At 47.1% G+C, this 230,686-nt stretch carries 220 protein-coding genes, 11 tRNA genes and 1 riboswitch (2 of these 232 cut by a window edge); of the genes, 137 read left to right on the top strand and 94 right to left on the bottom strand.

Annotated elements, in window-relative coordinates:
• Positions 1-1,845, top strand: the 3' portion of a protein-coding gene (gene clpA, locus B076_RS0105625; RefSeq protein ID WP_028486456.1) for an ATP-dependent Clp protease ATP-binding subunit ClpA. Its footprint begins 396 nt before the window's first position; the window shows 1,845 of its 2,241 coding nt (coding positions 397-2,241); its start codon lies off the left edge, out of view; it ends in the stop codon at positions 1,843-1,845.
• Positions 1,846-2,032: 187 nt separating this feature from the next.
• Here clpA and infA read toward each other — a convergent pair whose 3' ends face one another.
• The 7 genes from infA to aat form a co-directional block, all read right to left on the bottom strand.
• A complete protein-coding gene (gene infA, locus B076_RS0105630) occupies positions 2,033-2,251 on the bottom strand; it encodes a translation initiation factor IF-1 (RefSeq protein WP_028486457.1) in 219 nt (72 codons plus the stop codon).
• A 48-nt stretch (positions 2,252-2,299) separates the two neighbouring features.
• Complete coding sequence (locus B076_RS0105635) at positions 2,300-2,596, bottom strand: succinate dehydrogenase assembly factor 2 (protein WP_028486458.1); 297 nt, start codon at positions 2,594-2,596, stop codon at positions 2,300-2,302.
• The gene (locus B076_RS0105640; RefSeq protein ID WP_028486459.1) at positions 2,589-3,287 is read right to left on the bottom strand and encodes a succinate dehydrogenase iron-sulfur subunit; all 699 of its coding nucleotides are present in this window, start codon (positions 3,285-3,287) and stop codon (positions 2,589-2,591) included. Before B076_RS0105640 ends, B076_RS0105635 begins: the two co-directional genes overlap by 8 nt.
• A 56-nt stretch (positions 3,288-3,343) precedes the next feature.
• A complete protein-coding gene (gene sdhA, locus B076_RS0105645) occupies positions 3,344-5,155 on the bottom strand; it encodes a succinate dehydrogenase flavoprotein subunit (protein ID WP_051347198.1) in 1,812 nt (603 codons plus the stop codon).
• A gap of 18 nt (positions 5,156-5,173) precedes the next feature.
• Positions 5,174-5,548: a succinate dehydrogenase, hydrophobic membrane anchor protein gene (gene sdhD / locus B076_RS0105650; RefSeq protein WP_028486461.1), complete on the bottom strand. Its 375-nt coding sequence runs from the start codon at positions 5,546-5,548 to the stop codon at positions 5,174-5,176.
• Positions 5,545-5,937, bottom strand: coding sequence for a hypothetical protein (locus tag B076_RS12205; RefSeq protein WP_038150442.1), 393 nt, complete (start codon positions 5,935-5,937; stop codon positions 5,545-5,547). The genes sdhD and B076_RS12205 overlap by 4 nt, the downstream gene beginning before the upstream one ends.
• 123 nt (positions 5,938-6,060) lie before the next feature.
• Positions 6,061-6,831, bottom strand: coding sequence for a leucyl/phenylalanyl-tRNA--protein transferase (gene aat / locus B076_RS12210; RefSeq protein WP_051347199.1), 771 nt, complete (start codon positions 6,829-6,831; stop codon positions 6,061-6,063).
• Between the two features lie 140 nt (positions 6,832-6,971).
• Here aat and dnaE point away from each other — a divergent pair, with 140 nt between their 5' ends.
• From dnaE to B076_RS13000, 3 genes are all read left to right on the top strand, one after another.
• The gene (gene dnaE / locus B076_RS0105665) at positions 6,972-10,448 is read left to right on the top strand and encodes a DNA polymerase III subunit alpha (protein WP_028486462.1); all 3,477 of its coding nucleotides are present in this window, start codon (positions 6,972-6,974) and stop codon (positions 10,446-10,448) included.
• Positions 10,449-10,628: 180 nt separating this feature from the next.
• Positions 10,629-13,064 carry an ATP-binding protein gene (locus B076_RS12995; RefSeq protein ID WP_028486463.1) on the top strand — a complete coding sequence of 812 codons (2,436 nt, stop codon included), beginning with the start codon at positions 10,629-10,631 and terminating at the stop codon, positions 13,062-13,064.
• Positions 13,065-13,313 (top strand): response regulator, encoded by a 249-nt coding sequence (locus B076_RS13000; RefSeq protein ID WP_028486464.1) that lies wholly within the window; start codon positions 13,065-13,067, stop codon positions 13,311-13,313. It abuts the gene before it with no gap.
• Between the two features lie 32 nt (positions 13,314-13,345).
• Here the strand turns inward: B076_RS13000 and thpR are convergent, their stop codons facing one another.
• Positions 13,346-13,939: an RNA 2',3'-cyclic phosphodiesterase gene (thpR, locus tag B076_RS0105680; protein WP_157753520.1), complete on the bottom strand. Its 594-nt coding sequence runs from the start codon at positions 13,937-13,939 to the stop codon at positions 13,346-13,348.
• A 289-nt stretch (positions 13,940-14,228) separates the two neighbouring features.
• Here thpR and acs point away from each other — a divergent pair, with 289 nt between their 5' ends.
• The 16 genes from acs to B076_RS0105760 all read left to right on the top strand — a co-directional run bounded on the left by acs (position 14,229) and on the right by B076_RS0105760 (position 34,972).
• On the top strand, positions 14,229-16,190 hold the full coding sequence (gene acs, locus B076_RS0105685) for an acetate--CoA ligase (RefSeq protein ID WP_028486466.1): 1,962 nt from the start codon (positions 14,229-14,231) through the stop codon (positions 16,188-16,190).
• A gap of 231 nt (positions 16,191-16,421) precedes the next feature.
• Entirely contained in the window at positions 16,422-16,640 is a 219-nt protein-coding gene (locus B076_RS0105690) for a DUF485 domain-containing protein (RefSeq protein WP_028486467.1), read from the top strand.
• Complete coding sequence (locus B076_RS0105695) at positions 16,640-18,250, top strand: sodium/solute symporter (RefSeq protein WP_028486468.1); 1,611 nt, start codon at positions 16,640-16,642, stop codon at positions 18,248-18,250. The genes B076_RS0105690 and B076_RS0105695 overlap by 1 nt, the downstream gene beginning before the upstream one ends.
• Positions 18,251-18,608: 358 nt before the next feature.
• Positions 18,609-20,255 carry a putative nucleotidyltransferase substrate binding domain-containing protein gene (locus tag B076_RS0105700; protein ID WP_245566323.1) on the top strand — a complete coding sequence of 549 codons (1,647 nt, stop codon included), beginning with the start codon at positions 18,609-18,611 and terminating at the stop codon, positions 20,253-20,255.
• Positions 20,255-20,908, top strand: coding sequence for a 3'-5' exonuclease (locus B076_RS0105705; RefSeq protein ID WP_028486470.1), 654 nt, complete (start codon positions 20,255-20,257; stop codon positions 20,906-20,908). The genes B076_RS0105700 and B076_RS0105705 overlap by 1 nt, the downstream gene beginning before the upstream one ends.
• Before the next feature lie 203 nt (positions 20,909-21,111).
• Positions 21,112-21,564: a ribosome maturation factor RimP gene (gene rimP / locus B076_RS0105710; RefSeq protein WP_028486471.1), complete on the top strand. Its 453-nt coding sequence runs from the start codon at positions 21,112-21,114 to the stop codon at positions 21,562-21,564.
• A 37-nt stretch (positions 21,565-21,601) separates the two neighbouring features.
• Positions 21,602-23,089, top strand: a complete 1,488-nt coding sequence (nusA, locus tag B076_RS0105715; protein WP_028486472.1) for a transcription termination factor NusA — start codon at positions 21,602-21,604, stop codon at positions 23,087-23,089.
• Between the two features lie 20 nt (positions 23,090-23,109).
• On the top strand, positions 23,110-25,602 hold the full coding sequence (gene infB, locus B076_RS0105720) for a translation initiation factor IF-2 (RefSeq protein WP_028486473.1): 2,493 nt from the start codon (positions 23,110-23,112) through the stop codon (positions 25,600-25,602).
• 32 nt (positions 25,603-25,634) lie between these two features.
• The gene (rbfA, locus tag B076_RS0105725; RefSeq protein ID WP_245566324.1) at positions 25,635-26,096 is read left to right on the top strand and encodes a 30S ribosome-binding factor RbfA; all 462 of its coding nucleotides are present in this window, start codon (positions 25,635-25,637) and stop codon (positions 26,094-26,096) included.
• A complete protein-coding gene (truB, locus tag B076_RS0105730; protein WP_028486475.1) occupies positions 26,097-27,035 on the top strand; it encodes a tRNA pseudouridine(55) synthase TruB in 939 nt (312 codons plus the stop codon). It abuts the gene before it with no gap.
• 2 nt (positions 27,036-27,037) lie between these two features.
• Positions 27,038-27,886: a methyltransferase domain-containing protein gene (locus B076_RS12220; protein WP_157753521.1), complete on the top strand. Its 849-nt coding sequence runs from the start codon at positions 27,038-27,040 to the stop codon at positions 27,884-27,886.
• Between the two features lie 17 nt (positions 27,887-27,903).
• A complete protein-coding gene (locus tag B076_RS0105740) occupies positions 27,904-28,395 on the top strand; it encodes a Crp/Fnr family transcriptional regulator (protein ID WP_051347201.1) in 492 nt (163 codons plus the stop codon).
• Between the two features lie 191 nt (positions 28,396-28,586).
• Positions 28,587-28,853, top strand: a complete 267-nt coding sequence (gene rpsO / locus B076_RS0105745; RefSeq protein WP_028486477.1) for a 30S ribosomal protein S15 — start codon at positions 28,587-28,589, stop codon at positions 28,851-28,853.
• Between the two features lie 399 nt (positions 28,854-29,252).
• Positions 29,253-31,343, top strand: a complete 2,091-nt coding sequence (gene pnp / locus B076_RS0105750; RefSeq protein WP_028486478.1) for a polyribonucleotide nucleotidyltransferase — start codon at positions 29,253-29,255, stop codon at positions 31,341-31,343.
• Between the two features lie 166 nt (positions 31,344-31,509).
• Entirely contained in the window at positions 31,510-34,428 is a 2,919-nt protein-coding gene (locus tag B076_RS0105755) for an insulinase family protein (protein ID WP_028486479.1), read from the top strand.
• 196 nt (positions 34,429-34,624) lie between these two features.
• The gene (locus B076_RS0105760; RefSeq protein ID WP_028486480.1) at positions 34,625-34,972 is read left to right on the top strand and encodes a 5-carboxymethyl-2-hydroxymuconate Delta-isomerase; all 348 of its coding nucleotides are present in this window, start codon (positions 34,625-34,627) and stop codon (positions 34,970-34,972) included.
• A 17-nt stretch (positions 34,973-34,989) separates the two neighbouring features.
• On the opposite strand, the gene B076_RS0105765 is transcribed toward B076_RS0105760, so the two are convergent.
• From B076_RS0105765 to purB, 3 genes are all read right to left on the bottom strand, one after another.
• Positions 34,990-35,433 carry a DUF1810 domain-containing protein gene (locus B076_RS0105765; RefSeq protein WP_028486481.1) on the bottom strand — a complete coding sequence of 148 codons (444 nt, stop codon included), beginning with the start codon at positions 35,431-35,433 and terminating at the stop codon, positions 34,990-34,992.
• A 111-nt stretch (positions 35,434-35,544) separates the two neighbouring features.
• Positions 35,545-36,714 carry a cupin domain-containing protein gene (locus B076_RS0105770; protein WP_028486482.1) on the bottom strand — a complete coding sequence of 390 codons (1,170 nt, stop codon included), beginning with the start codon at positions 36,712-36,714 and terminating at the stop codon, positions 35,545-35,547.
• Between the two features lie 207 nt (positions 36,715-36,921).
• Entirely contained in the window at positions 36,922-38,322 is a 1,401-nt protein-coding gene (gene purB, locus B076_RS0105775; RefSeq protein WP_028486483.1) for an adenylosuccinate lyase, read from the bottom strand.
• An 87-nt stretch (positions 38,323-38,409) separates the two neighbouring features.
• Here purB and acnB point away from each other — a divergent pair, with 87 nt between their 5' ends.
• On the top strand, positions 38,410-40,983 hold the full coding sequence (gene acnB, locus B076_RS0105780; RefSeq protein WP_028486484.1) for a bifunctional aconitate hydratase 2/2-methylisocitrate dehydratase: 2,574 nt from the start codon (positions 38,410-38,412) through the stop codon (positions 40,981-40,983).
• A 236-nt stretch (positions 40,984-41,219) separates the two neighbouring features.
• Here acnB and sppA read toward each other — a convergent pair whose 3' ends face one another.
• The gene (sppA, locus tag B076_RS0105785) at positions 41,220-42,182 is read right to left on the bottom strand and encodes a signal peptide peptidase SppA (RefSeq protein WP_028486485.1); all 963 of its coding nucleotides are present in this window, start codon (positions 42,180-42,182) and stop codon (positions 41,220-41,222) included.
• A 156-nt stretch (positions 42,183-42,338) separates the two neighbouring features.
• Here sppA and uvrC point away from each other — a divergent pair, with 156 nt between their 5' ends.
• The 5 genes from uvrC (at position 42,339) to B076_RS0105810 (ending at position 45,411) form a co-directional block, all read left to right on the top strand.
• Positions 42,339-44,204: an excinuclease ABC subunit UvrC gene (gene uvrC / locus B076_RS0105790; RefSeq protein WP_038150822.1), complete on the top strand. Its 1,866-nt coding sequence runs from the start codon at positions 42,339-42,341 to the stop codon at positions 44,202-44,204.
• Between the two features lie 198 nt (positions 44,205-44,402).
• Positions 44,403-44,981: a CDP-diacylglycerol--glycerol-3-phosphate 3-phosphatidyltransferase gene (gene pgsA / locus B076_RS0105795; protein WP_028486487.1), complete on the top strand. Its 579-nt coding sequence runs from the start codon at positions 44,403-44,405 to the stop codon at positions 44,979-44,981.
• A gap of 117 nt (positions 44,982-45,098) precedes the next feature.
• A tRNA-Gly gene (locus B076_RS0105800) sits at positions 45,099-45,173 on the top strand.
• Positions 45,174-45,177: 4 nt separating this feature from the next.
• Positions 45,178-45,251, top strand: a tRNA-Cys gene (locus B076_RS0105805).
• A 73-nt stretch (positions 45,252-45,324) separates the two neighbouring features.
• Positions 45,325-45,411, top strand: a tRNA-Leu gene (locus B076_RS0105810).
• Between the two features lie 111 nt (positions 45,412-45,522).
• Here the strand turns inward: B076_RS0105810 and B076_RS0105815 are convergent.
• Positions 45,523-46,545, bottom strand: a complete 1,023-nt coding sequence (locus B076_RS0105815) for a sensor domain-containing diguanylate cyclase (RefSeq protein ID WP_028486488.1) — start codon at positions 46,543-46,545, stop codon at positions 45,523-45,525.
• A 307-nt stretch (positions 46,546-46,852) separates the two neighbouring features.
• Between B076_RS0105815 and B076_RS0105820 the strand changes: the two genes are divergently transcribed.
• Positions 46,853-47,203, top strand: a complete 351-nt coding sequence (locus B076_RS0105820) for a hypothetical protein (RefSeq protein ID WP_028486489.1) — start codon at positions 46,853-46,855, stop codon at positions 47,201-47,203.
• Between the two features lie 95 nt (positions 47,204-47,298).
• On the opposite strand, the gene B076_RS0105825 is transcribed toward B076_RS0105820, so the two are convergent.
• Positions 47,299-48,135 carry a helix-turn-helix transcriptional regulator gene (locus tag B076_RS0105825; protein ID WP_028486490.1) on the bottom strand — a complete coding sequence of 279 codons (837 nt, stop codon included), beginning with the start codon at positions 48,133-48,135 and terminating at the stop codon, positions 47,299-47,301.
• A 299-nt stretch (positions 48,136-48,434) separates the two neighbouring features.
• On the opposite strand from B076_RS0105825, the gene B076_RS0105830 reads away from it, so the two are divergent.
• The 5 genes from B076_RS0105830 to minE all read left to right on the top strand — a co-directional run bounded on the left by B076_RS0105830 (position 48,435) and on the right by minE (position 52,588).
• The gene (locus tag B076_RS0105830; RefSeq protein WP_028486491.1) at positions 48,435-49,958 is read left to right on the top strand and encodes a choice-of-anchor F family protein; all 1,524 of its coding nucleotides are present in this window, start codon (positions 48,435-48,437) and stop codon (positions 49,956-49,958) included.
• Between the two features lie 67 nt (positions 49,959-50,025).
• On the top strand, positions 50,026-50,529 hold the full coding sequence (locus B076_RS0105835; protein WP_028486492.1) for an exosortase/archaeosortase family protein: 504 nt from the start codon (positions 50,026-50,028) through the stop codon (positions 50,527-50,529).
• Between the two features lie 171 nt (positions 50,530-50,700).
• The gene (gene minC / locus B076_RS0105840; RefSeq protein ID WP_051347202.1) at positions 50,701-51,390 is read left to right on the top strand and encodes a septum site-determining protein MinC; all 690 of its coding nucleotides are present in this window, start codon (positions 50,701-50,703) and stop codon (positions 51,388-51,390) included.
• A 114-nt stretch (positions 51,391-51,504) separates the two neighbouring features.
• Entirely contained in the window at positions 51,505-52,317 is an 813-nt protein-coding gene (gene minD / locus B076_RS0105845) for a septum site-determining protein MinD (protein WP_028486494.1), read from the top strand.
• 13 nt (positions 52,318-52,330) lie between these two features.
• Positions 52,331-52,588: a cell division topological specificity factor MinE gene (gene minE / locus B076_RS0105850; protein WP_028486495.1), complete on the top strand. Its 258-nt coding sequence runs from the start codon at positions 52,331-52,333 to the stop codon at positions 52,586-52,588.
• A gap of 236 nt (positions 52,589-52,824) precedes the next feature.
• On the opposite strand, the gene B076_RS0105855 is transcribed toward minE, so the two are convergent.
• From B076_RS0105855 to B076_RS12230, 4 genes are all read right to left on the bottom strand, one after another.
• On the bottom strand, positions 52,825-53,160 hold the full coding sequence (locus B076_RS0105855; protein ID WP_028486496.1) for a hypothetical protein: 336 nt from the start codon (positions 53,158-53,160) through the stop codon (positions 52,825-52,827).
• The gene (locus tag B076_RS0105860; RefSeq protein WP_038150824.1) at positions 53,124-54,278 is read right to left on the bottom strand and encodes a GNAT family N-acetyltransferase; all 1,155 of its coding nucleotides are present in this window, start codon (positions 54,276-54,278) and stop codon (positions 53,124-53,126) included. Before B076_RS0105860 ends, B076_RS0105855 begins: the two co-directional genes overlap by 37 nt.
• Positions 54,279-54,295: 17 nt before the next feature.
• The gene (locus B076_RS13005; RefSeq protein ID WP_051347203.1) at positions 54,296-56,140 is read right to left on the bottom strand and encodes a cyclic nucleotide-binding domain-containing protein; all 1,845 of its coding nucleotides are present in this window, start codon (positions 56,138-56,140) and stop codon (positions 54,296-54,298) included.
• Between the two features lie 150 nt (positions 56,141-56,290).
• Positions 56,291-56,740, bottom strand: coding sequence for a hypothetical protein (locus B076_RS12230; protein WP_051347204.1), 450 nt, complete (start codon positions 56,738-56,740; stop codon positions 56,291-56,293).
• 147 nt (positions 56,741-56,887) lie between these two features.
• Between B076_RS12230 and B076_RS0105880 the strand changes: the two genes are divergently transcribed.
• From B076_RS0105880 to B076_RS0105895, 4 genes are all read left to right on the top strand, one after another.
• Complete coding sequence (locus B076_RS0105880) at positions 56,888-57,979, top strand: DNA alkylation repair protein (protein ID WP_028486498.1); 1,092 nt, start codon at positions 56,888-56,890, stop codon at positions 57,977-57,979.
• A gap of 59 nt (positions 57,980-58,038) precedes the next feature.
• On the top strand, positions 58,039-58,719 hold the full coding sequence (locus B076_RS0105885) for a TIGR01621 family pseudouridine synthase (RefSeq protein WP_028486499.1): 681 nt from the start codon (positions 58,039-58,041) through the stop codon (positions 58,717-58,719).
• A gap of 44 nt (positions 58,720-58,763) precedes the next feature.
• On the top strand, positions 58,764-59,210 hold the full coding sequence (locus B076_RS0105890) for a YcgN family cysteine cluster protein (protein ID WP_038150444.1): 447 nt from the start codon (positions 58,764-58,766) through the stop codon (positions 59,208-59,210).
• Positions 59,211-59,372: 162 nt separating this feature from the next.
• The gene (locus B076_RS0105895; protein WP_028486501.1) at positions 59,373-60,146 is read left to right on the top strand and encodes a hypothetical protein; all 774 of its coding nucleotides are present in this window, start codon (positions 59,373-59,375) and stop codon (positions 60,144-60,146) included.
• 191 nt (positions 60,147-60,337) lie between these two features.
• Here the strand turns inward: B076_RS0105895 and B076_RS0105900 are convergent, their stop codons facing one another.
• A complete protein-coding gene (locus B076_RS0105900) occupies positions 60,338-60,817 on the bottom strand; it encodes an FKBP-type peptidyl-prolyl cis-trans isomerase (protein WP_028486502.1) in 480 nt (159 codons plus the stop codon).
• A 309-nt stretch (positions 60,818-61,126) separates the two neighbouring features.
• Between B076_RS0105900 and B076_RS0105905 the strand changes: the two genes are divergently transcribed.
• Together B076_RS0105905 and B076_RS0105910 are read left to right on the top strand one after the other, a co-directional pair.
• Entirely contained in the window at positions 61,127-61,549 is a 423-nt protein-coding gene (locus B076_RS0105905; protein ID WP_028486503.1) for a CopD family protein, read from the top strand.
• A 19-nt stretch (positions 61,550-61,568) separates the two neighbouring features.
• Complete coding sequence (locus tag B076_RS0105910) at positions 61,569-62,642, top strand: sialidase family protein (protein WP_028486504.1); 1,074 nt, start codon at positions 61,569-61,571, stop codon at positions 62,640-62,642.
• 133 nt (positions 62,643-62,775) lie between these two features.
• Here B076_RS0105910 and B076_RS0105915 read toward each other — a convergent pair whose 3' ends face one another.
• The gene (locus B076_RS0105915; RefSeq protein WP_028486505.1) at positions 62,776-63,444 is read right to left on the bottom strand and encodes a rhodanese-like domain-containing protein; all 669 of its coding nucleotides are present in this window, start codon (positions 63,442-63,444) and stop codon (positions 62,776-62,778) included.
• A 184-nt stretch (positions 63,445-63,628) separates the two neighbouring features.
• Entirely contained in the window at positions 63,629-64,165 is a 537-nt protein-coding gene (locus B076_RS0105920) for a hypothetical protein (protein ID WP_028486506.1), read from the bottom strand.
• Between the two features lie 380 nt (positions 64,166-64,545).
• On the opposite strand from B076_RS0105920, the gene B076_RS0105925 reads away from it, so the two are divergent.
• From B076_RS0105925 to B076_RS0105935, 3 genes are read left to right on the top strand one after another with little or no spacing between them, the layout of a single operon-like run.
• The gene (locus tag B076_RS0105925) at positions 64,546-64,977 is read left to right on the top strand and encodes an ATP-dependent zinc protease family protein (protein WP_028486507.1); all 432 of its coding nucleotides are present in this window, start codon (positions 64,546-64,548) and stop codon (positions 64,975-64,977) included.
• The gene (gene rimK, locus B076_RS0105930) at positions 64,974-65,885 is read left to right on the top strand and encodes a 30S ribosomal protein S6--L-glutamate ligase (RefSeq protein ID WP_028486508.1); all 912 of its coding nucleotides are present in this window, start codon (positions 64,974-64,976) and stop codon (positions 65,883-65,885) included. The genes B076_RS0105925 and rimK overlap by 4 nt, the downstream gene beginning before the upstream one ends.
• Positions 65,886-66,950, top strand: a complete 1,065-nt coding sequence (locus B076_RS0105935; RefSeq protein ID WP_028486509.1) for a succinylglutamate desuccinylase/aspartoacylase family protein — start codon at positions 65,886-65,888, stop codon at positions 66,948-66,950. It begins immediately after the preceding gene.
• Positions 66,951-67,093: 143 nt separating this feature from the next.
• Here the strand turns inward: B076_RS0105935 and B076_RS0105940 are convergent, their stop codons facing one another.
• From B076_RS0105940 to B076_RS12235, 5 genes are all read right to left on the bottom strand, one after another.
• Positions 67,094-67,831, bottom strand: a complete 738-nt coding sequence (locus B076_RS0105940; protein ID WP_028486510.1) for a glucosaminidase domain-containing protein — start codon at positions 67,829-67,831, stop codon at positions 67,094-67,096.
• Positions 67,832-67,991: 160 nt separating this feature from the next.
• Positions 67,992-68,813, bottom strand: coding sequence for an energy transducer TonB (locus tag B076_RS0105945; RefSeq protein WP_028486511.1), 822 nt, complete (start codon positions 68,811-68,813; stop codon positions 67,992-67,994).
• Between the two features lie 26 nt (positions 68,814-68,839).
• Positions 68,840-69,229, bottom strand: a complete 390-nt coding sequence (locus B076_RS0105950; protein ID WP_245566325.1) for an ExbD/TolR family protein — start codon at positions 69,227-69,229, stop codon at positions 68,840-68,842.
• A gap of 17 nt (positions 69,230-69,246) precedes the next feature.
• Positions 69,247-69,681, bottom strand: coding sequence for a TonB-system energizer ExbB (gene exbB / locus B076_RS0105955; RefSeq protein WP_028486513.1), 435 nt, complete (start codon positions 69,679-69,681; stop codon positions 69,247-69,249).
• 153 nt (positions 69,682-69,834) lie between these two features.
• On the bottom strand, positions 69,835-71,970 hold the full coding sequence (locus tag B076_RS12235) for a TonB-dependent receptor plug domain-containing protein (RefSeq protein WP_051347206.1): 2,136 nt from the start codon (positions 71,968-71,970) through the stop codon (positions 69,835-69,837).
• A 230-nt stretch (positions 71,971-72,200) separates the two neighbouring features.
• Here B076_RS12235 and B076_RS12240 point away from each other — a divergent pair, with 230 nt between their 5' ends.
• The 4 genes from B076_RS12240 to B076_RS12245 all read left to right on the top strand — a co-directional run bounded on the left by B076_RS12240 (position 72,201) and on the right by B076_RS12245 (position 75,624).
• Complete coding sequence (locus tag B076_RS12240; protein ID WP_038150446.1) at positions 72,201-72,446, top strand: hypothetical protein; 246 nt, start codon at positions 72,201-72,203, stop codon at positions 72,444-72,446.
• A gap of 76 nt (positions 72,447-72,522) precedes the next feature.
• Positions 72,523-73,896, top strand: a complete 1,374-nt coding sequence (gene rimO / locus B076_RS0105970) for a 30S ribosomal protein S12 methylthiotransferase RimO (protein WP_028486514.1) — start codon at positions 72,523-72,525, stop codon at positions 73,894-73,896.
• 499 nt (positions 73,897-74,395) lie between these two features.
• The gene (locus B076_RS0105980; protein ID WP_028486515.1) at positions 74,396-75,049 is read left to right on the top strand and encodes a peroxiredoxin; all 654 of its coding nucleotides are present in this window, start codon (positions 74,396-74,398) and stop codon (positions 75,047-75,049) included.
• Between the two features lie 101 nt (positions 75,050-75,150).
• The gene (locus B076_RS12245; protein WP_051347207.1) at positions 75,151-75,624 is read left to right on the top strand and encodes a hypothetical protein; all 474 of its coding nucleotides are present in this window, start codon (positions 75,151-75,153) and stop codon (positions 75,622-75,624) included.
• A gap of 138 nt (positions 75,625-75,762) precedes the next feature.
• Here the strand turns inward: B076_RS12245 and B076_RS13010 are convergent, their stop codons facing one another.
• Positions 75,763-76,884 carry a GGDEF domain-containing protein gene (locus B076_RS13010; RefSeq protein ID WP_051347208.1) on the bottom strand — a complete coding sequence of 374 codons (1,122 nt, stop codon included), beginning with the start codon at positions 76,882-76,884 and terminating at the stop codon, positions 75,763-75,765.
• 361 nt (positions 76,885-77,245) lie between these two features.
• Between B076_RS13010 and B076_RS0106000 the strand changes: the two genes are divergently transcribed.
• The 13 genes from B076_RS0106000 to B076_RS0106060 all read left to right on the top strand — a co-directional run bounded on the left by B076_RS0106000 (position 77,246) and on the right by B076_RS0106060 (position 88,890).
• A complete protein-coding gene (locus B076_RS0106000; RefSeq protein WP_028486516.1) occupies positions 77,246-77,755 on the top strand; it encodes a DNA-deoxyinosine glycosylase in 510 nt (169 codons plus the stop codon).
• Positions 77,756-77,869: 114 nt separating this feature from the next.
• On the top strand, positions 77,870-79,300 hold the full coding sequence (gene trhP / locus B076_RS0106005; protein ID WP_245566368.1) for a prephenate-dependent tRNA uridine(34) hydroxylase TrhP: 1,431 nt from the start codon (positions 77,870-77,872) through the stop codon (positions 79,298-79,300).
• Between the two features lie 14 nt (positions 79,301-79,314).
• Complete coding sequence (locus B076_RS0106010; protein WP_028486518.1) at positions 79,315-79,572, top strand: YfhL family 4Fe-4S dicluster ferredoxin; 258 nt, start codon at positions 79,315-79,317, stop codon at positions 79,570-79,572.
• 298 nt (positions 79,573-79,870) lie between these two features.
• Complete coding sequence (locus B076_RS0106015) at positions 79,871-80,413, top strand: hypothetical protein (protein ID WP_028486519.1); 543 nt, start codon at positions 79,871-79,873, stop codon at positions 80,411-80,413.
• A gap of 90 nt (positions 80,414-80,503) precedes the next feature.
• Positions 80,504-80,869: a hypothetical protein gene (locus B076_RS0106020; RefSeq protein WP_028486520.1), complete on the top strand. Its 366-nt coding sequence runs from the start codon at positions 80,504-80,506 to the stop codon at positions 80,867-80,869.
• 94 nt (positions 80,870-80,963) lie between these two features.
• On the top strand, positions 80,964-81,260 hold the full coding sequence (locus B076_RS0106025) for a hypothetical protein (protein WP_038150448.1): 297 nt from the start codon (positions 80,964-80,966) through the stop codon (positions 81,258-81,260).
• A 685-nt stretch (positions 81,261-81,945) separates the two neighbouring features.
• Complete coding sequence (locus B076_RS0106030) at positions 81,946-82,614, top strand: hypothetical protein (protein WP_157753522.1); 669 nt, start codon at positions 81,946-81,948, stop codon at positions 82,612-82,614.
• A 195-nt stretch (positions 82,615-82,809) separates the two neighbouring features.
• A complete protein-coding gene (locus tag B076_RS0106035) occupies positions 82,810-83,472 on the top strand; it encodes a glutathione S-transferase family protein (protein WP_028486523.1) in 663 nt (220 codons plus the stop codon).
• Between the two features lie 28 nt (positions 83,473-83,500).
• Entirely contained in the window at positions 83,501-84,421 is a 921-nt protein-coding gene (locus B076_RS12255; protein ID WP_157753523.1) for a hypothetical protein, read from the top strand.
• Positions 84,422-84,568: 147 nt separating this feature from the next.
• Entirely contained in the window at positions 84,569-85,462 is an 894-nt protein-coding gene (cysM, locus tag B076_RS0106045) for a cysteine synthase CysM (RefSeq protein WP_028486524.1), read from the top strand.
• 40 nt (positions 85,463-85,502) lie between these two features.
• On the top strand, positions 85,503-86,000 hold the full coding sequence (locus tag B076_RS0106050; protein WP_028486525.1) for a CYTH domain-containing protein: 498 nt from the start codon (positions 85,503-85,505) through the stop codon (positions 85,998-86,000).
• Positions 85,987-87,327 (top strand): TolC family outer membrane protein, encoded by a 1,341-nt coding sequence (locus B076_RS0106055; protein ID WP_028486526.1) that lies wholly within the window; start codon positions 85,987-85,989, stop codon positions 87,325-87,327. The genes B076_RS0106050 and B076_RS0106055 overlap by 14 nt, the downstream gene beginning before the upstream one ends.
• Positions 87,328-88,890 (top strand): ABC transporter substrate-binding protein, encoded by a 1,563-nt coding sequence (locus tag B076_RS0106060; protein ID WP_245566326.1) that lies wholly within the window; start codon positions 87,328-87,330, stop codon positions 88,888-88,890.
• A gap of 103 nt (positions 88,891-88,993) precedes the next feature.
• On the opposite strand, the gene B076_RS12260 is transcribed toward B076_RS0106060, so the two are convergent.
• A complete protein-coding gene (locus tag B076_RS12260) occupies positions 88,994-89,707 on the bottom strand; it encodes a DUF2202 domain-containing protein (protein WP_051347210.1) in 714 nt (237 codons plus the stop codon).
• A gap of 154 nt (positions 89,708-89,861) precedes the next feature.
• Positions 89,862-89,939: riboswitch (cyclic di-GMP riboswitch) on the bottom strand.
• A gap of 201 nt (positions 89,940-90,140) precedes the next feature.
• A complete protein-coding gene (amrS, locus tag B076_RS0106070) occupies positions 90,141-91,235 on the bottom strand; it encodes an AmmeMemoRadiSam system radical SAM enzyme (RefSeq protein WP_028486528.1) in 1,095 nt (364 codons plus the stop codon).
• Between the two features lie 77 nt (positions 91,236-91,312).
• Between amrS and amrB the strand changes: the two genes are divergently transcribed.
• From amrB to B076_RS0106115, 9 genes are all read left to right on the top strand, one after another.
• Positions 91,313-92,131, top strand: a complete 819-nt coding sequence (gene amrB / locus B076_RS0106075) for an AmmeMemoRadiSam system protein B (protein WP_028486529.1) — start codon at positions 91,313-91,315, stop codon at positions 92,129-92,131.
• Positions 92,132-92,728, top strand: coding sequence for an AmmeMemoRadiSam system protein A (amrA, locus tag B076_RS12265; RefSeq protein ID WP_051347211.1), 597 nt, complete (start codon positions 92,132-92,134; stop codon positions 92,726-92,728).
• A gap of 187 nt (positions 92,729-92,915) precedes the next feature.
• Entirely contained in the window at positions 92,916-93,992 is a 1,077-nt protein-coding gene (locus B076_RS0106085; protein ID WP_028486530.1) for an HlyD family secretion protein, read from the top strand.
• Positions 93,970-95,988: an ATP-binding cassette domain-containing protein gene (locus tag B076_RS0106090; RefSeq protein ID WP_245566327.1), complete on the top strand. Its 2,019-nt coding sequence runs from the start codon at positions 93,970-93,972 to the stop codon at positions 95,986-95,988. The genes B076_RS0106085 and B076_RS0106090 overlap by 23 nt, the downstream gene beginning before the upstream one ends.
• Positions 95,985-97,139: an ABC transporter permease gene (locus B076_RS0106095; protein ID WP_028486532.1), complete on the top strand. Its 1,155-nt coding sequence runs from the start codon at positions 95,985-95,987 to the stop codon at positions 97,137-97,139. Before B076_RS0106090 ends, B076_RS0106095 begins: the two co-directional genes overlap by 4 nt.
• Complete coding sequence (locus B076_RS0106100) at positions 97,136-98,278, top strand: ABC transporter permease (protein WP_028486533.1); 1,143 nt, start codon at positions 97,136-97,138, stop codon at positions 98,276-98,278. The genes B076_RS0106095 and B076_RS0106100 overlap by 4 nt, the downstream gene beginning before the upstream one ends.
• Before the next feature lie 162 nt (positions 98,279-98,440).
• Positions 98,441-98,923, top strand: coding sequence for a L,D-transpeptidase family protein (locus B076_RS0106105; protein ID WP_028486534.1), 483 nt, complete (start codon positions 98,441-98,443; stop codon positions 98,921-98,923).
• A complete protein-coding gene (gene nikB / locus B076_RS0106110) occupies positions 98,920-99,843 on the top strand; it encodes a nickel ABC transporter permease (protein ID WP_028486535.1) in 924 nt (307 codons plus the stop codon). Before B076_RS0106105 ends, nikB begins: the two co-directional genes overlap by 4 nt.
• 11 nt (positions 99,844-99,854) lie before the next feature.
• A complete protein-coding gene (locus B076_RS0106115) occupies positions 99,855-100,658 on the top strand; it encodes an ABC transporter permease (RefSeq protein WP_028486536.1) in 804 nt (267 codons plus the stop codon).
• A 55-nt stretch (positions 100,659-100,713) separates the two neighbouring features.
• Here B076_RS0106115 and B076_RS0106120 read toward each other — a convergent pair whose 3' ends face one another.
• On the bottom strand, positions 100,714-101,163 hold the full coding sequence (locus tag B076_RS0106120) for an MOSC domain-containing protein (RefSeq protein WP_028486537.1): 450 nt from the start codon (positions 101,161-101,163) through the stop codon (positions 100,714-100,716).
• A gap of 321 nt (positions 101,164-101,484) precedes the next feature.
• Between B076_RS0106120 and nagZ the strand changes: the two genes are divergently transcribed.
• The gene (gene nagZ, locus B076_RS0106125) at positions 101,485-102,555 is read left to right on the top strand and encodes a beta-N-acetylhexosaminidase (protein ID WP_245566328.1); all 1,071 of its coding nucleotides are present in this window, start codon (positions 101,485-101,487) and stop codon (positions 102,553-102,555) included.
• 1 nt (position 102,556) lies between these two features.
• A complete protein-coding gene (locus tag B076_RS12270) occupies positions 102,557-103,711 on the top strand; it encodes a mechanosensitive ion channel family protein (RefSeq protein ID WP_051347213.1) in 1,155 nt (384 codons plus the stop codon).
• A gap of 119 nt (positions 103,712-103,830) precedes the next feature.
• On the opposite strand, the gene murB is transcribed toward B076_RS12270, so the two are convergent.
• Entirely contained in the window at positions 103,831-104,853 is a 1,023-nt protein-coding gene (gene murB / locus B076_RS0106135; RefSeq protein ID WP_028486539.1) for a UDP-N-acetylmuramate dehydrogenase, read from the bottom strand.
• 50 nt (positions 104,854-104,903) lie between these two features.
• On the opposite strand from murB, the gene B076_RS12275 reads away from it, so the two are divergent.
• Positions 104,904-106,349, top strand: a complete 1,446-nt coding sequence (locus B076_RS12275; protein ID WP_051347214.1) for a sodium-dependent transporter — start codon at positions 104,904-104,906, stop codon at positions 106,347-106,349.
• Between the two features lie 86 nt (positions 106,350-106,435).
• On the opposite strand, the gene B076_RS0106145 is transcribed toward B076_RS12275, so the two are convergent.
• The 4 genes from B076_RS0106145 to B076_RS0106160 all read right to left on the bottom strand — a co-directional run bounded on the left by B076_RS0106145 (position 106,436) and on the right by B076_RS0106160 (position 108,896).
• Complete coding sequence (locus B076_RS0106145; RefSeq protein ID WP_028486540.1) at positions 106,436-106,915, bottom strand: Crp/Fnr family transcriptional regulator; 480 nt, start codon at positions 106,913-106,915, stop codon at positions 106,436-106,438.
• A 120-nt stretch (positions 106,916-107,035) separates the two neighbouring features.
• Positions 107,036-107,302 carry a hypothetical protein gene (locus tag B076_RS0106150; protein WP_245566329.1) on the bottom strand — a complete coding sequence of 89 codons (267 nt, stop codon included), beginning with the start codon at positions 107,300-107,302 and terminating at the stop codon, positions 107,036-107,038.
• A 13-nt stretch (positions 107,303-107,315) separates the two neighbouring features.
• Positions 107,316-108,449, bottom strand: a complete 1,134-nt coding sequence (dapE, locus tag B076_RS0106155) for a succinyl-diaminopimelate desuccinylase (protein WP_028486542.1) — start codon at positions 108,447-108,449, stop codon at positions 107,316-107,318.
• 105 nt (positions 108,450-108,554) lie between these two features.
• Entirely contained in the window at positions 108,555-108,896 is a 342-nt protein-coding gene (locus B076_RS0106160) for an arsenate reductase (protein WP_038150450.1), read from the bottom strand.
• Between the two features lie 285 nt (positions 108,897-109,181).
• Here B076_RS0106160 and B076_RS0106165 point away from each other — a divergent pair, with 285 nt between their 5' ends.
• Positions 109,182-110,081 (top strand): DapH/DapD/GlmU-related protein, encoded by a 900-nt coding sequence (locus B076_RS0106165; protein ID WP_028486544.1) that lies wholly within the window; start codon positions 109,182-109,184, stop codon positions 110,079-110,081.
• A 346-nt stretch (positions 110,082-110,427) separates the two neighbouring features.
• Complete coding sequence (locus tag B076_RS0106170; RefSeq protein WP_038150452.1) at positions 110,428-110,805, top strand: VOC family protein; 378 nt, start codon at positions 110,428-110,430, stop codon at positions 110,803-110,805.
• Positions 110,806-110,861: 56 nt separating this feature from the next.
• Here B076_RS0106170 and glnD read toward each other — a convergent pair whose 3' ends face one another.
• Both glnD and map read right to left on the bottom strand, forming a co-directional pair.
• Positions 110,862-113,501: a [protein-PII] uridylyltransferase gene (gene glnD / locus B076_RS0106175; protein ID WP_028486546.1), complete on the bottom strand. Its 2,640-nt coding sequence runs from the start codon at positions 113,499-113,501 to the stop codon at positions 110,862-110,864.
• Positions 113,502-113,581: 80 nt separating this feature from the next.
• Entirely contained in the window at positions 113,582-114,367 is a 786-nt protein-coding gene (gene map, locus B076_RS0106180; RefSeq protein ID WP_028486547.1) for a type I methionyl aminopeptidase, read from the bottom strand.
• Between the two features lie 234 nt (positions 114,368-114,601).
• Between map and rpsB the strand changes: the two genes are divergently transcribed.
• The 15 genes from rpsB to B076_RS0106255 all read left to right on the top strand — a co-directional run bounded on the left by rpsB (position 114,602) and on the right by B076_RS0106255 (position 128,896).
• Positions 114,602-115,342: a 30S ribosomal protein S2 gene (gene rpsB / locus B076_RS0106185; RefSeq protein WP_028486548.1), complete on the top strand. Its 741-nt coding sequence runs from the start codon at positions 114,602-114,604 to the stop codon at positions 115,340-115,342.
• A 69-nt stretch (positions 115,343-115,411) separates the two neighbouring features.
• On the top strand, positions 115,412-116,296 hold the full coding sequence (tsf, locus tag B076_RS0106190) for a translation elongation factor Ts (RefSeq protein WP_028486549.1): 885 nt from the start codon (positions 115,412-115,414) through the stop codon (positions 116,294-116,296).
• 153 nt (positions 116,297-116,449) lie between these two features.
• On the top strand, positions 116,450-117,169 hold the full coding sequence (pyrH, locus tag B076_RS0106195) for a UMP kinase (protein WP_028486550.1): 720 nt from the start codon (positions 116,450-116,452) through the stop codon (positions 117,167-117,169).
• 2 nt (positions 117,170-117,171) lie between these two features.
• Positions 117,172-117,729 carry a ribosome recycling factor gene (gene frr / locus B076_RS0106200; protein WP_028486551.1) on the top strand — a complete coding sequence of 186 codons (558 nt, stop codon included), beginning with the start codon at positions 117,172-117,174 and terminating at the stop codon, positions 117,727-117,729.
• 182 nt (positions 117,730-117,911) lie between these two features.
• Complete coding sequence (gene uppS / locus B076_RS0106205) at positions 117,912-118,595, top strand: polyprenyl diphosphate synthase (protein ID WP_084205786.1); 684 nt, start codon at positions 117,912-117,914, stop codon at positions 118,593-118,595.
• Positions 118,589-119,401: a phosphatidate cytidylyltransferase gene (locus B076_RS0106210; protein ID WP_028486553.1), complete on the top strand. Its 813-nt coding sequence runs from the start codon at positions 118,589-118,591 to the stop codon at positions 119,399-119,401. Before uppS ends, B076_RS0106210 begins: the two co-directional genes overlap by 7 nt.
• Positions 119,401-120,780: an RIP metalloprotease RseP gene (gene rseP / locus B076_RS0106215; protein WP_028486554.1), complete on the top strand. Its 1,380-nt coding sequence runs from the start codon at positions 119,401-119,403 to the stop codon at positions 120,778-120,780. The genes B076_RS0106210 and rseP overlap by 1 nt, the downstream gene beginning before the upstream one ends.
• 1 nt (position 120,781) lies before the next feature.
• Positions 120,782-123,076, top strand: a complete 2,295-nt coding sequence (gene bamA / locus B076_RS0106220) for an outer membrane protein assembly factor BamA (protein WP_245566330.1) — start codon at positions 120,782-120,784, stop codon at positions 123,074-123,076.
• A gap of 45 nt (positions 123,077-123,121) precedes the next feature.
• On the top strand, positions 123,122-123,658 hold the full coding sequence (locus B076_RS0106225; protein WP_028486556.1) for an OmpH family outer membrane protein: 537 nt from the start codon (positions 123,122-123,124) through the stop codon (positions 123,656-123,658).
• A gap of 9 nt (positions 123,659-123,667) precedes the next feature.
• On the top strand, positions 123,668-124,711 hold the full coding sequence (lpxD, locus tag B076_RS0106230) for a UDP-3-O-(3-hydroxymyristoyl)glucosamine N-acyltransferase (protein ID WP_028486557.1): 1,044 nt from the start codon (positions 123,668-123,670) through the stop codon (positions 124,709-124,711).
• A gap of 43 nt (positions 124,712-124,754) precedes the next feature.
• On the top strand, positions 124,755-125,192 hold the full coding sequence (fabZ, locus tag B076_RS0106235) for a 3-hydroxyacyl-ACP dehydratase FabZ (protein WP_028486558.1): 438 nt from the start codon (positions 124,755-124,757) through the stop codon (positions 125,190-125,192).
• Positions 125,193-125,195: 3 nt separating this feature from the next.
• Positions 125,196-125,966: an acyl-ACP--UDP-N-acetylglucosamine O-acyltransferase gene (lpxA, locus tag B076_RS0106240; RefSeq protein WP_028486559.1), complete on the top strand. Its 771-nt coding sequence runs from the start codon at positions 125,196-125,198 to the stop codon at positions 125,964-125,966.
• Positions 125,950-127,149 (top strand): lipid-A-disaccharide synthase, encoded by a 1,200-nt coding sequence (gene lpxB, locus B076_RS0106245; protein ID WP_245566331.1) that lies wholly within the window; start codon positions 125,950-125,952, stop codon positions 127,147-127,149. Before lpxA ends, lpxB begins: the two co-directional genes overlap by 17 nt.
• Entirely contained in the window at positions 127,146-127,775 is a 630-nt protein-coding gene (gene rnhB / locus B076_RS0106250) for a ribonuclease HII (protein ID WP_028486561.1), read from the top strand. Before lpxB ends, rnhB begins: the two co-directional genes overlap by 4 nt.
• A 140-nt stretch (positions 127,776-127,915) precedes the next feature.
• Positions 127,916-128,896, top strand: a complete 981-nt coding sequence (locus B076_RS0106255; RefSeq protein WP_028486562.1) for a chemotaxis protein — start codon at positions 127,916-127,918, stop codon at positions 128,894-128,896.
• A 66-nt stretch (positions 128,897-128,962) separates the two neighbouring features.
• Here B076_RS0106255 and ykgO read toward each other — a convergent pair whose 3' ends face one another.
• Complete coding sequence (ykgO, locus tag B076_RS13155) at positions 128,963-129,088, bottom strand: type B 50S ribosomal protein L36 (RefSeq protein WP_084205718.1); 126 nt, start codon at positions 129,086-129,088, stop codon at positions 128,963-128,965.
• Between the two features lie 323 nt (positions 129,089-129,411).
• On the opposite strand from ykgO, the gene B076_RS12280 reads away from it, so the two are divergent.
• From B076_RS12280 to B076_RS0106275, 4 genes are all read left to right on the top strand, one after another.
• The gene (locus B076_RS12280; protein ID WP_051347215.1) at positions 129,412-131,373 is read left to right on the top strand and encodes an ATP-dependent DNA helicase; all 1,962 of its coding nucleotides are present in this window, start codon (positions 129,412-129,414) and stop codon (positions 131,371-131,373) included.
• Between the two features lie 53 nt (positions 131,374-131,426).
• Positions 131,427-132,149: a tRNA (adenosine(37)-N6)-threonylcarbamoyltransferase complex dimerization subunit type 1 TsaB gene (tsaB, locus tag B076_RS0106265; protein ID WP_028486563.1), complete on the top strand. Its 723-nt coding sequence runs from the start codon at positions 131,427-131,429 to the stop codon at positions 132,147-132,149.
• A gap of 152 nt (positions 132,150-132,301) precedes the next feature.
• The gene (locus B076_RS0106270; RefSeq protein WP_028486564.1) at positions 132,302-132,766 is read left to right on the top strand and encodes a universal stress protein; all 465 of its coding nucleotides are present in this window, start codon (positions 132,302-132,304) and stop codon (positions 132,764-132,766) included.
• Between the two features lie 20 nt (positions 132,767-132,786).
• Positions 132,787-133,653: a hypothetical protein gene (locus B076_RS0106275; protein ID WP_051347216.1), complete on the top strand. Its 867-nt coding sequence runs from the start codon at positions 132,787-132,789 to the stop codon at positions 133,651-133,653.
• Between the two features lie 125 nt (positions 133,654-133,778).
• On the opposite strand, the gene B076_RS12285 is transcribed toward B076_RS0106275, so the two are convergent.
• On the bottom strand, positions 133,779-134,069 hold the full coding sequence (locus B076_RS12285; protein WP_157753524.1) for a hypothetical protein: 291 nt from the start codon (positions 134,067-134,069) through the stop codon (positions 133,779-133,781).
• A gap of 147 nt (positions 134,070-134,216) precedes the next feature.
• Between B076_RS12285 and ycaO the strand changes: the two genes are divergently transcribed.
• Entirely contained in the window at positions 134,217-135,938 is a 1,722-nt protein-coding gene (gene ycaO / locus B076_RS0106285; RefSeq protein WP_028486566.1) for a 30S ribosomal protein S12 methylthiotransferase accessory factor YcaO, read from the top strand.
• A 119-nt stretch (positions 135,939-136,057) separates the two neighbouring features.
• Here the strand turns inward: ycaO and B076_RS0106290 are convergent, their stop codons facing one another.
• Complete coding sequence (locus B076_RS0106290) at positions 136,058-136,777, bottom strand: DUF481 domain-containing protein (protein ID WP_028486567.1); 720 nt, start codon at positions 136,775-136,777, stop codon at positions 136,058-136,060.
• Between the two features lie 262 nt (positions 136,778-137,039).
• Between B076_RS0106290 and B076_RS0106295 the strand changes: the two genes are divergently transcribed.
• The 6 genes from B076_RS0106295 (at position 137,040) to B076_RS0106320 (ending at position 143,783) form a co-directional block, all read left to right on the top strand.
• On the top strand, positions 137,040-137,996 hold the full coding sequence (locus tag B076_RS0106295) for an acetyl-CoA carboxylase carboxyltransferase subunit alpha (RefSeq protein WP_028486568.1): 957 nt from the start codon (positions 137,040-137,042) through the stop codon (positions 137,994-137,996).
• Between the two features lie 129 nt (positions 137,997-138,125).
• Positions 138,126-139,490, top strand: coding sequence for a tRNA lysidine(34) synthetase TilS (gene tilS, locus B076_RS13015; RefSeq protein WP_051347218.1), 1,365 nt, complete (start codon positions 138,126-138,128; stop codon positions 139,488-139,490).
• 117 nt (positions 139,491-139,607) lie between these two features.
• Positions 139,608-141,233: a CTP synthase gene (locus tag B076_RS0106305; RefSeq protein WP_028486569.1), complete on the top strand. Its 1,626-nt coding sequence runs from the start codon at positions 139,608-139,610 to the stop codon at positions 141,231-141,233.
• Between the two features lie 12 nt (positions 141,234-141,245).
• Positions 141,246-142,079: a 3-deoxy-8-phosphooctulonate synthase gene (gene kdsA, locus B076_RS0106310; protein ID WP_028486570.1), complete on the top strand. Its 834-nt coding sequence runs from the start codon at positions 141,246-141,248 to the stop codon at positions 142,077-142,079.
• A gap of 77 nt (positions 142,080-142,156) precedes the next feature.
• A complete protein-coding gene (gene eno / locus B076_RS0106315) occupies positions 142,157-143,440 on the top strand; it encodes a phosphopyruvate hydratase (RefSeq protein WP_028486571.1) in 1,284 nt (427 codons plus the stop codon).
• Between the two features lie 46 nt (positions 143,441-143,486).
• The gene (locus B076_RS0106320) at positions 143,487-143,783 is read left to right on the top strand and encodes an FtsB family cell division protein (protein WP_028486572.1); all 297 of its coding nucleotides are present in this window, start codon (positions 143,487-143,489) and stop codon (positions 143,781-143,783) included.
• A 120-nt stretch (positions 143,784-143,903) separates the two neighbouring features.
• Here the strand turns inward: B076_RS0106320 and B076_RS0106325 are convergent, their stop codons facing one another.
• The gene (locus B076_RS0106325) at positions 143,904-144,464 is read right to left on the bottom strand and encodes a Smr/MutS family protein (RefSeq protein ID WP_157753525.1); all 561 of its coding nucleotides are present in this window, start codon (positions 144,462-144,464) and stop codon (positions 143,904-143,906) included.
• A 49-nt stretch (positions 144,465-144,513) separates the two neighbouring features.
• On the opposite strand from B076_RS0106325, the gene surE reads away from it, so the two are divergent.
• The 4 genes from surE (at position 144,514) to B076_RS0106345 (ending at position 147,360) form a co-directional block, all read left to right on the top strand.
• The gene (gene surE, locus B076_RS0106330) at positions 144,514-145,281 is read left to right on the top strand and encodes a 5'/3'-nucleotidase SurE (RefSeq protein ID WP_028486574.1); all 768 of its coding nucleotides are present in this window, start codon (positions 144,514-144,516) and stop codon (positions 145,279-145,281) included.
• Positions 145,282-145,367: 86 nt separating this feature from the next.
• The gene (locus B076_RS0106335; protein WP_038150456.1) at positions 145,368-146,009 is read left to right on the top strand and encodes a protein-L-isoaspartate(D-aspartate) O-methyltransferase; all 642 of its coding nucleotides are present in this window, start codon (positions 145,368-145,370) and stop codon (positions 146,007-146,009) included.
• The gene (locus B076_RS0106340; RefSeq protein ID WP_028486576.1) at positions 146,006-146,584 is read left to right on the top strand and encodes a YqaA family protein; all 579 of its coding nucleotides are present in this window, start codon (positions 146,006-146,008) and stop codon (positions 146,582-146,584) included. The genes B076_RS0106335 and B076_RS0106340 overlap by 4 nt, the downstream gene beginning before the upstream one ends.
• 20 nt (positions 146,585-146,604) lie before the next feature.
• On the top strand, positions 146,605-147,360 hold the full coding sequence (locus B076_RS0106345; RefSeq protein WP_084205720.1) for a peptidoglycan DD-metalloendopeptidase family protein: 756 nt from the start codon (positions 146,605-146,607) through the stop codon (positions 147,358-147,360).
• Positions 147,361-147,372: 12 nt separating this feature from the next.
• On the opposite strand, the gene B076_RS0106350 is transcribed toward B076_RS0106345, so the two are convergent.
• Positions 147,373-147,747, bottom strand: coding sequence for an Mth938-like domain-containing protein (locus tag B076_RS0106350; protein WP_028486578.1), 375 nt, complete (start codon positions 147,745-147,747; stop codon positions 147,373-147,375).
• Between the two features lie 177 nt (positions 147,748-147,924).
• On the opposite strand from B076_RS0106350, the gene alaC reads away from it, so the two are divergent.
• The 4 genes from alaC to B076_RS0106370 all read left to right on the top strand — a co-directional run bounded on the left by alaC (position 147,925) and on the right by B076_RS0106370 (position 153,201).
• Complete coding sequence (gene alaC, locus B076_RS0106355) at positions 147,925-149,121, top strand: alanine transaminase (RefSeq protein ID WP_028486579.1); 1,197 nt, start codon at positions 147,925-147,927, stop codon at positions 149,119-149,121.
• 47 nt (positions 149,122-149,168) lie between these two features.
• Positions 149,169-150,479 (top strand): homoserine dehydrogenase, encoded by a 1,311-nt coding sequence (locus B076_RS0106360; RefSeq protein WP_028486580.1) that lies wholly within the window; start codon positions 149,169-149,171, stop codon positions 150,477-150,479.
• A gap of 128 nt (positions 150,480-150,607) precedes the next feature.
• Complete coding sequence (gene thrC, locus B076_RS0106365) at positions 150,608-152,083, top strand: threonine synthase (RefSeq protein WP_028486581.1); 1,476 nt, start codon at positions 150,608-150,610, stop codon at positions 152,081-152,083.
• 101 nt (positions 152,084-152,184) lie between these two features.
• Positions 152,185-153,201, top strand: coding sequence for a hypothetical protein (locus B076_RS0106370; protein ID WP_038150460.1), 1,017 nt, complete (start codon positions 152,185-152,187; stop codon positions 153,199-153,201).
• Here the strand turns inward: B076_RS0106370 and B076_RS0106375 are convergent, their stop codons facing one another.
• Both B076_RS0106375 and B076_RS0106380 read right to left on the bottom strand, forming a co-directional pair.
• Complete coding sequence (locus B076_RS0106375; RefSeq protein WP_028486583.1) at positions 153,202-154,179, bottom strand: SLAC1 anion channel family protein; 978 nt, start codon at positions 154,177-154,179, stop codon at positions 153,202-153,204. It abuts the gene before it with no gap.
• Positions 154,180-154,340: 161 nt separating this feature from the next.
• Positions 154,341-156,095, bottom strand: coding sequence for a single-stranded-DNA-specific exonuclease RecJ (locus B076_RS0106380; RefSeq protein ID WP_028486584.1), 1,755 nt, complete (start codon positions 156,093-156,095; stop codon positions 154,341-154,343).
• Between the two features lie 17 nt (positions 156,096-156,112).
• Between B076_RS0106380 and B076_RS0106385 the strand changes: the two genes are divergently transcribed.
• Complete coding sequence (locus B076_RS0106385) at positions 156,113-156,757, top strand: YqiA/YcfP family alpha/beta fold hydrolase (RefSeq protein ID WP_084205721.1); 645 nt, start codon at positions 156,113-156,115, stop codon at positions 156,755-156,757.
• A 42-nt stretch (positions 156,758-156,799) separates the two neighbouring features.
• Here the strand turns inward: B076_RS0106385 and B076_RS0106390 are convergent, their stop codons facing one another.
• From B076_RS0106390 to dksA, 4 genes are all read right to left on the bottom strand, one after another.
• The gene (locus B076_RS0106390) at positions 156,800-157,021 is read right to left on the bottom strand and encodes a hypothetical protein (protein ID WP_028486586.1); all 222 of its coding nucleotides are present in this window, start codon (positions 157,019-157,021) and stop codon (positions 156,800-156,802) included.
• Between the two features lie 58 nt (positions 157,022-157,079).
• Positions 157,080-157,625, bottom strand: a complete 546-nt coding sequence (locus B076_RS0106395; RefSeq protein WP_096777343.1) for a hypothetical protein — start codon at positions 157,623-157,625, stop codon at positions 157,080-157,082.
• 100 nt (positions 157,626-157,725) lie between these two features.
• On the bottom strand, positions 157,726-159,312 hold the full coding sequence (locus tag B076_RS0106400; RefSeq protein WP_051347220.1) for a bifunctional aminoglycoside phosphotransferase/ATP-binding protein: 1,587 nt from the start codon (positions 159,310-159,312) through the stop codon (positions 157,726-157,728).
• 101 nt (positions 159,313-159,413) lie between these two features.
• Positions 159,414-159,842, bottom strand: a complete 429-nt coding sequence (dksA, locus tag B076_RS0106405) for an RNA polymerase-binding protein DksA (protein ID WP_028486589.1) — start codon at positions 159,840-159,842, stop codon at positions 159,414-159,416.
• A 284-nt stretch (positions 159,843-160,126) separates the two neighbouring features.
• Between dksA and B076_RS0106410 the strand changes: the two genes are divergently transcribed.
• Entirely contained in the window at positions 160,127-160,888 is a 762-nt protein-coding gene (locus tag B076_RS0106410; RefSeq protein WP_028486590.1) for an HAD family hydrolase, read from the top strand.
• Between the two features lie 81 nt (positions 160,889-160,969).
• Here B076_RS0106410 and B076_RS0106415 read toward each other — a convergent pair whose 3' ends face one another.
• Both B076_RS0106415 and B076_RS12295 read right to left on the bottom strand, forming a co-directional pair.
• On the bottom strand, positions 160,970-161,317 hold the full coding sequence (locus B076_RS0106415; protein ID WP_028486591.1) for a HopJ type III effector protein: 348 nt from the start codon (positions 161,315-161,317) through the stop codon (positions 160,970-160,972).
• Positions 161,318-161,340: 23 nt separating this feature from the next.
• Positions 161,341-162,786 (bottom strand): FGGY-family carbohydrate kinase, encoded by a 1,446-nt coding sequence (locus tag B076_RS12295; protein WP_051347221.1) that lies wholly within the window; start codon positions 162,784-162,786, stop codon positions 161,341-161,343.
• Between the two features lie 270 nt (positions 162,787-163,056).
• Between B076_RS12295 and B076_RS0106425 the strand changes: the two genes are divergently transcribed.
• Genes B076_RS0106425 through yjgA form a run of 3 tightly spaced genes read left to right on the top strand, consistent with a single transcriptional unit; the run spans position 163,057 to position 166,639 of the window.
• The gene (locus B076_RS0106425; RefSeq protein WP_028486592.1) at positions 163,057-164,016 is read left to right on the top strand and encodes a cell division protein ZipA; all 960 of its coding nucleotides are present in this window, start codon (positions 163,057-163,059) and stop codon (positions 164,014-164,016) included.
• A 60-nt stretch (positions 164,017-164,076) separates the two neighbouring features.
• A complete protein-coding gene (gene ligA / locus B076_RS0106430; protein WP_038150462.1) occupies positions 164,077-166,101 on the top strand; it encodes an NAD-dependent DNA ligase LigA in 2,025 nt (674 codons plus the stop codon).
• Positions 166,094-166,639, top strand: coding sequence for a ribosome biogenesis factor YjgA (yjgA, locus tag B076_RS0106435; RefSeq protein WP_028486594.1), 546 nt, complete (start codon positions 166,094-166,096; stop codon positions 166,637-166,639). Before ligA ends, yjgA begins: the two co-directional genes overlap by 8 nt.
• A gap of 71 nt (positions 166,640-166,710) precedes the next feature.
• Here the strand turns inward: yjgA and B076_RS0106440 are convergent, their stop codons facing one another.
• The 5 genes from B076_RS0106440 to B076_RS0106460 form a co-directional block, all read right to left on the bottom strand.
• Entirely contained in the window at positions 166,711-167,601 is an 891-nt protein-coding gene (locus B076_RS0106440; RefSeq protein WP_028486595.1) for a DMT family transporter, read from the bottom strand.
• Between the two features lie 99 nt (positions 167,602-167,700).
• Positions 167,701-168,195, bottom strand: a complete 495-nt coding sequence (locus tag B076_RS0106445; RefSeq protein ID WP_028486596.1) for an asparaginase domain-containing protein — start codon at positions 168,193-168,195, stop codon at positions 167,701-167,703.
• Between the two features lie 43 nt (positions 168,196-168,238).
• Positions 168,239-168,700, bottom strand: coding sequence for a transcriptional repressor LexA (gene lexA, locus B076_RS0106450; RefSeq protein ID WP_028486597.1), 462 nt, complete (start codon positions 168,698-168,700; stop codon positions 168,239-168,241).
• A gap of 35 nt (positions 168,701-168,735) precedes the next feature.
• Entirely contained in the window at positions 168,736-169,035 is a 300-nt protein-coding gene (locus B076_RS0106455) for a YciI family protein (RefSeq protein ID WP_028486598.1), read from the bottom strand.
• Positions 169,036-169,107: 72 nt separating this feature from the next.
• On the bottom strand, positions 169,108-169,725 hold the full coding sequence (locus B076_RS0106460; protein WP_028486599.1) for a septation protein A: 618 nt from the start codon (positions 169,723-169,725) through the stop codon (positions 169,108-169,110).
• Positions 169,726-169,908: 183 nt separating this feature from the next.
• Between B076_RS0106460 and B076_RS0106465 the strand changes: the two genes are divergently transcribed.
• The 4 genes from B076_RS0106465 to rluB all read left to right on the top strand — a co-directional run bounded on the left by B076_RS0106465 (position 169,909) and on the right by rluB (position 173,080).
• Entirely contained in the window at positions 169,909-170,781 is an 873-nt protein-coding gene (locus B076_RS0106465) for a PHP domain-containing protein (protein WP_028486600.1), read from the top strand.
• Positions 170,782-170,900: 119 nt separating this feature from the next.
• Complete coding sequence (locus B076_RS0106470; RefSeq protein ID WP_028486601.1) at positions 170,901-171,524, top strand: L-threonylcarbamoyladenylate synthase; 624 nt, start codon at positions 170,901-170,903, stop codon at positions 171,522-171,524.
• The gene (locus B076_RS0106475; protein ID WP_028486602.1) at positions 171,521-172,177 is read left to right on the top strand and encodes a site-2 protease family protein; all 657 of its coding nucleotides are present in this window, start codon (positions 171,521-171,523) and stop codon (positions 172,175-172,177) included. The genes B076_RS0106470 and B076_RS0106475 overlap by 4 nt, the downstream gene beginning before the upstream one ends.
• A gap of 27 nt (positions 172,178-172,204) precedes the next feature.
• On the top strand, positions 172,205-173,080 hold the full coding sequence (gene rluB / locus B076_RS0106480; protein ID WP_038150463.1) for a 23S rRNA pseudouridine(2605) synthase RluB: 876 nt from the start codon (positions 172,205-172,207) through the stop codon (positions 173,078-173,080).
• A 165-nt stretch (positions 173,081-173,245) separates the two neighbouring features.
• Here the strand turns inward: rluB and B076_RS12300 are convergent, their stop codons facing one another.
• Positions 173,246-173,875, bottom strand: coding sequence for a hypothetical protein (locus tag B076_RS12300; protein WP_051347222.1), 630 nt, complete (start codon positions 173,873-173,875; stop codon positions 173,246-173,248).
• Between the two features lie 68 nt (positions 173,876-173,943).
• Complete coding sequence (locus B076_RS0106490) at positions 173,944-174,378, bottom strand: YqaA family protein (RefSeq protein WP_245566332.1); 435 nt, start codon at positions 174,376-174,378, stop codon at positions 173,944-173,946.
• Between the two features lie 42 nt (positions 174,379-174,420).
• Between B076_RS0106490 and B076_RS12305 the strand changes: the two genes are divergently transcribed.
• Complete coding sequence (locus tag B076_RS12305) at positions 174,421-174,936, top strand: ribonuclease H family protein (protein WP_051347223.1); 516 nt, start codon at positions 174,421-174,423, stop codon at positions 174,934-174,936.
• 60 nt (positions 174,937-174,996) lie between these two features.
• On the opposite strand, the gene B076_RS0106500 is transcribed toward B076_RS12305, so the two are convergent.
• On the bottom strand, positions 174,997-175,212 hold the full coding sequence (locus tag B076_RS0106500) for a SlyX family protein (RefSeq protein ID WP_028486605.1): 216 nt from the start codon (positions 175,210-175,212) through the stop codon (positions 174,997-174,999).
• Between the two features lie 59 nt (positions 175,213-175,271).
• The gene (locus B076_RS12310; RefSeq protein WP_051347372.1) at positions 175,272-177,101 is read right to left on the bottom strand and encodes a M61 family metallopeptidase; all 1,830 of its coding nucleotides are present in this window, start codon (positions 177,099-177,101) and stop codon (positions 175,272-175,274) included.
• 269 nt (positions 177,102-177,370) lie between these two features.
• Between B076_RS12310 and gltX the strand changes: the two genes are divergently transcribed.
• The 8 genes from gltX (at position 177,371) to pgl (ending at position 183,467) form a co-directional block, all read left to right on the top strand.
• Positions 177,371-178,780, top strand: coding sequence for a glutamate--tRNA ligase (gene gltX, locus B076_RS0106510; RefSeq protein WP_028486606.1), 1,410 nt, complete (start codon positions 177,371-177,373; stop codon positions 178,778-178,780).
• Positions 178,781-179,067: 287 nt separating this feature from the next.
• Positions 179,068-179,143 (top strand) — tRNA-Ala (locus B076_RS0106515).
• Between the two features lie 91 nt (positions 179,144-179,234).
• Positions 179,235-179,310: transfer RNA gene (locus tag B076_RS0106520), tRNA-Glu, on the top strand.
• A gap of 4 nt (positions 179,311-179,314) precedes the next feature.
• A tRNA-Gly gene (locus B076_RS0106525) sits at positions 179,315-179,389 on the top strand.
• Between the two features lie 101 nt (positions 179,390-179,490).
• Positions 179,491-179,566, top strand: a tRNA-Glu gene (locus B076_RS0106530).
• Between the two features lie 229 nt (positions 179,567-179,795).
• Positions 179,796-181,244 (top strand): decarboxylating NADP(+)-dependent phosphogluconate dehydrogenase, encoded by a 1,449-nt coding sequence (gene gnd / locus B076_RS0106535; protein ID WP_028486607.1) that lies wholly within the window; start codon positions 179,796-179,798, stop codon positions 181,242-181,244.
• Positions 181,245-181,246: 2 nt separating this feature from the next.
• A complete protein-coding gene (zwf, locus tag B076_RS0106540) occupies positions 181,247-182,746 on the top strand; it encodes a glucose-6-phosphate dehydrogenase (protein WP_028486608.1) in 1,500 nt (499 codons plus the stop codon).
• Entirely contained in the window at positions 182,739-183,467 is a 729-nt protein-coding gene (gene pgl, locus B076_RS0106545) for a 6-phosphogluconolactonase (protein WP_028486609.1), read from the top strand. The genes zwf and pgl overlap by 8 nt, the downstream gene beginning before the upstream one ends.
• Position 183,468: 1 nt before the next feature.
• On the opposite strand, the gene B076_RS0106550 is transcribed toward pgl, so the two are convergent.
• On the bottom strand, positions 183,469-185,613 hold the full coding sequence (locus B076_RS0106550; RefSeq protein WP_028486610.1) for a RelA/SpoT family protein: 2,145 nt from the start codon (positions 185,611-185,613) through the stop codon (positions 183,469-183,471).
• A 253-nt stretch (positions 185,614-185,866) separates the two neighbouring features.
• Here B076_RS0106550 and dusA point away from each other — a divergent pair, with 253 nt between their 5' ends.
• The 5 genes from dusA to B076_RS13260 all read left to right on the top strand — a co-directional run bounded on the left by dusA (position 185,867) and on the right by B076_RS13260 (position 189,467).
• Complete coding sequence (dusA, locus tag B076_RS0106555) at positions 185,867-186,940, top strand: tRNA dihydrouridine(20/20a) synthase DusA (protein WP_028486611.1); 1,074 nt, start codon at positions 185,867-185,869, stop codon at positions 186,938-186,940.
• A complete protein-coding gene (gene xseA / locus B076_RS12315) occupies positions 186,937-188,580 on the top strand; it encodes an exodeoxyribonuclease VII large subunit (RefSeq protein ID WP_051347224.1) in 1,644 nt (547 codons plus the stop codon). Before dusA ends, xseA begins: the two co-directional genes overlap by 4 nt.
• Before the next feature lie 61 nt (positions 188,581-188,641).
• Positions 188,642-188,869: an exodeoxyribonuclease VII small subunit gene (gene xseB / locus B076_RS0106565; RefSeq protein ID WP_038150464.1), complete on the top strand. Its 228-nt coding sequence runs from the start codon at positions 188,642-188,644 to the stop codon at positions 188,867-188,869.
• 3 nt (positions 188,870-188,872) lie between these two features.
• Positions 188,873-189,241, top strand: coding sequence for an arsenate reductase (glutaredoxin) (gene arsC / locus B076_RS0106570; RefSeq protein WP_028486613.1), 369 nt, complete (start codon positions 188,873-188,875; stop codon positions 189,239-189,241).
• Positions 189,242-189,329: 88 nt separating this feature from the next.
• Positions 189,330-189,467, top strand: coding sequence for a hypothetical protein (locus B076_RS13260; protein ID WP_157753526.1), 138 nt, complete (start codon positions 189,330-189,332; stop codon positions 189,465-189,467).
• A 348-nt stretch (positions 189,468-189,815) separates the two neighbouring features.
• On the opposite strand, the gene B076_RS0106575 is transcribed toward B076_RS13260, so the two are convergent.
• Positions 189,816-190,262 carry a hypothetical protein gene (locus B076_RS0106575; protein WP_028486614.1) on the bottom strand — a complete coding sequence of 149 codons (447 nt, stop codon included), beginning with the start codon at positions 190,260-190,262 and terminating at the stop codon, positions 189,816-189,818.
• A 278-nt stretch (positions 190,263-190,540) separates the two neighbouring features.
• On the opposite strand from B076_RS0106575, the gene B076_RS0106580 reads away from it, so the two are divergent.
• The 4 genes from B076_RS0106580 (at position 190,541) to B076_RS0106595 (ending at position 195,480) form a co-directional block, all read left to right on the top strand.
• Positions 190,541-192,055, top strand: a complete 1,515-nt coding sequence (locus B076_RS0106580) for an RNA polymerase factor sigma-54 (RefSeq protein WP_028486615.1) — start codon at positions 190,541-190,543, stop codon at positions 192,053-192,055.
• A gap of 112 nt (positions 192,056-192,167) precedes the next feature.
• Positions 192,168-193,097: a cupin domain-containing protein gene (locus tag B076_RS0106585; RefSeq protein ID WP_028486616.1), complete on the top strand. Its 930-nt coding sequence runs from the start codon at positions 192,168-192,170 to the stop codon at positions 193,095-193,097.
• Between the two features lie 57 nt (positions 193,098-193,154).
• The gene (locus B076_RS0106590) at positions 193,155-193,871 is read left to right on the top strand and encodes a response regulator transcription factor (protein ID WP_028486617.1); all 717 of its coding nucleotides are present in this window, start codon (positions 193,155-193,157) and stop codon (positions 193,869-193,871) included.
• A gap of 49 nt (positions 193,872-193,920) precedes the next feature.
• Positions 193,921-195,480, top strand: a complete 1,560-nt coding sequence (locus B076_RS0106595; protein ID WP_038150465.1) for an ATP-binding protein — start codon at positions 193,921-193,923, stop codon at positions 195,478-195,480.
• Positions 195,481-195,564: 84 nt separating this feature from the next.
• Here B076_RS0106595 and B076_RS0106600 read toward each other — a convergent pair whose 3' ends face one another.
• From B076_RS0106600 to gyrA, 22 genes are all read right to left on the bottom strand, one after another.
• Positions 195,565-196,812 (bottom strand): SPOR domain-containing protein, encoded by a 1,248-nt coding sequence (locus B076_RS0106600; protein WP_028486619.1) that lies wholly within the window; start codon positions 196,810-196,812, stop codon positions 195,565-195,567.
• Between the two features lie 268 nt (positions 196,813-197,080).
• Positions 197,081-197,503 carry a YchJ family protein gene (locus tag B076_RS0106605; protein ID WP_051347225.1) on the bottom strand — a complete coding sequence of 141 codons (423 nt, stop codon included), beginning with the start codon at positions 197,501-197,503 and terminating at the stop codon, positions 197,081-197,083.
• Positions 197,484-198,863 (bottom strand): MATE family efflux transporter, encoded by a 1,380-nt coding sequence (locus B076_RS0106610; protein ID WP_051347226.1) that lies wholly within the window; start codon positions 198,861-198,863, stop codon positions 197,484-197,486. The genes B076_RS0106605 and B076_RS0106610 overlap by 20 nt, the downstream gene beginning before the upstream one ends.
• A gap of 6 nt (positions 198,864-198,869) precedes the next feature.
• Positions 198,870-199,313 carry a hypothetical protein gene (locus B076_RS12320; RefSeq protein ID WP_051347227.1) on the bottom strand — a complete coding sequence of 148 codons (444 nt, stop codon included), beginning with the start codon at positions 199,311-199,313 and terminating at the stop codon, positions 198,870-198,872.
• A gap of 34 nt (positions 199,314-199,347) precedes the next feature.
• Positions 199,348-199,983, bottom strand: coding sequence for an NUDIX domain-containing protein (locus B076_RS0106620; RefSeq protein WP_051347228.1), 636 nt, complete (start codon positions 199,981-199,983; stop codon positions 199,348-199,350).
• A gap of 18 nt (positions 199,984-200,001) precedes the next feature.
• A complete protein-coding gene (gene alr / locus B076_RS0106625; protein WP_028486623.1) occupies positions 200,002-201,072 on the bottom strand; it encodes an alanine racemase in 1,071 nt (356 codons plus the stop codon).
• Positions 201,073-201,086: 14 nt separating this feature from the next.
• Entirely contained in the window at positions 201,087-202,553 is a 1,467-nt protein-coding gene (dnaB, locus tag B076_RS12325) for a replicative DNA helicase (protein ID WP_051347229.1), read from the bottom strand.
• 194 nt (positions 202,554-202,747) lie between these two features.
• Positions 202,748-203,200, bottom strand: a complete 453-nt coding sequence (rplI, locus tag B076_RS0106635) for a 50S ribosomal protein L9 (protein WP_028486624.1) — start codon at positions 203,198-203,200, stop codon at positions 202,748-202,750.
• Between the two features lie 17 nt (positions 203,201-203,217).
• Positions 203,218-204,108 carry a DUF2232 domain-containing protein gene (locus tag B076_RS0106640; RefSeq protein ID WP_028486625.1) on the bottom strand — a complete coding sequence of 297 codons (891 nt, stop codon included), beginning with the start codon at positions 204,106-204,108 and terminating at the stop codon, positions 203,218-203,220.
• Between the two features lie 30 nt (positions 204,109-204,138).
• The gene (gene rpsR / locus B076_RS0106645) at positions 204,139-204,366 is read right to left on the bottom strand and encodes a 30S ribosomal protein S18 (RefSeq protein WP_028486626.1); all 228 of its coding nucleotides are present in this window, start codon (positions 204,364-204,366) and stop codon (positions 204,139-204,141) included.
• Between the two features lie 3 nt (positions 204,367-204,369).
• The gene (rpsF, locus tag B076_RS0106650) at positions 204,370-204,702 is read right to left on the bottom strand and encodes a 30S ribosomal protein S6 (RefSeq protein ID WP_028486627.1); all 333 of its coding nucleotides are present in this window, start codon (positions 204,700-204,702) and stop codon (positions 204,370-204,372) included.
• 169 nt (positions 204,703-204,871) lie between these two features.
• Positions 204,872-205,591, bottom strand: a complete 720-nt coding sequence (gene pyrF, locus B076_RS0106655; RefSeq protein WP_028486628.1) for an orotidine-5'-phosphate decarboxylase — start codon at positions 205,589-205,591, stop codon at positions 204,872-204,874.
• 13 nt (positions 205,592-205,604) lie between these two features.
• Entirely contained in the window at positions 205,605-205,937 is a 333-nt protein-coding gene (locus B076_RS0106660) for a LapA family protein (protein WP_028486629.1), read from the bottom strand.
• Positions 205,938-206,023: 86 nt separating this feature from the next.
• Positions 206,024-206,329: an integration host factor subunit beta gene (locus tag B076_RS0106665; protein ID WP_028486630.1), complete on the bottom strand. Its 306-nt coding sequence runs from the start codon at positions 206,327-206,329 to the stop codon at positions 206,024-206,026.
• 159 nt (positions 206,330-206,488) lie between these two features.
• Entirely contained in the window at positions 206,489-208,156 is a 1,668-nt protein-coding gene (gene rpsA, locus B076_RS0106670) for a 30S ribosomal protein S1 (RefSeq protein ID WP_028486631.1), read from the bottom strand.
• Between the two features lie 200 nt (positions 208,157-208,356).
• The gene (cmk, locus tag B076_RS0106680) at positions 208,357-209,034 is read right to left on the bottom strand and encodes a (d)CMP kinase (protein WP_211230185.1); all 678 of its coding nucleotides are present in this window, start codon (positions 209,032-209,034) and stop codon (positions 208,357-208,359) included.
• Between the two features lie 3 nt (positions 209,035-209,037).
• A complete protein-coding gene (aroA, locus tag B076_RS0106685; RefSeq protein ID WP_028486633.1) occupies positions 209,038-210,378 on the bottom strand; it encodes a 3-phosphoshikimate 1-carboxyvinyltransferase in 1,341 nt (446 codons plus the stop codon).
• Between the two features lie 52 nt (positions 210,379-210,430).
• Positions 210,431-211,303, bottom strand: coding sequence for a prephenate dehydrogenase (locus B076_RS0106690; protein ID WP_028486634.1), 873 nt, complete (start codon positions 211,301-211,303; stop codon positions 210,431-210,433).
• A gap of 26 nt (positions 211,304-211,329) precedes the next feature.
• Positions 211,330-212,445, bottom strand: a complete 1,116-nt coding sequence (gene hisC / locus B076_RS0106695; RefSeq protein ID WP_322785318.1) for a histidinol-phosphate transaminase — start codon at positions 212,443-212,445, stop codon at positions 211,330-211,332.
• A gap of 82 nt (positions 212,446-212,527) precedes the next feature.
• A complete protein-coding gene (gene pheA / locus B076_RS0106700; RefSeq protein WP_038150466.1) occupies positions 212,528-213,634 on the bottom strand; it encodes a prephenate dehydratase in 1,107 nt (368 codons plus the stop codon).
• 42 nt (positions 213,635-213,676) lie between these two features.
• Positions 213,677-214,771, bottom strand: a complete 1,095-nt coding sequence (gene serC / locus B076_RS0106705) for a 3-phosphoserine/phosphohydroxythreonine transaminase (RefSeq protein WP_028486637.1) — start codon at positions 214,769-214,771, stop codon at positions 213,677-213,679.
• Between the two features lie 93 nt (positions 214,772-214,864).
• Positions 214,865-217,516, bottom strand: coding sequence for a DNA gyrase subunit A (gene gyrA / locus B076_RS0106710; RefSeq protein ID WP_028486638.1), 2,652 nt, complete (start codon positions 217,514-217,516; stop codon positions 214,865-214,867).
• 276 nt (positions 217,517-217,792) lie between these two features.
• On the opposite strand from gyrA, the gene ubiG reads away from it, so the two are divergent.
• From ubiG to B076_RS12330, 3 genes are read left to right on the top strand one after another with little or no spacing between them, the layout of a single operon-like run.
• Complete coding sequence (ubiG, locus tag B076_RS0106715; RefSeq protein WP_028486639.1) at positions 217,793-218,512, top strand: bifunctional 2-polyprenyl-6-hydroxyphenol methylase/3-demethylubiquinol 3-O-methyltransferase UbiG; 720 nt, start codon at positions 217,793-217,795, stop codon at positions 218,510-218,512.
• A 4-nt stretch (positions 218,513-218,516) separates the two neighbouring features.
• Positions 218,517-219,176, top strand: a complete 660-nt coding sequence (locus B076_RS0106720; RefSeq protein WP_028486640.1) for an HAD family hydrolase — start codon at positions 218,517-218,519, stop codon at positions 219,174-219,176.
• Positions 219,177-219,219: 43 nt separating this feature from the next.
• Positions 219,220-219,903, top strand: a complete 684-nt coding sequence (locus tag B076_RS12330; RefSeq protein ID WP_038150467.1) for an SDR family NAD(P)-dependent oxidoreductase — start codon at positions 219,220-219,222, stop codon at positions 219,901-219,903.
• A 115-nt stretch (positions 219,904-220,018) separates the two neighbouring features.
• On the opposite strand, the gene B076_RS0106730 is transcribed toward B076_RS12330, so the two are convergent.
• The 5 genes from B076_RS0106730 to B076_RS12335 all read right to left on the bottom strand — a co-directional run bounded on the left by B076_RS0106730 (position 220,019) and on the right by B076_RS12335 (position 226,964).
• Entirely contained in the window at positions 220,019-220,483 is a 465-nt protein-coding gene (locus B076_RS0106730) for a DUF502 domain-containing protein (protein ID WP_407635177.1), read from the bottom strand.
• A 310-nt stretch (positions 220,484-220,793) separates the two neighbouring features.
• Positions 220,794-222,419: an ABC transporter ATP-binding protein gene (locus B076_RS0106735; RefSeq protein ID WP_038150468.1), complete on the bottom strand. Its 1,626-nt coding sequence runs from the start codon at positions 222,417-222,419 to the stop codon at positions 220,794-220,796.
• The gene (locus tag B076_RS0106740) at positions 222,419-223,759 is read right to left on the bottom strand and encodes an ABC transporter permease (RefSeq protein ID WP_028486643.1); all 1,341 of its coding nucleotides are present in this window, start codon (positions 223,757-223,759) and stop codon (positions 222,419-222,421) included. Before B076_RS0106740 ends, B076_RS0106735 begins: the two co-directional genes overlap by 1 nt.
• A complete protein-coding gene (locus B076_RS0106745) occupies positions 223,759-224,736 on the bottom strand; it encodes an ABC transporter permease (RefSeq protein ID WP_028486644.1) in 978 nt (325 codons plus the stop codon). The genes B076_RS0106740 and B076_RS0106745 overlap by 1 nt, the downstream gene beginning before the upstream one ends.
• Positions 224,736-226,964, bottom strand: a complete 2,229-nt coding sequence (locus B076_RS12335; RefSeq protein ID WP_169721409.1) for an ABC transporter substrate-binding protein — start codon at positions 226,962-226,964, stop codon at positions 224,736-224,738. The genes B076_RS0106745 and B076_RS12335 overlap by 1 nt, the downstream gene beginning before the upstream one ends.
• Before the next feature lie 208 nt (positions 226,965-227,172).
• Here B076_RS12335 and B076_RS0106755 point away from each other — a divergent pair, with 208 nt between their 5' ends.
• The gene (locus B076_RS0106755; RefSeq protein ID WP_028486645.1) at positions 227,173-227,952 is read left to right on the top strand and encodes an enoyl-ACP reductase FabI; all 780 of its coding nucleotides are present in this window, start codon (positions 227,173-227,175) and stop codon (positions 227,950-227,952) included.
• A gap of 282 nt (positions 227,953-228,234) precedes the next feature.
• Here B076_RS0106755 and B076_RS0106760 read toward each other — a convergent pair.
• The 6 genes from B076_RS0106760 to lon all read right to left on the bottom strand — a co-directional run.
• Positions 228,235-228,311, bottom strand: a tRNA-Asp gene (locus tag B076_RS0106760).
• 8 nt (positions 228,312-228,319) lie between these two features.
• A tRNA-Val gene (locus B076_RS0106765) sits at positions 228,320-228,395 on the bottom strand.
• A gap of 101 nt (positions 228,396-228,496) precedes the next feature.
• A tRNA-Asp gene (locus tag B076_RS0106770) sits at positions 228,497-228,573 on the bottom strand.
• Between the two features lies 1 nt (position 228,574).
• Positions 228,575-228,650, bottom strand: a tRNA-Val gene (locus B076_RS0106775).
• A gap of 128 nt (positions 228,651-228,778) precedes the next feature.
• Positions 228,779-229,051 carry an HU family DNA-binding protein gene (locus B076_RS0106780; protein WP_028486646.1) on the bottom strand — a complete coding sequence of 91 codons (273 nt, stop codon included), beginning with the start codon at positions 229,049-229,051 and terminating at the stop codon, positions 228,779-228,781.
• Between the two features lie 117 nt (positions 229,052-229,168).
• Positions 229,169-230,686, bottom strand: partial view of an endopeptidase La gene (lon, locus tag B076_RS0106785; RefSeq protein WP_028486647.1) — the 3' portion only. 894 nt of this gene lie beyond the right edge of the window; the window shows 1,518 of its 2,412 coding nt (coding positions 895-2,412); the start codon falls outside the window, past its right edge — the gene reads right to left on this strand; it ends in the stop codon at positions 229,169-229,171.

The following is a 230,686-nucleotide window of genomic DNA, read 5'->3' on the forward strand; positions in this document are numbered from 1 at the left end:
TACATTTCTCATGGTGTGACCGCATCCGATTCAGAGGGGTATTTGCCGTCTGAAAACGAATCGAATGACGCTGGGGAATCCGCTGATGGAGAAGATAAAAAATCGCCATTAGAGTCATTTACTACCAATTTAAACCAAGCCGTTGAATCGGGTCGAATCGATCCGATCATTGGGCGCCAGTGGGAATTGAACCGCACTTTGGAGGTCTTGAGTCGACGCCGCAAAAACAATCCTCTTTTAGTCGGGGAGCCGGGTGTCGGGAAAACCGCGGTGGCTGAAGGCCTGGCTTATCAAATTGTGCATCATAAGGTGCCGGAACAGCTTGAAAATGCCGTGGTTTACAGTTTGGATATGGGGGCTTTGTTGGCGGGCACGCGTTATCGAGGAGATTTCGAGAAGCGTTTCAAGGCCTTATTGAAGGCTTTGGAAGAACACGATCACGCCATTCTGTTTATCGATGAAATCCACACCATTGTCGGAGCTGGAGCGGTGCAGGGCGGTGCGATGGATGCGTCCAATTTGATGAAACCGGCGTTGTCTTCAGGCAAGTTGCGTTGCATTGGTGCAACCACCTATGAAGAGCACCGAGGCATTTTCGAAAAGGATCGTGCCCTGGCACGTCGTTTCCAGAAGGTGGATGTCAAGGAGCCAAGCAATCAGGAGACGTTTGAAATCCTCAAGGGACTTAAAGACAAGTATGAGTCTCATCACCATGTGAAGTACACTCTGCCTGCCCTTAAGGAAGCGGTGGCCTTGTCGGCGCGTTACATTACCGATCGGCATCTGCCCGACAAGGCGATTGATGTGATTGATGAAGCTGGGGCCAAACAAGCGCTGTTACCCGCCAGCAAACGCAAAAAACAAATCGGGGTGTCCGAAGTGCAGTCGGTGGTGGCGAGCATCGCGCGCATTCCGGTTTCACAGATCACTCAAAAAGAAAAAGACAAATTGCAGGATCTGGGAGAGAACCTCAAACGAGTGGTGTTTGGTCAGGATCACGCAGTGGAACAATTGGCTTCGGCCATTAAATTGGCGCGTTCCGGTTTGAGTGACCCTGATAAGCCGACCGGATCTTTTTTGTTTGCCGGGCCCACCGGGGTCGGTAAAACCGAATTGACCCAGCAGTTGGCCAACCATCTTGGGGTGGAGATGTTGCGTTTTGATATGTCCGAATACATGGAGCGTCATACGGTATCACGTTTGATCGGCGCGCCTCCGGGTTATGTCGGTTATGACCAGGGCGGTCTGTTGACCGAAGCAATCAATAAGCAACCGCACGCGGTGGTATTGCTGGATGAGATCGAAAAGGCTCACCCTGATGTGTTCAACCTGCTTTTGCAGGTGATGGATCACGGCACCTTGACCGACAACAACGGCCGTAAAGCCGATTTCCGGAATGTGATTTTGATTATGACCTCGAATGTGGGCGCGGAACAGATGGCGCGCAGCAGTATGGGCTTTACTGTGCAGGATCATACAATGGATTTTGAAGCGGAGTTGAAAAAGGTGTTTACGCCTGAATTCCGCAACCGCCTTGACGGTGTGATTCAATTCAATCGTCTATCTGAAGAGTCCATGACTTCGGTCGTGAATAAGTTTATTTATGCTTTGGAGCAAACTTTAGCCGACAAGAAGGTGACTCTGAAAGTGACTGACGCCGCCAGACACTGGTTGGCCAAACATGGATATGACCCTTTGATGGGCGCGCGACCGATGAGTCGTTTGATTCAGGAAAAACTGAAACAGCCTTTGGCCGACAAGTTGCTGTTTGGCGATTTGCAGCACGGTGGTGAAGTCGTGATCGACTGTCAGGATGATGAAATTGTTTTGAATACGCCGGAGTAAATCGCTTCCTTAATATTGTGCGCTGATTGTGCATCAGGATGTAAAAAACCACTTAAGTTTGCAAACTTAAGTGGTTTTTTTATGGCTTGATAGTGTTGGGTTACACTCTGCTTCAGGCGTTTTGTTACGGCAAGTTTCGCTCGCTATCGTGCGCTTTTGACCAGCCGTTAGACTTGCTGACTTAGTTTTACTTACCGCGGTAAGTGATTCGACCTTTGGTCAAGTCGTAAGGAGTTAATTCGACTTTTACAGGGTCTCCTGCAAGAATTCGGATGTAGTTTTTGCGCATGCGTCCGGAGATGTGGGCCAGGATCTGATGCCCGTTTTCCAATTCAACTCGGAACATGGTATTCGGTAAAGTTTCAATCACTACACCATCAAATTCAATAACGTCTTGTTTTGCCATAAGTCTCGGTCAATCCCTAGAATAAAAATTTGCGCGGATTATAACAATTTATTGATTTACAATCAAATAATTGTTGCGAATGGCCTGGATCAGCGCGCGGTATTCTGGTCGTGTAGGGTCTTGTGGATTGTCTGAATCGTGCGGATTTAGAAGCCATGCAAACAAATGTTGGTCGGATTCTTTAAGAAAAAACTCAAAAAGCTGTTTTTGCGAGGCCGGGGCCTGCATCAGAGAAGGCGCATAGGCGCTTAATAGCAGTTCGGTTTCGAGGTTGCCGCGTTTGCACAAAAATAAAATGCGATTTAACCAGGCCTGCTCGTTTTCAAGTGGGCGTTTTTCAGTCATGGCTAAGGATCCTGGCTTTAAGCGATTGGATGGCTCGACTCGGATTAAGGCCTTTAGGACAAGCGGCAGTGCAGTTTTGTATGTGTCGACAACGAAAGGTTTTCATCGGGTCGTCCAGTGATTTGAGGCGCTCGATCGGCATGATGTCTCTGGAATCCACTACAAAACGCTGTGCGGCGAGCAAGGCTGCCGGTCCCAAAAACTGGTCTGGATTCCACCAGAAGGAAGGGCAGCTGGTACTGCAACAGCCGCAAAGAATGCATTCATAGGAGCCGTCGAGCTCGCTTCTTTGTTGAGGTGTTTGCAGATGCTCCCGATCAGGGTTGAGAGAGGTGGCCTGTAAAAAGGGATCGATCTCTTTATAGTGTTGATAGAACAGGCTCATATCAATAATCAGGTCTTTGATAATGGGCAGGCCTGGTAAGGGTTTTATTTTCACCGGAGTGCTCAGGGAAGATAGTGGGGTAATGCAGCTCAAATGGTTTTGACCGTTTACGTTCATGCCGTCCGATCCACAAACACCTTCCTGGCATGACGAACGGAAACTCAATCCGGGGTCCAGCTCGCGTATTTTTTGCAAGGCGTTGAGCAGCATCATGTCTGCGGTGATCTCCGCATCAGGCAGATGGTAATGTTGATCATACGGTTCGCTGTCGGTTTCCGGATTGTAACGACTGATGATGAATTCCATACTGCTCTCCAATGTATCTGGCTGCAAACATTTGTTAAATCGAAGTTTAAAAAGGGTTAATAGACTCGGGCTTTGGGTGTAAAGGGCGCGTGCTGATTGGGTGAAAGATTGACGGATTTGTAAACCAGTCGATCTCCAGCCGAGAAATACAGACTGTGTTTCAGCCAGTGAGTATCATCGCGTTGTTGGAAGTCGATGCGGGAGTGCGCCCCCCGACTTTCGGTTCTTGCCAAGGCGCTATGCACCGTTGCTTTGGCGATCGCCATGAGGTTTTCCAGTTCGTAAGCAGCCAATCTTTCCAGGTTGAAAACCTTACCATGATCCCGAAGGTTCACCTGCTGCAGTGATGTTTCAAGTTGTTCGAGTTCCTGCAATGCGTGTTGCATAGACTGTTGATTGCGGAAGACACCGCAGCCTCTTTCCATGCTGCGTTGCATCTTCTGCTTCAAACTATGTAAGTTTTCTTCTTGATATGACGTTTTGCTTTGCCAGCGCTGGATCCGCTTTCGCACTCCCGATAATTCAAGGTCGTCAAGTGATAGGTTGTTCAAGTTAGGTTGTCCTTGTTCTGTCTGTAGCTGCTGACTGATTGTTTTGGCGGCCTGACGTCCAAATACCAGGATGTCCAGCAGGGAGTTGCCGCCCAGACGGTTCGCGCCATGTACCGATACACAGGCGCATTCACCCACGGCAAATAAGCCTTTCACCGGAGTTTGTTTTCCTTGGGAATCTGGACACACGACTTGTCCGTTGAGGTTGGTGGGAATGCCGCCCATCATATAGTGGCAGGTAGGGAAAGTCGGAATCGGCTGTTCAACAGGGTCGACACCAAGAAAGGTCAGACTGATGTCGCGTATCCCGGGCAGACGTTGTTTAATGGTGTCGGTATCCAGGTGGGTCAAGTCTAATAAGACAAAATCACCTTCCGGTCCGCAACCGCGTCCTTGCTGAACTTCGGTGGCAATCGCCCTGGCGACCACGTCGCGTGAAGCCAAGTCCTTGACCTTGGGCGCATAGTTCTGCATAAACGGCTCGCCAAGCGCGTTGCGCAACACTCCACCTTCTCCGCGAGCCGCCTCGGAGATCAGCATGCCTTTTCCGGCCACGCCTGTGGGATGAAATTGCCAGAACTCCATGTCTTGCAAAGGCAGGCCGGCCCGCAACACCATGCCCAGTCCGTCGCCGGTATTGATGCTGGCGTTGGTGTTGTTGCGGAAAATCTGCCCGGCGCCACCAGTCGCCAAGAGTATGTGCCTGCTCTGTAAAATCGAATACTCGCCGTTGTGGATGTTCATGACCATCAAGCCGGCGACTTCACCCTGTTGGTCAAAGATCAAGTCGAGCGCATAATATTCTTCATAAATGGTTGTGCCTAAGCGAATGTTTTGCTGGTAAAGGGAGTGCAGGATGGCATGGCCGGTACGATCCGCCGCCGCACAGGTTCGATAGGCCTGTTGTTCTCCGAAGTTTTGGCTCTGGCCTCCAAAGGCGCGTTGATAGATTTTGCCGTTTTCAAGGCGTGAAAAAGGCACGCCAAAATGATCCAGTTCGCGTACGATTTCGGAGGCCTGTTGGCACATGAACTCAATTGCGTCTTGATCTCCAAGGTAATCGCTGCCTTTGATGGTGTCGTACATGTGCCAGGACCAGTCGTCACTCGTCACATTGCCAAGGGCGGCATTGATACCGCCTTGTGCCGCTACCGTATGAGAGCGGGTTGGAAACACCTTGGAGATCATCGCCACCCGGTGTCCCTCTTGGGTTAAGGCGAGCGCGGCACGCATGCCGGCTCCACCTGCACCGACCACTAGAACCTCATAGGACTCTGTTTTGAATTTTGGGGCGTCTATATTGGGGGTGGTAGACATGACGACAATTCCTCGGTTTTAAAAGGACTCAAAAGGAGTCATGACCATGACGATCAGCACAACCAGGTCGAAAATGATAAAAATCAACAGCCAGTGTAAGGCTGCCAGCCATAAGGGCGTGTTTGTGAGGGGGGTATAGTCCAGCAAAATGTCGCGCAGGCCGACCCAGCTGTGAATCAACATCAATATTAGGGCGAGCAGATTTGGCAGTAAATAAAATGGCTGCATCAGAGTATCTAAGAGGTCCTGTAGCGATGTGTGAGAGGGTTGGAAAAGGGTCGCTGCAGCTAGAAATGGAATATAGATCAACAAGTAATAGGCGCTGATACGCTGCCAGTTGTGTGCGTGTTTGCCGCTTAATTTATTTGGGTTGAGGAGCCTTGAAAATTTCATAATGACCAGGCCTGCTTGATTATGAATAAAGAAGCCAATCCCCAAATAAGCAGTAAAGCCACACTGACTTTGTGATGATTGATGGTCGAATAAAGTGGATGATCCGCAAAATGTTCGGCCAGTAAGTGACGTAATCCACTGAGCCAGTGGTAGCTCAAGCTGATCCAGAAAATGCTGTTAAGGCAATGAATGATGCAATGTTGTTGTAGGTCGGCCAGACTGACCCTTTCATGAAAAACCAGTAGATTAAACAGGGCAAGGTAGCCGATTAGGCTGATAAACAGAATCAGACCGGTGAGTCGATGTGCCGCGGATAACCAAGCATTCAGAGGGAAGCGGAACTTCCACAGACTTAGAAATACAGGTCGTTTGCCTGGGTGTTGGTACATGAAACCCCTTCCTTATTGAGATTAAGAGAATCACCGTTTGAAATTCTATTCTACTGCAATTTTGGCAAACAATCAGGTAGTGGTTTCGATTAGGTGGAAACGGGTCAATAATGCAAAAAACATTCAGGAATCGCTCAGGGCGTTTTGGAAGTGGCTGTGCTCGATAGCGGCTTGAAACCAGTCGATTTCAAGCTGCCATTTGTGGGGTGGAAAAGGCTGTTGAATCTGTTGTTGCAGCAAGGATTCGAAGACTTGTCGGGAAACCATGCTGGCTCCCATGCTTTTCAAATGGGCGGTTTCCACCTGGGTGTCGATGAGACTGAAACCCCAGACTTTGAGTTGCATTGACAGGGCGACCAGTGCGATCTTGGAGGCGTCATTGATTTTTGAGAACATGGATTCACCAAAAAACATTTTTCCAATGGCCACACCATATAAGCCTCCGACCAGTTCGTCTTGCCACCAAACTTCAACGGAGTGCGCATGACCTGCCTGGTGAAGTTGATTGTAAGCCGAAAGCATGTCGTCAGTGATCCAGGTTCCGGCCTGATCTTTACGTTCAATTTGAGCACAGTGTTGCATCACCTCGATAAAACTTTGATCAAGTGTGACCTTTAACTGGTGGGATTCGCACATTTTACGTAGGCTTTTACGCAGACTGCGACGGATTTTCAGGTCATCGATCAATAAGACGCTACGTGGATTCGGACTCCACCACAGAATTGGTTCATCCGGGTTGAACCAGGGAAAAATCCCTTTCGAATAGGCCTGTAAAAGCCATTCTTGGGTGAGTGCGCCACCGATTGCGAGCAGGCCGTCCGGTTCATCTAAAGCCAGATTGGTGGGAGGGAAAGTAACGGGTTTGGGGTCGAGCCAGAAGGGCGTTTTGTTCATCTTGCAATTATATCGCTGCGTAGTCTTAAACGGTGGTCAAACATTATTTTATAGAATCTTTTTCCCCACCTTATCCGGGGGAACCGTTAGAATAACACAATTCAATTAATTACAATTTGATTCAGTTCACACACTACCTTATGACTTCATTTGTTCACTTGCACGTTCACTCCGAATATTCCGTTATCGACAGCACCCTGGGTGTCAAACCCATGGTGGGCTTTGCAAAAGCGGATGCCCAACCCGCCTTGGCGCTGACTGACCAATCCAATCTGTTTGCTTTGGTTAAGTTCTACAGTGCGGCCATCGGCGCGGGAATCAAACCGATCATTGGCTCGGAAGTCTTGTTGGAAGACGAGGATGGCGCGGTTTTTAAGTGCGTTTTGTTGTGTCAGGATGAACAGGGCTATTTAAATCTTTCCCATTTGATTTCATTGGGTTACTTAAAAAACCAGAAGTTGTTTCAAAACAATATGGTGTCGTTAATTAAACGAGAATGGCTGGCGGAATTCAATGCCGGTTTGATTGTGCTTTCAGGTGGGCGCGAAGGGGATGTAGGCAGCGCCATTCTGGCCGAGAAGCCCAACTTGGTGGCAAGCCGCATGAGTTGGTGGCAAACGTATTTTCCACAACGCTTTTATCTGGAATTGATGCGTACCGGCCGTCCCGGTGAAGAGGCTTATATAGTGGGCGCTGTGGAAGCAGCGCAGAGATACGATGTCCCGGTGGTGGCCACTAATGATGTGCGCTTTGCCAAAGCCGAGGACTTTGAGGCGCATGAAGTGCGTGTCTGTATTCATGACGGTTATGTGCTGGAGGATCCCAATCGCCCTAAACGCTATTCTGATGAACAGTATTTCAGAACGGCTGAAGAGATGGTGGCCTTATTTGACGATTTGCCTGAGGCGATTGAGAACAGCCTTGAGATCGCTAAACGTTGCTCATTGGATTTAACTTTGGGAACCTATTTCCTACCCGATTTTCCGGTTCCGGAAGGCATGACCATGGATGAGTTTTTTGTGCAGGAAAGCCACAAGGGACTGGAAGAACGTCTGCAGTTTCTGTTTGGCCATCTGGACAGCGCAGCCTATGAGCAGAAAAAAAGCGAATACTATGACCGCATTGAGTTTGAACTCAATATCATTTTGCAGATGGGATTTCCTGGCTACTTTCTGATCGTTGCCGACTTTATCCAGTGGGGTAAAAATCAGCAGATTCCGGTTGGGCCGGGACGTGGTTCGGGGGCGGGCTCCTTGGTGGCTTATGCATTGAAAATCACCGATCTGGATCCGATTCAATACGATTTGCTGTTCGAACGATTCCTGAACCCGGAACGTGTTTCCATGCCCGATTTCGATGTCGATTTCTGTATGGATCGACGTGACGAAGTGATTGACTATGTGTCCCGCCATTATGGGCGCGATCATGTGTCGCAGATTGTGACTTTTGGAACCATGGCCGCCAAGGCGGTGGTGCGTGACGTGGGGCGTGTTCTGGGCTTGGGTTACGGGGTGGTCGACGGCATTGCCAAATTGATTCCGAATGAACTCGGCATCAAACTCAAGGATGCGATCGAAAAAGAGGAAGATCTACAAGCCAAACGGGACAACGATGAGGATGCCGCCCAGCTTTTGGAGTTGGCCTTAAAGCTTGAGGGAACCGTGCGTAACACGGGTAAACATGCCGGAGGGGTGGTGATCGGTCCAAAACCTTTGGATCACTTTTGCCCGGTTTTATGCGAGCCCGATGGCAGCAGCGTGGTCACGCAGTTGGACAAAAACGATGTGGAAACGGCAGGCCTGGTCAAATTCGACTTTTTAGGTCTGCGAACCTTGACCATTATCGACTGGGCTTTGCAGTCCATCAATCATAATAAACAACCAGGGGAGACCGGTTTTGTCGATATCTCCCGTATTCCGCTGGATGATGTTCAAACCTTTGATTTGATTAAAACCGGTAAGACGACCGGGGTGTTTCAGCTTGAATCCAACGGCATGCAAAACCTGATTGTCCGTCTGCGTCCCGACTGCTTTGAAGATATTATCGCCTTGGTCGCCTTATTCCGTCCCGGACCACTGGAATCGGGCATGGTCGACAACTTCATCGCCCGTAAGCACGGTAAGGAAAAGGTCTCCTATCCGGATGCGCAATACCAGCATGATTCCTTGCAGCCGATTCTGGAGCCCACGTATGGGGTCATTCTGTATCAGGAACAGGTCATGCAGATTGCTCAGGTATTGGCCGGTTATACACTGGGGGGCGCCGACATGCTGCGCCGAGCCATGGGTAAAAAGAAACCGGAAGAGATGGCCAAACAGCGCTCTATCTTTAAGGACGGGGCGATCAGCATTGGGGTCGACGGCGACTTGGCAATGAAAATCTTTGACTTGGTGGAGAAGTTTGCCGGTTACGGTTTCAACAAATCCCACTCGGCCGCTTATGCTTTGGTTTCCTATCAGTCGGCCTGGTTGAAAACCCACTATCCGGCTGAGTTCATGGCCGCACAGATCTCATCCGATATGGATAACACCGACAAGGTGGTGCACATGGTCAACGAATGTTATGCAATGGGCTTGGAGGTGTTGTCGCCTAATATCAATACCGGGCAAGTGCACTTTAAACCTTATGGTGAACGGACGGTCAATTATGGTCTGGGCGCAATCAAGGGGGTCGGTGAAGCTGCACTGGAAGGCATGATTGAAGAGCGTCAGGCAAACGGAGACTTTAAGGATTTGTTTGATTTCTGCTTGCGGGTTGGAAAAAAAGTCAACCGCCGAATGCTGGAAGCCTTGATCCGTTGCGGCGCCTTGGATTGTTTGCACGACAATCGCCATGCCATGCTTGAGAGTGTTCCGATGGCTTTGAAACAGGCCGAGCAGCAACAGAAGAATGTCGATTTAGGGCAGCACGATCTGTTCGGCGAGGTGCTTTCGGTTGAGGAAACCGGTGGAACCCAATTGCTGGATGTGGCGGAGATGCCTGAAAAGTTGAAATTACGCGGTGAGAAGGAAACTCTGGGATTATATGTCAGTGGTCATCCTATCGATATTTATCGCCAGGAGCTTGATCAGCTGGTAGGGAGTTCTTTAAGCAGTCTGCGACCCGAGAAATGGCAAAAAAAATGGGCCGCCGGATTGGTGGTGAGTTTGCGGGCTAAAATCACCAAACGGGGTGATCGTATGGGCTTTATGGCGATTGACGATAAAACCGCGCGCCTGGAGGTCGTTATGCGTCCTGCTGTCTATGAAACGATCAAGGATCACATCAAAGAAGACATGGTGGTGATGATTTATGGCGAGGTCAGCGAAGACACCTTCAATGGCGGCATCAAGCTCGATGCCGAGCAGGTGGTGAGTCTGGCGGAAGCCCGAGTCGAAAAGGCGCGTGCCTTGAAGTTGCATGTCGATCAAAATAGCGGACACCCTCAAAAAGTCAGCGAGTTGAAGGTGCTTTTAGGGGGCTACCAATCCGAAAAAGGGTTGCCGGTGGTGATTGATTATCACAATGAATTGGCACATGCGCAGATGAAAACCCCGGAAGGCATTCATTATTTCCCGGACGATGAGCTTATTGAAGTGCTTAAGGCTCAAGGGTGGCAGCCGGAAGTGGTGCTCTAACGTATCTGTTTCGAGCTGAGTTTCGCTTAATTTTTTACTGTCTGAGGTGCGGCTATTACTTTTGCTATTCTCCCGATTGAATTTTTTAGTCATAAAGCGCTAAATGATTGCCATAATCAATGGCATAATGCTTTGAAATTATAAGAATTTGCTAATACCAAAAAGCCGAAGGAGGTTTTTTTGATTTCGGCACTGTCCTCCAAGTATCCAAGTAACCATACCTTGTTAAAAACCCCCGTTGTGGTTTCGCTTGCCACTCTATTGATGCTGGTGGTTTTTAGTGTGCCCTTAATTTTGTTTTTGAACCAATACCATGCCGATTTAGTGACCGAAGATTTCATTAAGCAGGAAAGCCGGGTTCTGAATGAGCAGATCAAACAGAAGATGGATATCGGCGATACCATCGCTTTATCCTTCGCCAGAAATTCCCGCATCCGCGACGCTTTACTGTTAGAAGAACGCCTTCCGATTATTCAAGAAGTGTCTGGTGTGAACCGCCTGTTTGCCGAGAACACTCGATTTCAGAATGTGCAGCTTCACGTGATGACGGCGGATGGGCGCTCGCTGGTAAAAACCTTTAATTTGGACAGTTACAGCCAGAACCTGACGATGCATGATTTGGTCAAGAAGGCTGTGATGACCGGTAAGGCGGCATCCGGTATCAATATCGGTGGTGCGGCCAGCCATTTTCGCGTCATTAATATCCAGCCTATATATGCTTTGGATGATCCGGGTGAGGTAATCGGTTTTATTGGTGTTTCCCAAGGACTGCGTTCGATCATCGAGTCCTTTGCTACCCATAAAGTGAATTACGCTTTGTTTTCTCCTTTGCTGAACTCCAGCGAAACGTCCTCCGATCTGGGCAGCAGAACCTTTACGATTGGCAAAGCCCCTTATTTCGCCAACAATTCTCTGTCCAGTATTCAATTTCAGGAAGCCGATGTGCTTGATGAAGTTTTGCACCTGATTGATGGGAAGTTAATTTATACCCAGCCGATTGTGGATCAGGAAAAACAACTTCTGGCGGTACATGCGGTTTCGATTCCGTTAACCACTTTCGATGAAAAAGTCTGGGAACGTAATGTCGAAGCGCTCTACATCCTGTTGGCGATATTGCTCAGTACCTTGACGGTATCAGGCTTGCTCCTGCTGGTCATCAAGCGTAGTGTGATCAAGCCACTGTCGGTTTTTGAGGCGACCATCAGGCAGATTATTTCCAGTAAGCAGTATAAAACACCGGTTGAAATTCATACCGAGGATGAAATCGGACGGCTCTCCCACCAGTTTAATCTATTGCTGCAACAAATCGCGGAACTGATCCACTCGTTAAAATATCAGCAAGAGGCGATTGACAGCTCCTTAATTGTCTCCAAAACCGACTTGGATGGCACCATTACCTATGTGAACCAGCAATTTGAGAAAATCAGTGGTTACTCTGCCAAAGAGCTGGTTGGTCAGCCGCATAGTATTGTTCGTCATCCGGATATGCCTAAAGAGGTATTTGCCGACCTTTGGGGAACCATTAAAAGCAATCGTGTCTGGAAGGGGCAGATCAAAAACTTGAGAAAAGACGGCAAACCTTATTACGTCACCACCCATATTTTACCAATCGTGAATCAGCAGGGGGTTGTGATTGAGTACATGTCCATTCGCGAAGACATCACTGAAATCGTTGAACTCAAAGAGTCGCTTGAAGCGGCCAAGGAGATGGCGGAAAAAGCCAATCAGGCCAAATCTCAATTCCTTTCCAGTATGAGTCACGAATTGAGAACGCCGTTGAATGCGATCATAGGCTTTTCGCAATTGCTTGAGTTTTCGGATTTAACTGACAAACAGTATTCGCAGTTGGGCAATATTTCACGCAGCGGGCGACACCTGCTTCATCTGATCAACGATATTTTGGAACTTTCAAAAGTGGAGTCGGGGAGTCTGGAGATCAGTTTGGAAGAGGTGTATTTGAGCGAGTTGGTGGAAGATGCACTCAATATGGTGGAGGCTTTGGCGCGCCAACGTGGCATTTTGATTCACTGTCCAACTAAAGAGCAATTGGATTGTTGCATTCGAGTAGATTACACCCGCATCAAGCAAGTGTTACTCAACTTTTTGAGCAATGCCATTAAATATAACCGGGATGGCGGGCAGGTGTGGGTCTTTGCCGAAACATACAACTCGGAAGAGTGCTTGTGGATGCGTCTGCATGTCAAGGATACCGGATTCGGAATCAGTCAATCGGACCAAGAGAATCTATTTGAACCCTTTAACCGCTTGGGGCATGAGAATTCCAATATCGAAGGCACCGGGATTGGCTTGAGCATCGCCAAGGATCTGGTCGAAAAAATGGGCGGTCATCTTGGGGTTGAAAGTACTGAGGGTGAGGGCTCTGATTTCTGGTTCAGTTTTCCGGTTTGCAAACAGGGTTCGGGTCCGGAATCGACACCAAAGACCCTGGAAGTCGATCACTCTGTGGCGTTGAAGGAAACGCACGGACCGCAAGCTGTGAAGCGTGTTTTGTATATTGAGGACAACCCTTCAAATCGGGGGTTAATGCAAGACATTGTCTCTACCGTAGAGGGGGTGGAGTTGAGTTTGGCACCCGATGCCGAGCAGGGGCTATAGATGGCTGAAACGCTTTTGCCAGACGTGATGTTTATCGACATCAATTTACCGGGTATGAATGGTGACGAATTATTGCCGATCTTAAAGCGTTCGGTCGCGTTGCAGAAAAAGGGAACGGTTTTTTATGCGCTGACGGCCAATGCCATGATGCTGGATGTTGAGAGAGGGAAACGGGTAGGGTTTGATGATTATCTGACCAAGCCGATCAACATTAAAGAGATCATTGCCATTTTGGCCGGTTCTCGTTGATGTGAGCCTAAAATGGACAGGCCTGGCCGTTTTTAGGATGGATTGATGACACCGTCATCATAGCGTTCCAGCCATTTGTGTTGCAATGCCTTATAGACAGGAGCAGCGTCGGTCAATTGGCTTTCATAAAGCGTCAGATGATCAACGGTCAGCCACAGATCTTGAAGGTGTTTCAGTTCGTCCGGGATTTGAATGCGATCGGCCTCAAGTTGTTTGGGGATTCGTCCCAAGCTGATATGGGGGCGAAATGCCTGTTTGGATGTGTGAAGGCCAAACGCTTTCAGCTGGGACTCTATTTCCCGCACCAGGTATTGAAGCAATAGTGTTGAATCCAGGGATGCCACTAGGCTATGAGGGTGTGTGGCGCTTGGAAAAGGGCGAATCGCGAGAATTTCGGCCTCGAAATGACTCATGCCTTCAGAGAACCAGAGTGGCATCGATTGGGCGACCGCTTTTACCTTGTCGGCATCCAGCTTTCCACCCAGAAAATGCAGGGTCAGATGGTAGTTTTCAGGTGGAAACCAGATGATTTGTTGCCCCCAGTCAGTCTGGCGAAGCTGATCAACCTGTTGGCTTAGCACCTGTGTGGTCTGTTGGTCAACGGGAAGAGCGATAAAGGCGCGCATGATTTCAATCCTTGGATAAGTGAGATCTTGCAAGATTGCGATAAACCAGTGGTTCAACAATATTGACCTCAGTCTGTTATAAGGTCAAATTATTTAGCATTGTAAATAGGGCCTTGAATTGTGTTAAAAGACGGCATGCTATAAGTTTTTATTATAATAAAATAATGACCTGATGCTTTAACTTTAGCCTACGGCAAGGTAAACTTCTTCGTCATTAATGCTTTAATAAGCACATCCTGATTCCCAGTGAACAATATCGAGTAAAAATCTACAAAAAGAGAGTGTATCCATGTCAAATATCGAGTCGATCTTAACAGAGAGTCGAGTATTTCAGCCAAGTGACGCGATTAAATCGAGCGTTGCTATTACTGAAGAAAAACTGGTTAAAATGCGCGCCGATGCAGAGGCGGATTTCGAAGGTTTCTGGTCGAATCTGGCCAGAGAGAAATTGACGTGGAGCAAGCCCTTCACTGTTGGCCTAGATGAGAGCAAGGCGCCTCATTACCAGTGGTTTGCCGATGGTGAGTTGAATGTTTCATACAACTGCATCGATCGTCACCTAGACACCAAAAGCGATAAATTAGCGATTATTTTTGAAGGCGATCAAGGGGATGTTGAGCATCACACCTATAAGGAATTGCACGATCAAGTCTGTCGCTTCGCCAACACCTTGACTGCACAGGGGATCACCAAAGGTGATCGTGTGGTCATCTACATGCCGATGATTCCGCAGGCGGTGATTGCCATGCAGGCGTGTGCGCGAATCGGTGCGATCCATTCCGTCGTATTCGGTGGTTTTTCGGCCGAAGCGCTGCGTGACCGTATTGTGGATGCGGGCGCCAAATTGGTGATTACCACCAATGGTAGCCGTCGCGGCGGTAAGTCCATTCCGTTGAAAACGGCGGTAGATAAAGCTTTGGAACACGACTGTGAGCAAGTCAAAAAGGTGATTGTCTATAAGCGTACCGAAGATGACGTTCCTATGCAGGAAGGGCGCGATATCGACTGGTTGGATGCAGAAGCGGGAATGAGCAACTATCACGAGCCTGTTCCTGTTGACTCTGAACACCCGCTGTTCTTGCTATATACGTCCGGCTCCACTGGTAAACCTAAGGGGGTGCAGCACAGTTCCGGTGGTTATTTGCTGAATGCGCATTTGACCAATGAGTGGATGTTTGACCTGAATGATAATGATGTGTTCTGGTGTACGGCCGATGTGGGCTGGATCACCGGTCACAGTTATGTAGCTTATGGGCCTCTTTCAGTCGGTGCCACCATGTTGATGTTTGAAGGGGTGCCGACTTATCCGGATGCCGGACGTTTCTGGCAGGTCTGCCAGGATCACGGTGTCACCGTATTTTATACGGCGCCAACGGCGATTCGTGCCCTGATGAAGTTCGGTGCGGACTTGCCAAAGCAGTACGATCTGTCTAAATTGAGAATTTTAGGAACCGTGGGTGAGCCGATTAACCCGGAAGCCTGGATGTGGTATCACGAGGTTATCGGTGGTGGCAAGTGTCCTATTATTGACACCTGGTGGCAGACCGAAACCGGTGCGCACATGATCGCGCCTTTCCCGGTGACACCGCTTAAACCCGGTTCCTGTACTCAGCCTCTGCCGGGAATTGAAGCGGCGATTTTGGATGAAGAAGGCAATGAACTTGAAAACAACGACGGTGGCTTGTTGGTGATCAAAAAGCCATGGCCGTCAATGATCCGCAATATCTGGGGTGATGATCAGCGTTATCGCGATACCTATTTCCCTCTGAATGGCGATCAAAATAAAAATTATTATGTGGTCGGAGACAGTGCTCATAAGGATGCGGACGGTTACTTCTGGATACTTGGGCGAGTTGATGATGTCTTGAACGTTTCCGGTCACCGTCTTGGGACCATGGAAATCGAATCGGCGTTAGTGTCGCACTCCAAGGTGGCTGAGGCTGCAGTAGTTGGTCGACCACATGATGTCAAGGGTGAGGCGGTCGCCGCCTTTGTGGTCCTTAACATCGATATTCCGGATGGTGAAGAACGTACCGTTTTGATTCAGGAATTGCGTAATTGGGTGGCTCAGGAAATCGGGCCGATTGCCAAACCGGATGACATTCGTTTTGGAACCAATTTGCCTAAAACCCGTTCTGGTAAAATCATGCGTCGCTTGTTAAGAACAATCGCTAAGGGTGAACAGATTACTCAGGATACTTCCACTTTGGAAGATCCGGGTATTTTGGAACAATTTCAGAAAAATAAATAGTGCCTTAGGTTGTTCAGAAAAATGTTTCTGTTTTTTATCTTGTTGATTGGCAAGGTAAAATGCAGAAATTGAATCTCTTTTCGCTTCATACAGCTTTCCTTCGTACGCTCTATTCAAACCTTGAAGATCGGGGTGTCTTAGGGTAGCTGTATTTAGGGGTTGAAAAGAGAAAACTTGACCTGGCTTTAAAGCCAGGTTTTATTACAAAAAGTCTCAATGAGGAGAGGACTTGTGAATAGTAAAGAGAAGTTTTCGGCTATTTTATTAGCTATTTACACAGTGATGTACTTTGGGATTGCACTGATGGTGAGTGCAACGTTCAAAGATGTTGCTGCTACGCAAGTGGCAGGGATGCCACTGGCAATTTGGGGCGGGTTAGTGGTCATCATCAGTGGTGTCATTATTACTCGTATGTATCTAAATAAGATGGATGCTGAGGAGAACGAATAATGGAAAATCTAGTTGCTTTAATTATCGTTGGCCTTGGTATTGCGCTATCGATTTGGATTAGTTTTTATCACCGCGGTTCTACAGCTAGTACGGCTAACTACTATGTTGCCGGCGGCGGGATTTCTCCTCGTGTAAATGGTTTAGCGATGCTTGGTGACTATGCCTCTGCGGCAAGTTTCCTAGGGGTGGCTGGTGCGGTTGCCCTGATGGGGGTTGATGGCTGGTGGCTTGCTATCGGTTTCTTTGCCGCTTGGATCGTGGTTTTGATTGCGATTTCCAGTCCGTTGAAAAATGTAGGTAAGTTCACGGTAGCGGATGTTTTGAATGCCCGTTTCTCTGGGAATGCCAAGAAAATCCGAACAGTTGCGATGCTGTCTACGCTTGTGCTTTGTATCATGTATCTGGTTCCACAGATCGTAGGTGCAGGTCACCTGTTTGGTTTGCTACTAGGTTGGGACTACCTGCCAACTGTATTGGTTACTGGTTCATTGATGGCCTTATTCGTAATCATCGGTGGTATGAAAGGGACTTCTTATAACCAAGCGATTCAAGGTTCAATCCTATTTGGTGCAATGCTGTTCCTTCTAGTGTTTGGTGTGATTCACTTATTTGGTGGTAATCCAGCGGGTGTGATCGAAGCTTCTGAAACGATGGTTCCAGCAAAATTAGCGGCTGGTAATGCAGAAGCGGTTGCAGTGGCAGCCGCCGCAGCTAGTCCAGGCGAAGCGGTTGACGCGGTACGTGCCATTATGGCTGATGCACCATCTGCAGTAACGCCGGGTGTGGGTCTTCGTGACTTTGCTAACCAAGCCTCTCTTGTTGTTGCTTTGTTCTTTGGTGTGTTGGGTCTACCGCATATCTTGATCAAGTTCTACACGGTATCAAATGCTTCTGATGCTCGTAAATCAGCTGAGATTACTATCTGGGGTCTAGCGGTATTCTACGCAGCCATCTTCTTTGTTGGTCTGATCGCTATGTACGCTCTTTATCCTGATCTGCTGAAAATGATTGCAGACGGTGAAATAGGTAAAGCAAAGAATATGACAATGCCTATGTTGGGTGAGATGTTGGGTGGTCAAATCCTAATGGGTGTGATTGCTGCAGGTGCGATGGCAGCGATGTTAAGTACTTCAGCAGGCCTGTTGATTTCTGCAACGTCTTCTTTGGCACACGACCTGTACAAAGGGGTTATCAACCCTGACTCTACCGATGCACAAGAGCTTAAATTTGCAAAAATTGGAGCATTCTTCCTAGCTGTTATTGCGATTGGGATGTCTGTATGGCTGAAAGAAGAAAACGTAGCGATGTTAGTCGGTATGTGTTTCGGTATTGCGGCTTCAACGTTTGCGCCAGCACTTGTATTTGCGGTTTGGTGGAAAGGCCTAACGAGCCAAGCGGTTGTATGGGGTATGGCAACGGGTCTTGTTTTATCTCTACTCTTCACATTCTCTAAGTTCTTTGGACTTGAAACGATGTTAGGTTTAGATGTCTTGGTTAACCCTGCACTTTACTCTGTGCCAGTAGCGGTTCTTGTAACGGTTGTAATCAGCATTATGACGAGTGACCGTGGTGATACTGAAGAGTTTATGGCCAAAGCACACGGAAAATAATATAAATTATTTCATGTTATAAAAAGGGGGCTTTTAGCCCCTTTTTTTTATTTTCAAAAATGTTTTTTATCTGTTTTTTAGCCAATTATTACTGTTGCCCCTGCTGTTTTTCGGAGTATGATTGTAATAATGATTTTTACTGGTTTTAAAAGATATGGCAATCACTCAACAGCGTGAATTTCTTTCACAAATCCCCCCATTTGATCATCTTGAAAAGGCATTGTTAAATAAGCTCGCCGACAGTATGGATGTGGTTTATCTACCTCATAAAACGTTGATAAAGTTTGAAGGGCCCGTAACTGAAAATTCACTCTACCTTTTAATAAAGGGCAAGGTCGCTGAAATCCAGGATGATGAGGTGACATATCGATATAGTGTGCGTGGTTTTTTTGGAGATACGGATATTTTGGGAGAGGGGAATCGCCTTGCTCATTATGAAGTTCAAGAGGAGGCGATTGCTTATAAATTACCTGCCAAACTTTTTTTGCAGGCCTTTGAACAAAATCACGATTTTGCCCATTTTTTTAATTCCTCTATTGTTGAAAAATTAAACCGCATTCACGAAGCGGTGCAGTCCGCTACCTCGACCGAGGTGATGATGGACACGGTTTGTTCCGCACCTCTACAGCCTTATGTTGCCTTAGATAAAGAATCCACACTGCATCACGCCGCTCAGTTAATGGTGGAGCGCCGGACAGATGCTTGTATCGTTGAGTTTAAAGACGCTGAAATCGGCATAGTGACTTCTACGGATATTTTAAAACTTCTTGCAAAAAATGAACCCGAGCTGGCTTCCCTCAGACTGGATGAATTAGCGAACAGGCCTGTTCAAACGGTTCATGAGTTTGATTATCTGTTTAATGCGTTACTGAAGATGACCCGTTTTCAGATCGATCGCTTGGTTGTCAGAGGGGATCAGGGCTATAGAGGTTTTTTACATCAGAAGGATTTGATGAGTCTGTTTGCCAATCAGTCAGGCCTGGTGTTGTTGAAGGTAGAACAGGCACAAAGTGTTGCCGATTTGGTGGTGCTGGGTGAGCAGATTGATGGGTTGATAGCTAACTTGAACCGTAAAGGCATCAAAACTCACTATATCGCCAAGCTGGTGAATGAATTGCATCGTAAGATGATCAGTAAGTTGGTTGATTTTCTATTGCCTGAACACTTAACCGATAAGGTTTGTATTTTTGTTATGGGCAGTGAGGGCCGCTCAGAGCAGGTGATTCGCACCGACCAGGATAACGCACTTATTTATGCGGATGATTTGACCGAGAGCGAACTCCGTGAGCTTGAAGCCTTTGCAACAAGCTTTATCGCCGCCTTGCAGGAGATGGGCTTCCCGCCATGTCCTGGCGATATCATGCTTTCCAATAGTGATTGGCGCATGAATAAGACCACTTTTATGGAGAAGGTCGCCGGGTGGTTTAAAAACCCATCGGATGAGAACTTTATGCATGCCGCCATTTTATTTGATGCAGAAACGGTTTTTGGTCAAGGGTCATGGTTAAACCAGCTCAAGCAGACTCTGCAGCATGAAAAAGAGCGTTACTCAAATTTTTTACGCCTCTTTGCAGTATCGGTTTTACGCTTTAAGACACCTATCGGTTTCTTTGGAGGTTTGGTCGCGGACTCTGAATCGGGTCATGAAGTCATCGATATCAAGAAGGGGGGCATATTCAGTATTGTCCATGGTGTGCGTTGCTATGCATTGGAATCGGGAATTGAAAAGACCAATACACATTGGCGTATCAAGGCGTTGATGGATGCGGGTGTGTTTGATAAAGAGTTTGGTATCGAGCTTGGTGAAACCTTGAACTTCTTAAATACTTTACGTTTGGAATCCATGTTGCATCAACTGGCGGACGGGATTGAGGTGCCGGATAATAAAATCCGATTATCTGAGTTAAGTCATATGCAACAAGACCTGCTGAAACAGAGTTTTACCGTGGTGGATGACTTCAAGAAACGTATTAGCCATCACTTTGCGCTTGATGGGTTATTGTAATGCTAGCGTATATCAAGGCCTGGTTAAAAGGCTCAAAGGTAAACAAACTCAAACGTCAACTGAAAGATCCTTATTACCAATATCTGTTTGATGTCGAACCGGGTGTGTTTGTCTGTTTTGATTGTGAAACGACGGGTTTGGATCGAAAGAAAGACCGAATCATTACGTTAAGTGCGATAAAAATCGTCAACAATGAAGTGCAGACCAGCCAGAGCCTAAATCTTGTGATTCAACAGCCAGAGGATATTTCAGCAGAGAGTATTGCGATTCACCAGATTCGCAATCTCGATGTTGAAAACAGTGAATCTTTATATACGGACGAGTTTGAAGCGATTAAGGTGTTTCTTGAGTTTATCCGTGGCGCGACACTGGTTGGCTACCATCTAGAGTTCGATATCGCTATGGTGGATAGAGTGATCAAACCCCGTCTAGGCATGGGGCTTCCCAATCCTCAAATTGAAGTTTCTGGAATGTATTATGAATACGCAATGCAAAAATATAAGCGCTCGTGTATTGAACCTAATATAGACCTTTCGTTTGATACTATTCTTAAAAACACACAAATCCCAAACTTTGGGCAGCACGATGCTTTTAGCGATGCCTTGATGACCTCGCTGATTTTCCTTAAATTACAACAATCTATAAGTAGATAAAAGGTAAGGTGTTTCTGCTGAAGTGCTTCAGTTTTACTTGACAAAAAGTGTCTTAGGGTGTATCTTTCCCGCAGATTTTTTAAAAAGTATTGATTAAGAGGTGTTTATAATGCGTTTAAATACCTGCTTAAGTTTTTAAAAACCCCGTCTTTACGGGGTTTTTTGTTATTTGAACCTGGCAAACCTAACCAACGGATAACTGCGTGATTTTAGAAAAAAAGTTAGAAAGCTTATTGGAACCAACCATCGAAAGCATGGGTTTCGAGTTATGGGCCGTGGAGTATATGCCCGCAGGAAGACATTCCACCTTAAGGCTTTTCGTTGATAAAGAGTCCGGTATTACGGTTGACGATTGTGCCGATATTAGTCGACAGGTCAGTGCGGTTCTGGATGTGGAAGATCCGATCGATGCGGCCTATAACCTGGAAGTATCCTCTCCAGGCTTAGACAGACCGTTAATCAAGCCAGAACATTTTAAACGTTATCAAGGAAAGACGGTTCGTGTTAGAGCGGCAACAGCGATTCTTGGGCGTAAAAAATTCAAAGGCCCGATGACCCAGGTGAGTGATGAGGGCATTGTGGTCGAAGTGGATGGTGAACTCTATGAGATTCCATTCGATTTAATTGATAAAGCCAATTTAGTGGCTGAGTTTTAATATAACTGACATCCAAATTATTTAGAGCGAGTGAATAATGAGTAAAGAAGTTCTAGCCGTAGTTGAAATCATGGCAAATGAAAAAGGTGTAGATAAAGAAATTATTTTTGATGCAATTGAAACCGCTTTGGCCACTGCAACTCGTAGAAGTCATGATGATGAGTTGGATGCTCGGGTTGAAATTGATCGACACAGTGGAGAGTATGAAACTTTTCGCCGTTGGGAAGTGATTCCGGATGATGCACAGATTGAAGATCACGTTGGCTGGTACATCCGTGAGATGGATGCAGTTGATGTGGAACCGCATATTGAAGTGGGCGAGTTTATCGAAGAGCCGATGGAATCGATCGATTTCGGTCGTATCGGTGCACAGACAGCCAAACAGGTCATTATTCAGAAAGTACGTGAAGCTGAACGTAAGAAGGTGGTAGAAGAGTACAGCAAACGTGTCGGTGAGATTCTAACCGGTCAAGTGAAACGCATTGACCGTGGCGATGTCATCCTGGATATGGGTGATAATGTCGATGCTGTCATCCCACGAAATGAGTTGATCAATCGTGAGACCTTCCGAATCGGTGATCGTGTTCGTGCCTATTTACAAGAGGTGACGTTCCGTCCACGTGGTGCTCAGTTGTTTATGTCCCGCGCTTGTAAAGAGATGTTGATTGAATTGTTCAAGATCGAAGTGCCGGAAATCAGTGATGATTTGATTGATATCATGAGTGCGGCTCGTGATGTCGGTTTCCGTGCCAAGGTGGCGGTACGTGCCAATGACCCGCGTCTTGATCCGATTGGCGCCTGCGTGGGCATGCGTGGCGGTCGTGTTCAGGCGGTGACCAATGAATTGAATGGTGAACGTATCGACATCGTACTTTGGGATGCGAATGACGCACAGTTTGTCATCAATGCCATGGCACCGGCCGAAATCACTTCCATTATGGTGGATGAAGATGGTCATACGATGGATTTGGCGGTCAATGATGAACAGCTTTCACAAGCCATCGGTAAAAACGGCCAGAACATTCGCCTTGCTTCCGAGCTGACACGTTGGGAATTGAACGTGATGAGCGAATCGGACATGGCGGCCAAACATGAGACCGAATCGAAAGACCAGATCGAAACATTTGTCAATGCGCTTGACGTGGACGAAGAATTGGCTGAGGTTCTGGTTTCGGAAGGGTTTACTACCATCGAAGAAGTCGCTTACGTGCCTGCAGCTGAAATGCTTGAAATCGACGGCTTTGATGAAGACATCGTAGCCGAGTTAAAGCAACGTGCCAAAGACGCCTTGCTGACTCAAGAAATTGCTAATGAAGAAAAGGCCGCTATGGCCGAGCCCGCTGATGACCTGCTTGCGTTGGAAGGAATGAATCCTGCCATGGCGAAGCAGTTGGCATCCAATGGCGTGATTACACAAGAAGACCTGGCTGAGCTAGATACCGATGAATTATTAGAGTACGTTGATCTAGATGAAGCCACTGCAGGTGAATTAATCTTAAAAGCACGTGCACCATGGTTTGAATAAGAATAAGAGGGAGAGTTTCAATGGCAGAAGTATCAATAAAACAGTTTTCGGAAACACTCAACCTTTCTGTAGATAAGTTGCTTTCACAGCTTGAAGCCTCAGGTGTAAAGGGGAAAAAAGCGGATGATGCGATCAGCGAAGATGAAAAACGTACTTTGTTGGCGTACCTGAAAAGTTTGCATGGTGACAGCGCTGATGAAGCGCCCAAGAAAGTAACCCTTCGCCGCAAGCAGACATTGAATTTGTCGGCAGGATCCGGTTCAGGTAAGCGTACCGTCAATGTTGAAGTGCGAAAAAAACGCACCTACGTTAAAAAGACAGAAAGCGAACAGCCTGAAGTTCAGGAAGAAGCTCCGGTAGAAGAAGTCGTGAAGGCGTTAGAGTCGGAAGTGGCTGCTAAAACAGCAGAAACCACGGTAGCTCAGGAAGTCGCAGAAGAGAAAGTTTCTAGCACTCCGGCGGAAGAGGTTGTTGCTCCGGTTGAACCTGTTGTGGAAGAGACTCCAATTGAAGTGGTGGCACCGCTTCCAGAGAAGGAAGATCACTCTAAAGCGGCTAAAAAGGGTAAAAAATCCCGTCATGCCGAACCGGAAAAAGATGAGCCAAAAGCGAAGAAGGTTCTGAAAGAGAAGAAATCTTCGATTGGTGAAGACAACTTACGTCGTTTGAAAAAACGAAGAGGCCAGCAGTCTGGTCGCAAGAAGCCGGTTCAATCGGCACAGAATGAGCATGCATTCCAGAAGCCAACCGCTCCGGTCATCAAGGAAGTCAAGATTCCCGAAAGCATCAAACTTTCCGAACTGGCTGATCAGATGTCCGTCAAGGCAGGGGAAGTCATCAAGTTTATGATGATGAATCTGGGCACTATGGCTACCATCAACCAAGTATTGGATCAGGAAACGGCCATGCTTATCGTTGAAGAGATGGGACATAAGCCGGTTGCATTTAATGAAGTGACGATTGAAGATGAAGTCACCAGCCAGGAATATCACGGTGAAACCGTACAGCGTTCTCCGGTCGTGACCATTATGGGTCACGTTGACCATGGTAAGACGTCCTTGCTTGACTATATCCGTAAAGCTAAGGTGGCACATGGAGAAGCCGGGGGAATCACCCAGCATATCGGTGCCTACCATGTCGATACCGATAAAGGCGGGGTGACATTTATCGATACTCCTGGTCACGCGGCCTTTACCGCAATGCGTGCGCGTGGTGCCAAGGTAACCGATGTGGTTGTCATTGTGGTGGCCGCTGACGACGGTGTGATGCCGCAGACTAAAGAAGCCATCCAGCATGCAAAAGCGTCTGGAGTAGGGATTGTGGTTGCCATCAACAAGATGGATAAGGAATCCGCCAATCCTGATCGCGTGATGCAGGAAATGGTTGCTGAGGAAGTGATTCCTGAAGATTGGGGTGGAAGCGTCCAGTTTATTCCAGTTTCCGCTAAAACAGGCATGGGTATCGATGATCTGTTGGATGCCATTTCACTTGAATCGGAAATGTTGGAGCTTGAAGCCCCAACAGAAGGTCACGCCAAAGGCGTGGTGATCGAATCCCGTTTGGATAAAGGACGAGGTCCGGTTGCGACCGTATTGGTTCAGTCCGGTACCTTGAAAAAAGGCGATATCGCTTTGTGTGGTATGGAATATGGCCGTGTCCGCGCATTGGTCAGCGATTCTGGCGAAATGGTGGATTCAGCGGGTCCTTCGATTCCGGTCGAGATTTTGGGGCTTTCAAGTGTTCCGGTCGCCGGGGATGAGATGATTACCGTGGAAAGCGATCGTAAAGCGCGTGAAGCGGCCACCTTCCGTCAAGGCAAGTTCAAGGAACTTAAAATCGCCCGTCAGCAGAAATCTAAATTGGATAATATGTTCAACAAGATGGCCGAAGGCGATATGCAGCACATTAATGTGGTGTTGAAAGCCGACGTGCAAGGTTCGATCGAAGCCATTTCCGATGCCTTGACCAAGTTATCTACCGATGAAGTCAAAGTGACCATCGTATCCAGCGGCGTGGGTGGGGTGTCCGAAACTGATGCCAACTTGGCGATCGCGTCGGATGCCTTGATTGTCGGGTTTAACGTGCGTGCCGACGCCACTGCGAAACGTTTGATCGACAGCGAAGGCATCGGTCTGAAATACTACAGTGTCATTTATGAAATCGTCGATGACGTCAAACGCGCGATCGAAGGTAAGATGGCTCCAGACTTCAGAGAAGATATTGTCGGGGTTGCGGATGTGCGTGAAGTCTTCAAGGCTCCAAAAATCGGCTTGATTGCGGGTTGTATGGTGACAGAAGGCACGGTTAAACGAAACAATCCAATTCGTGTTCTGCGTGATAACATCGTTATCTACGAAGGTGTACTGGAATCTTTACGTCGCTTTAAAGATGACGTTCAAGAGGTTCAGAAAGGCATCGAATGCGGTATCGGCGTGAAAGATTACAATGATGTCAAAGTCGGTGATCAGATCGAGTGTTTCGAGCGTGTTGAGGTCAAACGAACTCTCGACTAAAAGAGTACATTTGATTAATCATCTAGACAAAATTGCGTTCAGCAGAATCGGCAGGCCTGTCGATTCTGCTGAACGCCAGTAAAGAAAATGCTCCAACTGGAGCATTTTCGCTTTATGAGAATTCACAAAATATGAATCAACAGAACTTTAGCCGTCCGACTCGGGTGGCGCAAGAAATCAAGAAAACCCTGGCGGATTTGCTGTTAAGAGAAGCAAAAGACCCACGTTTTCACAAAATCAATTTAACCGATTGCAAAATTTCCAAGGATTTGGCCGTGGCCAAGGTGCATTTTGCCTTGATCGGACACAATCAGGACGATCCGGAAGTGGCCAATGTGTTGCAGGCTCTGGACAAAGCTAAAGGATATTTAAGAAGTGAACTCGGTCGTCGTTTGAAATTACGTATCGTGCCGGACATTCGTTTCTATTATGATTCCGCTCCTGAGCACGCCGCTTATATCGAGGACTTGATTAATAAGGCTTTGAATAAGTAAATGGCTCAGTACAGACGACCGCCGCGCGAGAATATCAACGGCATAGTTTTGCTCAACAAGCCGGTTGGAGTTTCTTCCAACGGTATCCTGCAACAGGTGATGCGGATTTTTAACGCCAAAAAGGGCGGGCACACCGGCGCTTTGGATCCGTTTGCTACAGGATTGCTGCCTATCTGTTTGGGGGAAGCCACCAAGGTGTCAGGCTTGCTTTTGGATTCCGACAAACGCTACACGGCCACCTTGAAGTTGGGTGAACAGAGCGATACCGGGGACACCGAAGGCGAGATCATCCAGCTTCTGCCGGTGCCTGAATTGAATGAGGCGGTTATCGAAGCCGTTTTTGAGCAGTTCAGAGGTGAGATAGAACAGGTTCCGCCGATGTATTCTGCACTCAAACATCAGGGCAAACCCTTGTATTACTATGCGCGAAAAGGCATTGAAATTGACAGGCCTGCCCGTCCTATCCGCATCTTGGCTTTAGATTTGATCGGTTTTTCAGAAAATGAAATCGTGTTTGACGTTTTGTGTTCCAAGGGTACCTATGTGCGTACCTTGGGTGAAGATATTGCCAAAGCCCTGGGAACAGTCGGGCACTTGACCGCGTTGCACCGCACCCAGACCGGGAGTTTGCACGGCGACCAGATGTTGACCCTGGAAGAGATCGAGGCACGCAAGCTTGAGTGCCTGCAACCGTTGGATATTGCGTTGCAGCACTTACAGCGTATTGATTTGGATGCAGAGCAGGCGGCTTTGATCAAGCAGGGGCAAAAGCTGCGCCTGGAACAGCCAAAAACCGATTTGGTGCGTTTTTACGACGATCAGGGTGTTTTTTTTGCGGTGGGTGAATGGCAAGTTGAAAAGCAGCTTTTAAAACCTAAGCGGGTGTTTAATTTGCCTTCCGGTCCTAATACGAACGCTCCCTCGGGTTCTAAGGCTTGATGATGTTGTTTGATTCTGCTGACGGTATTTTGGATTTGCGATCCTTTGAAGAGTTTAAGGTCGCGCATTTGCCTGAGTCCACCTGGATGGCGTGGCAAGATGTTCCGGACCACCTCAATGAGTTACCTGCCGCCCCCGCCAAACTGTTTCTGGTGGGATCGCATCAGGCTATTGAGGAAGTGAGCCTGTATCTGCACGAAAAAAACTATCAGGTCAGCGGTTCGCTTTTAATCAATCATGCTGAGGATTTAGCGCGTTGGCAGCAGCAGCTACCAGGCCTGTTCATTTCCGGTAAAGAGTCCAAAACCTTGTGGTCTCCGAGTGCACTGGTAAAAGAATTTATTGAATCTGTGGTGACTGACTCAAAGTCGCATGCCGGTACAGCCATCGATTTGGGATGTGGAGGGGGCCGGGATGCGGTCTTCTTGGCCAAGCAAGGCTGGAAGGTCACGGCAATCGATCAGGAAAGTCGAGTGATAAAACGCGCTAAACAACTCGCGAGTCGCGCTGGTGCTTCTGTGAAATGGAAATGCTGCGATTTAAAGAAGGCGGGATGTTTGCCGGAAACCGAGTTTGATTTGGTCTTGGTGATGCGTTTTCTCAACCGTAATCTGTATTCAGAGATCGACGCGCGGGTGAAACCCGGTGGATGGCTTGTTTTCCAAACCTTTGTTGAGGGGGTTGAGGTCTTCGGCTCCCCCAAAAATCCTAACTATATCCTGCGAAAGGGCGAGTTAGCGCAAGTTTTTGCAGACTTTAAAGTGATAATTGATAGAATAGACATCTTGCCGGACGGCCGCCCAGTCGCCTGTTTTGTGGGGCAGAAGAGAGGCGGGAACCGTCCTGATTGATAGAGAGTGGAGAGAGTATGATTAGCATGACCAGCAAGGAATTATTTAAATTTTTTCAAACCAATTTTATCTGTGAGTCGTTGACTCGTGAAGATGTCGAAAAACTTATCTCTTTTTTGCAAGAAAAGTGGTATGAATCCGGTGAAGTGATTTCCGACACGGGTGAAGTAGGTGACTCGCTTGGCTTTATTATTGAAGGTAAGGTCAAGTTTACCAGTGGCTCAGGCTCTGAAGAGGCCGAAGTCGGCAAACAGGGTGAAGGCAGTTTGATTGGTGAGATGTCTTTCTTTGACGGTAAACCGCGTAACCTTAAAATGTCGGCCTGTAAAAAGGGCGTGAAGTTGTTTATTTTGACCAAGCCCATGTATGATCGTTTGAAGGTCGAACAGCCTTATATTGCGGTAAACATTCTTGAAAATGCCATCGTCAGCCTGGATACCCTAATTCGTCATATGGGCGATGACATTAACGCCTTGGAAAACTACGTGCACGGCTTTGGAAAACGTTAATTTTTCTGGCATAGTTTATGGGAATGGGATCAAAACACGTCATAATGTTAGCCTGTTCCGATAAATTGACATTTTAGTCAGCGTTAAAGCTTGTATTGCCGGTTTAAATCCGTAAAATACTCGGTTCGACTTCTATCATCGGTTGTGGAAGTTGAATTTTAATTCAAAACCGATCCATTGGAGAAAGACCTATGTTTGATGCTGAAGTTAAAGCACAAATCGTTGCAGAATACGCTACCTCAGAAGGCGATACCGGTTCACCAGAAGTTCAAGTTGCACTTCTTACTCACCGTATCAAGCACTTGACTGAGCACTTTAAAGCGCACAAGCAAGACAACCACTCACGTACCGGTTTGTTACGTTTGGTGAGTCGTCGTCGTAAGCTTTTAGATTACCTTCACAAGAAAGACGGTGAAAGATATCTAAATCTTATCAAGCGTTTGGGTCTACGTAAGTAATTCCAAAGCCTTGAAGAAAAAGCCCTGCATAGCAGGGTTTTTTTTTGCCAATTTTTTAGCTAAATGGGCCAAAAACTCCTGGTTTAGCAGACAATAAAAGGTAGAATGAAATGGTTTTTATCTTGAGGGCCGGATATTCACAGCCTTGGCTTTTGTTAAAGCCTGTCGTTCATGTTTAAGTGCTTGAAAAGACAGTGAAAATGGTGATGTGTTTTGGCGTATAGGCTGTTGTTGCTTCAACGTTTTGCTAAAATAGATGAGCTTGTCTCAAGATGAATGGACTATTTACTATTAATGCATAGTTGGCTGTAAACCAAGAGCCTGAATCCCTAAGCGACTTTTTGTTTAGGGATTCAGGTTTTCAGCCATTTGAATCTAAGAAATTATAAAAGGTGTTTCATGGCTAAAATTAGCAAGTCATTTCAATACGGACAGCATCAAGTTACTTTAGAAACCGGAGAGATCGCTCGTCAGGCAGACGGTGCGGTAATGATCGGCATGGGTGACACACGCGTGCTGGTTACGGTAGTCGCTGCCAAATCGGCGAAAGAGGGGCAGGACTTTTTTCCTCTGACCGTAAACTATCAGGAAAAAGCCTATGCGGCCGGCCGTATTCCAGGCGGTTTCCTTAAACGTGAAGGACGTCCTTCAGAGAAGGAAACCTTAACCTCTCGTCTGATTGACCGTCCGATTCGTCCTTTGTTCCCCAAAGGGTTCTTGAATGAGGTGCAGGTCATCGCTACTGTAGTGGCTTTGGATCCTGAGGTGGGAACCGAAGTGCCGGCCATGCTTGGAACTTCAGCAGCTTTAGCCATTTCCGGCATTCCGTTTAACGGCCCAATTGGTGCCGCTATTGTGGGATATCAGAATGATGAATACCTGCTTAATCCAAGTGCCGAGGCCTTACAGGAATCCGATTTGGAGTTGAGTGTTGCCGGTACTCAAGACGCGGTCTTGATGGTTGAATCGGAAGCGTCCGAGTTGTCAGAAGATATTATGTTGGGCGCGGTGATGTTTGGTCATCAACAGATGCAAGCAGCCATTTCTGCAATTCAGGAATTTGCTCAAGAAGCAGGTAAACCGACTTGGGATTGGCAAGCTCCAGAAGAAAATACCGAACTTAAAAATGCCGTATTCGATCTGATTCGTAGTGATGTTGAAGCCGCCTATTCAATTGCCGACAAAATGGATCGATACGCTGCTTTAGATGCAGCCAAAGAGAAAGCCATGACCCAGTTAGTCGCTTCTGAAATCAATGAAGAAGGCTTTCACGCAAAAGAGATCGAAGGCATGTTCGGCAAATTGCAGAAAGACATCGTACGCGGACGCATCATTGCCGGCGAGCCACGTATTGACGGGCGTGACGGTAAAACTGTTCGTAGCATTGACTGTCAGGTCGGCGTCCTGCCACAGGTTCATGGTTCAGCTTTGTTCACCCGTGGTGAGACTCAGGCTTTGGTTGTGACCACTTTGGGAACCGAAAAGGACGCCAAGATGGTCGATGAACTGACCGGTTCCTATAACGACCGTTTCATGCTGCATTATAACTTCCCTCCGTTTTCGGTAGGGGAGTGTGGACGAGTAGGCAGTCCGGGACGCCGCGAAGTTGGTCACGGAATGTTGGCGCGTCGCGGTGTTGCCGCCTTGTTGCCGACCTCTGAAGAATTTCCATATACCATTCGTGTGGTGTCTGAAATCACCGAATCAAACGGTTCAAGCTCTATGGCGTCGGTTTGCGGTACTTCGATGTCCTTAATGCATGCCGGTGTGCCGATTGCCGCTCCGATTGCGGGTATCGCCATGGGATTGATCAAGGAAGACAGCGGTTTTGCCGTGCTTTCGGATATCTTGGGTGATGAAGATCACCTTGGGGATATGGATTTCAAAGTGGCCGGAACCGATCAAGGGATTACCGCCTTGCAGATGGATATTAAAATCACCGGCATTACCGAAGAGATCATGCAAATTGCACTGGATCAAGCCAAGGCGGGCCGTTTGCACATTTTGGGTGAGATGGCGAAAGCAATCAGCTCGTCCAATGCTGATGTCGCGGGAACCGCGCCGCGTTTCTTTATGGTGAAAGTTAAGCCAGAGAAGGTACGTGAAATCATCGGAAAAGGTGGCGCGACGATTCGTGCCCTGACCGAAGAAACCGGTTGTACCATTGAAATCGACGACGAAGGCAATGTCAAAATCGCCTCGGTGGATGAAGAGTCTGCTAATTTGGCTAAAGCGCGTATTGCGGAAATTACCGCCGAGCCGGAAATTGGCAAAACCTATGATGCCGTGGTCAAAAAGATTGTCGACTTTGGTGCGTTTGTGGCTTACATGCCCGGCCGTGAAGGGTTGGTTCATGTGTCGCAGATTGCCGAAGAGCGTGTTGAAAACGTAGAAGATTACTTGAAAGAAGGTCAGGAAATCCGCGTCAAACTTACTGACATCGACAAGCAAGGACGCGTCAAGCTTTCCATGAAAGAGGCGGATGCTTAATCGTCTATTTCTTGCTTGATTGAAAGCCTTTTTGGTTTTTAATCTGTTTTAAAGGGCCATTTCTAATGGCCTTTTATCGTTTAAAGAATGTCTTTATTTGAAAATGTTTCGGGAAATCCCCATTCATTTCAGACAAAGTCACTAAAAATATAATTTGGGAAAATTTATGTCTAAATCGCATCCTGCTTTTGAATTTATCGGTCGGCACCCTATCGAGACTTTAAATTTGACGGTTGAGCACTACCAGCACAAGGTAACCGGGGCCACCCATTACCATTTGGCGGCTGACGATCCGCAGAATGTATTTTTAGTGGCCTTGCGCACCGTACCGATGGATTCCACCGGTGTGGCGCACATTTTGGAACACACCGTACTCTGCGGCAGCGAGAAGTATCCCGTACGCGATCCCTTTTTTATGATGATCCGTCGCTCTTTGAATACCTTTATGAATGCCTTCACGTCGAGTGATTGGACCGCTTATCCATTCGCCACGGAAAACCGTAAAGATTTCCAGAACCTGTTGCAGGTCTATATGGACGCGGTATTTTTCCCGAATCTGGATGAGCTGGATTTCGCTCAGGAAGGGCACCGTTTTGAATTTGAGGAGATGGATAACCCGGATTCACCCCTGACCTATAAAGGTGTGGTTTTCAATGAGATGAAAGGGGCCATGAGTTCGCCGATTTCACGTCTTTGGCAGAGTTTGACCGAATCCCTGTACCCGACCAATACCTATCACTACAACAGCGGCGGTGAGCCGGTCGATATCCCGGATTTGACGCATCAGCAGTTGGTGGCATTCCATCAGGCACATTACCATCCTTCCAACTCGGTGTTTATGACCTATGGTGACATCAGTGCTTTGCAACACCAGACCGGGTTTGAAGAGCTTGCTTTGAAGCGTTTCGATTCGCCAGTGCCGCAGGTGCATGTTGGCTTGGAAGAGCGTTTTGATAAACCTCAGACGGTTGAAAAATTCTACGCGTTGGATGAGGAGGAGAGTGCCCATAAAACTCATCTTGTATTGGGCTGGTTGTTGGGATTGAATCAGGATCCAAAAGAGGTGTTAAAAGGGCATCTGCTGAGTTCGGTGCTTTTGGACAACAGTGCCTCGCCATTGCGTAAAGTGTTGGAAGAGACTGATTTGGGCACGGCTGCGTCGCCGTTGTGCGGTTTGGAAGAGTCCAATAAAGAGATGGTGTTTTCCGTCGGCTTGCAGGGCTCTGAAGCCGAGCACGCTGAAGCGGTTGAGCATTTGATTATCGATGAATTACAACGCATTGTGAATGTTGGTGTCGATCAGCAACAGGTGGAGGCCATGCTGCACCAATTGGAACTCTCCCAGCGTGAAGTGGGAGGGGACAGCTATCCTTATGGTTTGCAGTTGATTTTACATGCCCTGCCCGGTGCTTTGCACGATGGTGACCCAATTGCTTTATTGGATTTGGACGACGCATTGCAGGAATTGGAAGAGGAAATCAAAAACCCCCGTTTTATCCCGAACTTGATACAGTCGTGGTTGCTGGATAATCCGCACCGTGTACGTTTGTGCATGCGACCGGATAAAGAGTTGGCCAAGCGTGAGGAAGAAACAGAGAAGCAGAAGCTGGCTCAAATTCAAGCAGGCCTGTCCGTTTCTGAAAAACAGCAAATTGTGGACCTGGCGCTAGCGCTGGCGGAACGTCAGGAACAGATTGACGATGCCGATATTCTACCGGAAGTGACCAAGGACGATATCCCGACTGAGATCAAAATTATTCAAGGTGAGCAAGGTGCTGTTGGCGACTTGCCGGTGCATCAATACCAGTGCGGAACCAATGGCCTGGTTTATGAGCAAGTGTTGATTGATCTTCCCGATTTTTCGGAACATGAGAAAGCCATTTTGCCGTTGTTCAACACCTGTTTGACCGAAGTCGGGTGTGGTGGTCGGGATTATATCCAGACCCAAGAATTTCAGGCGGCCATTTCCGGCGGCATTTCCGCTCGTTCTGCCGTTCACTCCAAAATAGGCGATCCAAGCGCGTGTCACAGCCACTATATTCTTTCCTCCAAGGCGCTTAACCGTAATCAGGAAGCTTTGGCTGGTTTGATGGAAGACACGCTTTATAGCGCGCGTTTTGACGAGTTGGCACGCATCAAGGATTTGGTTGGCCAGGTACGAGCCAGTGTTGACCATGGCATCACCGGAAACGGTCATGGTTTGGCGATGATGGCCGCCACGCAAAGTTTCACACCGATGGCGAAATGGAAATTCGAGCGCAGCGGTTTTGCCGGTATCCAATTCATCAAGCAGTTGCATGAACAGCTCAAAGATTCAACCCGAATGGAAAGTTTTGCCGAAGAGCTTAAGGGCATTCAGGACAAGTTAACTCAAGCCCCCAAACAGGGATTGTTGGTGGTGGATGAAGCGGGACATGCTTCGGCACTTAACGGCATGCAGAGTCGCTGGAAAAAGCTCTCTCAGCCTGCTCAAAGGCAAGAAGGCTTTAAGTTGCAAGCATCACACGGCCAAATCAAGCAGGCCTGGGTCACCAGTACACAGGTTAATTTCTGTGCACAGGCCTATCCGGCCGTATTGGCGGATCATGCCGATGCTCCCAAGCTTGCCGTTTTAGGGGCGTGTTTGCGCAACGGCTTTCTACATTCGGCCATTCGTGAAAAGGGCGGGGCCTACGGTGGCGGTGCGACCTACAACGGTGAGGCGGCAGCTTTTGTTTTCTATTCATACCGTGATCCGCGTTTGCTGGAAACTTACGATGATTTCGCCAAGGCCAAGGATTGGTTGATGAGCAATGAGATGACGCAGGCCAAGGTCGACGAAGCCATTCTCAATGTCATCAGTGCAATGGATAGACCGGGATCTCCTGCCGGTGAAGCCAAGAAAGCGTTTTACCAATCATTGTATGGTCGTACGCACGATGTGCGTATGGCTTATCGAGAAGGCGTGATTTCGAGCACCGTCAACGAGTTGCGGGAGGTTGCTGAACGCTACCTGCATCCGGAACGCGCTTCTTCTGCCGTGTTGACCCATAGCGGTATGAAAGAGATTGTCGCTGATGAGGGGTTTGATGTGTTTACACTTTAAAAGCCTTTATGCGCTTTGGACGATCCGAACCGCTTTTAAAAATCGCGTTACCCAGGCCTGTTCATTTTGTTGATTATTAAGAATAACATGAGCAGAAACCCCCTCAAGCTGACGGTGCCTGGCTGATGTAACCTTTTACCTATTGAATATAAATACAAAAAAACAATAAAAGATTAAAACAATAAAAGATTTAGTTATGCCACATATCATTATCGAATACAGTCAGGAATCACTCTCTCGTAAACTCGTTAAGTTCCTGCTTTCAGAAGCGTTTTATGCCGTCAAATCCACCAGGCTTTTTGACGAGCAAAACATCAAAGTACGGGCGCACCCGGTTGAGCATTACCAACTGGGTGAAAGCGATTCCGGTTTCATGCATATCATTTGCCGAATTCATACAGGGAAAACGCAGGATGAGAAACAGCTATTGACGCAAACATTGCTCAAAAGCGTGAAGGGCGTAATGATGTCCTCGATGGTGATTACGGTCGAGGTCGTAGAGATGGACGACTCAAGTTATGCCAAAACTGTCCTCAAGGTGTAGAAAAGAGCAAAACCGGATTAGAGCCGATTAAGAGCCTCTAAGGTCTTTTCGCTCAACTGGCCGTCACAAAATTTGTCTATCGCTTTTTGAAACAGTCTTTTATCTTCTGCGGCCTCTGCAAACAAGGTCATGCAGGCGCAGAATTTTTTATTATCCGGCTTGCCGAAAATCTCCAGCAGGCTGGTGCCCTCAATCGCCACAACCGCTTGAACAGATTCCATTAAACGCGTCCCTAAAACAGGATGGTCTAAATAGGCTTTGGCTTCCTCCAGACTTTTGATCGCATAAAAGATCGTGGTTTGACTGTGGCCCAAACCGTCTATCTGCGGAAACACAAACCACATCCAGTGAGAACGCTTGCGAGCTGCTTGCAATTCGGCAAGGGCTCTCGGGTAGGTGTCTTGTTGGGCTTTGACAAAACGCTCTATATCGAAAGGGTCATTGTTTGTGGATGATTTCATGTGCCTATTCCAAGTTTGTCTGAATCGCAGTTGGCCATCGTGACGGACTGAAAACCCAAGAAAACTGAACAGGCCTGCTCAGTTTTTGAAGACATTTAAATAAACTGAATTTTATTCGATAAACACCAAATACTGCAGTTTCCAAAGATCAAACAAGAGTTCCAGATTGCCGGAATGTGAAATGAGTTTACTCAAATCTTTCTGGGTTAGGAAAGACTGATTGGCGACCTGGCGAATCAAAGCCGGCTGTGCACCGAAGTCGTTCCAGATGGCACCGTTGATATAAAGCAGGGGTTTATCGTCCATTTCCGCATAGGCAAAGCGGCAAACGGGGTCTTTAATCAGGCCGTTTTCGACCATTAAGGCTCCGGAAAAGTCTTCGATGGACGGGGTTTCTTCTTGGGTCAGCGGTTCGGGTAATTGCTGAGCGGCCACTTGATCCAACTGGGTCGCAAATCGTCCAAACCAGGTTTTGAGCAGGCCTCGGTCTTGCAGGATGGATTGCAATAATTCCTGAGCCTGATCGGCTGCAGCATCGGTCACTTCACCCGGATTGAGCTTGTCTGGCCATTGCGGGTCGATGTAGAGGTCTTTGAAAGCACCCATTTCGGAAAGGTGGTCGCCAAAGCTGTCCCACAGCTCCTGGCCGCGATAGGTACGGTAGCCAATAGAGTAGGTCATGCATTCATTGTCCAGAGCAACACCGTGGTGTCCCCATTTGGGCGGCAGATAGAGAATGTCGCCCGTTTCAAATACGTGGTCTTCTTCGACTTTGAAGGTTTTCATCAAACGCAGATCGACGCCCTGGATATAGTTGTCTTCGGTGCAATCCTGAGAGGTCAGCTGCCAGCGTCTTTTTCCGGCGGCTTGCAGAAGAAAGACGTCGTAATGGTCAAAATGCGGGCCGACATTGCCGCCTTGAGTTGCATAGCTGATCATGATGTCGTCGATACGCCAGCACGGCAAAAAATCGAAGTCGTTGAGCAGGTCGGTGACATCGGGAATCAAACGATCCACCCCCTGAATCAACAGTGTCCAATTCTGTTCCGGGAGTTCACTGAAAGCCGATTCGTCAAATGGACCCTTCAATAACTGGTAGTCTTGGTCTCCATGCTGGATTACAATGCGGCTTTCGACTTCCTCCTCTAGGGACAGGCCTGCCAGTTCTTCGGCGGAAAGGGGGGATTCAAAACCGGGCAGGGCGTTACGGATCAGCAAGGGTTTCTTTTGCCAATATTCGGATAGAAACGTTTTTAAATCAATCTCTTGAAACTGAATCATAATGCGATTCCTAATTGTATTCGGGCTGTGTCAACAATAAAAAACCCACCGCATGGGTGGGTTTGAAACGATTTTAGTCAAAAAAATAATAGTGAATTAGATCGTTTCTAGAGTGTGCTAATTCTAGGAAGAACAAGGGAGTGTATTCTTATACACGACCCGTTTCTGACAAAGAAGTAGCACGTTATAGGAGCGAAATAATCACTATTATCGACCTTTGAGTATGGTGATGGCCAGTTCAATGTTGGCCGCTTGCTGCGCCGCATTACCGATGTAGGTTGCAGGCGTCAGGTTGCGCAGATATTCTTTGGCTTCTTCAGGAAGACCGTCCAGGCCGTCCACAAAGTTCTGCATGATCTCTTTGTTGACGCGCTGGCCACGTGTCAGGTCTTTCAGTTTTTCGTACGGCTTTTCAAATCCGAAGCGGCGCATGACGGTTTGAATAGCTTCGGCCAACACTTCCCAGTTGTTGTCCAGATCTTCCGCCATGGCTTCTGCATTCACTTCCAGTTTGCCCAGCCCTTTCATGGTCGCTTGCAAGGAAATGATGGTATGTGCCACACCGACACCCAGGTTACGTAAAACCGTTGAGTCGGTCAGGTCACGTTGCCAGCGGGAGATCGGCAGTTTTTGACCCAGGTGGTCAAAAATCGCATTGGCGATGCCCAAGTTCCCTTCGGAGTTTTCGAAATCGATTGGGTTGACCTTATGCGGCATCGCCGAAGAACCAATTTCACCGGCCACGGTTTTCTGTTTGAAGAAGCCGATGGAGATATAACTCCAGACATCGCGATCGAAGTCGATCAGGATGGTGTTGAAACGCTGCATGGCGTGAAAGTATTCGGCAATATAATCATGCGGTTCGATCTGGATGGTATAAGGATTCCAAGCTAGGCCCAAGCTTTGCACAAACTGTTCTGACAATTCATACCAGTTAACTTGCGGATAGGCGGCCAAATGAGCGTTGTAATTACCGGTCGCGCCGTTAATTTTACCCATGATCTGCACATTCATAAGCTGTTTGGCCTGGCGCTGCAGACGGTAAGCGACGTTGGCCCACTCTTTACCTGCTGTGGTCGGAGATGCTGGCTGGCCATGGGTACGAGACATCATCGGTATGTCCGCCATCTCCTGTGCCATCTCCACGACTTTGGCAATCAACTTGTCCATTTCAGGAATGATGATGTCCTGACGGGCATCTTTAAGCATCAAAGCATAAGATAGGTTGTTGATGTCCTCAGAAGTACAGGCAAAATGCACGAATTCGCTGATAGCGTTCAGTTCTGCATTGTCGCCGAAATGTTCTTTGATCAGGTATTCCACCGCTTTGACGTCATGGTTGGTGGTACGCTCAATCTCCTTGACACGCTGTGCCATTTCCAAGGTGAACTCATCAACCAGTTTGATCAACAGGTTTTCGGCGTCGGCGCTTAAAGGCGGAACTTCCGGAATTCCGGGATGGTTGGCGAGCATGCGCAACCAGAACACTTCCACTTTCACACGGTTTTTGATTAAGCCGTATTCACTGAAGACTTCCTTTAAGTTGTCCAAGCGTGCGCCGTAACGGCCATCAACTGGAGAAATAGCGGTCAATTCTGAAAGTAACATTTATGCTAACCCTTTTTATCTGAAATTAATGGTGTGGTATTATATCGCAATTCACATATTATTCTTAGTTTTTAGGAGACTTCCTCTATGTTAGAAGCCTATCGTAGTCATGTTGCTGAACGTGCTGAACAGGGTATTCCACCACTTCCTCTTGATGCGGAACAAACCGCAAAAGTGGTTGAGTTGATTAAAAATCCGCCAGAAGGTGAAGAAGCGTTTGTGCTAGACCTGTTGAGCAACCGTGTTCCGCCGGGTGTGGATGAGGCTTCTTACGTTAAAGCCGGTTTTTTGGCCGACGTGGCAAAAGGGGAAGTCGCGGTTGATTTGATCACGCCTGAAAAAGCGACCTTCCTTTTGGGAACCATGCTGGGTGGTTACAACGTGCAGCCATTGATTGAGTTGCTGGACAGCCCAAACTCGGCGGTTGCGGAAGAGGCGGTGAAGGCGTTGTCTAAAACCTTGCTGGTTTACGATGCGTATCACGATGTGGTTGAAAAATCCAAAACCAACGATTATGCCATGCAAGTGGTGAAGTCTTGGGCGGATGCGGAATGGTTTACCAATAAGCCTAAGATGCCTGAAAGCATCACCGTTACTGTATTTAAGGTAGAAGGCGAAACCAATACCGATGACCTTTCTCCTGCAACGGCAGCCTGGTCTCGTCCAGATATTCCATTGCATGCCAAAGAGATGTTGGCGTCGAGAATGGATGATGTTGACGGTACGATTGAATCCTTGAAAGCCAAAGGCCACCCGGTCGCTTATGTCGGTGACGTGGTGGGTACCGGTTCTTCACGTAAATCGGCGATGAACTCGGTGATGTGGTTTTTCGGTGACGATATTCCTTATGTCCCTAACAAGCGACAGGGCGGTGTGGTTCTGGGTGGTAAGATCGCCCCGATCTTTTTTAACACAGCGGAAGATTCCGGTTCTTTGCCAATTGAATGTGATGTCGAACAGCTTAATATGGGCGATGTGATCACCATCCATCCTTATGAAGGCAAAATCACCAACGAAGCCGGTGAGACCATTTCAACGTTTGAGTTGGCACCGGACACCATGCCGGATGAAGTGCGTGCAGGCGGTCGTGTACCGTTAATCATCGGACGTGGTTTGACCGATAAAGCTCGTAAAGCTTTGGGCATGGAGCCTTCTGAGGTGTTCATGCGTCCCCAAGACAAGTCTCAGGCGGCTCACGGTTATAGCTTGGCGCAGAAGATGGTCGGTAAAGCCTGTGGTATCGAGGGTGTACGTCCCGGGATGTATTGCGAACCGCACATGACCACCGTGGGCTCTCAGGACACCACCGGTGCGATGACACGTGATGAAATGAAAGAACTGGCGTGTTTAGGTTTCTCTGCGGACTTGGTGATGCAGTCTTTCTGTCATACCGCCGCTTACCCGAAACCGGTGGACATCAAATTGCAGCATACCTTGCCGGACTTCATGACCAGCCGCGGCGGGGTAGCCTTGCGCCCGGGTGATGGGGTCATCCACTCTTGGTTGAACCGACTGTTACTGCCGGATACGGTGGGTACAGGTGGTGACTCGCATACGCGTTTCCCAATCGGGATTTCTTTCCCGGCCGGTTCCGGTTTGGTGGCGTTTGCCGCAACCTTGGGTGTGATGCCTCTGAATATGCCGGAATCGGTTCTGGTTCGCTTTAAAGGCGAGATGCAACCAGGCATCACTCTGCGTGACCTGGTCAACGCAATCCCGTATCAAGCGATTCAGGAAGGCCATTTGACGGTAGAGAAGAAAGGTAAGAAAAACGTTTTCAACGGCCGCGTTTTGGAAATCGAGGGTCTTGAGCACCTTAAGGTCGAACAGGCGTTTGAACTGTCCGATGCATCTGCCGAACGTTCCGCCAACGGCTGTGTGGTGAAACTGGGTGAAGCGCCAATTATCGAATACCTTAAATCGAACATGGCGTTGATTGACTGGATGGTTGAAAACGGTTACCAGGATGCGCGTACTTTGCTTCGCCGCCGTGATGAGATGCAGGCGTGGATTGATAATCCGCAATTGTTGGAAGCCGATGCTGATGCCGACTATGCAGCGGTCATCGAAATCGATTTGAATGAAATCAAAGAGCCGATTGTCGCCTGTCCGAACGATCCGGATGACGTCAAGTTGATGTCAGAAGTCGAAAACACCCAAATTGATGAGGTCTTCATCGGTTCGTGTATGACCAATATCGGCCACTACCGTGCGGCCGGTAAAGTTCTTGAACAGATGGGCAACGTGCCGACTCGCTTGTGGATTGCGCCGCCGACTAAAATGGATGAACGCCAGTTGATCGAAGAAGGTTATTACAGCATTTTCGGCAAGGTAGGCGCCCGTACCGAAATGCCGGGTTGTTCCTTGTGCATGGGTAACCAGGCCCGAGTGGCCGATGGTGCAACCGTGTTCTCGACTTCGACCCGTAACTTCCCGAACCGCTTGGGTAACGGTGCAAACGTTTATCTGGGGTCTGCGGAATTGGCGGCAGTGTGTTCGGTATTGGGCCGCATTCCGACCATTCAGGAATATATGGATGCAGTCGGTATGTTGAATACCATGGGCGACGAAGTGTACCGTTATCTGCAGTTTGACGAGATGGCGGACTATGAAGTTGAGTCTCCCAAAAACCTGGCTGACATCGGAGTGGCGGTCGCCTAACATCGACGCTCGTTAGCCTCAAATAAAAAACCCGCGATGACAATGGTCCATCGCGGGTTTTTTTATGCCTGAAGCTGAGCTCGGAAGCCCCTAGGCTCAGAAAGAGATTGCGATAAGGGGGTATGCTCGCTTGAATGCGATTCAAAATGAGCAGGCCTGTCCATTTTAAAACATTGCCTATTCCGGCTTAACCGCTTGCAAAAGCAGTAAAAGCCGGATGTTTTGTCTAAAAACGTTCAGTGTAGCGTGGTTAGATAAAGCGACAATTTGCTGGCAGTTTCCGAGCTGATGTCACCCATCAACTCCTCAATTAAGGATTTCTCAGATTCGTAAATACGACTGTGTTTGACGCCTACCACGTCACGCACCACTGATCCCATGTCGCCCAAGCCGTCAATCAAGCCGTTCTCAATGGCTTCATCGCCCAGCCAGACCAGGCCGGAGTAGGTCAGTTCGTTTTCCTTGATACGATCGCCACGGCCGGCGCGAACGGTTTCAATAAACTGCTGGTGGGTGCGTTCCAGAATGCGTTCCTGGAAGAACTTACGGCCCTCTTCGTCAACCGGTGCGAAAGGGTTGATGAAGGTTTTGTGTTCACCTGCATGCATGGAGCGGTTCTCGATGCCCATCTTATCCATCAGTTCGGTAAAGCCGAAACTGTCCATGCGAACGCCGATTGAACCGACCATAGAACCTCTGTTGGCGTAAATCTTATCGGCGGCCACCGCAATGTAATAACAGCCGGAGGCACATAAGTCTTCCACAACGACATAGACCGGTTTGTTGTATTTTTTCTTTAGGCGGGTGATTTCATCGTTGATCAAAGCCGACTGAACCGGGCTGCCACCCGGTGAATTGGCCTGAATGACGACCGCCTTACTGGATGGGTTGGCAAAGGCTTTTTGCAAAAGTGGGTTGAGGGTTTCCGCACTGATCTTGGAACCTGGCATGATGGCCCCCTCAAGCTTGATGATGGCTGCGTGTTCTTTACCCTTGGCCATAGATTCGAGTTCGTCCAACTGATTCATGTTCTGAACGGCTACCGTAATAAAGAATATTATGTAGGCGGCAATCGCGAGCTTTAAAAGATTGGCGAAACGTCTTGTCCAACGCTCCTGTTTGACCAATGACTCCACCGCTGAGGCGAGTTTTTTGAATCCCTGCGGGTCTTGCTGGTTGTTTTGAGGGCCTTGTTCCATCCTGAATCCTTTATAATACGGTTTGGTTTATAGCATTTTACAACGTTCACACTTATGTCCTCAAAAAAATCCGACAATTCCGCAAACAACGATCAAGTCGAGCACTCTGACGGTTCTGAAAACTCGGTAAAGGCCGCGGTTCAAAAACCATCAGAGATGAGAACGGAAAATTCAGATCTTGAAAATCCGCATCAATTTGATATAGGTGCCTATCTGAAGCAACTGACACAGCGCCCGGGCGTTTACCGTATGTACAACCAGGACGGTAAAATCATCTATGTGGGCAAAGCCAAGAACCTGCAGCGACGGGTGTCGAGTTACTTTAAGAAATCACACGAAGAGATCAAAACGGCCGCCATGGTGGCGCAGGTGGCTTTCATCGAAGTGACCGTGACCGATACCGAAAGCGAAGCGTTGATTCTGGAAAACACCCTGATCAAACGCCATAAACCCAAATACAATATCCTGTTTCGTGATGACAAGTCTTATCCTTATATCTTTGTTTCTACAGGTAAAAAGTTTCCGTCTTTAAGTTACCATCGTGGTGCCAAACGCAAAGTTGGCAAGTATTTCGGTCCATTCCCAAATGCCTCGGCGGTGCATCAAACCCTGCAAGCCCTGCAGAAGATCTTTCCGGTGCGCCAGTGTGCGGAAAGCGTCTTCAATCATCGTTCACGCCCTTGTTTGCAGTATCAGATCAAACGTTGTTCCGGTCCTTGTGTGGCGGGGTTGGTCAGCAAGCAGGAATACGACGAGGATGTACGCCATACCTTGATGTTTCTGGAAGGCAAGAGCTTTGATGTGATTGACGAGTTGGGACGAAAAATGGAACAGGCTTCCGAACAATTGGAGTTTGAGTTGGCCGCCGATTATCGAGACAAAGTGTCCGCTTTGCGCGCCATTCAGAGCCAGCATCTGATCAACCAGCCCGGTGCCAAGGACATGGATGTACTGGCGATTACGCAACAGGCTAATCAAGTCTGCGTGTGTCTGATGATGTACCGCGGAGGCAACCTATGGGGCAGCGAACACTATTATCCAAAAGCGCTTGAATGGCTGGAGCAAAAAGTCGATGAAGCGGCGGTGCTGTCTGCCTTCATCACCCAGCATTACGAACACCATCCGGTTCCGGCCATCGTATTGCTGCCCACTCAGTTGCCCGAGCAGCCTTTGCTGGAAAACTGGTTGAGTGAGAAACGTCAACATAAAGTCAGGATTCAGCGACCTGTGCAACAGACTGCAAAAGGCTTGATGCAATTGGCGACCACCAATGCCATCACCGGATTGAAACAGCACCTGGGGCAAAAAGCCAGTCAGTATGAGCGTCTGCAGGCGTTGCAGGAAGCGCTGGCATTAGCGCAACCTCCACAGCACATGGAATGTTTTGATATCAGTCATACTCAAGGCAGCCATACCATTGCCAGTTGTGTGGTCTTTAAGGATGGTGTGCCTAATACTCAGTTATACCGTAAGTTCAATATTGAGGGCGTTCAAGCGGGAGACGATTACGCCGCCATGCATCAGGCCTTGGAAAGACGTTACAGCCGTATCAGGAAAGAGGGGACACCTTTGCCGGACTTGATTGTGGTTGACGGCGGAAAAGGCCAGCTTAACCAGGCCATAGAGGTACTCAAGTCGCTGGAGTTGGAGTCGGTGCCGCTGGTGTCGGTTGCCAAAGGTGAGGGGCGTAAGGCCGGTCTGGAAATTCTGTACACGCCCTATAACCCAGAAGGCATTGATTTGGAAGCCGACGATATGGCGTTGCACTTGATTAATTACATTCGAGACGAAGCACACCGTTTTGCGATCACCTCGCACCGCGCAAAACGTACCAAGGCGCAAACCTCTTCCAGTCTGGAAGCCATTGAGGGCATAGGCCCTAAAACCAGAAAGGCTTTGCTGTTACACTTTGGCGGTTTGAATGAAATCAAAAATGCCTCGGTGCAGGAGTTATCAAAAGTGAAAGGTATCAGCAAGGATAAAGCTCAGAATATCTATGACTTTTTTCATGGCAGCCTTTAACCTGCAGTTTTTTAGAAAGGCCTACCTGCTTTGCGTTGATTTAATGGCTTTAAATCACTCAACGTATTGCCGGCATTAAAGCCTTGTTCAGGTGGTTTTAGCACTTATAATCGGTTTAAACATGATAGTATTACTTCTTTATAGAAAGGCCCGTTTCGGTTTTACTCATTACAGTTTTATTCAAGAGAAACATTTAACATGAATGTTCAATCCATTCCCATGATGATGACTTGGTCACGAGTCGTTTTGATCCCTGTGTTTTTAATCTGCTACTATGCGCCCATCGAAGATGCCCGTTTCTGGGCCGGCCTGGCGTTTATGATTGCCGCCATTACCGATTGGTTTGACGGGTTCCTGGCCCGTAAACTCGGGTCTGACAGCAAGCTGGGGGCATTTTTGGACCCGGTGGCCGACAAGCTGATTGTGGCCGCAGCATTGATTGTGGTGGCCGCCGAATATCATGACAATATCTGGGTGATTCTATCGGCCGTGGTTATTATCATGCGTGAAGTGAGTATCTCGGCGCTAAGGGAGTGGATGGCGGAAAACAATGCGCGCGAAGTGGTGGCGGTCTCCAGTTTGGGGAAAATCAAAACCGCTTCGCAGTTGGCCGCCTTGACGTGGTTGATTTATGGCGGCGAGCTGTGGGGCATTGATTGGGGCCAACTCGGTTTCCCGATGCTCTATTTTGCTGCGGTTCTGACGGTGATCACCTGGGCCCAATACACGCGTGCGGCTCTGCCTGAAATCATTCGTTCAACAGAATCAAACAGTTAGTTTGCAAAAGCCTTGATAAAGAGCCGGGAAAACAGCAAGAAAGAGTTTATTATTTAAGAATCTTTTGTTAAAAGTGCTTGACCTTAAGCCGTAAAGCCCTATAATACGGCCTCATCAGCGGGAATAGCTCAGCGGTAGAGCACAACCTTGCCAAGGTTGGGGTCGCGAGTTCGATCCTCGTTTCCCGCTCCAATATGGCGGAATGGCAGAGTGGCTATGCAGCGGATTGCAAATCCGTGGACCTCGGTTCGACTCCGGGTTCCGCCTCCAATTTACCCTTTAGTAGATTGATCAAGAATTGCATTTAACGTACGGCGATGCTTTCGCAGTACTTTATCTATATGCCCAGGTGGCGAAATTGGTAGACGCAGGGGACTTAAAATCCCCCGGTGGAAACACTGTGCCGGTTCGACTCCGGCCCTGGGCACCATCTTTAAGCTTAGTTCAAAGCGTTTTAACACTTCAGAAAATCTAACCAGCAGTAACTCTGAACCTAACCTCACTTATTCTAAAAGCCTAAAGATTCCCATTTCGATTAAATTCATTCCACTTGCACGTTGTTTCGGCTCAATTTTTTAGCTCGATAGAGCGCTTTGTCAGTACGCGAAAAGATCGAATCGGCGCAGTCTCCTTCCATGAAAGCGGTCACGCCGAAACTGCAGGTAATCTTACTGTTTTTGTTAAAGCGTAAATTGGCAATCAATTGACGAAGGCTTTCGGCTTTCTCAATCGCGACCAGTTTGTCTGTTTCCGGGAGGATAATGACAAATTCCTCCCCGCCCCAGCGTGCAACTGTATCTGTTTCACGAAGGTGTTCTTCAAGCAATTTCGCCACTTTTTGCAAAATCAGATCGCCTTGTTTGTGGCCGTAACGGTCATTGAATACTTTGAAGTCATCGATGTCGATCAGGATGATGCAAAGCGGGTGACAATAGCGTTTGGCCCGACTGATCTCTTTTTGCAGGCGTTCCTCAAAGCAGCGGCGATTGTAAACCCCGGTCAAAACATCGTGGGTTGCATTATATTGAACGTTTTCAATCTTTTGATACAGTGTTTGATTTAACTCGGAGAGCTCTTGAGTGCGTTGCTCAACAAGACCTTCCAGGCTGAGATTGTCTTCGGCCAGTAGCCGGTTTTGTTTTTCGAGTTCTTGTTGAGCTAATTTTTGTTGATGGATATTGGTGTGAGAGCCAATCATTCTGGCCACTTTTCCCGATGGAGTGCGTGCCACGATCTTGGCTGAGTCTTCGATCCAGAGATAGCTGCCGTCTTTCTTTTTGCAACGGTATTGGATGCGATAGTTTTCTATTTGTCCTTGAGTGTAGGCTTCAAAGTGTGCCATCACTCCCGGGTAGTCATCGGGGTGAATGATCTCTTCCCAGGTAAAGACATTTTCTTTCAAAGCCTCAATGTCATAGTCAAGCATCCGGTACCAGCCGGGGCTGCGAATCACCTCACCGGTCAAAGCATTCCAATCCCAGACGCCATCTTCAATGATGTCAAGTATGTGGCCAAGCGTTGCTTCGGCTTGCTCAAGATTGGAGTGGTGATAACGTTTATACATGAGTTGGTTCGCCTCATAAAGACTTTAGTATAACTATTTTTTAGTGGAATGAAAGCCGATATCCCGTTTTGAGTGTGTTTTAACCCTATATTATTTAAGGATTTTTCCGGATTTTGTTATTTTTTGTTGGGTATAGAAACCGCCGGATATGGAAGTCTCTTATCAAGAATACAGATATAATTATTGACGTGGGAAAATTTACCATATATGATTGTAATCAAGTCAAAAGCAAAGTCATTATTGCGATCAAGCATGATGATTGAAGCAGGCATGATGGATTATTTATTAAATTTAGAGGTAGATCAGCATGAAAATGTTAAAAGTGATGGGAACGGCAATATTGGGTTATTCTTTAAGCATGTCGTCTGCTTGGGCCGCTGAGGGTGACGCTATTTCCACGCAGTCCCAACAACAGATTCAGCAGCTGCAGCAGAACAATAACATGCGCATGGGGCCGGAAAACCCTGCCGGGAACAAACAGATCCAGCATCAGCACAAAATTCAAAAGCAATATACTTATGAAAAAGAGTACCGTTCAGATTCTACTCAAAACGGATTGAAAAGTGATCGTGGCGTGATTCGCTCCGAGTCTCGTCCTGCAAATAGGACGGGCTCTGGTTCGATGGGGGGCAGTGGTTCTGCCGGCGGTAAACGCTAGAATATCTGAGGGTAGCAACGCTCAGATTCTATCGTTAGATCAATGTAAAAACAAACAGGCCTGGTTATGACCAGGCCTGTTTGTTTGTGTAGGTTTTAGAGTCCACTTTTGTTGATTTTGTTGTAGAGTTCCAATTTGGAATTCACATGATACTTGGCGAAGATATTTTTCATGTGGGTTTTTACCGTATTCAAACTGATGTTGAGTTTTTCGGCTATTTTCGGGTAGGACTTTGCCTCCAACAGGTTTTTGATGATGCGCTTTTCAGTTTCAGTCAACAGCGGCATATCGGTGCAAACGCGGGTGCATTTGGAATAGAAGGTTTGGCTGCCTGTATCGTACAAGGGCTGAATTACTGTCTGGAAGAGTGCGTTAATCTTGCTCAGGTTGCTAATAACCGGGGTTTGATTTTGTTGGAATACAAAAATGGAATAACCGATATGCTCGCCTTCATAGCCCATAATTGGCAACACAAAAGCTTTTTTAAAACGCAACTTTTGTTCAAGTGTCTGGCTTTGCTTTTTAGTTAAGACGCCTTCAAAGAAATCGGTCAGGCCGTCAAGCTGCATGTGTGTATCGGGTTGGCTGATCTCTTTCCGGCAACGTTTAAAAAAAGCGGACAGATTAAGCTGGTGCGGCTTGATTTTAAAGCCTTTCAATCCTTTCAAAATCTGCTTTTTGCCATCCAGCATGAACTCAAACCGTAATCGGCCTTGTTGGTTCAGGCAAATCGCCATCATGTGGCAGTTTGTCATTTCACTGATAAAGGGAATTTCGCTTTGTAAAATCGCCTGCAGACGATGACCGTAGATAAGGCACGACTGAATATGCACCGCTTTCAACAGAACTTCATGATCTTTTAATAGGTGTGTGAAATCACGCACCTTGGAGCAAGGACTGTTGTGCGGTAAAACCTGTAATTGCGTTTGCATTGAAATCGTACTACCCTATAGATTGTCATTTAATCAATTTTATGGGTAAAAAGATAACAGAATTTAATCTCGCTGCCTAGAAAATATCTTCTTCAAGAAGCGACTAAACGGGCAAAAAGCTTTGCTTTCTATCAAATTCACCCATTCAGGTGATAGATATAACTGCGTATTTGATATATAGTCAATGTTAACTGAAGTGTAACTTTTTTATAAAATATAGTTGTGATAAGGTTGTATTAAAAAATAACAAAGAAGTTATAAGTTCAAATAATCGTTAATACTTCTAGGAGAAGGAAAAAATGAAAAAAAACATGTTTAAACTAAGTTTGGTGGCCGCGGCTTGTATGACGGCGATGACCGCCGCTCAAGCAGGTAAAATTGTTGGCACCCAGCAAGCTTTGCCAAGTCCGGTTGTGGATGCCGAAGCGCAGGGTTTTGGTGCTTGGAACCTTGGTAATGTTAATGTCAAAATTGTTGATGTGGATACAGGTGAAGAATTAGCAAAAGCCTTTACAGAGTCGGACGGTAGCTACTCGGCTATGACTTACGGCGATACTTTCGTCAGTGAAGTTGATGACGGGGCAGGCAATGTGATGGGGAATCTTTACGGTAAAGACTGGCCAGTGGGGGAGCCATCAGGTGTCAAGGCGATTAGCGTCACAGACCCAGCCGCTGTTCTGTCGAACAGCAAACCGGCCAGCTGTATTATGAGTACCTCCTATTATAAATTCAGTGACAACCCGAACTATTCAGGTTCAACTCCGGATGACGGTTGGTTGGATTCTGACAACCCGAATCCGACCTTGTGTGACAGCCCGTTCCAGACACACAAACGTTTCAAGGTTAGTGCTCTGCCGACCACTGTGGATGGAGCAGGTAACGAAGGTATTGATTTGGTCTTTAATGTAGAAGATGAAGCAGGTTCACGTCGTTACATGGTGCTTCAGAAACTGAATAACTACACCGACAGCCGTCTGTCCGGTTTCAAGATTGAAGTCGGTTTTGGGGTTGGAGCTGGATTTACACCGGGTGATGCAGGTGGGAACCTGACACTTTCGATTGGTACAGGTGAAGATGTTTCGACTACTCCGGCGGGTGATATTTTTGATGCTGAAGATTTGGCACCGTTCTCTGCGGGTCTGTTCGGGCCGGCTGATCCACCAAAACATCCTAGCGATGGTTTCTTCAGTGATCAGCGTGCTTATTTCCCAGTTAAGTTGACTAACGATTACACGATTGAAAATAGCGGACCTTTGACTGCCAACTATACTGACATTTTCGGTGACTGGATGCCAAGCATCTATGAGCCAGCGGGTATATTCTACGACTTTGATGATAACCCATTAACGGATGACCGTTTGGTGGCTTTTTGGGGAGATGATCCTGCAACCGCCGAAGTGGATTATCAGTGGTTGTCAGGTTTTGCGGATGATTTCGCACCGATATCTGCAGATCAGTTGGAAGCTTGGGCTGAAGATGACAGTGGACTCTATTCTATTGGCTCCATCGAAGATGTCTTGAATCTTGGCTTGTCTTATATCGTTGAAATCGGCGATGTTACTGCTGATGTAGTTGGCGAAAAAGACTTTACAGAAAATGGTACCTTTACAATTCGTCTGACGCCAATCAAGTCTACAACGGATGAATCGGTTCCTGAATATGTGAATGATGACACCCAGGAAGCGCCAGCTGATTTGACTGTCTATGAGAAGAGCAGTAGCAGCAACGGTTTCAGTGCTTACGACAACACCAGCTTGTTGGCGTCTGTGCTAGCCTTCCTTGGTTTGGGTGCGTTGGTTGCACGCAGAAAGCTTTCTAAATAAGCATTAGATTTTGTCTAACTTAATTTAGCTTATTTTAGATTGTGATTAAAAAGAGCGGTCAATTCAGATGGTAGGGTTTGCAATACGCTATCTTCTCTGGGTTGCACTGCTCTTTTTTTTGCTGTTTTTCGAGGGGTTCAGCCCTTTTTTTGTTTTCAATGAATGGCAAACCCAGTTAACCATTTTCATCACCCGTCTTTGGGTGGAATGGCTACATCTTCCGGTTCTGATTCAAGCGGACACCTTGATTCTTTCCAATAAAATGCATCTGCAAATCTTGCATGAATGCAATGGTTTGACGCCTTACCTGCTTTATTTAGCCGCTATTCTGGCTTATCCAACTGACTTCAAAAGCAAAATTGTATGGCTTCTAATCGGTTATGCTGGACTTGTGTTGATCAATACGGTGCGTATGTTAGGCATCACTTTGGTGGTGATTGATTCACCTGAACTGTTTCACTTTGTCCATGATTGGATTGGACGATATGGTGTCGGTTTCCTGACCATTTTAATGTTTTATCTTTTCACCAATAGGGTGAACGTACATAAAAAATCTCCTCTCACTAAATAATAGATATTTTCTGTAATAAGGTTTAACTTCAATTTAACCGCTTTTTCTTGGTTTTCATATGCTTTTTCCATGCTCGGAAAATCTATCTGAAAGACTGAATTGACAGGGCTGGAGCGCTCTAGTAGACTGCTTTCGCTACCCTCGTATATTCCAGAGAACCAAAATAATATTATGAATAAAGTCATTGACCTTAAAGGGTCTATTCTTTCGTTGACGGTGTTAAAACTGTTCAGCAACGATATCGAACAAACCAAACAGGCATTAGAGCAAAAGGTCAGTCAAGCGCCCGATTTTTTTGTAGGCATTCCCGTGGTGTTGGAACCCGAAGTCGGCAATTTGGATCCCACTTTTTTGGCGTTATTGGTTGAGTTGTTGCATCAGAAACAGATGATTCCGATCGGCATTCGTACCGAGGATGAATCCATCAAAGAGCAAGCCAATTATGCAGGCCTGGCGGTTTTCAGTGGAGAGGCTAAAGTCAAAAAACGTCCAAAACCTGAAAAAAGCGATCAAAAAGAAAATTGTAGCGGCCTGAAGAGCGCTATGGTCATCAACCATGCGGTGCGTTCCGGCCAGCAAGTTTACGCCAAAGACCGTGATCTGATTGTCATGGGATCGGTCAATCCGGGAGCGGAGATTATCGCAGACGGCAATGTGCATGTGTACGGCACCGTGCGCGGCAAGGTCTTTGCCGGTTCGCAGGGGGAAACGTCGGCCCGCATCTTTGCACAGAAAATCGATGCGGAACTGGTCTGCATTGCCGGACTCTATCAGTTGTCGGAAGACATTTTGCCGGAATACAAACAAGGCTTTGTCGAAGTGTCGTTATTGAACGAACAATTAAATTTTAAACCACTATAATTAGCATTATTATCCATTTAAGTTGAATCCACGGTATGTTGATTCGTGTATCGGGTTTTAATAACAATTTGAAATATATAAACCATCTCACTGCTAGATGATAAAGGAGTCAGAGTGTCTCGTGTAGTCGTAGTGACCTCCGGTAAGGGAGGCGTGGGTAAAACCACCACAAGTGCAAGTTTTTCAACCGGTTTGGCTTTAAAAGGCTATAAAGTGGCGGTTATCGATTTTGACGTGGGCTTGCGTAACCTGGACTTGATCATGGGCTGTGAACGCCGTGTTGTCTATGATTTTGTGAATGTCGTTCAGGGCGAAGCCTCTTTGCAACAGGCCTTGATCAAGGACAAGCGGGTACCTAATCTTTTTATTTTGGCAGCTTCGCAAACCCGTGATAAAGATGCGTTGACGCTGGAAGGCGTTGAAAAAGTCATTGAAGACCTTAAGGAAGCCGGATTTGATTACATTATCTGTGATTCCCCGGCAGGCATCGAAAAGGGCGCGCAACTGGCGCTGTATTTTGCCGATGAAGCCCTGATAGTCACCAATCCGGAAGTCTCTTCGGTGCGAGATTCCGACCGTATTTTGGGGATTTTACAGGCCAAGTCCAAGCGTGCCGAAAAAGGCGAAGCCCCAATTGTAGAGCATTTGGTATTGACGCGTTACAACCCTAACCGAGTTGAAACCGGTGAGATGCTGTCAGTTGAAGATGTGATTGATCTATTGAGTGTGCCTTTATTGGGTGCGATTCCAGAGTCAGAAGATGTATTAAACGCATCAAACGCCGGTGCGCCGGTTGTGCTGGATGAAAACTCTGCGGCTGCGCAAGCCTATGCGGATGTGGTGGACCGTTTTCTGGGTGAGGAAGTGGAGCATCGTTTTCTGACGGTCGAGAAAAAAGGCCTGTTTAAAAAGCTGTTTGGCAAGTAATAAGGAGTAAAGAATGGCATTACTCGATTATCTTATTGGACAAAGAAGAAAGAAATCGGCGACGGTGGCTAAAGATCGATTGCAGATTCTGCTGGCGCATGAACGTTCGGAACGCAATACGCCGGATTATCTGCCTAAAATGCGTGAAGAAATCCTGGCGGTCATCGCCAAATATGTCGATATCGATCAGGAAAAACTGCAGATTTCAGTGGATGAAGCAGATGGCTTTGAGGTATTGGAATTGAATCTGGTGTTGCCGGAAAATTCCTGATCCTTTTCTGAATCGTCAGTTTAAATCTACAATTAAAGGGGCTTGATCATTTGATCAGCCCCTTTTTTGTTTCTGGCAATTGATTTTGGGTAACGGGGTAAAACCTTTAAGAGCACAAGGGCCAAGTGTTTTTAATCTTTTCAATCTGAGCAGGCCTGCTGGTTTTACTAAAATAAATCATACGGTTAGCTTAGGGAATCCTTGATTAAATAAGAGGTTCCTTAGCTAAGGTCGGTTCAGCTCGGCACTTCCATACCCCTTTGAAAAACCTCGTTCGCTTGCTTAATGAAATGAGCGTTTAAAATAGTGCACTGTTTGAGCCGCAGGCGAGTTTGCACTATTAAGCGAATGAATTTAGCAAGTTTCGAGGATTTGAGCAGGGTTTGTTTTTTGGTTACTTTTTTGCCAAACCGCAAAAAGTAACGTTCCCAGCATAAGCCATAAAAATAAACGCCACTTGATAAGTTCAATCTGAGCAGGCCCGCGGTTTTACCAAAATAAATAAAACGGTTAGCTTTGTTTAGCTCAGGTTGGTTCAGGTTTGCGATTTGTAAGGGCTGTGCAGCTGGCACTCCTGATAATACTCGTCAATAGCCTGTTTTTCGGCTTTTAGAAAGTGGGCCATGCCTTCCGGAAAAGGGTTGTTGGCCAGCCAGTGCGCCGACCGGGTTTTAACGGGTATGAAACCACGCGCAATTTTATGTTCGCCGCCGGCTCCGGGTTCAAAGCGTTGCAGACCCTGTGCAATGGCGTATTCAATGCCCTGATAATAACAGGCTTCAAAATGCAGGTTTTTGACCTCTTGAATGCACCCCCAGTGGCGTCCGTAAAGAACGGAATCACTGCGATACATCAAAGCGCCGGCGATGCATTGGCCATGGGTATCATCCGCCAAAACCAACAGGGTTTGATCGGGTAACGCCTCTGCCACTTCCTTGAAAAACCCTTTATTCAGAGTCGGCGTACTCCATTTTTCGGTAAAGGTTTTGTAGTAAAAATGGCTGAAATACTCCCAGTCTTCATCCGTGGCGTTGTGGCCGTCCAAGATTCTGATGCGGATTCCCGATTTTTCCAGACTGCTGCGTTCCTGACGGATGTTTTTGCGTTTTTTAGCGGTCAACAAGGCCAGAAAATCATCGAAATTTGCGTAGTTGTGATTGAACCAGTGAAAGTGGCAGTCGTGGCGGGTAAGGATGTCTGACTGGCGAGATAACCAGGCCTGTTCATTGTGGTTGGCGAACAGACAGTGCCATCCGCTGAATCCCTGATCCAAAGCATATTGCTTGAGTTGTTGAAGCATGAAGGCCTGAATGGCTTCCGCTGAATCCTGATGTGGGTGAATTAACATCCTGGGGCCGGTCACTGGACTGTAGGGCACTGCGCTGACCAATTTCGGATAGTAAGGCAAGCCGACTTTTTCCCAAGCCTCTGCCCAGCTGTGGTCAAAGACAAATTCGCCATAATTATTGTGTTTCTCATATAAAGGCAGGGCGGCGATCAATTGGCCATCTTGGCGCAGCGTCATATGATGCGGTATCCAACCGAACCGAGGGCTGACGCAGCGGTGAGTTTCCAAGGCCTGAAGAAACTCATGACGCACAAACGGATTGTTATCGCTGACCAGGGCATTCCATTCAGAAGCCGGAATCGACTGCATGTTGGTATGAAATTCAACTTGATAATCAGTCATGGCTGACTCTCCTGACATCAGTGTGTGACATCGAATGCCTTGAACATAATGGCACTGATGAATCCCATCAGGGTGACAAAGCCAATGATGGAACCGCCTTTGTAGTAGGCTTCGGGCAACATGGTTTCAGCAATGACGGTCAGCATGGCCCCCGCAGCGATACCGCCAATCAGGGCAAACATCGAAGGGGAAGCGCCTTCCAATAAGATGCTGCCCAGTCCGGCACCCAATCCTGTCATCAACATCAGTAGCGTCCAGGCTAACAGTACCTGCTTGAAAGGGATGCCTTGTTCACGCATGCTGGCGGAGCTGGAAAGCGCTTCCGGGTAATTGGACAAAAACAGTCCGGCAATCAAACTCATGCTGATCATGTGACCATCGGTAACATGAGAGCCGATCATTAACGACTCTGGAATTCCATCCAGAAAGATACCCAGCCAGATGGCAGTATAAGCGACCTTGTGGTGATTGAGGTGGTCTGAAAACTGGGCCAAGGAGGGCAACTGTCCGGGAAGCAGGTGTTTGACTGAACGGTTGACCCATTGCTGCGCGCGGTTTTCTGGCAGTTTTTGTTCTTGAATCAGGTATTGATGAATATTGTCTGTTTTGAGATAGGATTTGAGTTTGGCATGCAGGGGATCGACTTGTGCAAGCAGTTCGATAAAGTCGTTTTTTTCAAGCACCCAGAATCCAACGTCTGTTTTGGCGATGGCGGTGGTGGCATGCTGTCCACCAACGACAAAGGCCATGACCCCAAAAAAATCTCCGCTTTGAATGTCCTCATATTCGTCGTGTTTGACTTTGGGGTCAATCAACTCGACCTTTCCTGAATCAAGCAAGTAGAGCCGGTCTGCCTCACTGTGATTGCTGAAAATTGCCTGTCCGGCTTTGAGGGTTCGGTATTTAAGTTTGCTGGCCAGTTGATTGCGTGCCAGCTCGTTGCAATCCTCGAAGAGTCCGAAGCGGTGGGTGTCCTGCAGGCGGCTCAGTGCCATGGCGACAAGATTACGTGGTTCACGCGTATCGGGTAGACGTTGCTCGGTTCGGATCAGACGAAGAATTAATTCCAGGTGGGCTTTGATTTCACTTGAATTCATATGCTGACGTTTTTCAAGATAATGGCGCAATTCGAGATTGTTTTGCAAGTAGTCGATTAGCACATCGGGGAGTACCTGGGTCGATTTGATTAAATCATTGAACGCTTTGCGGCTCATTTTCCATAGGGTTACATCGGTTTTGGCTTGTGCCAGGGTGGCATTAGGCAGACTGGTAAAAAAAGCCATTCGTCCAAATGCGTCTGCTTCATCCAGTTCGTAAAAGGTTTTCAGGTCGTGGTTGGGATCACGCAGCTTGACTTGGCCTTTTTGGATAATGTAAAACTGGTTTTGAATATCACCGTGATGGTGGATGATTTGGTTGGACTTAAAGTGAACCACTTCAAATTTTTGCAACAGTTGCTGGCGTTCACTTTGCGGAATGGCTTGAAAAAACGGCAGACGATTCAATGATTGAGTCAGCTGAAGCCCACGTTTTTTCTGGTGGCTTCGAAAAAATTGGATTGTGGTGGCGGTCTTACGCAAAAAACCGCCTTTTTCATTGAGTTGTTTATTGAGCAACAAGTAAAAAAGGCTGCCTGTCATGGCACCAAGCGAGACTTCAAGCAACAATCCGCTTTCAATCGCGGGAGCAAACAAATCAATGGTGACGGCTGACAGCAAGGCTCCGGCACCAAATGCCATGAGCCAGGCGATGGCCTTTTCGCCGGGGCGCCAAAATAGGGTGGTCAGCGTGCCCAAAGGCAGAGATAAGGCACTGATAATGCCTATGAAAAATGCAAAATAAACGACGCTGTCCAATGACACGAATCTTGATTCCCGAGAGTTTGGATTGATAACTATCGTATTATAGTGGCTTGAATGGCAGGAATAAGCAAAGAATTCCACCAAAAACCGACAGGCCTGTCTATTTTAGTGGAATTCCGGTTTTACCGTAAATTTTGAGTCCCGTGGTTTTTAATGACGGGTTGAATCGTCGAACAACGATGGTTGTCCCATCAGCAGTTCGAACTCCTGTGGATTCAAACAATTCAATTGCTTAGTGCGCTGTTTTGCAAGTGATTCTGGGGTTTCAAACGACAGGGAGTCAATGCTGGTGTGCTGGTTGAGCGTGTCTACAAAGCCCTTCAAGGCGTTAATCACTTCTCCGTTCAGGTCTTGCTCGCTGTGATCCGAAATCATGCCGTGCAATTGATTCACCCAGTTGAGCTGGGTCGTTCGAACCCGTTCAAGGTGCGCTTTAAGTTGTCCTGTGCGAAGGGCGTCAGGATAAGCCCGGGTTAGATTTTTGATATCGCGAATGATCATTTCGGCGATTTGGATGCTTTGATCTGATTTGTTGTCCAGGCGCTCATCGATGAACTCCAGACAGGTTTGTAGGTTTTGCTGTGTCGATGTAATGGCCATAATTCACTCCTTTAGCGGATGGTTAAAGCTGTCATAATTTTGACGGTTTGGTGGATTGAAACTAAGCTTTTTCAGGCATACATCAAAGGTTGTGCCAAAAGCACCAAATTACTTGTTTTCGTTTATTTTTTTGAGGTGAATTAAAAGATGGCTAAGGCCTTAAAATCGGTTTTTAACGTCCAAAGCATTGATGAACTGAGTCGGCAGCTGGCTCAAACGTCGCCCGGTTTCAATCAATCGCTTTTTGTAGAGCGCGTGTTTCAACCGGAGTGGGATGATTTGTCGCTGTTGCAACGCATCGCCCATGTCAGTGAATCTGTACATGAGGTTTTGAATTTGCCTTATGTGAAAGCGTTACCCATATTGAAGCGGGTTGCCCCTCATTTTTGCGGAATTTTTCACTGGGTGTTTCCCGACTATGTGGCCCGTTATGGCTTGAGTCATTATGAATGTTCCATGCAGGCACTGGCAGAATTCACCCGTTTCAGCACTTCGGAATATGCGATTAGGGTTTTTCTGCATGCGAAGCCACAACCGACCTTGGAGCAAATGATAGGGTGGTGTTCAAGTGACGATGCTCATCTGAGGCGCTTGGCGAGTGAAGGCGTCAGGCCACGTTTGCCATGGGCCAAACACCTACCTTGGATTGCCGATCGACCGGAAATTGTTTTGCCTATCATCGAGGCCTTGAAGTCTGATGAGAGTGCCTATGTGCGTAAAAGTGTCGCTAATTTGTTGAACGACTTATCCAAGCAACAGCCGGATTGGGTGTTGGCGTTATGCACTCAATGGCACCATGAAGGCGAGTCTTTGAGCAAACAGACTGAATGGATTATTAGACACGGTCTGCGAACCTTATTAAAAAAGGGTGATTCTCAAGCCCTGTCGTTACTGGGCTATAAACGTCCCCACCCGCTCATGGTAAAAAGCTGGCAATGCGATTCCCGCGTCAAGCGAGGTCAGCGCCTGCATTTTTTTGTGGAGATGCAATCTTTTGACAGCACTCTGGGCAAAATGCGCTTAGAATACGCCCTGACGTTCAAACGCAAACATTTGCAGGGCTATCGCAAGGTGTTTAAACTCGCCGAGGGCGATTATCGACAAAGCTGCAAAAAATTTAACAAACAGCACAGCTTTGAGAAAATCACGACGCGATCTTATTATCCGGGTACGCACGCGATTGAGCTACTGGTCAATGGCGTGATGTTGGCCGCCAGTGAATTTGAATTAATCGACTAACCGACTTGTCTCAATCTGGCAGGTGAATTTAATTAAGAGTTAATCAGGAATAAAAGAGTGTGCTGATCCCCGTCGTTTTTCAAAACAGTGATTTCGTGGTCATAGATAAACCAGCCGATGTCAGTGTGCATTCTGAAGAATCGGCAGGCCTGGTGGTGCAGCTTAAACAGCAGTTGAATGCGCCCAATCTCTATCCGGTGCACCGGCTTGACAAGATGACTTCGGGTTTGATGGTGTTTGCCTTGAATAAACCAACCGCTCAGGCTTTTCAGAAGGCGTTTGAAAATCATGAAGTAGAAAAATTTTACTTGGCGATCTCCGACCAAAAACCCAAAAAGAAACAGGGTTGGGTGAAAGGGGACATGCTAACGGCCCGCAGAGGCAGTTGGAAATTGGCGAAAACTATGCAAAACCCAGCAAGAACCCAGTTTATCAGCACTTTGCTGCAGTCTTCGGAACGCTTGTTTCTGCTCAAACCGCTGACCGGGAAAACCCATCAGATTCGAGTGGCCATGAAAAGTCTTTCGGCACCAATTTGTGGAGACATAAGGTACGCGTTTGCCGATTTGGCCAAACTTGAGGATCGAGGCTATTTGCATGCCTATGCAATGCGTTTTGAACTGTTTTCCCGAAGTTATGAGTTTGTGTCTCTACCAAACACAGGAAAACGATTTGTCACTGAAGATTGCAAACGGGCTCTACAGGCCTGGTCAAAACCTTGGGAATGTTTTAATTCTTAACGACAACTCTATAATGAATGATCGTAACTTTAAAGAAGGTGATTATGTCAACGAAAGCTGAGAATCCGTTCTGGGAAACCAAGACACTGGATGACATGACCCAGTCCGAGTGGGAGTCGTTATGCGACGGCTGCGGTTTATGCTGTTTGAATAAACTGCAGGATGAGGACACCGATGAGATTGTCTATACGCGTGTGGTGTGCCGTTATTCCGACATCAATACGGCGCAATGTACCGACTATGCCAACCGTTCCGTCAATGTGCCCAGTTGCGTGCAGTTGACCAGAGAGCGGGTAGCCGAATTCGACTGGTTACCGGACAGCTGTGCCTATCGCTTAATTTATCGCGGGCAGCCGCTTCCAGAATGGCATCCTTTGGTTTCAGGGCAGGCCGGTTCCGTCAAGGCTGCGGGCGTTGGCATCACCGCAATCCCGGTGGTTGTGGATACGGGTGATTTGGATTTGGAAGAGTTTCTGATGGAAAAACCCTAAGAGGGCTGAATCATACCTTCTCGGCATGGCTATTTCGATTTTCTGAAGTCCAAATGTGGTCAGTGCCTGGCCATCGCAAACGTTGTCATAAAAATTCCAACCCATCCGCCTTCGTATCTCTTATACTGAATTTTGTTATCAATCATGAGTAGGGATACACAAATGAAAGAGTCTACCTGGCTCAACTTACCCAGCCTCTCTTTGGCGGTCAAATCACTGTTTACCGGTTATATCCTGGTCGTCGGTCTCGGCTTGATGATGGCGGGCGGGCAAATCATGCTGACCCATGGCATGGCTGACGGCAAATTTGGCTTGTCGGTCGACGATATCGTTTACAGCTATTATGGCAATCGGGAAGGCTCGAAACTGGAAAGTAAACTGCATGGTTCCATGAAGGATAAAGCCACACCTGAAGAGAATTTGACGATGATCAAGTGGGCACGTTCCGGCGCGCCGGAGGCCGAGTGGAAACCTAGCATCAAGCCGATTATCGAGGCTAAATGCGCCATGTGTCATGCACACATGCCGGCATTGCCGGATGTGAGCGACTTCAAACAGATGCAAGCCATTGCTGCCGTGGATCACGGAGCGGAAATCGATTCCTTGACTCGTGTCTCGCACATCCATCTGTTCGGTATTTCTTTCATTTTCTTTTTTATCGGTTTGATTTTCTCGATGGCAGTCGGTTTTAAACCCTGGGTCAAAGCCACGTTGATTTTCATCCCGTTTGCGTTCCTGATTTTGGACATCGCTTCCTGGTGGCTGACCAAATGGAATCCAGGGTTTGCGTATTTGGTGATAATTGGCGGATTTGGTTACAGTCTGGCGGCGGCGGTGATGTTGTTCACGTCGCTTTATCAGATGTGGATCATGCCTTGGAAGGGGCGCGGTTCGGATGAAAACACTTGGCAAGATGAACCACAATCAAAAAGTTAAGGGATACGGTCTATACACTATAAACGCAAAACCATGCAGGGGTCGACTCCCGAAAGGAATGCTCAAAAGTGGTGATTTATCCTATGGTTAGGGTTTGCTTTAAAACAGAAAGTTGATGAGGGCTTGAAAAGGAAGGATAAAAAAAGGGCGCTGATGATAGCGCCCTTTATTTGGATGCTTAGGGAATCCGCTTAGTGCTGATGACCGCCTTCACCGTGAGCATGTCCGTGTTCCATCTCTTCTTCAGTCGCATCACGCAGTCCCACGACTTCAACGTCAAACGTCAAGGCCATGCCGGCCAATGGGTGGTTGCCGTCAACCGTGACCTGATCACCGTCGATGGCCGTGATTTCAACCGAATGCATGCCTTGTTCGGATTGCGCCTGAAAACGCATGCCGACTTCCAGATTATCGACTCCTTGGAACATGCTGTTAGGCACGGTTTGTACCAATGCGTCAACGCGTTCACCATAAGCGGCTTCGGCAGGAATGGTGGTGGTGAATTTGTCGCCTACGGCTTTGCCTTCCAACTCGTTTTCCAAACCAGGAATCAAATTTCCGTGGCCGTGAAGATAGGCCAAAGGGTTGCCGTTTGAAGCGTCAAGCGTCTCGCCGGCTTCGTTCGTCAGAGTGTATTCGATCAAGCCGACTTTATCGTTTTTGATTGTCATGATTTATTCCTAGTTTGAGAGTTTTAATTCATTTCAAAACGGTTATCATACAGAGTCCGTTTATAAACTGCGAACTTTTAGAGAGTTTTGCACGAGTAGAACGCACAGGAAAAATAGACGTAAGTACCCCTTGAGGGTAGAAAATTTAGCTGATTGAGGCGGAAAACGCAGCTAATAGCTGGTTATTAGCCAGTTGTCGCCCAACGGAAGTGCCCTTGGGGTACAACAAAAATCAGGTGAATTTTGGCCATTTTTACTCGTGTATCTATCTCGTGCAAAGCTCTCTTTTAGATTGATTGGAGAATATTTATGCTTTGGTTAAAAACGTTTCACATTCTGTTCATGATGTCCTGGATGGCGGGGATTTTCTATCTGCCGAGAATTTTTGTGCATTTTGTGGAAGGCAAGGAGGCCGGGCAAGATGTGGCGCGTTTGGCGATCATGGCCAAAAAACTATATGGCTTTATGACCATTATGATGATGTTGGCGATTGGTACCGGCATCTGGTTATGGTTGGCCTATTTCCCGCTTGCGGCAGGCATGGGCTGGTTGCACGCCAAAATTGTGTTTGTGGTTTTGCTATTGGTTTACCACCTTTGGACCAAACGACGCATGAAGGAAATGCAGGAAGGGCATCTGGATCATAGCGGAGTCTATTACCGTTGGGCTAACGAGATTCCTCTGTTACTGGCAACCGTGATTCTGATTCTGGTGGTCGTCAAACCTTTTTAATCCCCCAGCAGGCTAGCCGATGATTCGTCACGATTCAATTCGACTTGGATTTAAATTGGCGCCCAAAACAGAGGCGCCAGTTTACCTGCAAGATCACACACGTGTATTGGATTTTGAAGTCTTGGGGCCTTTTGTGCGCAACCATTGCGGACAAATTGTCGGTGTACATCAAAACCATGCTTATCTTTCCGATGACGAGGGCCAAAACTGGCAGGCCTGTCCAATTTTCGATTCCGAAGCCTTTTCCTTTGACGATTCGCGTTCTTTAATCTGCTTGAGTTCCGGTGTTATGATTCTCTCTTTTTGCAATACCGCAAATCGCCACTTTAACTGGCGCAGAAAAACCAATCGACCCACTCACAACACTTTTTTGTATCACTGGGTGACCCGCAGTTTTGACGGCGGGCGTACCTGGGAGGCACCGCAAAAAGTCCAACAAGGCTATGCGGCGGCGATGACCACAATGATCGAACTGGGCAGTGGTGAAGTGGTGATGTCGGCGCAGAATCTGGACTACCAAAACGGCCGCCATTATGCCTTGAGTTTTGTCTCTAAGGACGAGGGGGAAAGTTGGCAGGCCAGCAATCGTATCGACATTGGTGGTCAAGGTCACCATGCCGGCTGTTACGAAGGCACTCTGGTAGAGCTTAAGGACGGTCGTGTCTGGTATTGTATCCGCACCAATCTAGACTGGTTCTGGCATGCCTTTTCGAATGACGGGGGGAGGAGCTGGATCCATATGGAGCCAGGCCTGCCGGCTTCCAGTTCACCGGCGATGTTGACGCGCCTGCACTCTGGACGACTTATGCTGACTTACAATGCACTTTACAAACAGGGCGAGACTCAGGCACCGAGAAGATCGGGACTTTTCTCAGAAGTCGCCGCTTCCTGGCAGAGAGAAGAGCTTTCGGTTCGTTTTTCTGATAATGACGGCGAAAGCTGGTCCCAGCCTGTTGTGGTGGCCGCTTGCAAAGGTGCCTGGTTATCCTACCCCCTTGTGTTTGAAGTAGAGCCCGGAAGGATTTGGTTGACCACGCTACAGAGCGAATTGAAAATCGAGTTGCTTGAGCAGGATTTAATCGGAAGCGAGTAACTGGAGATAAATAACATAAAGTCAGGTCATGTCACTGGACTTGGGTTTTGTTGATGGTCAGGCGGCTGCCTGCTACAGAGATCTTGCCATTAAATTCTCCCCAGGCGGGGAGAATCAATTCTTATTGAGACGTTTACGGCGTGACGGTGGTCAATCCTAAGGCGTTCCAAGCCTGCATGCCTCCCCGATACCAATGGATTTTGTGAGCAGGATAGCCCATGCTGACCAGGGTTTTGATATTGGTGGGCGATTGTCCGCACCAAGGGCCATTGCAAAATAGAACCAACTCCTTCGCGTCGGAAAAATTCCATATCCCATCTTCGGTTTTGGCACCGAACCGATCGGTCAAAATACTTTCAACCACGATGGGTTCAAAGTTTGAGGCCTCTCGATACAATTGCGTCCAAGGAAGGTTGATGGCGCTGGGAATGGTGCCTTTAGCGACCCAATCCGGTGTGCGTGAGTCGATGATTAACAGGTTTTTATCGCCTGCGGCTTTGCGTTTTAAAAATTCCAGCAGTTCGATTTCACCGATGGTGTTGACTCCCGGTAATAGCGTCATCGGTTGTACACAAAAAGGCGGACAGTTTCTTGAGGTGAGGGCGTAGTCCTCAATGATTTTGTTTTCAGCGCTTTGGTTGCGTTGGATGACAACGGGTTTGCCATTGTGCATCACGGTGATGGCGCTGATCTCTGTGGTGATTTTGACCTTGAGATCGGCTTTGGACGTTTCGCTTGACCAGGCTTCTGCAGAGAATAGGATTAAGAAAGCGGTACACGTTAATATGAGTTTATGTGCCATGATTCCCCCTTTATTGAGATCAATTGGGTGATGGATTCAGTTATCATCTTATCAAAATAAAATAGAAAACGATATTTAAAACAATGGCTTACTATTTAACTCCCGTGTGCTTTCTTCTGGCTACAGAAAAGAATACCGCTGAGTACAGGTATAGGTAACTGGTTGCAAGGTTGGGGCGGAAACGTTATTTGGGGAGTTTGATCTCAATTTCAATGTGCTGAACTTCGGTCTCTTCATCGCCTTTCTTGATGTCACTTTTAATGGTCACATCGCCTTTCTGCACGCCAATCATCACCTTATGATCTTGCTCTTCTTTGCCGCCATAGCCATACAGCAATTTATCTTTTGAAGTATTTTCTTGTAAAGGCAATCCCGGCTGTTCTTCTACCCTAACAGGGTCAAGAGTTTGTAAAGGCTTCACTGGTCCAAGTTCGGATGCGGTGTTTTCATCACCCGTTTTAAGCTGGTCGAGTTCGATTTTTAACGGCGCTGGTGCACGATTTTGGTTTGAAGGAGGTGTGGCGAGTGTGGCTTGTTCTTCAGTGGATGGCCGAACCTCTGACTTACTTTTATTAACTTCAGCGTCATTTTTTGTGGCCACAGGCGTTTGTGCGGGGGGCAGGTGTGCATCCCGCTCGGGTTTGCTAGTGATAAAAATGCTAAACAGAACTGCTAAAGTCAAAATCAGCAGGCCTGTAAGAAGGTAGTAGTATGGTTTCATTTAAGTATCTTGTAGGGATTAAGAGGCTTTTGAAAATAACGCTGCAAGCGCTCATAATTTAGTAGGTTTTAACGCTAAAGTATTTTAAACTTCCGCTATGTATAGTTGACTGAATATTTAATCGTTGCACCTTATTTTACAGGCTTTTAATTCGACTGTTTTAAGGTAGTTGCCTAATATTAAATTTAAAGATTAAATTTAAAGTTTCTTAATTGCTTGAACAAACCCAGCCTATTCAAGGGAAGGTCAGGATTTGAACGTGAGTTGTGCATTTTAAATGGCAATGATGACTGAATTCTATCCGTATAAAATTCTAGCTAAGTTTGCACGCACTCATACAAAAGAGTATGTTTGTAATTAAAAGATTAAAAAGGTGTGGCATGTCCGAATTTGTGGGTTGGCGAGAGTGGATTTCATTACCCGAACTGGGAATTGAGAACTTGAAATGCAAGGTGGATACGGGGGCAAAAAATTCCGCTTTGCATGCCTTTTCGGTTGAGACATTCGAAAAAAAGGGGGATTTATGGGTGCGTTTTTCTATTCACACCGATGAAGACGACCTGACGAAGATCCAGACCTGCGAAGCCAAAGTGCGGGCATTTCGTGCGGTGACCGATTCCGGCGGGAACGTTACGGAACGCTATTTTATTCATACCAGAGTCCAGATAGGCGAACATCGTCTAAAAATCCCGGTTTCCTTAACCTGTCGTGACACCATGGCGTTTAAGATGTTACTGGGACGAACCGCCTTGCGTAAAGGCGGATTTATTGTGAATCCACAAAAGTCATTCTTACAAGGAAACCGATTATGAAAATTGCCATTTTGTCCAGAGGTCCGAACCTGTACTCCACAAAACGTCTGGTAGAAGCGGCAAGGTTACGTGGCCATGAAGTTCAGGTTGTCGATGTGTTGCGCTGTTACATGAACATCAACTCAACCAACCCTGAGATTCACTATAAAGGTCAGATTCTTGAGGGCTTTGATGCGGTCATTCCCCGTATCGGCGCATCAGTGACTTTTTACGGTACGGCGGTATTGCGCCAGTTTGAGATGATGAATGTGTTTCCGTTGAATGAGTCGGTGGCGATCACACGTTCACGCGATAAGTTGCGCAGTTTGCAATTGCTGTCAAGAAAAGGGGTGGGGCTTCCGGTGACTGGTTTTGCGCATTCCCCGGACGACGTAGACGATCTTTTGAAAACCGTTGGCGGAGCACCTGTGGTGATCAAACTGCTGGAAGGCACGCAAGGGGTGGGGGTGGTGTTGGCCGAAACCCATTCTGCGGCGACCAGTGTTATACAGGCCTTCAACGGCTTGAAAGCCAATATTTTGGTGCAGGAGTTCATCAAGGAAGCGGGGGGCGCGGATATCCGTTGTTTTGTGGTTGGCGGTAAGGTCATTGCATCAATGAAACGTCAAGGTAAAGAGGGAGAGTTCCGTTCCAATCTGCATCAAGGCGGTTCGGCTAATTTAATCAAAATTTCGGCGGCAGAACGTGCCACAGCGGTTAACGCCGCCAAAATCATGGGATTGAATGTCTGCGGTGTGGATCTGTTGCGCTCCAATCATGGGCCGGTGGTGATGGAGGTCAACTCTTCGCCTGGGCTCGAAGGTATTGAAGGTGCCACCGGCAAGGACATTGCTGGCATGATCATTGACTTTATCGAAAAAAATTCGGACAAGAGGCACAATCGCACCCGCACCCGAGGGCAGGGATAAATGTCAAAGCGCAACCAGTCGATCACCATTGATGGCGTAACCGTACAGCCAGGTGAGCAAAAAACCATCGATTTAAAAGTGGGTAAACTCTATACCCACAGTGAACTGATTATGCCGGTTCAGGTCTGGTGCGGAAGACAAGACGGACCGGTTCTGTTCATCAGTGCCGCCATTCACGGCGATGAGCTTAATGGCGTGGAAATCATTCGTCGTTTGCTCAAGGTGAAGGCGTTACAGCGTCTTAAAGGCACCTTGATCACGGTACCCATTGTCAATTTGCACGGTTTTATCAACCACAGTCGATACCTACCGGATCGCCGGGATTTGAACCGTAGCTTTCCAGGCTCCAGTTCGGGCTCGATAGCCGGGCGCTTGGCTAGTATATTCATGAATGAAATCGTTAAGAAATCGACTCATGGTATCGACCTGCATACGGGTGCAATCAATCGCAGTAATCTGCCGCAGATCCGGGCGAACCTGGATGATGAGAACACGCGTAAGATGGCGGAAGCTTTTGCTGCACCTTTGATGTTGAATTCTAATTTACGCGATGGCTCGCTGCGAGCTGCGGCGGTCAAGAAAGGTATTCCCATTCTGCTATATGAAGCAGGAGAGGCGTTGCGTTTTGATGAGGTTTCGATTCGCGCAGGTGTCAGAGGCATCCTCAATGTCATGCGTTTTTTGGAAATGCTGCCCAAATCGAGAAGAAAAACGGATCGAAAAAGCCAGTCGGTATTGGCACGATCCAGCTTCTGGGTCAGAGCTCCCCACAGCGGTATTTTCAGGTCACTGGTGTGGGATGGCGAGCGGGTGCACGGCAACAAATCCCTGATCGGCGTAATCTCCGACCCGTTCGGAGAGACGGAAGTTGAAGTCTATTCGCCAAACAGTGGAATCGTGATTGGGCAGATGAAAATGCCATTGGTCAACGAAGGAGAGGCGCTGTTCCATATCGCCAAGTTTGCCAGAAGTGATATCGCAGAAGGTAAAGTGGAAGAGTTTCACGAAGAGATGTCCGATGAATCGACTCTGCCCTATCCGTCGGAAGATATTCCTTCGCTCTAAGCGTCTATTGTAAGGTCTCGGTTAGAGAGGTTATTCTGGTTGTTGGTATGATTTTAGACAGGCCTGCTCATTTTAAGCGGGCTGATTTGATGTCCAATAACCTATAGCGATAAAGATTGAATTTTATAATGAATTTCAATAACCTAAGAGTCAAATCTTAAAACCATTTTATCCTTATTCAACAACTTATTGGTGCGAATCATTGAAGCGATGATGTCTACATATTGTTGCTTCAATGCCGAATAGGGTTCTAAACCCTGTACCAGTGCCAGTCCGGTCGGTGCTTTGTTCTGTTTGCGCGATTTAAGGCGCGCATCCCTTAATGATTTAAAAGCAGGATGGTTGTTCAGCATCAGCATATAACTTTTGATGGAAGCCAGTGGCGAATCAAACTTCTTGACCTCGTGATACTTGCCCTGTGGTCTTCTTAAAGGCACCAGCCCACACCCTTTAGTGAAACACCATTGGCCAAAAAAGTTATTGCCTTGAGTGGCAAAGCGTGAAGTTCCCCAAGAGGATTCGTTGGCCGCCTGGGCAAGCGCTAATGACGGGGGAATGATGTCGATTTTCTTCAATAGGGTTTTTTGGGTCTGCAGGGTGATGTTTTTGTATTTGAGGCGATACTTTTTGACAAGCTGTTTGACCTTGTTTTTGTCTCTTTTCGACAAATTATTGAAATCAAGCGATTCCACATAACGACGTTCTTCTAAAATTTCCTGATTGGCGACATGAACGTAGGGCGTCAGATAATCGAAAAACAGCTGTTTTTTCTGTTTAACATCCGCTATTTTGGAGAAATCCGGGGCTGGGTTTTCCGCCTGCAATAGAAACGGAGTGCCCAGTAAAGCCGTTAAAAATACAGCAATCCAAATAATTTTCATAGTAGGGTAAGACTCATGGTCAATAAGGTGGGTATTATAACGGTGGTTCTCTGTGAGACCAATTTAAATCGATTTTCACCATGCTGAAAACCGGCAGGCCTGTATTGAATGCCTTTAGGTGTTTTGTTTGTTTGACAAGGCATTCAATCATGCTGAAAGGTCAGCGCAATTCATAGCGGATAGGAACCTGTATTTGCCACTGGGTACGCTTGATTTCATCCGGAAAGGGTTGGAAACGTGAATGCATGCGTTCTTTGATGATATCCAGCGCGGCCCGATCAAGAATATCGCGTCGTGATGAGTCAACCACTCTCACCTGGGCAATGCGTCCATTTGGAAAAATGGTAAAGGAGAGTGTCACCGTTCCTTCCCAATGGCGTCTTTTGGCGCGTTTGGGATAGGTGTTCTGGGCCAGTTGGGCCAGTTGTTGCGCCAGCGTGCTGAGATAGGTTTTTTCCGCATTGGCGATTTGTTGAGGCGAAAATGCGGGTTCGAGACTTTTCTCAACAGTCGGCAATGCCGGGGCGGCAGGTTCAATGTCTACCGTTTTTTCAGGCGCAGGGCTAACCGGTTTAGTGGTGGGCTCAAGAACCGCTTTAGGTTTCGGTTTGGGTTCCACCTTTTTTTCCACCGGCTTTGGCTTGGGTTCAGGCTTAGGCTCCGGCTTGGGAACTGGTTTTTTAATGGGTTTGGGTTCTGGTTTTGGTTCCGGTTTAGGTTCCGGTTTAGGCGGTTCAACCTGTGGCGGTGGCGTCACCGGCTCAACCTGCGGTTCAATCTCAGGTTCAACCACCTCTTCAACCGGCATGGGTTCAGGAATGGGAGGGCGCGGTTTGGCCATTTCAAACATCGCTAAAGAGACCGCCACGGCTTGAGTGGCCGGTGTCTTTTCTTCCGGTGTGTTTTGCCATAACAAGTACCCGCTTATGAGCAGGCCTGTGTATATCAAGACGGCGAGTAAAAAACTGATGGTATAACGCATTTTTTATTGGCTTTTAGGGCAGAGTCTTACTCTGCCTGGGTGAGAATGCTCAGGTTATTGAGTTGGTACTGCTTTAGGGCGTCCACCAGTTTTACAAACGATTCGAAATGGGCTTTTCTATCAACCTGGATGACAATTGGCTGGTCACTTTCTAGCGTGCCCAGATGTGCGTCCAGTGACGCATAATCAAAAGCCTTGTCGTCCATGAAAAGTTGGTTGTCGGCATCGACGTTGAATTTCAATGGTGGCTGCTCCTTGGGGGGCACATAGGTCTCGGTGTGCTCGGTTTTGGGCAGGTCGATTTTCAGATTGTCCTTGACGATGAAGCTCGCGGTGGTCAAAACGATGGCCAGCAACACCAGCATGACGTCAATCAATGGGATGACATTAATGGTGTCAAAACGTTTCATTTGCATCGGATCGGTCCAATTATTTATTGATTGTTCGCGGATTTTTGCGCTTTGAACTGTGCGCTGAGTACATCGACCTTACGCATCAACCCGTTGTAAGCCATAATGCTCGGAATCGCCAGTGCAATCCCCGCGGCGGTGGCTTTAAGCGCCAAAGCCAGCCCGGTCATAATAGCCCCGGTGTCGATTGTGTCGAGCTTGCCCAGATCGTAGAAGGTGATTAAAATTCCAAGCACGGTTCCCAATAATCCGATATAGGGAGCATTGGAGCCGATGATGGAGATGGCCGTCAGGTTTTTGGTGAGGTCTACCTGCAGCATTTCCAGGTGCGGATAGTCCGTTACCTGAACCTTGGCATAGAAAAACAAACGTTCAAGCGTAAACCAAAGTGCGATAAACGCCATAATGCCGAGCAGACTGAATACGCTGAGATCAAGATAGGTTTTTAAAATTTCCACAAAACTGTTCCCTTTATATAGTGTGCGTTATTTTATAGGGTTTCTAAATTGTTTTGCAGTGAAACCCTGAATAAAACGTGAAGACCCCGAATGAAAGTGATTCAATTCGGTTTTTTTCAGTTAATGTTACAAGCTTGTTATAAGAGCTTGATTTTAAAAGCTTGCCTTTACGCCTGCATACACCAAGCGGCCACGTAGAGGGCCCCAGATGTGTCCGACATCCCAATCCTCGCTACCAGCACTGGCTCCGTCATAAAACAGTGGAGAATCGCCTTCGGAAGTTTGCGTGTAGTCAAACAGGTTGTTGATGCCGCCGTATACTTCCCAGTTTTTGTTGATTTCCTTGGCAAGGCGGACATCTGCGGTGAAATAGGCAGGAGAGTGGTCGCCTTTACTGTCAACGCCATTAGCGCCATCGTAATGGCTGTCATAGGCCGCTCCGGCATAATCCTCATATTGGCGTTCGCCTACAGCGGTTACCGTAAAGTTAGCTTCCCAACCATGTCCTTCATAGTCGGCCATAAGTTTCAGACGTTCTTCAATCGGAATCACGCCGAAGGTGTCGCGATAGGCTTTATCATACATGAAGCCTTCCAGGCTTGCTCCGATAGACCAGTGTCCAGTCAATTGATGGGTCATCATAATGTCGGCATGTTGCACAGTACCCGTTTCATCTGAGTTAACCAGTGTCGGGCGACTGTAATTATCCATATCGATGTAGGTGAGATTGTCGACAGATGTCCAAGAGTAACTGGTTTCAAACAGCGTGTCCGCACCCGTATAGGTTAAAGCGTATCGTGCCGAGTTGGATTGTTCCAACTTATCGACATCCACCCCAAACCCGTCATCCAGTATGCCGTGGTCGGCCTCAAAAAACTGCAACGGAACGCGATAGCCTTTGCCCGCCGATAAGCGCGACGTCCAATTGAAATTGTGGTCATATTGAACGTGCAGGCGTGGCGCGACCATGGTTTCGTCAAAGGTTTTGTCCTGATCGACAAAATCGACGCTAATCTGGTCCAGGCGCAGTGCGGCGGAAATCTCTAAATTATGCGCCGGTGTCCAGATGTCGCGAAGGTAAAATCCTTGTGTGGTCATGTCATAAGAGTCGTCGGCAGGGTGAAGGCCACCGCTGGATTCCGAACGCATGGTGTCCAATTTATAGTCGCTACCAAACGTCAGAGCGTGTTGGTCGTTGACAAAGTAATCACCTCTCAGGTCAATGTAAAAGATATCTTGATCGGCTTGATAGGTGGTGCCTTCATAGATGGCATCCATGGCTGAATCCACATAAGAAACGGTGGCGCGCGTTTGCAGGTCTGGGTTGACATCATGTCGCCATTTTGCGGTGTAAGACTGCTTGGTGGATTCGATGTTCTCCAAGAAGTCCTTGGCGCTTGAAGTGGCAGAAGGATTGTTATTGACATTGTCGTCAATGAATCCGGGACTGGAACCCGTTTCTTGAGTGCGCGCATCCGACTCGGAGGAGGCCAGATCACTTCCAATCATAGGCCCGCCGAACACTTTTGAAGTTTGATCCTCAATGCGAAAATCTACGTTGTCCCCGTTATCCAATTGGTGCCACACTTGGGCACTGAGTCCTTGATTGCTCAGAGAGGGCGATTCATTGACATCATTATTGTCTTGATCGTACTGGTCGATATAATCCGATTGTGCCGAGATCGCCAGGGCGGTTTTGTTGTCAGAACTGACCTGAGTACCGGAAAGTTGATATTTATGATACTCCTGATTGCCGCGCGAGACATCGACGGTCAGTTTGTTTTGTCTCGGTTTGTCCGTGACCACATTAATGACCCCGCCAATCGCTTCCGAAGCGATCAGCGACGCCCCCGCGCCACGGGAAATCTCAATAGACGTCACGCCCGCCATGGGAATGGCATCGAATCCGTAAAAACTTTCCACAATCGAGCTGTTTGGCACGCCGTTAATCATCAAAGTCGTGTGCTCGCCCTTAAGGCCGTTGAGCATGATGCGTTTGACCCCGCACATAGAGCATTCTGTACTGACCTTGACTCCCGGTTCATCTTCAATCGCTTGGGCTAGATTGGCCGCTTGCTTTTTTTCGATTTTTTTTGAGGTAATCACTTCCGTTTGGATGATGTCATTTTTAACCTGAATCATGCGCGAAGAGGGCGCGTTATTATCAGTATTAGATACATCAATGGTGTCCAGTTGATCGACTTTTTCTTGAGAAAAAGCAGGCGGGATGGCAAGGGTGAATGCCAATGCAAGCGTCAGTGGAGGCAGTGAAAAGGGAGGAAGTCTCATAAGTCCGATAATCCTTTGTACAGGGGTAGATAAAATTTGATGAATAAATGACTCATTATGAAATTTAACCGTTAAATACAAACAAAACGATATTGATAATGATTTTTGTTTACATGATACTTGATGGAGGGCTAAATGCAATGGTAATGATAATAAATCTTATTTATATTTAAGAAAAAGAAAAATTGAATTACAATTGAATCTGAAGAGGTAAAAATCAGGAGTAGACAATGAAACTGCAAATAGAATTATCGCAGGAGCAGTTGGTTGAACTGTTCAACTCAGGCCTCTTGCATCCCAGTGATGTCAAGTGCCTGAACAGCCAAAGCAAAGAGAGCGTCAAGCAGATGTGTTTGCAATTATGCCAGCCCAATCGTTGTTATCAGTGCGATCGACGCGATCAATGCGCACGTGTTTTATTTGATGCCGGTTCTTCAATGACGACAGCAGAGACCGAATCGACTACTTTATCGTAATAAATCAACGCAGAGCTTTGGGCCTGGTTTGATAATCAGTTAAAATAACGCCAATTTTAATGATGAGAGTTGAATTATGTCTAAAGAGCAGCCTACAGTCGGAGTGGTGAGTTTAGGGTGTCCCAAAGCCACCGTGGATACCGAGCGCATTCTGACCCAATTGAGAACCGAAGGCTACCACTTAACCAACTCTTATGAAGATGCGGATACGGTCATCGTCAATACCTGTGGCTTTATCGACAGCGCGGTTCAGGAATCCCTGGATACCATTGGCGAAGCGCTGGAAGAAAACGGCAAGGTGATCGTAACCGGTTGTTTGGGGGCCAAGGAAGACCAGATACTGGATGTGCATCCAAAAGTGATGGCGGTTTCCGGCCCAGCCGCTTACGAGCAAGTCGTTAAAGCGGTGCATCAAGTGATTGCACCTCCACAACATAATCCGTTTACCGATTTGGTGCCGCCGCAAGGGATCAAGTTGACGCCCAAGCATTACGCTTATCTCAAAATTTCCGAAGGTTGCAACCATCGCTGTACCTTTTGCATCATTCCATCCATGCGCGGGGATTTGGTGAGCCGTCCGGTGGCCGACGTCATTGCCGAAGCCAAACGTTTGAAAGAGGCTGGGGTAAAAGAGTTGCTGGTCGTTTCTCAGGACACGGCCGCTTATGGTGTGGACGTTAAATACAAAACCGAATTTGCCGATGGCCGACCCACCAAAACCTCAATGGTCGGATTGTCTGAAGCCTTGGGTGAATTGGGCGGTGTGGAAGAGTTCTGGATACGTTTACATTATGTGTACCCCTATCCGAATGTGGAAGAGGTGATTCCGCTGATGGCCGAAGGCAAGATTTTGCCTTATCTGGATATGCCGCTTCAGCACGCCAATCCACGCGTATTGAAAGCGATGAAACGCCCTGGCAATGTTGAGAAAACACTTGAGCGCATCAAGAAGTGGCGGGAAGCCGTGCCGGAGTTGACGATTCGTTCGACGTTTATCGTCGGTTTTCCGGGGGAGACAGAGGAGGAGTTTCAGGATTTATTGGATTTTCTGGAAGAGGCACAATTGGATCGTGTCGGCTGTTTCCAGTATTCCCCAGTGGAAGGGGCGACCGCCAATGAGATTGCCGAGCAGGTGCCGGATGAAGTCAAGCAGGAGCGTTTCGACCGTTTCATGCAGACGCAACAGCGTATCAGTGCCAATAAGATGCAAGCCAAGATCGGTAAGGTTATGCAGGTGTTGGTTGACGAGGTCGATGACGAAGGCGCCATTGCGCGTTCCATGGCGGATGCGCCGGAAATCGACGGTCTGGTGTTCATTGAAGACGGCTTTCACCTGGAACCGGGGCAGTTCGTTCAGGTGGAGATTGTCGCGGCCGATGAATACGACCTGTGGGCAAGACCGGTTGCGGAGTTTGTGCCGCAAGAGAGTGCCTATATCGAGCTGGGATAAAAGCTTTTCTTTTACAGGTGATCTCGTATCAACAAATATGGGCTAATGTCATTCTCGATTTTTAGTCGCCAATTTCTGTATTCTTTATCTTAATAAGGCCGCTTTGCGGCCTTATTATTTTCTGTCTTGTGTTTCCCTTTTTCAAATTCGACAGGCCTGATTTGTTGTCCATTGCTTGATTTCTAGCGTGTGTATTTCAAGGTTGTTTAACCATCGACTGGAAACCTATATGAAAGATAAATTAAATGTAAATGAAAATTGTTTAGTAATTATTGTCAAAAGAGAAACAGAGGAGTACGATTAAATACCAACTTGTTTCACTTGAATGGAATTTCATCCAAGAGACAAGCCCAATAGAAAAAAACTATTAATTATTTTCAAATAATCAATTGGATTAATTGAACGTGCGTTGCTAAAGTTACACCCAAGCATTAAACATGCTTGTGGATTCAAAAGTAAATTTTATGACCAAGTATTAATCACTCTTAGGAGAATCAAAATGGAAAATCAAGAAACACAAGTTATCTCTTTACCTCGTTTGAATGAAGCGGCTCCAGCATTTGACGCTGTGACAACTCACGGCCGTAAAACTTTGGAAGACTACAAAGGCAAGTGGTTGATTCTTTTCTCTCACCCAGCTGACTTTACGCCAGTTTGTACAACTGAATTTATGGCGTTCCAAGAGCGTAAGCCTCAGTTTGATGCTATGAACTGTGAGCTTTTAGGTCTTTCAATTGACTCTCATCACTCTCACATTGCTTGGGAGCTAAACATTAAACAAAACTGGGGCATGGAAATCGAATTCCCGATTATTGCTGACCTAGACATGAAAGTAGCGTCTGCTTACGGAATGGTTCACCCTGGTGCGGCGGATACTTCAGCGGTACGTGCAACATTCATTATTGATGATAAAGGTGTACTTCGTGCCATGATGTATTACCCAATGAGCAACGGTCGTTCAATGGATGAGTTTGTACGTCTTGTTAAAGCCATGCAGGCTTCTGACGAGCACGGTGTAGCTACGCCTGCGGCTTGGCAGCCAGGTGAAAAAGTGATTGTTCCTCCTGCAGCCACTGCAGAAGAAGCAAAAGCGCGTATGGCTTCTGATGATTATGACTGTGTTGATTTCTACTTCTGTACAAAGTCGCTATAAGATTCCAATCTAAGCGATTGAAATTAAATAAAAAAGCCATTTTTTAATGGCTTTTTTTGTATGCAGCCATTATCAATTTATTGAATAGGATACGATCAGATATGTTTAACAAAATATTGCTAGCGACTCTCGTTTGGGTTGTTTCGTTTGGCGCTCAGGCCAATCAGCCCTCAGTTGAGCTCAGTGCCCATAGCTTCGAAAACCAGTGGGAAAAACCGATGTCATTGGATGACCAGACTGAATGGTTGATTTTTTCGAGCCATAAAGCGGGTGGAGAGTGGGTCAGAAACGCGTTTACAACACTGAATGTGACCGATCCGCAAAGTCTAAAATGGCTTTATGTGGCGGACATTTCAGCCATGCCGAGCCTGATCAGTAAGTTCATTGCGATTCCCAAAATGCAGGATTATCCGTTTGCGATTGCATTGGAAAAAGAAGGTGAATTCACTTCGAGTTGGCCAAAGCAGGAAGAGGCGGTGAGTGTTTACAAATTGAATCGCCTGACGATTGAAAAGGTGGAGTTTTTTGAATCCGAACAGGCTTTGACTGAATTTTTAAAAGGTTTAACTCAGTAACTCAGTAAACCGTATTACAAAATATTGCCAATATATCAATGATGACTCAATGGATCTCTCATTCAAAATGGACAGGCCTGTTCATTTTGAGTGAGCCGTTTTAAACTCTGTTACAGTCTGGCGTGTTATTAAGCCATATCAGGCTTGACGCCCGGCAAGATGTTGCGCTTTATCTAAAATGATCACGCGGTTTTTTCCTGTTTTCTTAGCTTGGTAAAGCGCTTTGTCGGCATTCTGCACGAATTGTTCAATCGATGCCATTCCGGGAAAATATTCGGCCACACCAAAACTACAGCTAATAGAGTCTTGGATGTTTGCAAACCGGGTTTGCTCAATTTCATTGCGTAGCTTCTCACATAAGTGTGACGCGGACTCTGCGCTTTCTTCCGGAAGTACTAAAAAGAACTCCTCACCGCCCCAGCGACCGATGCAGTCGGTTTTACGCACGGTGTGTTTCACAAGACTCGCCAGTTTTTTTAGCACTTCGTCGCCCACCAAATGACCGTATCGGTCGTTCACTTTTTTAAAATCGTCAATATCAAATAGCACGATGGACAATTTTGTATGGTGGCGGTTTGCGCGTTCCATTTCAATTTGCAGAACCTCATTGATTTTTCGGCGGTTGGCAACTTGTGTCAAATCATCGATAAGGGACAGTTTGTGAAGTTTGTTTTGGGCTTTTTTCTCTAAGGTTTCAGCGTTTAGCAAGGTGATTTCAATGATATAAGCCACAAACGTAATCAAAAGTGAGGCGATGATCAGTCGCATCAGACTGGTGCCGTCCCATTCGCCGTGCTGCCAAGTCCCTAAACCTTGATAAGCTAAATAAAACAGGACGGCGTAAAAGGCCGCGGTAAAATAGAGCCCGGATTTACGTTCGTTAATACCAATTGCAAAAATGGGAAAAAACAGACTCCACACCAATCCAAAACTCTGATTCTGGTTGATTTGAAAAAAGGCCAGAAAGAAGATGAACAGACAGAGAGTGCCAATTAAAGCCGCACGTTTATGATTGTGGTTGACCCTTAAGTCCCAAATGGCAAACGCCGTCGCCAATGCGCCTAACAGGTCAATGACTGCAATATTGGCGTTGCCGTTCTTGAGTGTAAAAAAGTGAAGCACCGAAAAAACCAACAACGTCATGGTGGCCAGGTATAGATAGACATTAAGCAGCACCAATTTACGATAATGGTTTGTACCCGTATAGGGCTGATGATTGGTTAACTGCTTTTGAAACACATCGTTAAAAGAGGTTTTCACGGAACATCCTGATTATCTTGCTAAAGATAAGTTAAAGGCAGGCGCTATTATAAGCCTTGGCTTAGTACCCAATAAATTGCATACACATGATTCAAGCTATAATAGCATGTTTTACATTTCTTGCTATTGATGCTAATGCATTGTTTTCTATAGAATTTATTGAGTTGTGGCATTGTGGGTTTTATGACAGGCAATAAACTGTCTTTTATGGTGAAAATGAATGAGCCTCGAATCATTGAACTGGGCCGTCAGTACCAGCCGCGCACCCTTGATAAACGAACGTAGGATTGCGGCAAGAAAAAGTGATTTTCATCGTTATCATCGTCGTTATCATTGTTTTACATAAGGAGTTTTAAATTAAATGGATGTGTGTAACGGGTTTGACCCCATTGTTCCGGATGCTCCGGATAGCGCCAAGCTATTGATTTTGGGCACCATGCCCAGTGTCGAATCATTGAATCAATCTTTTTATTATGCACATCCAAGAAACGCCTTCTGGCCGATTTTATCGGCTCTATTGGGTCAAGAGCTGTTAACGGTGGAACAGAAAATCCACGCACTCAAATCGGCTGGAATTCTGCTATGGGACGTATTAGCCAGTTGCGAGCGTTCAGGCAGCCTTGACAGCGCCATTAAAAAACCTTTGGCCAATGACTTCACTTGGATTTTTAAACATCACCCCCATATAAAAACCATTGTATTTAATGGTAAATCGGCTGAGACGCTGTTCCGGCGCCATGTTTATGGCAAGCAGAATTTGCCGTCGGATTTGACCTTAATGACCTTGCCGTCAACCAGTCCCGCCAATGCCCGATTAACCTTAGAGGATAAACGGTTGTTATGGCAGGAAAAATTATCCGATTTGTTGTAAAATACCTCTCCCTTTTTTCAAACTTATTATTTTAGGAGTTTTGCCTTGGAAGCAGACAACCTTAAGTTACCGGTTACATCGGAACTACTATCGCCCGCGGGCACATTAAAAAACATGGAATACGCCTTTGCATACGGCGCTGATGCAGTCTATGCCGGACAGCCGCGTTACAGCTTGCGTGTGCGTAATAATGAGTTTGACGAAGAGACCTTGGAGAAGGGCATCAACCGCGCCCACGAACTGGGTAAGAAATTCTATGTGGTCAGCAACATCGCCGCGCACAACTCCAAAATCAAAACCTACATGAAAGACATCGCGCCGATTATCGCGATGAAACCGGACGCCTTGATCATGTCCGATCCGGGTCTGATCGCCATGGTGCATGAAGCCTATCCGGAGCAGGAAATCCATCTGTCCGTGCAGTCCAACGCCGTCAACTGGGCAACGGTCAAATTCTGGTACAACCAGGGTGTGAGCCGTGTGGTGCTGTCGCGTGAACTGTCGATGCAGGAAATCCGTGAAATCCGCGAAGCGGTTCCGGAAATGGAAATTGAAGTTTTCGTACACGGCGCTTTATGTATTGCCTATTCGGGCCGCTGTCTGCTTTCCGGTTACATCAACAAACGTGACGCCAACCAGGGAACCTGCACCAACGCCTGCCGTTGGAACTACAACACCTATGAAGGCAAGGAAGACGAAAGCGGCGACATCGTCGGCATTCCGTTAGAGAATGTCTCCAACATCACCGACCTGACTGGCGAACAGGCTGAGGTGGAACCGACCTTGGGCGTTGGGCAAACCACCGACCAGGTTATGTTGCTGGAAGAGGAAGGGCGTCCGGGTGAATATATGCCGGCGTTTGAAGACGAGCACGGCACCTACATCATGAACTCCAAAGATTTGCGTGCGGTGGAATTGATTCCTGAGTTGGTCGGCATGGGCGTGCACTCCCTGAAGATCGAAGGGCGCACCAAATCGCATTATTACGTGGCACGTACCGCACAGGTGTACCGCAAGGCAATCGACGATGCCGTGGCCGGCAAGCCGTTTGACCAGAACTTGTTGGGCGAGTTGGAAAGCTTGGCCAGCCGCGGTTATACCGAAGGTTTCTTGCGCCGCCATGTGCATTCCGAATACCAGAACTACGAGTACGGCGTTTCCAAATCCGATCGCCAGCGTTTTGTCGGCGAGGTGGTGGATGTGGTTGAACGCGACGGTCGCTCAATGCTGGAAATCGACGTCAAAAACAAATTCTGCGTCGGCGATTCCATTGAAATCATGAGTCCGGCCGGAAACGTTACCATGGTGTTGGATCACATGCAGACGCATCATGATGAAGTCGTGGATTGCGCCAAAGGCTCCGGCTGGCTGGTGAGAATCCCCAACCCTTTCAAAGACTTGGATGTCGAAACCTTGAAGTTCGGTTTGCTGATGCGCAATGAGGCTTGGGGCGGAGACGTCAAACGTGATGCCGCAGCCAAAAAGGTCAAACAGCAGCAGGACGCCAAGGACGCTGAAAAGCGTGCGGCGGCCAAACAGGCTTAAGGGTCGGAATCTAGATGGCGCTTAAAATCATCAAAGGTTGCATCAACTGCGACATGTGCGAGCCGGAATGCCCGAACAAGGCGATTTACATGGGTGACAAAATCTATGAAATCAATCCGGATCTGTGCACGGAATGTGTCGGTTTTTATGACCAACCGACCTGCATCAGCGTATGTCCGCTGGACTGCATCATCACCGACCCCGATCGGGTAGAGGACCACGATACGCTTTACCAGAAATTCACCGAACTGGTCAAAGCCGATAAAATATAACTTACCTTTCACTCACTAAGCGGCATTCATAGCCGCTTTTTCCACCCGAATTTGCCTTCAAACATTACCGATTGTTATTTCTGCGCATTTCATCTAGCAAGCCTTAGTTATTTGCTATAGTATTAAAAAGTAAATTTTACGTACCTATACAGCTATTCCGCGTTAATACCGTTTAACACTGTCAAAGTGACAGAAAGGTTAAATTGATATAAAGGCCACAGTGCCTGAATCAGTTTTGAATATCGTATATCAAGGCATTAGTGCCTTATACTAAATGTTATGCCCCTAAGGAAAGATAATGGAAGAGCCAAATTGGATTGATTATGTAACTGCTTTAGGTGCGCTATCTACACCTGTTCTAGTAATTATACTTTCGGCTATTGGGTGGAAACTAAGGAAGGGTATTGAAAGGAAAATTGAGCTAGAAGACAAGCTCCGAGATGACAGGGTAAATATCTATAATCAGATATTAGAGCCTTTCGTAATCCTACTGATGACAGATACAGCCTGGGGGATGGATAAAAAGAACAAGGGTAAAGATAAAAACAATGTAGCTATCTCACAAATGTTATCGCTAGATTACCGTAGGCTAGGCTTTAAAATGTCCCTGATGGGTTCAGACTCTGTTGTTCGTTCATATAACAATCTAATGCAGTATTTTTACTCAAAGGGTGATGATATAGAGAATCCAAATGAAAGCGATCTAAAAGAAATGCTGGGTCTTCTTGGAACATTCCTATTAGAAATTAGAAGAAGCATGGGTAATGAAGCAACTGACCTAGACAATTGGGATATGTTGGAGTGGTGGATGACGGATGCAAGGCGTCTGCGACACACATAGGGCATAATAAATCGTTCCACCCGATTCGTCACCGCTGCGCGGCTCCTCTCGGGTGAACTCAAACGTTAGCCACATATTTAAGGATAAAGAATGGAATTAAAAGAATTCATTACAGAATCTCTTGTACAAATAGCGGAAGGAATTGATGAGGCAAATTCTAAGCTTGGTAGCTCCGAAGCATTTGTAAACCCTAATGCTGTACAAGCATATTCTAAAGAAGCTAAAGCTTACGGCAGAGTTAGTGAAAATTACAAAGAGGACCTTCCTTTGGTTGAGCTTATTGAGTTTGACGTTGCAATCCAAGCTGAATCTGGAGAAAAAACAGGAGGAGGCTTAAAAATATCTATTGCATCAATTGGCTTAGACGCAAATGGAAGTACGACAGATTCTCATAGCAGTGAATCTAGAATCAAATTCAATATTCCCATGGTATATCCTCATGGAAAAATAATTTAAGCCTAACAATTCACTCAACCCGACCGCGTTCACGCGCGGCCGGTTAGCTTAAACATTATGTGAGCAATATCATCAAATAGTCAAAGGAGTCAAAATGCGTATGACGATTGCCGACCGATTCAAAGCTCTATTTGCAAATGATGAATATGACTATTGGTTTAAACATTTTACTGATGAAGAAAAAAAACTTCGCCGCATGGATTCTTGGGAGCTAGCTAAAGTGATCCAGGAGGAGACCGGCTCAACAGGAGATTCTTCAAAAAGAATCGTTGCAGAGCATCTGCTTCAAGTTCGCCTTGTCAAACTACAAAACCGCGCAACATATATAGGCATTGTTTTCGGGTTGCTTGGTATCGTTATTGGTGCATTTTTGAATAAGTTGCTTCAGTGATAATACATAACCAGTGGGAAAAAGGTGTCAAAGCCTTTTTTTGAATAACATTAATTGTTTACCGCGCTAAGCTAGGATTGTTTCATGCCCCGTAAATCTAGATTTTTCTTACTTGGTGCCTAACCATGTTGTTCAACGTGGGCGTAATCGTGCTTCTATTTTTTTAGGGGAAAAGGGGACACTATCCTTAAATTTCGCAAAAATTATAATAAATAGTGCCTCCTTTCCTAAATGGTCAAACTTGACAAAATTTAACCCGCCTTTCCTTGACTAAGCGGCATTCACAGCCGATTTTGTCATTCCAAATCTGCCTATTAAAGATTATAAATCTTTGTTGCTACGTATTTTATTTCTATATCCCTTGTTTTTTGTTGTAGTATTTAACTGTAGTTTTACGTAATATTACAGGGTTGTCATCCAGTGCCTTTTAATGAGGCCGATTTGACAAGGGAATTGATATTCAGGCAAAAGAAATTATCAATTTAGCTTCAGCCAAAATGTTGTAAAAAGCGTGGAATTACTTTTGTAGCCGTTGCACCTGTTATAAAACAGACTGTGCCAATGGTCAGTGAACCATGCTTAACCATGTTCTCATACCGAGTGCGCTATCGCGTAGCGACTTAAACTTAGAGAGTTTTTAATAAAACCCTATGCGGCCATTGATGGCTTCAGGAGGTGAGGTTGTGTGAATATTGAGACAGATTTTCTACATCGGGTGGCTGCATTTCTGATGGTGCATATCCTCTATGAGGTCCCCAGTGTATCGGCTTTGGGGGTAACGCCGGATATATTCGTTGATGAACTGCGATTTGAATCCAACAGCGCCATTGATGATTTGGTTCTGATGACTTCTCATGGACGGTTTTTTATTCAGGCCAAACACACTTTGAGTTTGTCGGATTGTTGTGTTTCAGAGTATTCATCTGTGTTAAGGCAATTCATTGTTCAATTCTGTAGCGAGAACATTAAAGGCGACAGATACATCATCGCCACCAACTCAGAGGCCTCTCTGGAGATCACGAAAGAGCTGAAAAACTTGACTGAGATGAGTCGTATCAATGGCACCCATATTATTGATACTCCTCAAACTGACCTTGAACGGGACGTTATATCAAAAACCCGGAGCCTGTTGGAATTTCACTTTAAAAGCGTAACAGGGGAGGAGCTTCCAAAGAGGGTTTTAGAGGAAATATTCTCAAAAATTCATGTGGCCGTCATTGATATCGAAGCTGGTAAACCGCTTGAAAAGGCTGTGATGTCCTTGTTGGCGGATAAAAGTGGAATGAATTCGGACGAAATTTGGGAGGCGATGATTTCGATGTGTGCGAACGGAAAGGTGATATTGGCCAATTGAAGCGGGGGCAGAAAAATCAACAGGCCTGTTCAGTTTCAACTGAAGTGGTCTGAAACCAGTCAGGTTTTTTAATTCATTCATCTCCAAAACTCACCTTTGCATGATGAATCTTCTGCAGAAGATTAACGCATAAGCATTGCACTTCTTGCTTGACTCAGTATCATGATTGTTCAACTTACTTATGAGGGGAAATCCATGTCTCACAAACTCGAGTTAATCAGTTTCAAGTTGTGTCCATTTGTGCAACGCGCGGTCATTGTGCTCAAGCAAAAGCAGGTGGACTTTGACATCACCTACATCGATTTGAACAATCCGCCGGAGTGGTTCAAGGAGATTTCCCCTCTTGGGCAGGTGCCGGTTCTTAAGGTGGGCGATGATGTGCTGTTTGAGTCGTCGGTGATTCAGGAGTATGTGGATGAGATCACGCCGCCCAGTCTGCAACCCAGCGATCCGTTGCTTAAGGCCAAGAACCGGGCGTGGATCAGTTTCGGCAGCGATATTTTGTTTGCCATGCATGCGCTGATCACCACAAAAGATGAAGCGGTTTTGGAAGAAAAACAGGCACTGATTCAGCAAAAACTCAGTCAGCTGGAAGCGCAGCATTCCGGCGGGTCTTATTTCAACGGCGAAGAATTCAATATGATTGATGCCGCCTATGCGCCGATGTTGATGCGCCTGTGTTTCGTCAAGAACCTGACCGGACTGGATTTGTTGGAAAACTGTCCCAAATTGAGCCGCTGGTCGGAGGTGCTTTTGGCGATGCCTTGCGTTCAGGAATCCGTGGTTGAAGACCTGATGCTGATGTACAAAGGCATGATCAAGAAAATGGATGGTTTGCTTGCGGCGCGCTTAGGTTAAAGCTGTAAGCGGCTTGTTGGAATTCAGAGTGAGTTGGGTGCAAGACCTTAAATTCAGGTCAAGCTGTTTTGGCCTGGTTGCCGTGCTCGTTGTCAGTGTGGCGGTCACCAGTCCCAGTCCTGTTCAAGCGACGGCTGACTCTCTCACCGGGCTAATCACTTCGCCAACCCCACAACCGATATCGGATGCGATCGCTTCATTGACTCCTGAGGATTACCGTTGGATTGGCCAGCGTATTTATGCCAATGAGTGCGCGAGTGATCCACGTTATCTGACCTACTGGGGCAAAGGCGAGGCCTTTCCCTCTTTCGGCATCGGTCATTTCATCTGGTTTCCTGCTGGTATTGACCCTCCCTTTATTGAATCCTTTCCCGACATGCTGGCGTTTGTCTCTAGGCAGGTTGCACCGCCTTTATGGCTTCAGCAACTGCAACCCTTGCACGCGCCTTGGCAAAGCAAATCCCAGTTTGAGCAGGCCTGGTCTGGCCGGGAGTTGACGGAACTCAGGGATTGGTTGTTTAAGACTCAAAGTCAGCAGGCGCAGTTTATCGTTCAGGCATTTGAAACACGTTGGCTGAATAGACTTTCCGCTTTGGCTAGAGAAGAACAAATACGTTTAAGCCATAAGTTGTCGCTGTTGATGGCCAGTAAAGAGGGAACCTTTGCGGCCATTGATTACTTTAATTTCAAAGGCATAGGCGGCAATGCGGAAGAACAATATCAGAATGAGGAGTGGGGCTTGATCTCGGTTTTAAGACAGATGTCAACACCGCAAAAAACAACCCTTTCAAGCAAACACACGGTTCAGGAGTTTGTAAAGGCGGCAAAACAGCGACTCACCTTAAGAACGCAACTGGCACCCAAAGAGCGAAATGAACAGCGCTGGTTAAAGGGTTGGTTTAAACGCCTGGACGGGTATTGGCTTGAAGACCCGGCAGTGAATCCATAAAGACAAAATTTTCATTGTGTGGGTTTTCTGGTTTTGGTGCCTTTTCCAGAAGCTAAAAATCACAATAAAGCCCTGCCAGCGGCTTTAAGGAATGTCATAATAGACAGACAAATCTGGGAATCATTCAAATTATCAAACGGAAATCAGATGCAGTTTAAAAGCTTAATGGATTTTGTGGGACATACCCCTTTGGTGCAATTGCAGCGTATGGTTCATTCTGAAACCAATAGCGTGGTGTTGGCGAAATTAGAGGGCAATAATCCGGCGGGTTCCGTCAAAGACCGTCCGGCGGTGAACATGATCAAACAAGCCGAATTGCGTGGCGAGATAAAGCCCGGCGACACTTTGATAGAGGCGACCAGCGGCAATACTGGTATTGCCCTGGCGATGGCGAGTGCGCTGATGGGGTATAAACTCAAGTTGATTATGCCGGACAATATGAGCATGGAACGTAAGGCTTCCATGGCGGCTTACGGAGCCGAGCTGATCAGTGTGTCGCAACAAGAAGGGATGGAAGGCGCGCGTGATTTGGCGATGAGCCTTCAGCAGAGTGGTAAAGGCATTGTACTTGACCAATTTGCTAACCCGGATAACCCGTTGGCGCATTATCTGTCCACAGGCCCGGAGATATGGCAAGACACCTACGGCAAAGTCACCCACTTTGTCAGCGCCATGGGGACCACGGGCACGATTATGGGCACGTCGATGTATTTGAAGGAACAGAACCCGGATATTCAAATCGTGGGCGTGCAACCCGAAGACGGCGCGTCTATTCCCGGAATCCGCCGCTGGCCGGCCGAATACATGCCTAAAATCTATGAATCTACCCGTGTTGATCGCATTATTGATATGTCGCAACACCGAGCCGAACAGACCATGCGTCAGTTGGCCAAACAGGAAGGGATTTTTGGCGGTGTGTCATCCGGCGGTGCAATGGCCGCTGCGCTTGAGGTGGCGTCGGAAACCGAAAATGCGGTGATTGTCACCATCGTGTGTGACCGCGGTGACCGCTACCTTTCGACCGGCGTCTATGCACATTGACCTTTAAACACTTTCAGTATTAAGTAGAAATAGAACCCTTATGGCAAGAGAAATAGAACGTAAGTTTTTATTGAAGAACCAGGATTGGAAGCCGTTGGCTTTTAAGCAAACCCATTTCGCGCAAGGCTATCTGAACGACATTTCCGACCACAAAGCAAAAAGTTCGGTGAGGGTGCGTATTGAAGGCGAACAGGCGAACATGAACATCAAAAGCCTGGAAATCGGCTTAAGCCGTGACGAATATGAATATTCGATTCCATTGGAAGACGCCCAGAAAATGCTAAACACCCTGACTGTCGGGCCGGTGATTGAGAAAATTCGTTATTTGGTTAAACACGATTCCCATACCTGGGAGATTGACGAGTTTTTGGGAGACAATGCCGGCTTGGTGGTTGCGGAAGTTGAGATGACCTCGGAAGCCGATCAAGTACCCATTCCGGATTGGGCCGGGCGTGAAGTCACCGAGGTGGTTCGTTATTACAATATCAGTTTAAGTAAGTACCCATTCAAGGAGTGGAACGACGATGAAAAGAAATAGTCTTTTATGCAAAAAATCGCTGCCAGCCTGGTTGTTTGCCGGTTTTGTATTGCCATTGCAAGCCGCTCCGAGTGCAGGCCTGCTGGATGTCTATCAGATGGCCGTGATCCATGATGCCAAAATTGCCCAGCAGCGCGCCCAATATCAAGCCGACCAGCAGGTTGTGGAGACCGCTCGTTCGCCACTATTACCTCAAATCAGTGCAGACGGTTCTTATTTTATTAATGAAAGTGATCAGGATTTCGACCGCGGAGACGTGAATACCCGTACCTTATCATTGACATTGAATCAGTCTTTGTACGACCACGCATCCTGGTCGCGATACGAGCAGGCTAAATATTCGCTGCAACAAGCGGAGTTCACGATTCGTGAGGCAGAACAGTCCCTGATTGTGCGTACAGCAGACGCCTTCTTCAAAGTGCTGTTGGCTCAAGAGGACGTGTCTTTGTCCTTGGCACAGGAAGAAGCCGATAAGATTCAGTGGGAACGGGCTCAGGCCTCTGCCGAAGTAGGGCTGGCCAGTCGCACCGATGTGTTGCAGGCCAAATCGAGTTATGACTTGTCTAAATCCAACCGCATCAATTCCGAGAACAGTCTGGATGTGGCTAAAGAAGAGCTTTTGAAGCTGACCGGTCAACCGGTGGATTCTTTAAAGGTGCTGGCATTACAGGTACCGCTTCCCCAAGACGAATTAGACATGGCCTACTGGGAAGATTTGGCGCAAACCAATAACCTGACGGTCAAACAGGTTGAAGCGCAATTGAATGCGGCTGGTGAAGAGGTTGAGGTGCAGAAGTCGGGTTACTGGCCGACCGCTGGGCTTCAGGCCAAGGTGTCGGATACCGCCTACTCTAATTACACTAATTCCGCGACCACTATCTATTCAGATAATCAGAATACTCAAATCGGCGTATCAGTGAGTCTTCCATTGTATTCAGGCGGCGGCACCTCGTCCAAAGTCAGTCAAGCACGTTATCAGTACCAGTCAGCCAACCAGGCGCTACGTGACAGTCGTGAACAGGCGCGTTTGAATGCGCGTGTTCAAGTCAGAACGGTGGAACGCGGCCAGAGTCTGATTGCCGCTTTGCGGGAAGCGGTTAATTCCAACCGTGCGTTTTTGGATGCGGCGGAAGAGAGTTACCGCGTGGGTTTGAAAAGCCTGCTTGAGGTCTTGACGGCACGTTCCAATTTCTTTAATGCCCGACGTAATCTGGTTGAGGCTCTGCATGCACAGGTTCTGAATCGTTTGAACCTGGAAGCGACCGTGGGTGACCTGCAAGCAGAGGACTTGGCGGTGTATGACGAATTGTTGAGCGAACCGAACTAAGTGAATCGGTTTGGTTGTAATCAAGGCGAAAGGCTGGCTTTGCCTTTACGCAGAAGTTTGATTAAAACAGCCCTGACCGCACCCGTACTCGGGATTTTGTCAGGGCTGAACGGATGTGCTTCCACGAATTCTTCCGAAAAAGTGATTCGCATGGGGGTCTCGTCCAGGCCCAGAATGCTCGACCCACGCAAAGCCACCGATGCGCTCTCCAGTCGAGTCAACCGTTTGCTGTATCGCCAATTGATCGATTTTGATGAGCGTTTTGAACCCGTGCCCGATTTGGCGACCTGGCAGTCCATCAGTGCAACCCGTTATCGTTTCACTTTGACGGATCAAAGCGAATTTCACAATGGCGAAACACTTTCCGCCGAAGATGTGGTGGCGACTTATCGCAGTGTCTTGGATCCTCAGTTCGGTTCTGCCCATCGTGGCTCGCTAAAAGGCATCCGCAAAGTGGAGTTGATCAACGCCACTCAGGTGGATTTCGTGCTTTCCGAAGCGGACCCATTGTTTGTCGGCCGTTTGGTGATTGGTATTCTGCCTAAAAGCCTGATCGAAAAAAACCATCCGTTCCACCAGCAACCTGTCGGTTCTGGGCCTTGTGAATTTGTTTCCGTTAATGAACAGAAGTTGGTTGTAAGAAGATTGGCGGATGCCCAGTTATTGCATTTTATTCCGGTCAAAGACGCGACCGTCAGAATTCTAAAGCTGAAAAAGGGCGAGTTGGATATCGTTCAAAATGACCTGTCGCCTGAGCTGGTGAACTACGCCGAAAATCAGGACGAGTTGAAAGTCGATTGGCACAGCGGCACCAATTTTGGTTATATCGGATTCAACTTCGAGGATGCGTTGCTCAAGCAAAAGGCTTTGCGGCAGGCCATCGCCATGGGCATCGACCGTAAGGCGGTGATCAATGCCATTTTTGGCGGCCACGCGCGTCTCGCTGGCGGGTTGCTGGTACCGGAACACTGGTGCGGCGTGCCGGAAATAAACGGCTATCCTTATGATCCGGTACAGGCTAAAGCGCTGCTACAACAAGTAAAGATTCCAGCAGGCCTGCTCAATTCCGAGGGTTTGATTGAACTCAGCTATAAAACCTCTAACGATCCCACGCGGATACGTCTGGCCACCATTTATCAGTCCCAACTCAGGAAAATAGGCATTCAGCTCAAAATACAGAGTTATGACTGGGGAACCTTTTACAGCGATATCAAGCAGGGGCGTTTCCAGCTTTACAGCCTGGCTTGGGTAGGTGTGAAAAGCCCGGATATTTTTCAATATGTGTTTGACAGCGCCGCCATACCGCCTAATGGCGCCAACCGCGGACGTTATCGGGATGAAAGGGCTGACCACTTGATTCGACAGGCCTCTACGCAAACCCAGCAAAACGAACAAGCGCGACTTTACCGTACCTTGCAAATTCATTTGCAGGAGACGCTGGCCACGGTTCCATTATGGTACGAGGATCAATACGCGGTAAGCCGCAAACAGGTATCAGGGTATCAACTTTATTCAGATGGGCGATTAGACGGCTTATTGAATGTGCAGAAACGACAGGTTTGAAATTTGGAGACAGCCCTACCAGAATCGATAGGGCTTAGGCGGATAGAAAAGGTTCAAGTGTAAACTCCTGAACCTCTCCCTTATTTGTTAAGCCTTTATTAGATTAGCGTCTTCCGCCTCTTCCTCTACCACCAGTTTGCGTGTCGGTGGTATTGGTATTACCGGTTTCCATGTCAGAATTAACGATTGCATCAAACTCTTCCTGAGAGATATGCACCGGCGTATAGTCAAATCCACCTTGTAGAATCAAGCTATAAAAACTTCTTAGATGGTTTCTGGAACCCTTCAGTAAGTTACTGTAAACGTTGGTAATATCTGTCTTTTTAATGATGTTCAGCTGTTCTTGCAAGTCGGCAATATCCAACTCTTCAATTTGTGCTCCAACCATCAATGCCGCTTCATAGCTTTGCGAACCGGAATCAACCAGGGCGTGATAAAGTTCGGTGAAAGCCGGGTCGGTATAATCGCCAATCGCATCAGATTTGACCGGATCTTCGATGTTGTATTTCACCAATAACTCGGCCACTTTGTCGGTGTGGGTTTGTTCAGAATTGGCGATATTCTGGAAAATCGGTACACCCCAACGATTGTAAAGCGTCAAATAAACATCACGAGCCAATTTCTCTTCTTCTCGCATGAACTTGAGGCTGGTGCTTTCAAAGGTAGTCAGTTGAGAAGTGGTAGTCGTCGTACTACTGGTGCTGCTTGTGTTGGTTTGGTTGTTCTGCTGCCATTTACCCCCGGCTGCCTGAGCAGAAGTGCTGCCAGCCAAAAGTGCAATAGATAAAACCGTTGTTTTTAAAATAAGATGTTTCATTTAACCTTCCTTTTTAAAGTCGAGTGCAATTCGGTAACCTGTGTTCAGCTAAAGTGAATTGCTATTGTCAAAGTGACCATTTAAAAATTGAAGGCACAAAAATGTGGGAAGAGACAAAAATAAGATCTGTTATCGGAAATCAAACAGCTTATTATTTGGCAACCGGCTATCTTACTGAGTAAGACCCTTGGCTTTCCGTCCTTGCTTCACAACAAGTTTGGCACAACAAATAATGTTTCAGTCAATTCAAAATACGTTTCGAATCAACTTGGTTTGTATTGTAGGCAGCTAAATTCAGAAATACCCTCACCCTAACAGGTGAAATTAGAAGAATTACCGATGGAATTTTTTATAGGGTTCGATAAGAAAATCCGTAAGCTGCATAAAATCATTTAAATCGTCTGTCCTACAGGCAAGACTGGCTCAGTTAAGTTCATTCTTTTGTCAGTTTGATGGGCAGACGTTTATTGCCCCATGTGCCGGGTTGTTCTTCAAATACCCCGGCAATGGGCGTTTGACAGTTGGCGCATTTGCCATGGTCCAGATGCCAATCGTAGATTTCATAGTATTGTCGGCCAATGACCTTTTGCTGACAATTTGGACAGTAGGTGGCTTGTCCATCCGCATGGATCACATTTCCGGTATAGACATATTTCAAACCGGCTTTCATGGCGATATTTCGAGCCATCTCCAAAGTCGATTTGGGAGTCGGTGGATTATCCATCATGCGGTAATCGGGATGATAAGCGGTGAAATGCAACGGCACCTCATCTCCACAGTGTTGAATGATCCATTGGCTCATGGCTTCGATCTCAGACGGCGAATCGTTCTCGCCCGGGATCAGCAACGTAGTGAGCTCCAGCCAGCAATCGGTTTCATTAGCGACATATTCGATGGTATCCAACACAGGCTGCAACTTGGCGCCGGTCAATTTTTCGTAAAACCGTTCATTGAAGGCCTTCAGGTCTATATTGGCCGCGTCCATCCATTCAAAAAACTCTTTACGCGGCGCTTCGCTGATATAACCGGCGGTCACAGCCACATTTTTAATACCATGGGCCCGACAGGCTTTTGCGGTATCGATGGCATACTCATAAAAAATGACTGGATCGTTATAAGTATAGGCGACGGAAGCACATTGGTGCTTTTTAGCAGCCAGTGCCAGGGCTTCGGGATCGGCTTGATCCAGCAGGCGATCCATGTCACGCGCTTTGGACATGTCCCAATTCTGACAGAACTTACAGGCCAGATTGCATCCGGCGGTGCCGAATGACAAAACGGCGGATCCAGGCAGGAAATGGTTGAGCGGTTTCTTTTCAATGGGGTCGATGCAAAAACCGCTGGAACGGCCATAAGAGGTCAGCCACATCTGGTCATTTTTTCTGCCACGGACAAAACAGAATCCACGTTGCCCCTCATGAAGTTTGCACTCCCGGGGACACAAGTCACACTGTATTAATCCGTTTTCTAATGCATGCCAGTGTTCAACCGGAATGACGGAAGGATGTTCTAAATCCACATTTTTCATCTTTGTTACCTTGAAAACTTAAATCAATATAATTATATATGGTTGTAACTTATTAATATTTCAAGGTTTGATTTTGTATGAATGCCAATCCACGCATCAAAGAAGCCGCTGTTTCGGGCTTGTTTTACCCGAATAATTCATTTGAGTTGCACAGCATGTTCGATCAGTGGTTCGTCAATCCAGTTGATTCGTCAGCTGTTGAGGAACCGCCAAGAGCATTGATTTTGCCTCATGCCGGTTATGTATATTCGGGTAAAACGGCAGCGAAAGGCTATGCCTTATGGCAGGGAGCGGCAGATAAAATTAAAACCGTTGTGGTGATGGGGCCTGCCCACAGAGTCGGTTTTCAAGGCATCACCACCGTGGATTTCGATGCCGTGGAGACACCGCTTGGAGCATTGCAAATAGATGCAAAATTACGAGATTCGCTGTTGGCTGAGTTTCCACAGGTGGAAATTTCAAATTATGCTCAGCAGCTGGAACACAGTCTGGAGGTGCATTTTCCATTTATTAAATACCTTTTGCCTGACGTGAAAGTGTTGCCATTATTGAATGGCAGTGTGCAACCTGCTGAGGTTGCCGCTGTGTTAAGAACCTTGTGGCAACAAGAGGGTGTGTATTTTGTCATCAGCAGTGACTTAAGCCACTTCCATTTTTACGAAGAAGCACAGCACATCGACCAACAAACAGCCGAGATGGTCAATCATGGTCAATGGCAGGAGTTGAATGGCGAACGCGCTTGCGGTTATAAAGGCATACAAGGATTACTGGAACTTAAAAATGACAATCCATTTAAAATTCAGATGCTTGAGTTGATTAATTCAGGTGATACGGCGGGTGACAAGTCACGAGTCGTCGGCTATGGGGCTTGGGTGATCAGTGAGGAGAGACCATAAATGACATTATCCGTTAGCGAACAAAATTATCTTTTGGGCGTGGCCAAACAGAGCATCGAACACGGTTTAGAACACGGTGTTCAAAAACCGCCCGGATCCTACAACTTACCTTTGAGTTTTCAGCATTTTGAAAATGAGCAGGCCTGCTTTGTTACCTTAAATAAAGAAGCTCAACTGCGCGGATGCATCGGTACTCTTGAAGCGACAAGGGCATTGATTGAGGATGTTTCCCATAATGCGTTTCATGCCGCTTTTTCAGACCCGAGATTCAGTCCCCTTGATATCCAGGAGTTGGAACGACTGAATATCGGAATATCGTTATTGAGTCCACCACAGGAGATGGAATATTGTCAGACAATGGAGGATTTGCTAGAGCAATTAAAGCCAGAAGAGGACGGCTTAATTATCAGTGACGGGGCTCGACGAGCGACCTTTTTACCTTCCGTTTGGGAGCAACTGCCCGACAAAAGGCAATTTGTACACTATTTGATGCGCAAAGCCGGGATATCGGTTTGGTCGGAAGGCATACGTTGCGAGCGCTACCGTTCTCATTCGTTTGATCTGGGCTGGCATCGCATTGAATCTTATGCAGGGTGATACTGGGTTGAATAAGTAGAGTTTCTAGCAAACAATATGTTTTTAATGGCATGCCGTGAAGTCCACAAAATCGGCGATTTAATTTCCAATCGCCGGTTTTTTCATTTGCTTAATTGGTATACTTTAGAAGACACGCAGTGTCCTCCCTTTTTCTATTCAGCGTATATTCAGCCTTATGGAGTGGTTCATGCAAACCAAAACCAAAACGCGCCTCGGTGTTCTTTTTGTCGGTCTTTTATTCGCCATCGCCCTTTACGGGTTCATCAATTCTCGTCCGGAAAGTGTTCCTGACAACCTGATCAAAGTAAACGGCCGAATTGAAGGTGAGCATCACCTGGCTTCGACTAAAGTAGCCGGCAAGGTCTTTGAGGTGAAAGTGGCCGAAGGCGACCAAGTTCAAAAAGGACAGGTGCTGGCGGTGCTGGATGATGCGCAAATAAGGGCAAAAGTCACTCAGGCCGCCGCGGCATACGGCGCCTCGCTGGCCAATTACAAAGCCTCTAAGACAGGCCTGCTGGTTTTTGAAAAGCAGACACCATTGCAAATTGAGTCCTCACAAGCGCAATTAACCCATGTTCAAGCCGCCTTAAAAGCCGCTCAAGCCAGCGAAGAGCAAGCCAGGGTGGATTTGAAACGGATGCAGAAGCTTTATAAAAAGAAAGCGGTCTCCGAGCACGATGTAGAGAATGCGGCTTTAAACTTGAAAACATTGCACGCCCAAGCAGTGACGGCTGAAACGGCGGTAGACCAGGCACGTAAGGCCTTGGCCTTGGTGGAACTGGGTTGGCAGGAATTAGCGGCTAAACGTGAAGTGACCGAGGCAGTCAAAGCCCAGACATTACAAGCTCAGGCAGGGCTGATGGAGGCCATGAGCGTTTTGGATGACATGAAAATTCGTTCGCCGATCGATGGCGTGGTCACCACCAAACTAGTCAATGAAGGTGAAGTCATCAACAGTGGCACCGGCCTGTTCGACATCGTTAACTTGGATCAGGTTTTTCTTAAAGGCTATATTGCCGAAAACCAGATCGGTAAAATTCATTTGGGGTTAAAGGCCGATCTTTACCTGGACTCATTGCCGGATAGACCGTTTGCTTCCGAAATTCGTTATATTTCTTCTCAAGCTGAATTTACCCCTAAAGAGGTACAGACTCAGGAAGAACGCGTGAAGCTGGTCTATGTAATCAAACTGTATCTGCAAGAAAACCCTCAACATCGAGTGACCCCCGGCTTACCTGCCGATGCTTACATTCATATTGAGTGACGAGCGTAAAATGCCTGCCATTATTGAAGTCAGCCAGCTAACTAAGTGCTACAGAAAACACCCCGCGGTCAAGTCGGTTGATTTAAACGTCAGCCAAGGTGAGATTTATGGTTTGATTGGTCCGGACGGGGCCGGAAAAAGCAGTGTCATGCAGATCCTGGCCGGTGTTTTGCGTTACGATTCGGGGCAGGTCAAGGTTTTTGGCCAATCACTGGCAAGCGATAAGGACGCCGAAACCATCAAATCCAGAATCGGGTTTATGCCGCAAGGGTTGGGGTTGAACCTTTACCCGGAACTCACCATTGAAGAAAACATCAATTTTTTTGCTGATTTACGTAATGTGCCCAAAGATGAAAGGGAGCAACGCAAACAGCAGTTGCTGGATATGACCCAGTTGAATGCATTTCGTGACCGTCCGATGAAAAACCTGTCTGGCGGAATGAAGCAGAAACTGGGATTGGTTTGTACCTTGATTCATAAACCGGAATTGGTGATTCTGGATGAGCCGACCACCGGTGTCGATCCGGTTTCGCGCCGCGATTTCTGGGAGATACTCTCTTATCTGGTTCAGCATGAACAGATGACGGCGTTGGTTTCCACTTCCTACATGGATGAGGCGGAGCGTTTTCAAAACCTATCTTTTTTCTATGAAGGCAAAGTGCTTGCGCAAGGCGAGCCCGATTCCATTCTTGAGGATGTAAAAGGTTGGGTGGCCGAATGTTATTGTGGTGAGGCACTGACATTTTATCAGCACCTTAAAACGCTGTTCTCTCAGGTTGAAATTATTGGGGAGCGCATGCGAATCGTGGCATTGGGCAGCAGCAAAGAGGACTTTGAAATGCAGCTTAATAACCTCTTGAAAGAGTTTGGATTGGTGCATGATTTGTTTATTCGACCGATTGAACTGGAAGACGTGTTTATTGGACTCCTGGCGCGTTGGAGACAGAAGGAAAGCGACAATGATATCCAACAACAGGCAGGGGCGATTGAAGTTTCTGCTATCCAGTTCGAAGAACGCCCTGCTTTTGATCCGAAGGAATTAATGATAGAAGCCAAGTCTTTAAGTCGTTTTTTTGGTGACTTTGTGGCCGTGGATGAAGTCAGTTTTGACGTCAAAGCCGGTGAGATTTTCGGCTTGCTGGGTGCGAATGGAGCCGGTAAAAGTACCGCCATCAAGATGTTGACAGGCCTGCTCAAACCTTCCCAAGGGTATGGGCACATATCGCAAAGCTCATTGAAAGACTCGGGTATCGACATCAAACAGAAAATTGGCTACATGTCACAATCGTTTTCATTGTATGCAGACCTGACAGTACATGAAAACCTCAAACTTTATGGTCAAATCTACGGTGTATCAAGAGGCAAGCTTAAGTCACGAATTGAATGGGCGTTAAAAATGGGCAGCTTGCAAGCCGAAACCGATACGCTGGCCGGACGTTTGCCAATGGGCTTGCGTCAGCGTCTGGCATTGGGGTGCGCCTTATTGCACGAGCCTAAAGTGCTTTTCTTGGACGAACCAACCTCCGGCGTGGATCCGTTAGGACGACAGCAGTTCTGGGAAATCCTAGTTTCACTGGCAAAACTGAACGGCGTGGCCATTTTGGTGACCACACACTACATGAGTGAGGCAGAACATTGCGACAACTTGGCTTTAATGCAGAGTGGCCGAATTGTGGCTCAGGGAAGCCCTCAAAGTTTAAGGCAACAGGTCGCCGATGATTTGGGTCAAGTCATCAGCATTAGAGTTGACCGTCCCTATGATGCCTTGAGCATCCTAAAAAAGGCACAATATGAGCAGGCCTCCTTATTTGGCAAACGGGTGCATTTGTTTTCACTTAATCCGGAACAGACCCTCTCGGAAATAGAGCAAATACTCCATACTCAACAAGTGATGATTCGCGGCATACAGCAATTGTCGCCATCTTTGGAAGACGTGTTCATTCATTTCATCGAAACTGAACACTCTGATGCTGCTCACAGCAAGGAGGTTTCATGAAGTGGTCACGGGTGAAAACGGTTGCCATCAAGGAAATCATCGAGATCTGGCGAGATAAGCTCTATTTGTCGATGGCGTTTATGATTCCAACGATGATGATGGTGGTTCTGGGATTTGGTTTGTCAATGGATGTTGAGAAGATTCCGTTTGTGGCGGTTGATTATGATCAAAGTCAGCAAAGTCGTGATTATCTGCATCGATTTATTGATTCTCGGTATTTTGACTATCGCGGCATGAAAGCCCATGAAAAACTTGCAGAACCTCTGATGATGCAAAATAAAGTCCGTTTTATTCTAGTGATTCCGCCCGGGTTTCAGCGGGATTTATTACAGGGTCAGCGCGTCCAAATTCAACCGGTTATCGATGGTCTGTTCACTTTTCAAGCCAAGGTAGTCAAAGGTTATGTCTCCGCCATCAATGCCAACTACAATCAAGAGTTGATGACGCAGTGGTTAAAAAAGAAGCAGGGCATGAATTCCCATGAGATTGCGGCACTTTTGCAACCGGTCACTCTGGAAACACGCTATTTATACAATGAAAAGCTGAGTAGTTTGTGGTCGACCGGCTCGGGCATGATCATGCTGGTGATGCTGATGGCTCCGGCCATACTCACGGCTTTGGGTGTGGTGCGCGAGAAAGAGAGCGGTTCGATCTTCAATATTTACGCCTCAACGGTCACTCGTTCGGAATTTATTATCGGCAAAATCCTTCCTTACGTACTGATTTCAATGTTAAACCTGTTGATTCTTTCATGGATGGCTCTGGTTCTATTCGGTGTGCCTTTTAAAGGCGATCCGCTGTTGTATCTGACTGCTTCCCTGTTTTATGTAAGTTGCGCCACCGGCATAGGAATGCTGGTGTCGACGATGGTAAAAACACAGGCTTCTGCGGCTCTGATTACGATGTTGGGTACCATGATTCCGGGAATCATGATGTCCGGACTGTTAATGCCGGTTAATTCTATGGAGACCGCCGCCCGAGTGGAAGCGCATTTGTTACCTGCGATGTACCAACTCAATATTGTCTGGGGAAGTTTTCTAAAAGGACAAGGTTGGCCGGAACTGGGCACCAATGTCATGGTGTTGGCAGGCTATGCCATTTTGCTATGGAGTTTGTCCATCTGGCGTTTCCGTAAAAGGGTGAACTCATGAATCGGTTGTGGTGGATTAGAGTCTATGCCTTAACCAAAAAAGAACTGTTGCAGTTCTCGCGGGATATCGTTTTGCTGTTTGCTGTGGCCTGGTTTTTCACGGCAGAAATCTATATTGCTGGATCGGGTGTCAGCATGGAATTGAACAATGCCTCTGTGGTGGTGTTGGACCATGACCGCAGTGAGGCTTCCCGCGAATGGATCAGCCAGCTCAAACAACCTTATTACAATGTACTCGGCCACGCCCAATCCCAGCAGCAAGCCAATGTTATGCTGGACAAGGGGGAAGTAATTGGGGTATTTGAAATTCCGGCGGATTTCCAAAAAAAGCTGTTACTCAATCAACAAACCTCGATTCAACTGCAGCTTGATGCCAGCAATATCATTCTGGGTACGCTGGCCAACAGTTATTCGGGATTGATGAATGCCGAGTACAACCAACAGTGGATGCTGAAAAATTTGAAAGTGGTGGATCCGGATTCCATTCAGGTTCCCATGGTTGAAGAGCGCCAAAAAATCAATTACAACCCGGAAGGAAAAAGCACGTGGTTTATGCCCATCTCGGATATGATGACCGTCATCACGTTGTTGTCTCTGTTTCTGCCTGCCGCGATTGTCGTGCGTGAAAAGGAACGCGGCACCATCGAGCAGCTTTCCGTGGCGCCATTATCGCCGTTTCAGATTCTGTTTCCGAAAATACTGGCCGCTGAAATCATCATTCTGATCGGTGTGGCGGTGTGCATTTTCGGAATCATCGGCAATGTTTTTCAAGTGCCTTTCCGAGGCAGTTTGCTTTCCTTCTTTATGGTGACAATGGTGTTTGTGTATGCGGTTTCCGGACTGGGCTTATTCATTTCCAGTGTCAGTCGCAATTTAGGGCAGGCGCTGATGGTATCCTTCATGTTGTTAATGCCGATGCTGTTGCTTTCCGGTGCCTGGACGCCGCGTGAGTCCATGCCGGATTTTCAGCAATACTTGATGTTTTTATCACCTTTGTCTTATTACATTGACATCGGGTACAGTATTATCCTCAAGGGCGCGACACTGCAACTGATGTGGCAACCATTGCTGCAACTTTTTGGTTTGGGCACGCTGCTGTTTTGGTTTGGTATCTGGCAGTTCAAACGTCAATTCAATTAGCGCCAGTCAGTGCTTGAGTGGAGGGTTTTAGCAGGCCTGTTTGACAGGCCTGCTAAAAATCCATTGAAACCTTTTCAAACCTGGCGCAATCAAGGGTAGAATATTTTTGTTCAGGGCGTTTCGCCGGTTCAAATTCATTTAACTTTAAAGCAGCAGAACTTTTTGTCGTACTCAATCATAATTTCCATAACAGACCAGACCTTAAGACTGCTTGAGGGGTCCAAGACTGTCTTGAGCTTTCCGGTCAGTACCGCTTTGAATGGATCAGGCAGCGAAAAGGACTCTGGCAAGACCCCTCTGGGGAAACATGTGATCCGTGCCAAAATAGGTGCCGGGACGCCAATAAACAGTGTATTCATAGGCAGACGCCTGACCGGTGAAATCTATTCGCCAGCCTTAGCGGCCGATTATCCAGAACGTGATTGGATACTCAGCCGTATTCTGTGGCTTTCCGGCAAGGAGCTGGGGAAAAACCGCCTGGGACAGGTGGATACCATGCAACGTTATATCTATATTCATGGCACCCCGGACAGCGAACCCATGGGCGAACCTAAGTCGCATGGCTGCATACGCATGCGAAACCGGGATATTGTGCAACTGTTTGACTTGGTTAAAACCGGGACAGAGGTGGATATTCAGGCATGATTGCTTACCTTTTACGGCTATTGGGCTCGGTGATATTTGTTTCCTGGATTGTGGGCACCTTGGTGTTTTTCCTGATTCACTTGGTGCCGGGCGACCCGGTGGCCGTGATGCTGGGCGATTGGGCGAATACAGCGGATGAAAACGCTCTCAGAGCACAACTGGGACTCGATCAACCGATTTTGATGCAATATCTGCATTACTTGCAGGGCCTGGTTCAGTTGGATCTGGGGCAGTCGCTGTTTTTTCAGCAGGATGTCTCGTCACTGATTGCCGAGCGCTTTCCAATGACCTTACAACTGGCTTTGATGGCTTTGGCGATTGCGGTTTTGATTGCCTTTCCTTTGGGGATTTGGGCGGCGTTGCGGGCAGGCCTTTGGCCGGATCACCTGTCCATGAGCGTTTCCCTTCTGGGCGTGTCGATTCCAAATTTCTGGCTGGGGCCGATGCTGATTCTGTTTTTCTCTTTATTTTTGGGCTGGTTCCCGGTAAGCGGCGCTGATCAGGATTATTCCTGGGTGCTGCCCGCAATCACCTTGGGCACCGCCTTAGCGGCGATTCTGGCACGTATGCTCAGGGCTTCGCTGCTGGAAGTGATGCACGAAGATTATATTCGAACCGCCAAAGCCAAAGGGTTAAGCGGACGTCTGGTGTATGGCAGACACGCTTTAATGAATGCGCTGCTACCCGTGGTGACGATTTTAGGTTTGCAGTTGGGAACCTTGCTGGGGGGCGCGGTAATTACCGAAGTCGTGTTTGACTGGCCTGGATTGGGTCAACTGTTGGTTGAATCCATTCAACGCCGTGATTATCCGGTGGTGCAGGCGTGTATTCTGGTGATCAGTGTCGCTTACATCACCGTTAACGGCTTGACCGAATTAGTCTATGCGTGGCTAGATCCGCGTATCAGAATCCGTAAATAAGGGACGCATAGATGTTGCGATATGTCAGTTACAGTATCATCTTGATTTGGGTTTTGATGGCGGCGCTTGGTTTCTGGATTGGCGACCAGGCAAATGAGGTGATGCTCACTCAATTTCTGCAGCCTCCTGATACGCAGGCCTTATTGGGAACCGATCAGCTGGGCCGTCCTGTTTTGGAACGCATTGTATTGGGGGCTCAAACCTCTCTTTTTGTGGCGGTGGGCGTGGTGTTCTTTTCGGCCATCATCGGCACAAGCATTGGTGTGTACAGCGCTTACGCCGGGGGTTGGACCGACCGTATAATTACAAAAGTGATTGACGTTTTCTTGGCGTTTCCGGGCTTGTTGCTGGCCATCGCCTTGGCGGCCATTTTGGGGCCGGGAATTGAAAACGTGGTATTTGCTTTGGTGGTGGTGGGCTGGGTCGGCTATGCACGTCTGGCCAGGGCGCAAACACTGAGTTTGCGTAGTCGTGAGCATATATTAGCGGCCAGAACGCTTGCGATTCCGACCTGGTTGATTCTGTTTCGTCATGTGGTTCCTTTACTGTTGGCCCCTTTGGGCGTTGAAGCGACCTTTGGCATTGCCGGAGCTGTCATTTCAGAGGCTGGCCTGTCGTTTTTGGGGTTGGGCGTGCAGGCGCCGGATTCCTCTTGGGGCAATATGATCAAAGAGGGGACACGCTACCTTCTGGTTGCGCCGCACTTGGTATTGGCACCGGGAATCGCATTAATGTTGGTGGTGTTGGCGGTGAATTTGATAGGCGATCAGTGGCGTGATCATCTGGATGTTAAGGCGCGCCATAACCGAGGCTAAAGTTGCTTTGGATGTGTCCACCCAAAAGATTGAGGTGCTGGGTTTAACGCCATCCTCAGAAACGTTTGAGAAGGCTGACTTTGTCGCCAAGCTGAATTTGCCCTTCTCGCAACACCTTGCAGCGTGCGCCGCCATACCAGTTGGGTGTCAAAGCCGCTTTCAGTCCGGGTGCCAAGGCTTCCATTCTGTCGCATGGATCGGTTTCCGCCGTAATTTCCAGGAGAATGCTGCCAATCTGAACCTGTTGGCCGATCATGCTCTCGTCGAATTCTATATCGTCAATCAATAAATTGGCGCGTCGTTCCGACCAGTCGAGCTCTGTTCCTGCGAGCTCGCAAGCTTTATCCCAACTTTTAAGGGACAATAAAGTGACCTGGTTTTTACGTTTCTTGGAACCCTGATAGTCGTTTTCGAGTCCGTTTTCACGACTCACATAGATGCTTTGATGCTGGGTGATTGGCGCTTTTGATTCTGGATGGGTGGCGATGCCGATGAGTTTTGTCATACTTTGAATCCGTTCTTTTCTCTAATGTATCTTTGTTAGCATATAAAAGCTATATGACATTCATTTGAAGATTGCCCATCCCTTTGGTTTTTGGGTATCATAGCCCGAAATGTACTTAATGAGAACTTTGCACGAGTGGGGCGCGAAAGAAAAATGAGGAAAAAATTGGCTGGTTGAGGCGGAAAACGCAGCTAATAGCTGGCTATTAGCAAGTTGTGGCCCAACGGAAGTGCCCTTGGGGTACAACAAAAATCAGACGATTTTTAACCATTTTTATTCGTGCAACCATCTCGTGCAAAGCTCTCTTAATAAAGGATAGATATGAACAACACAACGGGTGAATCCATGTCACTTGGTTCGGTGATGATTGACATTCAAGGCACGGAACTTCAGCCAGATGAAAAAGAACGACTGCTTGACCCGAAAGTGGCGGGCGTTATTTTATTCACCCGTAATTTCGAATCCATTGAACAGTTGCAATCTTTGACGGCCTCTATCCATGCATTGAGGCATCCTCGCTTGTTGATAGCGGTTGATCATGAAGGAGGGCGGGTGCAGCGCTTTAGGGACGGGTTCACACGCCTTCCGCCAATGCGTACTCTGGGGCAATTGCACGCCAAGGATGCCAAACACAGTTTTGCTGTTGCAGAAAAAATTGGCTGGTTGCTTGCCAGCGAACTGCTTTCAGTTGGCGTGGATTTTAGTTTTGCTCCGGTTGTAGACCTTGATTATGGTGGCAGTAAAGTGATTGGGGACCGTGCTTTTGCGATGAACCCGGTGACCGTCGGACAACTCGCTTTTCATTTGATGACCGGGATGCGTAAAGCTGGGATGGCATCGGTGGCCAAACATTTTCCGGGGCATGGTTTTATCGAAGCCGATACCCATACCGAGATAGCCGTCGATGAACGCCCGTTTGCGGAAATTCAACAAAAAGACATACAGCCGTTTTTAAGTCTGATTGAAAACGGGGTGGATGCGGTCATGCCGGCGCATGTGATTTATTCAAAAGTGGATGCGCTACCGGCAGGCTTTTCTACTCATTGGTTGCAGACGGTATTGCGCTCACAATGTCATTTTGAAGGTGCCATTATCAGCGACGATATGAGCATGCAGGCCGCAGCCGAATTTGGTCCGCCTGCTGAACGTGTCTTGAAGGCGCTTCAGGCTGGTTGCGACTTGGTGTTGGTATGCAACGATCCTCTGGCGGCCGATGAAGTATTGTCTAAACTGAATTGGCATGCCGGACCGCTTTCTCATGCGCGTTTGATTCGTTTGCATGCACACGACAAAATCGCGTATTCCAAGTTGCCTTATCATCCTTTATGGCAGGCTGCCGTCACCGAAATCAACCTTCTAAACCAATTAAACGATCAGCAGGAGTTAATTTAATATGGCGTGGGCAACGCAAACCTGGACCGAACTGGTCACGATGTTTGGTGATAATGTCTGGATTCTGATTGTCACCGGGATCTTATTCGTCACTGCGGTTATTGACCTGACACAACGTACGATTCTGAAAATCCTACACTATCGCTTGTTGAAAAAAGAGAAGGTTTGGCTGGACAGTTTTGTGGATGCCGCGCGTTCGCCTGCTTCGTTTTTTATCTGGGTCAATGGTTCGGTATTGACACTGACCACGGTGATCATGCACTTCGATGTGTATGTGGACATGATCCCGTTTATCCAGTCTTTTAAATCGACCATTCTGACTCTGTCATTTGGTTGGTATGTGATTCGTTTGGTGCATCGTCTAGAGTTACACTTAAAAGAATATGCCCGTGAAGACGAACGGCTAGACGCCGTCACCGTAGAAGCGCTGGCTAAAATCATCAAACTGCTTGCTTTCATTCTTACCATTCTGTTCTTCTTGAACGCCTTTGGTGTCAGCCTGGCCGGTTTGCTAGCGTTTGGGGGGGTAGGCGGCATTGCGATCGGTTTTGCGGCTAAAGACCTGCTGGGCAATGTATTTGGCGGACTGATGCTGTATATGGACAAACCTTTCACGGTCGGTGACTGGATTCGTTCTCCCGACAAGGAAGTGGAAGGAACGGTCGAAAAAATCGGTTGGCGTATGACTACGGTGCGTACCTTTGATAAACGGCCTTTGTATATCCCCAATGGGATATTTTCCAATATCTCAATCGAAAACCCGTCGCGGATGACCAACCGGCGCATCAAGGAAACGGTGGGAATTCGTTATGCGGACGTCAAACAGATGAATTCGATTACCGATGCGGTCAAGGTCATGTTAAGACAGCATCCGGAAATCGATTTGAATCAGACTATGATTGTAAACTTCAATCAGTTCGGGCCTTCATCGCTGGATTTCTTCATCTATACATTCACCAAAACCACCGAGTGGATACGTTTTCATGAAATCAAACAGGATATCATGTTAAAGGTCAGCGACATCATTGAAGCGCATGGTGCCGAGATTGCCTTCCCAACACGTACCTTGCATCTGGAAGCGGATAAAGGCGCTTTAAACTTGAATTCGGGAGTTGAAGAGAAGCAAGGCGAGGGCATCAAGAACGAGAGTTCTTAGGTGGTTAAAGCGGCGAGTTCAAGGTGTTTGAAACCAGCAGGCCTGCTGGTTTTGGATAGGTTTTTGCGCCTTTTAGCGGTGAGTTCTAGCCGTTTATCCATACCCGCCTAAAAAGAGGATTAGATAATAATGACTTCCGGCTCTAGATGGATTCCAAACTTATGATCCACCGCATTTTGTACCATCTGCGACAGTTCGACAATATCCTGACCACTGGCGCCGCCCAGGTTTTCCAGGATCAACGCATGTTTGTTCGACACTCTGGCTTTGCCGTGTCGCTGGCCTTTCCAGTTGGCTTGTTCAATTAACCAAGCGGCAGGGATTTTGTATTGTCCGTCCAGGGTCTTATGGTGAGGCAGGTCGGAATAGGTCTCGAGCATTTCTTCAAAGTAGGCGGGGCTAATGACTGGATTCTTAAAGAAACTTCCGGCATTGCCGTATATTTCTGGATCCGGTATTTTTGACTGACGAATCTTAATGACTTCGTCATAGATCATTTTCGGAGTGAGTTCCGATTTGGGTATTTCAGATAAAGCGTTTTTAAGGGGCTCGAACATCAAGTTGGGATGACCCGCATGCAGTTTTCTTAAACGGAAGGTGACCCGGTGAACCAAAACCTTGTCGGCCAACTCCTGTTTGAACACACTGGTGCGATAACCGAAATTACATTCCGCATTACGAAATTCGGTCCGTTGGCCATTGTAGAGGTTCAATGTTTGAACACGGGTGATCGCATCCCGCGCCTCTGCACCATAAGCGCCGATATTCTGAACAGGTGCCGCGCCGACGGTTCCGGGAATCAGAGCAAGATTCTCCAAGCCCCAAAGGTCATGTTCGACCGTATAAGTCACCAAGTCGTGCCATTTCATCCCGGCGCCGACCGAAATCCACACGTTGTCTTCATCGGTTTTCACGACTTTAAGTTTTTTGAATGCACAGTGAACCAAAACCCCTTCAATATCGTTTGTAAGCAACATGTTACTGCCACCGCCTATAATTCGCCAAGGCAGGGAGGAGAGTGTCAGATCGGAGCGCAAGGTCGCAATATCACTTTGTCGGCTGATTTCGACGTAGTATTGGGCTTTCACATCGATCTTAAAAGTGTTGTGTTTTTTAAGTGAATAGTTGGCCTGAATGTGCATTTTACTCTTTGATATAATGATTTCGAGGGGTTAATTATAAAGGAAGATGCATGAGTCAATTGAAACTTTCTGAAGAAGGTTGGTCAAATCAAACCATATTCATTCTAGCTGCGATCGGCTCGGCCGTTGGATTGGGGAATTTATGGAAATTTCCTTATATTACCGGTGAAAATGGCGGAGGGGCGTTTGTACTGGTCTACTTGGCCTGCATCCTGTTGATCGGTATTCCGGTTCTACTTTCAGAACTCGCTTTGGGCCGCGCCGGCCAAGCCAATCCAGTCCAAAGCATGGCCAACCTTTCCCGCCAGAATTCGGCCAGCCCTTTATGGTTTCTACTGGGGCTCAATGGCGTTCTCGCTGCCGCACTCATCCTCTCTTTTTATACGGTCGTTGCCGGATGGGGTGCCGCCTATTTTTTTGAAAGTTTGCAAGGGGCGTTTATTGATATTACGCCGGATCAGGCCGGTACACATTTTGAAGGCCTGCTTCATAACCCCTATGAACTGATGTTTTGGCACAGCGCTTTATCGCTGTTAACCGCCATCGTCGTCGCAAAAGGTGTCAAAAGCGGCATAGAAAGAGCCATCAGTTTTTTAATGCCGGGGCTGTTGCTCATTCTGTTGGTGCTTTTGGGTTATGCGACCACAACCGGTGCGTTTGGCCAGAGTTTCGGTTTCTTATTTTACCCCGATTTCACAAAACTCTCCTGGGCGGCCGTTTTAACCGCCATGGGTCACGCTTTTTTCACGCTCAGCATCGGGTTAGGCACCATGATGGTGTATGGGTCATATTTATCAAGAAAACACTCCATCGTAAAGGCGGGAATGTGGATTGCATTTGCCGATACACTGGTGGCTTTATTGGCCGGGCTTGTTATTTTCTCGATTGTATTTGCCAACGGTTTGCAAGCGGGCTCAGGTCCAGGCTTGCTGTTTCAAACCTTGCCGATCGCCTTCGGTCAAATGACGGGAGGGTGGTTTTTTGGTACCTTGTTTTTTGCGCTGGTTGTCATGGCGGCGCTCAGTTCTTCTATTTCACTGCTAGAGCCGGCGGTGAGTTGGTTTGAACAGAACTGGGATATCAAACGCCTTAAAGCGGCTTGGTTGCTTGGCTTTATAATTTGGGTAGTAGGCATCGGCAGCGTACTTTCTTTTAACGATTGGGCAGACGTACACTTTTTGGGTGAGCGTAATTTTTTTGAAAGCGTGGATTTTCTAACCGCCAATATCATGCTGCCTCTCGGCGGGTTACTGATTTCTGTGTTTGTTGCTTGGGTGATGAAACAAGAGCAACGATATGCTGAGATTGAACTCGAACAAGGGGCCATGAAATGGTTGCTTATGGATTTGCGTTGGATAGCGCCAGTGGCCATTTTGATTGTGTTTGCCACCAATTTGGTCGGTGCGGAAAGCACTTGGGTGATGGTCACGGTCGCCTTGGTGGTTTATGCGGTTTATGTGGTCAACGCCATCCGCAACGGACATTTAAATGGTTAAACACACGGGCTTTAAAGTTCACTAAATGAAAAGGAGGCAAATGCCTCCTTTTTGGTATAACGCTTCAATAATTGATGTTGTAAAAATTAATACTGGGCGGTGTATTGATTCTGAACCATGCGATGCATTTCCAGATATTTGGCGTTCATTTTACGTTGCAAGATATGAGAGTAACGCAAGATAGAACGCATCACATGGAAGGTTACGAGTGGATGGGATTCCACTAAAGCTTCAAAACGGTCACGGCGCAACAACAGAACTTCACTGTCTTTTTTGGCCACCAAACGCATGGAGTGTGGATTGCCGTCAATGAAACTCAATTCACCCGACATGCTGCCCTCCATCAATGTATCAATCGAGATTGAAGTGTCCGCTGACAACATTTTCAACACCTCGATTTTTCCGGTAATCAAAATGTAGAGGGTGTTATCCTGAGAACCTTCTTCAAATAAAATTTCACCTTTGCTGAGTTGACGGGTTTCAACAGCGCTGGCCAGCACCTCACAATCTTCAGTTGTCAGGTCTTGCCCTAAAACAGAATGGGCGATTTTTTGAGCGTCAGACATGAAATTCCTTTCTAAATTTAATGAATCTTCACTTTGATTTTACGCTTAATAAAATCGTAATTCCAGTGCCTTTAAGGCAATCATTCAGAAAGGTCAGAAGAGGCCGTCGGCGCAACTAAATTAGGGGGTTGAGGGAGAGTGATTAGGAAGATCCAAGCGCTCGATGGGAAAAAACAGATCAAAAAACTGACCTATGCCGAACACAAAAACCAAAATCAGCGTAAAGACGATCAGTAATGAAAAGGCCTGTCTGTTTTCAATGAATTTTTCTCGCCACTTTTCACTTTTGAGCTGTGGCCAGATAAAGTATAAAAAGATCCCTAAAGCCAGTATCTGTAAGGCTAAAAGCAAATACTGAATGGAATGAGGCAGTTGCGTTTCGGTCATAATCGATTTTCTTTTAAGAGGCCAGCAAATTGACGAGCGTCTGATAATAAATCTCAGTGAGATGTTCAAGATCCGAAATGCTGACACGCTCATCGATCTGATGAATGGTTGCATTCAACGGACCCAGCTCGATGACCTGAGCACCGGTTGGCGCAATAAAACGTCCGTCGGAAGTGCCGCCTCCAGTAGACAATTCAGGCTCATAACCCATCACCGTTTTTGTCGCTTGAGTGACCGCTTGGATGAGCTCTCCTTGAGCGGGTGTGATAAATGGCAATCCGGAAAGACTCCAGTCGAGATCATAGTTTAGATTATGATGATCCAATACCGCATGGACGCCTTCTTTTAAGGTTTCCGGAGTGTGCTCGGTTGAGAAGCGGAAATTAAACAAAACCTCCACACTGCCCGGTATCACATTGGTGGCACCAGTGCCTGCGTTGATGTTTGAAATCTGGAAGGAGGTTGGCGGGAAGTATTCGTTGCCGTGATCCCACTGCAGATGCACTAGCTGCTCTAATGCTGGCGCCAGGGTATGAATCGGGTTTTCGGCGAGTTCAGGATAAGCGATATGTCCTTGAATGCCTTTAATGGTCAAGTGTCCGCTCAATGAGCCGCGACGCCCGTTTTTAATCGAATCTCCGAGCTTTTTAGAACTTGACGGCTCGCCTACCAGGCAGTAATCGAATTTCTCATTACGAGCCTCAAGCGTTTCGATGACCTTAACCGTGCCATCAATTGCTGGACCTTCTTCGTCACTTGTTATCAGATAACCGATAGACCCGGCGTGTTGCGGAAAGTCACCAATAAAACGTTTGCAAGCCACCATGAAACAGGCGATGCTGCTCTTCATATCCGCCGTCCCGCGTCCATACATCATGTCGCCTTCAATATGAGCGGAAAAGGGTGGGTGGCTCCATGCCGATTCAGGTCCGGTTGGCACCACATCCGTGTGCCCTGCAAAAACGATAAAAGGCCCTTGATCGCCTTTTCTGGCCCAGAGATTAGACACTTCACCAAACGGCATCGCTTCTATATTGAAGCCTAATGGACGCAGATAGTCGGCAATCAAATTTTGGCAACCTTTGTCATCAGGTGTGACGGAATCGATTTGAATCAATTGTTGGGCTAGGGCAATGGTTTCGGACATGGTGTACTCTGCTTTTTATCGTTAAGGAGACTATTTTACGGCCTTCTACGAAGATATGATAAGAAAAATAATTTATACGGGCTTCTTTAAAAGACTTAAGTGTTATCAGGACGCCAGTGCCTGGTATTCATCCAGTTTGAATCCGACTAGAATATGATCGTCGGTTTGTAACACAGGCCGTTTGATTAGGGTTGGCATTTCGCATAAAAGACTTAAATCGCTCTGATTCATTAAGTTGTCTTTCTGATCTTCGTTCAGCTGCTTCCAGCTGGTACTGCGTTTATTGACCAGAACTTCGATTGGTTGAAACTGCAACCAGTTTTGTATGGTCTCCAGCGAGAGTCCGTCTTTTTTAAAATCGTGGAAATGGTAGTTGATTTGTTGATTGTCTAAGAACTTGCGAGCTTTTCGTACGCTGTCGCAATTGGGTATGCCATATAAAATCATAATAATCCTAATTCAGGGTTAATCAGTTTTTTGAGGTAATGGATAATTTTAAAGCATTTTTAAGCAGATTGATGCTTGGAGCATAATTAATCCCTCCTGATTATTTCGAAATAAAAAATGCTGGCATCGAGATAAATCAGCAACTTCATGGTTTTCCGATAATTTGAGCAACATGCCTAAGCGCTTAATTTCACTTTTGAGGTGGATTTTTTTCTCTGTTTGATTCAAGAGCAGGTATACTTCTCGGTTAATTTATTTTTAACAATTAGGTAAGAGAGTAGCATTATGACAATCAAACGAATCGGACACCGTTATAGCGATACTAAAACTGGCGCAACCTTGGATGTGTGGTTTCCACGTTCCAACAAGCAAATAGCCCGCAACTGTTTGGCTTTACAAGCCGGTTTGATTAAAAGTGATTTTGTTACCGTTGAAATCAATTCGGTTGATGACACGCCAGAGTCAGCGGAAGACGCTTACCTTCGTCTGCATTTGTTGTCGGAGTGTGCGGTCAAACCTCATGAAATCAACTTGGACGGTGTTTTTGGCTTGTTGACTAATGTTGCATGGACAAGCGCCGGGCCAGTTCTGCCATCTGAGGTTGAGAATCTGCGTGAAGCGATTGCCGGTGAAGCGCATCAACTTAACGTCACTTCGATTGACAAGTTCCCGCGCATGACCGATTACGTGATTCCTGAAGGGGTACGTATCGGTAATGCCGACCGCATCCGACTAGGAGCGCATTTGGCACCTGGAACTACCGTGATGCACGAAGGGTTTGTGAACTTTAATGCTGGAACCCTTGGTAACTCCATGGTTGAAGGTCGCATCAGTGCCGGCGTGGTGATTGGTGAAAACACCGATATCGGCGGTGGCGCATCGATCATGGGGACGCTTTCAGGTGGCGGCAAGCAGGTGATTTCAATGGGTCAAAGAAACCTGTTGGGTGCCAATGCCGGACTGGGCATCTCGCTGGGTGATGATTGTATTGTCGAGTCAGGCTTGTATTTAACAGCCGGTACCAAGGTCAAAATGCCGGATGGCTCGATTGTGTCTGCGCGTGAATTGTCTGGCCAGTCTAAACTGTTGTTCCGTCGCCATAGCCAGACCGGTGCGGTAGAAGCCATCGTCACAGATGGTTCTTTGTGGGGTGGTTTGAACAGCGCACTACACAGCAACGATTAATAAACACTCATACTCAGGACGGTTGCGGCTTTAGGCAGGTAGCCGTCTCTGATATCTTATGCATTCCTTGGTCTTCCTGACCGGGGAGTGAAGCCTAATATAGAACACTCTCACTTTCACTTCCTTTTCTGTGTTGTTGGCATTTATCCGACGTATTCAGCTCCTCTGCTCGCATCAATCAGCTTTTTAAGTTTTCTTAACAACCTTGAATATGCAGTTTTTATCTATTGGATGGGCAATTCAATAAGCCTAAATAATCCTAAATAGTTCGGGAATCTTTTGCAAAAATGGTAAAGTTTTTTGCTTGCTATCAATCAGAACAACAATCATGCAACGAAGGGGAACTATGGCAAACGTGTTAGGTTTGGATCATGTCAGTATTTTGGTAAAAGATGCAGAACAATCGGCACAATTTTATCGCACTCTATTAGGGTTGGAGATTTTGCCTCGCCCTGACTTGGGATTTCCAGGTTACTGGTTAGACTTAGGAGCGGAACAGAGCCTGCATATCATGCAACTGGACAACCCTAATGCGGGAACAGTACGTCCGCAGCACGGAGGCAGGGACTACCATTTTGCTTTACGTGTCGTTTCGATTGAAAGCTTCAAGACGCGGCTTGAGAATGAGGGCATTCCCTACACCCAAAGTCGTTCAGGAAGAAAGGCTTTGTTTGTTAAAGACCCGGATGAAAACGCCTTTGAACTATTTGAATACCATTCTTGAGCGCTTATTTAAGATAAATAGACAGGCCTGCTTGTTTTGGCAGGCCGTGTTTTTACTCAGGTTTCAATTAAATCCAGCAGAGCCTGGATTAACTTATCCTTTTGTGTCTGTTCGGTGATGGCGCGATCATGCGTATCGCTGATTAAAAATACATCTTCAGCTTTCTCGCCCACGGTGTTGATTTTAGCGTCATGAATACGAATGTTGCAGGTCTTTAAGGCCAGTCCGATTCTGGAAAGCAATCCGGGAATGTCCTTGGTTTGAATGCTAAGTTCGCTCAAGTGCTTGTTGATTTTGTGGAATGAAATTTCAGTGGGTGTTTCAAAACAGCGTACCCGGCGCGAGTTATGGAACGGCTGAACCTCGTGAGGTTCGATTTCAGGTAAGGCCAGTTGCTGTTGGATCTTTTCTACAATCGCTTTATGCATCTGTTTATCCGAAATGCTGTGCAACTCATTATCCAGTATGTAAAGAATGACCAGCATCATCTTTGTTTGCGTGGAGTAAATGCGCGCTTCCATGATATTCAAATGGAGTTTGTCCATGGCCGACGAGATGTGGGCAAACAGATAATCCCGGTCCGGCATGTAAATCATCAACTCCGTCGCACCGCGCTGGGTTTGGTTTTGGAGATGGATATGAATTTGGTCGAGTTCGGCCCGATACAGCAGTTTGGTAATGCGGGCGACATCGTTTGGCGTTTGTCGACTGAAGAACTCGGTTTTGTTCAGACTATCCCAAAACGGTTGATAATCCAAAGACCTTAGGTCACGTTTTGCAAGCAAATCTTTGGCTCGTTCCTGAGTTTGCAGTGCCTTTTTAGCCCGGTTTTTCGGCGTGCTTGAGCGTTCATCCAGAACCTTTGACGTCTCATTGTAGAGTTCCAGAAACAGGGCGTTTTTCCAGTCGTTCCACACATCGTCAGACGTGGCACAAACATCGGCGACCGTCAACAGGTAAAGGTAATCCAAGTGTTGATGGTCTTTGACCAGTTCGGCAAAATGATGGATCACTTCCGGATTGCTCAAATCCTTTTTCTGGGCGATGCCCGAGAACTCCAGGTGATGACGAACCAGCCAACTTAACAGAAGGCCGTCCTTTTCAGAAAGGTTGTGCTGATCGGCAAACTCCAGTGCGTCTTCGGCTCCCAATACTTCGTGCGCACCGCCGCGACCTTTAGCAATGTCGTGGAACAGGCCTGCTAGAAAGAGAATTTCCGGTTTGCAGATGGATTTGGCAATCTGGTGCGCAGTTGGGTATTCATAGGCGAATTCGTCCACAAAAAACCGGCGCAGATTGCGGATCACCAAAATGGTGTGGTCATCGACTGTGTAGGCATGAAAGATATTGAACTGCATGAGTCCGCTGATTTTCTTAAAAACCGGCAAATAGGCACTCAGAATGCCATAGCTGTGCATGCGTTTAATCGCGGCATTGACGCCATGAGGCTGACGGAAAATTTCGATGAACAGGGCGTTATTGATGGTGTCATTGCGAAAATCCTCGTCAATCAAATGTAGGTTGTCGCGGATGGAGCGGATAGTATGCGAACGGATGCCTTCAATTTCCGGGTAGTGCTGCAAAATCAGGAATATCTCCAGCAGAGCCGAAGGAAACTGTTTGAATACCTCCGGGTGTTGGATATCCAGATACTGATCCACCGTCTTGAAACGTGTATTGATTTTTTTGATCTCCGGCTGGCCGGAATTAAAGATCTCTTCCCTGAAGTGCTGCAGCAGAATTTCATTGAGTTTGACTACATTCTGCACATTACGGTAATAGCTGTTCATAAACTGCTCTACCGCCATCTTCTCATCGGTATCCTGATAGCCAAACGTCTCCGCTATATGTTGCTGGTGATCGAACAGCAGACGGTCTTCACGGCGTTTCTTGAAGCGGTGCAGGGCAAAACGTACCCGGTTCAGGTACTTGTAGGCGGCTTCAATTTCACGATACTCCTCAGTGGTCAAGAACTGATGCTGTAACAACTGGTTAATGGATGAGGCCTTGTAGTGACGTTTCGCCACCCAGTAGACGGTCTGGATGTCACGCAAACCACCTGGGCTTTCTTTAACATTGGGTTCCAGTTGATAGGTGGTGTCGTTGAAACGTTTGTGACGAGTTTCCTGTTCGGCGAACTTGGCTTGAAAAAAAGTCTGGCTTGGCCAAAAATCACTGCGGTTCCAAATGTTCATCAAGCCTTCATAGAGCTCGTAATCACCGGTGATCCAGCGCGATTCAAGCAGGTTGGTTGCGGTGGCCACGTCTTCAAGACCAGCGCTAACGCATTCGTCCACGGTGCGCAGTGCGTGACCGACATCGAAGCCCAAATCCCATAGAAAGGTTATAAATTGAGAGAATGCTTCTTGATTGCAGGCCGCTTCATCGGTCAAAATCAGCACGTCGATATCGGAATAGGGGTGCAGTTCACCGCGACCATATCCACCTACGGCCAGCAAGGCGGCCGGTACCTCGGCTGGAATAAAGTGATGCCAGATCTTTTTGAGAATTTGATCAATAAAAGTGGAACGCTCTTTAACCAGCTCAGCTACCGCGGCCCCTTGATCATATTGCGAAAACTGATGTTCGGTAAATTGCTTCAAGGTTTCACGCCCAGCCTGTATGGCTTCAAAAGGGTTGCTACCTTGATCTAACGCCTGCACAAAACTGGGAACCGTAGAGGGGGCTGAGCTCATGTTAAGGTTACTCGCTTAATTGGTTTAAGAGGTGGAAATCTTCATTTTACAATGGTCAGGCAAGAAGCACGGCAATTCAATTAAACGGGCAATACCGGCTTTTCACCTTCTCGCAAAGTAAAGATTTCATAGCCGTCTTCGGTGACCGTCAAAGTATGTTCCCATTGAGCGGACAGTTTGCGGTCTTTGGTGATGACCGTCCAGTTGTCCCCCAATAATTTCACTGCCGCCTTGCCAAGGTTGATCATTGGTTCGATGGTAAATACCATTCCGGGCTTGAGCACAATCTCTTTCAATTCCGGTGCGGCATAATGCAGTACTTGAGGCTCTTCATGAAAATCGGCACCGATGCCGTGGCCGCAATACTCTCTGACTACCGAGAAACCTTGCTGTTCAGCATGGTTTTGAATGGCGAGAGCCACATCATATAACGTCGCCTCCGGTTTGACTTGTTCTATTCCCAGCCACAAACATTCTTGCGCAACTTGGCACAATCGGTGGGCAAAAGGTTTGACATCGCCCACTTCGAACATTCTGCTGGTATCGCCATGGTAACCGTCTTTAATGACGGTGACGTCAATATTGACGATATCGCCTTTTTTAAGTTTTTTGTTGTCGTCGGGAATGCCGTGACAGACTACGTGATTAATGGATATACAACTGGAAGCCGGGAATCCGTGGTAGTTGAGAGTAGCAGGAATAACATTTTGCTGGTTTGTCATATAATCATGCATAATACGGTTTAGCTCACCGGTGGATACACCGGCAACCACATGGGGTTCAATCATTTCCAGAACCTCAGCGGCCAGTCGTCCCGCCAGTCTTAACTTTTGAATTTCTTGTGCTGTTTTGATTTTTATTGCCATAGTGTGATCGCTTTGATGTGAACCGCTAAAAATTAACCGAAATAGTAGGATTTAAATTGTGAAATTGGGCGGAATATGATATAAATGCCGCGCCTTTCGAATGAGAGGAATTCTAACAGAAAATCCGCACGTTTACCGAGACATAAAACGGGGTGCTGGAAAACCTTTACTTAAGGTGTTTCGAGTTCGTTTTATGGGTGAACGGAGGCCTAACCCCAAATTGGAGAAAAAATCATGGCAAAAGTTACAATGCGCCAAATGCTAGAAGCCGGTGTTCACTTCGGACACCAGACCCGTTACTGGAACCCTAAAATGGGTGAGTACATCTTTGGTGCTCGCAATAAGATTCATATCGTTAACCTTGAGAAAACCCTTCCATTATTCAATGATGCATTGAATGTCATGGGCGGTGTTGCTGCAAACAAAGGTAAAGTGTTGTTTGTGGGTACTAAACGTGCAGCCCGTGATATCGTTGCTGAAGAAGCGACCCGTTGTGGCATGCCATATGTAAACCACCGTTGGTTGGGTGGTATGTTGACAAACTTCAAAACCATTAAGCAGTCTATCAAGCGTTTAAAAGAGCTTGAAACCATGGAACAAGATGGTACTTTTGAGAAGATCACCAAGAAAGAAGCACTGATGATGCGTCGCCAGAAAGACAAGCTAGAGCTTTCTTTGGGTGGTATCAAAGATATGCGCGCCATGCCAGATGCTATTTTCGTTATCGATACAGGTAATGAATCTATCGCCATCCAGGAAGCCAAGAATCTAGGCATTCCGGTTATTGGTGTGGTTGATACCAACAACGACCCACGTGCTATCGACTATGTTATTCCTGGTAACGACGATGCTATCCGTGCCATCAAACTTTACCTATCGGCTGCGGCTGACGCTGTCATTGAAGGTAAAAACACCATTACAACTGCGGTTGAAGGTGATGATTTCGTAGAAGCTGAAGAAAAAGCGGCCGAATAAAATTGAACAGGCCTGGTCATAACCGGGCCTTTTTGTTTAACGAATTCACTCAAGATAAGGAATAACATTATGGCGATTACAGCTGGTATGGTAAAAGAACTGCGCGAAATGACCGGCGCAGGTATGATGGATTGTAAAAAGGCATTGGCCGAAACCGATGGTGATATGGATGCTGCGGTTGAATTTCTTCGCAAGAAGGGCATGGCTGGTGCAGATAAAAAAGCAGGACGTGTTGCAGCTGAAGGTGTGGTTGCAATTGCCGTTTCTGACGATAAGAAAAAAGCGGCTATCGCAGAAGTGAACTGTGAAACCGATTTTGTTGCCAAAGGTGACGAGTTCAAAGATTTCGCCAATGAAATCGCACAGATCGCATTGGCAAAAGGCACGACGGATATCGAAGCGTTAATGGGTGAAACCATGGCTAATGGTCAGACGATTGATCTTCGTCGTCGTGAACTCATCGCTAAAATTGGTGAAAATATCGCAGTACGTCGTGTTGAGCTGATTGAAACCAATGGCCAAATCGGTCAATACCAGCACGGCGAGAAGATCGGTGTTGTGGTCGATATGACTGGTGGCAATGAAGACTTGGCACGTGATGTCGCCATGCATGTAGCAGCATTGAAGCCAACAGCCGTTTCTGCGGATGACGTAGACCAAGAAATGGTTGAGAAAGAGCGTAATTTCCAGATCGAACAGGCAAAAGAAAGCGGCAAGCCAATGGAGATTATCGAGAAGATGATTGAAGGGCGTATGCGTAAATTCCTTCAGGAAATCACGTTGTTAGGTCAGCCTTTTGTTAAGGATTCTGATCAGACTGTTGAAAAACTTCTTAAATCAAATGATGCGTCTGTAAGTAGCTTCATTCGTTTGGAAGTGGGTGAAGGTATTGAGATTGAAGAAACCAACTTTGCGGATGAAGTCGCTGCGGCTGCAAAAGCAGTAACCGGTTAATCAAACTTCTTTCTTAAGGCCATGGTCAGCTTTTGGTGGGTAACCACAAAAGCTTTCTGTGGCTTTTTTGTATCCAAAAACGTTTTGTAAGAGGCTTTGTTTACGAGAGTTTCTTACAAAACGCTTAGGCTTAAATTCAGTAAGGAAAAAATCATGGCATTGAAATACAAACGCATTCTTTTAAAGTTTAGTGGTGAAGCACTGATGGGAAAAGGGCAGTTTGGTTTGGACGCCGACACCTTGAAGCAGGTGGTTGGTGAGGTTAAGGCGCTGCATGATTTAGGGGTTGAGATTGGCATCGTCGTAGGAGGAGGCAATATTTTCCGCGGCGCCCAGATCCAAGGTGCTGGCATCCAGCGAACCACCGGGGATCATATGGGAATGATGGCAACCGTCATTAACGCGATTGCACTGCGAGATGTAATTGAAAGCGCCGGACTTTCATCCAGTGTGTATTCAGCGATGACGATTGAAGGCGTTTCCAGCGGGTTTAATGCCAATGAGGTAAAGAAACAGTTGGCAAACGGTAACATCGTTGTATTTGCGGCCGGAACGGGCAGTCCGTTTTTCACAACCGATACCGCAGCGGCTTTGCGAGGCGTGGAAATCGATGCTGATATCGTATTGAAAGCCACTAAGGTGGACGGCATTTATACCGCAGATCCGGTCAAGGATGCTTCCGCAACTCGCTACCAATCCCTTACTTACGATCAAGTGATACAGAAGAATCTGCAGGTAATGGATATGACCGCCTTTGTATTGTGCCGAGACCATAAGATGCCGATTCGTGTTTTTGATATGTTTAAAGACCATGCCGCCATTAGAATTGTTCAGGGTGAAGATGAAGGCACCTTGGTAAGCTCAGGAGAATAAAGATGATAAATGAAATTCGTGAAGATGCTAAAAACAGAATGCAGAAATCTTTCGAGAACTTGGAAAGCAATTTTGCCAAGATTCGTACAGGTCGTGCACACCCAAGTATCCTTGACTCAATATCCGTTGAATATTACGGCTCTGAAGTGCCGATTAGCCAAGTAGCCAATGTCAATATTGAAGACGCGAGAACCCTGACGGTACAACCTTGGGAGCAGCCAATGGTCGCGGTCGTTGAAAAGGCGATCATGACGTCCGACCTGGGCATCAACCCGTCAACCACCGGAAACTTGATCCGCATTCCTATGCCGCCGCTGACGGAAGAACGCCGCCGAGACTTTATCAAGGTGGCGCGCAACGAGGCTGAACAGGCTAGGGTAGCTATCCGTAATATCCGTCGCGATGCCAACAATGACATCAAGACCTTATTAAAGGACAAGGACATTACCGAAGACGAGGCTCGCCAGGCAGAAGACCAGATTCAGAAAATTACCGATGAGATCGTTGGCAAAGTTGACAGCTCTCTTGCGGAAAAAGAAGCGAGCTTAATGGAAATTTAAGTCGATATTTACGCCGTTTTACGGCATAATCTACTGGTTTTTTCAATAAAACGGCCTTTTCATCTATCGGATCTCTCCATGGTGAATGGCCGTTTTTTTCATCTAGGTTATCCGCTCAGGGGCTTGTTTTGCTTAAACCCAAAAACCAACAGCTAAGTATTCCACAACATATCGCCATCATTATGGATGGTAACGGCCGTTGGGCAAAAAAGCGTCTTCTCCCTCGTTTCATCGGTCATCAGAAAGGTTTGAATGCGGTCAAGCGTGTGGTCTCTCACTGTTCGGAACTGGGTGTTCGCTCTCTTACTTTATTTGCCTTCAGCACTGAAAACTGGCGTCGTCCAGAAGATGAGGTCAACAAGCTTATGGGCTTGTTTCTCAAGGCTCTGCAACGTGAAGTGGGAAAATTGGATGAAAACAACGTTAAACTTCAAATTATCGGAGATCGTTCCGCGTTCAGTGAGGAAATTCAAGCCAATATCGAACTGGCAGAGAGCCGAACAGCTGATAACGTAGGCCTTGTACTGAATATCGCGGCCAACTATGGCGGCCGCTGGGATGTGGTGGAAGCGGTCAAGAAATGGCAAGAAAAGAATCCTCATAGCCCAATCTCTGAACTTGACGAGCAGGCGTTGGGCCAACATGTCTGTCTGGCAGGTCTGCCCGAACCCGACCTGCTGATTCGAACCGGTGGAGAGCAACGAATCAGTAATTTTTTAATTTGGCAAATGGCCTACACCGAGTTTTTTTTCACGCCCACTTTATGGCCCGACTTTGATGAATCTTCAATTGATGAGGCCATCCTCTCTTTTTCTCAGAGAGAAAGACGTTTTGGTAAAACCGGTGATCAGGTGAAATCATGCTGAAGCAACGTATTATCACCGCCCTGGTATTGGCAATCGGCTCGATCTTGGCGTTATTTTTTGCATCCGACTCCGTTTGGGTCGGATTGATGCTGGCGCTTTCTGTCATGGCAGCCTGGGAATGGAGCGGATTTGCCGGATTGACTCGCTCGCTACCCCGCATTATTTATGTACTAACGGTATTAGGCTCTAGTGTTTTGGGGATTTGGTTTTCCAACTTCAACTCAGTGCTGCTGTTAACATTGTTTGAGGTAGCGGTGTTGACCGTTTTCGTGGTGCGGTTCCAGCGCGCCAAAGGACAAAAAAGTGCCTCCTCAAACTGGAAAGTCTTGGGATTAGGGCTGTTGTTTATCGATCTATTTTGTGTGGCCATGATCGAGTTAAGGGCGCTGTACTCAGCTGAGTTATTGTTGTTAAGCCTGTTTACCATTTGGGCGGTCGATACCGGCGCCTATTTCAGCGGACGCAAATTTGGCCGTAAAAAGCTGGCACAATACGTCAGCCCTGGTAAAACCTGGGAAGGGGTTTACGGCGGCGTTTTACTGGCTTTCGTGGTTTCTTTTACTGGTTTGTATTTGCTCCAGCCAGATCTTAAGTGGCCTATGCTCGCCGTCTCTGCAGCGGCCGCTTTAATCGCTATGTTCTCAGTGATGGGGGATCTGTTCGAAAGTGTTCTCAAACGTCAGGCGAACCTAAAGGACAGTGGCTCAATTTTGCCCGGGCATGGCGGGGTTTTGGACCGAATTGACAGTCTGCTAATCGCCGTTCCGCTTTTTTTGCTTCTTTGGCAGTTGGTGGTGCGTCAGTGATGAGTTTTCTGCTTTCTTTAATCGGCTTTGTCCTAGTCATTGGCATTCTGGTGACCATTCATGAATGGGGCCACTATCAGGTGGCACGTTGGTTTAACATCAAAGTCGTCACTTTTTCCATCGGTTTTGGGCGGCCTATCTGGAAACGCCAGGGCCCAGAGACGGAATATCAAATTGGTCTGATTCCATTGGGCGGCTATGTTAAATTTGTTGACGAATCGGAAGGAGAGGTGGCCTCCGCCGATTTACCTCGAGCCTTTAACCGCCAAAGTGTTTATCGTCGTTTTGCGGTGGTCGCAGCGGGCCCCTTGGTGAATCTGATTTTTGCCTGGCTCGTTTTCTCCGCCACTTACCTGATTGGTGTCAGCGGGCTCAAACCTATTTTCGATCAACCCGTACCGTCCACTGCACTGGCTGAAGCCTTGCCGCAAAATCAGCAGGCCTGGTTGGTCACAGAGGTCGACGATCAAACGGTCTCCACCTGGCTAAATGTGCGTGAAAAGCTATTGAAGTCACTGGTCAACAATCAGGATTCGATCTCTCTGACACTGCAATCAATGGGTAATGAGACCCAACAACGCATTCTGCAAAATGTTTCGCTGGCATCTTTGGATTTGGACAATCCCTCTCAGAATTGGCTTCAAACACTTGGGTTTCAACCCATCAATATCCCTATGCCAGCCGTTATTGGCGACTTGTCCGAGCAGAGTCCTGCGGGCCAAGCGGGACTACAGCGCGGGGATTTAATTGTTGCCATTAATCAGATTGAAATTCAGGACTGGCAAGACGTGGTGATGGCGGTTCGTGCGCTCCCGGATGAGTCAGTTATCATCCATCTGCTAAGAAATGGACAAGCTACTACACTTCCGGTCACACTCTCACATAAACTGTCTCCAGAAGGTATAAAGCAGGGCTACCTTGGTGTGGGAGTCGAGGTGTCACAAGCGCGCCTGGCCGATTATACAACCACGGTTCGCTACGGCATCATTGAATCTCTCGAACTTGGGTTAGACAAAAGCCTTGAACTGGTTATGATGACCTATAGCATGCTTAAGAAAATGTTATTCGGTGAGGTGGGATTGCAGAATTTATCCGGGCCAGTAAGCATTGCCCAGTTTTCCGGACAGGCGCTTGAGTCAGGCCTGATTGCTTTTCTTGGCCTGCTGGGACTGTTAAGTTTGAGTTTGGGTCTGCTCAATCTTTTACCGATCCCCGTTTTGGACGGTGGGCATTTGGTTTACTATATTATCGAAATGGTTAAAGGCTCGCCGGTGAGTGATGCTTTCATGCAGGCAGGGCAAAAAGTGGGTTTGATATTGATTTTAGGGTTGACGATTCTTGCGTTAACAAATGATATTTTAAGAATTACAAATGGTTGATATGAGAAATAAATATTTTAAACACGCTGCCATGTATGGGCTTTTGTTTGGTCTGATGGGCAGTGCTGGAAGCAGTTACGCATTTATGGTCGACAAAATCGAGGTTGAGGGTGCGCAGAGAATCGGTTACGAAACTATCAATAGCTACCTTCCTGTTTCAGCCGGTCAAAATCTGGATGAGTCCATGATCCAGCAGAGCATTCAGAAACTCTATAAAACCGGTTTTTTTCAGGATGTCTCCTTATATCAGCGTGAACCGGGCATACTGGTTATTAAAGTGGTTGAACGCCCATCCATTGCGGAAATTGAAATCGAAGGCAACTCCTTAATTGAAACCGATGACTTCATGGAAGCGCTAGGAGCCCTGGGAATCAAGAAAGGCCGTATATACAACCAGGTTGAATTGGATCGTGTCATTGTAGACCTTAAGCGCCGCTACCAAAACCAAGGTTACTATGCTGCGGAAGTCAGCATTGTCAGCGACACCCTGCCTCGTAACCGTGTTGGTCTAAAAATTCAAGTAGAGGAAGGGGAACCGGCCACCATTGGCGCGATTCATCTAGTCGGCAATGACACCTATAACGACGACCGTCTGAAGTCTTTGTTAATGCTTTCTGAAACCGCTGGTTTTGGAGATGGGGACAAATATTCAAAACCCAAACTTCAGTCTGACTTGGAAGTCATCAAATCTTATTATATGGACAGAGGGTTCGCCGAATTTCAAGTTCGATCATCCCAAGTGAGCCTTTCACTCGATAAAACAAAGGTGTTCATTACCATCAACCTGACCGAAGGTCCGCAGTACACAGTCGAAAGTGTGAGTTTCACCGGTGAAACGCTTTTATCACCCGAGGAACTTCAATCACTTCAAAGCATTGAAACCGAAAGCCTGTTTTCAAGAAGTGAAGTCATCTCAACCCTTAATGCCATTCGTGATCGTCTCAGTGAAGAAGGTTATGCTTATGCCGAGGTCAAACCCGATACCGAATTGAACAAAGAGAACAGAACGGTGGCGGTTAAGTTTGATATCGAACCTAAAGAACGGGTTTATGTGCGCCGTATTGAAATCGAGGGTAATACTCGAACGCGAGACTATGTAATTCGACGTGAGATGCGCCAGCTTGAAAGTGCGCCTTATTCACTGAAACAGGTCAGACGTTCTACAACGCGACTCAACCGACTTGGCTATTTCACCAAGGTTGATATTGACACCAAACGCATTTCGGCCGATCAAATCGACCTGGTGGTTAAAGTAGAAGAGCAATCTACCGGATCATTTACGGCCGGGGTCGGGTATTCACAGCTTGACGGCGTCAGTTTTAACATCGGGGTCTCAGAGCGTAATTTCATCGGGAGCGGCAATCAACTGGATTTCAAAGTTAACACCTCCAGTGCGCGAAAATCAGCGGACATCGGCATGACTAATCCTTATTTCACTGCCGATGGTGTGAGTTTCGGAACAGGCTTCTATCTGAGTGAAATCGATGCAGAAGAGCTGGGGGTATCGGATTACACCACCAACAATTTTGGGGTTCGTTTCTCTCTGGGTTATCCAATAAGCGAATACAGCCGAATCAATTACGGATTAAAATTTAACGATCAGACTTTGATCTGCACCAATGAGTTTACCGTGTGTTCGGATTTTATTGACGAACAAAGCGATCACTCCACCTCTGCCATTATGAGCATGGGTTGGACTTACGATACTAAAAACGCCTATTACTTCCCCAGCAAGGGCCAGACCTTCAGTATTTCCGGTCAGGTGGTCGCTCCAATTTCCTCCGATATCGCTTTTTACAAGCTATTTATGGATGAAAAGTGGTATTATCCCCTATCAGAAAACTTTACAATGAAACTCAAACTGGGCTTGGCCTATGGTGACGGTTTAGGCAGTTTTGATCGTCTGCCGTTTTACGAACGTTTCTATGCCGGCGGTATTGGATCTGTGCGTGGTTTTGAACCCAACTCATTGGGTGACAAGTATGATTACAACACCCAGGGAAGTGATCGTCCAATCGGCGGATCTTCACGTGCAGTATCAACCGCTGCCTTGGTGTTTCCAATGCCATTTGTTGATGATTCCAGTAATATGCGTGTCAGCTGGTTCTTTGATGCAGGTAATGTATTTGACGATTCGGCCTCCTTTGACGTCGGTGAACTGAGAACTTCAACCGGTATCGGCTTCTCATGGATCACCCCGGTTGGGCCACTGTCTTTTAGTTTGGCCAAGGCGATCAACTACACCGATGAAGACGATTTACAGACATTCCAATTTAATTTAGGTGTGCCTTTGTAAGCCATAAGGCGAGCACAGCATTTAGAAACAATTCAGGAAGGATACATGTTTAAAATTTCACAGTTCGTTTTAGCCGCTTTTTTATTGGCGCTTACTTTAACAGCAAAAGCTGAAAGCTCGGTCAAACTTGGGGTTGTGAATGTCGCGCTATTGCTGGAGCAGGCACCCCAAGCCAAAGATGCCAGTGCGAATCTTGAGAAGGAATTTGCCCCGCAACAGGCCGAACTGAAAGCCTTAGCCAGCAAATTAGAAAAGAAGCAGAACGATTATCAGAAAAATAAAGCCGTTATGAGTGAAAGCCAACAGATGACGAAAGAGCGTGAAATGGCGATGATGACCCGTGAGATCCAACGCCGTCGCAATGATATACAAGAGTTGCTGAACTTGAGAAGAAACGAAGAACTGGCAAAACTTCAAACGTTGGTGAACGACTCTATTAAAGCGATCGGAAAGCAGCAGGCATTTGATCTGATCCTTTATGAAGGCATTGCCTACACCAATAACCGTCTGGACGTGACACAAGATGTACTTAAACACCTGCAGCAAGTCAGCCAAAAACAACGTGCGGACTTTAACAAATAAGCCTAAGCAATGCATTTAAGCACCTTAATTGAACAACTGGAATCCGCAGGCATTAGCATAGACCTAAAGGGGTCGGCTGATGTTGAAATCATGCAGGTTTCAAGCTTGTTAAAAGCCAAAAAAGGAAATATCAGTTTTCTTTCTGACAGCAAACGAATTAAAGAACTAGAATCCTGCCAAGCTTCGGCTGTCATTTTGAAGACACAGTATGCCGCCTCCTGTCGGCAAACTTGCTTGATTGTCGAAAACCCTTATTTTGTTTATGCCATGGTGGCGCAACTTCTAAACCCGGTGCCTCAATATGAACCGGGGGTTGCCCGCAGTGCAATGGTTTCTGCTTCGGCTAAAATCGGGCAGGGCGTCTCCATTGGAGAGCAGGTATTTATTGGTGATGATGTTCATATAGGCGATTCAACGGTCATCAGACCGGGCTGCGTTATTGAAGCCGGTGTGCATATTGGCGAAGGCTGCCATATCGCTCCCAATGTCGTGATTATGCATGACTGCTCGATTGGCAATCAAACTACCATAGAAGCGGGAACTGTAATTGGTGGTGATGGCTTTGGATGGGCCAATCACCAAGGAAAATGGATCAAAATCCCGCAAATAGGAAAGGTTCGGATCGGCAGTGGCGTATCCATCGGAAATAATTGCACCATTGATCGTGGTGCAATTGAGGACACGATCATTGAAGATGGCTGCATCATAGACAACCTAGTACAGATTGCACATAACGTTCAGTTAGGTGAAGCCTGCGCTATTGCCGGACAAGCTGGATTCGCGGGCAGCACGCAACTCGGACAACATTGCACCGTTGCCGGACAAGCCGGGTTCGCGGGCCACCTGAAAGTGGCTGACAATAGCCATGTTCTGGCCAAGGCCGGGGTGACTCATAATTTAACGCAACCTGGCGTCTATGCTGGATTTCCAGCGATTGAGGTAGGGGAGTGGCAAAGAAACAGTGTCCGTTCACGGCAACTGGATAAGATGGCTAAACAAATAAAGGCTCTCCAAAAAGAGCTTAATACATTACAAGAAAAGCAGACTGATTAACAGATTCTGATAATTATGATTGATAACTTTGGATATTAAAAACATGATGGAAGTCAAAGAAATTTTTGAATATTTACCTCATCGTTACCCGTTTTTGTTGGTTGACCGAGTGACGGATTTTGTAAGTGGCGAATCCTTAAAAGCCTATAAAAATGTAACTTTTAACGAACCTCAGTTTACTGGTCACTTTCCCAATAATCCAATTATGCCGGGAGTCATGATCATTGAAGCCATGGCGCAATGCACTGGAATCCTTGCATTTAGAAGCCAAGGGGTCAAACCTGACGGCACATCAATGTATTATTTAGCCGCGGTGGACAATTGCCGTTTTAGACAGCCTGCCGTACCTGGTGACCGTTTGGATTTTGAAGTGAAAACCCTTGGCAACAAACGTGGCATCTGGAAATTCGAATGCGTAACTAAAGTAGACGGAAAAGTCATCGCTTCTGCTGACCTGTTATGTGCTGAAAGAAAGGTTTAAACATTGATTCACTCAACAGCAATTATTGATCCACTTGCCAATATCGCAGAGGGCGTTCAAATCGGTCCTTACTGTGTGATTGAGGGTGAAGTGACCATTGATGAAGGCACCGTTTTAGAATCCCATGTGGTCATTCAGGGACCAACGGTGATTGGAAAAAACAATCATTTTTTCCAATTTGGAAGTATCGGCGCCGCGCCCCAAGACAAAAAATACGCTGGTGAACCCACTTCTTTAGTAATTGGAGACGGCAATACTTTCAGAGAGAATGTAACCATTAACCGTGGAACGGTCCAGGATCGTGGTGAAACCTGTATTGGCGATGACAATTGGATAATGGCAGGTGTGCATATCGCGCACGATTGTGTCATTGGCAGCCATTGTATTTTCGCCAACGCCACGGCTCTGGCGGGACATGTTCTGGTCAATGACTGGGCGATTTTGGGCGGATACACCTTGGTACATCAGTTCTGCCAGATCGGTGCCCACAGTTTCTGCGGCATGGGCAGCGTCATCAACCAGGATGTTCCTAATTTCGTGGTGGTATCCGGCAACCTCGCCAATCCAAGGGGAATCAATCTGGAAGGATTAAAACGTCGCGGTTTTACTTCAGAACAAATTCAGCTCATCAAAAAGGCCTACCGGAATTTATACCGTACGGGGAATAGGTTGTCGACGGCGATTGAAGAGTTGCGCGAGTTGAATGATGAATTAAACACCCTGGGTTCACTGATCCACTTCCTCGAAACATCAAACCGTGGCATCGTCCGTTAAAATCAAAATGGATGCTTCAAGCGCCTTAGAAAAACATCCTGCCCCGGTCATCGCGATGGTGGCAGGAGAAGCGTCTGGAGACACTTTGGGCGCCGATCTGATCATCAGCCTAAAAAAACACTATCCCGATGCACGTTTTGTTGGCATTGGCGGGCCCAAAATGCTCGCACAGGGGTTTGAAAGCTGGGAGCCTATGGAAAAATTATCCGTCATGGGCTTTTTTGAGGTGCTCAAACATCTTCCTGAACTGCTTAGAATCCGTAAGCGATTGATAAAAAAACTGCTTTTGCTCAAGCCTGATGTGTTCATCGGCATTGACGCACCGGATTTCAATTTTAAAATTGAAGCCACTTTAAGACAAAGTTCGATTACCAGTGTTCACTATGTCGGGCCTTCGGTGTGGGGTTGGCGGGAAAAGCGCTTAAAAAAAATCAAGCAGTATGTGGATGGCGTGCTGGTTCTGTTTCCTTTTGAACCCGATTATTATCACCGTTACGGCATTCCCGTTAAATTTGTTGGCCACCCTTTGGCGCATCAGTTCCCACTTGTTCCCGATACAATTTCAGCACGCAAAAAACTCAATCTTCCTGAATCCGGAAAACAAATCACAGCCATATTGCCTGGTTCGCGTCTCAGCGAAATTGAGTCCATGGCTGACCTTTATATGCAGGCTGCCGCCAAATTAGCACTCATTTATCCGGATATGATTTTCATTGTGCCATGTGTTAATGCCGTCGCTAAAACGCGCATTCAGAAATCCGTTCAAGAATATGCTGAAAATGCCCGCGTCTACCTGTTTGACCAACAATCAAGGACTGTGCTGGAGGCTTGCGATCAAGTGATTGTCACATCCGGTACTGCAACACTTGAGTGCGCTTTGATGAAACGTCCCATGGTCATCGCCATTAAAATCCATCCAATCTCGTACTGGATTATGAAGAAGCTGGCGACCACCCAATGGATTGGGCTGCCTAACATCCTTGCAGGTGAATCCATTGTGACTGAACTGATTCAAGAGGAGGCCTCAGCCGACAAAATCGCTTTGCATCTTGGCCGCTTGGTTGTGGACAACGGCTTGCGCGAAAAACAGCTTAAAGCGTTTGAGCAACAGCACAGATCATTAAAGCAAAATGCGTCTGAATTGGCGGCCGCTGCCATTATTGATTGGGCAAATCTGCCATGAATGGTCAACAGACGGACTTGTTCGATTTTCCGGAACAGGATTCCAATGTCCCTCATTCCTTCGTAATCGGTGTGGATGAAGTGGGAAGGGGGCCGCTGATCGGTGACGTGGTTGCCGCAGCCGTGATTTTGCCGGATGGATGCTCCCTTCCTTTGGCCGATTCCAAGAAACTCAGCGAACGCAAACGCATTGAGCTTGACCAAATGATAAGAGAAGAAGCGGTAGCTTACGCCATCGGTTGCGCTTCACCCGAAGAGATCGACGAGCTGAATATTCTTAATGCCACCATGTTGGCAATGAAAAGGGCCATTGAACAAGTTATGTGTCAATCTGAAAACACTTGGCAAGTATTGGTAGACGGAAATCGCTGCCCACCTATAGATTGTCCTTGTCAGGCGATCGTCAAAGGAGACGGTAAAATTGCTGAAATCAGTGCCGCCTCAATTCTGGCTAAGGTTTATCGAGATCAGCAAATGGACAAATTAGATCAGCTGTATCCTCACTACGGTTTTGCGCAGCATAAAGGCTATCCTACCGTTAAACACCTCAAGGCCATAGAGGAACACGGTATGATTGAGGGGTACCGGAAATCCTTCAAGCCAATTAAGAACTTTTTGTCCGTTTAAATAGACAGGCCTGCTAGAATTCCATACAAGTCGCTGTAAATGTTAATTGGCTTATTTACTAAATTTAGAAACCTGTATATCCTTAGGCTTACCGATATACAAGCGTTTGCTTCAATCCTATTACCAGTAAGGTTAAAAACATGAGTACAACACTAGAACAAGTTGAAAAAACAGCGCAACTGAGTAAAAACAACCAGTTGAGCCTGATGATTTTTCAGGTTCAGTTTCCTCGCGGAGATTCACAACCGCCTTATTATGGTATGAACGTCTTCAAGGTTCGCGAGGTGTTGGAAGCCCGGGCTTATGAAGTGTCCGAGATTCCCGATGCCAACTCGCTTGTGGAAGGCATGATCGAACTTCGTGGCGTTTATCTTCCGGTGATTGACCTGCCAAAATGGATGGGGTTTGAAATGACTGAAGAGGAACGAGAAAAATCCATCATCATCGTCGCCGATTTCAGTCATAATTTTGTCGGTTTGCGGGTATCTCATATCCATGGAGTGGAAGAGAAAGATTGGGCCAATATTCATCCTGCCGGCAACTACAAAGTGGACGTCAACACCAATCAAATCATCAACCATACCTATCTGGAAAACAGTGAAACGCTTTGTTTTATTCTGGACATCGAGAAATTGCTCATTGAGGCCATGCCAACCATGGCAGAAAAGATTTTCGCATCGGCCAAAGACATCCAAGAAGACCAACACACCTTCAGTCCGCGCATCTACGAGAAAACCGTCTTGTTTGCCGAAGACAGCCAGGCGATTCAAAAATACATGGGAATGGTTTTCGACCAGCTCAATCTTAAATATAAAAGTTTTGATAATGGCCGTTTGCTACTCGATCATATCAATTCGCTAGAAAACCTGGACGGTATTTCAATGGTTTTCACCGATCTGGAGATGCCGGTCGCTTCTGGACATACTGTCATAAAAGAACTGAAAGCCAACCCAAGAACTCGCCAATTGCCGATTATTGTGCATACCTCTATGACCAGTGAAAATAACAGCCGGGAAGTTTTGGCGATGGGCGCGGATTACTTTATCGGAAAAGTGGATACCGATCTGATTGTCGAGACAATCAATAAAGTGGATCAAGAAAAGTTTGCCGTCAAACAATAAAGATTTCAGACACAAAAAAGGCGCATGATCAGTGCGCCTTTTTATTTCCGTGGTTAAAGTCGTCTTTTAACGCTGACGTGCTTTAAACTTTGGATTAGTTTTGTTGATTACGTAGACTTTACCGCGACGCTTCACAACTTGACAGTCTTTATGACGTGTTTTTGCAGATTTTAATGATGATAAAATTTTCATTTTTACAATCCCATAATTATGGTCAGATAATCAAAACCGATTCGGTTTTAGCTCAAATTTGAAGCGCGTATGTTACTGCTTTCTAATGGTATTGTCCAGTCAAAAGCCTTATAAACATTGAAATAATGACCATTATTTACCGTTCTCAAGCAAAAAATGATGGAATTGACGAGGGAAATTGAACTACGTTCTGTTTTTTTGCGTTTTATGACGGACCAAAACGAAATATATAAACTCCCGTTTTGGCGAATAGAAATTCAAAATACTCAGCGTGATTCAGTATAATCACTTTCCAAATTTCACTCTCAAAGGCCGCTCCCTAAATGGTTGCACACACAAAATCAGAACCTAAAACCATTGAGCACGTTATGGGCGAGTCCGGTGCGCTTTCTGAACTGGTTGAGGGCTATAGTCCCAGACAGTCACAGCTGGACATGGCGCATGAGGTGCAGCAGCTAATTGAGAGCGATGAGACCTTATTAGCTGAAGCCGGAACCGGTACCGGAAAGACCTTCGCTTACTTGGTTCCGGCACTGCTATCCGGTAAACAAATCATTATTTCAACTGCAACCAAAACCCTGCAAGAACAACTCATTCAAAAAGATTTGCCTACCTTGTTGAAAGCCTGCGGAGTCAAAGGCAAAGCCAGACTGCTCAAAGGGCGCGACAATTACCTCTGCCCTCAACGCTTGGAAATCGCCGAAACAACCGAACAGCACAGCCGGGAAGACTGGAAAAAATTGGCATTGATTCGAGATTGGTCGGAAAAGACCCTGCAGGGCGACCGGGCTGAACTCGAGCACGTCCCTGAAAACGATGCCATTTGGCGCAAGGTCACTGCCAGACTTGAGTTTTGCCAAGCCGCTGAGTGTTTGTCAGAATCGGGTTGTTTTTACCCTAAGGTCAAAGAACAGGCCTCTGAAGCTCAGATTCTGGTTGTGAATCATCACCTTTTTTGTGCCGATTTATCCTTGCGTGAGCAAGGGTTTGGTGAGTTGCTTCCCGATGCGGATGTCTACATTTTTGACGAAGCGCACCAATTGCCGGATATCGCCGCACAGTTTTTGGGTTTCACCATCAGCCGTGGACAGCTTGAGGAATTGACCCGGGATATTCGACACGCTCAAAAAACCGAATCACCCGACAGCCAAGAGATTTCTGACCTGTGTTCGGGGTTTGATGAAAAGATCAAAAGCCTCAATGACACTCTTGGAAAGTGGGAAAAGCGCTGGACGTGGGAGCAACTCGAAAAAGAAGCCTTGTTTCAGGCTGAAATGAAAAAACTGATCAACCAAGTCGGTTTTCTGGTTGAAAGCCTGAAAGTGATTGTTGAACGCGGCAAACAGTTAAACGCGGTCTACAAACGCGCCAAGGATATTGAGTCACAGTTAGCCGAATGGAATGCCAGCCAATCTGAAAACAAAATACGTTGGATTGAATCCTCGCAAGCTCGCTTTAAATTGAATTTAACCCCTTTAAGCGTCGCCAATGCGTTCAGCCGCCAAAGAGAGCAAATTGGCGGCGCATGGCTATTCACTTCTGCTACATTGAGTGTGCGTAACAAGTTCGATTACTTTGCCAACCGTTTAGGCTTGGCTGAGGCTAAAACGGCCACGTGGCCCAGCCCATTCGATTACCCCAAACAAGGCCTGATATATCATCCGATTGGGCTGCCCGAACCCCGTAACCCCGACTATATCAAAATCTGCTTACGTGCCGCTTGGCCATTATTGAAAGCCAGCGAAGGGCGGGCATTCATGCTATTTACGAGCCACCGGGCCCTGCAAGAGGCCTATGCGATTTTGAAACAACATTGGGATGGCAAACTGCTGGTTCAGGGTGAGCTGCCCAAATTAACCTTGCTGAATCAATTCAAACTCTGTGATAAGGTGATTCTACTTGGTACAAGCAGCTTTTGGGAAGGTGTCGACGTCAAAGGAGAAGCCTTGAGGCTCGTGGTGATTGACCGAATTCCATTCGCGCCTCCTGACGATCCCATCGTTCAGGCGAGGGAAGCTTATTTGAAAGAAAAAGGCTTGAACGGCTTTATAAACTTTCAATTGCCGGAAGCCGTCATTGCCATGAAACAAGGGGCGGGGCGTTTGATTCGTGATACCGAAGACAGTGGGGTGTTGATGCTTTGCGATCCCCGTCTAAGCAGCAAGCAATATGGAACCGTCATCCGCGACAGTCTGCCGGATTTTCCCTGGGTATACGATGCGAATAAAGCGATTGCTAAATTAAAGACGAACGGCCAGGTTACAGAAGAGATAAAAACAGTTTAATCAATCCCAGCAACATACCTCCGCTTATTTTACGGAATCAGGACCTTAAAAACATGAAGACCATTTTAGCCATAGAGACCTCCACTCAGGCTTGTTCAGTGAGTGTATTGCATCAAGGCAAGACCACTCAGATATTCGAACTCTTGCCACAAAAACATGCGCAACGGGTGTTGCCGATGATTGATGAAGTGCTGAATACCCTAGGCTTATCGTCCGAGCAGATCGACTATTTGGCTTATGGCGAAGGGCCGGGAGCCTTCACCGGAATTCGTATTGCCGCCGGTGTTATTCAAGGATTGGCATTGGGCTGGAACAAACCCGTCATTGGCATTTCGTCCCTTGAAGCCATGGTATATCATAAGCTCATCAAACCCGAAAATGAGCAGGCTTGTAGGCCCATTAAATGGGCTGCCATGATGGATGCGCGCATGCATGAAGTCTACCTTCAGACCGGAGTTTATTATCCTCAGGACGGGCACTGGCAAGCCTCCGAAGTCAGCCTGCTCTCCGAAGAACAGAGTAAAAGTCAGTTACAGGCCCTAACCGATTTAAACGCCTATCGGGGATATGGTGATGTTCGCGAAGCTTATCCTAAACTCAGTGAACTATTCGAAAACTGGCATGACAGTTTGCCAACGGCAGAATCCATCGCATTATTAGCCAGCATGAAGACCGAAACGGCAAAATTTATCGAAGATCAGGTGCCATTGCCTCTTTATTTGCGAAACAATGTGGCTGAGACGATTGAACAGCGCCGACGAAACAAAGCCAGTTAGTCCTGCAAAAGTGTTGAATGCCTATAAAATAGGCAACTAAGCAGAAGTTTAAGACTTTATTGATTTTTTTTGATTTGACCATTGCTTACACACACTTTTATCCACAGTATTTGTGAATAAAAAACATGGAATTTTAAAGGAAGAGGTTGGTTATGCATCATTATCAAAGTATTTTAGTCGCAGTCGATTTTTCAGATCACAGTAGTCAGGCTTTGGCTCGTGCAATCCAACTTGCCGGTTTTTACAATGCAACGTTGGATGTTATTCATGTGGTCGATGTTCCCACTTATCCGGTTCTTGAAGATGTCGCAGTGACCGGCTTGCCGGGTGTCTGGGATCCGGAGCTGACCGAAACGATTATGCAAAATGCCCATCAGAACCTGAATAAGCTTTTAAGCCAGCACGGTCTGTCCGAACATCGGGCCCACTTGGTCAACGGGATTCCAGAGGATGAAATTCTTCGTTTTTCCGATCAGCATGCCATTGAGTTGATAGTGATGGGCAGGCACGGGCTTAGAGGCTGGCAGAGACTGCTGGGGTCGACCACCGATAGCGTGTTGCACAATGCCACATGCGATGTATTAACCGTTAAAACCGACAAAGAACAAAATCGATAAATATTAAGAGGATTCTCTTCGTGCTTCGCAAGATCAAGAATTTTAATTTCAAAGTATTAAAACTGCTTTCCTCAAGTTTGCTCACTTTAAGTTTAGTGCTGACCGCTAGCGGGGCCCATGCCCAGTCGTTCTCGCTTGGCGAAACCGTGTTTGTGGCCTTTCCTCAGGCCAACATCAAAGACGACGCTTTCATTGTCGGTCAAGTCACCGCCATTACTCAAAAAGGGGATTTTCAGATAGCGGTTCAGGATTACGTTGAAGGCCACGACTATGGTTCTTCCTGCGTCCCGATCAGCAAAAATACCCAAGATCAGGGCTTAGGTTCCGGCTGGGAGATCTGGCAAGATACGACCAAATTGGATACCAAGCAACTCGAGTACATCGTTCCCAAAAGTCAGGTGATGAAATTGGATGACGGTAAGCATTATTTTGTTGAACGCAATAATGTTTATATTGTGTTTGGACGATGGAAATCCGATGCGCCTATGCTTACCGTTGAAAGACTGCAAAGAGCCGAAAGGGAAGCACAAAGCGCGGGTTTGAAAGCAATGTTGCCCGCATTTGAATTGGCCATTCTGCACCGTAAAAGCTTTTATGGTGACTACGGAAGGCCATTGATGGCTTTTGAAGCTGTGGCGCCGCTGAACAAGGCCCTTAATGCAGCATTAGAACTGTTCCAAAAAGACCAACTATTGGAATCTTTGTGGCGCGCAAAACCTAGAAATTGGGAAGAAATAGGGCATTCAAGCCGCCACTACTTTGCGATTGAAGCGATTGATAAAATTGTAGAAGATGCGCAGGACCAGCTCTATGAAGAGGGGCTGGAAAAAGCAGAGGCAGACGAGTTGCAACGTTTAAGAGAGAAGTTAACGCAATTCAAACGCTAATTAATATTAAAGTTATAAAAGTAGGCGACAAAATAAGCCATAAAGTTCAAACGATTAAAACAAAATTTTAAAAGCAGCACGCTAGAACGCGCTGCTTTATTTGATGCTCTGGTGATCAGAACGTTTTAGGGCTTTTCAAAATGATAGTATTCCTGGTTGAGGTAGTCGGCTAACTGCTCAACTTCCTCTTCCCAGAAGCCCGTATTTAAGTTGTTATTGCAAAACTCGACGGCTTTAACCAGCTTCGGGTAATCCGTTGTTTTCTGAGGGTCGTAAGGCTTTGCTGCATGACATTTCATGCAGTCTGCTTTATCATGCAAAGCCTTACCCGGATGTGGTTCAGCAAAGACGGTTGATGTAAACAGCATAAGGCTACTGCCAAAAGTAAACATAAAGCGATTTGAAGTGTCTTTCATAATTGTCTCCTTGACGGCATGGCTAGACACTTCCATTCTACTGCTTTCGCGAAACGGAAATATCAAAATAATTTATTGAAATATAAGATATTTCCACCCTTTATAAACCCCATCATTCTTAAGTGATTAAGCTAGAGATTTTATTCAATGAGTGAATTAACCTACATCAAAGGCAAGGACGCCTGCCTGGAAACCTCAATAGAACGGATGCAGTCCATTTTAAAAGACGCGGGCTTTGATATTGTGGAGGCCTCTTGGCTAAACCCCGTTCCTAATGTGTATTCGGTACACATCTATGATCGTAACTGCCCAGGCCTGTTTACAAACGGAAAAGGCACCAGTCGAAAAGCGACCTTAGCCAGCGCCTTAGGCGAATTCATTGAACGTCTGTCTACCAATTACTTTTTTTCCGATTACTGGTTGGAAAACGACCGTCACGAAACCAAGCAGACTTGGCTATATTACCCGAACGAAAAGCAGGTGGATCCGGTCGAATTCAGGAGTTGTTTGCCTGAACACCTATGGACGTTTTATGATGCGGATCAGGCTTATCAGCCCGAGGATCTGCTCAGTTTGAACGACAGCAATCAAGTGGTGCGCGGCCTGCCATTGGTGGCTGAACACAGTCGCCAAACCGCTTATTTCCCCATGAGTTTGTTGAGCAACCTCTATGCAAGCAACGGCCTGTCTGCCGGCAATACCCTGCTGGAAGCGCAAGTTCAGGGGCTCTCCGAAGTATTTGAACGCTGGGTAAAAAATAAAATCATGCGGGAAAATCTCTGCCTGCCGGAGGTGCCGCAAACCATCATCGGTCAATTTAACACTGTTGTACAAGCGATTGAATCCCTGAAGCAAGAGGGCATTGAAGTCTCTGTTCGAGACGCGTCCCTTGGCGGGCACTATCCGGTTATCAATGTCACTCTGTTTGAGCAGAAGAGTGGGCGGTGTTTTGCGTCATTCGGCGCCCACCCAATTTTCGAAGTGGCTCTGGAAAGAACGCTTACAGAATCACTGCAGGGCAGACAACTCGGCCAGCTGGACGGCTTCCAGACACCTGTTTTTGACGAACAGGCGGTGGCTGAGGATGAAAACATCGAAAACCATTTCATTGACTCCAGCGGCTTGATTCATGCCCGTTTCATCAGTCAAGAGGCGGACTTTGAATTCCACCATTGGGATTTTTCAGGCAGCACCCAGCAACAGTGGGAGCAACTGGTCAAGCTAGTGGTTGATCTCGGAAGCGATGTCTATGTGGCAGCCTATGAGCATTATGACTTACCGGCCTGTCGCATCATTGTTCCCGGCCTGTCTGAAATCTATCCATGCCAGGAACTGGTTGAAAGCAATCAAAATATCGGGCGAGAACTCAGGGAGATTGTACTTTCAATCCATCCCGACTGTGACTTCGCAGAACTTTTGGAGTGGTTCGATTCGCTGGGTCTAAGTGAACATCAAGGGATCGCTTCTTTGGTCGGTTTAATGCCCGACCCCGGCAGTTACTGGGGGCAAATGAAAGTCAGTGATTTCAGATTTTGGCTGGCGCTGGCAGCGAAAGACTATGAGACGGCATTGGACTCCATTCAGGAATCTTTATTCTTTATTGACCCGACCAGCGAATGGGGCACGCGTTATAAAGCATTTGAATTCAGCCTGGAAATGCTTATCAATGAACAGGCCTGCTCATTTTCTGCAGAGCAACTCTTCGGTACTGAACTGGCCCAGAAGGTCTGGCTTAACATCCAGGGGGAAGAGCTATTTTTCGGTGAACCCTTGGCATTAGACGTTTTCAAACAGTCCGACAGGCATCAGCAACTATTGAAAATCTATAACAAAGTCAGGGAAGTCAAGCAGGCCTGGTTTAACGACTGAACTGTTTTAGCGACTGAATAAACCCGTACTGACAACTGCAAACAAAAAGCCCTCATTAATCGAGGGCTTTTTTATATCGATACAACAAAGCGGGAGAGGTCTCCCGATCAAATCCAAGACTAGAAGTCGTACATCAAAGTAATGATGGTTTGTGTGTCATCTTTCTTAATGCCCGGTGCCGGATCGCTGTTGCTGCGGTACTGATAGGTTGCTTTCATGCTCAGACTGTCGGCCATTTTGACTTTGATTCCCGTATTGGTTTCAATCTTGGTCTGCTCAGCCCCAGCGTAAAGAATGGCATCTTGGGTGAATTTGACGTGTTCATTGAATTTATAGCTGTAATCACCTTTCAGGCGCCCAATCGCCTGGGAGGTGTCATCCGAAGTAGTGTAATCGGTGGACTGGTAACCGATACCAGCTTCACCTCTTAACAACGTAACCTCATCTTTAATAAAGGTTTTACCTAGACCGATTGAGAACAGGGAATCCAGATCAATGTCCGCGAACTTGTCCTGTTCGAATCGCGCCTGAACAAAACTGTAATAGTTTTTGCTCTCGTTATAAAAGCGGTTGTACTGCAAATCGGCGACATAACGTTCTTGGGTTTGGTCACCATCTTCAGATTTGTTGCTGACCTCAAAGGCCGATTTGAATTCATAGACCTTCTGAATATAGTCCAGTTTAAGCGCACCATAAACGGCTGTGCTCTCGGTGTTACCGGTGGTATTGGTGTAGCCGATCTCACCGGCTCCTTTTAAACCAAACTCGTCGGCAAAGGCGCTGGTGCATAGGGCGCTTGAAAGTAATGCCGTGGTCAGCATGACGGATGATTTCTTCATTTTACTTTTCCTGATTTTATAAAATTATAATTATAAAGACGGGACGTTAAAACAACGCAATCAACCGTCTACTAGAAATTTAAAGCGCCGCATTATATCAAATAAATAATCGGCTTATAACTTAGGCTTAGTTTTTGTATAAATTTCTGGATGTTCGTCCGTAGAAAAAAATAAGACATAAAGCCCAGTCATATAGAGCACTTGAAAACGAAGTTTGTTAGAATATCGTAAATATTCATACAACCAATGATGGAATTTGAGAATGAAATTAGATTTTTTAGATTTTGAGCAGCCTATTGCTGAACTAGAAGCCAAAATTGATGAGCTTCGTCACCTAGATGGCGGCGATATGGATTTATTGCATGAAATTGCCGCCTTGGAAACCAAGAATAAAAATCTAACCGAATCGATTTTCAAAAGCCTGACGGATGTTCAGGTGGCTCAGGTTGCCAGACACTCTCAAAGGCCCTACACACTGGATTACATCAAAGAAATTTTCACCGACTTTAAAGAGTTGCATGGTGATCGTGCTTTTGCCGATGATTACGCAATCGTAGCGGGCCTAGCGAGACTGGATGGTCAGTCGGTGATGGTCATCGGCCAGGAAAAAGGTCGTGACACCAAAGAAAAAATCAAACGAAATTTCGGCATGCCACGCCCGGAAGGTTACCGCAAGGCTCTGCGCCTGATGAAAATGGCAGAACGTTTTAACTTGCCCATTGTGACCTTTATCGACACGCCGGGCGCTTACCCTGGAATCGATGCCGAAGAGCGAGGTCAAAGTGAAGCCATTGCACGCAACTTGATTGAAATGGCCGAGCTTAAGGTTCCAATTGTTTGTACTGTCATTGGAGAGGGCGGTTCTGGTGGTGCCTTGGCGATTGGCGTTGGTGACGTGACCATGATGATGCAGTACAGCACCTACTCGGTTATCTCTCCAGAGGGCTGTGCTTCAATATTATGGAAAAACGCGGCCAACGCCAAGGATGCCGCCGAGGCGCTTGGCATTACCGCTCCGCGCCTTAAGTCTCTTGGTCTGGTCGACCATATTATTCCAGAACCGCAGGGAGGCGCCCACCGCAACCCTAAAGAAGCGGCCGCAAGCTTGAAACAGGCCTTGAACATTCAACTGTCAAAGCTTGCTGAAGAGTCTATCGAGACGCTTCTTGAAAAACGTTACCAGCGTTATATGGATTACGGAAATTTTGACGTCGCTTAATTCAGCAACTTTTAGCTGATGCTCGATACACGGCCTCGATTCGTTGAGTCGATTCCATACTCTAGACGTTAGTCTTTCTAACCGCTATAGGATTAAAAGGAGTTTGTAAGACTGGCCCATCAAACCCTCATGTCTGAATTCATACGTTTCAAAACGCAATGTCATTCAGACAATCGACTCTATCTTGCCTACAGCGGCGGCCTGGATTCCACAGTATTACTGCATTTGTTGGCAACCGATTCCGATTTGAAGGATCGGGTGTATGCTTTACACGTCAACCACCACCTGCAACCCGAATCTTCTCATTGGGCTGAACACTGTGCAAAAACCTGTCAGCAATTTAAGATCCCGTTTCAATCGTTAAGCGTTGAAATCAACTGTAGCCGCCGACAAGGAATCGAATCAGTCGCAAGAAACCTTCGCTACACAGCCTTGAAGGGGCAACTATCAGAAGGCGATACCTTATTGACCGCACATCATCAGCGTGATCAAGCCGAGACTTTTTTGTTGAATTTGAGCCGCGGAGCCGGTGTTCACGGCTTGTCTGCTATGCCAGAATGTAAAAGGCTCAACTTGCCGGCAGACGCAACAGCTGAACATAAACGTCCCTTACTGAGGGTTCCTTACCCAGAACTACTGGCTTATGCCGAAGCCATGGGGCTAAACTGGATAAGTGACCCAAGCAATGAGAATTGCGACTTCCGCCGAAATTTGATCCGACATAGAATTTTGCCTGAATTTGAGCAGGCCTGGCCAAATATCAGCCAGCAAATTGCCCGCTCGGCAGAATTCATGCAGGAAGCTCAGACCCTAATGGATAAAAATGCCCGCATTCAATTACAACAAGGGGATTTCGATCAATTTTACATTGACCTGAATGACCTAATGGATTTGGATTGGGTTGAACAAAAAAATGTATTGAGATTCTGGGCGAAACAGGTGGCCTGTTTTCAACTCGGTTTTCAGCCACTGCAATGGATAGAGGAACACCTCCATGAAAACAACTGTGTCACCGCCATGCTTCAATTGCCTATGGGGGAATTGAGGCTCTACCGCAAAAAACTCTATTATCTCAATCAAGGGTTCAAGAAATACCAATATAATTTCAATGAGATACTTTATCTTATTGAAAGAGGTTCTAGTAAACTAAAAGAGCAAAAAGAGCGTTGTTTCAAACTCGAACTGCCACACAGTTGGCTGACAAAAAACAAAGATCGTTTGAAGCTTTGCAGCCTCCAGGAAAATGCGGATATCAGCCGAAAGAAACTAAAAAAATGGTTCCAGTCAAAAGGCATTCCGCAATGGCAAAGGGATTATTGGCCAGTCTTAACCCTGGACGGGAAGCCAGTAGCCATTTGGGGTATTCAGGCAAGTTTTGTCGAAACAGACATGGAAACTTCTGAAACTGCTTGCCTCAGACTCACTGAAGAACAGATTCACCAGCTTTCGACCGGCCATTTCATCGAGCAGATAAAGGCGCAGAAAAAGCCCTGATGACAAGCCTAAAAATATTAAATAACATTGATGGCAGGCTGGTTTTACGCTATAATTCGCTTCCATTCTGAAACATCAAAATCTTGATTTCCAACCTTTTCAATAAAGTGTAATTAGATGACTAAATTTATATTCGTGACAGGTGGGGTGGTCTCATCCTTAGGTAAAGGAATTGCGGCGGCTTCACTGGGTGCCTTGCTTGAGGCCCGTGGTCTAAAAGTCAGCATGCTCAAAATGGATCCTTACATCAATGTGGATCCGGGAACCATGAGCCCATTCCAGCATGGTGAAGTATTTGTGACCGATGACGGCGCTGAAACCGACTTGGATTTAGGGCATTATGAACGTTTTGTTCAAAGACACTTTACTAAAGGCAACAGCTTCTCGACCGGCCAGGTTTACGAACGTGTTATCCGCAGAGAACGCCGTGGCGACTATCTTGGGGGAACCGTACAGGTTATTCCGCATATTACCGATGAGATCAAAAACCGTATCCTAAAAGCAGCTGATGGTTATGATGTGACTCTGGTTGAAGTCGGCGGCACGGTAGGGGACATTGAATCCTTGCCGTTTCTGGAAGCGATTCGTCAATTAAGCATCGAAGTCGGCCGTGATCGTGCGATCTTCATGCACCTGACCTTACTGCCCTATATCGCCGTCGCCGGTGAAGTAAAAACCAAACCCACCCAGCACTCGGTCAAGGAATTGCGTTCGATCGGCATTCAACCCGACATTCTGATCTGTCGCTCTGAAATCCCACTGGCCGAAAACGAGAAGCGTAAAATTGCGCTTTTCACCAATGTTGAAGAGAAAGCCGTCATCAACTCGCTGGATGCCAGAACCATTTATGAAGTGCCTAGAATGTTGCACGAGCAAGGTTTGGACAATTTGGTCACCAACCGCTTCCGCCTTGACGTTCCTGCGGCGGATCTGTCTGACTGGGATGCGGTTGTGAATGCGCAACTCAACCCCAAGAAGTCGGTTGAGATTGCGATGGTTGGAAAATACGTTGACCTGACGGAGGCTTATAAATCACTTATCGAAGCCTTGGTGCATGCCGGCATTCACACCAAAACCAAAGTCAATATTCACTATATTGACTCGGAAGAGATCGAAAAGAGCGATACCAGCTGTCTGGAGCAGATGGATGCGATACTGGTTCCCGGCGGTTTCGGCGAACGTGGTGTGGAAGGGAAAATCTCTGCCATCCAATATGCGCGTGAAAACAAGGTTCCTTACTTGGGTATCTGCCTGGGCATGCAAATGGCCGTGGTTGAATACGCCCGTCATGTTGCCGGCATTGAAGATGCCCACAGCAGTGAGTTAAATCCTAATACGCCTAACCCGGTTGTGGCGCTCATTACCGAATGGACCGACGAGCATGGCCACAAGGTGCAACGTGATGAGGAAGCGGATATGGGCGGTACCATGAGACTGGGAAGCCAAAATTGCCGTTTGCAGACTGGCTCGAAGATACGCGAAATTTATGGCCAAGACATCATCAACGAACGTCATCGCCATCGTTATGAGGTCAATGACGGCTACATCTCCAAACTCGAACAGGCCGGTTTGATTTTTGCAGGCCGATCTGAAGATGACACCTTAGTGGAAACCATCGAAATTTCAGACCACCCATGGTTTGTCGCTTGTCAATTCCACCCGGAATTCACCTCGACACCTCGTAATGGTCATCCGCTTTTCACCGCATTCGTGGAAGCCGCCAATCAACATAAAGACTCTTAAGAAGGATTGACTATGGACTTATGTCATTTTAAAGTGGGAATTGATCAGCCTTTGTTTTTAATAGCCGGGCCGTGCGTCATCGAGTCCGAACAGTTGGCGATCGACACCGCTGGACAGCTTAAGGAAATGACGTCTGAACTGGGTATTCCGTTTATTTTCAAATCTTCTTATGACAAGGCCAACCGAACGTCAACCTCAAGTTTTCGTGGATTAGGTATTGAAGAAGGGCTGCGTATCCTGCAAAAGGTTAAGGACGAAATTGGAGTTCCGGTGCTGACCGATGTGCATGAGGACACCCCTTTAGAAGAGGTGGCATCGGTTGTCGATGTCATGCAAACCCCGGCTTTTTTAGTTCGCCAAACCAACTTTATCCAGAAAGTGTGCAGCCAGGGCATTCCGGTCAATATTAAAAAAGGTCAATTCCAAGCCCCGTGGGATATGGATCAAGTGGTCGCCAAGGCTCGTGAAGTCGGTAACGAAAACATCATGGTCTGTGATCGTGGCACCTCGTTTGGCTACAACACTTTGGTTTCGGACATGCGCGGTTTGGCCAGCATGCGTCGCACCGGTTGTCCGGTCGTGTTTGATGCCACCCATTCTGTACAACAACCGGGTGGGCAGGGCGCCTCATCAGGCGGGCAGAGAGAGATGGTTCCGGTCTTGGCTCGAGCTGCGGTTGCCGCAGGTATCTCAGGATTGTTTATGGAAACCCACCCAGACCCTGAAAACGCTTTGAGTGATGGGCCAAACATGTGGCCGCTTGGTAACTTGAAGCCTTTGTTACAGACACTGAAGCACCTCGATGACTTGGTTAAAGCCGAAGGGTTTATTGAAAACTCTCTTTAAAACAAAGTGTCATGCGTTTGTTACATAAACTTTATATAATTGCTTAATTTTAAAATTTTAGTTAAATAGGAAAAAAGATGTCATTAATTAAAGATATTAAAGCGCGCCAGGTGATCGATTCACGTGGCAACCCTACTGTTGAAGCCGACGTTTACCTGGAAGATGGTTCATTTGGTCGTGGTATTTCACCTTCCGGTGCTTCAACCGGTTCACGTGAAGCGATCGAGTTACGAGATGGCGATAAATCCAAGTTTGGCGGTAAGGGCGTTTTAACTGCGGTTAACAACATCAATACAGAAATCAAAGCGGCCTTGGTCGGAAAAGATGCGACCAACCAGGCTGATATCGACCATGCCATGATAGCTTTGGACGGAACCGAGAACAAAGGCCGCTTAGGTGCCAATGCCATTCTTGCAGTCTCCATTGCAACTGCTCAAGCGGCCGCCACGTCAAAAGGCCTGCCTCTGTACGCATACCTAAAAACCGATGATTACAAAATGCCGGTTCCTATGATGAACATCATCAATGGTGGTGAACACGCCGACAACTCTGTAGACTTCCAAGAATTCATGATCATGCCGGTTGGCGCACCAAGCATGTCAGAAGCGATCCGTTACGGCGCCGAAGTTTTCCATGCACTGAAGAAAGTTCTGCATGATAAGGGTTACAACACGGCCGTTGGTGACGAAGGTGGATTTGCACCGGATCTTAAATCAAACGAAGAAGCTTTGACGGTTATTCTTGAAGCCATTGAGATTGCCGGTTATAAGGCGGGTGAAGACATTATGATTGCCATGGATGCGGCGTCTTCAGAATTGTACAAAGATGGTCAATATACACTCGGTTCAGAAAACAAAGTACTGAGCTCTAAGGAGATGGTTGACCTGCTTTCGAGCTGGGTGGACAAATACCCAATCATCTCGATTGAGGACGGCCTGGACGAATCTGATTGGGATGGTTTCAAATACCAGACTGAAAAAGACGGTCATCGTCTACAGATTGTCGGGGATGACTTGTTCGTGACTAACCCTAAAATCCTGAAGGAAGGGATTGAAAAAGGTGTTGCCAACTCAATTCTGATCAAAATCAACCAGATCGGGACCTTGACGGAAACGTTTGAAGCGATTGCCATGGCTAAAAAAGCCGGTTATACCGCGGTCGTTTCTCACCGTTCAGGCGAAACCGAAGATACCGTCATTGCTGACATTGCCGTTGCAACAGGATGTGGCCAAATCAAAACCGGTTCTTTGTCGCGTACAGACCGTATCGCCAAATACAACCAGCTGATTCGCATTGAAGAAGCTTTGGGTGCACAAGCGGTTTACCCTGGTAAAGACGCTTTCTATAACTTGAAGAAATAATAACCGGGGCTGTAAATGCCCTGTGTTCTTTCATCAAGTCATATATATGAAACGTATTTATATCATTCTAGGCTTCATTGTCTTGATACTGTTGGCTCGCTTGCTCTCCTCTGAAGGGGGGCTTAGCGAGCTTTTTGCTTTACAGAACCAATTACAACAACTGGAAGGCGAACTCGATCAACAGCTCTCTATCAATACGACGCTTGCCCAGCAAGTTCAGGATCTTAGCGAGCAGGACAGCGCAGTCGAAACCTTAGCAAGACAAACCCTTGGTATGATTGCCCAAGATGAAGTCTTTATCGAAGTCATTGAGCCCAAAAGCCCGCACACTTCTTCAGAATAAACTACGATCGATAAAAAGCCCACACCCATTTCCATCCCACCATTTCATCTTTAAAAACATCCTGTTATAAATCAGCAGGCCTGTCCAAATCCGTTTAATGTGTCTATTCAATGTATCTGCTTAATGTGCCTTTAACAGTACATAAAGACTTCCTGTACCACCATCTTTGGGCAAACAGCTACTGAATGCAAGCACGGCTTTAAGCTGCCTTAAACGGCGATTGGCGAGGTTTTTTAAGACGGGGCCGCTGGTTTCTGAGTTATATCCTTTGCCATGAATAACCAGTAGGCTACGTTTTTTTGCCCTATACAGGCGCTCAATAAACAACTGCAAAGCTTGGTCTGCGGCTTCTTCCGTCATGCCGTGCAAATCCAGACTGGCTTCAATCGGAAATTCACCTTTTTTCAGTTTGGCCAAGTCCTGCAAACGCATCCCTTTTCTGTGAAAGAGCAAACTATCATAGGCGCCGACACTATCCGCAGGTTCATCAATGTCTATCAAATGCACCTCTTCGCTTTGATGCTGACGGTTTTTATTGCGCACCTGACGCATGGTTTGCTGATAGCGATTTTTCGGCTCAATCGCATCATTCAGCGAAACCTTGGCTTTTTGCTTAAGCGGTTGCACATCCTGCATGGCTGAGTTAAATAGGGATTTCTCTTCTTCTGACAACCTAGACACTATATAATCTTCTTATTCTAAAACCTTAAGATATCGGATATTCTACCTGATGAAAATTCTACTCTCCAATGACGATGGGTACTTGGCACCGGGAATACGTGTATTATTTGAAGCGCTGAAACAGCAAATTGCATTCGAATCCCTGTTAATGCTGGCCCCGGACCGAAACCGCAGTGCCGCCAGTAATTCTTTGACATTGCTTGAACCCTTACGAATTCAGCATCACCCCGATAACTTATCGGATCCAAATTGCCGTATTTATAGCGTAAATGGAACGCCTACCGATTGTGTACACCTCGGCATCAACGGGGCTTTGGATTTCCAGCCTGATATCGTGCTTTCAGGCATTAACGATGGCGCCAATATGGGGGATGATGTTCTTTATTCCGGAACCGTTGCCGCCGCGACAGAAGGGCGGTTTTTAGGCAAACCCTCCATTGCGATCTCATTATGCGGAAATCAGCATTTTGACACCGCCGCGCACGTTTTGGTCACCTTCCTCCAAAATCTACCACCGATCAATCCCGACACCATCATCAATATCAATGTCCCCGATATTCCCTTATCCCAATTAAAAGGCATTAAAATTACCCGCTTAGGCAAGCGCCACTGTTCCGAGCCTGTGGTCAAGCAGCAGGATCCGCGAGGCAAGCCCATTTATTGGATCGGTCCGGCAGGAAACGCGGCAGATGCCGGAGAGGGCACCGACTTTCACGCGGTTGAACAAGGGTATGCATCTATTACTCCTTTGAAAATTGACCTTAGCCACTATGAGATGATGGATACGTTAGAAAAATGGGCACAGAACACTCCCTAGTTTTAAACACACAAACGGCACACCGCATTTTAAGCAGGCCTGTTGATTATCCCACTTCCGTCATCAAACAAAACCAGGGAGTAGGGATGACCTCGCAACGCACCCGTGATCGTTTGATCAGCCGCCTAATCAACTTGGGAATAAACGATGAGCGGGTTTTACAGGTCATGCGCGCCGTTCCTCGTCACTGCTTTTTGGACGAGGCGATGGGCACCCGGTCCTATGAAGACACCGCTTTGCCGATCGGCTATGGTCAAACCATCTCTCAACCCATCGTCGTTGCCAGCATGACGCAGTGGTTACTGGCGGATACACAGCAACAGCCTATGAATAAAGTGCTTGAAATCGGCACCGGTTCGGGCTATCAAACTGCCATCTTGTCCTTACTGGTCTCAAGCTTGTATACGGTTGAACGCATTGAGCCATTGATGAATAAAGCACAATCCATACTCACTCAACTGGAACTCGATAATATTACCTTTGATGTCAGCGACGGTCACTGGGGATGGCCATCCATGGCACCATTTGACGGCATCATCTCGGCCGCGGCACCTGAAAAACTTCCCGAAGAATTGATTTCACAACTGAGAACCGGAGGCCGATTGGTCATGCCCATTGGCGAAGAAGAACAGCTGCTCTATGGTTTTGTCAAAACCTCGACCGGCATCAAAAAAACCTGTTTGGGTGAAGTATTATTTGTGCCAATGAAGCAAGGGATCGAAGCATGAGTCTATTTTCCTCTTTGTATGATAAAACCTTAATGTGGGCACAGCATCCCAAAGCCCCTTGGTATCTTGGCGGTATGAGTTTTGCCGAATCATCATTTTTTCCCATTCCTCCTGACGTCATGCTCATGCCGATGGCACTTGCCAAACCTGAAAAAGCATTCCATTTTGCCTGGATCACCACTGTTTTTTCATTACTTGGGGGGCTTCTTGGTTATGCCATTGGCTACTGGCTGTTGGAGTCGATCTGGCCAATGATCCAATCAGTCGGCTATGAAGCCAAATACCATCAGATCGAAGGCTTTTTTAAGGAATACGGGGTATGGATCGTATTTGCAGCGGGATTCAGCCCGATTCCCTATAAACTCTTTACAGTCACGGCCGGGGCAACTAATATGGCCTTACTGCCTTTTTTACTCGCCTCATTTGTCGGTCGTGGCGCACGTTTCTTCCTTGTCGCCTGGTTAATGAAAATCGGCGGGGAACGTTATGAAGCCAATATCAGAAAATGGATAGATTGGCTGGGTTGGATCGTCGTAATTTTGATTGGACTCTATTTGGGTTTTAAACTGCTGTAATGCAAAGATAAGGAGGAAAAATGATGTTTGACTATGTCTATACGGGGTCGCATCCATCGCCTATAGTCAACAAAACATTTTCCCTATTCCTCCCTTTGGTGCTTGTTTCAATGCTTGTCGGCTGCTCCAGCTCTCCTAACCGGAGTTCCGACTCGCTCCAGCTAGACTCCAAACACCCATCGTCATCCTCACAAAAAACCTTTTCGGTCTGCAGAAGTCCATATAAAGTGGTTTGGGGTGATACCCTGAGCGGGATTGCCGTGAAATGCAAAATCAATATGGATCAATTGGCACAGGCCAACAACCTGTTGCCACCGTACTTCCTCAAAGTAAATCAAAAACTTATTTTGCCTAACAGCGGGAAAGCGGCGCAACGACAGTTTGAAAAACACCGTAAAGCCGCCGGTGCCGAAAAATGGAAATGGCCGATGAATTCCCAGCTGCAACATCGTTTCATTCGAGATTCTGCCGGATTGAATGCACTGGAAATATATGGACTGCCAGGCCTGGAAATCAAATCGGTGCAACAAGGTGAAGTGGTCTATGCCGGAAATGGCATCACACACTATGGCCTAATGGTGATGATCAAACACCCAAGCGGCTATCTGAGCACCTACGCTCACAATAGCCGACTGATGGTAAAATCGGGTCAAACGGTCAAAGCTGGACAAGTCATTGCCACCCTGGGAGCAAGCGGCCAGACGGAGCGTCCAAAACTCTATCTGGAAGCGCGCTACCGTGGTCGAAAAGTCGACGCAAAAAAACTTTTCAGGTAACTCATTACCACTTCATGCCTGCATGATTAGGGCCAAAACGACCTCTCTATCCTCTGTCGTCAGGACATTATAGGTACGGCACGCAGCCAAATTATCCATGACTTCAAGCCCAACGCCATGCTGTGCGCAATAGGCAAACAGTTTTGGCTCGGGAAACACCTGACGCTCTCCAGAACCCAGCAGGATCACTTCAGGTTTAAGAGCAAAAAGTTCATCCAAATGTTTCGTTTCCAAATGTTCGATATGGGAACACGACCAGTTCTCCACCAACTCCTTATGCGTTAAAAAACAACTTTGATTGACAATGCGATCATTGATTTTGACGCATCCAGGGTCATAGCGTTTTACCATAAAAACATTTGAATCCCGATGTTCGGTAAATTTCATAAAATTGCCCCATTTTAGAAGAGTTGAGTGCGTACTAGCAACACCCTGAAAAGCGCTATTAAAGCGGATTTATTGGCGATTTACAATTGACGAAATGAAATGTTTCTGTATCATTAGTCGTTTATAAAAAAATTCTATTTTACCGCTTTTTTGCGTGGCTTACAGAAGGCTCTATTCGTGATGGAAGAATTCCAGAGAATTAAAAGACTCCCTCCCTATGTATTTAATATCGTCGGCGAACTAAAAGCCGAGGCTCGCAGAAGAGGCGAAGATATTATCGATTTCGGCATGGGAAACCCAGATCAGGACACTCCAAAACACATTGTCGATAAACTGATTGAAGTGGTTCAACGCGAGGGTACGCACCGTTATTCTGTATCTCAGGGAATTCCGCGCTTACGCAAGGCCATTTGCAACTGGTATAAAAGCAAATATGACGTTGATCTTGATGCGGATACGGAAGCCGTGGTCACCATCGGTTCAAAAGAAGGGCTGGCTCATCTTGCACTGGCCACCGTTGAAAAAGGGGACACGGTACTGGTTCCAAATCCAGCCTACCCGATCCACCCTTATGGTTTCGTCATCGCCGGAGCAGACATTCGCCATGTACGCATGACCCCGGATGTAGACTTTTTTGACGAACTTGAAAAAGCCATTAAAGAATCCTGGCCAAAACCGAAAATGCTGGTACTGAACTTTCCCGGCAACCCGACCACGCAAACGGTCGATCTGGAATTTTTCGAAAAAGTCATTGCCATTGCTAAAGAGCATAACATCTGGGTGATTCATGACTTGGCTTATGCCGACATTGTGTTTGATGGTTACAAAGCGCCGTCTATTTTGCAGGTTGAAGGTGCCAAAGACATTGCGGTTGAGTTTTATACGCTTTCCAAAAGCTATAACATGCCAGGATGGCGTGTCGGTTTCATGGTCGGTAATCCGGTTCTGGTCAATGCCTTGAAACGCATGAAGTCTTATCTGGATTACGGCACCTTTACGCCCATTCAGGTTGCCGCCATCGCCGCGCTGGAAGGTCCGCAGGATTGCGTGCAAGAGATTTGCGACATGTACAAATCGAGACGCGATGTGCTGTGCCAGGGATTGAACGCCATTGGCTGGAAAGTCGAGCCTCCTAAAGCGACGATGTTTGTTTGGGCGCCCATTCCGGAAGAGTACAAATCCATGGGATCAATCGAGTTTTCCAAGAAACTTCTGACCGAGGCAAAGGTTGCGGTTTCCCCAGGCGTTGGCTTTGGGGATTATGGCGATGACCATGTGCGTTTCGGCCTGATCGAAAATGAACACCGCACCCGGCAAGCGATTCGCGGCATCCGTGACATGTTCCGTAAGGACGGTCTGATTAAACAGGATTAAAAATCCATCACTCTTTGTACAAACACAGAAACAGGAATCAAAGCGCAATGAAAACAGTTAAAGTAGGCCTAATCGGATTCGGTACAGTCGGTGGCGGTACCGTTGATATTCTGAAAAACACCTTACCGGAAATCCAGCGTCGTATTGGCCAAACTGTTGAAATTACGATTATTGCCATGCGTGATCTTCAGCGAACTCGCCCGGTTGATACCGGGGATATTCCGCTGACCGATCAAGCTTCTGATGTGGTCAACCATCCAGATGTTGAGATTGTGGTTGAATTGATGGGGGGAACCAGCGTCGCTAAATCCCTTTTGGAAACCGCAATCCGTAACGGTAAACATGTCGTGACCGCCAACAAAGCCCTGATTGCCGAACACGGCAACGAGCTGTTCGCATTAGCGGAAAAGCATCAGGTCATGATTGCTTATGAAGCTGCTGTAGCCGGCGGCATTCCCATCATCAAAGCTTTAAGAGAAGGCTTGGCGGGCAATCGGATCGAGTGGTTGGCCGGCATCATCAACGGAACAGGAAACTATATTCTCACCGAAATGAAACAGCCAAACGCCGACTTTTATCAAGTGCTTAAAACTGCTCAAGAATTGGGTTATGCGGAAGCGAATCCGACCTTTGATGTCGAAGGGATTGATGCCGCGCATAAATTGACTATTCTCGCCTCCATTGCATTTGGAATCGAACTTCAATTTGATAAGGTCTACACGGAAGGAATCAGCAGAGTGACTGCGGATGACATCCGTTATGCGGAGCAAATGGGCTATGCCGTTAAACATCTAGGTATTGCAAGCCGAACCGCGACCGGTTTTTCACTTAGGGTGCACCCGACCCTGATCCCCGACAATGTCCTGATCGCAAACGTAAATGGCGTGATGAATGCTGTCATGGCGTATGGCAATCATGTTGGTCCAACCATGTATTATGGGCCCGGGGCGGGAGCGGGACCCACTGCTAGCGCGGTCGTAGCCGATATTATCGACGTCATTCGCTGGAAACATCAGCCAACTGAAGACCGAGTCCCGGCTTTAGGCTTTAAAGCCGATCAGATGAAAAATCAGCCGGTTGTCGACATCGATGAAATCGAGACCGCTTATTACATTCGTTGTTTTGCACTGGATCACGCCGGTGTATTGGCTAAAATCACCACCATTCTAGCGGATTACGAAATCAGTGTTGAACACATGCTGCAAGAACCGAGCACCAACAACAGCAAAGACGCCACCTTGGTTATGGTCACGAATACGGTTAAGGAAAACAAACTGAACCAGGCCTTGCAGACTTTGCAGGCACTGGATGAGATTGACGGTGAGATCATGCGCATTCGCGTAGATGCTCTAGGATAACTGCCCCAGGGATATCCACTCGCTCATTAGGCCTGATAATTAAAAAATTTGAAAATATTATGCAGAACAAGATCGCGCTGAGTGCGCGATGAACTGCATCAAACAAACTCAATGCGTTGGACAAATCTATGAACTTTACTGAAACACGTGGCAATGATGGTCAGTTTCCTTTGGAAATGACTTTTTCACAAGCGATTCTCAGCCCCATGTCTTCTTTTGGAGGCTTATATTCACCCAAATCTTTGCCCGATTTAGGCCTGCCGTTTCTTGAAAAACATTTGCAGTCGGATTACAAGACTCTAGCAACTGCGATATTGGCCGAGTTTGAAGTTGATATTGAGCAATCAATCATCGATGAAGCTTTGAGTTTATATGATCAGTTTGATGACCCTCAAAACCCGGTACCGGTGGTTAAAGTCCGGGACGACCTCTATGTCAGTGAGCTTTACCATGGCCCAACACGAGCGTTCAAAGATATGGCTTTGCAGCCTTTTGGTACCGTTTTGTCGGCCATTGCCAAGGCACGAAATGAAAAATACCTGATCCTAGCGGCCACCAGCGGCGACACGGGCCCAGCCGCATTGGACACTTTCAGAAACCGTGAAAATGTCCAGGTAGCCTGTCTGTACCCTGAAGGCGGAACCTCTGACGTACAAAGACTGCAAATGGTCACGGAAAATGCTCCAAACCTTAAGGTCATCGGCATCAAAGGCGATTTTGATGATGCTCAGAGCGCGCTTAAGAAGCTACTGACTTCGGACTCCTTCAAGGCCAAATTGCAGGAAAATCAAATTTCACTATCGGCCGCCAACTCGGTCAACTTCGGCCGCATTATCTTCCAAACCATCTACCACCTGCACAGCTACCTTGAGTTGATTCGCCAGGGTGCCATTCAGATGGGTGAAAAGGTGTACTTGAACGTGCCCAGCGGTAATTTTGGAAATGCACTGGGTGGTTATTATGCCTTCAAGATGGGCTTACCGGTGGAGAAGATCCTGATTGCCTCAAACAGCAACAATGTGTTGACCCAATTCATCCAAACGGGTGTCTATGATTTGAGAGATCTAAACGTCATTCCAACCAGCTCGCCTGCAATGGATATTTTGAAATCCTCCAATATCGAACGCATTTTATTTGATCTGTTTGGCGCACAACGCACCAAAGAGTTGATGCTGGCGTTGGATAAAGAAAAACATTACGCTTTGACCCAAAGTGAATTGGCGGAGATTCAAGCGGTCTTCTCGGCTGACTTCTGTACAGATGACGAAGGGGAAGCCTATATCAAGCAAGCCTTTTCAGAAGGCTACCTGATGGATCCTCATACCGCAACCTGCTTCAAGTCCTACGACACTTGCCGCCAACATCCTGAGCTTAAAACCATTGTTTACTCAACCGCGGAATGGACTAAGTTCTCACCGATCATTGCGAACGCTTTGACTGGAAAGAGCGGATTACATGACATTGAAGCTCTGAAAGTCATCTCTGAGCAGGCTGGAGTCAGCATTCCCGCTAAAATCCAGAAGTTGTTCGAAACCGAAATCAGCCAATCAACCGTCATTGACAAGCGCGATATCGAACAGGAAATTCTGAATTTTCTTGGATAATTCCAAATCAACTTAGACTTAACAAAAACCGGGAATTCCCGGTTTTTTTGTCTTGAACCGACCCCGATATTTTTCAATCACTTAACAAACGAAATCAACTCATGACACATGCCGTAACTTTCTGGCTTCCAGGCCTGCTCGATTCAAAACGACGCCAAGAGGCCGGGGAACAATTCAATCCCAAGGCCTTTCCCATTCTGCAGAACTTACTTAAAAAGGCCGATCTTTATCCGCTGACACAGAACAGGGACTTTTACCAAACGGCCAGCCAACTGTTTCATCAGCCGACTTGTCTGCCAATAGCCGCCACCATGGCATCCATCCTGGTTCCATCTTTTGATGCCGACTGCTTCTGGGTCAAACTCGATCCGGTTCAGTTAATTCCCGACCGGGATACCTTACTGCTGATTCCCGGGAAGGATTTGGGCATTAGAGAAGAGGAGGCCAAGGCACTGATTGAAGTTTTCAACCAACACTTTGAGCAGGATCAGGTTCAAATTGAATACGGCACGCCAACCGATTGGTTCTTGCGCATCAAACAACCCATAGACCTGAAAACTCATACGCTCGATACGGTCAGCTATCGCTCATTAAGTGATCATTATCCCAGCGGTCATGCTGCCCAGTATTGGCGACAACTGCTGAATGAAGCCTCCATGCTGTTCTTTAATCACCCGATCAACGAAGAACGTCGCGAGCAAGGCCTGCCCGAGATCAATGGACTTTGGCTTTGGGGAGAAGGGCAACTGCATGAAAACACCAAACAAAATCGAGAAAAAATGGTGGTCTGGTCAGAAAACACCTATTTGATGGGAATGGGGCATCTCTGCCAAACGCAAATCAGATCCTTTCCTGAAAACCAGCAGGCCTGGTCGCTGGAGGATGCGGATTACCACTTTTTGATGCCGGAAATTTTACGCCAGAAACTCGATTCACTCTCTTTGGAAGAGTGGTTGCAAACTCTAGAATGGCTTGAGCATGAATGGTTACAGCCTTTGTATCACGGCTTACGTGATAAGAAAATCGAATCACTGTTACTGGAGTTTGGAGATGGATTTCGTTACCACCTCCAACCTCAGCATTTAAAACGCTTCTGGCGTTTTAAGAATCGACTTTAATCAGTGATCCGGCGAACAGATCTTATTCTGTTTCGCAGCTATCACGGTTTTATAGAAAAAATATACGATCATCACTGTCAAAGCCGCCATCACCAACCAGCCAATCAACTGATAAGCTTGGCTGTTTGCAATTTGAGCCATCGTCAAGGAGGCAATCGACATTGCCGCCAATGGGAACGTATAAGCCCACCAGGACAAGGCAAAGTTCAAATGCCTGAACTTATTGATGGAAAACACTAAGAATAGCGTGAAGAACAAGGCAAAGAAATACAACACCCTGGCAAACCCATCCAATTGTCCACCGGTCAAAGCAACATAGGAAATGAAACCCACAGCGGGTGGGGCGATGAAAATGAAGAGGGTTGGTAATAAACGTTCCGGCATGGGCGGATGGAAAATCAAACGGTAAAGCAATACCGATTTCAAAATTGGCCAAAACACGATGCCAATCGCGAAAAAGAACCAGTTGATGTCTGCCGGTACGTGATGCACGCCTGCAATGGGAACCACGATATTACCGACAATCGGTATAAACCAAGCCGGATTGGAGTGTTCGATCTTGAAAAAATCATGGTGAATCCAGTTGTACAACACCCACAAGGTCAAAACAAGCTGCAAAGCCGCACCTAAAAGCCAAAGGTTAAACGAGACTTTCACCGCCTCAATCTGCCAGAAGGCAATACTTAACAATAGCAGGCTGATGGCGATGGCCGGCATGAAATTCATTTTTACCGGATGCCGCATCTCTTCCCAGAAAGCCTGCTTGAAGCGGACCATCTTATAAAGATAGCCGGCCAGCAGAACACTGAATAACAAGACAACAAAAAACAGCAGATACTCTCCAGGTTTAATCGCCAAATCAAGCATGCTTTCGGTCTTAAGCAGGCCGATACATAAACCAGTCATGCCCATGATCATGCCAAAAAAACTGGCCGGAAAATACTGAAGTTTACTGAATCCAGAATGTGATTTTTCCATCTTAAGGGTTCCTTAAAATTAATTTTACTTATCTATACATTAACTAAATTAATAGATGTATAAATTATATTAAAACTCAGGCAATCAATCATGAATAAAGCATTAAAGTCTATCACTTAACCTTTAGCCAGATAAGTAATTTTAACATTTCAGGAGGAAGTTTAATGCATCCATTGAATGCGCAACTGCAAATTGGTTCGTCCTGCATAATGGTTTAAACTTGGCTGATAAACACAGGTAACCGATTGTCCAGTGCGAACAGGGGTAGGCTCTGACTCGTGGCGCTTGGCGTTAAAATAGATAGCCTGTAACACCTTGCCGCCAGATGTCCTCAACTTACAAGACAGGTGGGTTTTAGTTTGCCCGACCTCTTTCAACTGAATGATCTCAAAACGCCCACTGAAGGAGGGTTGTGGCCATTCACGACCAAAAGGTTCCAATAAAGCGATATGCTCCATTAAAACAGGAACCAAAAGATGGTCTTCAAGTTCACCATCGGTTTCCAACAAGGGAACAGGAGGGCTTTCACCCACCTGATTCTGAATCGCCTGTTCAAATAAATCGGCAAAGACCTCCTGTTTTTCAAACGGAATCATGCATCCGGCCGCTCCTTTGTGGCCGCCCATTGAACGGAACAATTCAGGATCTTGTTCGGACATCCACTGAAAAGCCTCACGCAAATCAATGTCGCTCACGATTGCTCTGCCGCTACCGGCCAAATAACCGTCCTCCAAATCGGTGAGCACAACGGTCGGCAAGCCAAACTGCTCTCCTATTCGGGTCGCGATGATGCCTTGAATTCCGGCATTGCCCTTAAGCGGAATCGCCAAGCTGTATTTATTCGCATGATAAAGCTCCCCAGCCCGGGTTTGAGCGTCTTCCAGCATAGATTGCTGCTGCAGACGACGGTCTTGATTATCCTGGTCGAGTTGATTGAGGTAACGCCTTGCCTGTTCAACACTTTTTGCAGTCAAAAAGTGATAGGCCGTGGTCACATCGCTGACTCGACTCGCCGCATTGATTCGGGTGGCAACCTGAAATGCCAGATATTCAGCATTGAAAGGTTCCCCTTGGTTATCATGTAATTGTTTCATGGCTTGCCAGGCTGGCTGGTCAAACTGGTTGATATACTGCAAACCCGCTTTCACAATCGCCCGGTTATTCGGGCTTTTCAAGCTCACGCTGTCTGCAATGGTGCCCAGAGCCACATTTAAAGCCAGAGCTTTTAAAGAGGGACTGTCTGCTTGAAGATAACCTTGCTGTACCAACTCCTGACGTACCTGTGTCATTACCAAAAAAATCACGAAACAGCCCGCAATGGTTTTATCGTACTCACAGTCCGACTGCTGAGGATTGACAGTACATACGGCACTGGCCGGACTGCCTTCAATCGGCATCTGATGGTGGTCGGTCACGCAAACCGGAATACCGGCCTGCTTCAAGCGTTTGATTCGCGGTTCGTCGCTTGAACCCTGGTCGGCTGAAATCACCAGGGAAATCGGTTTTTCGATGCCCAGAATACGTTCACAGACTTCATCGGTGATGCCATAACCGGTTTTACGGTCACCGATGACATGCACCACACGCTCCTCAGGCACCTTAAAATAATCGACCAGAGCCGTCATCGCCACCCAGGCCGAGGTCACGCCATCGGTATCGTAATCGGTCGCCAGAACAATCACGCCATCCGCACGGACCGCCTCGGCGATCAACCTAGCTGCGTGTTGTGAGTTTTTTAGCGCATCCGGATGCTGGATATGTTTTAATTTGGGAAAAACGATTTCCTCCAACTGTTCGACACAGTCGGTACGCTGGGCCACCAGCCTGGCTTGAAGTGGCGAAAGACCCAGATTCAGGCAGGCCTGGTAAACGGAAGAGGAGAGGGGACGTTGGACAATTTCAGGTGCTTTAATCATGCGGAGATTTTAACAGAATGGGGCAATGCAGTTGCGTCTATCTACACGGCTTTTTAAGCAGCGGAAACAGCCTAAAAGGGCAATGGTTCAAGCAGGCATTCGCAGTTCGGAAGAGTTCGTCCTCGTCAAGCATCCACTGCCGGGTTTTGACACCGACCTATCCAATGCAAGACCCACAAGAAAGCATGCGTTTTCTGCACCAATTCATAAAACAGACAGGCCTGCTCAATTCTGAAAGAAAATGGTTTCTGGCCGGCTCTTCCATGGGCGGGTTTTATGCCCGTTATCTGGCACATTATTACCGCGTTCCGCTGCTTATGATCAATCCGGCGCTCGATCCGATTGCTCTTATGTCGAATTATTATGGTATGCACTACAATCCGCATACCCGTGAAGAACTGTTCATTGACCAGATCTATCGAGACAAGCTGGCTGAATTTTACCCGCAAACTGCTGCCAAACCATTGGATAGTCTGCTTTTGCTGGATAAGGGAGATGAAATCATCCCTTACCAATCCACGCTGAAACACTATAAAAAAGACGACAGGCAGCAATGCCTGATATTTGAAGGGGGAGACCATGCGTTCCAACATCTGGAGGAGGCCAAACCGCAAATTGAACTTTTTTTGAGTGATAGCTTGTTCAAAAGCGACCAGTTTTAGAATCAAACCTCAATTCTATTGAGTTTGTCAAAAAGGGGAAATCTAGGCGATGACGTCAATCAGTGAGCCGATCATTTCATCATAAGTTTTTAAGGCTTTTGCGGAGGCCTGAACTTGTTTCTCGGCCAGGGTATTGTCGACCAAACTCTCGAGTTGCTGTCCACTTTGCGGATCAATGATGTTTTGTGTATTTTCCGCCAGGCGTTGAAAACCCTGATTGATACCGCTCACCGCCATTGCAGAAGGACTGTTTGAAACATTCATTAAATAGCATCCTTGAAAATTGAATTTTGTGCGCTCTGTTTAGCGGTTGAAATCAGGCTCAGTCGTTTTGAGCGACCGCATAGGGCGATTGCGTTTTTACCGTATACCGAACAAAGACATTGCCAAACTGCTCGCCGCCTTCACGATCGACCAATATCTGAATCTTATCATCTTCCCAGCGGTAACTGGAATACGACAAGCTCCCACCCCAACCTTTTCTCGCCATAAAGGGCGTCTCACCCAAACCGGCCAACAACTGCTCAGCGACTTCATCCGTGGTAATCGCCGTCCGTCTATTCTGATGTTCAATCGAGTAGGGGCGATACAGTCGTTTGACGGAGGTCACCTTGCCCAAATTATTATAACGAAACTCCACATAGTAACTGTCACGCATGCGAGACCAGGTGAAAAACTTATCGACATTTCTCTGTCTAACGGTTGAACGCGCCTGCATGAATCCGCCTATCGCCCACAACTGCTCCCGTACCTGGTTGAGATCCGCAGTGACCAGATCAATTCCGAGTAACGTCACCTGATCCAAAGACGGCTTTGTTTCATCTTCTGCTTCAACCGAAAGCACCCACATCTGCAGCACGGCCGCCATTAGACAGACACAGCTTCCTTTCCTGAACAAATCCATACCAACCCCACAACCTTGTCTCAATCAAGGCACCATTAGCCTTTAAAGGAACCTTAATCCATGATTAATTGTTTATCGGCAGGTCCAGAAAATTCTGAAGCTGGGCTAGAGGAAAAATACGACGGATTTCTTTTGCTTTAAGTGTCAGTGACGGCTCTCGAGACGTAGGCGGCTCCAATAAGGTCAACTGACGATGCATCACATCAACATCCGCATCCGAAGGACTGTCGTCCAACTGAATGCGCTGCTCGATTGACTTCTTAGCAAACTCCTCCTCAACATCAATGAAAATCAGCCCAAAATCAAACCCCATGTCCTGTGCCAGTTCCATAAAGGGTCGACGATGATCTTCTTTCAGAAAGGTGGCGTCCACCATCACCGACCGTCCTTGCTGCAAAATTTCAGCCGCCAAATCCCGTAAACGCCGATAGGTCCGACGACTCATTTCAGGCGAGTAGAGCTCCGCTTTAAGTGCTACATCAACTCGAGTTGTCGGGGAGATTCCGTAAAGGCGCTTGCGTTCAATATCCGAGCTGATGATAATCGCATCCACCAGCTCCAGCATCTGTTCGGCAAAATGGCTTTTGCCGGCCCCGGATATGCCTTGCAGCAGAAGCAAACGAGGAGGGGATTGTTCAAAAGCGTAGTCCTCCGCCTGCTCGATGTATTGCAAGGTTGTGTTCCTATACTCTTGATATTCCAGTGTTTGTTTATTAAGCTGATTCAACCTTAATGCCGATATCTTCGCTCGCACCAAGGCCCGATAAACCTGGTAAAAACGCAATAGGGAAAGTGCCTGGTAATCTCCGCTCATCGCCAAATAAGTATTCAGAACATAGCGTTTCAGCATAGTTTGTTTTCTGAAATCCAAATCGATTAACAGAAAAGCCAAATCGCTGATGACATCAATCCAGCGAAATTCGTCATTGAATTCAATCCCATCAAACAGCGTCGGCACCTCCTCAATCAGGGTGATGTTATCCAGATGCAAATCCCCATGACATTCACGCACAAACCCATCAGCCTTGCGCTGTTTCAAGGTGGGATGCAAATCCTTATATTGCTGACGGGTCCAGCTTAATAACTGCCGTAAGCGTATTTGATAGTCCGAACGGCAATTTTCCAACAAGGTCGGAAAGTTATCCAGCATCGGCTGCAAAATGGTTTCTGGCTCTCCCAAATGGGAGGTTTTTTCGACCCGGCAAGCTCCATGGTGCAATTCGTAAATTTTATGCGCCAACTGGAAACGCTGTGTTGCCGTCAATTCATTGCTTCTCAAATAACGTCCCAGTACCCCATTGGGATCGAACTGGTTCATCTTCAAAAGATACTCGACCGGCTTAGAGTCCTCTGCAAGACTCTGCTCAAAGGTAATTTTACCCTGCTCAGTTCGGTATAGTGGCAGCACGTCCAGGTACAAAGTAGGAGCGGTGCGTCGATTCAGGCGAAGTTCCTGTTGACAAAAATATTGGCGATCCGCAAGTTGCGTAAAGTCCAGAAAACCAAAATCCACTGGTTTTTTGAGTTTATAGGCATAAGGCCCTGTCAAGAACACCACCGAGATATGGGTTTCAATTGTGGTGATCAGCTCAACCGGGTGAGGGTAACTTTCTGGTAAACACAACAGGTCTATCAGTGTTTCAGTATCCAAAGGCAGGTCTTTCGTTTATTTAAAAGTGGCATAAAAAAGCCAAGTTAATTTACTTGGCTTTTGAAAAGTGCAGGTGACAGCAACATGCTTTAACCTGAAGATCAGGCGACACCTTGTTTTTCACGAATCTCTTGCTTGCGTTTCATCTCAACCGTCAGGGTTGCGGTTGGACGAGCTTCCATGCGCGCCAAACCGATCTCTTCGCCGCTCATCTTGCAATAACCGTATTCTCCGTTCTCAAGGTCCTTTAGAGACTTATCGATTTTAGAGATCAATTTTCGTTCGCGGTCACGAGTACGTAATTCCAGCGCAAACTCTTCTTCCTGTGAGGCACGATCATTTGGGTCGGCCGGAGTATCGGAATCCTTCTGCAGGTGCGAAACGGTGGTGTTCGCTTCCTCAATCAACTGCTGTTTCCAGGCAATCAGTTTTTGCTTGAAATGTTCCAGCATTCTTGGACTCATGTACTCTTCACCTTTTTCAGGTACGTATGGAGGATAGTCCTCAATAAAATCAGTATGAATATCCATGCTCTTCTCCTACAAAATAAGGGTCTTCTGCCATTAATTTTTGTTGTTATTAATTAAGACCAAAAAAAATGCCGCAATAAGCCTTGCTTCGGCTTTTTGCACCATAGTTGAAAATTCTTAACCGCATTTTATAGCAGGTTTTAATAAGGGCAACAAGCAAAATTTTTTTACCTCAAACACGATTTTTTTTGGGTTTAATGATAAAGGACTTGTATTTCTTGCTATTCATCCCCATTTCTTAGAGAATTCTTTACCAAATTAATCAAGTAATAGGGGATAACCTAATGGCAACTTTACAAGCATTATTGTTTGATGTGGACGGCACTTTAGCCGACACTGAAAAAGACGGACACCGCGTCGCCTTTAATCTGGCATTTGAGAAAGCCGGTTTGGATTGGAACTGGGACGAGGCGCTTTATGGTGAACTGCTGGCGGTAACAGGTGGTAAGGAACGTATCCGTTTTTATCTGGAAAAATTCAATACCGACTTCGAAAAGCCGGAAAATTTTGACGATTTTGTCAAAGGCCTGCATGCTTCAAAAACCGACTTTTATACCAAGTTGCTGGCAGAAGGGGCTATCCCACTGCGCCCAGGTGTTGAGCGTTTAATCAACGAAGCGCGTGCAAACAATATGAGAATGGCTGTTGTCACCACAACCACTCCGGCAAATGTCACGGCACTGCTTGAAAGCACTCTAGGGGCAGATTCGGAAAGCTGGTTTGAAGTGATTGCCGCGGGTGATATTGTTCCAGCCAAAAAACCAGCGCCAGACATCTACGACTGGGCATTGGAACAGATGAACCTGAAGCCGGAAGAGGCCATAGCTTTTGAAGACTCGGCAAACGGCATCAAGTCATCAATTGCCGCCAAGGTTAAAACCATTATCACCATCAACGACTACACTCAGGAAGACGATTTCAGTGACGCCGACCTAGTCTTGGACCATATGGGTGAAGCCGACCAAGCCTTTAATGTGCTGGCGGGTGAAAACCATGGCCATAGCTTTTTAGATCTGGACTTGGTTAAAAAAGTTCACGCCGAATAAAATTCAATTTTCAATTGATATACAGCAAAACCAACAGGCCTGTTGGTTTTGCTGCTTACTTAACATCTCGTTATAGATTTATTACTTTTTAAGTAAAGCCTCACCCTCAAACTGCACACCTTTCCATCCGCTGCGGATGAAATTACGAATATTCAGATGATCTTCTTTCTCAGGGTGTTGCAAAACATCTTTCGTGTAATAGTCACCAAAAGCGTTTAATGTCGCCTGCTCAGTCAAACCATGCATTTTTGCAAAAGCAAAAATCTTACAGGAACCGTTGTTGGTGTTCGCCTCATTAACCGTATCACCGTTCACAAATCGGACTGGACTAAATTCATACTCATTTTCAATAACTTGCATGACGATTTTAAAGTCGACTGGGCCTTGGTTAAGAGCCTTGATCAGTGAATCTGTTGTTAGATATTCCATTCTAGTTCCTTAATATCTTTAAATTATTCTGTATAAAACTCGGAAACCAACCGGGTAACTCCGTAAGCTGCATCGAGCGATTGTGGAGAACGGTGCGTGACCGGAAGATAAGAACGTCTCAGGCACTGCCAAAGTACATTATGACTGCCTCCTCCCACACAGTATAAAGCCTTAAGTCGGCTAGCTCCCAATGTTTGCAGCCGATTATAGCCGAGTTCTTCCACATAGGAGAGCCCCTGTAACAAACTCAACAGAAATTCGGCTTTCTGTTCAACAGTGCTTCCTTTATCCGGAGCAGGCAAAGGGAGCTGCCCCTGAAAATCGGCATCGGCGATAGGAAAGCGTTCACCCGGACTCAACAATGGATAGCAATCTGTCGAATAAAGGTGACCACACTCCTTTTCGGGATGATGGTCAAACCACCAGCGCACCAATTGTTTGATTTCGTCTAAGGAAAAATAATTCAATAACACCGCACCACCGCTATTTGACGCTCCTCCCACCAGCCAGTGGTCCCCGAGTTTATGGCTGTAAATGCCATATTCAGCATTGAAGATAGGCTTATCGGAGATCATCTTGATGGCGATGGTGGAGCCCAACGAGGTGACGGCTTCTCCCGACTCGGAAGCCCCGGACGCCAAGAAGCCGGCAACACTGTCGGTGGTACCGGCATGCACCAGAACGGTTTCAGGCAGCTTGAACTGTTTTGCCGTTTTCTTAGCGATCGTACCCAGCACCGTTCCCGGTTTAACCACTTCGGGCAAATCGATCTGTACACCCTGTTTTTCGGAAGCATCCGCCAATACGGCTCGCACCCACTCCGGCCATTGCTGCAATTGCGAATCGTAACCGAGCTTCAGGGCGTTGTTCTCATCGGTTGACGTGAGGTGACCGAGCAAGATGGCATTGATGAAATCCACCTGATGGCAGATATGCGTTGTCTCCGCCGGCCTTTCAGATTCCGATTCAAGCATAAACAGCACCTTGGCCAGAGTGCTATTCGCCCCCAGGGCACCGCTTTCAACGCCTAACTGTTTGATTTTTTTAGATATAAGCTGAGCTTGGCTTTTCGCCTGCTGATCGTCATACATCAACGCATCGGTAAGCGCATAACCGTTACGGTCGCATAACAACACGGTCGAAGAGGTGGCATCGGCCACGATATGACCAATCTGGCTCCACGATTCACAAACAGAAAGTTCCGACAATAAATCAATTAACGCCTTTTCCCAAACCAAAGAGGATTGGACACTTCGACCACTTGCAAACTCCTTACACGGTGCAGGCATGGGCACCGATGCGCTGTATACAACCTCTGAATAGTCGAGGCTTTCAGCATGATTGTCCCGTGTGGATTCGTCACAGCCTTTGGCACGCACAATGACACCTCGCATACCACTGGTGCCGATATCCAACCCTAGAATAAGAGGCGAGTCACAACCAGATGCATCATACTTGCTCGATTTCATTAACTGATTTCTCCATTTCTGTGCCTCAGCACTATCCCAACAGCCAAAGCATATAAACACAGAAGCTCAGGCGTTTTTCTATAATTTGATTTAAACAAAGACTTGCGGATTCTTTTATTTCAAGGTATTGACCACAATATTTAGCATGATTTTAACTGACTTTAAGTAGAAATTCTGGGGCTATAAAAGGTACAATCTTCTTTATTGACTTTAATTCTCTGTTGAATCAGAGAGAGACCAGGTTTAAGCGCATATTCCGGAGCCGTTTTCATGAATGAGTTACAGCAAGTTTTGCTGGTGTTTGCAGTGATTGTCATTGCGGTGTTGTATTTTTTGAGCAAAAAGCGACAAACAAAACCAAAAGATCAAACCAGTCAAACCAACCCTGTTTCGACTTCAACCCAACCCGATTCAACAAACCAGGACTCTCATTCAAAACTGGAGGCTTCCCTAGCCTTAAATTCACTGGGTGAATCACACGCGGCGCTTTCCGAGCAAACCGAAGCACGTTTGAACATTCAAGAACCCGACGTTCCGGAAAACCAGACTAGCCTGCCGTTTGGTGATGAATTCACGACTGAGGCCGCCTATGAACAGTCTCAGCCTTTAACCGATCAAGCCGATTCCAACCCTGCAGATGAAGAACTTCACAGCAGCGACCAAAAGGGACCGAAACACCACGTTTTGGAAGTGGAAGAGCTTTACACGCTGGATGAAGTCGGCGCAGGCGCTGCAACCGAGCCCAAGGTAAACTTTGGCATTCCTGAGGAAAAAGAAGGGGTATCGCCAGGCGTATCAAAAGGTGAAAAAACCGAACCGCAAATCTTTGCCTTACTGGTTTTGAGCACGGGCGGATCCGGACAGGAGTTTTCGATGGATACGGTTCATCAGGCCTTATTGGGAGTTGGCTTGTCCCTATCCGCTAACCAAATTTATGTCACCACCGACAGCAAAGGCAACGAAATCATCCGCGTGGCCAACATTCTCGAACCCGGTACCTTTCCAAGTGAAAACCTGCAGAGTTATAGCACGCCGGGCATAGCACTGATACTTGAACTTCCTGCCAGCGTTCGTGCACCCGCTGCCATGCATGACCTGATCATGATGGCTCGTAAGGTTTCTCAGCGCCTGAATGGACGACTTTATAATATGGAACGCCATCTTATTAAAGAATCCGACCTGCAAGCAATGCGTGATGCCGCCGTTGAGTACGAATCTGAACCCCTTTAACTTTCCTGCCCCGGACGGCTTTCTCCGGGGAGTTTACACGCCAATTAATACTACTCGCCAATGAACTCAATAGAACAACAAATCCAAGCGTTACGTGACGAGATTGCCCAGCACAATTATGCCTACTATGTGCTGGACGATCCGCAAATCAGTGATCCCCAGTATGATGCCTTGTATCATCAACTGGTAGAATTGGAAAAAGCCAATCCGCAATACATTACGCCAGACTCTCCGACCCAAAGGGTAGGGGATCAGCCTCTGGCGGGATTCAAGTCGGTCAAACATGCGGTACCGATGTTCTCGCTTGACAATGCATTCAGTCAAGATGACCTCGGCAACTTCCACAAACGCCTGCACGAACGTTTGCCGTCTTTGAGCGAAATAGAATACGCCGCCGAACCCAAAATGGATGGTCTTGCCATTAACCTGCGTTATGAACATGGGAAACTGATTCAGGCCACCACACGCGGAGACGGCACCACCGGTGAAGATGTCACGCACAATGTGCGCACCATCCAGTCGATTCCCCTTTGCTTGATTGGACGCGGCTGGCCTGAGGTGTTGGAAGTACGCGGAGAGGTGTTCATGAGCAAGCAAACCTTTGAACAGCTCAATCAAAAACAGCTTGAAAAAGGCGATAAAGCCTTTGCCAATCCACGTAATGCGGCGGCCGGCACCCTTAGGCAATTGGACCCCAAAATCAGCGCACAACGCCATTTGAGCTTTTATCTTTATGGCTGGGGAGAAATCAGTTCCGACTGGCCACTGCCTCAAAAATACAGTGAAGTTATTCAACAGCTTAGAACCTGGGGACTCCCAACCAACCCGGATGCAGAGGTGGTTGTCGGCGACCAGGGCATGCAGCGATACTATGACAAACTGCAAGCCAAACGGGTTGATTTGCCCTATGAAATCGACGGCATCGTCTATAAACTCAATGCCATAGACCATTATCACGAACTCGGTTTTACCGCGAAAGCGCCACGCTGGGCAATCGCCCGTAAATTTCCCGCCGAGGAAGTATGGACTGAACTTCTGGACATTGAGATACAAGTGGGCCGAACCGGCGCACTGACACCGGTCGCAAGATTGCAGCCTGTTGCGGTTGGCGGTGTCACCGTATCGAACGCGACCCTGCACAACCAGGATGAAATCATTCGTAAAGACGTGCGTATTGGCGACACCGTCATCGTCCGCCGCGCTGGAGATGTCATTCCTGAAGTGGTGGGGCCGGTATTGAGCAAGCGCACCGAGCATGTCCGCTGTTTTGCGATGCCGTCTCACTGCCCGGTCTGTCATTCGGAGGTCATCAAGGAACACGACAAAGCTGTCTATCGCTGCAGTGGCGGTTTGTTTTGTCCGGCTCAGCGTAAACGCGCCCTGCAACATTTCGTGTCGCGTAAAGCTCTGGATATCCAAGGGCTGGGAGATAAGTTGATCGAACAACTGATCGATGTCGGCTGGGTCAAACACCCGGACGACCTTTTCAAACTCACCGTTGAGCGACTCAGCCAACTGGAGAGAATGGCTGAAAAATCCGCACAGAATGTGGTCGATGCAATCCAAAACGCTAAGGAAACGACTCTGGCACGCTTCATCTATTGCCTCGGCATTCCGGAAGTGGGAGAAGTCACCGCCAAGAATCTGGCCAACCATTTTCAATCGTTCGAAAAGCTGATGCAAGCTCATGCCGAGCAACTGATTGCAGTCAAGGATGTCGGAGAGATTGTTGCTGAAAACATCGAAACTTTTTTTAAACAAGCCCATAATCTAGAGGTGATCGAGGGCTTGCTGCAAGCCGGCATTCACTGGCCAGTACCGCAAGTGGCTGCCGTTTCAGCGGACTCGCCCTTTACCGGCAAAGTGGTGGTGTTAACAGGCAGCTTACAACAAGGAAGTCGCACTCAAGCCAAACAAAAGCTGGAAGCGCTTGGCGCAACCGTAACCGGAAGTGTCTCCGCCAAGACAGACTTTGTCATCGCCGGAGAGAAAGCTGGCTCTAAACTGACTAAAGCGCAAGCGCTTGGAGTCACGGTATTAACTGAACAAGATTGGCTTACAATGATGGGAGAGAACAATGGTTAGACCACGCAATGTCAACCGCACCAAAGCGGATACAAACATTCCCGATTGGGAGCAAGAGGAATTCGGAAGCCGCACCCAAATCAAGAAAGCCGCGCAAGCGGTCACCGATTTAGGTGAAAAACTCGCAGAAATGACCGAATCAGAAATCAAAAAAATGCAACTGCCCGCCGAGTTTGAGCAAGCAATTTTGATGCTTAAAACAATGGACAAGGGGCCGGCCATCAAACGTCAAAAACTGTTTGTCGGCAAGCTCTTACGTCAAAATGAAGACCTGATTATTGAAATCAAAGAAAAACTGGCTGAAAAAGAAGCGCGCGCCAAACAGCAGAACGCTCATTTCCAGAAACTTGAAAAGTGGCGCGACCGCTTGATTGAAGAAGGCGATGAAGCGCTCAGCGAATTCACTGAGCATTATCCTCAGGTAGATCGTCAGCAATTACGTCAGTGGATTCGCAACGCGCAGAAAGAGCAAAATGAAAATAAGCCGCCCAAGTCCGCACGCCTGCTGTTCAAGTATTTACGTGGCCTGGAATGGTAAGCACCGTCTGAAAGCACATCAGAAATGGGCAGGCCTGCCCATTTTCACCCACTCCCAAAATTCATTTTCTTTTATAATCTCGCTTTGTTACGCAAAAATCCCCTAAAACGCCATTCGAAGATAACCAAGCCAAATACCACCAACGCGGTACCGAACCACACACTTGCATTCAAAACCTCATCATTGAGAAAATGGCCCAATAAAATCGCAAATACCGGAGTAATCACCGGAATCAACGCCACCTTGATGGCTTCAACATTCTTCAACAAATAGAAGTACAGCAAGAAACCGAGCACCGAACCGATGCTCGCGGCATACAAAATTGCTCCGCTCTCTCTAAGTCCCAGTTCCGGCCAGTGAAACAGGGTTTCTGGGGCAATCATAAAATGCCCCAAGACGCTAAACCACAAAGCCCCCACCACCACATGTATGGCCGACAATTGATGGTTCATGCGTTTTACCAATACGGTACCAAAGGAATGGAAAGTAACCGACATCAGGGCTACCAGAATCGCCATTACTTGCAGTTGGGCATGGTGCTGTTTCAAATTTGGTGCAAAAATAATGAATAGGCCAAGCAAACTAATGACTACCCCCAGGGTTTTTTTCAGGGTCAAACGGCTATCTGGCAGACAAAAATGCGCCAGAAGCCCTGTAACCACCGGGGTGAGTGCAAACACGATTGCAATCCATCCGGATGGCAGATATTGGGACGCCCAGTACATGCAAGTCAAGCCTCCTAGAATCGGAATACTGGCTGCGACGTAGACCTTAAGGGCAGCGGGCTTAAATGAAAAACCCGAATTTGACCGCCACAACAAAAACGGCAAAATGAGCAGGGCACCCAAAGCAGTGCGTGAGGCCACGCCAAACAACCAATCGGTCTGCCCACTCCATTTAATCGCCAACGGTGTGGTCGTCCAAATTAAGACAATGCCAATATAAGCAAGGATGATTTTCATTTAAAAACTCAGAGAAGGCTTAAAGAAGCAGGCCGGGTATTAGGGAAAAGATGGATGCAAAGAGCAGGACTCAAAACGCTAAGGCAATCGAGGGTGCCGTCAAAGCGTTTCAAATATTCCGGCGCTTAGGTTTTTCTTAACCTGATCGGCTCGGAACAAACGGCCATTCATGGCGATGAAGACCCCCGATCCAGCGATTTGTGCCGCCATCAGCGCGGATCCCATATTAAAACTGGCATCCGATTGGCTCAGTCGATAAGGCCGCATGGCACCGGTCAACACAATGGTTTTATCAGACAACTTGCTGTTGTGTTGCAGTGCCTTTGCGGTTTCCACCATAGTATCGGTGCCATGCGTAATCACAATATGATTTTCCGGGCAAACTTCGCAGGCCAGGTTAATCTTACGACGATCCTCTTCGGTCATCTGCAAGCTGTCTTTCTCGAACAATACCTCAACCGTCAGAGCCAAGCCGCAGCGCGCTTCTTCCAGAAGAGAGGGAATACAGCTGGCTGGAAAGGTTAATTCACCGCTAATCGGGTCATAATCCTTATCCAGGGTTCCACCGGTTACGAATAGATGAACTGGAAACATCCTGATCCTTTAAGGTGCATGAAGACTCATTACAATGGCTAACTTACGGCTGTCTTAAAATACCGGTGACAATTCCCAATATCTCAATTTCATCATTGGTGAGGATGATTGGTTCCATCTCGGGATTGGCAGGCTGAAGACGCACACCGCTTTTTTCGATATAAATCTTCTTCATGGTGACTTCTTCATTATTGATGCGCACCACAACCGACTCCCCGTTTTCCGCACTGGAACGCCGTTCGATAATGACAATGTCGCCATCCTCGATGTTTTCGTCGCGCATTGAATTGCCTTTGACACGCAACGCAAAGGTTTCTTTTTTGACCATTGAAGAGGGCACAGTGACCGTATCATAGTCCAACTCCATCTGTATCGGATCTCCGGCCGAAGTCCAGCCCAACACCGGAATTTCAACCAATTCCTCTTCGAGCCACTCCAGCGGATCGGCCGACTGAAAAGAGAGTTTTTGATTGCGCTTGGGAACTAAATACGACAGGTTGCTCATGCTTTCACACCTCAAGGTCAAAAATCAAAATCGGATTAGGGCAAAACTTGTTTAAAGGGTTTGACAATGACTTTCTCATAGACGCCCGCCTTAATATAGGGATCGCTGTCTGCCCACTGCTGGGCTTTTTCCAAGGAGTCAAACTCTGCCACAATCAGACTACCAGAAAAACCTTCATCGCCAGGCTTGGGGCAGTCCATTGCCGGGTTGGGCCCGGCCAAAACCAGTTTTCCCGCTTCATTCAATGCCTTTAAGCGTGCCACATGATCAGGCCGTGCTTTCGCTCTTAAAGGCAAGCTGTCGGCAACATCAAAGGCAAAAATAGAATATAACATCATCGGTTCCTTTCAACTCAAGAGGCTTAATTTAGGCTTATTTAAAGATATCTTATCATGGGTGAACAGGGCTTATCGGTCCTGTTTTTTATCTTTGGCAGACTCTGAAGAGTCATGGGGATCCACTCCATCCAGCAGTTCATTGGCTTCCGCTTTTGAATCCGACTCTTGAATGTAACGGCTGATATAAACCCCTTGCAAAATGATAAACACCAGTGTCATTCCCATCAGACCGAATAATTTAAAATCGACCCAGGTATCGGTATCGTAATTGAACGCCACATACAGATTGACCACCCCTGAAAACACGAAAAACACCATCCACATGAAACTCAGTCTAATCCATACCAAATCCGGCAGATGAATCGCTTGATCCATCATCCTGCGGATAATAGGTTTACTGCCAATGAAATGGCTTCCTAAAAAGACCAGCGCGAAGCCCCAGTTGACGATGGTCGGCTTCCATTTTATGAAATCCTCATCTTGCAAAATCAGCGTCAAGCCGCCTAAAACCAAAATCAAGGCAAGCGTAATCAAGTGAATTTTCTCAACACGCTTGTGCTTAAGATAGACATACCCCACTTGCAGGATTGTTGCCACGATAATGACGGCGGTGGCGACATAGATACCTTGTAATTTATAGGCAATGAAAAACAGAACAACGGGGAACAGGTCAAATAATAGTTTCATGAATCACTTTGGTTAACTTAAATTATCGGTTAAAGTGTCTTCCACGCCAGAAAGACAAAGATAATGAGGATTCTAGCCGTGTTTAGGACAGATTAAAAGCGGGCGTCGGTAAAAGAATCATTTTTGTCAGAGATTTTTAATCCAACCTCATTCAAACCCACTTAAAAAATACAAACGAATTCCATGAAAGTTGATTTTCACTGCCATACCACCGCCTCCGATGGGGCCTTAACGCCCAGCCAATTAATCGAACTGGCTGTGCAGCACCAGATTGAACAGCTTGCCATCACCGATCATGACACCACCGCAGGTTATGAGTCAGCCCGAAACCAGCAGGCCTGTCAAGAAAGCCTGAAACTGATCAGCGGAGTGGAAATCTCCTGTCAATGGCAAGGGCACACCATCCACATCGTAGGCCTGGATTTTGACTGCGAAAACAAAACGTTACAAGCAGGTCTTGAACATATTCGCGACTTGCGCCGGACACGAGCCGAAGCCATCTTAAACAAGTTAAGCGCACGCCCCAACTTCAGCCAACACAACCTCCCAAAGCTGCTTGAACAACAAGTTGGGGAAGGCATTGTGGGCCGTGGCCATTTTGCTCAGCTTTTGATTCAACTTGGCTATGTCAAAAACAGCCAGCAGGCCTTCGACCGCTACCTAAAAAGAGGTCGGGTAGGATTTGTAAAAAGCGAATGGCCAGAACTCGAGCAGGTTGTAAACTGGATCACACAAGCCGGAGGAATCGCAATCATTGCGCATCCGGCAATCTATAAATTCACCAGCAACAAACTGAATCGACTCATTCAGGACTTTAAATCGGCCGGCGGCCAGGGCATTGAGGTGATTAATCAGCCACGATCCTCGTCCGACAGCATTGGCATGGCCGAGCGCGCGCAACGTTTTGGGCTACTGGCTTCAAAAGGTTCCGATTTCCATAGACCGGAACATACGTGGCGAGGATTAGGCTGGTTGGCTCCTTTGCCTGCCCAGTGTGATCCAGTCTGGCATCATTTCAACCACGCCTCCACCCCGTCATCTCATCAACCTTCTTAGCGAATCACTTAGTGGTATAATATTGAGTTGAATGACTTAATCCTAAAGGCTTGGATGAGTATGTCATTCAGTTCGAAGTCATCAATGCTTAACCAAATAGAAAGTGCAGAGTAAATAACGTGCGTAAAGAGTGCCAGTATATTTCTGTCCATCCGGACAACCCGCAACCTAGATTGTTAGCGCAAGTCGTTGAAATACTAGACAAAGGGGGAGTGATCGCCTATCCGACCGAGTCAGGGTATGCACTGGGCTGTCTGCTCGACAACAGTGAAGGGGCAAAACGCATCAAAGCCATTCGTGGCCTGGATGACAGCCACAACCTCACACTGGTCTGCCGCGACTTGAGCAATCTCTCTGAATACGCCAAGGTTGGCAACACCCAGTTTCGTTATCTGAAGAGCCATCTACCTGGACCCTATACGTTTATTTTACCGGCTAGCCGAGAAGTCCCGCGCCGTTTGCAGAACCCTAAACGCAAAACCATTGGTTTAAGAGTCACCCCCAATATTGTCGCTAATGCCGTTCTGGCTTATTTCGACAAGCCGCTGCTCAGCTCGACCCTGATCATGCCCGGTGATCAACACCCGATGACAGACGGCTGGAGCATACGAGAAGATTTGGGTCATGCTCTGGATGCGGTACTCGATGGCGGCTTCAGTGGCTATGAACCGACTACGATCATCGACTTCACTGATGATGAACCTGTGTTGATCCGTCAGGGTCAAGGAGTCTATACAGAGTGAACGAACTCACCCTGATACAGAAAATAGCGGTCTGGGCGATACCGGTAATGTTCGCCATCACCGTGCATGAGGTTGCCCATGGCTGGGCGGCTTCGCGCTTGGGTGACCAAACCGCACGAATGCTGGGTCGTTTGACTCTGAATCCGTTCAAACACATAGACCCGATTGGCACCGTGGTTGTGCCTCTGTTACTGCTGACCTTGGGCGGCTTCGTTTTCGGCTGGGCCAAAGCGGTACCGGTGAATGCACAAAATTTCAAACGCCCCCGTCACGATATGGCCTGGGTGGCGATGGCCGGCCCTTCATCCAATTTGATTATGGCCATTTTCTGGGCATTCATTGCCAAACTCGGCATGCTGTTGCAAATCAACGCACCGGATGTGGCGACTTTTATGATATACAGCGGCATGGCCGGAGTGAGCATCAATCTGATTTTGCTTGTTTTGAACCTGCTTCCCATTCCACCACTGGACGGCAGTCATGTAGTGTCGGCTATGCTTCCCCCAAAACTGGCTTGGCAGTACAACCGCATTGCTCCGTTTGGGTTCTTTATTTTACTGGGTCTCATGGTGATGGGTTTATTGTCCCCGATCTTGATTGGCCCTTACACTTTTTTACAGCAATTCATTTACGGCTTAGTGGGGCTCCACTGAGTTTACAATGAGCACTAGAGCATTTTTATGAGTCAAGTACCCGGCGAAAAATTACAGAAAATCTTAGCCAGAGCAGGTTATGGATCGCGTCGATCCGTAGAAAGCATGATCTCTTTAGGCAAGGTCAAAATCAACGGCCGTACCGCCACACTCGGAGATCGGGCAACCGAAGACGACCAGATCAAAGTCAATGAACAGCTTGTCAAACAGACACGATTGGCCAAACAGCCGACCCAGGTGATTTTATACAACAAGCCGGAAGGGCGGGTGTGTACACGTAATGACGAGAAAGGACGCGACACCATATTCACCCAGCTACCCAGAATTTTCAATGGCCGCTGGATCAGCATCGGGCGTCTCGACCTTAACACCAGCGGTCTGCTGATTCTGACCAATAACGGTGAATTGGCCAACCGCCTGGCCCATCCCTCCTACGAAGTCGAACGTGAATACATGGTAAGGGTGTTTGGAGAAGTCGAAGACTCGGTGATCAAAAAGCTCAAAGAAGGTGTTGTTCTTGAGGACGGTCCTGCCAAATTCGAGAAAATCAGCCGACTGAAGTCCGATGACGAATCCATGAACAACTGGTTCAGAGTCACCATCAAAGAAGGCCGAAACCGTGAAGTGCGACGCATGTGGGAATCCCAAGGGGTTCAGGTCAGTCGTCTGCAACGTGTACGTTATGGTGATTTCCAAATGCCTAGAAACCTACGTAAGGGCAAGACCGAGCCGTTGACATGGAAACAGATCAATCAACTGTTGAAAAGTGTGGATCTGCCGGAAGAAGCTCGCCCTGACCAGAGAACCGCCGCTCCGACCAAGAAAACCTTTGTGAAAAATTCACGTTCCGCCAAACGCGCCATCAGCGGTAAAAAACGTACTATTCATGATTTGAGCAAATGAAATCAAGCCTTAAACATCCTTGTAAAGCCTGCGCAAAAACCACATTACCATCAAACCGCCCCAGTCCAAAACTTGGCTACGGCTTAATGTGAATTAATGTGACTAATACCTCAAAAATGGGCAGGCCTGTCGGTCTAGAGTTAAAAGCTAAGCTAGCTTTCGGCTCTAGAGTGTGTCGGTTTCTTCCAGCTTATCCAAGTCTAGGGTTTTGACAATATCCAAATCTTGAACCCAAATAATCTCACTGGAATAGTCTCCCTTGTCATGTCGGGAAATTGAAGTTTTCCAGAACCATCCATCTTTGCCTTGCACATTGACCAACTTACCAACCAAATGAATGATATCGCCGGTTTTAACCTGTTTGATACTTTCCCGCACCTCATCGTTGGCTGGTATCAGATGGGTATTCGCGGTTTGACCGATAATTTCATAGTTGCGCATGCGAGCGGTCTCGGAATGCCAGGAATACCAACGTAAGTTCTGACGGAATTCAAATTGATCAACTATTTCCTGGTCGGACATAGAGCGCCACCCAAGCACAAAATCCACCGGAGAAATTTCTGAAGCACGATCCAGATAATAAGGTTCCTGCCGCAGGACTTTGGCCTGGATCTCAAACTCGGCGACTGGCGTTAAGATGTGCTCTTTATAGGTAAACGGTTCGGCATAAGCTACCGTGTACTGGGTTGGCTCCGAGTAGGCTTCAACACCAGGCTTGAGGTGCACGACTTCAGCAGGCTTGAAATAAGACCACGCAAAATAGGCCAAGATAGCTATTACAATCAGAATTTTCATAATCTTATTCTAGCACTCGTCAATACAGTTTGATTAAAAATGATTTTACTGCTAAACCTAAGCCCAATTCAAAAAAACATGATCCACTGCAGCATCCCCAATACAATTGCATAACGTATGCCTTTTCCAATGAACACCAGCGTTACAAACAAAGCAAAATGCACACGCATGATGCCCGCAAGAAAGGTCAGTAAATCTCCAAAAACCGGAGCCCAGGCAAACAACAAGGACCACACGCCATAACGTTGGAACCAATGTTGACCCTTTTGCAGTTTATCACCTTTAAACGGAAACCAACTACGATCCTGAAAATGCAGAAAATAACGACCAAGCGCATAATTGAAAACCGAGCCCAATGTATTTCCCAATGTGGCCACACACCATAAAAGCAAAAGATCATGACCCGAGGCCGCTAATGCGGTCAACAACACTTCAGAGGCTGCCGGTAACAAGGTAGCGGCCAGAAAAGAAACCAAAAATAAGCTAAAATATACGTCCATCATCCCTAAACCATGCTTAAAAGGTCATTTAAAACCCAATTTCGTATGCCACAACTTAACAGCGCCAGCTCAATTTACCAAACCTCAACAGACAGTCTGCGCGTCTATACCGACGGAAGCTACCATGCCCAGCAAAACCTTGGAGGTTGGGGAGTGGTCATCATTGATGCACATCAAAAGGTATGGCAATACTCTGGCTGCAAACGCCACACGTCAAGCCTGGAAATGGAATTGACTGCGGCGGTATTCGCTTTGCAACAGCTTGTCGATGATTCGGTTTCTGCTAAAAACATCAGCTTGTATACCGATTCCAAAATCCTTCTGGAAGGGCTTGAATATAAAATCGAACATTATCGTCGGCAAAACTGGATTCACAAATCCGGCAGGCCTGTTGAATCTCGAGAGTTGTGGTTGCGTCTGCAACATCTCAGCCAGAGCTTGCCGGTTTCAATCAATTGGGTAAAAGGGCATGCCCGAAATCCAGGCAACCTAATGGCAGACGCCTTAGCCAGAAAAGCCTTATTGACTTCGTGCCACACTCGCCAATCAGATAACAACTAAATAGAGCCTGCCTTACTGGTGAGCGATATTTAAAGTGCATACCCACACAGCAGTGCGCTTTTAATAATGGGGTGGCGGTGACTCCTGACCGGGGTCTTTGATCGACTCTTCCCTCAAGGTTTTAAGGTATTCCGACAGAAGCCTTAACTGGGTTTTCAAGGTTTGAATCTCTTGATGCTGTTCCGCAACGGTTTTTTGTAGAGCTTCAAGGGTGTCGTCCTGAAACGCCTGTGTGACTTCTATGGCGTGTAATTTATCCTGCAATTCTTCTGTCATCTGTTTAAAGCCTTTAATCCGATATTCCCATTATTTCACTTGCAACCTAACTCAAATCGTCAGGCCGTCTTATTCTGCTGGCTATCATCCAACAGCAGCCAGGCACTTTGGCTCTCTGCATTGAGCTGCAATTCAACCCGGTCATGGAGCGCAGGCTGAAGTTCAATTTGGGCCTGCCTTAACTCATCCCGTCTAAAATAATGACAACTCCAACTGACCGAGGTGTTTTGCAGGTTGATACGTTTCAACTGTTTTTCAATCACCGAAGACGAAGCGGTCTTAAGGCCGTTAAGGGCAAGAATCTCATCGCCCGCCGCCAAACCCGCTTGATAAGCGGCCTGACCTTGCCAAACATGAGTGACCTTAACCGTTTGGTGTTCAGTGTCCGCCAGATTAGCACCCAAATGAGCCGGTAACAGCGATCCTTGGGCTTCACCGCCTTTATCGGTCAAACTGGTCGGTGCGCGCAAACCGAAGCTCACCCCCTCCAAAGGAAGCCAATCTGCAAAAGGCAGGTCTTGTGTGCCATATAGATAATTCTCAAAAAATTCACTCAAGTCCAATCCGCTGACCTGTGAACAGATAGACTCTATCTCATACTCTTCTAACCCCTGGCCCGTTTGACCGTAGTGATTCCAAAGATGAAGCAAAACATCATCCAGCGATTTACGATTTTGAGTGTGCTGACGAATCGTCAAATCCAATCCCAAAGCGATCAAACTGCCCTTGGTGTAATAGCTGATGATGGCGTTGGGCGCGTTTTCATCTTGCTGATAAAACTTTGTCCAGGTCAACCAACTCGATTCTGCAGCCGATTGCTTGAAACGGCCTGGCATGCGGTAAACCCGGGTCATCTGTTCAGCCAGCACCTTAAGGTACTGTTGAGCATCGATAATGCCGGCGCGCAATAGAATAAGGGCATCGTAATAGGACGTAATGCCCTCAAACCACCATAACTGATTGGTGTAGGCCGGTTCTTTCAGATCCGATTGCTGATAAACTTTCGGCTGAATGCGTTTGACGTTCCATAAATGGAAATATTCATGGCTACACAGCTCCAAAAACTGTAAATAGCCTTCGGTGGCTTCTTCCATGCCAACATAAGGCAAGTCGTCGCGACTGCACATCAACGCGGTAGAGTTACGATGTTCCAAGCCGCCATAATCACTTCCGGTGACCATCACCTGAAACAGGTAACTTTCCATGGGGGCTTCACCCCCAAACAACCTGATTTCCGTTTCACAGATTTTAATCAAATCTTGCTTAAGTCTCTGTGTATCTATATTGAACAGGCCTGTCAAAACCATCCGGTGAGGAATGCCGCAGGCTTCAAAATGAATTTCGGTATAGGTGCCCATTTCAAAGGGGTAATCAATTAAGGCCGCATAATCCTCGGCCTCATACAAACCATAACCCCGATCATCAACCGATAGGGCGGGCATGCCCGTTGCCACACGCCAATCTTGATTGACGCAAAATTCAGTCGACAACAACTCCAAAGTGCACGCTTGCTGCTCCTGACCGTCTACCCCTAAAAATACAGAAGTGCCATTGAAAAAACCGTGTGTCTCATCAAAGTGAGCGCCTCTTACCGACAGATCCCATGCGTACACTTTATATGACAAGACCACCGGCGCTCCGTCACTGGCAAACTGCCAGGTTGATTTATCGAGCGAGACCAATTCCACGTGCTGACCGGATTGTGTGTTGGCGCGCACTTCAATCAAATGTTTGGCAAAATCGCGAATCAAATAACTGCCAGGAATCCAATTGGGCAGTGATACGGTCTGCACCGGAGTGGCGGGCTGGGAAATCGTCAGGGTGACTTCATACAGATGGCCTTTGGGATCGGCTGGGGAGAGGGTATAGTGAATAGGGCTAAGTTTCATGAATGGATTCTCGACTTTTCTGGGTGACATTAACGTTTCGACACTGCTTAGAGTTGGCTTATTTGCACAAAGCATCCTTTCAACGCCGCCACGTTGAAACAGCTCGTGGCTTAGTATAAAGCAGGGGTCACCTTGGGTTAAAGATTCCGCGCGCTTTATTTTTTGAATGGTTTGCCATCAAATCATAAAGGACTGCATCTAGTCGTGAGATTTATACCCTGAAGGTTTATAATGTCGCTTTATTTCAGATTACACCTTAAGGATACCTTGTGATTCGTACTCGATTTGCTCCCAGCCCGACAGGCTACTTACATATTGGTGGGGTGAGAACCGCCCTGTTTTCATGGTTATACGCTAAAAAGCTTGGCGGCGAGTTCATCCTCAGAATTGAAGACACCGATCTGGAACGCTCTACACAGGAATCGGTCAATGCGATTTTAGAGGGCATGAGCTGGCTAGGACTGGACTATGACCAAGGGCCGTTTTACCAAACGCATCGTTTTGAGCGTTACAAAGAAGTCATCGACTTATTATTTGAAAAAGGTCTGGCTTATTATTGTTACGCCACGCCGGAAGAACTGGATGAAATGCGCGAAGCTCAAAAGGCGGCCGGAGAAAAACCACGCTACGATGGCCGTTACCGCAACTTTAACGGAGAAGCACCGGAAGGCATTAAGCCCGTCATCCGCTTTAAAAACCCGGAAGAGGGTGAAGTGGTGATCAACGATCAGGTCAAAGGTAAAGTCGTCATTGCCAATAAGGAACTGGATGATTTGATCATTGCACGTTCCGACGGCACGCCTACCTACAACCTGACGGTTGTCGTTGATGATTGGGATATGGGTGTGACACATGTCATCCGCGGGGATGACCACTTGAACAATACACCCAGACAGATCAACCTCTATGAAGCGATTGGTGCGGAAGTGCCTAAGTTCTCTCACATCCCCATGGTGCTCGGAGAAGACGGTAGCCGGCTGTCGAAACGACACGGTGCAGTCAGTGTATTGCAATACAAGGAGCAAGGCTTCTTGCCTGAAGCTTTGTTGAATTACTTGGTTCGACTAGGCTGGTCATATGGTGACCAAGAAATCTTCACCATCGACCAAATGATCGAGTTCTTTGATCTGGATTCGGTCAATAGCTCGCCTTCGACATTTAACACCGAAAAGCTGACCTGGATCAATGAACAGCACATCAAGATGGCCAAACCAGAGCATCTATCCCGTCATTTGGCACCCTTTGTCACCGAACTGGGCTGCGACTTGAATAACGGGCCGGATTTGGCGGACGTAGCGGACCTTCTTCGTGATCGTGCCAAGACTTTTATCGAAATGGCGAATTCCGCGACCTATTTCTATCAAGATTTTGAGGAATTCGAAGCCGGGGCCGCCAAGAAACACTTGCGTCCGGTGGCTGAAGAGCCTCTGCAATTGCTATTCAATAAATTGCAAAGCTTGGATAATTGGCAGAGCGAAACCATTCACGAAGCCATCCAAGCCGCTGCTGAAGAGCTGGAGCTAGGCATGGGAAAAGTAGGCATGCCTCTGCGAGTAGCCATCACCGGGGGAGGGCAATCGCCTGCTATTGACGCCACAGCACAGCTGATTGGACAAAAACGCTGTCTGGAACGCATTAAAATGGCGTTGGCTTTTATTGAGAAGCGTAAAGAAGGGTAACAGGCTTCTTGCTTCAATGAAGGAGGTTGTGCATTCAACCTCCTTTTTTATGACCAAACTTTTTCACCACACCGAACTTTCACATAGTTCAAAGATCAATTTTAAGCATTTCTCGTCATAAAAAGCGGGACTGTTTACTCGAAACCCACCCCCACAACCTATAAATCAAGCACTTACCAAAGTCCGCATTCTGACAGGCCTGTCAATGACAAAAAAGTGTCATGTTTTTTTAAATAAATGCTTGACCATCGCCGCCAACTCTATATAATACGCATCCATCAGCTCGAGGGGCTATAGCTCAGCTGGGAGAGCGCAACACTGGCAGTGTTGAGGTCAGCGGTTCGATCCCGCTTAGCTCCACCAAAGTTGATAAAATCCATGATTTATTATGGTGATATTAAATCGAAGAAATTCGATTTTGACTTTTACATTTTAAAGTCGCATTTATTAATGCGTCCCGTTCGTCTAGAGGCCTAGGACACGGCCCTTTCACGGCTGTAACAGGGGTTCGACTCCCCTACGGGACGCCACTATGCGGGAATAGCTCAGCGGTAGAGCACAACCTTGCCAAGGTTGGGGTCGCGAGTTCGATCCTCGTTTCCCGCTCCATTTTTAGATTGGTTCATTTGATGTGCTTCTAGGTCAGTACACGAATTCAGTTGAGCAAATCGCTTGTTGAAATACAAGCTGAATGAATTTCATTCAAATCTGTCCCGTTCGTCTAGAGGCCTAGGACACGGCCCTTTCACGGCTGTAACAGGGGTTCGACTCCCCTACGGGACGCCACATTTTAAAGCCCACCTTATGGTGGGTTTTTTTATTTCTGGCGTTTGAATTTTCCCGCTGTTACACTATTTATATCAGCGCAATGTCTGCCTGACTCTCTTTTCTACACCGTCGTAGTCTCAACAATCTCTCTTCTTGATAATTAGTGCTAAAAACGATTTTTGCAATCGTATTTTCACATACATTGGTTACAATGAAGTTTTACTCACATTACTTTTCAGGGGTGCTTATGTCGCAAGCAGATATCGGACTCATTGGCCTTGCAGTCATGGGACAAAACTTGGTTCTTAATATGGCCGATCACGGTTTTTCGGTCTCGGTATTCAATCGTAGCCCCGAAAAAACAAGGGATTTTTTATCGGGCGAGGCGGTTAACAAGTCGATTATCGGCACCTATTCATTAGCAGAATTTGTTGGATCCCTCAAAGCACCCCGCAAAGTCATGCTGATGGTCAAGGCCGGCGAAGTGGTCGATGCTTTCATAGAGCAGCTATTACCCTTGCTCGACAAGGGAGACATCATCATTGACGGCGGCAATTCTCTTTATACTGACTCGACAAGAAGAACTCAGGAGCTTGCAGAAAAAGGCTTCTTGTTCATAGGCACTGGCGTATCAGGTGGAGAAGAGGGCGCACGCAACGGCCCATCCATCATGCCCGGCGGAAATCAGCAGGCCTGGTCAGCGGTCAAGCCTATTTTTCAGGCGATTTCAGCCAAAGCCGATCAACAACCCTGCTGTGACTGGGTAGGAGACGGCGGTGCCGGCCATTATGTCAAAATGGTTCATAACGGCATTGAATACGGCGACATGCAGTTGATTTCAGAAGCCTATCAATTAATGCGCGAAGGCTTGGGCATGAGCGCCGAGGAATGTCATGAAACCTTTGCGCAGTGGAACCAAGGAGTGCTCGATTCATACCTGATTGAAATCACCGCCGACATCCTCACATTCAAGGATACCGATGGGAACCCTCTGATTGACAAAATTCTGGATGCAGCCGGTCAAAAGGGAACTGGTAAATGGACCGGCATCAGCTCACTGGAAATGGGCGTGCCCTTAACGTTGATTACCGAATCGGTATACGCACGCTGCCTGTCTGCCTTAAAAGACGAACGTGTCACCGCTTCCAAAATCTATCCACGTGCTTCTCAGCCAAGCGATGCAAATCGAACCGAGGTTTTACAGGCGATTCATGATGCGCTCTATGCCTCAAAAATCATCTCTTACACACAAGGCTATATGCTCATGAAAGAGGCGGCCAAAGAATTTGGCTGGGATTTGAATTACGGTGGCATCGCACTGATGTGGCGCGGCGGCTGCATTATTCGCAGCACCTTCCTCGGCGAAATTAAACGCGCCTACGATGAAGCTCCTGAACTCCAGAACCTGCTTCAGGACAACTTTTTTGAACAGGCAATCAAAACCAGTGAAGCCAACTGGCGCAAGGCGATTATTTTCGGGATCCAGCAGAGTATCCCAACACCAGCATTAAGCTCAGCTTTGGCCTTTTTTGACGGCTATCGTAGCGAAAAGGTCTCGGCCAATATGTTGCAAGCTCAACGTGATTATTTTGGTGCCCATACTTATGAACGTATCGATGCCCCAAGGGGGGAGCGCTTTCATACGGACTGGATTCAATCGGGCGGCAAGATCAGCTCCACGAGCTATGAGGTTTAATCATGCCAAATAATAACACGCCTTGCACCTATGTCATTTTCGGTGCAACCGGCAACCTTTCGCTCACCAAGCTGATGCCAGCCTTCTACCACCTGGAAACTGAAGGACGATTGGCTGACGATTTAAACATCGTCGCCATTGGCCGTCGCGACCTGACGGATGCCGACTGGCAGAATATGATTGTCGAACACATCAATAAAACCGCGCGAGGTGGGCTTTGCGACGTCACTTTCAAAAAGTTCACAAAACGCCTGACTTATTTCAAAATGGACATCAATGATAAACGTAAGTACCCGAAACTACTGGATTTTATTGTTGACAAGGGCTGGTCTCGCAATATGGCGTTTTATCTGTCGATGAGTCCATCGGATTTCGGCCCGGTTGTCCAGCACCTTGGCGAATCTGACCTTTTGGATCAAACGCAAGGCTGGAAACGCGTGGTGTTAGAGAAACCGTTCGGTTATGACCTGGATTCTGCGAAAGCGCTGCAATACCAGTTGAACCATTACCTGGAAGAAGAGCAGACTTACCGTATTGATCATTATTTAGGGAAAGGCATGGTGCAAAACATCATGGTATTCCGCTTTGCCAACCTGCTGATGGAACCCTTGTGGAACCGCAACTACATCGACCACATTCAGATTACCCACTCTGAAGACCGTCCAGTGGGAAGCCGTGCCGGGTATTACGACACCAGCGGTGCAATGCGCGATATGATCCAAAGCCACTTATTACAATTATTAGCGTTGATTGCGATGGAACCTCCGGCCTCTATGGAAGCCGAAGCTTTACGTGATGAAAAGGTCAAACTTCTAAATTCTATTCGCCCCATTACCAAAAAGAACGTCAATGCCCAAGCCTACCGAGCTCAGTATGGTGAAGGCGTGATTCATGAACAAGCGGTTAAATCCTATCTGCAGGAAGAGGGGGTAAACGAAGACAGCGTGACCGAAACTTACGCCGCACTGAAGCTCTATATCGACAACTGGCGCTGGGAAGGGGTACCTTTTTATCTGCAGACCGGCAAGAATATGCCTAAAAGCCAGACCTTGATCTCAATCTGTTTCAAACATCCGCCACAGCAATTTTTCAAGGCTTCGCAAGTCAAGAAAATGGAACCCAACTGGATTGTGTTCAGCATCCAACCAGAGGAATCCATCAAAATTGAAATGACCGCAAAACAGCCAGGCCTGGAAATCAATACCCGTCAAATCAGCCTAGACGCCAGTTTGTGTCATGCAGAAGGGTACACCATTGATGCCTACGAAGAGCTGTTACTTGATGTCATCAAAGGCGACCGATCCCTCTTCCTGCGCTATGACGAAGTCAAGGCCGCATGGAGTGTTGTCGACCCCATCATTCAAACCTGGGCTTCCAATACCAGCTATATTGACACCTATCCATCCGGATCATGGGGACCCAAGGACTCCAGCAAATTATTTGATCAGCCGGGACAGGAGTGGCGACAAAGTGCCGAACTCGAAGAGTCACTTTGTGAATAAGCTACCTGAAAACTGGAGACTGTTCGACTCAGCGGAAGAAGTCGCTCAGTACACCAGCCACAAAATCATGGAACTGGCAGATGAAGCTATTTCCGAAAGAGGGGCATTTCATCTTGTAACGGCGGGGGGTACAACGCCCCTTTCAATCTACCGAATTCTGGCGGAATTGGACAGGTCACATTCAACTAAAATGAATTGGGACAAATGGCACGTTTATTTGGGCGATGAACGCTGTTTACCGAAAAACGACCCGGAACGCAACAGTGTGTCTCTGAATGAGTGCTGGCTGGGAAAAAGTCGCATCCCCAAATCACAGATTCACATGATCCCAGCCGAACTCGGCGCCAAAGAGGCGGCGGTAATCTATGAAAAAATTGTCAAGGGCGTTTTTTTTGATTGTGTGCTGCTGGGCATGGGAGAGGACGGTCACACGGCCAGCCTGTTTCCCGGCCATTGCCATGAACACGAACAGAAGCATTTGGTTCAAACCGAGTTTCACTCCCCCAAACCGCCGGCTGAGAGAGTCACCCTGTCAAGCAAGTGCCTGAGTCAATCTCGACATCTGTTCAAACTGGTAACAGGGTCGAGCAAACAAGAGGCCGTTGGCAAGTGGCTCGCTGGCGCGGCACTCCCGATAGCCGAAATCCAGGCCACGCACACGCAAGTGTTTATCAGCGATGACAGTCTACCTAAAAAAGTATCCAACCCCACAACCGAATAAGTTAGATTTTAGTAATCGAAGCAGCTTCAACATTTTGAATCTGTTCGATCTGGTCCAATACATCTCCTAAAGGAGTATGGATTTCCATCTCCAGGGTCAACAACATCGTCACAGAACGCTCATTACTGTCGGTATGCGTTTTTGAGTCCAACAGATTGATGTCGAGATCGGTCAATACACTCATGACATCCCGCAACAGTCCTTTACGGTCAAACGCGGTAATTGACAACTCCGCCGTAAAGCCTTCAGAGCTGGCTTCGGTCTGATCACTCCATGAGACCTCAATGATTCGCTGACGCTCATCATGCGTTAGGTTCAGTATATTTGGACAATCACTGCGATGCACGGTAATGCCGCGGCCTCGAGTCACGTAACCGACAATATCGTCCCCTTTTTGCGGGTGACAACAAGGGGCAAGTTGGGTCTTGAGCTGGGTTGCACCTACCACATACACGGGGCGATCATGCGGAATCTCTTCATCGTAAGCGGGGCGCTTAAACCCAAACACTTTTTGCTGAGGTTTCAATTGCTCTTGAATCGAGTTGGCAAGTTGACGTTCGTTGATCTGTCCCTTACCGATCGCTTCATACAACTCCTCTTCAGACTCCACCCTAAAGCGTTTTACAATCAACTTGGCTTTGACTTGAGTGGCATTCAAACGCTTAATTTCCCGATTAAACAGGGATTCTCCAGCATGAATGTTCTGGGTTCTATCTTGCTTGTTAAACCAGTTTTTTACTTTATTACGGGCACTGCTGCTGTTCAGATAACCCAAATTTGGATTCAGCCAATTACGGCTCGGCCCACCATGCTTAACCGAGAGGATTTCAACCTTATCACCGGTTTTCAGCCGAGTGCTCAGCGGCTGGATTCGACCGTTTATTTTGGCTCCTCGACACCCGTGTCCGAGCTCGGTATGAATGCTGTAGGCAAAATCCAGCGGTGTCGCCCCTTGGCGAAGGGTCATGATTTCATTCTGAGGGGTCATCACATAGATGTGCTGGCTTTTCAGCTCAGTACTGATCTCTTTAAAGACATCCGGATCGTTCGGGTTTTCCAGAAGCTGTCTAACATTGGCGATGCTCTTTTCCAGGTTTTTATCAACCCCTTTTCCGCCTTCTTTATAACGCCAGTGCGCTGCCACCCCATATTCAGCGTAGTGGTGCATATCATTGGTACGAATCTGAATCTCAACCGTTTTGCCTTCTGGCCCCAAGATCACCGTATGAATCGACTGATAACCGTTATCCTTTGGACTGGTAATGTAATCGTCAAACTCATCTTTAATATAACTCCAATGACTGTGAATGAGTCCCAAAACCTCATAGCACTCTTTTATGGAATCGACATAAATCCTTACCGCTCTGAGATCAAACAATTCGTCAATCGGCAAGTTCTTGCGTTGCATCTTCTTCCAGATACTGTAGATGTGTTTAGGGCGTCCAGAGATTTTAGCCTCGATATTCTGCGACTTTAACAAGGTCTGTAAAATATCAATCACCGACTGAATGTACTTTTCCCTGCCATGTCGTTTCGAATCAAGTTGACTGGCAATGTCCTTGTACTGTTCGGGATGCAAAAAACGGAAAGAGAGATCTTCCAGCTCCCACTTGAGCTGGGCGATCCCAAGACGGTTCGCCAGCGGCGAAAAAATCAGTTGAGTTTCTTCGGCTATCTGCTTGCGCACCGCCGGTTCTTCAAATTTCAAATGCCTTAGACGTGCAACTCGATAAGCCAGCTTGACAATCATAATGCGAATATCGGTTGTCATGGCCAGAAGCATCTGGCGTAAACGCTCGTTTTGCACATCCGAACGATGACTGATGTCAAAGTCTTTAAACTGATTCAGAAAACGGATACCTTCAACCAATTCTGCAGTTGATTCACCGAAATGCTCGACTATGAAGTCCTGATTATAAATCTCTTCAACATTCGCATCACTTAATAATGTTGCAACCAATGTATCGGCGTCGACCTTAAGATCGGCCAGAATTTTGGCCACATCCATACTGCGAACCACCGACTTCTCGGGCAGGGTTTCAGCCTCCAACGCAATCTTGCAGGCGAGCTGGCATTTTTCAAGCTCAACCCCTGTCAGCTCTTCAGAATGAAAAAGAAGTTTAAAAAGTTGGATGGCATTCTTCATGTCGCTATTTTGAGTTTATTGAGTAATAGCCCATATTATAACCGTCGAGACGCTAAAGTCTGATGCTAATCCCCATTTTTTCAAATTCTACGGTCCTCAATAAATGCCATAGGCATGTATCAGTTTCTATATTAAAAAATAATCTCAAGCATGCAGTTTTCACTTCATGCTCTATAAACCGAGCCTTTCTGAAAATCTAGGTTATCTGAGATATAATCACTTCAATTCAACCTAATCCAGCAGTACAACCTTTATGAAGCAAACCGAATACCACCAAGCCAGTAACAGTGCCCAGAATTTCAGCGTGGCACCTATGCTGGACTGGACGGATAGACATTGCCGTTTTTTTCATCGCCAGCTCTCTCAACAGGCCTGGCTGTATTCAGAAATGGTTACCACCGGAGCGATCATTCACGGGGACAACCTACCGCGTTTTCTGGGACACAATCCTGAGGAAGTTCCAGTCGTGCTTCAACTTGGCGGTAGCGATGCCAAAGACCTGGCCACTTGTGCAAGGCTGGGAGAGGAGTGGGGGTATTCCGAAATCAATCTGAACGTAGGCTGCCCAAGCGACCGCGTACAAAACAATATGATCGGTGCCTGCTTGATGGGCTATCCGCACATCGTGGCTGAAGCGGTCACTGCAATGAAGGCCGTCACTTCAATCCCGGTCACGGTCAAATGTCGAATCGGCATCGACAATCAGGAAGATTTTGAGCTTTTGAGAATATTCATAGCAGGCCTGGTGGAAGCACAAGTCGACGGCGTTGTCATTCACGCGCGAAAAGCTTGGCTGCAAGGACTTTCTCCAAAAGAAAACCGTGAAGTGCCGCCTTTGAATTACGGCTGGGTGCATCGCATCAAAACTGAATTTCCAGAACTTCCAGTCGCCATCAACGGCGGAATCAAGTCACCCCAGCAAGGGCTAATCCACCTAAAACCCTATCAGGCGGATGATATTATTTATCCTGCGGTGGATGGCGTGATGCTTGGACGGGCAGTTTACGAGCAACCATATTTATTAAGTGAGATCGATTCACTTTACTATGGTAGTAGCCAACCGGCTCCCAGCCGCCAACAAGTGCTTGAAAACATGTATCCCTACCTCGAACGGCACCTTTCCGATGGTGGGAAATTGATCCAGGTTACACGACACATGCTGGGGCTGTTTCACGGCCTGCCCGGGGGCCGGATCTGGCGTCGCCATTTATCGCAAAACGCCTTTAAAAAAGAGGCGGGCATCGAGGTCGTGGAGACAGCCTATCAGATGGTCGTCGCTGAAATTGCCCGCATGGATGAAAAACTCCCAAAAGAGGGGACATCATGACATTTCTAGAGGTGCCATTTCGGGAAAAGGATCAGGCCAAATCGCTTGGTGCTCGCTGGGATAATATCAGTAAAAAATGGTATGTGCCCACCGAATTGAAAGACGAGCTCAACAAGTTTGAACGCTGGCTTCCAACGTCTGAACTTGGCGCACAATCCAACTCAAATCAAGTCAATCTGCCCGATTCTCAAAATGATTTGCCGCTTGCAATGGATACCCAATCCCAAAAGGGCGCGCCCCTGTCTCAGGTGCTCAAGAAGGTGCAAATGGCGTTGCGCCAAAAATTCCCCGGCGGCACCTGGGTCATTGCCGAAATTGCCAACCTCAACCGTAACCGCGGGCATATTTACCTTGAACTGTCCGAAACCAATGCACAAGGCCAAACCTTGGCAAGCTGTCGTGCTATGATTTGGCAAAGCCAAGTCGAACGCCTGCTGGGGCGTTTCAGCCTTGAGACGGGCAGTGAGTTGGCGGTCGGACAAAAAATATTGCTACTGGCCGAGATCAACTTCCATGAGCAATATGGATTCTCTTTTGTCATCCAAGACATAGATCCGACCTTTACTCTGGGAGAGCTTGAAGCCAAACTCAATTCAATCCGCAAGCAGTTGATTCAAGAGAAGCTCTATGAGCTGAACAAACGCTACACCTTGCCTAACGACTTTTTCAGAATCGCAGTCATCGCGCCACTAGCCGCGGCTGGCCTGGGAGATTTCAGAGCGGACGCCGACCAACTTCAGCAGGCTGGATTATGCGAGTTTAAATATTTCTACAGCGCTTTTCAGGGAGATCAGGTCGAAACCGAAATGTTGGCGGCGCTGGATGCCATTGAGTCACTGCATGCAACCAATCCATTTGATGCCCTGGTTATCTTACGTGGAGGTGGCGCCAAACTCGATTTGAACCAGCTCAACCTCTACCCTCTGGCCAAACGTATTTGTGAAGCCAAGCTTCCGGTGCTCAGCGGAATAGGGCATGAACGTGACAACACCATTCTCGACGAAGTAGCCCACACTCGTTACGACACACCCAGCAAAGTCATTGCCGACATCCGCAACCGAATTTTTCAGCAGGCGCATACGGCCAGACAAAACTGGCTGCAAATTGAACAAACCAGCCGGTTACAAGTGAAACAACTTCACCATCAACTGGATCAGTTGGACCACACCATTCAGAATAATAGTCAGGCCTGTCTGTTTTTCTGGAAAGACAATTTGGAACCATTAAAATACCAGCTCCAGCGCCAAACGCGGCAAAAGCTCAACACCACCCAAGAAACCCTGGAACAGCTCCAGAACAGAATACTGACCGCCATCAACCAGCAAATCGATCGCAGCAAACTTCATCTTGAGCAAAACCACCAGGCAATCCTGTTAGAGGCCAAACGCAGCCTGGACTATCAGCATAGCCAGATTATCCAGTGGATTGCTTTTATATTGAGTTCGGGCCCAAAAACCCAATTAAACCGCGGGTTTGTGATGGCCAAAAACGAGCAGGGCATGCCCATTAAAACAGCAAAAGAGGCCAAACGGCTTGGACATCTGCAGCTACAATTTATCGATGGCAGCCTGGAGGCGGAAATCCCCAAAAAGGCGACGATCAAACCGCCTGAAAACAACCTCAATGAGGTGGATAAATAATGGATTCCCGTCCAACCAAATCCATCACTTTACCTAACGTTTTACTACCTAAAGGATAACCATGAGCCAAGCATCCGATAGCTTTAAAAACAATTACGCCAAACTTCAAGAGATCGCGCAAAAACTATCCAATACCCAAGAAGTGGATATTGACGAACTGGTGCCCATGGTCGACGAGGCCACTCGCGCTTACCAGCTGTGCAAATCTCGCATCGAAGCGGTCGAAAGCGCACTCAGTAAACGCCTGGAAAAGGATTCCGACTCAGAAGACGACAATCAAGAGTCATAAGGTATGCCAAGCGCCAAAATTTACCACAACCCGCGCTGCTCAAAAAGCCGCAACAGTTTGCAAATCCTGTTGGATCATCAATTTGAAGTCGAAGAGGTGCGCTACCTGGAAACTCCACCGAGCAAAGAGGAGCTCATGGAATTGTGCCAGCTGATGCACACCACACCACTGGAAATCATGCGCACTGGGGAGAGTCTTTTCAAAAAACTCGGGCTCAGCAAACACGATCAGCGAAGCGATGACGAATGGTTTGAAATTCTTGTCAACAATCCAAAACTCATCGAAAGACCCATCGTCAAAATTGGCGGCCGAGCGATTATGGGTCGGCCACCGGAAAACGTTTTGCACTTGATACAATCGATTCAAAACTAGAAAACTGAATCGCAAGAGTTTTAAAAAGCCAACCTTAATTAAACGCAATCATTAAAAACGATGGATTTTTTAAGGCAGGTTTCACTTCATGTATAGGTTGAATCCCAATTCAGCTAAAAATGAGCAGGCCTGTCTATTTTACCAATCCAAAAAACCCCATCCTCATCAGATTAAAATTCGCCAATCCCTAAACGTCATTCGACAACCGATCAAAGCCATCAAATAAAGAATACAAAAGAGAGCATACCCCCAATAATCACACCCCAAATCCAATTTAACATAATATATATTATGCGAACTAATAATCAAGTATCTGACACCACATAAAAACCCGTTCGACCAAGCCTGAACGGACTTTCAACCTGCATAACACACAAACTTCCTCTCATCGTCCCGAGATGAAAAATGCATTATGCGCATTATTATAACGATTACTTTTTGAACGCTTATAAACGTAAACGGAACTCCCGCTCAAATCGTCATATTCACACTGAACGTAAAAAAACAAAACCCGAGAAACAAAAAAGCCGGGATAACCCCGGCTTTCATCAATGGCGTCTATTTTTTACAGGATTCAGGAGCCAACCACCGGCAGTGCCACAAACAGTAAAAGTTCAATCACCCCTACCAACACTGGCAACCAGGCCTTTTCAACACGGTCTTTAACCGCCTTCAATCCCATAACAATCCCGCCGATTGCAAGAACATAAGCCACCGGAGCCAGCAAGATGGAAATAAACAGCAGCGGCGCGAGCGCGACCAGCACCCAACTGGCAGTCACGCTATTGCTCGGATTATAAGTTTTGGTGTTACGCATATCATCCGGGGTTGAGCTGGATGACTGGAGTCGAGCCATGACCGTATTGATATCAGCCTCTGAGATCTCATCCTGAACCACTTCGATGTCGGTCATCCCCAAAGTGATTTTTTTATTTCGGTACAAGGATCTGACCAGATCATCCCAGGTGGCATCTTCGGCCAACTGATCAACTAGGTGATGCGCTTCTTGCTTGATTGTCATAAAACTCCTCCAGACGAGTTACTATTGCTCTAAATGTTTTATAGTATTTTTCAACAACCTCAAAAATGGTTTTTCCACTGATAATACGGCCAATCTCAGCGGTTACCGTTACCTTTTATGCGGTTTTGGATTATTATATCGTCATATTCGAATGATTTACCAGACGGGTTTGCTTATAGATTGATAAATCGCCTAATATAGCTAAATAGCTCACAAAGGCGAATACACTACAATCCAGAATTGAGAGCAAGCATTTTGTTATTTAGGAGTTCTACTGCATGGCACTGATGCCGGGTTTACAAATTAATGTTGGTCAACAGCTAAAACTAACGCCTCAGCTGCAACAATCCATCAAGATTCTTCAATATTCCGCACTTGAAGTGCAGCAGACCATTGAAGCCACGCTTGAAACCAACTACATGCTGGAAGTAGAAGACGATGCCCTTTCCGAAGAGGACTTGCTTGGCGACAGCGATAACCAGAAACAAAATGAAGACAAGCCCGATTCCGAAGCGCCTGGCAGTGACGAGCAGCCTTTGGACATCAATCATGACGAAAAAATATCCGAAGACCTGGAAATAGACTGTAACTGGGAAGAGGTTTATTCCGATTATTCAACCTCTACCACCACATCAAGCCAATCCAATGAGGATTTCGTCAGTGCCGAGAACTATACGGCCGAACATGAAAGTCTGCACGATCACCTTTACTGGCAGTCCGACATCTACCCTTGGAACCCGGGTGAAGACTTGATTGCCGATTTTTTGATCGACGACATCAATGACGAAGGTTACCTGACAACCCCCCTGATGGAACTGCTCGAATCGATTCAGAGCCATTACCCGGAATCCGAGTTTGACCTGGAAAGCCTGGAGAGCGTACTGAAAACCATTCAGCAGTTTGAACCCACCGGCGTCGGGGCTCGTAATGTACAGGAATCATTATTACTGCAACTGGCCAACATGCAACAGACTCCCTATGTGGTTACCGCAAAACAGTTGATTTCAGAACATTTCGACTGGCTGTCGTTTCATGACCATAAACGCATCAAGAAAATGTACGGCCTCAACGACGAAGAATTGACAAGACTTTTTAAACTGATTCAATCGCTCAACCCTAGACCAGGGCGTGACTTCTCATCAACCGATTCCGAAGTCATCATTCCCGATTTACGCCTGAAACGCACCAAAGAAGGTTGGCTAGTGGAACTCAACAGCGATGCTTTCCCGCGTCTCAAGGTCAACAGCATGTACATCGACCTGGCCAACCAACTCGACAACAGCGAACAATCCAAAAAAATCAAAGAGCAGCTGTTTGAAGCCAAAGGGCTTATCAAAAGCATCCATAGTCGCGGTGAGACTCTGCTCAAAGTCGGCACCTTTATCGTTGAGAGACAGCATGCTTTTTTTGAAGAGGGTGAACTGGCAATGCAACCCCTGGTGCTTAGAGATGTAGCCGAACATCTTGGTTTGCACGAATCCACTATATCCCGTGCCACCAACCAGAAATACATCCAAACCCCCAGAGGCACATTTGAACTCAAATACTTTTTCTCATCGGGGGTCAGCCAATATGGCAGTGCCGATCAATCTGCGGTTGCCATCAAAGCACACATCAAAGGCCTGATTGACAAGGAAGACCCCAAGAAACCGTTAAGCGACAACAAGTTGATGGAGTTGTTGGAAACAGAAAAAGAGATCAGTGTAGCACGCAGAACCATCGCCAAATACCGCGAAGCATTAGGCATCCCCTCTTCCAGCGAACGTAAGAAAATCAATAAATATAAACTGTAAACCTTCTTAAAACCTAGTTGGTTTTGGGAAATTAAGTGATTTTTAAGCCATCTCACACTATAATTCTTGTTTATTCTATTTAATCAAAAAACTTAGCAAGGTCGTCGTCACCATGAATCGAATGAATGTAGAACAAGTTCAACAAGTCGCTCAACAACAATGGGAACAACAGGCGGATTTTAAGGAATATATGTCGGCCGTAAACCCGCCTATGCCTAAAATCGAAGTAATCAGCTACCCCAATGAACTTCATGAAACCGGGGAAACCCGTGTTATTCCATTCGACCTTTCGGCAGAACTCAACATTCGTTATCCAGCTACATCGCCTAACTTACTGGCGAATTTCATCCGCATCTGTTCCGGAGAGACCATCAAAACCGACGTCAAAGCGACCTCTCAAATGTTTTATGTGATTCGCGGAGCCGGAAAAACCCAGATGAAACACGGAACCATTGAATGGAAAGCCGGAGACCTTTTCACTCTGCCTTCCGTTCCGGATGCTCTGCACCATGCCAGCGAAGATACCGCAATCTACTGGGTTCACGATTCACCACTATTAAATTACCTGGGAGTGCAGCCCAGTGAAGAAAAGTTCACACCAGTTCTTTATACAAAAGAACGCCTGGATAATGAACTGAACTCCGTGCGCCAGGAAGCGGAAGGCCGCAACCGTACCGGGATTCTATTAGCCAACCCTAATTTCCCGCTAACCATGACATTAACACATACTTTGTGGTCGCTTTATAACGCTCTACCTGCTGGTGTCACTCAAAAACCGCATCGTCACAACTCAATCGCACTCGACTATTGCGTGCATGCCGGCCCGGAAACCTACACCTTAATCGGCAAGGAAATTGATGACGAAGGCAATATCATCGACCCGATCAAAGCGATGTGGACCCCTGGTTCGATGTTCATCACACCTCCTGGTTGGTGGCATTCGCACCATAACGACTCAGATGAAGACGCAATTGTTTTGCCGATTCAGGATGCTGGCCTGATTATGAACATGCAGGTGCTGGACTTTAAATACGTTCGCTAGCGTTTGTCACTTGTCATCGCGGGTAACACCATTTAAAAACGAAGGCTGAGGGCTTTTATGCACAATACAGATTACACGATTGCCGTCATTGAAGATGACCCGATACAACTGGAGACACTTGTCACCGCTCTGCAACAGCAGGGTTTTTCAGTGGAAGCCTTTAGTGATCGAGCCTCTGCGGAAAGTTATTTTGAGCAGACCCTGCCTGACTTGGTGATTTCGGATATCATTCTGGGCCAGGAAGTCGATGGCGGATTTGATCTGGCGAAACGCCTTTTGAGCTACAACCAGCCGATTCCGATTATCTTCCTCTCCGAAAGACAGTCGGAATTTGACATCTATACCGGCCACGCACTGGGTGCGATCGATTACCTTCCGAAACCCATCAGCCTCAATGTCTTGATCGTTAAGGTCAAAAACCTTCTGAGAATAACCGCATCATCAAAAGAGCAGGCCGCTTCCGGCAAAGAGCAGTCGGTAATCGACCACCTTGAAATAGAGCCTTCTCAGTACAAAGCCTTCTGGTACGGTAAACCTTTAGACTTGACTGCAACGGAATTTGAAATGCTGAGACAATTTGCCACCACCGGTGAAGGCGGCGTCGTCACTTACGATAACCTGCAATCCTCAACACAAGGCGTGGTGGAACGAAACACCATCAATACCCACATATGCAGAATCCGCAATGCCTTCAAAAAAATAACCCCAGACTTCAACCTGATTCACAATGAATATGGACGCGGTTACAGCTGGCAACATAAAGACGAGGATTGAACCGGGAACTCTTTCCTCGAAACCCCACTTCTAAAACGAGTCCGCATTTATGTTTTTCAAACCGCTTAACCTTCGCCTTTCGATTCGAACTCGTTTCTTTATCTTATTGTTATTATTGACCATTCTTCCTTTTCTAGCCTACCGGTTCGCCATTGACCTGCACCGACTTCTGTTGAACAATCAAGCGATTGTACAGAAACAAACTGTGGAAAACCTGGCTTTGATTCTGCAAAACCGAACCGATCTCTGGGCACTGCAAATCCAATCGGGCGATCCCAGCAGGCTGAGCCACCTCAATCTAAAGAATTCAGTCTTATGGATTGTCAATGAATACGGGCAAACCACCTACGTGGTTGGCAACTTGCCGGACTCCGATGCAGGCCTGGATGAAAAAGACGTATTTACCGCTATCGGCAAAACCCTGATTAAAACCCTGGCCACGGTAATTCCTTATTCCCTGCCCTATCCTTACCCGCAAAGCCAGACACCCGAAATCAACCTCATCGCCAATGCGCTTAAAGGCAACACCTTTCAGCAGTATCGAATGGATGAAAACCAGCAACCCATATCCCTGATGTCTGCTACCCCTTTGAGTTTCAAAAACAACATTATCGGCGGCCTGGTCCTTGAAGAAAAGATGGAAACCCTCTCCAGCGATACGCTGGATTATTTCTACAGATTGATCGGAATCGGGGCGATGATTTTTCTGATTGTGACCATTGGCGCCATTGTCCATACAGCCTCTTTGTCCAACAGAATCATACGCTTGGACAATGATGTTAAACTTACATTTAACATACAAGGTAAACTCAAAGACCATATTTTTCCCGACCAATTTCAGCAGTTCTATAATGACGAACTGTCCGATCTACGCCACCACATTCACGAAATGCTGGGTCAGCTTGGCGCCTATGAACGTTATCTCAAACAGCTTCCTAGAACCTTGCGACACGAACTTCACAACCCCCTGAATCGGCTTTCAATGGCCTTGCATTTGCTTGAAAACGATACACAAAGCAAACAGTTGGAATACGCTCAACATGCCGTTGCGCAACTCAAACAAATTATCGCTTCACTTTCCGAAGCGACCAGCATCGAAGACAGCCTCACCCAACAGCCACCGGAAATATTCGCCATTGGAGAGATGCTGCAGCACTATCTAGAGAACAGTTTGACACTGCATCCAGAGTACCAGCTGCAATTCGACAACAAAATCTCAAAACAGTGCAAAGTGCTGGGCGACGGCTTTATGATTGAACAAATGCTGGACAAGCTTTTGAGCAACGCCAAAGATTTCAGCGATCACCGCAAACCCATCCGCGTTCAGTGCACACACGATAACCAAAACGTCAGCATTGCCGTCGAAAACAGCGGTCCAGCCCTGCCTAAAGGACATGAAAAACGCATTTTTGACGGCATGACATCGATTCGCGATTTAAATCAGGACAGCCAGACCCATTTAGGGCTCGGGTTATATATTGTTAAACTGATTACCGATTACCATAAAGGGCGCGTCTATGCAGAAAACCTGTATGCCGATGATCAACAGCACGTAGAGGGTGTGCGTTTTACCGTTGAATTGCCGATTGTGACTCAAAAAACAGCCTAGGCAAGGCAAACCCAAAAACAAAAAAACCAGCAGGCCTGCTGGTTTTCAATAAGTACAAAATGCATGCCCTTTCAGGCAGATTGCCTAAGGCAGTTTTGACGTCAAATCTTTAAACTTTCTGACCCAAGCGGAAATCCCATATTCTGCCTTAACGGCTTTCGCACGATTATTGGCGTCGGCCCTACTGGCATAACTGCCTGTCAATAAGACATAACGGCGACTCTCGTTACGAACTTGCTCGACAATGCGCGTATCCGATAAAGCTTTCTGTTTAACCATACTCAATAAAGCCTGCTTGTCCGACATGCTGGCCAACTGCAATACGTAGTGTTGTTCAGGCTGTTGCTGAAGCCATTTCTCATCGGGACTGTAAGCTTTCAAAGATTGTGTCTCAAGCTCAACCGCTTCGGGTTTGGCTATCTCCTCAACCAATTTAACAATAGGTTGCTTAACCAGCGGAGTGGAAACCTTCGGGGCAATCGGCTCAACAGGTTGCGCCACTTGCTGAGCCTGGATCGCGCCGCCCTTCTGATCCTGTGGCTTTTCAATCAAGACTTCATCTTTCAGAGTCGAATCAATCGACTTCACTTCATTTCCGCTTTGCGACAAACGCTCCAAAATCATTTCAAGCTTTTGGTCAATGCGTTTTTCCAACTGCGAGGTATACGTCTTCAACTTCTCTTCCAGAACCGCTTCGGTCACGACTTTTCCGGATTGAACTGGACTTGCCGAAGTGGCGGCGGAATCGACTGAAGCCGCTCCATCAACTCTACTCAGCTCAACAGCCGAGACCGGAGCGCTTTCAAGACGCGCCAGCAAAGCCTTCTGTTGCTGCTGAATGGCGGATAACTGCGCCTCCAGATCCATGACCCTTTTTTCAAGTGCGGTGAAAGCCTCAGGTTTTCCGCCCGTCGCCAGACTCTGCTGCAGTTCGTCCATTGATTTCTGCAAACGCTCGGTTTCAGCCATACCGCTTTCCTTTACGGCGATGACTTCTTGCAACTCTTTATTGATGGTGGTGTAGGCAATATAGAGAACACCCAAAATGGTCAGTAACAAGGTCAACAAAATGATGACACCAAAAAATGAGCTTTTATTGGTAACCGGTTTAGATTTTAAATTGGTCTCTTTGTTGCCAGATGGGTTCTGATTCGATGGATTAGACGTACTGGGCATAACTTCCTCTGCTGCATTCAACCAATCGCTTAAAGAGTGGGCGTTTTGTTGAGTGGCATCCGCTGAACGGGTTGATGACATTTGTTGAGCCTGGCTTTCAATTGCTTTAAGCAATTCTGCGCGCTCTTTTTCCAATTCCGAAATTGTTTGTGCCATAAATTTTTGACAATATCCGAGTGAAAATCAGAATTTATTGTAAAATGCTTTATGCCAAAAAGATACAGCGGTAATGAAAAGGATTGATAAAAAATGCCCGATTTTGATAGTGTAAGCTCCGCATTAATGATTACATTCAGCCTACTTGGGGTTTCCATTCTGGTTGTCGGGCTTGCCATGTGGTGGCTTTACCGAGTTTTCGGCCATCGTGACGACAGCAGATCTCAAGACGATTAACCTTAACAGCTAGCCAAAAATTCGGGATTATTTACTCAAACTCTCCGGTCAGATAAACCCAGCGGCCGTTTTTATCACGCTGAAACTCACTTTTCTCGATCATTTGATGAGTTTCAAACCCTATCTGATATTGGGCAGCAAAGGTCACCCAGCCCTTCTTGTCTTTCGAACGTCCTTTTTGACACTTGAGAATCGTCAATTTTTGCCAACTCAAACCGTTTTCAAATTCAATTTGAGCAGGCCTGCTCTGTGAATCCCAAGTTTTTAGCAGATATTCTTCAAGCCTCAAGGCAAAGGCCACATAACGCGAACGCATCAACTGCTCAGCCTCTTCGGGAAAATGAGTACCAATATGATAGGCTTGGCAACAATTTGCATAGGACTTGCCAGACCCACACAAGCAAAACGCATCTCCCTTATGAAGAGCGTTCAGGTCATCCGCTAAACTTGGCATAATATTGTCCTTTTAGACGCACAAATAACAGGATGGCCGCCAATAACAGTCCCATCACAATGCCCAACCAGAAACCTTGCACTCCCATTGGAGATGGACTCAACCAATCGGTGAACGCCATAATATAGCCCACGCCCAAACCCAGTCCCCAATAGCTGATAAACGTTACCACCATGGTGACCCGAGTGTCGTGAAGACCACGCAAACCACCGGCACAGGCCACCTGAATGGCATCAAACACCTGATAATAGGCCGCATAAACCAGTAAGGTACTGGCCAGAATCAGCACCTCTTGATCCTTAGAGTAAATGGAGACAATCTGCTCCTTTAACCCATAAGTGAGCAAAGATAAAGCGCCTCCCACAAAAAGCGCAAATCCAATCCCCGCATACAAACTAATTAAGACCGCCTGCTGGTCATTTTCTCCAAAGCCCTTGCCGACTCTGACCGTAATTGCCATGGCGATACTTAAAGGCAGCATGAAGGCCAGTGACGTAAAACTGATAGCGACCTGATGGCCAGCAATCACCACCGCACCGAGTTGCGCGATAAACAACGCGATAAAACTGAATAGACTCACCTCAAAAATAAGCGCCATGGCATTGGGAACGCCTAAATTTAAAATATCGGCTATGCCTGCACGCCATTTTGGCCAGGCAAAGCTTTTGAAGCGAACTAATGAACGGGTCAAGGGGGCACGTACCGCGTACAAAATACCCAATATAAACATCAACCACATCACGATGGCACTGGCGATGCCGCAACCGGCTGCACCCATCGGCTCAACCACTCCATAACCGTAGATAAACAAAGCGTTTAGAGGGATATTGACCAGAAGCGCAAGAAAGCTAATCCACATAGTGGGCAAGGTCGTCCCAAGGCCTTCCCAGAAAAAACGCAAAGCCTGGTAAAGTGCCACGCCGGGCATGCCAAAAGCGATGTAAAACAGATAGTCGCTGGTCAGTCGATAAACCGCTTCCGACAGCGACAACCTATCCAGAAGTTGATCAAGATTCATTAGAATCAACAATGAAATCAATCCCAAAGGAATCGCCAGCCAAAGCCCCTGATGAAGATAAAGCGTGACGGCTGCATTGTTTTTAGCACCCGACTGCTTGGAAACCAATGGCGTCAAAGCCAGTAAGACACCAGTTGAAAAGATAAAAACTGGCAACATGATGCTTGAACCCAAGCCGATCGCCGCCAAGTCATCGGTCCCCACCCAGCCTGACATAATCGTATCGATAACTCCCAAGCCCGTTAGAGCCAATTGCGCCAAAAAAATGGGAAGAGCCAGCTTGAAGAGCAACTTGCTTTCTGTCAGAAGCTGCACAAAAAATATACGGTTTGCAGGGTTCACCAGGCGTCATTTATCCTTTTCTTCATCAGTCGTTGCCTTCTTGGGAAGTGGAGACTGGGCCTGCTTTAGGGTTTCCTGAGCACGTTCTTCTGAATCGCTCCAATACTCCTCACCCAACTGCTCTTGCAGAGATTCAAGAGTCTCCTCAGTCATCTCATCGTCCAGGGTTTCAAATTGCTGGGCCGGAACGATCGCTTGAGGCAGAAAATAAACGATCAATAATTTAAAAAACCAGTACACCGTGGCATAGACCACCACCGCCAACATCAAAACCAGAGGAATGCCAAGCAGTAGGTCGACCATAATCGCCTGCCCTTCAAACAACTTGGTCACCAACTCTTTTTCAATGAAAGCGAAATACAGCCAGGCGACCACGCTCAACAAGCTGACAAGCACCACATAAAGGTTGATTCGAGGATGGATGTGGGAATTTTTAAATAAACAAAACATATACTTAAGAGGTTATCCAAGGTTATTTAGAGTTTTATAAAACTCGTTTTTGATAAAAAAGCCACTGCAAAGCAATGATAGTACTCCCCACATTAAATTGGCCCTGTTGCAGTCGGCGTTCAGCCTCTTCATAAGGCAACTGTACAATCTTAATGTCTTCGTGATCTTCGTCCAACCCGGCGTAAGTGGGCAGTAGATCTGCATCAATCTCAGAGGCAAATAAATGCAAAACCTCATCACTTCCCCCCGGGCTGGGATAAAACTGGCAAACATACTCAAGAGATTCTAAACGTGTCCCAGCCTCTTCCAAAGCTTCACGTCTGGCGGCGTCTTCTGGCGTTTCACCTGAATCAATCATACCGGCTACCGGCTCCAGCAACCAGGCCTGCTCATTTTCACCGGACTTTAAAGCATGCTGCAAAGCGCCTGCCCGACATTGCTCCACCAAAACAACCACCCTACTGACGGGATCGTACAACAATACGATAGCAGCTTCGCCGCGACCAAACAGTTCACGCTGAATGGTTTGCGTCCAGCCGCCCTGATAAAGGGTATGCTTAAAGTCAATCAAGTCGATCCTGAAAAAACCGTCATAACCGCTTTCTATCCGCTGGACTTCAATAGCTTTTGTTTCTTGCTTCCCGTTCAAAACATCGCTGTTAATGGTCATATTGAAACTCCACCTGTCTTATTGAACTTCAATAAACGGGACTCGCTGAGTCACACCGCACAAAAGTTCATAGCCGATGGTGCCCGCACAATCTGCAATTTCATCAACGCTCAAAGCTTCGTCTCCCCATAAGACGGCTTCCTCACCAATGCGAACCTGACCGGCCATCTCCGTGAGGTCAACGCACACCATATCCATTGATACTCGGCCAATAATCGGAACCCGCTGGCCCTTGATGAGCACAGGAGTACCACTTGGAGCATGCCGCGGGTAACCGTCACCGTAGCCGATTGCTACCACGCCCACATAGGTATCGCGCGGCGCCTGCCAAGTATTGCCATAGCCGACACTTTCGCCTTTGGAAATTTTTTTCAGGGAAGTAATCTCCGACACCAATCGCATCACGGGCTTTAAATCATACTCTTCAAGAAACGGATGGCCTGCGCCATAGAGCATAATGCCGGGCCGAACCCACTCATATTGCGCTTGTTTAAAACGCTGCAAACCGGCGGAATTGGAAAGGCTTCTTGGGTATGCATAGGGGCGACTGAACTCGTCAAAACAGGCTATCTGCTGCAGAGTGAAGCTCTCGGACTCATCAGCGGAGGCCAAGTGAGAAATTAGGTGAATCTGGAACGGTTTAGGGCTGCGTTCCAACTTAGCGATGACTGAATCGACTTCCCCAGGATTAAAGCCTAAACGATGCATGCCAGTATCAACCTTAACCCACACATGGATTTTACCGTCATAATGCGAAGCCAGAAGCCAATCCAACTGGTGACTTGAATGGATGACAAGATCCAACCGATGTTGATAGACCAATGGAATTTCAGCTTCGGAAAACAAGCCTTCCAACAACAGGATTCGATGCAAAAACCCTTTCTGCCGGAGGATAATCGCCTCTTCAATGCAAGCCACACCAAAGCCATCCGCACAATTGAACTGATGGGCTACGCGTGCGATGCCATGACCGTAACCATTGGCTTTCAATACCGCTAACACCTTGCTGTCGGGCGCCATTTTTTTAACAGTTTGCAAATTATGCCGCAGGGCTGGCAAACTAATGAACGCTTTGGCGGGACGGTACATAAAGCCACTATCCTTTAGTAGTGCGCTTCATCGGAAACATAAGCCGCATGATTTTCAAAACGGGTATATTCACCAATAAAGGTTAAACGCACGGTTCCCAATGCGCCGTTACGATGTTTACCCAGAATGATTTCGGCAATGCCTTTATCCTCACTCTCTTTATTGTAAACCTCATCGCGATAGATAAAGATAATCAAATCGGCATCCTGCTCGATTGCACCCGATTCACGCAAATCCGACATCACCGGACGCTTATTGGGGCGCTGTTCCAAACTTCGGTTTAGCTGAGAAAGTGCAATGACCGGGATCTCCAACTCTTTGGCCAAGGCTTTCAGACCACGGGAAATTTCAGAAATCTCGTTCACTCGGTTTTCCGCACCGGCAGAACCACGCATCAACTGTAGATAATCGACCACAATCAATCCCAGGCCGGTGACTTTTGAATCTGGATTCTCTTCACCCGCCTGAACCGCTTCCTTACGCTGCAAGTCACGGATGTCCTTATCAATCCGTCGTGCTCTCGCTCTCAATTCGGTAATCATCAAAGCCGGAGTATCATCAATATAGACCTTGGCTTGAGACAAGACATTGATCGCCTTATTCAGTTTAGGCCAATCCTCCTGCTGCAATTTACCGGTACGCATGCGTCCGGCATCAATCCGTCCGATTGAACTGATCATACGCATCGCCAAAGACTCACCCGGCATCTCCATACTGAAGACTGCAACAGGCGTATTGTTTTTGGTGGCGATATTTTCCGCCATGTTCATCGAGAAGGTCGTTTTACCCATGGAAGGACGACCTGCGACAATGATCAAATCACCCTTCTGAAGCCCTGAGGTAATTTCATCGAATTCGGTCAAGTGCGTGGCTTGTCCGGTAATGGTACCTTCCGTATTGAAGAGTTCATCGATTTTGTTGATAGCCGATTCAAGCAAGACATCCATGGTTTTGTATTGACGTTCTTTGCCTTCACCGTGCTCCGCAATTGACATAATCTTGGATTCAGCGATATCCAAGATTTCACGAATGTCCTTCCCCTGTGGAAAATAGGCGGTTTCGGTGACGTCATTACTGGCTTGAATCAGACTTCTTAGAATCGATTTATCGCGCACAATTCGCGCATAATAAAGAATATTGGCGGAACCGGGAGTGTTTTTGACCAACTCAGCCAGATAATCCTTATCACCCGCCAAGTCCAATTGCCCCACCGACTTCAAATATTCCACAACTGTAACCAGGTCGAATGGCTTATTATGACGACTCAGCGCCACAATCGAAGAAAAGATCGCCTGATGCTGCTGAGTGTAGAAGTCGCGCTCATTGACAACAACGGCGACATCTTCAAAAACCTCATTGGACAACATCAAGCCCCCTAACACAGACTGCTCGGCTTCAATCGAGTGTGGCGGAACTTTAAACAAGGATTCCGCGGTATTTTGGGTATTTCCTGAAGATTGTCTGGATTGGCTTGAATTCATAAAGGCTTCAAAGGGTACGATAAAAAGTAAGAAGCGATCATTATAGCGGAATGTATCCGATAAGTGTTTAAGCCGCTTTAAAAATTGGCGATCAAATCACTTCTCAACAAGAGAAGAATAGGGAAAAACGTAGGCATAAAAAAAGCGGCAGACCCGAAAGGCATGCCGCTTTTATTGACAGTAAAACCGTAGGATCACTCCTGGATGGCTTTAATCTCAACAGTAATTGAAGCCACAACATCAGAGTGAAGTTGAACATCAATTTCATAGGTACCAACGTGACGCAATACACCTTCTGGCATACGGATGTTACGACGAGGCACATCAAAACCAGCCGCTACAAGCGCGTCTGAAATATCCTGTGTACCCACAGAACCGAAAAGTTTACCTTCATCACCAGCAACAGACTCGATGGTAATTACCTGTCCATTTAGGTTTTCGTAAATACCTTGAGCAACAGCCAATTCAGCCGCAGCCGCTTTTTCTAGCTCGGCACGAATCTTTTCGAACTCTGCAACGTTTTCTTTTGTTGCTGGCTTAGCTTTTCCTTGTGGAATCAGGAAGTTACGCGCATAACCAGCTTTTACTGAAACTTGGTCACCAAGTGAACCTAAGTTTTGTACTTTTTCAAGCAGAATAACATTCATAGCTTAAACCTCTTAAATTATTCTTGTTCCCATCGGCTTCTAAAGTTGGCCCAAATGTCCAACAAACCAATGGTCGCGAGTATCAGCATAGCTTGAGGAAATAGAAATAACAGCACATATAAAGTCACCAGCCATGCAGTGTGGAGTTGTTTTACCGTTACTGCCTGATGCGCAATGGCCAAGCCTTGAAACATCAAACCAGCAACCATCACGCCAGACAAATCATAGACAATTCCAGAATCCGCGCCAGTAATTAAACCGGCCAAAGCCAAAACGATGGCAACATAGGCCGTCGATTTAGGCAAAGACATCTGATAAAAATCAGATTGGAACTGTCCTGGATGGTATAGACTCCCCTGCCACCAACGGCCCACGACCAAAATCGAAAACCACAATACCACTGCAAACATCGCCAACAACATGGTGACCATATTTGCCAGGGTTTGAATCGCTTCCGGCTGATACTCAACCGAAGAGGATTCAAGCAGCGGTTTGACTTGCTGATCGAACAGGGTCATCCACCATTCTGACGGAGAGGGAACGAGTATGTGCAATGCAATCACACCCACGCCCGCCAAAACCATCGCCATCTGCAAGGAAAGAGCCAATGAGTTTGTATTTCGCAATACCAAAGCCATTAACCAAACCGGCACCATGTATTCAGCAACTGAAATAATGGCTGGAACATAAGAACCAGTCATCACCACAGTCAATCCAACATTGGCCAGCACACTCCAAACAAGGACTTTAACTCCCTCACCCACCCCAACTCTCAGGGTAACCAAGGTAATGATCGCACCCACAATCAATCCGACAGGTGCAATCCAAACACTTAACGCTGAAAACAGAACCGCGGCAATCAGAGCCTGCATCGGCCCTTTCATGACATAATTTGCGATTGATAACATGCGCTACCTGTTAATTCTAATTCTTCAAAATTATTTGTGTTGATCAGTATATGGCAACAAAGCAATCATACGCGCACGCTTGATTGCCGTTGCTAATTGGCGCTGATACTTAGCGCTTGTTCCAGTAATACGACTTGGAACAATTTTGCCAGTTTCAGTGATGTATGACTTCAAAGTATCTAAATCTTTGTAATCAATCTCTTTAACGCCTTCTACTGTAAAACGACAGAATTTTTTTCTTCCAAAACCTCTAGCCATCTCTTACTCCTTAGAATCTTTTTTAGCAACCATAACAGAAGGCTCAGTAACCGCCTCTTTACGCTTGATAAACATGCTACGAAGCACTGCATCGTTATAGTAAAAAGCATTTTCAAGCTCATCTAGAGCTTCTTGATTACATTCGATATTCATTAGAATGTAGTGTGCTTTATGAACCTTATTAATAAGGTAAGCAAGTTGACGACGACCCCAATCTTCTAGGCGGTGAATCTGACCACCAGATTGTTCAATAAGGGTACGATAACGTTCTAGCATGGCAGGAACCTGTTCGCTTTGATCAGGGTGCACTAGAAATACGACTTCATAATGACGCATTCATATTCTCCTTATGGATGATATAACAGTCTCCCGCTTCCAACGGACAGCAGTGAGACAAGGAAATTCAAACACTTAGTCTGAAAGGCGCGAATTATAACCGAAGAGACCCCATATTTCAAACACTTATATTCAATCAATAAGGAAGGCGACATATTTAAACTGGTTTTCAAGCAATACTTTGGTTAATGTCCTGCAGAACCTGCAATGGAGTGACTGATTGGGTAATCGGGCGACCTACCACCAAGTAACTGGCACCAGCCTCCATCGCTTCTTTAGGTGTCATAATCCTCTTTTGGTCATTCACATCACTGCCTTGAGGTCGAATACCCGGGGTAACGAGACAAAAAGCCTCCCCCAAAGCCTCCCTAAGGTCTCCGGCTTCCTGAGCAGAACACACTACTCCATCCATACCTGAATCTTGAGCCAACCTGGCGAGACGCATGACATTTTCCTGCGGACTGCCGGACAAGCCAATTTCCTGCAAGTCATCTTGCTCCATACTGGTGAGAATGGTCACCGCTATCAATAACGGCTTTTTAGGTTGATTCAATTCGGCAATTGCTTGCTGTGCGGCCTGCATCATCTTGCGTCCGCCCAAAGCATGGACATTGACCATCCAAACTCCCATTCTAGCAGCCGCCTGTACCGCCTTAGCTACCGTATTAGGTATATCATGGTACTTAAGATCTAAAAAAACCTCAAAATCCTTTTTAATCAGCGATTTAACAAACTCCGGGCCTGCAACGGCAAATAATTCTTTCCCAACTTTCAAACGACATAAAGAAGGATCCAACCCCTCCACAAACAACAAGGCCGACTGTGCATCGGCAAAATCCAGCGCAATCAGCACCTTTGGATCCAGACCTTCTTTTTTAAGAAAACTCATTCAAAAAAACCTATTATTTATTATTAATCAACAGACTACGATTCTTTTCTAATGTCGAGACCGAAGCTGATTGCGTTTTTCTCAACTGCACAATCTGATCAGCCAGCTTCTTATTTTCACGCTGTTTCTGAGTCAAACGCCACCTTAGACGCGTTATCTGCAAAAGCATCACAGCCGAACCTACCAGCATCCCAATAATGAACACAGCGGCCATAATGATACTTAGAGCCGAATCATACTGAAACCAAAATAGGTCGATCTTAACCGTATGTGGATTCAAGACTCCGAGTGAAACTCCGAGAATCAAAAAAAGCACGGTCAATACAAATGAAATAATTTTAAACATGAGAAAGGAGTGTCTCTATCAGGAAGATAGAGAAATTATAGAGGATAAATAAAAAAGGGGCTACCAAATGGCGCCCCTTTTTTAAATTAAACTATGATGTCAGTTGACTCTTTAGACTCGTCGACCCGCTCTCTTAAAGACTTTCCAGGCTTAAAGTGAGGGACTCGTTTGTCTGACAACTTAACCGTCTCCCCAGTTTTTGGGTTACGGCCAATCCTAGCTTTTCTATGATGTAAACTAAAACTCCCAAAACCTCGAATTTCAATACGCTCGCCCTGAGACAAGGTATTGATCATAGAATCGAGAATTTTATTTACCGCAATCTCAACGTCTTTTTGACTGAATTGAGTCTGCTTTCTTGCAATAAGTTCAATAAGTTCTGACTTGGTCATAATGATAATGCTCTTATTATCTTATATTCTCGAAAAAGAGAGTTTTAACGAATCTGTTCGAGTGGACAGGCTAACCGGCCCACACAAACAGAAAGACCAAAAGTGTGGCTGAAAAATCAAGCCACAAACGCAATCGCTGTTTAGGCGATTGCCGTCAGATTACATTTTGTCTTTGAAAAGGTCACCAAGAGTTGTTCCTGCTGCTGCAGGCTGCTGTCCGGTGTAGTCTTTGATAGCTTCTGCTTCTTCGTGCGCTTCTTTTGCTTTAACAGAAAGAGAAACTGAACGGTTTTTACGATCGATATTAGTAATCTTCGCTGAAACCGTATCCCCTTCTTTAAGAACAGAAGATGCGTCGCGAGTATCTTCCAACAACTCAGAAGCACGCAGATAACCTTCAACCTCAGGACCTAGATCAATAACAGCACCTTTCTCATCGACAGATTTAACCGTTCCTTCAACAATGCTGTTTTTACCATGATCGGCTACATATTGACCGAATGGATCCTGCTCAAGCTGCTTAAGGCCTAGAGAAATACGCTCACGATCTGGATCGATCGAAAGGATAACCGTTTCTAGCTCATCACCTTTTTTGAATTCACGAATCGCTTCTTCACCAGACTGATTCCATGAAATATCGGTCAAATGAACCAAACCATCAATACCACCCTCTAAACCGATGAAGATACCGAAGTCAGTAATCGACTTGATGCTACCGGTAATCTTGTCGCCTTTAGCGTGAGTAGCAGAGAAGCTTTCCCAAGGATTAACAGTACACTGCTTGATCGATAGAGAGATACGACGACGCTCTTGATCAACATCAAGAATTTTAACACGTACTTCTTGACCCAAGTGGACCACTTTAGATGGGTGAATGTTACGGTTTGTCCAATCAAGTTCAGAAGTATGAACAAGACCTTCAATACCGTCTTCAATTTCGATGAACGCACCGTAATCAGTAATGTTAGCCACTTTACCAGCCGCTTCCGCACCGATTGGGTAACGAGCCACCATATCTGCCCATGGATCTTCTTCAAGCTGCTTAAGACCTAGAGATACACGGTTACGTTCTTTGTCGAATTTAAGAACCTTAACTTCAATCTCATCGCCAACCTGAACGATTTCAGATGGGTGGTTAACACGACGCCAAGCCATATCTGTAATATGCAGAAGACCGTCAACACCACCAAGGTCGATGAACGCACCGTAGTCAGTAAGGTTCTTGACGATACCTTTAAGAACAGAACCTTCTTCCATATTAGAAAGCAGTGCTTCACGTTCAGCTGAACTTTCCTGCTCAATAACCGCACGACGAGATACAACCACGTTGTTACGCTTACGATCAAGCTTAACAAGTTTAGTTTCAACTTCTTTCCCTTCAAGGAAACCAAAGTCGCGAATCGGACGAATATCCACAAGTGAACCAGGTAAGAAACCACGTACACCATCAACATCAACCGTCAGACCACCTTTAACTTTACCAGTTACATGGGCCATAACGACTTCGCCATCTTCCATAGCCGCTTCAAGACGATCCCAAGTCTTAGCACGCTTAGCTTTCTCACGTGACAGACGAGTTTCACCCATACCGTCTTCTAGAGACTCAAGGAAAACTTCAACTTCGTCACCCACGGCCACTTCAAGTTGACCTTCAGCGTCTAGAAATTGATTCTTAGGAATAGCCGACTCAGACTTCATGCCTGCGTCAACCATGACGGTTTCTTTGTCGATGCCGACAACGGTTCCGATAATTAGAGAACCTGTGTTAAATCTGTCTTCTTGTTGTAAAGACTCTTCAAATAATTCAGCGAAAGATAATTCACTCATGGATAAAGTACCAATAATTGCACATAGCCGACTGTAATTTTCCAATTGGGGTTTTAAAAAACAACCGGGTCAGTTAAAAAAATGTCGATTTCCCAAACAATCAACAGAAAAAACAAAATCCTTGCTTTGGAAAACAAAGCAAGGATCATAAAACTCTTTTATTTCAACCAATTAGGTTAAAATTAATTCATAAAGACACCTTAAGGCAAAAGTCGCTTATCTCGCAATATCTGCTCTGCTCGTTGGCAAACTTGCTCGATATTTAAATCACTGGTATCGATGACAACCGCATCATCCGCAGGTTTTAAAGGCGATGTCGAACGATTGGAGTCCCGCTCGTCCCGTTCTTTGATGTCTTGAATTATCTGGCCAATGTTAGCACTAACCCCTTGGTTTTTCAACTGTTTAACGCGTCTTTCTGCACGAATTTCGGCAGACGCCGTTAAAAACAGCTTCACTTCCGCATCCGGAAATACCACAGTACCCATATCACGGCCATCCGCCACCAATCCCGGCGATTTTGCAAAGGCCTGTTGGCGCTCCAACAAAGCCACTCTCACCTCCGGAATCGCCGCCACCTTTGAGGCGACTGCAGCCACTTCTTCAGTCCGCACACTGGAAGTCACATCTTCACCGTCAAAAAGAATGCTTGTGGCCACAAACTCAACCGGCAGGGATTCGGCTAAGGCTACTAAAGCCGGAACATCCTGAACGTCCAAATTTTGCTTAACAGCCCCGTAAGCCAAAGCCCGATAAATGGCGCCACTGTCCAACAGATGAAATTGGGTTTTACAGGTCAAATATTGGGATAAGGTCCCTTTTCCGACACCACTCGGACCATCAACGGTAATCACCGGACAAGTGTTTATTGACGCCATTGCTCACGCCTCCTGTTTGGATTCAATTTGCATACCAACCTCATTCATCAAACTGACAAAGGTTGGAAAAGAGGTATTCACATTGGCGCAATCATCAATCACCACCTCGGATACCGCATTCAAACCAGCGACAGTCATAGCCATAGAAATTCGATGGTCATGGTGACTCTGAATCTCCGCGGCTTGAGGTGACTGCTGCCCTCCATTTATGACCATACCATCCGGGGTTGGCACAGCATCAATGCCGACTGCCTGCAAGGCATCCGCCATCACTTGAATGCGATCCGACTCCTTAACACGCAACTCTTCCGCACCGCTTAAAACAGTTTGTCCGGTTGCACTGGCCGCGGCCACAAAAAGCACCGGGAATTCATCAATCGCCAAAGGAACCAGTGATTCGGGAATCTCAATACCTTGTAAAGGAGCATAACGGATGTGCACATCAGCTACGGGCTCCCCCCCTACTTCATGAGCATTTTCCAAAACAATATTGGCGCCCATTAATTTTAAAATATCAATCACACCGGTACGGGTAGGATTCATCCCCACATGCTCTATGACAAGGTCAGACCCTTCTGAAACCGCAGCCGCCACCATAAAAAAAGCCGCTGACGAAATATCGGAAGGCACATCGATATGGCGTGCTTTCAAACTCCCACCACCTTGCAGACAAGCCCGGGTGCGGCTGTTATCTAGCCGCGTTGAAACCACTTCATAACCAAAACCGTTGAGCATGCGTTCAGTATGGTCGCGGGTTGGTGCAGGCTCTTCCGCACAGGTTTTGCCTTGTGCATACAGGCCTGCCAACAATACACAGGATTTCACCTGGGCGCTCGCCATGGGCAAAACATAATCAATGGCCTTAAGAGTTTGGCCGTGTCCGCATATCTTCATCGGCAAGGTGCCCCCTTCTGCCGTTTCGATTTTCGCACCCATCATCGCCAAAGGGTCGGTCACACGTTTCATAGGGCGTTTAGACAAAGAAGCATCTCCAACGAGTTCGCAATCAAAATCCTGTCCTGCAAGAATACCCGCCAGTAAACGTGTGGAAGTTCCTGAATTGCCCATATCCATTGGTTTTTCAGGTTTCTTCAAACCACGCAAACCCACACCATGAATGGTCACATTTCCCTTATCCGGCCCCTCTATCTGAACGCCCATATCCTTAAACGCCTGCAGTGTTGCCAAGGCATCGGCACCCTCTAGAAAGCCGGTCACCGTGGTGGTGCCTTCGGAAATGGCTCCCAGCATAATACTGCGATGTGAGATCGACTTATCTCCGGGCACTCGGATACGTCCGTGGATACGTCCACCGGGTTGAACAATAAATTTTACGTTTGCCATAAAGTTTTCTTTAATTTTCTATTTAATTGGAATTGATTCAATGGATTGAACGTCAATCCTGCTTATTCACTATATGCTTGTCGCGAGCCTGCTTGGCTTCATCAAACAGATGATAAAGCCCCTGTGCATCCTTGCCTTCAACCAGTTGAATCAGCTCAGTCAAGGCGTGCTGATAGTTTTTCAACCATTTGGCGATGGCACTGGAGTTGTTAACGGCAATATCACGCCACATGACAGGATCACTGGAAGCGATGCGAGTAAAGTCCCTGAATCCGCCTGCAGTGTACTGAAACACATTGCCCAGTTCAGCGTGCTCATTCAACAATTCGACCAAACTGAAAGCCAGCAAGTGCGGCAGGTGGCTAGTCGCAGCCAGCACTTCATCATGATAGTCCGGGGCCATACTCACAACATTGGCCCCCAAGGCTTTCCACAAATTTTCGACCGTTTTCAAGGCGTTTAAATCGGTTTCTTCTGTAGGTGTTAAAATCACTCGATGATCCACAAACAAATCTGCAGTCGCCGCTTCAACCCCGCTTTTTTCTTTTCCTGCAATCGGGTGTCCGGCAACAAAATGCGGTGGCAGTTCACCAAAAACCTGTTTGACCGCCTCGATCACACTCATCTTGGCGCTGCCCACATCCGAAATAATGACGTTCTCTTTCAAAAACGGGGACATATCCTGCAACACCGACTGCATGGCACCCAAGGGAACACCCAGCATAATCAAATCGCTATCGGATACTGCCTGCTCCATATCGGTTGTATAGGCGTCTATCACGCCCAATTCAACGGCGGTTTTGAGATTGGCCTCATTTTGACCAAACCCGATCACCTGAGGTACCAGGCCTGCTTGTTTTATACCTTTGGCAAAAGAGCCACCAATCAGACCCACGCCAATTATCGTTATCTTCTTCAGTTCCATTCAATTCTTTAATATTAGGGCTTAACTCAGCGCTGTAAAATGGCCTTTAGGGCTTCAATGAAATGTGCATTCTCTTCTTGAGTACCGATCGAAATGCGCAAGGTGTCAGGCATGCCATAATTGGCAACCGGCCGAACAATGACACCCAACTCCAAAAGCGCCTGATTGACTTCTGAAGCCTTACCGGGAAAGTGGGCACATAAAAAGTTACCACTAGACGGAATTCTGTCGATTTGCAACTCATCCAGAGCCGAGCAAATTTGTTGCATTCCATCACGGTTTATCTGAACGCTTTGTTTAACAAACCCCGGATCCTGAATGGCCGCTACCGCCGCTACCTGAGCATAATGATTAACATTAAAAGGCTCGCGCAACTGGTTGATGTATTGAATTATTTCCTCACACCCAACCATGTAGCCAACTCGCAATGAAGCCAAACCATAAGCCTTGGAGAACGTCCTTGATATCAGTAGATTCGGGTAAGATTGCACATAATCTAAGCCGTTTGGATACTCCGGAAAATCACAAAATTCCAGATAAGCTTCGTCCAATACCACCACAACATTATCAGGAACCTGGGAAATAAAGGCCTCCCACTCCTGTCGTGAAAACACCGTGCCGGTCGGATTATTAGGATTGGCAATATAAATCACTTTAGTGTTATCGGTCACCGCCCCAAGCATGGCCTGCAAATCATGCCCCCAATCCACAGAGGGAACTTCAACCGCTGTTGCACCGACTACTTGTGCCGACAACGGATAAACCGCAAAACCGTATTCGGAATAAATCACCTCATCGCCTGGACCTGCAAACACCCGCGCCACCAGTTCCAACAACTCATTAGAACCATTACCAATGGCAATTTGCGCCGGACTGACTTTCAAAAAATCCGCCAACACCTCTTTTAAACGGTAAGCGCTGCCATCCGGATAACGCGAAATTTCGCACAATGCCGTCTGAATGGCGGAAACAACCTTAGGACTGGCGCCCAAGGGATTTTCATTGGAAGCCAGCTTAGATACTTTGCTCAAACCCAGTTCACGCTGCAATTCGCTGACAGGTTTTCCGGGCACATAAGGGTGAATACCCAAAATTTGAGGCTGAACCGTATCACAGAATTGCATGGTCATCTTTTTCATCATTTTTTATTTCTTAATAAGACCCGATTTAAGTCTTGTTTTAATATCGAGAATTCAGAGAGAAGTTGGCTTTCAACAAGACAACTCAAGCCTCCAAAGGGGAAACCGGATAAGAACCCAGAATCTTGAAAAAAGAGGCTTTATCCTTAACCTCTTCCAGAGCCTGTCTGACATTTTCATCCACCTGATGCCCCAATACATCGATGAAAAATAGATAATCCCATTTTTTATCGGTCGATGGACGTGAAATGATTCGCGTCATACTGATATCACGTTTGGAAAAACAAGACAAGAGCTCAAGCAGAGCGCCGGATTTATTTGGAATCGACACAATCATGGCGGTTTTATCTTCACCGCTCGGCTGGGTAGTCTCACGACCAATCACCCAAAACTTGGTGGTATTGTCACGCTGATCTTCAATATTGGATTCCAAGATTCTCAAGCCATAAAGTTGCGCCGCCTGCTCGGAAGCGATGGCCGCTAAAGAACCATCCTCTTGCGCCATCTTAGCCGCCAAAGCATTCGAATCGACCGCCTCAAGTTCCGCCCAGGGCATATTGTTTTTCAACCAATGCTCGCACTGCCCCAAAGCCTGGCTGTGCGCCACCACCTTGCGAATCAACTCAACTTCATCACCTTTGGAGAGCAGACAATGATGAACCGCCAGATCGACTTCGCCAGAAATAGTCAGGCCTGTGTGAATCATCTCCTTTTCGGTATTTTTTACCACACCCTCCGAAGAGTTTTCGACCGGAACAATGCCGTAGTTCGCATCCCCCTTTTCAACCGTAGCGAACACCTCCTCAATAGAGGAAACCGCAATCGGATGTGCCGAAGAACCAAACTGTTTGATGACGCTGGCATGCGAATAACTGCCCTCAGGCCCCAAATAAGCCACTGAAATGGGTTGTTCCAAGGCCAGGCAAGCCGACATGATTTCACGAAAAAGACGCGCCATTTCATTGTCAGGCAACAAGCTGGTATTGCGCTGCTTGACGGCACGCAAAACCTGAGCCTCACGTTCAGGACGGTAAAAAATGGTTTCGACCTTTCCACCCTGGGTTTTGATATCGGCCACTTTCTGAGCACAAGCTGCTCTCTGTCCAATTAACTCCTGAATTTGCTCATCAATGGAGTCGATTCGGTTGCGAATTTCAGTTAATTGTTGCTGTTCTGTCATCTGTTCTGCCATCTTGCCCGACCTGATACTCGATTGTCTGGATTCATTTTTAAATTAAGCGTGTTTAGCTGCGAATTCACGCATAAATTCAATCAGGGCGTCCACTCCGGCTTCCGGCATGGCGTTATAGATACTGGCACGCATACCACCAAACGCTTTGTGCCCTTTCAAACTGAGCAGGCCTGCTGATTTTGACCCTTCCAAAAACTGTCCATCCAATTCACTGTTCTTCAAAGTGAAGGTGACATTCATCCACGAGCGGTTATGCGGCACGATACTATTACTATAAAACTCCGACGCGTCTATAAACTCGTACAGCTTACGTGCTTTAGCTTGGTTGATTTTGGCAATTTCCTTCACGCCTCCGATCTCCTTCAACCATGCAAACACCAATCCGGCCAAATACCATGCAAAGGTGGCCGGTGTGTTAAACATCGACTCATTATCCGCATAAGTTTGCCAGTTAAGCAGCGTTGGGGTTGTTTCACGCGCCTGGCCAAGCAGATCTTCACGTACAATCACAATGGCCAAGCCTGCCGGTCCGATATTTTTCTGCGCGCCGGCATAAATCAAAGCGTATTTACTGACATCAATCGGACGACACATAATATTAGAGGACATATCTGCAATCACCGGCTTGCCTTGAGCGAACACGGCCTCCAAATCATCCTCCTGAAACTCCAAACCGGTAATCGTCTCGTTGGCACACAAATGGATATATTTAGCGTCAGGACTGAAATTCCACTCAGAGCGGGCCGGGATAGCAGTTGGGTTATTTCCATCACCTTCCGCAACCACATTAACGTTTACATAACGGCTGGCTTCTTTAATCGCTTTAGTTGACCAAACTCCCGTATTAAAATAATCAACGGTATCCCCCGGCTGGGTTAGATTCAAAGGAATTCCGGCAAACTGCAATGAAGCACCGCCATGAATGAACAACACCTTATAGTTGTCAGGAATCTCCATCACCTCGCGCAAGTCGGCTTCCATCTGATGGGCGACCTGCATGTATTCTTTGCTGCGGTGACTCATCTCCATCACCGACATTCCAGTCTGATTCCAATCCAAAAACTCATCGGCCGCCTTACGCATTACCGGTTCCGGCAACATCGCTGGGCCTGCGCTAAAATTATAGGCACGGGTCATTCTAAATTCACTTCCTTAGTCACAAAACAGGGCGGCCTCAAAACGAAGCCACCCTGCCTAATTTAAATTCAAGGCTTAATCTGAAAAGGCCAATCAGGCTTTCTCATCGCCGTCGATTGCATCATTCGATTCATCAACAGCAGAATCAGAGGAATCCATTGCATCAGTTGAGGCGACGTCTAATCCGTCAACCCCGTCCTGACCTTCAAGCTCTGCTTCATCTTCTAGATCAACCACGGCCAAACCGACTACTTGCTCACCTTTACCGACATTGATCAGTTTCACGCCCTGGGTGTTACGCCCCACAATCGAGACTTCCGCCACACGGGTTCTCACCAAAGTTCCCTTATTGGTAATCAACACCATCTCCTGGTCCGGAGTAACCGAAACCGCAGAAACCACTTCTCCATTACGGTCGGTTGTCTTGATTGAAATCACCCCTTGTCCACCACGGTTGATGGTGGAGTAATCCTCCACCGGCGTACATTTACCGAAGCCGTTGGCCGTCGCGGTCAAAATCAATGAATCCGGCTTGGCGATCTGCATGCTGATAACATGGGAACCTTCCGGCAACTTCATACCACGAACCCCACGAGCGGTACGTCCCATGATCCTGACGTCACTCTCTTTGAAACGGATCGCCTTTCCGGCATTACTGAACAGCATGACCTCTTGCTCCCCGTCGGTCAAAGCTGTACCCACCAACTCATCGTCGTCCAGCAGATCCACGGCGATAATACCGTTGGCGCGAGGGCGCGAGAAGTCTTTAAGCGCAACACGCTTAACCACCGAATTGCGGGTCGCCATAAACACCGCGCGCTCCTCATCAAACTCATCCACCGGCAGAACCGAGGTAATATACTCACCCTCTTCCAGCGGCAGGATATTCACAATTGGCTTCCCGCGGCTACCACGGCTTGCCAACGGTAACTGCCAGGTCTTCTGCCAGTAAAGCTTGCCGCGGTTTGAGAAACACAACAGCATGTCATGAGTGCTCGCCACGAAAATCTGTCCGACTTCATCCTCTTCTTTCATTGCAGTTGCGGATTTACCGCGTCCACCACGTTTCTGAGCGCGGTAATCGCTTAAAGGCTGGGTTTTGATATAACCATCTTGCGAAAGGGTGACAATACGGTCTTCCACCGCAATTAAGTCTTCCGCATCCAGATCCTGGTAACTGAAGTCAATTTCGGTACGACGGTTGTCGCCAAATGATTCGATTACTTCCAGCAACTCTTCCTTGACCACTTCAGTCAACCGATCTGGATTTCTAAGAATCTCCAGGAACTCGGCGATTTTCTGGATCAGGCCTTTGTACTCTTCAACAATCTTATCTTGTTCCAAACCGGTCAAACGGTGCAGACGCATTTCCAAAATCGCCTGAGCTTGCGCCGGAGACAATTTATAAGCATCACCATTCGCACCAAAACCTTCCGGCAGATCTTCCGGGCGCACATCGCTCATATCGACACGCTCCAGGAAGTCAATCACATTGCCGACCGGCCAAGCCTTCTCCAGCATGCGCTCCTTGGCCACCGCCGGACTCGGCGAAGCCTTGATCAACTCGATCATGTCATCAATGTTATTCAGTGCAATGGTCAAGCCTTCCAAAATATGGGCTTTTTCGCGCGCTTTGCGCAGTTCGAAAATCGTGCGACGCGTCACCACTTCACGACGGTGTTTAACAAAGGCTTCAATCACCTGCTTCAGGTTCAACAACTTAGGCTGACCGTCAATCAAGGCAACCATATTGATACCAAACACCGTTTGCATCGACGTTTGCTTGTAAAGGTTATTGATAATAACTTCCGGCACTTCCCCACGACGCAATTCGATGACGATACGCATACCGTCCTTATCGGATTCGTCTCGCAAAGCGGTTATACCTTCAATTTTCTTCTCTTTGACCAGCTCGGCAATGCGCTCAATCAAACGCGCTTTGTTGACCTGATAAGGAATTTCGTGCACCACAATCTGGCTCTTACCGCTCTTATCGGTCTCCACACTCGTCTTGGCACGAATTTGCACGCGCCCGCGCCCGGTTTCATAGGCTTCACGAATGCCTTTGGTACCGTTGATAATGCCATAGGTCGGGAAATCCGGACCGGGAAGATGCTCCATCAAACCCGCCACGTCGATTTGCGGATCTTCAATGTACGCCAGACAGGCGTTGACGGTTTCGTTCAGGTTGTGCGGCGGAATATTGGTCGCCATCCCAACGGCAATCCCGGAGGAACCGTTTACCAATAGATTGGGGATGCGAGTCGGCAGAACGACCGGCTCGGACTCCGAACCGTCATAGTTTTCTGCAAAGTTAACAGTCTCTTTTTCAAGGTCGGCCAACAAATGATGGGCGATTTTCGACATGCGAATTTCGGTATATCGCATTGCGGCAGGTGAATCACCATCCACGGACCCGAAGTTACCCTGCCCGTCTACCAGCATATAACGCAAGGAGAACGGTTGTGCCATACGAACAATCGTGTCATACACGGCCGTATCACCATGTGGATGATATTTACCAATGACATCACCGACAATACGTGCCGATTTCTTGTAAGGTTTGTTGTAATCGTTACTCAGTTCATTCATGGCGTAAAGCACACGACGGTGAACCGGTTTCAAACCATCTCTTACATCGGGAAGCGCGCGCCCTACGATAACACTCATCGCGTAACTCAGGTAGGACTGCTCCATTTCATCTTCGAGCGAAATGGGAATAATTTCACGTGCAAATTCAGACATCAATCATCCAATCTATTTGTTAACCAAATTAAAGCCGTCATTATACCCAAACTCTTCGCTTAAAGCGACATTAATAGCAAGCTTTGGCATGGCCTGCATCCAGTTTACAGAGTTATTTAAAGCATTTATGAGCACCCAAACCAGAGTCCATAATTTAAGCGCACAAAACCTGGCCAAAAAGGTATAATTTTGGACTTATTTTCAGGCTTCACATCGACCCGCCTGAGCAACTCACTCGATTTCAAACCCAGCACATTCCGGCACAAAAGAGAGATTATGAGCGAAAACACTTTTCGTAAAGGCAATGCCGACCAGACGGAACTGGACAACTTCAACCGCCTGTCCAACACCTGGTGGGATACTGAAGGCGAATTCGGCGCCCTGCACAAGATCAACCCGTTCAGACTGGACTTCATTCGCCGCCATCAAACCATTGAAAACCAATCGGTTTTGGACATAGGCTGCGGGGGTGGAATTCTATCCGAATCCCTTGCTCTGGCCGGAGCCGATGTCACCGGCATCGATTTGGCCGACGAGGTACTGACGATCGCCAAACTGCATGGACTGGATTCCGGCGTCACCGTCAACTACCAACTGATCGCGGCGGAAGAATACGCCCAGCAACACCCCGAAAAACACAACATCGTGACCTGCATGGAAATGCTGGAACACGTACCCGATCCCGCCTCCATCGTCCAAGCGGCGGCGGACTGCGTGAAGCCCGGCGGCTGGGTGTTCTTTTCAACCTTGAATCGCAATTACAAAGCTTACCTCTTGGCCATTTTTGCAGCCGAACAGCTTATGAACCTGGTGCCCAAAGGCACCCATACTTACGAAAAGTTCATTACACCAGCTGAAATGGATCAGATGGCCCGCCAATCCGACCTCTACCTACGTGACAGCAGCGGCATTGAATTCAATCCAGTATTGCAACGTTACGGCTTGACAGACAAGGTTGATGTCAACTATTTACTCGCCTACCAAAAAGCAGAATAACTCAATGAAACCCGAATGCATTTTATTTGATTTAGACGGCACCTTGCTGGACACCTCTTTTGATTTCGCCTACGCACTGAATCGCACCTTGAGCGATTTCGACCGTCCTCACTTACGTTATCAGGACATTCGCAAAACCGTTTCCCAAGGCGGGTTGGCCATGACTCAACTTGCTTTCCCAGAACTGCAAGGCGAAGCGTTGGAAGCCAAACGTCAGCACTTCCTCGACATCTATTACCATAACATTGCGCACCACACCCAATTGTTTCCGGGGCTACTGCCAGGCCTGCAATTTCTTGCCGATCACAATATCCCGTGGGGCATCGTCACCAACAAGCCGGGTTGGCTAACCGAGAAACTTCTGTCCCATTTCGACTTTCCAAGTCAACCCCTGACGGTCATCAGTGGCGACACCCTGTCCGTGCGCAAACCCCATCCGGAACCGATGCATCTGGCGGCTCAACAATGCGGCATCGCCCCAGAGAACTGTCTGTACCTGGGTGATCATCCGCGTGACATTGAAGCCGGCATCAATGCAGGCATGAAAACAGGAGCCGCCCTGTTCGGTTACCTGCCCGATTCGGCCGGAGATGACAGCTGGCCTGCTGATTTGTTTTTTGCGACCCCGTTTGATGTCAGCCACTATCTGCAAAGCCTGAAATAATATTTCGGTATAAAATCACAAGAAACCATTAAAGAGTCAAACTATGAGCGTATATTTCATTACCGGAGCCGCACTCGGCCTAGGCCGCGCCTTGAGCACCCAGCTGGTATCTCAAGGCCATGAAGTCATTTTGCTGGACAAGGATTTAGGGGCGCTCAACGCCCTGTACGATGAACTCGATTCTGAAAAGGTCGCGCTCTACCCAATGGATCTGCTGGGTGCCAACATCGACCATTACCAGCAGTTGCAACAAACCCTCGACGAAAACTATGGCAAACTGGATGGCGTATTTTTAAACGCCGCGACTCTGCCGGCCTTTACCCCGATTGCTCAATTTGACTACAAGCAATGGTATGAAGTACTGCACACCAATTTGAATGCCAACTTCCACCTGATCCAAAACACTCTACCGCTTTTGCAGCAGGCAAAAAAAGGTCAGCTGATCGCTATTTCCGACCAAAACATTGAGGACCACCCGGCCTATTACGGTGCCTATGGCGTTGCCAAAGCTGGATTGGAACAATTAATCAAAACCGTGGCGGCGGAAACCCAACAGTTTTCCATCGAATGCTACTTGGCTAAACTGGAGACCTTCGCAACCGAATCTCGCGGCCGCCTGTTTCCAGGAGAAAACCCAACCGAGCTTCCACAAGCAGAAGAAATGGCGAAACATATTCTCGACATCGTATTGCATGGCCTCAATGCCGAATTCGTTCATAAACTTTAAACTCAACAAAACAGCCATGTCATCAACGCCTGCTGTCTACCACACAAAATCCAAAACCAAAAAAACCAGCAGGCCTGCTGGTTTTTTTATTTTTAATTACGCAAAAACTTGCTCATTACTCGACCTGTGTTTTTTCCCGCTTGACCGTTTTTCTTGCTTCCATAGTCGTCACCCCAGCGGTCAGCGTGAATCGCATTGCCTCCTCCATCGTCATATCCAGTGAACTGACGGCACTGCGCGGCACCAACACGGCATAGCCGCCAATCATATAACTTAAAGGCAAATAGACTAAAACACTCTGCTCATCGTTGAAACCTGACGGCAGCTTTTCCGTTTGATTTTGGGTAATGAAACCGATTAATTTCATCTCACCCAATGTCACCGCCACCACCTGATCGAACTCCTGCTCCTTATTAGGCGAGAAATACTCAAAAAAATCTTTCATGGCTCGGTAAACCGGCTTCACCACCGGCAAATAGGAAAACAGCTCCTCAAGTTTGGTGAAGAGACTGCGCACCACATAAGCGTGCATCAACATGCCAATCAAAAACAGTATGACCAATCCGGCAACCACACCCATCCCCGGCCAATAAAGCGCTTGTGGCAAAGCATCACGGATGATGCCGCCCAAAACCGACTCGGCGCTTACGGCGAGCCAATAAAGCAGATAAAAGGTCAGTACTACCGGCAAAATCGTAATCATGCCGGTCAACATATTGCGACTGATAAACCCAAACACGGCATCGCCCTCAATTAATAAACCAATAAATAAAAACAGACAGGCCTGCTGATTCTCAAGACAAATCTGAAATAAGCAGGCCTGTCTGACACTTGGCAAAAAACCGAATCAGACCCCGGCCATCGCCAGCAAAACCTCAAACAGAAAACAGCTACAAAGCGTCCCGCACCAATTTGGGAGCGGAATTCAATAACTGCTGAGTATATTCATGCTGCGGATTGCCCATCACCTCTTCAACCTCGCCCTGCTCGACAATTTTGCCCCGCTGCATTACGGCGACATGATGGGCAATGGCCGGAATGATCGACAGATCATGGGTAATGAACAAGTAAGACATCTGATACTCTTTCTGCAGATCATCCAGCAGAGCCAACACCTGAGCACGCACACTGACGTCCAAGGCACTGGTCGGCTCGTCACAAATAATCAGTTGCGGCTCCACAGCCAAAGCGCGCGCAATGCCGATACGTTGACGTTGGCCGCCCGAAAACTCGTGCGGGTAACGATGTTTATGTTCGGCCAACAAGCCAACTTGCTCAAGCAACTGCGTGATGCGCTGATTCTGCGCCTCCCTGCCCTTAGGACCAACCTGCAGGCTGTTCATGCCTTCGCGAATGATCTCACAGATGGTCATGCGCGGATTCAATGCCGAAAACGGATCCTGAAAAATCACCTGAACCTTTTTTCGGAATGGCTTCATCTGTCTTTCTGAAAGTTGCGTCAAATCCGTTTCCGGCAGTTGCTCATCATGAAATTCCACTGAACCATCGGTGGCGTTGACCAGTTTTAAAATCGCCTGACCAATGGTACTTTTTCCGCTGCCGGACTCTCCCACCAGCGCCAAGGTTTGGCCTTTGCGGATATTCAGGGTGACGCCATCTACCGCCTTCACATAGCCGACAGTCCTTTGAAACAAACCTTTCTTAATCGGAAAGTGCACCTTCAGATTACTCACCTGCAACAGCGTGCGACTCTCTTTAAGCGTACGGTAATCACGTTTGGGTACGGCATCCGCCAGAAGTTTTCGAGTATAAGGGTGTTGTGGAGAATCAAAAAAGTGCGCCTTCTCGGCCTGTTCAACGATCTCGCCCTGTTTCATCACCGCCACGCGATCAGCCATCTCATTGACCACGCCCATATCGTGGGTGATAAATAGAATCGACAGGCCTCTTGCATCGCGAATCTGTTTAAGCAACTGTAAAACCTGGGCCTGAATGGTCACATCCAGCGCCGTCGTCGGCTCGTCGGCAATCAACAGATCGGGCTCACACGCCAAGGCCATGGCAATCATGACGCGTTGCTTTTGCCCTCCTGACAACTGGTGCGGATACCAGTCGTAACGGCTGTCCGCCTCAGGAATGCCCACCTCTTCAAACAGCTCCACCACTCTGGAACGGGCTTTTTTAGGGGATAGATGCAGGTGCACCCGTAACACTTCAGCGACCTGATCGCCAACCTTCATCACCGGATTCAACGAGGTCATCGGCTCCTGGAAAATCATCGCTACCTGTTTGCCGCGCACTTTCTGCATCTGATGTTCCGGCAGGGAAAACAAGTCTTGCTGATTAAGCAAAATGTGTCCATCGGTGACTTGCAGAGCTTCCGGCAACAGGCGCATAATCGCCAGACTGGTCAACGACTTTCCACTACCGGATTCGCCAACCAACGCAAAAATTTCCCCTGCCTGGATTTCAAAACTGATGTTTTGAATCAGAGCCGCTTGCTCTACCTCCACTTGCAGATTTTTGACTTCTAATACCGGTTGGTTGGCTTGCATTATTTATGCCCTCTGGGATCTAACACCTGCTGCACTCTGTCGGAAAACAGATTGGCGGCTAACACTAAAATAAACATGAAAAAGAAGGCCGAGAAAAGAGACCACCACACCATCGGCTCACGCGCCATTTCCAAACGCGCCTGATTGATCATATTGCCCCAGCTGTGCATGGTGGGATCGACCCCGACTCCGACATAAGACAATACCGCCTCGGCCAAGACCAGTCCGCTGAAATCGAGCACCACCGCAATCAATACGATATGCATGACATTGGGCATGATGTGACGGCCGATGATCTTGAAACGGCTCACTCCAAAAGCTCGGGCGGCGGCCACAAATTCAATCTGACTGATTTTCAGCGTCTCGGCACGCAACAGACGGCATAAACCCGTCCAGCTGGTCATGCCCAAAATCAGAATCAAGAACAACAAGCGCACATCGGCACGCTCCTCGGTGGTGCTGAACCAGTCGGGATTATTGTTCATAATCACCTGCATCACCAAGACTGCGGCGGCGATTAACAAAACGCCTGGAATCGAATTCAGGGTCGTGTAGAGATATTGAATCACATCGTCCACCCAGCCTTTGAACAGGCCTGCTGAAATTCCGAGAATCAAAGAAACCGGCAACATCACCAGTGTGGTCAAGACCCCAATCAGAACCCCGGTGCGTATGCTCTTGAGCGATTCATACAAAACATCCCCGCCCACTTTATCCGTGCCCAGCACATGATACGAGAAACTTAACACATACAGCCAGCTGAAAAATAGCACGATCACTAACAACGCGATATAGGCGGTGCGCCAAGGCAAACGCGTCTGATTCCGCCACACCTTGCCCGCATAAACCTTAAAGTCCAATGCATGTTGGCGGCTGCGCCACCAAAGATGCACAGCGATCAGCAACATGCCAATCAAAGCGCCCAGCCCCAAAGCCAATAAAGAGTGATTCAATACGGAGGCGCCCGCATCGACATGGACTAACGGCAGATAGAGCTGCGCCACCTCTCCATTAGGCAAAATCTGCATCGAACGGTTATACTCGACTGTGGCGAAAGGAGCCGAATAGGTTCGCTCAGCACTGTGGGCCAAATGTGAAAACAGTGCATCCAAAAAGCTTTGCGAGGCTTGGCTGTTTTGCGCAAAATGAACCGAATCCAATAAGGCAATCAACACATAAATTAGCAACACCAACGCGGCAACCATCGCCACCTTGGATTCAAACACCTGTAACCACTGCTTTCTGACTTGGGCGGATCGTCCAATCAAACGACCCCATGCCAGCAGCGCAAGGATCAAACCCCAGATCATCATATCTGTCCACAATAGTGAGACTGTCATCACTGCAACCTCACTCTGGGATCAAAATAGGTGTAGGAAATGTCGGTCAGAATCAAACCGATGATGTACAGCACCGAACCCAAAAACACCATCGACTTGACGATTGAAAAATCCTGGGCATTGATGGCGTCGATTGTGTAGCTCCCCAAACCGGGAATGCCAAAAAACGATTCCATAATCAGGCTACCCATAAACAGAGTGGGAATCACCACCACCACGCCGGTCAATATCGGCAAGAGGCCGTTTTGTAGAACATGGGCAAACAACACCTTGATCTCAGACAAGCCTTTGGCACGAGCGGTGCGTACATAATCCTTATTGATCTCTTCAAGGAACAGGCTGCGATACCAACGGATGCCGCTGCCCAAACCGGCAAAGACCCCGATCAAAACCGGCAGAATCAAAAACTTGAGTCCCTCCCAGCCACTCTCGTAACCCGATATCGGCACCCAATGCCAAATCTTGCTGAACAATACTTGACCGGCGATGATGTAAAACAGCCCTGAAATCGACATGATCGCGACCGCCACCATCATGGTGGCCGTATCCAGAACCGAACCACGGAACAGGACAATCAACAACGCCAAAGCGATATTGGTCACCAACCCAATGATGAACGTCGGCAAGGCAATGGCCAGACTGGGCCACATGCGTTCATAGATATCTGCCGAGATCTGCCGTCCCGAATCGGACTGTCCAAAATCGAATACAAACAGCTTTAAAGACTGTTCCACAAACAGGGTTTCGCTGATTTTAGACAGGCCTGCCGATTCCGTATTGAAAAACAATGGCTTATCGTAACCGTGATCGACCTTCCAGGCCTGGATCATTTCCGGCGTGGTCTGTTTGGCGCCAAGTTGGGCACGCGCCATGTCGTCCGGCGTATTCACCATGAAAAACAGCGCAAAGGTAATCAAATTTACACCAATAAGAATCGGAACGGCAAACAACAATCGCCGCACAATATAGGCAAACATCACCCTTCTCCTCGCTGCTTCGAATCCGGTACAATCACCGAACCTTGCCGTGCACGGTAGGCTCTCACCAGAGGGTAAACCGAACCGAGTAAGACTAGAACCAGAATCAACAAAGGCCACACAACCGGTTGATTCCATTGATTTTGCTTGGCATATCGCTGTTCAGCATCAATGCGTTTGTATTTGATGGTGTTGTTCGCCAACGGGTTCGGCCAGACATTATGATACCAACCATGATAAAGCGCCAGCGACTTGGGGTAGAAACCCCATACCCAAGGTGCATCCTGGCGGACAATGTCGAGCATTTGCCGAATCAGACGCAAACGCTCTGCGGAATTTTGCATGGTTTTAATCTGTTCAAACAGCGCATTGAATTGCGGATTATCGTAATTGGCACTGTTGATTCCGGCGCCATTGGTATGAATCGCCGCATTGCCGCCATACAGCAAAAATAGAAAATTTTCCGGATCCGGGTAGTCGGCATTCCAGCCCCACACAAACATCTGAGCTTTGGCACCGCGAACCTTATCCTGAAAACGGTTGTAGTCGGTGGCACGAATCACCAATTCAATGCCTAACTTTTCAAACTGCTTGCGATACCAGCTCAACATTGACTTGCTGTCCGGGCCGGTTGCCGGGGTATCGAAATAGAGGGTCAACGACGTTCCGTCTCGCATTTTTCCGCCGGGATAGCCCGCTTCTGCCAACAATTGCTTGGCCGTTTCCAATGATTGACGCTGCGCGCTGCCATTACGCCACTCATGCACATAAGGATTGATGCCGTCCTTTCCCTCTATAAACCCGGCAATCCCCGGAGGTATTGGCCCTTGCGCCGCGACACCACGGCCATTCAAGAAAATAGAAATATACTCTTCGTAATTAATGGCGATGCTCAATGCCTGACGCAATTTTTGCTGCTTTTCGGAATAGCCGCCCACCACCGGATCGGCCATATTGAAACCCAAATACATAATGGTCGGTTGAATCACATTCAGAAACTGTATGTTCTTTTGCCGCATTTCATCGGTGAGCTGCATGCCGCCACTGGCATTGACCGAAACCGCTTGGTCAAAGCTGTCCGAGCTCACACCCGAGGCGTCATAGTAACCTTGCAAAAATTTGTTCCATAAAGGGACATTCTCTTTCTCCAGCGAATAGACCACCTCTTTAATTAATGGCAAACGTTTACCTGCATCCTTGAGCAAAACAGGATCCGCACCTTCCGCCAAGCCGGAATCGGGATAATAGTCTTCATGAAAATTAGGATTGGCCAACAGACGCATGCGCTTATTAGGGTTGTTTTCGGCCAACATGTAAGGCCCGGTTCCTACTGGAGCAGTGTCCAATGTCAGATTCTTTTCAACCAGGCCTGCTTGATTGTAAAAGCGCTCAACTTCCCACGGAATGGGGGCGAAAAAGTTCATCGCCAACCAATACTGAAATTGCGGGTAACGTCCTTCAATACGAATAATAAAGTTATATTTATCAACAACCTGAACGCCTTTAATGCGATAGTCATTCAAGTCAAAATCAAATGAATCTGCGGATTCGGAACTTTCAGATTGATAGGCAAGGCTGACCTCGTCAGAAAATTCTTGAAGACCGACAATATAGTGATTCATAGTGTCAAGAATCGGAGAATGGTTTTGGCGTAACCCCATGCGTTTGATTGCATACACATAATCTTCTGCAACGAGTTCACGCGAGGCCGTCTCACCGAAGTCGGATAGAGTGTTTATTGGTGCTAATTGAGTCGGGCTTAAATGGAGATATTTCTGCGCCCCATCGGCTTTTTTGACAAAAGCCGGATGCGGTTGATAACGGATACCGGGCTTTAAGCTCAAATGATATTCACTGAAAGCTATGTTGGATGTTTCTGCCTTTTCATCAAGAACCTTGCCCTGTGCATCCAGATAACGTACTTGGGGCATTTGCGTCAAGGTCAGCGGTTCGAGTTCATAGGGTCTTTTCAGGTAATGGTATTGCAGTGGCGGTTCATAAATCTGCCCTAGAATCGCCGCTTCGTTAGAACTGTATGAGACCACCGGATCCAGGTGTTTTGGCGGTTCTGAAAACGAGCTGAACAAGGTCGGGCTCTGAACCTGCTGGGCGCTGTAAGGCTGATTCCAAAGGCCTGATTCACACCCTGACAAAACAAACAGCATAACGAAGATAACAGAATAAAAACCGCGTCTTAGCACACTCTGTAATCCAAATTCGTTAAGCATAATGTTATGAAACCAACCTCTCACAAACAAACCGTTTTAATTCTTGAAGAACTGCCATTATAGCGAATAAATTCAATTAAATTAGCGTTATAATGCCACTATTATTCTTAATAGCAAAACTTAAATCAATCACCAGAACGGCCGTTGATTTACACTGCCATAAGTGCAAACTCAGCCAAGTCGTCATTCATCAAACGGAGAAATCGTGATGGGATTCCTAAGCGGAAAAAAAGCCTTAATCATTGGCGTAGCCAACAACAAATCAATCGCCTACGGCATTGCCAAACAGATGCATGAGCAAGGTGCAGAAATCGCCTTGACGTATCAAAACGAAAAACTCAAAGGGCGAGTCGAAAAGATCGCTGAAGAACTGGGCTCTTCAATCGTATTGCCACTTGATGTCGCCAACGATGCCGAAATTGATAGAGTATTTGCCGAATTAGGCAAAAGCTGGACTGACGGCTTGGATATTCTAGTTCACTCCGTAGCATTCGCACCTCGTGAAGAACTGGAAGGCCGCATGATTGATGCTTCCACACGTGAAGGTTTCAAGATTGCCCACGATATCTCAGCATACAGCCTGACCGCCTGCACAAAAGCGGCCTACAGCATGCTGAAAGCTAAAAACGGTTCAGTCATGACAGTATCCTATCTGGGAGCGGAACGTGCGGTGCCAAACTACAATGTAATGGGCATTGCCAAAGCCTCTCTGGAAGCGACGGTGCGTTACCTGGCGGCCGATCTGGGTCAAGACGGCATCCGCGTCAATGCGGTATCCGCAGGGCCTATTCGCACGCTGGCAGCCGCTGGCATCAAGGATTTCCGTTCCATGCTCGATAAAGCGGCTTCAGCCACGCCGCTACGCCGCAACGTAAGCATTGAAGAAGTCGGCAATACCGCAGCTTTCTTATGCTCCGACCTAGCATCAGGGATCACCGGTGAAATCACTTACGTAGATGGTGGCTACAACGTGACCGCTTCAACCTAAGTTCACACAGTGCGCTTACAGAACCGCATTTTATATGCGGTTTTTTTATACCTGTTGTTTATTAAGCCCAAGACATGACAATACAAACCTATAAAACCTACACCTTATAGAGCTTGATGAGACAGGCTTAAATTGGACAATAATGAACAGAGCCAGACAGGCCTGCTCATTTTAAAAAGCAGCGCAAAACAGAAGCATGAATAAAAAACGGAACTTGGAAATTCATTGTGCTAAAAACGAAAAAAGCAGTGACTGACAAATCAGACACTGCTTTTCTTTTAATGGCGGAGCGGACGGGATTCGAACCCGCGACCTCCTGCGTGACAGGCAAGCATTCTAACCAGCTGAACTACCGCTCCGAATTGTATGGTGGGTGATACTGGGCTCGAACCAGTGACCCTCGCCTTGTAAGGGCGATGCTCTCCCAACTGAGCTAATCACCCAGGATAATACCAAAACGTCTTATGGGTTGCGCTTCGGTTACTTATTGCAAACTCCTGTAGATTTGCAATAAAAAAGGTAGCTACAAACTACCTTATAAATATGGCGGAGCGGACGGGATTCGAACCCGCGACCTCCTGCGTGACAGGCAAGCATTCTAACCAGCTGAACTACCGCTCCGTGGTGGGTGATACTGGGCTCGAACCAGTGACCCTCGCCTTGTAAGGGCGATGCTCTCCCAACTGAGCTAATCACCCAATCAAACCGCCTATTTCAAGCCTTTCGGCTATCAATCTGCTGTGCTTAATTGATGTGGCGTATTATAGGGAGTTGGGAGAAGTTGTCAATTAAATTCGTATGATTTTTTACAAAATTTTGACAGATCTTAGTTTACTGCATCTTTTAGGGCTTTACCGGCAGAGAACTTAGGAACCTTAGCCGCTGGAATCTGCATTTCAGCACCAGTTTGAGGGTTACGACCAGTACGTGCAGAACGCTCACCAACCTTGAAAGTACCGAAACCGATAATGGCTACAGCATCACCTTTACTCAAAGCACCCGTGATAGAAGAAACGGTCGCATCTAATGCACGCGCTGCGTCTGCTTTTGTTAATCCGGCTTCTTCTGCGATTGCACTTACTAATTCTGATTTATTCATTTGTTAATCTCCATGAGTACCATATATTTGTTTAGATTCTAGCGCCAGTCAAGGGCTAGAACCATTTATAGCAATCCTTGCTCAACAGTGTCAAGTAAAAATCCGCTAATTTACGAATTAATGTCGTTTTGAGCCCTTTTCAACAGATTTTGCCTTGTTAGAGCCCGAAATAGCGGCGATCTCATTACTTTCCTTTATAGGTTCCGGCATTGTTTCTAATGCGGCGGAAAACACCTCTTCCACCCACTTAACCGGACGAATATCGAGCTGTTTTTTGACCTCCTCCGGAACATCGGCCAAATCCCTGACATTATCATGCGGAATCAGAACCACCTTAATGCCACCGCGCAAGGCGGCCAGCAACTTCTCTTTGAGCCCTCCAATTGGCAGAACTTCCCCACGTAACGTAATTTCACCGGTCATGGCTACATCCGCCCTGACAGGGATTTTAGTCAATACCGAGGTAATCGCCGTACAGATCGCAATCCCCGCACTCGGCCCATCTTTTTTGATAGCACCTTCCGGAAAATGCAAATCCAACTTCTCGTAAAAGTCCTCACTCAAGCCTAAAGCGGCCGAACGGCTACGAATTACACTCATGGCGGTATCCACAGACTCCTTCATGACACTGCCCAACTGACCGGTGCTTGAATACTTACCTTTACCCGGCATAGCGGTGGCCTCAATGCGAAGCAGATCACCGCCAACACGCGTCCAAGCCAAACCTGCGACCTGCCCTACCCGATTCATTTCATCAGCTAGGCCGATACGGTAACGCGCCACACCCAAGTAGGCCTCCAAATCTTCCGGCGTGACCAGGATAGCTCCTTTCACTTCATCGGTGACGAGCTTTTTAACCGCCTTACGGCAAATCTTAGCCAATTCACGGGCAAGCAGGCGCACACCAGCTTCTCGTGTATAGGTTTGAATAATGGCCTGCAGGGCTTCATCCGTAACTTCAAGTTCACCTTTTTTAAGACCGTGATCCTTTTCCGCACGTGGCAACAGGTGTTTTCGCGCAATATTCAGTTTTTCCGGCTCGGTATAACCTGCCAGATTAATCACTTCCATACGATCTAACAAGGCCTCGGGAATATCCATGGAGTTTGAGGTAGCAACAAACATCACATCCGACAAGTCATAATCGACTTCAAGATAATGATCATTGAAGCTACTGTTCTGCTCCGGATCCAACACCTCAAGGAGCGCACTCGCCGGATCACCGCGCATGTCACTCGACATCTTATCGATCTCATCCAACAAGAACAGCGGATTTTTAGTTCCGGCCGTGCTCATCTTTTGAATGATTTTCCCCGGAAGTGCACCAATATAGGTTTTGCGGTGGCCACGAATCTCGGCTTCATCACGTACACCACCCAAGGACATTCGTACATATTTACGATTGGTCGCTTCGGCAATGGAACGCGCTAAAGAGGTTTTACCCACTCCAGGAGGCCCAACCAAACACAAAATAGGCCCTTTCATCTTGCGAACACGTTTTTGTACCGCCAAATACTCGACAATACGCTCCTTGACCTTTTCTAAGCCATAATGCTGGCTATCCAGAATATCCTCTGCCTTGTGCAGATCCTTAGACACTCGACTGCGCTTCTTCCATGGAATATCCAACAACCA

Source organism: Thiomicrorhabdus chilensis DSM 12352 (genome assembly GCF_000483485.1).
Taxonomy (GTDB): Bacteria; Pseudomonadota; Gammaproteobacteria; order Thiomicrospirales; family Thiomicrospiraceae; genus Thiomicrorhabdus; species Thiomicrorhabdus chilensis.

Coding starts and splice junctions, on each gene's coding strand:
- infA (WP_028486457.1), bottom strand. CDS start 2,251: ATGGCAAAACAAGACGTTATTGAATTTGATGGTGTAGTGATTGAAACT.
- B076_RS0105635 (WP_028486458.1), bottom strand. CDS start 2,596: ATGACTGAAAAACGCCCACTTGAAAACGAGCAGGCCTGGTTAAATCGC.
- B076_RS0105640 (WP_028486459.1), bottom strand. CDS start 3,287: ATGGAATTCATCATCAGTCGTTACAATCCGGAAACCGACAGCGAACCG.
- sdhA (WP_051347198.1), bottom strand. CDS start 5,155: ATGTCTACCACCCCCAATATAGACGCCCCAAAATTCAAAACAGAGTCC.
- sdhD (WP_028486461.1), bottom strand. CDS start 5,548: ATGAAATTTTCAAGGCTCCTCAACCCAAATAAATTAAGCGGCAAACAC.
- B076_RS12205 (WP_038150442.1), bottom strand. CDS start 5,937: ATGTACCAACACCCAGGCAAACGACCTGTATTTCTAAGTCTGTGGAAG.
- aat (WP_051347199.1), bottom strand. CDS start 6,831: ATGAACAAAACGCCCTTCTGGCTCGACCCCAAACCCGTTACTTTCCCT.
- dnaE (WP_028486462.1), top strand. CDS start 6,972: ATGACTTCATTTGTTCACTTGCACGTTCACTCCGAATATTCCGTTATC.
- B076_RS13000 (WP_028486464.1), top strand. CDS start 13,065: ATGGCTGAAACGCTTTTGCCAGACGTGATGTTTATCGACATCAATTTA.
- thpR (WP_157753520.1), bottom strand. CDS start 13,939: ATGCGCGCCTTTATCGCTCTTCCCGTTGACCAACAGACCACACAGGTG.
- acs (WP_028486466.1), top strand. CDS start 14,229: ATGTCAAATATCGAGTCGATCTTAACAGAGAGTCGAGTATTTCAGCCA.
- B076_RS0105695 (WP_028486468.1), top strand. CDS start 16,640: ATGGAAAATCTAGTTGCTTTAATTATCGTTGGCCTTGGTATTGCGCTA.
- B076_RS0105705 (WP_028486470.1), top strand. CDS start 20,255: ATGCTAGCGTATATCAAGGCCTGGTTAAAAGGCTCAAAGGTAAACAAA.
- nusA (WP_028486472.1), top strand. CDS start 21,602: ATGAGTAAAGAAGTTCTAGCCGTAGTTGAAATCATGGCAAATGAAAAA.
- infB (WP_028486473.1), top strand. CDS start 23,110: ATGGCAGAAGTATCAATAAAACAGTTTTCGGAAACACTCAACCTTTCT.
- truB (WP_028486475.1), top strand. CDS start 26,097: ATGGCTCAGTACAGACGACCGCCGCGCGAGAATATCAACGGCATAGTT.
- B076_RS12220 (WP_157753521.1), top strand. CDS start 27,038: ATGTTGTTTGATTCTGCTGACGGTATTTTGGATTTGCGATCCTTTGAA.
- B076_RS0105740 (WP_051347201.1), top strand. CDS start 27,904: ATGATTAGCATGACCAGCAAGGAATTATTTAAATTTTTTCAAACCAAT.
- rpsO (WP_028486477.1), top strand. CDS start 28,587: ATGTTTGATGCTGAAGTTAAAGCACAAATCGTTGCAGAATACGCTACC.
- pnp (WP_028486478.1), top strand. CDS start 29,253: ATGGCTAAAATTAGCAAGTCATTTCAATACGGACAGCATCAAGTTACT.
- B076_RS0105755 (WP_028486479.1), top strand. CDS start 31,510: ATGTCTAAATCGCATCCTGCTTTTGAATTTATCGGTCGGCACCCTATC.
- B076_RS0105760 (WP_028486480.1), top strand. CDS start 34,625: ATGCCACATATCATTATCGAATACAGTCAGGAATCACTCTCTCGTAAA.
- B076_RS0105765 (WP_028486481.1), bottom strand. CDS start 35,433: ATGAAATCATCCACAAACAATGACCCTTTCGATATAGAGCGTTTTGTC.
- B076_RS0105770 (WP_028486482.1), bottom strand. CDS start 36,714: ATGATTCAGTTTCAAGAGATTGATTTAAAAACGTTTCTATCCGAATAT.
- purB (WP_028486483.1), bottom strand. CDS start 38,322: ATGTTACTTTCAGAATTGACCGCTATTTCTCCAGTTGATGGCCGTTAC.
- acnB (WP_028486484.1), top strand. CDS start 38,410: ATGTTAGAAGCCTATCGTAGTCATGTTGCTGAACGTGCTGAACAGGGT.
- sppA (WP_028486485.1), bottom strand. CDS start 42,182: ATGGAACAAGGCCCTCAAAACAACCAGCAAGACCCGCAGGGATTCAAA.
- uvrC (WP_038150822.1), top strand. CDS start 42,339: ATGAGAACGGAAAATTCAGATCTTGAAAATCCGCATCAATTTGATATA.
- pgsA (WP_028486487.1), top strand. CDS start 44,403: ATGAATGTTCAATCCATTCCCATGATGATGACTTGGTCACGAGTCGTT.
- B076_RS0105815 (WP_028486488.1), bottom strand. CDS start 46,545: ATGTATAAACGTTATCACCACTCCAATCTTGAGCAAGCCGAAGCAACG.
- B076_RS0105820 (WP_028486489.1), top strand. CDS start 46,853: ATGAAAATGTTAAAAGTGATGGGAACGGCAATATTGGGTTATTCTTTA.
- B076_RS0105825 (WP_028486490.1), bottom strand. CDS start 48,135: ATGCAAACGCAATTACAGGTTTTACCGCACAACAGTCCTTGCTCCAAG.
- B076_RS0105830 (WP_028486491.1), top strand. CDS start 48,435: ATGAAAAAAAACATGTTTAAACTAAGTTTGGTGGCCGCGGCTTGTATG.
- B076_RS0105835 (WP_028486492.1), top strand. CDS start 50,026: ATGGTAGGGTTTGCAATACGCTATCTTCTCTGGGTTGCACTGCTCTTT.
- minC (WP_051347202.1), top strand. CDS start 50,701: ATGAATAAAGTCATTGACCTTAAAGGGTCTATTCTTTCGTTGACGGTG.
- minE (WP_028486495.1), top strand. CDS start 52,331: ATGGCATTACTCGATTATCTTATTGGACAAAGAAGAAAGAAATCGGCG.
- B076_RS0105860 (WP_038150824.1), bottom strand. CDS start 54,278: ATGACTGATTATCAAGTTGAATTTCATACCAACATGCAGTCGATTCCG.
- B076_RS12230 (WP_051347204.1), bottom strand. CDS start 56,740: ATGGCCATTACATCGACACAGCAAAACCTACAAACCTGTCTGGAGTTC.
- B076_RS0105880 (WP_028486498.1), top strand. CDS start 56,888: ATGGCTAAGGCCTTAAAATCGGTTTTTAACGTCCAAAGCATTGATGAA.
- B076_RS0105890 (WP_038150444.1), top strand. CDS start 58,764: ATGTCAACGAAAGCTGAGAATCCGTTCTGGGAAACCAAGACACTGGAT.
- B076_RS0105895 (WP_028486501.1), top strand. CDS start 59,373: ATGAAAGAGTCTACCTGGCTCAACTTACCCAGCCTCTCTTTGGCGGTC.
- B076_RS0105900 (WP_028486502.1), bottom strand. CDS start 60,817: ATGACAATCAAAAACGATAAAGTCGGCTTGATCGAATACACTCTGACG.
- B076_RS0105905 (WP_028486503.1), top strand. CDS start 61,127: ATGCTTTGGTTAAAAACGTTTCACATTCTGTTCATGATGTCCTGGATG.
- B076_RS0105910 (WP_028486504.1), top strand. CDS start 61,569: ATGATTCGTCACGATTCAATTCGACTTGGATTTAAATTGGCGCCCAAA.
- B076_RS0105915 (WP_028486505.1), bottom strand. CDS start 63,444: ATGGCACATAAACTCATATTAACGTGTACCGCTTTCTTAATCCTATTC.
- B076_RS0105920 (WP_028486506.1), bottom strand. CDS start 64,165: ATGAAACCATACTACTACCTTCTTACAGGCCTGCTGATTTTGACTTTA.
- B076_RS0105925 (WP_028486507.1), top strand. CDS start 64,546: ATGTCCGAATTTGTGGGTTGGCGAGAGTGGATTTCATTACCCGAACTG.
- rimK (WP_028486508.1), top strand. CDS start 64,974: ATGAAAATTGCCATTTTGTCCAGAGGTCCGAACCTGTACTCCACAAAA.
- B076_RS0105935 (WP_028486509.1), top strand. CDS start 65,886: ATGTCAAAGCGCAACCAGTCGATCACCATTGATGGCGTAACCGTACAG.
- B076_RS0105940 (WP_028486510.1), bottom strand. CDS start 67,831: ATGAAAATTATTTGGATTGCTGTATTTTTAACGGCTTTACTGGGCACT.
- B076_RS0105945 (WP_028486511.1), bottom strand. CDS start 68,813: ATGCGTTATACCATCAGTTTTTTACTCGCCGTCTTGATATACACAGGC.
- B076_RS0105950 (WP_245566325.1), bottom strand. CDS start 69,229: ATGCAAATGAAACGTTTTGACACCATTAATGTCATCCCATTGATTGAC.
- B076_RS12235 (WP_051347206.1), bottom strand. CDS start 71,970: ATGAGACTTCCTCCCTTTTCACTGCCTCCACTGACGCTTGCATTGGCA.
- B076_RS12240 (WP_038150446.1), top strand. CDS start 72,201: ATGAAACTGCAAATAGAATTATCGCAGGAGCAGTTGGTTGAACTGTTC.
- rimO (WP_028486514.1), top strand. CDS start 72,523: ATGTCTAAAGAGCAGCCTACAGTCGGAGTGGTGAGTTTAGGGTGTCCC.
- B076_RS0105980 (WP_028486515.1), top strand. CDS start 74,396: ATGGAAAATCAAGAAACACAAGTTATCTCTTTACCTCGTTTGAATGAA.
- B076_RS12245 (WP_051347207.1), top strand. CDS start 75,151: ATGTTTAACAAAATATTGCTAGCGACTCTCGTTTGGGTTGTTTCGTTT.
- B076_RS0106000 (WP_028486516.1), top strand. CDS start 77,246: ATGGATGTGTGTAACGGGTTTGACCCCATTGTTCCGGATGCTCCGGAT.
- trhP (WP_245566368.1), top strand. CDS start 77,870: ATGGAATACGCCTTTGCATACGGCGCTGATGCAGTCTATGCCGGACAG.
- B076_RS0106010 (WP_028486518.1), top strand. CDS start 79,315: ATGGCGCTTAAAATCATCAAAGGTTGCATCAACTGCGACATGTGCGAG.
- B076_RS0106015 (WP_028486519.1), top strand. CDS start 79,871: ATGGAAGAGCCAAATTGGATTGATTATGTAACTGCTTTAGGTGCGCTA.
- B076_RS0106020 (WP_028486520.1), top strand. CDS start 80,504: ATGGAATTAAAAGAATTCATTACAGAATCTCTTGTACAAATAGCGGAA.
- B076_RS0106025 (WP_038150448.1), top strand. CDS start 80,964: ATGCGTATGACGATTGCCGACCGATTCAAAGCTCTATTTGCAAATGAT.
- B076_RS0106035 (WP_028486523.1), top strand. CDS start 82,810: ATGTCTCACAAACTCGAGTTAATCAGTTTCAAGTTGTGTCCATTTGTG.
- cysM (WP_028486524.1), top strand. CDS start 84,569: ATGCAGTTTAAAAGCTTAATGGATTTTGTGGGACATACCCCTTTGGTG.
- B076_RS0106050 (WP_028486525.1), top strand. CDS start 85,503: ATGGCAAGAGAAATAGAACGTAAGTTTTTATTGAAGAACCAGGATTGG.
- B076_RS0106055 (WP_028486526.1), top strand. CDS start 85,987: ATGAAAAGAAATAGTCTTTTATGCAAAAAATCGCTGCCAGCCTGGTTG.
- B076_RS12260 (WP_051347210.1), bottom strand. CDS start 89,707: ATGAAACATCTTATTTTAAAAACAACGGTTTTATCTATTGCACTTTTG.
- amrS (WP_028486528.1), bottom strand. CDS start 91,235: ATGAAAAATGTGGATTTAGAACATCCTTCCGTCATTCCGGTTGAACAC.
- amrB (WP_028486529.1), top strand. CDS start 91,313: ATGAATGCCAATCCACGCATCAAAGAAGCCGCTGTTTCGGGCTTGTTT.
- amrA (WP_051347211.1), top strand. CDS start 92,132: ATGACATTATCCGTTAGCGAACAAAATTATCTTTTGGGCGTGGCCAAA.
- B076_RS0106085 (WP_028486530.1), top strand. CDS start 92,916: ATGCAAACCAAAACCAAAACGCGCCTCGGTGTTCTTTTTGTCGGTCTT.
- B076_RS0106090 (WP_245566327.1), top strand. CDS start 93,970: ATGCTTACATTCATATTGAGTGACGAGCGTAAAATGCCTGCCATTATT.
- B076_RS0106095 (WP_028486532.1), top strand. CDS start 95,985: ATGAAGTGGTCACGGGTGAAAACGGTTGCCATCAAGGAAATCATCGAG.
- B076_RS0106100 (WP_028486533.1), top strand. CDS start 97,136: ATGAATCGGTTGTGGTGGATTAGAGTCTATGCCTTAACCAAAAAAGAA.
- nikB (WP_028486535.1), top strand. CDS start 98,920: ATGATTGCTTACCTTTTACGGCTATTGGGCTCGGTGATATTTGTTTCC.
- B076_RS0106115 (WP_028486536.1), top strand. CDS start 99,855: ATGTTGCGATATGTCAGTTACAGTATCATCTTGATTTGGGTTTTGATG.
- B076_RS0106120 (WP_028486537.1), bottom strand. CDS start 101,163: ATGACAAAACTCATCGGCATCGCCACCCATCCAGAATCAAAAGCGCCA.
- nagZ (WP_245566328.1), top strand. CDS start 101,485: ATGAACAACACAACGGGTGAATCCATGTCACTTGGTTCGGTGATGATT.
- B076_RS12270 (WP_051347213.1), top strand. CDS start 102,557: ATGGCGTGGGCAACGCAAACCTGGACCGAACTGGTCACGATGTTTGGT.
- murB (WP_028486539.1), bottom strand. CDS start 104,853: ATGCACATTCAGGCCAACTATTCACTTAAAAAACACAACACTTTTAAG.
- B076_RS12275 (WP_051347214.1), top strand. CDS start 104,904: ATGAGTCAATTGAAACTTTCTGAAGAAGGTTGGTCAAATCAAACCATA.
- B076_RS0106145 (WP_028486540.1), bottom strand. CDS start 106,915: ATGTCTGACGCTCAAAAAATCGCCCATTCTGTTTTAGGGCAAGACCTG.
- B076_RS0106150 (WP_245566329.1), bottom strand. CDS start 107,302: ATGACCGAAACGCAACTGCCTCATTCCATTCAGTATTTGCTTTTAGCC.
- dapE (WP_028486542.1), bottom strand. CDS start 108,449: ATGTCCGAAACCATTGCCCTAGCCCAACAATTGATTCAAATCGATTCC.
- B076_RS0106160 (WP_038150450.1), bottom strand. CDS start 108,896: ATGATTTTATATGGCATACCCAATTGCGACAGCGTACGAAAAGCTCGC.
- B076_RS0106165 (WP_028486544.1), top strand. CDS start 109,182: ATGACAATCAAACGAATCGGACACCGTTATAGCGATACTAAAACTGGC.
- B076_RS0106170 (WP_038150452.1), top strand. CDS start 110,428: ATGGCAAACGTGTTAGGTTTGGATCATGTCAGTATTTTGGTAAAAGAT.
- glnD (WP_028486546.1), bottom strand. CDS start 113,501: ATGAGCTCAGCCCCCTCTACGGTTCCCAGTTTTGTGCAGGCGTTAGAT.
- map (WP_028486547.1), bottom strand. CDS start 114,367: ATGGCAATAAAAATCAAAACAGCACAAGAAATTCAAAAGTTAAGACTG.
- rpsB (WP_028486548.1), top strand. CDS start 114,602: ATGGCAAAAGTTACAATGCGCCAAATGCTAGAAGCCGGTGTTCACTTC.
- tsf (WP_028486549.1), top strand. CDS start 115,412: ATGGCGATTACAGCTGGTATGGTAAAAGAACTGCGCGAAATGACCGGC.
- pyrH (WP_028486550.1), top strand. CDS start 116,450: ATGGCATTGAAATACAAACGCATTCTTTTAAAGTTTAGTGGTGAAGCA.
- frr (WP_028486551.1), top strand. CDS start 117,172: ATGATAAATGAAATTCGTGAAGATGCTAAAAACAGAATGCAGAAATCT.
- uppS (WP_084205786.1), top strand. CDS start 117,912: ATGGATGGTAACGGCCGTTGGGCAAAAAAGCGTCTTCTCCCTCGTTTC.
- B076_RS0106210 (WP_028486553.1), top strand. CDS start 118,589: ATGCTGAAGCAACGTATTATCACCGCCCTGGTATTGGCAATCGGCTCG.
- rseP (WP_028486554.1), top strand. CDS start 119,401: ATGAGTTTTCTGCTTTCTTTAATCGGCTTTGTCCTAGTCATTGGCATT.
- bamA (WP_245566330.1), top strand. CDS start 120,782: ATGAGAAATAAATATTTTAAACACGCTGCCATGTATGGGCTTTTGTTT.
- B076_RS0106225 (WP_028486556.1), top strand. CDS start 123,122: ATGTTTAAAATTTCACAGTTCGTTTTAGCCGCTTTTTTATTGGCGCTT.
- lpxD (WP_028486557.1), top strand. CDS start 123,668: ATGCATTTAAGCACCTTAATTGAACAACTGGAATCCGCAGGCATTAGC.
- fabZ (WP_028486558.1), top strand. CDS start 124,755: ATGATGGAAGTCAAAGAAATTTTTGAATATTTACCTCATCGTTACCCG.
- rnhB (WP_028486561.1), top strand. CDS start 127,146: ATGAATGGTCAACAGACGGACTTGTTCGATTTTCCGGAACAGGATTCC.
- B076_RS0106255 (WP_028486562.1), top strand. CDS start 127,916: ATGAGTACAACACTAGAACAAGTTGAAAAAACAGCGCAACTGAGTAAA.
- ykgO (WP_084205718.1), bottom strand. CDS start 129,088: ATGAAAATTTTATCATCATTAAAATCTGCAAAAACACGTCATAAAGAC.
- B076_RS12280 (WP_051347215.1), top strand. CDS start 129,412: ATGGTTGCACACACAAAATCAGAACCTAAAACCATTGAGCACGTTATG.
- tsaB (WP_028486563.1), top strand. CDS start 131,427: ATGAAGACCATTTTAGCCATAGAGACCTCCACTCAGGCTTGTTCAGTG.
- B076_RS0106270 (WP_028486564.1), top strand. CDS start 132,302: ATGCATCATTATCAAAGTATTTTAGTCGCAGTCGATTTTTCAGATCAC.
- B076_RS12285 (WP_157753524.1), bottom strand. CDS start 134,069: ATGAAAGACACTTCAAATCGCTTTATGTTTACTTTTGGCAGTAGCCTT.
- ycaO (WP_028486566.1), top strand. CDS start 134,217: ATGAGTGAATTAACCTACATCAAAGGCAAGGACGCCTGCCTGGAAACC.
- B076_RS0106290 (WP_028486567.1), bottom strand. CDS start 136,777: ATGAAGAAATCATCCGTCATGCTGACCACGGCATTACTTTCAAGCGCC.
- B076_RS0106295 (WP_028486568.1), top strand. CDS start 137,040: ATGAAATTAGATTTTTTAGATTTTGAGCAGCCTATTGCTGAACTAGAA.
- tilS (WP_051347218.1), top strand. CDS start 138,126: ATGTCTGAATTCATACGTTTCAAAACGCAATGTCATTCAGACAATCGA.
- B076_RS0106305 (WP_028486569.1), top strand. CDS start 139,608: ATGACTAAATTTATATTCGTGACAGGTGGGGTGGTCTCATCCTTAGGT.
- kdsA (WP_028486570.1), top strand. CDS start 141,246: ATGGACTTATGTCATTTTAAAGTGGGAATTGATCAGCCTTTGTTTTTA.
- eno (WP_028486571.1), top strand. CDS start 142,157: ATGTCATTAATTAAAGATATTAAAGCGCGCCAGGTGATCGATTCACGT.
- B076_RS0106320 (WP_028486572.1), top strand. CDS start 143,487: ATGAAACGTATTTATATCATTCTAGGCTTCATTGTCTTGATACTGTTG.
- surE (WP_028486574.1), top strand. CDS start 144,514: ATGAAAATTCTACTCTCCAATGACGATGGGTACTTGGCACCGGGAATA.
- B076_RS0106335 (WP_038150456.1), top strand. CDS start 145,368: ATGACCTCGCAACGCACCCGTGATCGTTTGATCAGCCGCCTAATCAAC.
- B076_RS0106340 (WP_028486576.1), top strand. CDS start 146,006: ATGAGTCTATTTTCCTCTTTGTATGATAAAACCTTAATGTGGGCACAG.
- B076_RS0106345 (WP_084205720.1), top strand. CDS start 146,605: ATGATGTTTGACTATGTCTATACGGGGTCGCATCCATCGCCTATAGTC.
- B076_RS0106350 (WP_028486578.1), bottom strand. CDS start 147,747: ATGAAATTTACCGAACATCGGGATTCAAATGTTTTTATGGTAAAACGC.
- B076_RS0106360 (WP_028486580.1), top strand. CDS start 149,169: ATGAAAACAGTTAAAGTAGGCCTAATCGGATTCGGTACAGTCGGTGGC.
- thrC (WP_028486581.1), top strand. CDS start 150,608: ATGAACTTTACTGAAACACGTGGCAATGATGGTCAGTTTCCTTTGGAA.
- B076_RS0106370 (WP_038150460.1), top strand. CDS start 152,185: ATGACACATGCCGTAACTTTCTGGCTTCCAGGCCTGCTCGATTCAAAA.
- B076_RS0106375 (WP_028486583.1), bottom strand. CDS start 154,179: ATGGAAAAATCACATTCTGGATTCAGTAAACTTCAGTATTTTCCGGCC.
- B076_RS0106380 (WP_028486584.1), bottom strand. CDS start 156,095: ATGATTAAAGCACCTGAAATTGTCCAACGTCCCCTCTCCTCTTCCGTT.
- B076_RS0106385 (WP_084205721.1), top strand. CDS start 156,113: ATGGGGCAATGCAGTTGCGTCTATCTACACGGCTTTTTAAGCAGCGGA.
- B076_RS0106390 (WP_028486586.1), bottom strand. CDS start 157,021: ATGAATGTTTCAAACAGTCCTTCTGCAATGGCGGTGAGCGGTATCAAT.
- B076_RS0106395 (WP_096777343.1), bottom strand. CDS start 157,625: ATGGCGGCCGTGCTGCAGATGTGGGTGCTTTCGGTTGAAGCAGAAGAT.
- dksA (WP_028486589.1), bottom strand. CDS start 159,842: ATGGATATTCATACTGATTTTATTGAGGACTATCCTCCATACGTACCT.
- B076_RS0106410 (WP_028486590.1), top strand. CDS start 160,127: ATGGCAACTTTACAAGCATTATTGTTTGATGTGGACGGCACTTTAGCC.
- B076_RS0106415 (WP_028486591.1), bottom strand. CDS start 161,317: ATGGAATATCTAACAACAGATTCACTGATCAAGGCTCTTAACCAAGGC.
- B076_RS12295 (WP_051347221.1), bottom strand. CDS start 162,786: ATGAAATCGAGCAAGTATGATGCATCTGGTTGTGACTCGCCTCTTATT.
- B076_RS0106425 (WP_028486592.1), top strand. CDS start 163,057: ATGAATGAGTTACAGCAAGTTTTGCTGGTGTTTGCAGTGATTGTCATT.
- ligA (WP_038150462.1), top strand. CDS start 164,077: ATGAACTCAATAGAACAACAAATCCAAGCGTTACGTGACGAGATTGCC.
- yjgA (WP_028486594.1), top strand. CDS start 166,094: ATGGTTAGACCACGCAATGTCAACCGCACCAAAGCGGATACAAACATT.
- B076_RS0106440 (WP_028486595.1), bottom strand. CDS start 167,601: ATGAAAATCATCCTTGCTTATATTGGCATTGTCTTAATTTGGACGACC.
- B076_RS0106445 (WP_028486596.1), bottom strand. CDS start 168,195: ATGTTTCCAGTTCATCTATTCGTAACCGGTGGAACCCTGGATAAGGAT.
- lexA (WP_028486597.1), bottom strand. CDS start 168,700: ATGAGCAACCTGTCGTATTTAGTTCCCAAGCGCAATCAAAAACTCTCT.
- B076_RS0106455 (WP_028486598.1), bottom strand. CDS start 169,035: ATGTTATATTCTATTTTTGCCTTTGATGTTGCCGACAGCTTGCCTTTA.
- B076_RS0106460 (WP_028486599.1), bottom strand. CDS start 169,725: ATGAAACTATTATTTGACCTGTTCCCCGTTGTTCTGTTTTTCATTGCC.
- B076_RS0106465 (WP_028486600.1), top strand. CDS start 169,909: ATGAAAGTTGATTTTCACTGCCATACCACCGCCTCCGATGGGGCCTTA.
- rluB (WP_038150463.1), top strand. CDS start 172,205: ATGAGTCAAGTACCCGGCGAAAAATTACAGAAAATCTTAGCCAGAGCA.
- B076_RS12300 (WP_051347222.1), bottom strand. CDS start 173,875: ATGAAAATTCTGATTGTAATAGCTATCTTGGCCTATTTTGCGTGGTCT.
- B076_RS0106490 (WP_245566332.1), bottom strand. CDS start 174,378: ATGATGGACGTATATTTTAGCTTATTTTTGGTTTCTTTTCTGGCCGCT.
- B076_RS12305 (WP_051347223.1), top strand. CDS start 174,421: ATGCCACAACTTAACAGCGCCAGCTCAATTTACCAAACCTCAACAGAC.
- B076_RS0106500 (WP_028486605.1), bottom strand. CDS start 175,212: ATGACAGAAGAATTGCAGGATAAATTACACGCCATAGAAGTCACACAG.
- B076_RS12310 (WP_051347372.1), bottom strand. CDS start 177,101: ATGAAACTTAGCCCTATTCACTATACCCTCTCCCCAGCCGATCCCAAA.
- gnd (WP_028486607.1), top strand. CDS start 179,796: ATGTCGCAAGCAGATATCGGACTCATTGGCCTTGCAGTCATGGGACAA.
- zwf (WP_028486608.1), top strand. CDS start 181,247: ATGCCAAATAATAACACGCCTTGCACCTATGTCATTTTCGGTGCAACC.
- B076_RS0106550 (WP_028486610.1), bottom strand. CDS start 185,613: ATGAAGAATGCCATCCAACTTTTTAAACTTCTTTTTCATTCTGAAGAG.
- dusA (WP_028486611.1), top strand. CDS start 185,867: ATGAAGCAAACCGAATACCACCAAGCCAGTAACAGTGCCCAGAATTTC.
- xseA (WP_051347224.1), top strand. CDS start 186,937: ATGACATTTCTAGAGGTGCCATTTCGGGAAAAGGATCAGGCCAAATCG.
- xseB (WP_038150464.1), top strand. CDS start 188,642: ATGAGCCAAGCATCCGATAGCTTTAAAAACAATTACGCCAAACTTCAA.
- arsC (WP_028486613.1), top strand. CDS start 188,873: ATGCCAAGCGCCAAAATTTACCACAACCCGCGCTGCTCAAAAAGCCGC.
- B076_RS13260 (WP_157753526.1), top strand. CDS start 189,330: ATGTATAGGTTGAATCCCAATTCAGCTAAAAATGAGCAGGCCTGTCTA.
- B076_RS0106575 (WP_028486614.1), bottom strand. CDS start 190,262: ATGACAATCAAGCAAGAAGCGCATCACCTAGTTGATCAGTTGGCCGAA.
- B076_RS0106580 (WP_028486615.1), top strand. CDS start 190,541: ATGGCACTGATGCCGGGTTTACAAATTAATGTTGGTCAACAGCTAAAA.
- B076_RS0106585 (WP_028486616.1), top strand. CDS start 192,168: ATGAATCGAATGAATGTAGAACAAGTTCAACAAGTCGCTCAACAACAA.
- B076_RS0106590 (WP_028486617.1), top strand. CDS start 193,155: ATGCACAATACAGATTACACGATTGCCGTCATTGAAGATGACCCGATA.
- B076_RS0106595 (WP_038150465.1), top strand. CDS start 193,921: ATGTTTTTCAAACCGCTTAACCTTCGCCTTTCGATTCGAACTCGTTTC.
- B076_RS0106600 (WP_028486619.1), bottom strand. CDS start 196,812: ATGGCACAAACAATTTCGGAATTGGAAAAAGAGCGCGCAGAATTGCTT.
- B076_RS0106605 (WP_051347225.1), bottom strand. CDS start 197,503: ATGCCAAGTTTAGCGGATGACCTGAACGCTCTTCATAAGGGAGATGCG.
- B076_RS12320 (WP_051347227.1), bottom strand. CDS start 199,313: ATGTTTTGTTTATTTAAAAATTCCCACATCCATCCTCGAATCAACCTT.
- B076_RS0106620 (WP_051347228.1), bottom strand. CDS start 199,983: ATGACCATTAACAGCGATGTTTTGAACGGGAAGCAAGAAACAAAAGCT.
- alr (WP_028486623.1), bottom strand. CDS start 201,072: ATGTACCGTCCCGCCAAAGCGTTCATTAGTTTGCCAGCCCTGCGGCAT.
- dnaB (WP_051347229.1), bottom strand. CDS start 202,553: ATGAATTCAAGCCAATCCAGACAATCTTCAGGAAATACCCAAAATACC.
- rplI (WP_028486624.1), bottom strand. CDS start 203,200: ATGAATGTTATTCTGCTTGAAAAAGTACAAAACTTAGGTTCACTTGGT.
- B076_RS0106640 (WP_028486625.1), bottom strand. CDS start 204,108: ATGTTATCAATCGCAAATTATGTCATGAAAGGGCCGATGCAGGCTCTG.
- rpsR (WP_028486626.1), bottom strand. CDS start 204,366: ATGGCTAGAGGTTTTGGAAGAAAAAAATTCTGTCGTTTTACAGTAGAA.
- rpsF (WP_028486627.1), bottom strand. CDS start 204,702: ATGCGTCATTATGAAGTCGTATTTCTAGTGCACCCTGATCAAAGCGAA.
- pyrF (WP_028486628.1), bottom strand. CDS start 205,591: ATGAGTTTTCTTAAAAAAGAAGGTCTGGATCCAAAGGTGCTGATTGCG.
- B076_RS0106660 (WP_028486629.1), bottom strand. CDS start 205,937: ATGTTTAAAATTATTTCATTTGTATTGACCGTGCTTTTTTTGATTCTC.
- B076_RS0106665 (WP_028486630.1), bottom strand. CDS start 206,329: ATGACCAAGTCAGAACTTATTGAACTTATTGCAAGAAAGCAGACTCAA.
- rpsA (WP_028486631.1), bottom strand. CDS start 208,156: ATGAGTGAATTATCTTTCGCTGAATTATTTGAAGAGTCTTTACAACAA.
- cmk (WP_211230185.1), bottom strand. CDS start 209,034: ATGGCGTCAATAAACACTTGTCCGGTGATTACCGTTGATGGTCCGAGT.
- aroA (WP_028486633.1), bottom strand. CDS start 210,378: ATGGCAAACGTAAAATTTATTGTTCAACCCGGTGGACGTATCCACGGA.
- B076_RS0106690 (WP_028486634.1), bottom strand. CDS start 211,303: ATGGAACTGAAGAAGATAACGATAATTGGCGTGGGTCTGATTGGTGGC.
- hisC (WP_322785318.1), bottom strand. CDS start 212,445: ATGATGAAAAAGATGACCATGCAATTCTGTGATACGGTTCAGCCTCAA.
- pheA (WP_038150466.1), bottom strand. CDS start 213,634: ATGGCAGAACAGATGACAGAACAGCAACAATTAACTGAAATTCGCAAC.
- serC (WP_028486637.1), bottom strand. CDS start 214,771: ATGACCCGTGCCTATAATTTTAGCGCAGGCCCAGCGATGTTGCCGGAA.
- gyrA (WP_028486638.1), bottom strand. CDS start 217,516: ATGTCTGAATTTGCACGTGAAATTATTCCCATTTCGCTCGAAGATGAA.
- ubiG (WP_028486639.1), top strand. CDS start 217,793: ATGAGCGAAAACACTTTTCGTAAAGGCAATGCCGACCAGACGGAACTG.
- B076_RS0106720 (WP_028486640.1), top strand. CDS start 218,517: ATGAAACCCGAATGCATTTTATTTGATTTAGACGGCACCTTGCTGGAC.
- B076_RS12330 (WP_038150467.1), top strand. CDS start 219,220: ATGAGCGTATATTTCATTACCGGAGCCGCACTCGGCCTAGGCCGCGCC.
- B076_RS0106730 (WP_407635177.1), bottom strand. CDS start 220,483: ATGGGTGTGGTTGCCGGATTGGTCATACTGTTTTTGATTGGCATGTTG.
- B076_RS0106735 (WP_038150468.1), bottom strand. CDS start 222,419: ATGCAAGCCAACCAACCGGTATTAGAAGTCAAAAATCTGCAAGTGGAG.
- B076_RS0106740 (WP_028486643.1), bottom strand. CDS start 223,759: ATGACAGTCTCACTATTGTGGACAGATATGATGATCTGGGGTTTGATC.
- B076_RS0106745 (WP_028486644.1), bottom strand. CDS start 224,736: ATGTTTGCCTATATTGTGCGGCGATTGTTGTTTGCCGTTCCGATTCTT.
- B076_RS12335 (WP_169721409.1), bottom strand. CDS start 226,964: ATGCTTAACGAATTTGGATTACAGAGTGTGCTAAGACGCGGTTTTTAT.
- B076_RS0106755 (WP_028486645.1), top strand. CDS start 227,173: ATGGGATTCCTAAGCGGAAAAAAAGCCTTAATCATTGGCGTAGCCAAC.
- B076_RS0106780 (WP_028486646.1), bottom strand. CDS start 229,051: ATGAATAAATCAGAATTAGTAAGTGCAATCGCAGAAGAAGCCGGATTA.